Raw genomic sequence first — 230686 nt, 5'->3', positions numbered from 1 at the left:
ATTGGAACACCAGGACTTTCATGATTGCTCTATGACATTTCCCGACGGAGAAGAGCGGGTAGTGGTGCATTCTCCCTGCCGGGATATCAGTTTCACCTTCACTCAGCAGGAATGGCGAAACATGAAAGAGGCTATGAGTGAAGCCATATTACTCCAACAGGTATATGAACTGCTCAGGTAGATTTTCCCTTTCGCGTAAATCATTTTCCTGAATAGATAAACTTATTTGTCCGCTACATGCTTTCTTTGCATGTATTATTACTCCGCCAATATTATACAATAACTACAAACTCCGATGTAGTTCGTGTAATACCGTATACATATTTTATTTAAACACTGGTAATGCATCCGCATGGGCCGCTGTATTGTCTTGATTCAATACTGCGGCAGGGGACCTATTGCTCTAACAATTCAAAACAAAAGATGACTATGAAATTAAGCAGACTTTTTCTCGTACTTGCTATTGGAACAGGATTATTCAGTGCATGTAGCAAAGACGAGGATGCCACCGTGGTGAGACCACCCTCAGATGGTGCTCAACTGACGTTGGATGGAGGCGGTGGTGCTGGTTCCCCTAATACCGTTTACGTGGACTTCAGTGCAGATTCGACAGCGACAAGAGCACGTGCCAGTTGGTCACTCGGCTTTTATAGCGGATCATCATATCGTGTTATACTGAATAGCTTTACATCCATAAGTGCTGTTGCCTTGAACAAAACAGATATCAGCACTGTCAATATTGGTGATACCGCAGGTGTGAGTATGGCTATTGGTCAGGGGGCAGGTACGCTGAGCATGATCGATGATGTATTTGGTGATCTGACGAAGACGGCGATCGCTGAGGTAGCTGCTACTGCATCCGCTAATCATGTTTACCTGGTGAAACCAGAGAGTGCTTCTGCCGCAGATCCTGCTACCTGGTACAAGATCCTGGTTACCCGCAATGGCGATGGTTATACTTTACAGTATGCAAAGCTGAAAGAAACAACTATCAAGACTGCCAATATCAGCAAGGATAACAATTATAACTTTACCTTCTTCTCATTGGACAATGGCGCCACTGTAAACGTGGAGCCTAAGAAAACGCAATGGGATATTGCCTGGTCTTATGCTGCTTACTATACTGCTACTATTCCTTATTTCTTCTCTGACTTTGTAGTGATCAATCAGTATGCAGGTGTGACCGCTGCGAAAGTAGACAGCAATACTGTAAGCTATAACAATTTCACAACAGCCAATATCGCAGCGCAGACCTTTGTATCTACCCGCGATGCTATCGGCGGTAGTTGGAGAGCCACTACCGGTAATGGTATCTATAAGAACTTCTACTACATCGTAAAGGATGCCAACGGCAACTACTATAAACTGAAATTTGTCAGCATGGGCCTGAATGATGGAGGTACAAGAGGATACCCTGTTATTGAATACAAACTGGTGAAGTCGGCAAGCTAAAAAGAATCGATCATTCGTACTATCATTTTAACCCATGTATACCGGAAAGGAACTGTGCATTACTATCATACTATCATGTGTTGGCGCTCAATGGGCTACAGCGCAGACTGATACTGCAACTAAGGCGAAATCCCTGCGTGGCGTGGAGGTGAAAGCGGTACGCCTGGAAACTCTTACCAGCAAAGCCGCCATGCCGGTAACGGTCATCAGCAGGAAAACACTGGACATGATGGGCAGCCGCAGGCTGGATGAAGTAATGCGGGAACAGACCGGTGTGAACATCGTGAATGATATTGCAGCCGGCTCCCGTGCTATTGGGATGCAGATGCAGGGTTTCAGTTCCGATTACATCCTGATCCTGATAGACGGACAGCCCATGATCGGAAGAAATGCGGGGAACTTTGACTTGTCACGTATCACTGTTTCAGACATTGAACGAATAGAGATCGTAAAGGGGGCCTCTTCCAGTTTATTTGGAAGTGAAGCCCTGGGAGGTGTGGTGAATATTATCACCCGCCAGAAGATCACATCACCGCAGGCACAGGCTATTGTGCGCTATGGTTCACAAAATACGCAGGATGCCACATTGGAAGGTGAGCTGCCTTTTGCAAAAGAGAAGGCCTCCCTTTCATTGTCCGGCAACTACTATCATACTGATGGCTATAATGTAAACAGCTATCTGCGCAGAGGAGCAACTGCGCCGCCTTATGACAGCTATAGTCTGCAATCACGTCTGCGCTATCGCGTTGGTAATAGTCAGCAGTTGTTCCTCTCCGGCAGATGGGCTTTGCGTAAATCACTGAATGAATCAGTGTATGGCACTGGTCAGACACAAAACAGCACAAAAGATGTACTGAGCGAAAGTGATGTCAATGCATCCGCTGTATTGCAATCTGCTTTCAGCAGTAAGTTCCGGCTAAACAGTCAGTACTATCTTACCCGCTACAGTTCCAGCCAGGATGTAAGTACCGGTAAACAGGTAGCGCTGAAGGACAATGAATTCACACAATACTTTCACCGCTTTGAGGAGCAGGTATTGTATACGCCTGTGGATAAGTTATCCTTTACCGGCGGAGCAGGCATTAACCTGGAACGTATGGATGATACGGAGTTTCACGGCGGTAATGACATGCATAGTGAGTATGCTTACTTACAGGTGGACTGGACGGTATTTAGCAAGCTGACTACACGCGCCGGAGCACGTTATGACCATCATAATTACTATGGCGGCAGATTAAATCCCAGTGTAGGCATCAGCTACAGTATTACTGATAAGATCATATTAAAAGCGGCTGTAGGTACTGGTTATAAAACGCCTGACTTTAAGAAGCGGTACCAGGTCTTTACGAATCCACAGGCGGGTTATACCGTGCTGGGGGTAGAGGAAGTGGCCACTACTTTAGCGGAAATGCAGGCGGCAGGATTGATCAGTGAAGTAAGGCCCGTGGCAAAGAATATCAGTGCTGGATTAAAACCGGAAACATCCGTGTCTTATAATGCCGGCATCAGTGTGCAGCCGCATGCTGCCATAAAACTGAATGTGAATGTTTTCTACAATAACCTGCACAACTTTATTAATACAGTGCAGGTAGCAACAAGAACCAATTATCAACCTGTTTATTCCTATATCAATCTTGACAGGTCGTATACCGCCGGTATAGAAGCAGGAGTATCTGTAAGCCCTTTAACAGGCCTTGAGATCTCCGCAGGATACCAGCTGCTGTATGCCAAAGACCGGGGTGTGATGGATTCCATCCGTGCAGGAGGTTATCCTTACAATAAAGTGAGGAACAGTAATACCGGTGAAACCACTACATCAAAGGTAAGTGACTATATCGGGCTGGAGAACCGATCCAGGCATATGGCTAATGCGCGGATATTCTATGAATATGCGCCCTGGGGCATCAACGCTACTTTCCGTGTTACCTACAGGAGTAAGGCCGGGTATGATGACGCGAACAACAACCGTTTCCTGGACAGGTATGATACGTTCATCGCAGGCTACGCGATGTTGTATGCCTCTCTCGAAAAGAAATTTTGCAACAATCATTTATCCGTGCAGTTAACAGCGGATAACCTGATGAATTATACTGATATGCTGATGCCAGGACAACCGGGACGGATACTGATGGTAGGGCTGAAATGGCGAATGTTTAAATAAATACAATCATGCGATATACGATCCATATTTGTCTGTTAACAACACTAATGTTAACCATTGCATCCTGTAAGAAGGATGAGAATAATGACACAAAGACGAACTATGAAGACGGCGTCAGCACAGTGATCTATGATCTGGCTGGCGATACGGAAGCCTCTGTTGCCGATGGGGTAGAGGGAAAGGAGCGCCGTCCGTTCAAGCCTTTTTATTTCAAACTGAGAGGGAAACTACAATCGTGGGACAGCACTGCGGCTAACAGGAAAAGTGCCAGTTGGGACATTGCCTTTACGGATGTGTACAATGCACTGGTATATGTGAACGACGGGAGTAATCCCAATGGGCCTGGATATGGCGGTCCGGGGAAAGGACTGATCATAGCGGTGGATTCTCCTTATTCAAAGGTAACCACAGCTCCCGCCGTAGAGGATATGAAAGCGTATAACCTGAAGTTCGCAGGATGGGATGGTTATCCGCAGGTGTATAATACGGGTTGGTACTTTTATTCGCTGACCACTCACCTGGCTATACCCATCAAAAACAGAACCTTCGTGCTCATGACGGCAGAAGGTAAATACGCCAAACTGGAACTGATCAATGTATACCAGGGAAATCCGCCGGCGGTGACAGACCTGTACTGGCCGGCGCCTTACTTCACCTTCCGCTATTATGTGCAGGAAGATGGAAGCCGTAACCTAAGAACGCCCTGAACGTAATTAACTGATTAAGCACATTAACATCTATGCAAAAGACACACCTTTTATGCATGGCCCTGGCCATGTTTGCCATCGCCTGCTCTAAAAGCGATACTGATACACCGGTTGTCAATCCGCCGGAAGATACCACTAAGGTGGATGTGAAGACAGGCGTATACACCCTGACGGATCTCGCTGCTGATACTGCCGCTACTTCCGGCGCTGCGGCGAAAGCATTCTACTATAGCCTGGAAGACCAGCGAACCATTCCTGCCTCACAAGTGCAGACGGCCAACTGGGACATTGCCTTCACCGGTACCTACAACAGTACTATTCTCGTTAACAATGGTAAGGCGAAGTATTCTCCTGGTTACGGCGGACCAGGGGTAGGAGGGATCTACCTGGTGAAGGATGCTGCCATTGATGCGGAATATTATATGGGGCCGCAGAAAGCATTTAAGACGATTCCTGCCCGCCGCCTGTTTGACAGTGCATTTGCACATGTAAAAACAGTGCCTGTCAGCGATGATCAGTTGCTGACCAATGATGGTATCGGACTGGATTATTTTGGTCCCAGTACAGATGGATGGGCCTTTTATGACTTTTATGGTTTACAGTTCCCGGATGCCAATCCGGATAGTGTAGCGCATATCTGTTATAGTATGCCGCGTACGCTGATCATCAAAACAGCGAAGGGGCATTATGCCAAGATGGTGATCTACAGTATTTACAAGGGAGCACCGGAACTGCCTACTCGCTCTGGTAAGCCCGGCTTTGTGACTTTCAAATACGCTATTCAGAAAGACGGCAGCAAACAGCTGGACCTGAAATAATCATGCTCAATATATACCCGCAATGAAGATCAAATACCTGCTACTGCTGGCGTTGCCGGCAATGATGCTGGCCGCCGCCTGTAAAAAAACGGATACTATTGAAGTACCGGCCCAGGCCTCCAACAGGATACTTTCCTACAAGATCACCAATGTGCCGGACGAACCTGTTTACGGGGCCGTAAATGACGAGAAAGGGACTATCACAGTCATTCTTCCATATTATTACTACCTGACCACTATACAGCCTGAAATTGCCGTTTCTGAAGGTGCTACGGTCAGCCCTGCCAGTGGCGTACTGATAGACAACATTACGAAGAAGCTGACAGAAGGCGCCAACATTGAATATGTGGTGACAGGAAAAGATGGACGTAAGGCAACGTATAGGCTACTGCTTACTACTCAGCAGCCGGAGATTACGCTGGATGAGCTGTCGCCCGATGCTGCCAATCCAACCGTGTTATACCACAGTAAACCGGCTACATCTGAGTTTAACTTCTATGACATCACCGGTAAGAATTTTATTCCGCAGCAGGAGTTGCTGGGCATCTTCTCTACCATCAGTTATCTGAATGAACAGGGTGGTATTGTATACACAGTGGTAAATGGCGACAACTACACAACAAGGATAGGAGCTACCGTACCATCCGCCGCGCAGGTGCCGGAAGGATTGTACCGGATCAGGGTCACATCGTATACCCGTTCTGCCACTATGAAGAACCCGGTAAAGATACAATCACGCTAAGTGCTCCTTTAATAGCTAAAACAACACGCGTACATGAAACTTTTCAGTATATCTACCTCACAACTGACAGTCGCCGCTTTAGGGCTATGGCTGACTATAGGCGCCTGTAGTAAGGAAACGGTGCAGGCGCCTTATCCTTATAACGAACTAAAAACCTTCCAGGTGGTGGCTGGTGTGGGAGATACTATCCCTGCAGCCATCAGCAATGGCAGTATTATACTGTATTGGCCTTTTGATCATCCGCTGCCCGAATCTATTGCGCCATTGATCGCTGTTTCTGAGCATGCAGTCGTATCGCCGGCATCGGGAACAAAGGTGTCTCTGAAAGATAGTGTGTCTTATGTGGTGACAGCAGAAACAGGCGCTAAAGCCACTTATAAACTGCGTGTAGTGGTGAATCAGCCAGACCTATTGATCAATGACAGAACAGATGTAGTAGGCAGGCTGGAAGCTACTACAGACATCGGCGGTATTACCTATGTGATACCTGATAGTGCTTTCACGGCAGTGTACCTGGTATCGGCAACAGGTACAGCGACCCGGTGTGTGATCAATAGTTTTACGGAACTGGGCGCCAATGAGTATTCTGTGAACATCGCCACACCTGCGGTGGATACTGGTAGTTATAAGCTGAAGATCGTCTCAGGCGCACAAACTGTTACCAGTGAAAGGGACTATGTGCAGATCATTTATCCTTTTCCAACTGTGAATAGCCTGACAGCAGCCTTCACGCTTAAAAGAGGCGGAACATTTACACTCAATGGCGCTAATATGAGAGGCATGGTGGCTGGAAGGGCCAGGCTGACTGGTGGCCAGACGTATTACAACCTGGAGCTGGTGGCGTTTGATCTGACCAGTGTCACCTATCGTATACCTGCTGATTTCCCGCCAGGGAACTATAATCTTTTACATGCGGCGTTCCGGAATTATCTGGGAGCGACGGTATACCTGCGTGCAGGAACAATTAACCCGGTTCTGATCATTACAGAATAAAAGAGTATTGTTTACGGCGGCTGCCGTCCCGGAAATAAAAAGAGCCGGACACTGGAACTGTCCGGCCCGCGAGAGATCCGGGAACAAGTATCTTATCCTTAACATTTTAAATCACTAAAAATGAAAATCTTAGACACTGCCCCCCAATCGGCAGTCAAAACTACAAAAAATATTTCTCGTTCGATGTTGGCAATGGCCTTCGTATCAGTAGCCATCTTCTCTTCCTGCCAGAAGGAAGGCCAACAAACAGTGCCTTCATTGCCAGGTGCTAACAATACTATTGCTGCTACTAATCCAGGTGCCGGCCAGACAGTTGCTTTCAACTGCGACAGTACCTATGGTACTGTAACGCTGGATGCCAGTGGCGTGTATAATGTGGCCAACTTCTTTCAGGGTGTGCAGGGTACAACCGGCAATCCTCCGCATGTTGCTCATGCTACTTATTACTACAGCCTTGCTGACAATGATGGCGGCTGCGATGGTTATGACCTCGTCTTTAATGGCACTGCCAATGCTGACGTTAGTGTACCATCCGGCTATACTTTACAATATACCGCTGCAACTTCGTTTGCCAATGTGACCGCCAGCACGGTAGGTACTACTGTATCCGTATTCGGTTACAACCGTATCCTGATGGCGCCTCCTACCGGCAATACCACTATCAATACTGCACATCCGGGATGGTATAACTATGATGTGGTAAATCACATTGTATATCCTATTGCTGAATGGGGAGTGGAAGTAACACTGATCGTAACCACTGATGCAGGTGTGAAATACAAGGTACAGTTACAGGACCTGTATTCGAATGGTACGCCAAACAGTACTGTGCAGGCCAACAACTATCCTTTCTTCAAATTCCGTTACAAGAGACTTAACTAGTTTTTACACAGGGTAGCCGCCTGACAAAAAGAAAGGGTGCATCATGGAAATGACGCACCCTTTTTTCATTATTTACATGCATATAGTAGTGCTTACACAGCTACTGATTTTACTGTTTTGATGATCCTTGCAGCCACTTTATATGGATCTGCTGCGGAATTCGGACGTCTGTCCTCCAGGTAACCTTTCCAACCTTTTTCTACAGTAGCTACAGGTATACGGATAGATGCACCACGGTCAGAAACGCCGTAGCTGAAGTCATGGATGGACGCAGTCTCGTGCAGACCAGTCAGACGCAGATGGTTGTCAGCACCATATACATCGATGTGTTCTCTTACAACAGGTCTGAATGCCTCACAAACTTTATCGTAAACAACTTTGTTGCCTGCAGTTCTCAGCAATGTGTTGGAGAAGTTAGCGTGCATACCGGAACCGTTCCAGTCCAGTGTACCTAATGGTTTACAATGCCAGTTGATGGAAACACCATATTTCTCACCAATTCTTTCCAGTAAATAGCGGGCGATCCAGATCTGGTCACCAGCTTCTTTTGCACCTTTAGCGAAGATCTGGAATTCCCACTGGCCGGCAGCTACTTCCGCGTTGATACCTTCTACGTTCAGTCCTGCTGCCAGGCATACGTCCAGGTGTTCTTCAACGATGTCACGTCCGAAGGCATTGTTAGCACCTACAGAGCAGTAATACTGGCCCTGCGGATTAGGATATCCACCATCAGGAAAACCCAGCGGCTTGTTGTTGTCAGGACTCCATAAGAAATACTCCTGTTCGAAGCCGAACCAGAAATCGTTATCGTCGTCTTCAATAGTAGCACGGCCATTGGAAGCGTGTGGTTTACCGGAAGCTTCCAGTACTTCACACATTACCAGGTAAGCATCTTTTCTCTGCGGATCTTTAACCATGAAAACAGGCTTTAACAGGCAGTCAGATGAACCGCCCGGAGCCTGCCGGGTAGAGGATCCATCAAAGCTCCACATAGGGAGATCTTCCAGTTTACCGCTGAAATTTCTTTCGATTTTGGTTTTACTTCTAAGGCTTTGGGTGGGCTGATAACCATCCAGCCAGATGTACTCTAATTTAACCATTGGTTTAGTTGATATTTAAAGATTTATGTTCACTATTACAATTGATGGGAGATTGTAGACAATCTTCTCTTGTATCTTTATTATCCCGTTTCCCTAATGTGGTGTATAAAAGCTGGCAAATATTCAGAATGCAAAGAAAGTTATAAATGTTGTGTTTGTCAATCCCCGGCTCAAGAATTAGATATCCCCAAAAGTGGGGATATTAAAATGCTGATAAACAGTGTTTTGTGGATATGTAAGATAGCATAAATGCCTTTGTTTTTATGATATTATTATTTATTACATGTTTGTAATTTGAGCATCCCGCCCACAAATAGGTGCCCTATTCCTCAAAATATTTGAAATATATCAGGATGTAAAATCCCGGGGTGCAAACAAACGACCGCCAGGGCGGGCCGTATTTCCGCGGATGATGGCATTAAGTACTACTAATGGTCTTGTATTACAGTAAACATGTTTTTGGGTTGATTATCAGCGATTAATTTTTATTTAAAATATGGTAGATCCTGTATGGCAAGGGAGTCTGCCTTTTTTCGTAATTTCATGGGATTGTACTATTCTACAGTCAACTTAAAACCTTCCAGGTGAAAAAGAACAATTCCCTAGTCCAGCTTTTGCTTTTGTCCATGTTGTGGTTTGCCTGTAAAAAAGATAAACAGACCGACACCCCCACCCCGCCTGCTGAAGGTACCCGGGAGCAACTGACAACAGATTCCCTGTATCTTTATGCTAAGCAGATTTACCTCTGGTATGATGCAATACCGGCGGTAGACGTGTTTAAACCCCGGCAATATGCCACTGGCGGCAATGTGCTGTCCAATTACCAAAGAGAACTTTACGCTATTACACAATTCAAGACTAACCCTCTTACCGGCGAAGCGTATGAGTATTCAGGCATTCCCGGTCATCCAAAATATTCGTTCATATCAGAAGAAAGCCTTAGTGGTGGCAGGCAGGGATCTATTGACCTCAGTGATAAAGGAGAGGATCTGGGCCTGGGGCTTTCCGCCTCGGGGACTGAAGTCCGTATCCGCATCGTATATCCGGCCTCTCCGGCAGCAACTGCCGGTCTGACCAGGGGCATGAAAGTGAATGCTATAAACGGCACACCGGTTAGCTCATCATCCGGCGCTTTTATAGAAAACGCGCTGAATGGCTCGAATGTGACATTGACGGTGGAAAAGACTGCAGGGGTACCCGAAGTGGTGGGCCTGACGAAGAAAAAATATACCTCCTCAGCGGTACTTAAAACAACAATATTGAATGCAGGTGCACAGAAGGTCGGATACATCGCCTATGGCCGTTTCTCTTTATATAATGTGACCAAAGCAGCGATAGATCAGGCGTTTTTCCAGTTTGTAACGGCAGGGGTTACGTCCCTGATAGTCGACCTGCGTTATAACGGAGGTGGTTATACCGAATCGGCTGAATATCTGGTAAACCAGATCGCACCCAGTTCGCTGGATGGTAAAGTGATGTATGTCGAATACTTTAATGACCTGATGCAGAAAGGGCAGGTACCTATTCTGAAAGAGCAGCTGTTCCTCAACAGTGCGGGGCAACCTGTGATGTGGAATGGCCACTGGGCTACCTATGCCGACCTGGATTACACAGTTGCCAAGAACACATATAAGTTCACCAGTGATGGTGCGCTTAACTCAGTGAAACAGGTGGTATTTATCGTAGGCGGCAATACGGCATCTGCGAGTGAACTGGTTATTAACAGCCTGAAGCCTTATATGCCAGTAAAGCTGGTAGGAGCTACTACTTATGGAAAACCTGTAGGTTTCTTTGGTATTAAGATCGATAAATACACCGTTTACATGTCCAATTTCTATATGCAGAATGCGAATGGAGATGGCAATTATTTCCATGGAATGAATGTAGATATACCTGCGGAAGACGATGTAAGACATGATTTTGGCGATGAGGGAGAAACCAGTGTCATGTCGGCACTGAATTATATAGAAGGCCATCCTGCCGGAAGGGTAGGACCGGTCATTCCGGTAGTGCATATGGGACCGGTGTCTTTTAACGGGATGATCGAAACAAGGTTGAAACTGCGCTAATATTTCCCTATTTCGTAATGTTTTTTCCCGATTTGATCAGGCGTATAGGGCTGCTGCTGCTACCTTTGTATTGCTTCCTGATTGAAAGTGCTGTTTGTTAAGCCCAAATCCGACTTTCAGTCGTAAACAATAAAGTTCTCTTTAAAAGTTTATAAGTCCTAAAGGTCCCGTCATCACAAATGACGGGACCCAAGGCACGATTCCCCTCCGTAACATTTTGCAAGTTTATTGAAGTAAATTAATTTTAGCCGTTAAATCTAAAAACTGGATGATCAAAAAGGTGCTACGTAACAGGAAATGTATACTTGTGGCAGATGACGACGCAGACGACAGGGAGCTTATTAAGGTGGCATTTGAAGAAAGTGGTACCGACGCAGAATTGCTTTTTGTAGAGAATGGAGAGGAATTGATGTTTTATCTGAGCAGACATGGAAAATATGCCGACGAAGAAAAATACCCTTTTCCCAGTATCATATTGCTGGACCTGAATATGCCCCGTAAAGACGGGAGAGAGGCTTTACGGGAGATAAAAGAAGATGTTCACCTGAAATGGTTACCCATTATTATCCTGACCACATCCACAGAGGCAAAGGATATCTCGAAATGTTATGAGCTTGGTGTGAATAGTTATACCATTAAACCGGCAAATTTCTCAGAGCTGGTTACATTTACCCGCATGCTGCATGCCTACTGGTTTACCATTGTACAACTACCGTAGAAATCTTTCCACACGGCCCAGACATTTATTCACCGTACTTTTAATTAGTTACTCTTGATAACTTATAACTGCATTGTACGATGATCGAATTGTTAAAGGAAAGAACGGCTACACAGCAGCAGGAGCTGGAAGGTGTACTGATCCCCATGATAAAGGAGGTAAATACACCTGAAAAATATGTCAGCTTGCTGGCACTGTTATACGGATACTATTATCCACTGGAACAGCATATTGCCGGACATACAGACATTTCTTTTCCCGGAAGGTTTGAACGGAGAAGGAAAGCGCCCCTCTTGCTGGACGATATTGCTGCCATTAGCGGGGAACCTGCGGCTGAGTTTCCTCTCTGTACTGACCTGCCTGAGATCGTAGACAATGCACAGGCAATGGGTGCTATGTATGTATTGGAAAACTTCACCATGAGCGGACCATTAATCAGCCAGATGCTGCTACATAACCTGCACACGCCTGAGCTGCCTAAGGCGATGACCTTCTTCCAGGGATATGGAAGTGATACGGTGTCTTACTGGGACACATTTGTACATTATGTTCAGGGATATCACGGTACCGAAGAGCAGCAGGAAAGAGTGCTGGGTGCTGCGGCAGCTACCTTGCTGAAATTCAAGGCATGGCTCTCAGGGGCGCAGGAGCTACAATAACCACTTCCACCATCTTCCACTGTTTTAAGTAAAATCTCCATATAAACCCCTACATGTTGGACAGGACTTATACCCTTTTACACATCTACCGGAAACGCATCTGAACGTCGACAGCAACCCTCCTCCGGCACTTCATCCGGTATAAACGGCAAGGCAGTCTGCAAATTTGCAACTGCACAAATTGGTATGAAAATGGTTGATTGTTAATCATCGGATGAAGAAAGCGAATTACATAATAGCAATAGGAGCCTCTGCTGGTGGTTTGGAAGCCATCCATGAATTCTTTGACAATATGCCGGAGTACGGCAATCTGTCTTTTGTTATCATTCAACACTTGTCGCCCGACTATAAGAGCTTGCTGGTGGAGCTTGTGTCCAAGCATACCAATATGAAGGTCAGGGAAGTAGAGGAAGACATGTCGGTAGAGAATGATTGCATATACGTTATTCCCAATAACAAGGAGATCATCATCGAGCAGGGGCGTCTCCGGCTGTTGCAGAAACCGGCCGAAAAAGCGCCTAATACTGCTATTGATACATTCCTGTTCTCTCTTGCGAAAGATAAGGGCAGTGCTGCCATTTGTATTATCCTTTCGGGCACCGGTACCGACGGTACCAAAGGGGCTACTGCCATCAAAAGAGCGGGTGGTATGGTCATGGCACAGGACCCGGACACGGCCAAATTTGACGGTATGCCGCGGAGTGTGATCAGTGCTGAAAGTGTGGATTATATACTGGCCCCGGAATTTATGCCCTCAGAAATATACAATTATGTCCAGGACATGCCTGCGGAGATCTTTAATGGCAAGATAGAAGAACACCTGCTTACAGAAATTTTCCAGTTAGTAAAACAGCATAGCGGACAGGATTTCAATAATTATAAGTCCCCTACCATTACGCGGCGCATCGCAAAACGGATGGCCCAGTTCAGTATAAAGAAAGTGGACGAATACCTGCAAATGCTGCGGCAAAACGGGGAAGAAAATAAAGCGCTGGCCAGGGAATTCCTGATCGGCGTTACCTGTTTTTTCCGTGATAAAACAGCCTTCAGGTACCTGCAGGAACACATACTCACTAAGCTGGTAGAGGAGAAGGAAGAAGGATCCGTGCTGAAGATATGGGTTACTGCCTGTAGCACTGGTGAAGAAGCATATACGCTGGCAATGCTGCTGGATCAGTGCCTGCATGAAAAGAACAAATGGCTGGACGTAAAGATCTTTGCTACAGATTTAGACAGTAATGCTATTGAGCATGCCGCCAGGGGCATCTATCCCGCTACGATTGCGAAAGATGTCGAGCCGGCACTGCTGAAGAAATATTTTATAAAAGAAGAGAAGAAATACCGGATCGCTCCACGCCTGCGGAAGCAGATCGTATTTGCCCGCCATAATATCTTAAAAGATCCTCCCTTTATAAAGAATGATCTCGTTACCTGCCGCAACATGCTTATTTATATGGAGAATGTGTTGCAACGGCAGGTGCTGTCTTCTCTCCATTTCGCACTGAATACAGGAGGATACCTGTTCCTGGGCCCCAGTGAGTCTGCCTCGATGATACGCGGAGGACTGGAAGAAGTACACCGGAAATGGAAGATCTACCGGAAGACGGACGGTACACGCAGCACGCTGCCTGATAATCTTTACAGCCCACTGGAGTACATCCGTCAGACACGCGGCATGCGTAGTAACGGGAATGGTCATCTGGCAATGGCGGAAAAGAAAATGAATAGCCTGATGGACGAATTCCGGGAGGTGATGACGGAAGAATTTGGTTTTGCTGCCGTATACATTGATAAAGCATATGAGATACAGGAGGCGATAGGGAACTATAAAAAATATCTCTCCCTGCCTGAAAAAAAGCTGCACCTGAACCTCCTGAAAATGGTGCCGGGCGAGCTATCCATGGTATTGAACATTACACTGAGACAAGCCTGGGCAGCCGGAAAAAAGGCAGCGGTGAAAGGTGTGAAAGTGAATACGCCGGAAGGCCTGCGATTGGTAAACCTGCTGATCAAACCTGATAGCGGCAATGGTAGTGGACCGTTTACACTGATCGTGTTCAATGAAGATGAAAGTAGTGCGCATGCCTCCGGAGAAACTTCAGGTACAGATCACCAGCCGGCAGATGTGAATGACCATGTAATGGCGTTAGAGGCAGAACTGAATGAGACCCGCACGAACCTGCAGATGGCCATTGAAGGACTCGAAACTTCTAATGAGGAATTACTGTCCAGCAACCAGGAACTGCTTTCCGCCAATGAGGAGCTGCAATCCAGTAACGAAGAACTGCAGTCGCTGAATGAAGAACTGCACACATTGAACACGGAACATCAGCTGAAGATAAAGGAGCTGCTGGAACTGAATGACGACATGGATAACTATTTCCGCAGTACGGATATCGGGCAGGTATTTGTAGATACTACGCTGCGGATCCGGAAATTCAATCCGGCTGCTGTAAAAATGATCAACCTGATACCTTCTGATATAGGGCGACCCATCCATCATATTTCTACCAATATCCTGGAAGACAGTCTGGTCGAGGACATTCATACTGTGATCAAACAGAGGAAGATCGTAGAGAAAGAAACGGTGCTGAGCAATGGACACATGTACCTCATGAAGATCCTGCCTTATATCCGCCAGGATAAACAGACCGATGGCGTGGTGATCACCTTTGTGGATGTTACTGCTGTCAAAGAAGCGGAAACCCAATTGCGCCAGAACTATGAGGAACTGGTACAGGCCAGGGAGAGCCTGCGCAATCTGAACGCCGACCTGGAATATAAAGTACTGGAAAGAACACGTGAGCTGACCGTCAGTGAAGAGCGTTTCCGCCTGGTATCCAAGGCCACTAATGATACGGTGTGGGACTGGAATATGATCAGCAACAATGTATGGTGGAGTGATAACTTCTATACTATATACGGTTACGCTAAAGATGGTACGAATAGCCGTGCCTTCTGGTTGGACAATATCCATCCTGAAGACCGGATGCGTGTGAAGAACAGTATCACCAGGGCCGTGAACAGTAAACAAAGCCAGTGGTCAGAAGGGTATAGGTTACGCTGTACCGATGGCAGCTATGCACATGTACTGGATCGTGGTTACCTGATGATGGATGAAAATGGAAAGCCTTACCGTATGCTGGGGTCTATGATGGATGTAACCAGCCTGCGACATGCAGAGGAGCTGGCCGCTGTGAACAGGGAAGAGAAACTTTTTCTGGCAGAATCAATGCCACTTATACTTTGGACGGCGGATCCGCAGGGCGTGGTAGATTTTGTGAACGAACAGTTTATCATCTATACAGGTAAGTCCTTGCGGCAGCTACAGGAGGAAGGGTGGAAAAGTGTGATCCACCCCGACGATATAGCTGTATGGAAGGAAAAATGGCAGCAGGCGGTGACAAATAAGGCAGATTTCTCCATGGAACTGCGTATCAAACACCAGGAGGGAACATATGACTGGTTCCTGCACAGAACACGGGTGCGGAAAGATATAGATGGCGGGGCCAGTGTACTGGTGGGTACCAGCACCGACATCAACGAACAGAAGATGGCCGCCGAGATTATGGAACGGCGTATACAGGAACGCACCCTTGCTCTTCAAAGAGCTAACCAGGAACTGGAAAGCAGCAATGCTGAGTTACAGCAATATGCATTTGTGGCCTCGCACGACCTGAAAGAACCCCTCCGTAAGATCCACATGTTCGGGAATATGCTGAAGGAACGTTACCAGGATAGTATGGAAGAAAAGGCGGCGGATTACCTGAACCGTATTATCAATTCCTCTTCCCGTATGACAAACCTGATCAATGACCTGCTGCGGTTCTCCCGCCTGTCGCAGGTAAATTTCTTTGAACAGGTGGATCTGAATGCGATCATAAAAGAGATACTCTCTGATCTTGAAATACTTATACAGGAAAAGAACGCAATCGTCACTGTCAGCCCTATGCCGGTGATAGAAGCCGTACCGGGACAGTTAAGACAGGTGTTCCAGAACCTGTTGAGCAATGCGTTTAAATTCTCCGGCAAGAACGTGCAACCCGTTATCCATATTACCGCCAACCGCATTAAAGAAAAGAGGTTTGAAAGTGAGTCCGATCCGGAAGGGCCGTTTGTATGTATCTCTATTACCGACAACGGGATAGGTTTTGATGAAAAGTACCTCGATAAAATATTTGTGCTCTTTCAGCGTTTGCATACGAAAGATCAATATGAAGGTACCGGTATCGGCCTGGCAGTGACCCGTAAGATCATTGATAAACATAATGGCCTGATCACAGCGCACAGCCGTGAGAAAGAAGGGGCAACGTTTACGATTATCCTTCCTGTAAGGCAGGAGCAGCCAGCCGGTTAGGGTTATTTATCATTAAAAAGTATATATATAAGGGAATAGTCCTTACTTTTGAGCGCTATTTCAAATTAATACCTAGCCATGACAAAAAGAGTATTATCCGTTTTATGCGGCATTGTTGCTTTCTCATCTGCTTTCGCACAAAACAAAAATCTGATCGGTGTAGCACCTTTTAAAAGTGCTGGTAGAACTGAATATGTAACTGCTATACAGGACGCTGTATATGATGCTACCCTGAAACTGAGAGGGTTTTCTTTGATAGATAAAAATAAGCTGGAGCAGATTAAGGCAGGAGTAGGACAAACTAATCCCGATGGTGGAGCGATTGCACAGGCAAAATCTTTAGGTGCACAATATATTGTTACCGGTAACATATTGAAAGCCAGTGTGGAAACAAAGCCATCCAATCTTCCTTTAGGGATCACCAATACCAATGTATCTGAAGTGTTATTTGACCTGGCCGTTGTGGATGTGAACACCGGAGAGGAAGTGGCCACCAGCAGATTTACCGGCGCTGGCAGGGGCAAGTCTGCTTTTGAAGATGCATTGAAAGGACTGGAACCTGAAATTGACAAATTCGTTCGTGACAACCTGAAATCTGCTGTTTCCATTGCCCAGATCGAGGAAAAAAGCAGCAATGGGGATGCCATCAGGGTGTTGATCGTTGCAGGTAGTTTAGCCGGTCTGAAAGAACAGGACGAATTCAGGGTATACGAATTGACCGATCTGACCGTAGACGGCAAAAAAATGCACAGAAAGAAGACCTTAGGTAAGATTGCTGTGGCAAAGGTAGAAGATGAGAACTTCTCTGTATGCCTGGTGAAAGAAGGTGGTGCAGATATCGCGAAGAAAGTAGAAGGGGGTGCAAAGATCAAATGTGAGATCATTACTGAATAAAGTAGTCACCGTTTTTAAAGATAAATGTAAGGGCTGCACGATCAACAGATCGGCAGCCCTTTTTAAATCACCCTGTTCTATATAATCCTATAATCCTATTCCAGATCTTCGTTCTTTACTGCTTGTTTGGCAACCCTGTTCCTTTCTATCCACAAATACAGGGGAGGTATCAATAAAGGGGCGAAGAGCAGTGTACTGGTCAATCCGCCTATGATAACTGTTGCTAAAGGACGTTGCACGTCGGAGCCGATGCCGGAGGATGTAGCTGCCGGTATCAGGCCTGCTATGGCAACGATGAGGATGGATAACAAGGCACTCAGTTGCTCCCTCGATCCTGTTAAGACACTTTGCAGCAAGGTCTGGTCCGGCTTCGTCCTTATACGGTTGAAGGCTGATACCAGCAGTACCCCTGCCATTACCGAGATTCCGAAGATGCTCACAAAACCTACACCTGCTGATACGTTGAAGTGATACCCGCGGATGAACAGTGCTACAATACCTCCTGCCAGTGCAAAGAAGATACAGCTCACGGTCACGAACGTCTGCGGCATGTTGCGGAACAGGATGAACAGCACCAGGAACACCATGATAATGGTGAGCGGAATGGTAACTGACAACTGTTTACCCGCACGCTGTAAGTTCTCATATTGTCCGCCGTAAATGATGTTGTAGCCTTTCGGAACGTGTAACTGCCTGTTGATCTTTTGATTGATCTCACTCACAAAACCTCCCTGATCACGTCCGCGGATGTTGGTGCGGACAGTCACCATACGTTTGCTGTTATACCGGTAGATATTCGTCTGACCCTGTACATAAGAGATATCAGCCAGCTCGTTCATCGGGATGAGCGCACCGGTGGCGGAAGGCACCTGCAGGTTCTTTACAGACTCAATAGTGTTACGTTCTCCCGGCAGGTAGCGAATGACCAGGTCATAACGTTTAGTGCCGTCATACAGGGTAGAAATGGCTTTACCGCCTATTGCTGCTTCAATCATGCTCTGAATATCGGCTACATTGATCCCAAAGCGGGCGGCATTGCCGCGATTGATATTGATGGCAATCTGCTCTGAAGGACCTTCCTGCTCGATATTAACAGACTCTGATCCTTTTGTTTGTTTTACCAGATTGGCGATAGTGTCTGCCTTGGCGCGCATCATTGTAAGGTCGTCGCCTACGATGGAGATAGCCAGATCGGCAGCACTACCGGTCACGATCTCCATTACCTGGTCAATAATAGGCTGACCGGAAGAGAACTTCACTGCCGGCATAGCCTTTTCCAGGTCTTGCCGTATGCTGGTCACCAGTGCCTTTTTAGAGATGGTATCGCTCCACAGTTTATAGTCTTTTAAGCCCACCAGTATCTCATTACGGTTGGATGGGAATGGGTCAGTACCATCGTCATTGCGACCTGCCTGCGTGATCACAAATGAGATCTGTGGGTATTTGGCAATCACCCGTCTGATCTCCGGAGAATACTTCGCATTCTCCTGGATGGTAATACCTGCCGGGAAGTTTCCGCGGAGGAAGATGGACCCTTCGTCCAGTTCCGGCAGGAACTCAGAACCCAGACTGCCACCGAGCAGTACCAGCAGCATCACAACAACAAATCCGCCTATAACAGTTGCTTTAGGCCATTTCATGACACGGGCCAGCACTTGGGAATATTTTTTGGAAAGGAAGTCAAGCACCACGTTCCTGTGCTCCTTCATCGGTTTATCCGTATTGCCGAATGCTTTCTTAAAGGCAAAAGAGATCAGCACAGGAATGAGTGTAAGCGCTGCCAGCATGGAACCAATCACGGCGAATGCCAGGGTCAGTGCCATCGGAGAGAACAGCTTTCCTTCCACACGCGTCATGAGCAGGATAGGCATATACGCCAGGATAATGATGGTCACGGAGAAGAAGATCTCGCGGCCTACTTCCTGTGAGGAACGCAGGGTGAGTGCAATAATGCCTTTCTTTTTCTCTTCCGGTGATGCCGTTCGGTAAGTACGTATAAGATGTTCCGCCATCACACAGGCGCCATCTACAATGATACCGAAGTCGATGGCGCCGAGCGATAACAGGTTGGCTGGTATGCCGGTAAGCCGCATCAGTATAAATGCAAACAGCAGCGAGAACGGAATAGTGAGCGCTACTACCAGTGCACTCCGCAAACTGCCCAGGAAGAAGATCAGGATGATCACCACGATAGAGACACCTTCCAGTAAGGTATGACCTACTGTTTCCAGCGAGTGATCTATCAGGAAGCTGCGGTCATAGAGGGTATGCAGGTGTACGCCTTTAGGCAGTTCATTCTGCTCCAGGTCCTGGATACGGTCTTTCAGCAGTTTTAACACTTCACTGGGGTTCTCATATCTGCGGAGCAGCACAATGCCTTCCACGCCATTGCTGACATTTGTTTTAGTGGCGTTGATGGTATAACCCATTACACCGCTGGGTGGAGGAGGCGCTATTTCCACCGTGGCTACATCCCCCAGGTAAACAGGCATACCATTGGCTGCTTTCAGCACGATATTACGGATGTCCTGTTCTGTTTTCACTGCTCCCAATCCGCGTACGGCAAAGCCCTGTTCACCGCGGTTAATGATATTACCGCCCGTGTTCTGGTTGTTCTTCTGTACGGCATCAATAACATCCTGTAAAGTCAGATCAAACTTGCGGAGTTTATCTGGCGCTGTAAGTATATGAAACTGTTTGAGCGGGCCTCCGAAGGTCGTGATATCTGCAATGCCTGGTACCTGTAACAGCGCGGGTTTAATGACCCAGTCCTGCAGGTCGCGGATCTCTGTGGGCGTATAGGTAGAGGGTGCTTCCACCACATAACGGAGGATCTCTCCTACGGCGGTGGTAAGTGGCGCCAGTTCCGGAGATACGCCATCAGGGAGTTCTGCGCCAGCCAGTCGTTCATTGACCTGCTGCCGCGCGAAATAGTCGTCCGTACCATCGGTAAAGGTGAGCTGTACTACGCTCAGACCAAAGATGGTGCGGCTTCTGCGGTCCAGTACATTGGGTGTATTCTGCAGTGCTCTTTCTATCGGAATAGTAACCTGCTGTTCTACCTCTTCTGCTGCACGGCCGGGATACTGCGCTACAATGATCACATTGGTATCGGCAATATCGGGGTATGCTTCTATTTTCAGCTGGGTGAAGCACCAGTAACCAATGCCCATCAGGCCAAGTGCCATCAGGATGATCACCCATCTGTTTTTAAGAGAGAATATTAAAAGATTACGAATCATTACTAGTGAATTTCAATCAAGTCCTGAAATGTTATACCTCAAACCTTTCTACCTTGCTGGTGATGATAAAGCCACTGCTTACCCTCTGGCGCAAAGCAGCGAGTGCCTTCATCACTTTTTCATCTTCATCGATGAAGATGATCAGCATCGGTGGTTCATCAAAACTGAAAAGACTATCGGGCCGTTTCAGCTGATGATGTTCTCCAAATCCCTGCACACCGCGGAAGGCAGTAGCGCCGGCAATGTGCTGTTTTAGTAAGAACTGCATGATAAATTCGTACAGCGGCTGTGAGCCGAATACTTCGTCTTTATCGATGAATATCTGTGCCTGTAACATGGGGCAATATTGTTGGTGTTATGATTGGTTGTTGTGGTTAATATCCGAAGCTCAGTCCTTTCAGCTGCATCACACCTTTCACGACTACATTCTCTCCGTTCTTCAAACCGCTGTACACGGCAATACGGTCGCCGATCTGCTGACCGGTGCGTATCTCTCTTCTCGTGAAAGTATTGGGTGCTGTTCTGACAAATACATAGTTCTGTCCGTCGGCAGTGACCAGTGCATCTCTGCTGATGTTGATGCCGTTACTGTCGCCATGTACCTGAAAAGTGATGGTAGCAAACATGCCTGCACGGATGTCATTATCAGGTGTAGCCAGTCGTATACGCAGTTTGATCATACGTGTCACATCGTCTATCACATCAGCAATATCTTCTACTTTACCATTGTAGGTATTGTCGGGGAATGAAGAGAGAATGATGGTACAGGGAGAGCCTTTTTTTACATTGTTCAGTTGATTTTCGGGAATATCACAGATGATATAGGCTGTGCCGGGAGTGGAGGCGCGCAGGGCTTCGGGATTGAAACCTGCCGCTTTCAGTCCTGATTCATGTTCTATCAGCTGTGTTTTCTCATTGGCCAGATTGGTCTGTTCGATGGACAGTTCGGACCTTGCCTCCAGGATATCTTTTCCGCTGGCGGCGCCATGATCGAAGAGATCCTGCGTACGGTCCAGTTCCACTTTCTTCTGTTTGATGTTCACATCCTGGATATGATTGATATTGACCTGGTGCTGGATGAGTTGTGAATAATCGCTCGTCAGCTGGGGATCATCGAAGAGTACGATGTTTTGTCCGCCTACATCCGAACGCAGTACGGTGGCTGCTACCTTGCCAGGAGCATGCAGTGTGCCGCTAAGGGTAGAATCACCTACAGGCTCCACTGCAAAGAAACTGGAGGATGCTGTATCAGGGAAGGAGATCTGTTGTCCGTTGCCGGTAATAACGGGAGATGGATCTCCGGCAGCAACAGGTTCCTGTGTTTTATGCCTGCATCCTGCAAGGAGGAGGGAGGCGGCTAAGAAATATCCGGTAATGCGTTGCATAATTACAATTGGTTTATAAGGCCGGTAGCGAATAATAGTTGTATATAGCTCTGATAATATGCCTGCAGGGAATCGTAGTACAGCAGGCGGGTATCATACCAGTTACGTTGTGCATCGAGGAAGTCGATGATGGTCGTACCTCCGCGCAGGTATGCATACTTGATGTTGTCGAGGATCTGTTGTGACTGATGCAGGATACCGCTGTATTTCTCCATGTTCGTTTTCTGGAGCTGATAGGTATTGTAGGCTGTCACTACTTCTGTTTGCAACTGTCTTTGTGTGGCAGATAATTCCTGTTGCGCCTGTTGCTGAAGTATATGCGCCTTTTTGATCTCGCCCTGGTTCCTGTTAAAGAAAGGCAGGTCTATCGTACCATAGAAGCCGATATAAGGCACCGAGTTCTGTGGGTTGTAGATAAACCCTAATTCCGGTTGTGGTACAGCTAATGACTGCTGATATTTCACATTGCTGTTACGTTCGTCGATCGTGCTTTTAGCGAGTATTACATCAGAACGGTTCTCCATGGTTTGTGTGATCAGGCTGTCCAGCGTTTGTGATGGCGTGATGATAAGGATCTCGCCTGCAGTATCAATGTCCATGGGAGTAGTGTTGCCCGTGAGCAGTGCCAGGGTTTGCAGTTCATTCTGATAATCCTGGTTAAATGTGCTCAGTTGCAGGTTGTATTGGTCCAGCAACACTTTGGTGCGCATCAGATCTGTCTGTGTGATAACCTGGTTCTTGTAGCGCAGTTCGTTGATCTGCACCAGTGTGTCCAGGTTCTTTCTGCTCTCGCCGAGCAGGGCCAGTCTTTTCTTTAGCACCCAGCAATTGATCCAGCTGTTACCTACATTGAGGGAGAGGTTACGTACATCTTCCTGGTAGGTATTGTTGGCCAATGTAACATCCCTGTTGGCTGTCTCGATCTTGTATTTGCGCTGGTTAGGCCATTGGATCGGCTTTGTAACCTGGTACCATACCTGCCGGTTCTGATTGGAAGACCACCTGGTACCTGGCGCAAAATGATTTGAACTGACCAGTTGCATGGTCTGATTATTCAGCGTGAGATTGGGTCGCAGTTTAGACGTGATCACATCTGCCTGTGCGGCGCCAATGTTCATGTACCTGGCTTTCAGCACAGGACTGTTAATTCTGGCGGTATCCAGGGCCGCCTGTAATGAGTAGCTGGTTTGGGCGGTAGCAAGGTTCCCGATACAGGATATTGCCATTATTGCTACAGCCAGGACGATCGCTCGTTTCATGAGATACTGTTTGTCCACTTAGGAATTAGAACAAAGGTCAAGAATGGCATTGGGTCATGAAACTGTACGGATTGATTTTAACCCGTTTTTAATCAAAATATTAAAACCTTTAACCTGGCTTAAAAAGAGATAAATGGGGCTGTAATAAAGCGGGGAACGGGATTGGCTGCGGCCTGGTATGAATACAACATGAGGCCGCAGCTTAAAAAGCTTAAAGCGGTCTGGCTTCCATTTGCTGGATAATGTTCTCCACTTCTGCTTCTGTTGCCCTTAAACGGGCCTGACAGAAGGTGATCAGTTCTGAAGCGCGCTTCACTTTTGCGGCCAGTACATCGACGGAAACAGACTCTGTTTCTATCTCCCGGGCTATCTGTTGCAGTTCTTTATAGGCTGCTTCATATGTTAGATTCGTGTCCATCATTTGTTGTTTTTGAAGTGACTGTAGCGTATATGCCTGCATCCGCCATCTGAACGGTGATCTCATCTCCCGGCGACAATTGTGCTGCGCTGGTGATGATCTTCCCTTTATGCTGCACCATGGCGAAGCCCTTCTGTAGTAAAGAAGCAGGGCTCATAATACGAACCACTGTTTCATGATGCAGCAATTGCTGCTGCTGTTGTTGTAACAATTTACGGGCGTATACCTGTATATCTTTCCGGATATGTGCCAGCTCCTGCAGGCGGCTGGCAGTGACCTGTCCGGGTTTGGCCAGCAATTGTCCCGACAGCTGGGCCATAGACGAGCGCTGTTTCAGTAACAGGTGCCGGGCGCTTTGCGGGATGCTTTGCCGGTGGCGCGCCAGTCCCTCTTTGTAGTCTGCCAGCAGGTCCCGCGATATGTTGATGATACCGGTATGCAATGAGGATAGTTGCTGTTGTTTATCTTTCAGCATCTGTTGCATACGGATGATGATATGTTGCTGCTGTGTGAGCAGGGCTTCCTCAAAACTGCGGTTATGCGCAATGATCAGTTCTGCAGCGCGTGTGGGCGTTTTGGTAGCTGTATGTGCCAGCATGTCTGTGATCGTCTCATTCTTATGGTGACCGATACCGGTAATGACCGGTACGGGAAATCCGGCTACCGCTTTTCCCAGCGGGAACTGATCGAATAACAACAGGTCTGTTTGCGCGCCACCACCACGGATGATCACGACTGTATCAAATTGTTTTCCGGAGTCTATGATCGCTTCCAGTTGCATGCATACCTGTGATGCATTCGCTTCTCCCTGTACGGTGGTGAAATAGTTTTCTATATGGAAGATATAACGGTACGCGTTGGATTGCAGGGTATGCATGAAGTCCTGGTAGCCTGCGGAAGAGGCCGAAGACACGACGGCAATACGTTGTATGACGGGATTGAGCCGGAGTGCCTTGTTACGCGTCATATATCCTTCGGGCGTCTTGCGCACAATATCACTGCACTCGGTCAGGAGGCGCTGTAAGGTTGCCTGTTTCTGTTGTTCCAGTAATCCGATGGTGAAGCTGGTATCAATATCCAGGAGAGAGAGTTTCAATCCATATACAGGATGATACTCTACTGCCACTCTTACCAGCACATGCATATCGTTGCTGAAGCGTTGGCCGGTAACGCTCTCAAATTCTTTGATGCGGTTGCTGCCATTCCCCCAGGCGCTGGCGGAGATCTTTGCGTTGAGCTGATGGCTGCGGGCATCTTTTTCGACAAGGTCGAAGTAGTGATATCCTTTAGCGGGGTAGTAGGAGTGGCTGGTGATATCGGCCACCACCCAGTAGCTCTGGCCCGAAAAAGCGTTCCTGATAGTACCTTGTATGCTGGCGGCCAGCTGCGATAATGTTATGTAGTTTCTTGTATCCAAAGCAGGCACAAAGGTACATAAAAAGGGGCAGCGGGTATAGCAGGCGCCATTACGCTAACTACCTACCTGGTTTTCGGCAAAGACGGCCTTACTCTTTTCATCACCCTTACGGATATAAGGACGGATGATAAGGCGGTTACCTTTATCGAATGTGAACAGGTTCCAGATCCAGTTGGTCATCACCAGCAGTTTGTTGCGGAAGCTCACCAGGAAGTTCACGTGCACGAACAGCCAGATGTACCATGCCAGGCGTCCGCCCAGGTGAATGTCGCCGGGAAGATCGGCTACTGCCTTTCCTCTCCCTACGGTAGCCAGTGAGCCTTTATCGAAATATTTGAAGGGTTTTACAGTTTCATCCCTGTGCAGTGCGAACAGGTTTTTCCCGAGGTATTTCCCCATCTGGATAGCAGGTTGCGCTACACCCGGATGTCCTCTGGGATAGTCTTCCAGCTTCATCGTAGCAATGTCGCCGATGGCGAAGATATTCTTGCTGCCAATGGCGCGGCAAAAAGGATCTGTCAGGATACGGCCCCGTTCTGTCCATTCTTTGGGAATACCTGCTAATACTTCTCCCATTACGCCGGCGCTCCATACCACGAAGAAAGATTTGATCTGTTCTCCGTTCTTCAGTGTGATGGTTTCGCCGTCATAATCCTGCACCATCGTGTTCAGTTTAATGATGACGCCCATCTTTTCCAGGTACCGCTGTGCGCGGGCGCTCGACTTGGGATGCATGGGTGGTAACACCCTGTCCAGGCCTTCCAGCAGGTAGATCTTCATCTTGCTGAAATCAAGGATGGGGTAATCTTTAGGCAGCACGTGCTTCCGGAGTTCGGAAAATGCACCCGCCATTTCAACACCCGTAGGACCGGCGCCCACCAATACGATGTTGAGCATATGTTCTTTCAGCTCGGGATTGGCATTGAGACTGGCCCATTCGAAGATCTGCATCAGGTGACTGCGCATATTCAGCGCATCGGGGATGGTCTTCAGCGGTAATGCAAAACGTTGCATGTTCTCATTACCGAAATAGTTTGTTCTGGCGCCACTGGATATGATCAGGTAATCATATTGCAATGTTCCGGCAGAGGTATTGATGGTATTGGTGAGTGGATCGACGGAGAGTACCCGTAACATCCTGAAGTGAAAATCCTTCGTATTATGGAACAGGTTGCGTAGTGGCCCGGCAATGGCGTCGGGCTGTAAGGCAGCGGAAGCTACCTGGTAAAGCAGGGGCTGGAAAGTGTGGTAGTTGTGTTTGTCGAAGAGTACGACCTGGAACTTATCGTCGGGAAGCGTCATCGCCGCGTTCAATCCGCCAAAGCCGGCACCTACAATTACTACACGGGGTTTCGTAGTGGGTGGTATATTCAGGGTGAGCTGCCTCATTTGTTCCATAAAGCAATGATTTATATGCGAAATGTGGCCCAAAAACCATGCCCCCACCAGCCGCGTGCGCACGCGGCTTACTCCACTTCCGGAACCGGCTTGATGTCTGGGAGAGGGGGCGTACCAGATATCGATGTCCCGATCTGTGTAATGTCTTCTGATACAGAAGATGCCGTGCTGCGGCGTTCGCCTATCTGCTGACGCCACATGGCATAATACAGCCCTTTCTGGTCCAACAGTTCCTGATGTGTTCCTGTTTCCACGATCCTGCCTTTTTCCAGTACATAAATAATATCTGCGTGCATAATGGTGGACAACCTGTGTGCGATGAGGATATTCAGTTGTTCCCTTCTCGCGGAAATATGGCGGACGGTATCTGTGATGACCTCTTCGGTAAGTGAGTCCAGGGCAGACGTTGCCTCATCAAAGATCATCAGGCGGGGATTACGTATCAGTGCTCTGGCAATGGAAATACGTTGTTTTTCCCCACCGGAAAGCTTTAGTCCGCCTTCCCCTAGTACAGTGTCCAGTCCGTGGGGAGAACGGGCCAGTAGCTGATCGCAGGAGGCTTTATGCAATGCTGACAGCATCTCTTCATCGGTAGCATCTGGTTTTACGAACAGGAGATTGTCTTTGATGGTGCCTGCAAAAAGCTGGGTATCCTGCGATACAAACCCGATCTGCCGGCGCATCTGGTTGTAACGGATATCGCCTGAGGGAATATCATTGAAAAGGATCTCACCGGAAACGGGCTGGTATAATCCCAGCAGCAATTTCACCAGGGTCGATTTACCCGAGCCGGAAGGGCCTACAAAGGCAATGGTGTCTCCCAGTGCTGCCTTGAAACTGATGCCATCCAGGGCGTTCTGCGTAGCCGTCTGGTGACGGAATACAATATCCGAAAAGCGGATATTCTCCAGTGCTCCCAATTCTACAGGGCTGACGGGCCTTTCTTCCACAGGTTTGTGCATTAGCTGGTCAAACAGCAGCAGTGAGCTCTCTGCCTCCCTGTAAGCCAGGATAATGCTGCCCAGCTCCTGTAAGGGGCCAAAGATCGCTGTCGCAATGAACTGCATGGCGATCAGTTCCCCCGGACTCAATACCTTATGGAAGATGAGCCAGAGCAGGACGAAGAGGATGGATTGCCGTAAAAGGTTCAAGGTAGTGCCTTGCACGAACGACAACATCCTGACCTGTTTTACCTTTTTGATCTCCAGGTCATAGATATTCTTCGTAAAAGTGCGCAGGCGCCTGATCTCAGGGAAGGTGAGCCCCAGGCTTTTGACCAGTTCTATATTGCGGAGGGATTCCGTAATGGACCCCGACATTTTCAGTGTTTCTTTGTTGATAGCCCGCTGGATCTTCTTTATTTTCCGGCTTAGCAGTCCGGTGAGCGTTCCCAGCACCAGCACGCCGAAAAAGAAGATGGGCACCAGCGCCCAGTGTTTGGTGATGGCATACCATATCAGGAAACATATTCCGACAAGGGAGGAAAAGAGGATGTTGATGAATGCATTGAAGAAACGCTCTGTGTCATTGCGGACTTTCTGTAACAGTGCTACTGTTTCCCCGCTGCGCTGTTCTTCAAATTCCTGGAAGGAGAGGCGCAGGGTCTGTTTTAGTCCGTCGTTGAACACCTGCATACCAAAACGCTGTATAATAAGCCGCATCACGAAATCCTGGAAGGACCGGGCTAACCTGGCTATCATCGCCACACCGATCGCTACTGCCAACCAGAACAGTACACCTCTTACCAGTTCATTTTCCGTTCTGTGACCGGGATGCAGGGCATATTTGTCTATGATCTTCCCGAAGATCATGGGGTCGGTCATCATCGCCACCTGTCCTAAGCCGGCCAATAGGAGGGAGAGGGCAATCATCCAGCGGTGGGGGCGCATATAATTCCAAAAGATCTTCATGCCGGGGTGAGCACAAAAATTACACCATCAGGTGTTTTAACGTCTATTTGGCAGGACAGGTCGGCCGGCAAGGCATGTAATTTGTATCAGCTATTGTAAAACTTGCTATGGAAAAGCGGATTATTGGCATCATACTGACATTCCTGGGTATTGCCGGGCTGATATTAGGCGCCATGCGTTTTATGACTACTACAGGAGCTACCCGAAGCGTTAAGGAGATTATCATTTATTCGATACTGGGAGCTATCTTCTTCTTTGCCGGGATCGGGTTGATCAGAAATACGCGGGATCGGCCTTCGTGAGGTTGTGATGTTGGTTGTGGGGAACACGACGCATACACGACGCATACACGACGTATACACGACGCATCTCCGGGATATCCCCACATCCCCGATGATAAACTCCGAGGTCCTGGTGTTATGATAAGCGTCATGAACAAAGCATAATGGGCCCGCCGCGGCGGAGCCGGGTGTTGTAGCACGGGGTGACGACCCGGGGGCGGATAATTCTTCCGGGACCGGTAATCCGCCGACGATAACGCCGGGGGGATCCGCGCCGTGATACAACAACGCATAATAGGACTCCTATCGGAGTCCTATTATGTTTTGTTGATGACGTTTGTTTCCCGGGGTTGCACCCCGCGCTACAAACAATGGGACTCCTATCGGAGTCCTATTATGTTTTGTTGATGACGTTTGTTGTACATCCCGGCATGGGCTTATCACCCCGCACTAAACAACGGGACTCCTACCGGAGTCCGATCACCCCCTTAATTCTTAAGACTACCTGGTAGAATATTATACTTTCTTTTAAACGCAGCCGCAAAATGTTGTGGGTGTTGATAACCGACCAATTCCGACACTTCTCCCACTGTTTTCTTCTCATCGAGCAGCAATTGCCTGGCTTTTTCCATGCGTATATGGCTGAGGTAACCAAATACGGTATGGCCAAACAATGCTTTAAACCCTTGTTTCAGTTTCTTCTGATTGATACCCACCTGACCGGCCAGTGATATGATGGAACAGTCGTCTGTAAAGTGTTGTTCCAGGTATTGCCTGGCGGCGTGCAGTCGCTCGATGTCGGCAGACCGGAGGTCGGTGATATGGGGTGTGTACTGGTCAAACCCGCTGGCCTGCAGCAGGAACAATTCTATGAGTTTGGCTTCCAGGAACAGGCGTTTCATTTGCCCGGTATAAGGGGTATTGCCCATCTCTGAAATGATCATGTGCATCTTGGGGGTGATGGCCATAGAATGACCAGGCCACAGGTGATTGCGGGCTGTTTGTAATTGTTGGGAGAATTGTTGCAGAAAAGGGCATTCCTCGGTTACCAGCGATTCAAATACAGAACGGGAGAACTCTACCTCAAAGAAGGAACTTTCAACATCGGGAAACAGGATAAATTCTCCCTCCAGGTCATGTTGATAAAAAAGGCTTTGTTCATTGCTGTGCATCACGAATTGTTCTCCCTCATAAGATACGCCTGATCGGCCATGGAGTTTGAAATGCATTTCCACTCTTTCTCCCCGCAGCTGCATCGGCATATGGTATTCTTTTTCAGCTAAATAGGAATACCACAGCATCCGGGTCTCTCCCATGCGGATCTCCCTGGCGCTGATTTCCGGACCTGCTGTTTGTTCGCGGGTGTAGAAACGTTTGATTTCTTCTATCTGGTGAATAGGATATAGTGGTTGTATGATGGTCATAAGAAATGCAGGTTTGGCACTGTTTGCGGCTATAAAAGTACCGTTTGCGTTGACAGGATGAATATAGTGATGCGGAACTTTGCACAAAAATAAAGTTATTTATGAACTACGGAGCGCCACATGGAGTATTGCTTTTCTTTAAGAGGGGAAAAAACTGGTCGCGGGAGGACAGGACTGCATATCTGGCGGCACAAACCGCTTTCTATGGTCAGTTACAGCAGCAGGGAAAAGTTCTGCAAACCAGTAGGCTGGTGCATGAAGATGGTCTATTTGTCTCATTATCAATATCATCGGATACAGAACTATCTATTATACTGGCCAACGACCCTGCGATCCAGGCAGGGGTGAGCCAAGTTATTCATGCTGTTCCAGTTATGTTCTAAAAATATCCTTCCCACTTTATTTGCATTTATCGTAAACATAGAGTAATTTGTACATATGTGTGTTGTAGTCAATGAATTGCGCAAACGTTTGCGTATTTCATAAAATACCGTACATTGTAAAATAATAGTTGTCTGATAGCAGAGCAAATTTTTATCAATCAAAAAAGGCTTGTATCCCCGGAATTTGTATTAAAGTGAGCAGTGGCGCGATATGAAAAACAGGCTGCCAGTTCAGGGGACAGCTACATATTTTTAACTAACCCTTACCTCATGGAAAGACGTAATTTTTTGAAGCAGGCAATTGTTACAGCTGCTGGTACTGCATTGTTGCCAGGTGCCGTTTCGGGCCGTTCATTTTGGGAAGAGCAACAGCCCTTGTTAATAGATACAAAAATTCAGGGACGTACTTTTTCTCACTTCTGGAGTAAATGTGTAGGCGCAGGCCGGGCTGGTGAAGTATTCCGTCCAGGTTCCACCTGGCTGGAACAACTGCAGTTCACAAAGAAACTTTGTGGCTTTGAATATTGTCGCTTCCATGGGATCTTTCACGATGATATGTCTGTATACCAGGGTGGTGTGTACAACTGGTTAAGGGTGGACGATCTTATCAACCGCATCCTGAAAACGGGCATGAAGCCTTTTGTGGAACTGAGCTTCTTCCCGAAGGAAATGGCCGGCGGAACAAGCACTGCCTTCTGGTGGAAAGCCAATGTATCGCCTCCGGCTGATTTTTCGAAATGGGCACAACTGGTCACCAATTTTACGAAACATTGTATAGAAAAGTTTGGTCAGAGCGAGGTCAGTACCTGGTACTTCGAGGTGTGGAATGAACCTAACCAGAAAGCTATGTGGGATGGCAGCAAAAGCCAGTACTTCGCGATGTATAAAGCTACCGCACAGGCTATCAAGGCGGTATCGCCGGCACTGAAAGTAGGTGGGCCGGCTACCAGCAATTTTGTGGGGGATGGCCGCTTTGATGGGGAAGCAGAAGATAAATCAAAAGTATTGAGCGGTAGTACGGAAGACCTGGACAGCCTGCCATGGAAAGGCGTATGGATACAAGATTTCCTCGACTATTGCAAACGGGAGCAGGCGCCAGTCGATTTTATTTCCACACATCCTTACCCAACCGATTTTCCTTACAATAACAGTAAGGGCCGTACCCGCGGTGCAGATGCGACATTGAAAGATCTGCAATGGCTGAGAGCAACGGTGGATAAAAGCGGATATCCGAAGGCAGAGATCCACCTCACAGAGTGGGGCACCAGCTCTTCCGGCAGGGATGCGATGCACGATGCATTGCCACCGGCGGCTTATATCATAAAGGCAAATGTTGATAGTATTGGTCTGGCTGACTCGCTTTCCTACTGGTCGTTTACAGACTGTGGTGAGGAAGGGATGGGCGGACAGGCATTTTCTGGCGGTTTCGGATTGCTGAATTACCAGGGTATTGCCAAACCATCATTCCATGCTTACAGAATGTTGCATACTTTGGGGGATGAGCTGCTGTACAATAAAGACGGTATTATAGTAACACGTCATAAAAGCACACAAAAGCTGACGACACTGGTATATAACTATCCCGCGGCATTGAAAACAGCGCCGCCTTTCGGCGCAGCCGATACAGTAGACAACACGCTCAAGCTGGGAGAGCCGCGTAACTTTACGTTTAAGCTCATGAATACGAATAAAGATGCGCGCTTCAATGTGGAAATACTGGACAGAGAAAATGGTAATGCGTTGTATGCCCTGAAACAGGCTGGCAATCCAGATCAGTTGTCTGGTGATCAGCTGAAAACAATGCAGCAGATGGCGATGGCGGTGAAAGAAGAACAGGTATTGTCCAGCAATGTGGGTGTATTGCTGATCAGCAAAATATTACAACCATGGGATGTGATGCTGATAGATGAAACAGCGTAGTTATTGCCTGATGAGTTATTCCCGATAAGAAAAAGTGTGTAACCCCACTGACGGATGTGCTGCGACCGGTATTTATGTGTTAATAGCACAGTTATTATTTACAGACGGTTTGCATTCATAGATCATCATTTGTATTTTGCTTTCCTGTATTATATACCCCAGCCATGAACTTTCCACAGGCATGGCTGATTTTTTATAGGTCTAACATATTATCCAGTTATGAAAAAAATAACCCTGCTTGTACTAGGAGGCATATTACCATTATTTTCTTTTGCACAACAATCGTTGAAGTTATGGTACCGGCAACCAGCCGGTGATATATGGACGGCTGCGCTTCCCGTAGGGAATGGTCGCCTGGGCGGAATGGTATTCGGGAATCCCGCTGAGGAGATCATTCAGCTGAATGAAGGTACCGTTTGGACGGGTAGTCCTAACCGCAATGAAAATCCGGAAGCCCTGGCGGCATTGCCAAAGATCAGGCAACTGATCTTCGAAGGTAAACAGAAGGAGGCCCAGGATCTGGCGGCAGAGAAGGTCCAGACCAAAACATCCAACGGACAGATGTTCCAGCCCGTAGGTAGCCTGCATCTGGCGTTTCCCGGTCATGAGCAATACAAGGACTATTACCGGGAACTGGATATTGAAAAAGCGGTGGCAAAGACCACCTATACAGTGAATGGTGTGCAGTATACCCGGGAGGTATTTGCCTCTGTGCCTGCGCAGACCATCATCGTGCGGTTAAGCAGCAATAAGCCTGGTACACTGAATTTCTCTGCTTATCTGAGCACTCCGCAGAAGAATGCTGTTGTAAAAGCAAGCGGAAAGGACCTTACTGTGAACGGTATGACGGGAAGCCATGAAACGGTGGAAGGAAAGGTGCAATTTAACGGCATCGCAAGAGTGATGGCGACAGGCGGCAGCGTGACTACCGCAGATACTGCCATTACGGTGAAGAACGCCAGCAGTGCATTGATCTTTATTTCCATGGCTACCAATTATGTGAATTATCATGATCTCAGTGCTGATGCCGTAAAGCGTGCAATCGCATATCTGAATACTGCGGTGAAAAAGCCTTACGCCACCCTGCTGCAAGAGCATGTAGCTGCTTATCAGCGTTATTTCAACCGGGTAAAGATCGACCTCGGTACTTCTGATGCGGCAAAGGAACCTACTGATGTACGGCTGGCCAATTTCTCAAAAACAGATGATCCCCAGTTTGTGTCCCTCTATTTCCAGTTTGGCCGTTACCTGCTGATATCCTGTTCTCAGCCCGGCGGACAACCTGCTACGTTGCAGGGCATCTGGAATGCAGAGATGATGCCACCATGGGATAGCAAATACACCATCAACATCAATACAGAAATGAACTACTGGCCGGCGGAAAAGGATAATCTGCCGGAAATGCATGAGCCACTGATACAGATGGTCAGGGAGCTTTCTGTAACAGGACAGGGCACTGCACAGCGCATGTACGGTGCGAGGGGATGGGTGGCCCATCACAATACAGATCTCTGGCGTATTACAGGTCCTGTGGATAAGATCAACTGGGGTATCTGGAGTATGGGTGGCGCCTGGCTGGCGCAGCATCTGTGGGAACGGTATCTCTACAATGGGGATAAAAGCTATCTCGCGGATGTATATCCTGCTATTAAAGGTGCTGCGTTATTCTTTGTGGATGATCTGGTAGAAGATCCCAAGCGTGGCTACCTGGTAGTGAATCCAGGTCATTCACCGGAGAACGCACCGGCTGCCAGACCTGGTGTACATATGGATGCCGGTTGTACCATGGATAACCAGATCGTTTTTGATGCACTGAGTGCGGCGATCAATGCAGCGGATATCCTGGGCAAAGACAAGGCGCTCGTGGATACATTCAGGATGGTGCGTAAACGTCTGCCGCCTATGCAGATCGGCCAGTACGGACAATTGCAGGAATGGATCGATGACCTGGATAATCCTACCGATGAGCATCGTCATATTTCACACTTGTATGGTCTGTATCCTTCTGCGCAGATCTCTCCTGATCGTACGCCACTGCTGGCCAGTGCGGCTAATACTACCTTGATACAACGCGGGGATATCTCTACCGGATGGAGTATGGGCTGGAAAGTGAATTGGTGGGCCAGATTGCGGAATGGGGATCATGCCTTCAAGCTTATTACCAACCAGTTAAACCCTGTTGGGAAACACGGTGGTGGTACTTATACGAACCTCTTTGATGCGCATGCACCTTTTCAGATAGATGGGAATTTCGGTTGTACATCCGGTATCACGGAGATGCTGATGCAAAGTCATGATGGAGCTATTTATGTGTTGCCTGCGCTTCCACAACAATGGAAAATAGGTAGTATAAAAGGGCTGCGTGCAAGAGGTGGATTTGTGGTGGAAGATCTGGTATGGCAGGATGGGAAGATCACTAAACTGGTGATCAGGTCAACGTTGGGGGGTAACTGCCGTATCAGGAGCAATCAGCCATTGAAGGGAGCGCCCGCTTTGGCAAGGGCCAGTGGTGAGAATAGTAATCCCTTTTACCAGGTAACGCCGGTGGCAGAGCCGCTGATACATAGCAAGGATGTGAAGCCGCTGGAATTTGAGGTAACGAATTTATATGATGTACCTACTGAGAAGGGAAAGGTGTATGTGTTTACAGCGCAATGAAATGTTTCTTTTCATCTTTGAAATTCATAATAAAACATTTGTTTTTGCTAATCTCTGCTTTTTATAAACAATTCATCTTTGTGTCAGTAAACTGAACAAAATGAACAAGCAAAACATCTCTGTACTAAATGGTCAGCTTTCGTGTACTATTTATTTAAATAGACTACCATAGCTGCGACCGGTAGTGTAGCAGGTACGTTTATTGAGGCTCATTGCGGACAGATTGCTGAAATTGAGGTAACAGATTTATCATACACATTTCAGGATTGATTATTAAAACATAGCAAAATGGCAACAAGCACAAAGAGTCTGACCTTCAGCTTAGGAGGCCAGTTAGAGATCAACCGTCTTGGTTACGGGGCAATGCAATTGACAGGAACAGGTGTATTCGGAGAGGTAGCTGATCGCGAGAATGCGAAGAAAGTACTGCAGGCTGCTGTAGCCGGCGGTGTAAATTTCATCGATACTGCAGAAGCATATGGGCCAAAGTTGAATGAATCATTGATCGCTGATGCACTTTACCCTTACAAAGATGATCTGGTGATCGCTACTAAAGGGGGCTTTAACCGTCCTGGTCCCAATCAATGGGTGCCTAACGGCGACCCCGCTTTTATCCGGGAGAATATTGAAGGCAGTCTCAAACGCCTGAAAGTAGATACTATTGATCTCTGGCAGCTGCACCGTTTCGACCCTAATGTGCCGGTAGAAGAAACACTGGCGCCGGTAGTGGAAGCTGTAAATGCAGGTAAGATCAGGTATGTGGGTTTATCTGAAGTAGATATTAAGCAGATCGAACAGGCTGAAAAAGTATTGCCTATTGTATCTGTGCAAAATCTCTACAACCTGGGTAACCGTCAATGGGAAGAAATTGTGGATTATACAGCTAAACGTGGGCTGGCATTTATTCCATGGTTCCCGCTGGCTTCAGGTCCGGAAGCGCTGGCAGATAAGATCAGCAGAATTGCCGCTAAGTACAACGCTACCACTGCGCAGATCGCGCTGGCCTGGTTGCTGAAACGTGCAGATAATATCCTGCTGATACCCGGTACCAGCTCCGTAAAGCACCTGGAAGAAAACCTGGCTGCTGCAGATATAGAGCTGACCGACGAAGAGTTCGAACAAATATCAAAGTAAAGATTACTTGATTGTGTAATAAGGCCGCCTTGCTCCGTGATAAACGGAGTAGGTGGTCTTTTATGTTTACAGGTAAAAAGTGGGAAAAATACCTCAAATGCGAGTATTCGTACAACGGGAAATTTCGGGATGTTAGACATATTTGTAGGGTAAATCTCAGACAAATATGATGACAACACTGGAAGCCAAAACAATCGGTCTGTTACGCCGTTTGTCGCCTGCTGGTATCAAGGTGCTGCACGGTATTTTCGCCAGTATGGAGCAGGAGGAAAGATTGGGACATCGTTTGAATGAAGATGCCATCAGAACTTATCTGCAGTTGCTTATGATACAAAGCGCTCCGATCTCTGATGTTAAAGCACCGGATGATGTTGCTGATGAATACAGGCATGTACGTGCCTTCTTCCACCTGTTGGAAAGAGAAACGGCAAATGTTAATTATACGAATCCTATTGCCAGGAAAACTGCGAAGGAGTTTGCTGCCAGCCTGGACGTACATCCGAATTATCTGAACACTTTACTAAAGAAACATACGGGGCAGAACGTCAGTACACATATCCGTAACCGATTGCTGGAGGAGGCCAAGATGCTGTTGTTACAGACCGACTGGACACTGCAGGAAATTGGTTATAGTATAGGGTTTGCGGAGCAACCGAATTTCAGTTTGTTCTTTAAGAAGAATACGGGTATTACTCCTACTGCATTCAGAAGAAAGGCAGCGGCGGAGCTGCTGTAAGCTGGTGTGCTTTGTGGTGAAACAAAAAAAGGATGTCGGTGAGACATCCTTTTTTGTGTGATGTTGTTTAGCGTTTCGCAGCCGTTTCGATAACTGCAGCTACTTCTTTCGGATGAGAGATGAATACAACGTGGCTCGCTTTTATCCGGGTAACTTTAGCGCCTGAACGTTTCACCATGTTCTCCTGTATAACAGGATTGATGCTTTTGTCGTCAGTTGTCAGAATAGCATAGCTGGGCTTTTCTTTCCATGCAACATGTGTTACCGGTGTAGCAAAACACTTTACGGAAATAGCGCCATGAGAAGCATACATGAAGTCTGTTTTCTCTTTAGGCAGATCACCTGCAAATCCGTCATGGAACTTAGCTTCATCATAGTATACAAATCCTTTATCATCCGGAGGCAGGATGCCATTCTCCGGAGCAGGAGGAGCGGTTTGTGCCAACGTTACCAAAGATTCACCGGCATCAGGTTCGAATGCTGCTACATATACCAGTGCTGTCACTTTTGGTGAAACACCTGCTTCAGTGATGATCATACCGCCATAGGAGTGACCTACCAGGAGGGTAGGACCATCCTGCTTATCGATCGCCCTGTTAAGCGCCGCTACATCGTCTTCCAGTGAAGTCATGGGATACTGTAATGCGGTTACATGATATCCTTTTGCGGCCAGGATCTTGTAGATGGCTTCCCATCCTGAACCATCAGCGAACGCGCCATGTACGAGAATGATATTCTTTACTTTAGCCGATTCCTGTGCCTGCATCACAAGAGGGAATGCCATGATGAGTGCTGCAAACAATGTGGCGATGAGCCATTTTGCGGGTTTGATTGAATTCTTTAACATTTTCATTTCGAATGATATTTATAATGCAAATATGCAGGGCGTGTTTGGTGCCGGCTGTAGCAATATCAAATAAGCGATATATGAATTTCAAACATGGAGCGTTTGCTTTTACCGTTTTTTATGTTTACTTTTTTCCCTTATAGTAAAACGTTATGATCACCCGAGGCTCCACAATCATCACAATAAACCACACTCATGTTTTCTTATCCTGTTAGAATTGCATTAATCGCCGCGTTGGGTGGTTTCCTGTTTGGCTTTGAAACCGCCGTTATATCCGGTGCGGAAAAAACGATCATGGAATTATGGTCGCTCAGTCCTTTTTGGCTGGGATTCACCGTTGCATCCAGTCTGATCGGGACCGTACTGGGTTCGCTCATTGTAGGCGTACCTGCCCGTATTTATGGCCGTAAGAAGGTACTGCTGACCATTGCTTTGTTGTACGTTGTTTCCGCCATCGGCTGTGCTTCTATTTCTGCCTGGCTGTTATTCGTATTGTTCCGCTTTATGGCAGGTGTTGCCGTTGGTGCTTCTTCTGTAGTAGGGCCGATGTATATTTCGGAGATCTCCCCGGCTCAGCTGCGTGGCAGACTGGCGGGGTCTTTCCAGTTAAATATCGTGGCCGGGATCTTTATTGCTTACCTGACCAATTTCCTGTTTGTGGGCATGGGAGATGATTCCTGGCGCTGGATGCTGGGTATCATGGTGGTTCCTGCAGCGCTGTTTGCGATATTGCTGAGGACTATCCCCGAAAGTCCCCGCTGGCTCATACTGAACAACCGGGAAGCAGAAGCTGTGCCTGTGATGGAACGTTTACAGGAACCGGATGTTCCCGGCGCCATTAAGGCTATCAGGGAATCTGTTAAAACACATCAGGAAAACCTGTTCCAGGGAAGGTATGCAAAGCCGATCCTGTATGCGGTGTTACTGGCGATGTTTAACCAGTTGTCGGGTATTAACGCTATCCTGTATTATGCACCCCGCATTTTCGAACTGGCCGGTTTCAGTAAAGCGGAGGCTTATCTGCAACCGGTATATATCGGCGCAGCCAACCTGTTGTTCACCTTACTGGCTATGACGGTGATTGATAAATTTGGACGCAAGACCCTGCTGCTGATCGGCTCCCTGGGGATGATCCTGTTCCTGGGCCTGACCGCCTATGCTTTCAGGGACCCCGCTCACCTGGGTGGGAATGTGCTGATCTACCTGATCGGTTATATTGCCTTTTTTGCCTTCTCCCAGGGGGCAGTGATCTGGGTGTTCATTTCGGAGATCTTCCCTAACTCAGTGAGATCACAGGGAGGAGCATTGGGCAGTTTTACCCATTGGATCATGGCAGCCATTATTTCCTGGACTTTCCCTATTATAGTGGCAGGCAGTGAAATGGGCGGATTTTACTCTTTTGTGTTCTATAGCGGTATGATGCTATTGCAGCTGCTGTTTATCTGGAAGGTGATGCCGGAAACCAAGGGCCGGTCACTGGAAGAGATCCAGAAAGACCTGGGCATAGAATAAGCTTATCTCTGGCGTTCGACAGGCGTACGGTCTCCTACCTACAGGCTCATTACTATAGCATTACAGGCACTTCTCTATAGCGATCGCTATACAAAGAGCCTGTAATGTAGGACTAATGCGCCTGTAGGTAGGAAACGGTATACCTGTCGAATGCTTTTTATACCGGAACTTCATACAGTCTTTTTGCCGGTCATCCCAGGGGCGCGGTCCGGGTTCACTTTTATTTACTATTTTTAGTGATACTCGAAAAAATCAAACCAAACCAGCATGAAGCAATTATTAGTAGCCTTCACTTTACTATTGTCCCCAGGCATTTTGTTAGCCCAGAAGGGAGATTTTGTATTGAAGGGCAAAATCGGCAATTGGAACGCTCCGGCCAAACTACAATTTGTCTACCGCAACGGAGGCGTTGACGTAAAAGACTCAGCCGTATTAAAAGACGGTACATTTCAATTTAAGGGAACGATAGATGGTCCTTCCCAGGCGATGATGGTATTAAAACACGTTAATCCGCCGGCGGATCCCAGAGCGCGTGACATGATCGTCTTCTACGTTGAAAAAGGTACTATCACAATGACCAGCCCCGATTCTTTGCAGAAGGTTACTTTTGCAGGCTCTCCGGTAAATGCTGACAATCAGCGCTTACAGGAAGCATTGAAGCCGGTAGGAGCGCTTTTCGGACAATTGAACGCCGAATACATGGCTGCCGATGATGAAAAACGTGGCTCCCTGGAGTTCCGTCAGTACCTCGATCAGAAAGTAGAGGATATCCGCAAGCAGGAGAAAGCTGTTTATGTAGATTTCGTGAAGAACAATCCTAAGTCCATCATCAGTCTGGACGCATTACAGCAATATTCAGGCGGAATGCCGGATGATCTGGGACAGGTTGAAGCCATGTTTAATGGTCTGGATGCCAAAGTGAAAAGCAGCAAAAACGGAGAGGAATATGCGAAACTGCTGAATAGCTGGAAAGCCACTGCTATCGGAGCAGAAGCGCCCCTGTTCACACAGAACGATACGCTGGGTAAACCGGTGAATCTGAAAGACTTCCGTGGTAAATATGTGCTGGTAGATTTCTGGGCATCCTGGTGTGGTCCCTGCCGTGCAGAAAACCCGAATGTGGTAGCAGCGTACAACAATCACAAAGACAAGGCCTTCACCATCGTGAGTGTATCCCTGGACCAGCCAAATGGTCATGATGCCTGGCTGAAAGCTATCCATAAGGATAACCTGACCTGGACGCATGTGTCTGATCTGAAATTCTGGGATAATGCCGTTGCAAAAATGTACGGTATAAGATCAGTACCGCAGAACTTTCTGCTGGACCCTCAGGGAAAGATCGTGGCTAAGAACCTGAGAGGGGAGGAGCTGGATAAACGTCTGAGTGAGATACTGAAATAATTCCCGGGTAATTACATAAAAATAGCCCATAGCACATCGAATTGTTGTACGGTTATTAGCAGATCAATGATTAAATTGGTAGGTTAAGTAACCCATGACAGGGCCGGTACGCTATGGGCTATTTGTTTTCAGATAGTTTATAGAGGAAGATCCCACTACTTTTACTACCGAAAATAAACCCGATATGAACGTTTTTATAGAAGACAAGGATATTCAATGGGAAATGCCTGACCCGGGCATCCGCAGGAAGGTAATGGCCTATAATGAGCAACTGATGCTGGTTAAAGTGGAATTTCAGCAAGGGGCGGTAGGGGCATTACATGAGCACTACCACTCACAGATCTCCCATGTGGAAAGTGGGGTATTTGAGATCACGATTGATGGAGAGAAGAAGGTCCTGAAGGCGGGAGATGCCTATTACATTCCGCCGCATGTGTTGCATGGTGCGCTTTGCCTGGAGCCGGGTGTGCTGATAGATGTGTTTAGTCCGCACAGGGAGGATTTCATTAAGTAATGTGATGATTGTCAAGGGCAGGAGCCGTTTATATTTTAGCGAACTCTGGAAAATCGGTACATTTATCTTGTTCATTTCTTCACCCTAAAAGCAAATACCATGTTGTCACAAAGAATGCAGGAAGCCCTGAACCGTCAGGTAGTAATGGAAGCGCAGTCTTCCCAGGCGTATCTGGCGATGGGCAGCTGGGCGGAAATACAGCCCGGACTGAAAGGCGTAACCAAGTTTTTCTTCAAGCACAGCGATGAGGAGCGTTTCCATATGCTGAAGCTGATCCATTATATCAACGAAAGAGGTGGTTTTGCGGTGATACCGGCATTGGAGCAACCTATCCTGACGTTTGTGTCCCTGAAAAAGGCGTTTGAGGAATTGTTTGCCCATGAGGTGAAGGTGAGTGAGAGTATCAATGAGCTGGTGGATATCTCCTTACAGGAAAAGGACTATGCCACCCACAATTTTCTGCAATGGTATGTAAATGAGCAGATTGAGGAAGAACGGGTAGCCAGGGAGTGTAATGACAAACTGGAGCTGGTGGGGGATGATAAGAGTGGTTTATACCTGTTTGACCGCGATATCATGACCATGGAGCAGGAATAAGCTGATTTACAGTTATTTATATGCCCGTTCTGCGCAAGCAGGGCGGGTTTTTTATTGCCGGCCGATACCCCCTGTTTTTTTAATGTATGGCAGATAATATATATTATAAATAATTAATTCAGAAAGTTTTATTATTTTTATTTGCCATATACTTTTACTACATTGCTGTCTGAAATATAATGAAAAGTTAGAATGCAAAAGGAGGTTAATATAAATGATCTATGGGAGCGCATCACGGTTGATAGCGACTCTAAATCATTTGAGGTTTTTTTCCATGAATTAAACCCAAGACTCGTGAAATTTTGCACAATGTACGTTCATTATCAACAAGTTGCGGAAGAGATAGTTTCCGATGTATTTGTTAAATGCTGGATGGACAGGGCGAAAATGAGGGACGTTCTCAAACCTGAGACGTACCTTTTTATTGCTGTAAAGAACCATGCATTGAACTATAACAAGCGTTTTTCCAGTCTTCAACTGGTGAATATAGATGATCATGAGGGAGGCACTCAGCTGGTCAATACGGCCTCTCCGGAGATGGAACTAGAAAAGAAAGAGTTGTTTTTCAGGATGGATCAGGCCATATCCTCCTTACCCCGCCAGTGCAGTATCATATTTAGGCTGGTAAAGGAAAATGGGATGAAATACAAGGAAGTAGCGGAGATCCTGAATATATCCCCCCGTACAGTACATACGCAGATGCTGCGTGCCATGAAAAAGATGACTGTCGCCATGGATCCTTATCTGAAAAAGGCGGGCAAGCAGGCTCAGGATAATATTACAGATAGTATTATAACGGCATTGCTGATAATATCAATATTTATGGGTAATTAACCCTTTAATATATATGTTAAAATTTTTTTTAAACCTTGTAAGCATATTAGGTACTAAATGTTGTCTTATATACAAAGGGTTATTCCATCGGACAATGAGTGAACGTTTTTTTGAAATTGTTATAAAGGACCTGGCTGGTGATTCAACACCTGAAGAAGGCCGGGAACTGAAACATATCATGAGTGAGGATACTGCCTTAGCCAGGCAGTATGAACTGTTCCGCATGTACTGGGCCCAAAATCATCATGATCATATTGACAGCAGAAGACTTTTTTCTAATGTGCAAACGCGTATCAGTGAATTGGAGAAAGAAGCTGGTACGCCGGTCATCGAGCCACTGATGACACCAGTACGCGGAAAAGGCCGCCTGGTATGGATGTCTGGTGTTGCTGCTGCGGTAGCACTCCTGATCTCTGCCGGCGTGTACTTTTACAACTCACTGCATGAGCCGCTTGTAGCTAAATATACCTCCAAAGGGGAGAAATCCACCTTTATGATGGAGGATGGCACGCGGGTTACGCTGAATGCGGATAGTAAGCTGGAATATGCTGCTAATTTTCCGCAGGAAAGCCGTGAAGTGTACCTGACAGGTGAGGCTTTCTTTGATGTGCACAGCGATGCACGGAAGCCTTTCATTATTCATGCCAACAACATGGATATCAAAGTACTGGGTACAGCCTTCAACGTAAAATCCTATCCTAACGAAACATCGACAGAAGCAACACTGTTGAAAGGGGCAATAGAAGTAACGGTAACAGACAATCCTTCTGAAAAGATTGTACTGAAACCATCCCAGAAACTGGTCGTAAACAATGATGATCCTAAGAAGAAAAAGTCAGTAAGCCTGAAAGATGCTGCACCGGCATTAACTACGCTGACTTACTTCCAGCAAAAGGATACAGTGATCATGGAAACTTCCTGGTTACAGAACAAACTGGTTTTCCAGGATGAAGATTTTGAAACACTTGCGAGGAGGATGGAACGCTGGTATAATGTCAGCATCCGCTTTAACCGGAGTGGTATGAAACAGCTGAGGTTTACCGGTATCCTGGAGGGAGAAACAGTGACAGAAGCATTTAACGCACTGCACCTCACAGAAAGCTTTAGTTACAGAATAGAAGATTCGACGATAGTGATATATTAATCAGGAAAGTAAGGAAGAAGAAAAAAACGATAAAAATTATCCTTTCAAACATTGAAAGGTGAGATGAGAACCCTATGCAGCCGATACCTATGTCTATGATTACACCGTATGTATTCGCTCGTTCATTTCACCAGAAACAAAGTATTAACGCCTAAAATTTTGTCTATGGGAAAAGAGATCGACTACTACTAGATAAAGCAGGGACCGTTCTTAAATGGTACCTGCCGGCAAGAAACTTATATCCTTGAATGAATGGTTTTTTGAAAGAATCCTGACATTTTGAAAGACTTTAATCACCCTTAACATCTAAGTTATGACGTTTATCCTACGCCCCAGGGGCGTAAAGATCCCTTACGGGCTTTTAAAGCCAATGCTACTTATGAATTTGGTACTAGGACTAATGCTTACCATGAGTCTGAATGTACTGGCGGGCGCCCGCGCAACCAAGATCACTCTTAACCTCCGTGACGTTGAATTCAAGAAAGTGCTGACTGTTATTGAAAGTCAGAGCGATTATCGTTTCATGTTCAGCAACAGGAATATTCCGAGTGACAGTAAAGTAGATATTAACGTAAAAGACGCACAGATCACTACAGTAATGGATCTGATATTGAACAATTCCGGTTTTACTTACCAGGAGCTGTCCAACAATCTGATCGTTATCATGCCGAAAGGCGCTCAGCTGAAAGCTATCAAAGTTACCGGTAAGGTATTAGACCAGACTGGTGAGGCTTTGATCGGAGCTTCTGTAAAGATCAAAGGGACTTCTGATGGGGTAGCAACGGATGAAAATGGTGCATTTACCATTAGCGTTCCGGATGACGCAGTATTGTTAGTGTCTTATGTAGGTTTTAAAACACAGGAAATTCCTGTAAATGGTAAAACCGCTATCACTATCACACTGCAGCCTAATGAAAAAATGATGAATGAAGTGGTAGTAACTGCACTGGGTATCAAAAGAGAGCAAAAGGCTCTCGGGTACGCAGTAAGTACTATCACTTCTGAACAGATCACTGCTGCTGGCGCCACCAACTTCGCTTCTGCCTTATATGGTAAGGCGGCTGGTGTGAAGATCACTACTGCTCCCGGTGGTGCTACCAGTGCGGTGAATATACAGATCCGTGGTGTGAACTCCCTCAACTACAATACGCAACCGCTGTATGTAGTAGATGGTGTGCAGATCAGGAACAACAATGAAAAGGGTGCGGCAGGTACCAACAATGATGGCTACTGGTCTGATCCACGTATCCGTGGTAACGGTATCCTGGATATCAACCCTCAGGACATCGAAAGTCTGACTGTATTGAAAGGTGCGAGTGCAACTGCGCTGTACGGTTCAGATGCGGCAAGTGGTGTGGTGGTCATCACAACCAAAAAAGGTATGAAGGGTAGAGGTCTGGGTGTTGACCTGAACTACTCACACACCGCGGAAAGAATTGCTTTCGCTCCTCAGTACCAGAATACATATGGACCTGGTTATGACAGAAAGACAAACCCCGGTGGTGGTGCCCGCCCTGATGGTTGGGTAAATGTTGGAACAGATGGAACAGTAAGGCCTTACTTTAGGGCCTATGGTCAGTTTGGGCCGAAAATGGACGGACAGATGGTCCCCTGGTGGGATGGTAGTATGCATCCTTATTCACCCCAACCCGACAACTATAAACAAATGTTTCAGAAGGGATACAATTCAAATTTGAATGTATCCCTTTCGAACATGACAGAAAAAGCGAATTACCGCTTCTCTTATACCCGTAGCGACTACAAAGGTATCCAGATCGGTGGCGGTCAGCAGCGTAATACTTTCAACCTGAACAGTACTATCAAGCTGCATAACAAAGTAAGTCTGGATGTTGTAGGTGGTTATGTAAATACAAAGATCACCAACAGGCCTATCCAGATGGAGCGTATCTTCCACTCATTCGGTGGTTATTTCTCCCGTGCAGAAGATATGTCTATCATCTTCGACAAATACAAAACTTCCAAAGGTTACAAATGGGTACCCTGGAACAACACCAAGCTGAATCCTGACGAAGCGCTGCGATATGAGCTGCGCCCTGCAGACCTGCTGAACTTCCTGTGGATGCAGCTGCGTAACCAGGAGGTTGAAAAACAAGACCGTTTGCTGTCCAGCGTAACGCTGAACATCGACCTGGCAAAAGGATTGAAATTCCGTACCAGGGTGGGTAATGACTTCACCAGCTTAAACACTGAAAGCAAACAGTACAACGAATATCCGATCGCATTCAACTCCGGATCCAGCACTGGTCTTTATGGTGTAGCAAAAGGCCGTTACAGCATCGTATATGCGGATGAGTTGCTGACCTTTGCAAGAGATGAAGAAACCAGGAAGTTCGGTTACTCCTTCAGTGGTGGTTTCCAGACACGTAAAGAAACCTACAGTGATCAGAGCTCATCTACCAACGGTGGTCTGGTTACTGCAAACTGGTTTAGTATCAATAACTCATATAACATTCAGAATACCTCAGAACAACGTAGTGGTGCATTTAAATATGCTTACCTCGGTATCATGAACCTGAGTTATATGAACTACTTATTCCTGGAAGGTACTGCCCGTCAGGAGTATTCATCAACACTGCCAAAAGCGAACAACACTTATTTCTATCCTTCTGTGAACACGAGCTTCATCTTTACTGAAGCTTTCCACCTGCCAACTATCTTCTCTTACGGTAAGGTGCGTGCTTCTTATGGTCTGGTGGGTAACGCTCCTCCTCCATTTGAATCTAACGTTACATACACACAGAAACCAGTATCTGCTACTACAGGATCTGTACCTGTACTGATCGCTCAGAGCAACTACGGTAACGAAAACCTGAGGTCTGAAAGAAAGAAAGAACTGGAAGTTGGTACAGAGGTGAAAATGCTGAACAACCGTGTAGGTGTGGACATCTCTTACTATGACAGCCGTGTAACTGACCTGTTGATGCGTTTGAATGTAGGTGTAAGTAATGGTGCTGAAACAAGGATCACCAACGTAGGTGAATTGCACAGTAAAGGTCTGGAAGTAGCGTTAAGTGCTACGCCTGTGTCAAGGAAGATCAAATGGAATACCCGTTTGAACTTTGCTACCAACACTTCCAGTGTAGAGGCACTGACACCTGGTGTAGATCAGATCGTAATGTTTTATGCAGCACGTAACGTACTGAAAGTGGTAGCAGAAAAAGGCCAGCCTATTGGTAATATCTACATGTACCCACGTAAGACAGACGGTAAAGGCAACTTTATCATCACTGCTGATGGATGGTACGATGTAGATCAGACCAAATACGAAAAAGTAGGTAACCTGTTACCAAAAATAGTGGGTGGTTTTGCGAACACGATCAACTATCATAACCTGTCACTGGATTTCATGATCGACTACCGTTTCGGTGGAAAGATCGTTTCTACTCCGCTGATGTATCAGACTGCCGCAGGTATGTTTGAAAACACTATGCAGGGACGTGACGAAGCACATGGTGGTATTCCTTACTACATCAACGCTGCAGGCGAAAACGTAGAGCTGCCAAGCCATAATTCAAATCCTCCGATGGGCCAGGTATATCATGACGGTGTACGCCTGAAAGGTGTAACTGCAGATGGTCAGCCTAACACGAAGATCATCCAGGCAGCTACCTACTATTTCAACATGTTCAATGACTCTCCTGCATCATGGGCTGATCCTGCATTACAGAAGAATGACTATGTAAAGCTGCGTGAACTGGTGCTGGCTTATACCCTGCCAAAAGGAACCGCTGCAAAACTGCATCTGCAGAGTTTGCGTCTGTCGCTGATCGCAAGGAACATTGCCTATGTGTACAGAACTATGAAGAACCTCGATCCGGAAGCTCCAATGGGTGGTAGCTGGTTGAAACAAGGTATCGACGAAGGTTCTTCTGGTGCAACCCGTAGCTATGGTTTCAGTCTTAACGCCAGCTTCTAATTTTTAAATGTGACTCGTTACAAACAGTTATGATTATGAAAAAGATATTAATAAATATAGGTTGTGTACTGGCGCTATCAGCAAGTATGGCCGGTTGCAGCAGCCAGCTTGATGATTACTATGTGGATCCGGATAAAACGACCACTCCTACTATAGAAAAATTGTTCTCTGCCATCCTGGATAATAACCGTGCAAGGCCGAACTATTCTGAAATGCGTACAATACAGTTCCCAATGTGTGGCGCCTACTGCCAGACTATTGCGATACAGTATACCGATGACAGATATATCCAGCAGGCAGACCCGGTAAAATCTCTGTGGAATGACTACTACAGACCAAGCAACCAGGGTACTGATATCAACTATAACACTGGTAACGGTGTTATGGCACAGTATCGTACCATGCAACGTCTGTACAGTAACCTGCCACTTGATGAGCGTCCTAACTTCCAGATCTTCATGATGGCTGGAAAGGCGCTGCTGTTGGACCAGACTGCACAGATGATCGATTACTTCGGTGATATTCCTTATACCGAGGCTGGATCACTGGATCTGACTAACACCATTTCAAATGCGAAGTTCCAGGACCAGAAAGAGCTGTATGATAGTGTGCTGATTGGTCTGAAAGACATCGCTGACTGGTTTACCGGTACTACACCGAATGCTATTGCGACTGCATCTTTCAGTGCGCAGGATTACCTGATGAAAGGAAGTATCGACAAATGGCGCCGTTATGTGAACTCAATCCGTCTGCGTTACCTGATGCGTATTTCCATGGTAGATGAAGCACGTGCAAGAACGGAAGTACAGGAGATCCTGGCTAATCCGATCCTGTATCCGCTGGTAGATGGAGATGGCATAGGTGATAACTACAATCCTGGTAATACCGACATTCTGTTACAGCAGTTCACCAACTATACCAACTCTCTGAAAGATGCCTTTACTGAGATCAGGGCACAGGTGGCACCGGACTTTATGCTGAATACAGTGATGAAACCGGTGAACGATCCGCGTATTCCATTTATGTTCGATAAGAACGTTCGTAAAGATGGAACACCGAATAAGGATTATGCTGCTATGAAAGCAACTGAGCAACGTCAGGCCGACAGTATGTATAATTATGCCAGCTTTGATTCTACTACTTACTTCCTGAATACGAAGCTGCCGGGTATATACATTTCTGCTCCTGAGGTGAACTTCCTGAAAGCAGAAGCTTTTGAGCGTTGGGGACTGACAGGTGGTACTGCACAGCAAAGCTACGAGCTGGCAATACGTCAGGCGATTGCTTTCGTGTATCACTTGTATAACATCAATCCAAATAAGTACGAATCATTAACACAGCCATCCACTGCGACAGTGAGCAATTTCCTGACTAACGCTACAATGGCTTATACAGGTGATTCAAACACTAAGCTTGGTAAGATCTGGACACAGAAATGGCTGTTCTTCGGTCCGTTGCAATCACGTCAGGCATGGTCTGAATGGCGTCGTACCGGTTTCCCGCAGATAACAGTTATTCCGGCTACACGTACTGGTTATGAGCTTCCTCCGAACAGGTTCCTGTATCCTGCGAGTGAGGTAGCGTATAACTCCAGCTACGAGCAGGTAAGGGCAAAAGATACTCGTGACGCAAAAATCTTCTGGATGAAAGAATAACAGACAGGATTTAAGAATTATAATTTAGATGGGGGGCAAGGCCACAAAGCTAACAATGGCAGACATTGTTATCTTTGTGGCCTTGTCAATTTTAAGCAGCGCACAATGAAAAGATACCTTCTCACAGCCGGGCTGATAATAGCCTCCTTACTGCAGGCGTTAGCGCAGCGGAAAGCGGTACTGGTAAAAGACGAATTTATCATGCAGCATCCGCCTGTGCCGGCGGCTCATGCCTCTACCATTACAGCATTACCGGGAGGTGAACTGTTGGCTGCCTGGTTTGGTGGCAGCAGGGAAAGTGCACCTGATGTTTGTATCTATACGTCCCGTTTTCAGAAAGGAAAGTGGTCTGCACCGGTTGTCGTTGCCACTGGTATTGTGAATGACTCCACCCGGTATGCTGCCTGGAATCCGGTGCTGCTTACTACCCACAGTGGCAGGGTACTTCTGTTCTATAAAGTAGGACCTAATCCCCGTGAATGGTGGGGCTTAATGCAATCCAGCACTGACAAGGGGCATACCTGGTCGCCCGCCGAACGGCTGCCAGATAGCATTCTGGGGCCGATCAAAAATAAACCTGTACAGCTGGCAGACGGCAGCATTCTCCATCCTTCCAGTACCGAGAGCCGGGATGAGCAACAATGGCATATACATATGGAGATATCGGACAGCACAGGCCACGATTGGAGGCGCGTAGCAATAGATTGTGATACATTTGGCGTCATACAGCCTTCGGTACTGTTCCATGCCGGTAATCGCCTGCAAATGGTATGCAGAAGCCGTCAGAATGTAATTGTACAGACCTGGTCGGACGATATGGGGCAGACATGGAGTCCCCTCAGCCGGCAGACCATCAAAAACCCTAATTCCGGTATTGACGCTGTTACTACCCGGAAAGGCCTTCAGGTGCTGGTATACAATCCTGCTATAGCGGGTAAAGACTGGTGGCTGGGAAGGAATGAGCTGCGGGTGGCGGTGTCAAAAGATGGAGAACACTGGGATGATGTATATGAACTGGTGAAAGAACCTAAAGGCGAGTTTAGTTATCCGGCAGTTATTGAGACGAAAGACGGGCTCCTGCATATTACTTATACATACAATCGCGAGAATATTAAACATGTGGTGCTGAAACTGAAAAAGCACTAAACATTAAACCTGGTTTTATATGAAACAACCTGAAGTATGGATGCGGGGACCGATAGAAGGAATTCCTGCCTTGCTACAGCCAGTGGCACATACGTTGTTACAGGCACAGGAAGAGATACATGCTCTGATGGAAAACTTTCCGGAGGCATTACTATGGCAGCAGCCCGCAGGCGTGGCATCTGCAGGATTTCACCTGCAGCATATCACCGGAGTGCTGGACAGGTTGTTCACGTATGCAGCAGGACAAGCTTTGTCGGTTGCACAACTGAGCTATCTGGCGGAAGAGGTAACGCCGGCAACAGGCGTGACGGTGCATAGTCTGTTAACTGCATTGGATACACAGGTGGCTGCCGCTATTGCTACATTAAAGGTCACTGACGAAAGCTGTCTGACTGATTTCCGCGGGGTGGGGAGGAAGCAATTGCCTTCTACAGTGATGGGCTTATTATTTCATGCGGCAGAACATACCATGCGACATACAGGTCAGTTGTTGGTTACTGTAAAGATATTGGTTAACCCATAGTTCTTTTATTGTTTGTTGTCACTGATAGCATATTCTATCTATCTATCGGCTAATAATTATTTAACAGATTTATAAAAAAGTACTGTATCAGGTCACATGATAAAATCGTTGACAGATCTGCATTTGCTCACTGCGGTGATTTTTCTAACGCATTAATTGTTAATGAACATTAAACATTGTTAACGCAAATCAAAACCCTCTGTTTCCATTTTACTTTGTTAAAAAGTTCTCTATTTTTACTTCAGATTGCTAAATCAATTTTACTTTATCTGTATGTAGAGGAAGCTATCCGGAAATTCATATAGACGTAATCAAGAATTATAAACGTAATGAAAAAGGGACAGATACGCTGATGCGGGCGTTATTTGTTCGGTGCTGACGTTATTGAACTTATTATTTCATTTTCTAAAAGCCTTTTTGCTTATTAAAACGGAAACTATCACTGCGAACTAAAACAGGCCCAACCTCCTGCGTTTACCTAGTGATCATTACTTAAACCTCCACTGCAAGCCGCAGGGAGTGTAACAAGATTTTATTGCCGTAACATTTAAACCTCCGTTGCAAGTGCAGGGAGCGTAATGGGGCATTATTGCTATAACATTTAAGCCTCCGCTGCAGGTGCAGGGAGTGTAATGGGATGTTATTGTAAAAACATGTAAACCTCCACTGCAAGAGGCAGGGAGTGTAAGGGAATTTATTGTCATAACAATCGCCTTAATACCAAAATTAAATATATGAAGAGAGGATTCTCATTTCTTTCTCGGGTATGCCTACACAGCCTATGGATGCTACTCCTGTCGCTGGTAGCAGTTTCCCAATCCCGAACTATTACCGGTAAAGTCACAGAGACGCCGGGAAATACGCCTTTACCTGGTGTTACAGTACAGGTGAAAGGTTCCACTAAAGGAACACAAACAGGTCCCGACGGAACGTATAAGCTGGAAGTGCCACAAGGCGCTACCTCGTTAGTTTTCACATTTGTTGGTTACAAAAGAGAGGAACTGCTTATCACGGCTTCCGGAACAGCAAATGTTAGTTTAAGTGCAGATGTTACCGCCCTCAAAGACGTTGTGGTAGTGGGATATGGTACACAGAAAAAATCAGAAGTGACGTCTGCTGTTACTTCCATTACTGCAGAAGATTTCAGACAAAGTGGTGCACGTAATGCGCTTGACCTGGTACAGGGTAAAGTAGCTGGTCTGCAGATCAGCCGTTTGGGTGGTACAAACCCTAACACAGGTGTCGCTATTCAGTTACGTGGTGTTACCTCTTTAACCGGATCACAGCAACCGTTGGTAGTGATCGATGGTATTCCAAATGGTAACCTTGATCTGCTGCAACAGGATGATATCGAGTCTATTTCCGTACTGAAGGATGGTTCTGCAGCTGCTATATATGGTACACAGGCGAATGGTGGTGTAATTCTCGTAACCACTAAGCGCGGTAAGAAAGGTCCTGCCCGTGTAGATTACAATACGTATTTCCGTAAGGAATATGTACAACGCAGGCCTGATTTCTTAAGCGCTGATGAATTTGCCGCTAAGATTGCAAGCGGAGAGATTCCAAATGCAACTGATAAAGGACACAGAACTGATTTCGTAGACCTGCTAGTAGATCATGGGAATCTTTCCCAGTATCACAACCTGGCAGTTTCCGGTGGTAATGAAAGCTCTAGCTATCGTGCAAGTATGTATTACCAAAATCTGGAAGGCATTCTGAAAGAGAATGAACGTCGTCAGTACGGTGGCCGTATCAGCATTAATTCAAAAGGACTGAATGACCGTTTGACCACCCAGATCAACCTGGCGACTAACTTTAATAAGGCTAACCGCCTGACAGACGGTGGTAACCTGGCGGGATATTATGCATTCCAGCCTACCTATTCTCCTTATAATGCAGATGGCTCATGGTACTTTGAAACGACCAGTACGAATGAGCTGGCCCGTCTGTTTCAACAAACCAATATGCGTCAGCAGCAGACTTCTTCCGGCGACGCAAAATTAACGCTGGATCTTGTCAAAGGCCTGAAGGCGTCACTGTTTGGTTCTCTACAGCGTGATAGCTGGACGGACGGAGCTTATGCTGATCTCGCATCAGAGTTGTCCAAAGAGACTTATCAGGGCACAGGGTATGCATCCCAGAACAACGAGATGTCCAACAAATATGCATTAGAGCCAACCGTAGAATATAATATCAGCATTAATAACAAACATAACATCACTGCAATTGGTGGTTATAGCTACCGTTATGAAGTATATCAGGGCTTCAATGCTAATAACTATGGTTTTGTAAATGATCGGTTTGAGGAGAACAACCTGAACGCCGGTAACCAACTGAAACTTGGTAAAGCAGGCATGGGTAGCTATAAAAATGACAATACCCTGGTCGCGTTCTTCGGAAGGGTAAACTATGCATTCGGCACGAAATATATGGTGTCGGCAATCCTGCGTCGTGAAGGTTCTTCCCGCTTCGGCGCTAATAACAAATGGGGTAATTTCCCTGCTATCTCCGCTGGCTGGAATCTGAAAGAGGAATCCTTCCTGCATGATGCGTCATTCATCGATCAGTTGAAATTAAGAGCAGGTTATGGTGTGACCGGCAATTCAGGTATTAATAACTATAGTTCGCTGGTAACAATGGGAACCGGTGGTAATTATATTAACCCGGATGGTGTATGGCGCCAGACATATGGTCCCAACAAGAACCCTAACCCCGACCTGAAATGGGAGAAAAAGGCTGAGCTGAACGTAGGGATTGATTATGGTTTCTTTAGAGGTCGTTTAACTGGTTCTGTTGATGTCTTTACCCGTAAGACTTCAGATGTACTTGAATCATTTACTGCCCAGTTACCTCCTTTCGTAACAGATAACGTATACGCAAACGTGGGAACGCTAAAATCCAACGGTTTTGAGCTTACAATCAATTCTACAAACGTTGACATGAAAGATTTCCGCTGGACTACCGATGTAGCTTTCAGCACTGCTACAACGAAGCTGGCGAAATTTTCCAGCAGCTTATACAAAGCCACTTACAAAGAATATGGCGGCATTGGTGGATTTGGTGCATTGGGTAATGCGATCCGTACTTATGAAGGTGGTAAGCTGGGTAACTTTTATGGTAAACGTTTTGCCGGTTTCACTGAAGATGGATTATGGCAGTTTTACAAAAAAGACGGGACAAAAGCATCTGCTGATCAGCTGAACAGCGCAACAGATTTCGCCGTAATCGGTAACGCTATTCCTAAGTACTACCTTTCAGTGACCAACAGTTTTAAATACAAAAACTGGGATCTGCGTGTATTTATGCGTGGGCGTTTGGGATATGATGTGTTGAACACAATGGAGATGTTCTATGGTACTAAAAAACAACTACCAAACAACGTACTGCATTCCGCTTTTACAAAACATGCCCAGCTGAAAGATGGTTATCAGTACTCTGATTACTATATCGAGAAAGGTGGTTATATGAAACTGGATGAGGTAACTATCGGATACAATGTTCCTTTCAACGGCAACAAGTATATCCATAACATGAGGATTTACTTCACGGGTGGTAACCTGGCTACTATCACCGGATATTCCGGTAATGATCCCGACTTCATCAAAGACACCGGTCTGAACCCAGGTATTGATGCCTTGAACAACAGTGATAACCGTACTCCTTACATGAGCACAAGATCTTTCATGTTTGGTCTTAATGTAGGCTTCTAAAAAATTAAAAGACAAGTAATGAAACAATTTAGAAAAATAGCTACATATACAGCCCTGGCCTTACTGCCTGTTTTTGCGAACAGCTGTACCGATCTGTCAGAGAATTTATATGATCAGATCAGTACAGATGAATTTTATGCTAACAAGAATGAAGTAGTATCTGCAGTATTAAGACCATATACACACGCCAATGCATGGATCACTCCCTCCGGACAGAATGGTTGGTGGAGATTGAGTGAACTGTCGGCCGACCAGCTGGCATGGCCCCAGAAGGGACGTCACGGTTATGATGATGGTAACTGGATCCGCCTGCACTATCATACCTGGACGGTTGATGATGCTCCAATAAGAGATTGCTGGCGGTTAGTGTGGATGGGAACTGGTTTTTGTACCACGGCAATTGAAAATATAGAAAAGCGTGATGCAAGCGCGATGGGACTAACACAGGCAGAAAAGGACGGTTATGTTTCCGAGCTGAGATTATTGCGTGCGTTCCATTATCTCCGCATCCTGGACCTATGGGGTAATGTGCCTATCGTAACCAAAGTAGGCGAACCGACCAGTCCTCCTACTGCTACCCGCAAGGAAGTGTTTGAATTTGTTGAAAAGGAGATCAAGGATCACATAGATAAAGCACCTCATTTGTCTAAAGCATTGTTGGGCCGTATGTCTAAAGAGGGCGCTTATGCGATGCTGGTGGAACTGTACCTGAATGCAGAGAAATGGTCTGGTACAGCGCGCTGGGACGATTGTATTGCTGCAGCCGATAATCTGCGTTATGGGCCAGTTGGTGGCGTAAATGGTGGACTGGCACTTGATACAAATCTGATTGATACTTACGCTCCTGATAACAGCAATCTTGCTAAGGAAACCATTTTCGCTATTGCCTACGATTTCCAGATCTCTGACTTTGCTCCATCATGGACCGGCGATTTCTATCACTTCGTGCAGGGTAAGATCAATGGAAACGATCGTAATGGTAATGATGGTGTTGTTGTTATTCCTGGTGTATATACCACATTTGACCCAGCTGACAAGAGAAAGAAGGAATGGATACTGGAAGGTCCGCAATGGGAATATAACAGTGCTGACACAATACCTGTTATTACTACCGGGAACGAATACGATGGTGAGCAACTGGTATTTGTAGACAACATCCGCAGAAATAAAGCAAATAGCACTGTCTCTAATATGACAGAGGGAGAGGAGAACAGTGGCGTACGTTTTAATAAATACAAACTGGGATCAATCAAAGATCCTCACTACAGAAGCACTGACTGGGCCGTATATCGCTTATCGTGGGTATACTTTGCAAAAGCAGAGGCGTTGATGCGCAAGAATGGCGGCGTAGCTACCCAGGAAGCTGTAGACCTGGTAAATGCCGTTCGTCAGCGTGCTTTTGATAAGAAAGTATGGGACACACATAAATACACTACTGCTACGTTGACCATGGATGAACTGCTGGCAGAATATGGCCGTGAATTCATCTTCGAAGGATACCGCCGTCAGGAGCTGATCCGTTGGGATAAATTCACTAATGGTACATGGTGGGATCACAAGGCGTCTGAAAACTTCAGAACAATATTCGCGATACCCCAGAACCAGCGAGCCAACAATGATAGTCTGAAACAGAATCCTGGCTATCCAAACTAGTATTTAAGCTTCGCATTGATCTCAATGCGGTTCCATAAACGATAGCGAATGCCGTCTTGTCCTTAGGGGTGAGGCGGCATTCGTGATTTATGCGGGGTCCTCATCAAATAATGATAACTGCGCTGAATTTCCCAAACGTCCCGTCATTGGAATGATTTCTCCGAAGTTGGATAAAGAGATGCCCAGTAATCTTACCGGTTTATCTTCCGGATCTGTGGCTAACAACAGCTGTTTGGCTGTTTCCAGTATTTTATCAAAATCTCCCACGGGAAATGGGAATGACTGGTTACGGGTGATCTGCCGGAAATCGCTGTACTTTATTTTCAGGGTAATGGTGCGGCCCTTCAGACCATACCGTTTTAGCCGTTCATAGACCGTTACAGCGATCTTTTCCAATTCTGCATACATTTCCTCCGTTTTGGTGAGATCGAAGGGAAATGTGTCTTCTGCGCCCAAAGATTTGGTTTCCCGGTGGGGTTGTACTTCCCGCTCATCTATTCCCCGTACTATCCTGTAGTAAAAGGCGCCTACCTTGCCAAAATGTTGTTTCAGGTCATTTTCTGTCAGCCGCTTCAGATCTGCTCCGGTATGCAGTCCCATTCTTTTCATCTTGTCGGCAGTGACCTTGCCCACACCGTGAAACTTCTCCACAGGCAGTTTCTCCATGAATGATTCAATGGAAGAAGGGCCGATGAAGGTAAGTCCGTCCGGTTTGTTGAGGTCAGAAGCTATTTTGGCGACGAACTTATTCACCGATACGCCGGCAGAAGCGGTGAGCTGCAGCTCTTCTTTGATAGCTTGCTTGATTAGTTTTGCTATTTCTATAGCGGAGCCGATCTGTTGTTTGTCTTCCGTTACATCGAGATAGGCTTCATCGAGAGAAAGGGGTTCTATGATATCGGTATGGCGACTAAAGATCTCACGGATCTTCCGGGATACATCCTTGTACACATCAAAGCGGGGGCGTACAAAAATGATATCCGGGCATAACTGCAGTGCTCTTTTGGAAGGCATAGCAGAGCGGACACCAAACTTCCGGGCTTCGTAGCTGGCGGTGGCGACTACACCACCGCGGCCTTCGGGGGAACCTCCCACCGCAATAGCCTTGCCCCGGTACTCAGGATAGTCCCGCTGCTCTACAGATGCATAAAATGCATCCATATCTATATGAATGATCTTCCGTAGTTTCCTATGTGTTCCCTCTTCCATGATAGCCGCAGCGGTACAAAGATATTAAAGTAAAACAGACGGGGGGTAACAGGCATATAGCTCCGTCGGGAGCTATATAAGAGAGTCAGGAACTGAGGCGAATGGCGGCTGCTCTCAATTCCTGACCGGTAATTATTGATTTCCGTTGTAACGCTTATACGGTTGGGGTATCTACGACTGCTACTTTAAACTCTTCATCTGCACTCGGACCATAGCTACCTGGGATAGCAACATCCAGCAGGCGCAGGAATACACCTAATTGCGCCCTGTGGTGTACGATCTGGCAGTATGCCATACGGATCACCTCTCCTTTGGGGGATACGTCATAAATATCGTCACCGTTCCTCAATGTCCATTTTTCGTCGAACTGGGAGAGTTTAGCTTTCTCAAGATGCGCTTTACCATCAGCCAGTGATGCTTCAAAATAAGCCAGTAACTCCTCCACATTATTGATCACTTTAGGGTCGTAAGGGGCGGTGGCAAAGTCCAGCTCCTCTGTGGTCAGCACCATGCTCACCCAGGTAGGCAGCTCTGCGATATGGGTGGCCAGCCTGATGATAGACATGCTTTTGGGATGGGGCTGCCAGTTAAACTTATCTTCAGGAATGATGGAAAGCATCTTACGGGTTGTTTGTGCTTCCTGTTCCATTTCTTTAAGGAGAGATTGAATGAGTTCCATGATTGTGTGTTTTTGTTGTTTCTGAAACAAAGTAAGCACCGCCTTGTGACAACCCTATGTCAGCAGGAATGTCAAGCCCCGGATTTTTTTCCCCCACCAGCATTTCCTGGTAGATCTCACCGTAAATGTCTGCTCCTGACCAGTAATGGAAAAATCATTGCAGCTCAGTCTGTATTTTATTATACTTACGCCGGGTAACATAATATAAAGCTCCATGAGGCTGGTGTTATTCACGGATATCGTTACCCGATTCCATACACTAACCTTAGTTAAATCAGCAACCGGGGCAGAATCCTGGCTGGGAATTGTAGTAAAACTTTAATGATTGTTATAAAAAAATCGAGATACAGATGAAAAGAAGGATGCTCCTCGTCGCAGTTTTTACCGTGTTCTCTTATGCCGTGATGGCACAGACATTCACGGTGGCTACTTACAACATGCGTAATGACAACAACAAGGAAGATGCTGCCCATGGTAATGGCTGGAAGCAGCGCCTGCCAGTGATCGCTTCCATGATACGTTTTCATGGCTTTGACATTTTCGGTACCCAGGAATGCATGCACCACCAGCTGGAAAATCTGAAAGACAGTCTTCCGGGATATGCTTATATAGGTATAGGCAGGGATGATGGTAAACAGGCAGGGGAGTATTCCGCGATCTTTTATAATACAAAGAAATTCCAGCTGCTGGAGAACGGCGATTTCTGGATGTCGGAAGTGACTGACAGGCCTAATAAAGGTTGGGATGCTGTGTTACCAAGGATCTGTTCCTGGGGCAAATTCAAGGAAATAAAGAGCGGTTTTACCTTTTATCTCTTCAACCTGCACATGGACCATGTAGGCGTAAAAGCCCGTGCGGAAAGTGCCAAACTGGTAATGGATAAGGTGAGAAAGATGGCAGGTGATATTCCTACTATCCTGACCGGCGACTTTAACGTGGATCAGCGTAGTGAATCATATACACTCATCAATACCTCCGGACTGCTGCGAGATGCTTATGAGACGACCGCTATTCGTTATGCGGAGAATGGTACTTTCAACGCGTTTAATCCTAATTCAAAGACGGATAGCAGGATAGATCACATCTTCCTGACCAAACAGTTCAATGTGGAAAAGTATGGTATTCTGACGGACACTTACCGTGGTCCTGCGGTATCAGATAAAGAAGCGGAGAAGGTGAATGCAGCTGATTTCCCGAAAGAAGTGTCTCTCAATAAATATGTGGCCCGTGAGCCTTCTGACCACTTCCCGGTCATGATCGTTGTTTCTCTGAAATAAGTCAGCCGTCTAATGATATCAGATGCTCCTGGTGGTTTTACCGTCAGGAGCATTTGTTTTAAATACCCATGACTTTTCTGTCAGGATGCAGTGGTATTACTCAGTTTTGTTTCTGTGAGTATATTTTATAATGTATACTGATTAACAGCCAGTTGGCCGTATGGGGGATATAACCTTGTTGGAACACACAATTAATCAGTGTCTTATTAAAATGTGCATCACATATATTGTGTATGTCGATAATGTATTATACACATTTTAAGCTCTCATAACCATTTATGATGCACTTACCTGAAAACACTGCCATCACCGCAATCATCGGTGTACTACTTTCCCTGATCGTTTATCTGATTACCAGGCAATACTTCGCAAAGAATGGTAAATCCGACTATCAGAAGAAGATAGAAATTGCGAACAATGAAATGCTGTATTCTATCAGACCTTTATTGGTGGAAAAGAAAGTTCCATCAAAAGAAATCCTGGTAGCAGTGCGCTTCTCAACGGCCAAAAAGTATGGAGTAGAACAGAATGACCTTTATGATGAATTTTCTCTGACCAGCGACTTAATTAATGAAACGATTGCCAATTCATTTTTGACTTCAGACGAAAAACTGGAGTTCTGTAGTTTGCTGCAGTCTATTAAATAAATGCAATCTTCTTTTTGCCGTTAAAAGCCTTTTGAGCCTAGTTCTTGGAAGGCTTTTTACTTGTTGTCTTACCGGTACTTTTAGTAGCGGTCGACTTGGATGCTGTTGATTTCGATGTGGTCGATTTAGCAGCTGTTGTTTTAGCCTTTGCGGTTGTTTTCTCAGCGGATGGTTTGCTGGCGCTTGCCTTTTCTGTAGATGCCTTGGCGGTTGCAGGTTTAGGCATGGTCGCTTTTGGTACCGGCTTTTTGGAATTTATCCGCTTGATTTCATTGGTGGCCAGGTCCTTGGCTTCCTGATCGCCATATTTCTGCGCCTGCTCATAGTATTTGATCGCGTTTGCATCGTCTCCTTTCTTGGAATAGATGTTTGCGATGTTGTTCAATACGATGAAGTCTTTAGGAGCGATAGCATTAGCCTTCAGTAAGGTTTTGAGTGCATTGTCCAGGTCTTCCTTCAGTGTATAGGCCAGACCGAGGTCGGAGAGGCTTTCTACATGTTTGGGATAATATTTTAATACTGTTTCAGAGATCAGTTTCATATTATCGGCCTGGCTCTTACCTACGTTATAGATCTGGGCTACGTATTCCTGTACAGCATTCAGCATGAACTGATCTGGCTTGTCCAGTGGTTTGTTGTCTGTCCATTTCCATTTGTTATCAATGGTATGGCCATAGTTGATGGCGCTTACCAGCTCTTTGGTCAGGTAAGTATAGTTATAGTTCTCACCCAGCATATAGATCTTGCCAAAACGCATATCCAGTCTGTTGGGGAACTTGGAGATACCGGTGTTGATATATTTGAAGCCTTTGTTCAGCGGTTCCTTTTTATAGCCTATTTCGCTGGTATATCCGGCGGGGTCACCGTTTTTACCTGCCTTTAATGCATTGGAGCCGTTGGCCGTATGATTGACTGTCACCACTTCTGTTTTACTTTTTGTTACATAGTAATTGAAGTAGGCGATATATAGTTCAGCATCACTGGGCTTGGCTTTCTCCCATTTCATCAGAAGGGTACGTTGTTTGGCAGTATCGCCACTAACGCACAATTTCTCAAAATCCTGCTTGTAGTTTTGTCCCGCAGCAGAGAGAGATAGCGCTGCGGATAGTAATAGGGATGTAGAAATTCTTTTCATATTCATAGGATTGGAATAAACGGAACTGCGCCGCGGATATAAAAAATCGAACTTTGTTCTTACTGGTTAAACCAGGCCTGTACTGCAAAGTTACTGAAGATAATACTATTTTTTGTCATATTTCGACATAACGGTTACAAATAAACTGCTCTCATAAATGCTTTGCGGCGAGATAACAATTTCATTTTCAGGGAGCTTATCGCCATAACGTTCCCGGATAACCTGTTTTACCGGTTCGCTGCTCAGATCAAAGTCCCTGATCCTCTGAAGCTTACCCACTTCTATGCCTGCCGCCCTTTTATAGATCTTCCACACCAGTTCTGAGCAGTATATCTGGTCATCTGACCATTCGAAGTAGCCATCATAGGATTTCCCCAGCATTTTCTTCCCTTCCGCTTCCATCTTGCGCAATACGGTAGGTGTCAGTACACTATCTGCATTTTTAAGGCGTCGTATCACATATTTCTTTCCTTCCCCATGAGCGATCCACTCGTCCAGCGGCGTTATCTTCACCGGTTGTACGGCCTCTAGTACGTAATCCTTATCCCCCTTCTTCCAGATCATGCCGCAATGACTGAATATGGAATGAGTGGCCAACCTTACAGCATGGCACTGTGGGGACATGGACGTCTGGAAAATTACATCACCGGATCGGAGCGGGGGCCTGTCTTCTTTGAAGGCATATAAGACAATTGCCAGTCCCACAACGAAAATGATCAGTAAAGCTGTAAGTACCCTTTTCATACAATGGCTGGTTTAGTATAAGCGCTCTGCGTTATAACATATATAAAATTAGACAAATTTATTACTAAGCCAATGTTAAAATACGTGTGCGGTAAAAGGGAAAGGGCCTCTTTTCACCTTTTTTGACACCTTTTTTATGCTTTTTTCTCCCTTTTTATGCAAAAATTGGCTTTTTTCACCTGAAGGGTGAAAGCACAGAATGAGTTCCAATACTTAGTACTCCTGCCTTTCAGGGCAGATGCCTGCAGGATTATGCCTGTACCTTACAGAGGGGCTGGTGATGTACAGGAAATTTTACAGAATTGGCAATAAAGCATAGCTCATTGGCCCTGTGATGCAGCTCATTGGCTTTATCTATATGGGCGGCGTCGGTAATAGTTACTTCCGGGTGCAGGGTAACGTCTGAAAAGTAGCCACCTCCATCTTCAGTTTCTGTCATGGTACCGCTGGCATGGTCTACATAATCCACTACCACGATGCCGGCGACGGAGCAAAGGTGCAGGTACCAGAGCATGTGGCAGGAGGAGAGGGACGCTACCAGCATTTCCTCCGGATTGTACCGGGTTTTGTCACCCCTGAAGGAAGGATCGGAGGAGCCGGGAATTTCGGGTTTACCAGTTACCTGGAGCACGTGACTGCGTTCATAGGCCTGATAGCTGGCAGTGCCATTGCCGGTATTGCCTGTCCAGCGGGTGGTCATTGCATAGTGATGGGTACCTTTCATATATAAGTGTTTATCCGTTGTATTCCGCCAATCTTTGGAGGAGGGGTAAGAAGGCTTCAATCAACGACAGTTCTTCCGCCGAAAATAACTTTTCCATTGCTTTTACCAGCCATTCCTCTTTGATACGCCTGTTTTCATACAGGTGCTGAATGCCTTTTTCCGTCAGGGATACGACGGATTTCCGTTTGTCAGTTTCGTCCATGACGCGATTCACACAGCCTACTTCCTCCAGCCGGTTGAGGATCTGGGAAATGGCCTGTGCAGAGATCCGTTCCATGTCAGCCAGTGCAGAGGGGAGCAGCTTACCGTGCTGGTCAAGCAGTCCCATCGTCAATAGCTCTGCATTGGAGAAATCGGACGAAATATTTTGTTTGCGCAACTGCCTTACCAGGCGGGTGACCGTACTACGTAAGGACGCTGCTACTTCATAAGTTTTAGTAGGCATATAATAAAATCGATTTACAAAGTTACTTTACATTTTCTTAATAGCGAATACCTACTTTGCTTCCATTTGTTTGTCTAAAAAGTTGTACTTTTGTAAAGTAGCTTTATTAATTTACTTTATTAAGATGTCAGTATTTCGTTCACTTAAACACCACAACTTCAGACTACATTTTACAGGACAAGCCATATCACTGGTCGGTACCTGGATGCAGCGGGTAGCCATCAGCTGGCTGGTATATCGCCTTACAGGCTCCGCTTTTCTACTGGGACTGGTCACTTTCCTCAGTCTGATACCTTCACTTGTGCTGGCGCCTTTTGCCGGCAGTTTTATAGACAGACATAACAAATTCAAGGTGGTCATGGTTACCCAGATCGCCCTGATGGTGCAGGCAGGCGCCCTGGCTGCCATGGTTTGGCTGAATTATTACAGTATTGCCTGGATCTCGGCATTGAGCCTTATGCAGGGATTGATCAACTCCTTCGATACCACGGCCCGTCAGGCGCTGATGGTTGACCTGGTAGATAGTAAGGAAGACCTGCCGAACGCCATTGCCTTGAACTCGTCCGCCTTCAATGCGGCCAGGCTGGTGGGACCTGCCCTGGCGGGTATTATCCTCAGTTCTTTGGGGGAAGATGTCTGTTTCCTGATCAACTTCCTGAGCTTTATAGCAGTGATCTGCTGTTTGCTGATGATGAAGCTGAAACTGATCCCTGCTTCCCGCTCAGAAGTGAATATCTGGGGTGACCTGCGCAAAGGATATGAATATCTGAGGGAATCTCCCGATCTGTCTTCCCTGATCTTATTGCTGGCAGCATCCAGTTTGCTGGTTATCCCTTATACTACTTTATTACCTGTTTTTGCGAAAGATGTATTTCATGGAGACGCGACCACCTTCAGTTGGTTTGAGAGTGCCGCCGGATTCGGTGCGTTGTTCGGAGCAGTATTTATGGCTACCTTAAAGCCTGCTCACGACCTGATACGTCTTACTATTCTGTCCAGTACTGTATTTGCCGTAGCCTTGCTCGGACTGGCAGTTTCTTCTTCGATGTTCCTGGCCCTGGTAGCCACTGCTGCAACAGGTGCAGGACTAATGATCCAGAACTCTGCTATTAATACTTACCTGCAGACACATGCTTCTTCAGAAATGAGGGCGAGAACGCTGAGTTATTACATCATGTCTTACCAGGGCATGCTGCCAATCGGTAGTTTGCTGATAGGCTACCTGGCGCACTTTTTTGGTGTGGGAGTCGTAGTATTCGTGGAAGGAATGCTGGGTATAGTGATCGTGCTGGTATTCATGTTACAACAGAGAGGCATCACCCATTGGTTAAGGTGGCTCCATGTGATGCGTATAAGACATTTGCGCTGATAAGCGCAGATACTGACAAAGCTACACACACAAACGGCCTCACTTCTACCAGTGCATCGCAGCAGATTTCCTGCCGCTTGCATTGATAGAGGTGAGGCCGTTATAATTCACCCGGGGAGGTGTGTTATTGGAGGAGCAGGTAATTAAATCCGTCCAGCGTGGTCTGCACATCGCTGTTAGACAGCTTTGTGGTTTTTAGCCGGATCGCGGTAAAATTATTTCCTCCGCAGTTAGGGATAAAAAAGGGTTTCATGAAGGATGCGCCCGTGTCGAAGTTGACAGTACAAGTGCCGTAATAGGCATCACCCCAGAGGCTGAATTGGATATCTACCTTGTATGTGAGGTCCTGCGGAGGAAGTGGCTGGTTGAATAGCACAAATTCCTCATGCAGGTCTCTTTCATCACCAAATACAATGACCAGGTCGTTGGGATGTGTTGACTGCGGATCGACGCCGTAGATCTTTCCAAATGCTGACAGCTGAATGACACCGTCTGATTTCTTTAATTCTCTGTTATCCAGTGTGGCAACAGTGGTGATAAATCCTCCGGACGACACCTGCCCGCTTCTTGACAAATACCCTGGGGCGCCAAGATTAAGAATAGTGCTGAACGACTGATCGATCTTTGATTTTAGCATAGTATATGAAAATTGATGTAATAATGATTTCCGGTAAACAACCCGCACCGTGGCCAATGAGGACAGGAAGGCTCCCGGCCGCATTGGCCACCATCTTGAAACTTAGATGACTGTGATTGCAGTAGTGCAGGATTGGGGTTCAAACTAATGGTTAAATGGTCAGGGGTATAATCATGAGTTTTTGGGGTTTATATTAACAAACAATGGCAGGTTTTTCTGTATCATCGTTTGATAAATCAAAGATAGTCACGCGTTACGCACTGGTCATGCGTAGTGAAAAATGTGGATAAATAGGGGGGGAGAGGAAATAAAAAAACGCCTGTAGAATATCAGTTCTACAGGCGTTTAGCATTGTGAAAACAGGGTAACAAACCAGAAGCGACTTACATCTGTGCTTAACCATCTCAGCCATCCGCGTTGCCACGGAGAGGGAATCGAACCCCCGTATGCAGATTTGGAACGAAGTAACGCTGTCTTACGACACCTGTTAAAGTAAGAGCAGGGTAACAACCCGGAAGCGTTTTTTTCCCTAAACGAAGTAACGCTTTCCTTACGACACCTGTCCTACAAGAAGTTTAAAACAAAAATCAGAATGGGGTAATGGACGGAAGTGAATGATAGTCCGTAGCACGGAACTTATCAGCGGCATTTGGAGTGACGAAGTAACACTTTCCTAACGACACCCATTCTGAAGAATGTAAGAATAAAGCAGGGTAATAAATGGTAAACATATGATTCTAACCCGGTGCGCTATCCAACTGCGCTACCTGTCTTACGACAGAGAGGGACTTGAACCCCCGACCCCCGGAACCCTTACGAAGTAATGCTTACGCAACGACACCTGCTTTTTTTCCCGAACATCCCTCCCTTTTGGAGGGATGTTTTTATGAGGTAACAAAAAATGAACTGCTATAAAGCAAGGCCGGCAATCTCTGTGATAGCGTCGCTACCCTTTTCAATGGCATCCATTATCTCGAATATTTTATCACTCCATCCCGCTATCAGGAATACATCGTTCTGACGTACATCCAGCGGTACAGACTTATATCCTGCCAGGTCAAAGAGATACAGCTTCGCATTCGGAGCTATTCTTTTGTACTCCGCCCACTTTGCTGACATCGTGTTGCCTGCAGCGGTATTGTTGGTATTGCTATCCCACAGCTGTCCGTCTGTGAAGAGCATGATCTTTTCCACTACACCTTTCCTTTTGATAAGATTGTCAAGCACCAGGTAACCATTCGTTGCATATCCTACTTCTCCTTCCCGGCGATAGAACTCGTCTACGTTAGCAAGAATGTTGTCTGGCGACATGCTCACCCTTTTCCAGGTATCACCGAACATACCGGCAATCACATACTCACATTTGTGCTGTAACAACATTCCCAACAGCAATCCTATATCATACAGCATGACTTTACTCTTTGGTGAGATCGTCTTCTGCATGGAACCAGATACGTCGCATGCTATTACTACACGGGTCTTCGCATCGAATCCTTTCAGGTGTTCTACAGATGTCTGCAGTGCCTTTTCCAGTGCACGCTTGATGCTGACGATCATACCATGATCGATGTTCTTCAGCTCTCTGTAGGCAGACAGATAACGGAAAGGCAATTGTTTAGATTTCAGTACCGCTTCCCTGTCAGACAGTGTAGCACATACCTTTTGCAGGTGCTCCGTGCTGACATCATAATCCAGCATATTACGCAGGTTACGTAAAGTGGCCATATAACCCAGCTTATTGCTGTCGATCAGTTCTTCCCATACTTTCTTGAAAGCCATGGCTTTCTTCTTGTCTGAGTCGTATGTTACCTGTCCTGCTGCAGACAGTTCTGTCTCCCAGGTATAAGGTGTTTGCAGATCGTCTTGTACGATCTTATTGAATAGCGCCTGCTGCGATTCATCTTTCGCTTTCGGGTGTACGACGAACAGTGCATCTCTCAATGTCACCGCTGCTTTCCGGTTATATTTTGCAAACTGGTATTCATCAAATTTATTGAAGGAAATAGCCAGTCCTTTCTGTAGCTGCTTGCTCAGGTTATTCAGTTGTTTTACTTCTTTCCTGTTGTTGGCGAGTGCATAATATGCCAGCAATTCTGTGATCTCATCTGCACGCTGTACGATACGACCGGTCATCCGGCTTACCAGGTTGTCACCTTTATGTGTCCGGGCCAGTTCTACTGCCAGTACTAATGGTACGGAACGCAGGTACATCTTTTCACGGGTATACACAGCGAGTCTGGCTACGAATCCTGGATCATTCTTAGCGATCAGGGAGCGAAGTCGTTCCAGTTTGTCTGTGGTTTTCTCATAAAACTGGTCCTGCAGAGAAGCCGTAACTACAGCACTGTACAACTCCATTGCTGGCGTCAGCTTGTAGGCCTTTGTTCCTTCGTGGTTAGTGACCGGTGTGGTAGTTTTTAAAAAATTGAATCTCATGACCGTTTTTGTTTGTTTGATGATACAAAGTTGAAACGCACATGCGCACTCTTTTTGCGCAGGATAAAATTTCTTTCAGAAAGTTTAAAAATTCTTCAAAAAGTGGTTGATAAAAGTCAAGTCTATTTTTCGGCAAATGTCATTCAGGATAGATAAGTATATGGTTATCTTTGTTTAAACAGCCAGACCCACAGGCATCGAATTGTGAAAACTATCCGTTGGCGAGCCCCTTGGTAGCCAGCCCTTTTGTCGGGTATATTGAGTCCTGAGTGAAGCTAAAAAGTAACGTAAATGGAAAAAGCATTGTTGGCTACCCTGGAAGGTAGAAATGCAAAGGTGGGCGCGCTGTTGATCAATCACCTGGTCCCTAACCGGTATGTTCACGCAATAGGCCCTTTTGTATTAATAGACCAGATTTGCCCCGTCAGTAGCATACAAGGTGAAGTGCCCTCAGAAGCCGGAAAACACGCGCATCCTCACAGAGGTGTAGCGACCTTCAGTTACATCCTGGATGGGGAAATGGAGTATGCAGACAGCTATGGCAACCGTGCCATCGCTAAAGCAGGCGGCGCCCACTGGTTGATGTCAGGTAAAGGCATCCTCCATGAAGAAATACCCCGCAATACAACCCCGGGGCGTTCCTTACATGCCATTCAGTGGTGGATCAATCTACCTGCCGCCATTAAAGGGGAGACACCTGTATATATGTTCCTGGATGCATCCGACTTTCCCGACATTACCCTGCCGGAGGATGCAGGAACCGTCAAAGTCCTGATTGGACATATCGGGAATGATACATCCCCTGTTCCTGTATATAATAACCACTTTATCTGTCACCTGCGCCTGTACCCAGGCGCTGAATACACAATGCCGGTGGAGAAACGCTATGAATATGCCGTGTTTGTGCCTGCCGGCGAAGCTATCGTAAACGGTCAGAAACAAGGCTCTTCCCGTCTTTCCGTATTTGATTTCGGCGGAGATGAGATCGTTTTTCGCAACGAAGAAACCTGCGCGGTAGACGTCCTGCTGTTCGGTGGCGCCACCCAGAACGAGCCTTTCATCACCGAAGGCCCCTTTGTGATGAATAACAGGGGAGAAATAGCCGACGCCTACAAGGACTTTTTTGATGGGAAATATGGCTCCATTACCTATCAGGATAAGATCTGAGCACTTCAGGGGAAAAAAGTACAATTCTTTGGGAAGTATGTCCATTTTCTAAGGCATTGATTTGATGCAATTTTACATCGTCAATAACGACGAATAAATCAGATCAAACCTTTATAAAATGAAAACGTTTAATGTACCAACAAGAGAAGAAGTAAGTCCCGCTAACCAGGTGTTGTTCGACAATCTGAAAAAAGGAATCGGTAAAGTGCCAAATCTCTACGCTACACTGGCACACTCTGAGCATGCACTGGGTACTTACCTGGCATTACAGAGCGGTAAATCTTCTCTGAAGGCAAAAGAAAAAGAAGTAGTAAATCTGGTGGTAAGTCAGGTAAATGAATGTGACTACTGTCTGGCTGCACACACATATATCGCTAAACTGAACGGTTTTACGGATGAGCAGATCATAGAGATCCGCAAAGGTGGAGCCTCTTTTGATCCTAAACTGGATGCACTGGCCGGCCTCGTAAAAAGTGCTGTGGAAAACAGAAGCAAACCCGATGCTGCAGCGGTAGACCAGTTCTTTGCTGTTGGTTATACCAACGAGAACCTGGTGGATACAGTAGTACTGATCGGCGACAAAATGATCACGAACTACCTGCACGGTATCACACATGTGCCGGTTGATTTCCCTGCTGCTCCGGCGCTTTAATATCTTTGCCCCCAGGGGACAGATATGCAGTCCACCTTGCCGCATGGCTGAAACGCAGCGGGCTTTAATATGCTCAATTCTCTCTCAATATATAGAACAGAGGCCTGCCGCATCTTCTTCAACAGGAGATGCGGTTTGTCTTTTTATAAGCCCCCTAAAAAAGATAGGCCCCCTCGTATAAACGAAGCGGCTTTCCTTCCTGATTAACATAACCATAGTGTACTAATATCTTCTACGAAAACTCAATTTTTTTATCATGACGTCATCGTCTATATCAGTGATAAGGCAATTACTGTCCATCGTTGATGGACCAGCACCCAGCATGTACATATAGGTGCCGAGCGAATGTGTGCAATCGGGCAGCCAGCTGAGTGCAGGATCTCCCAATGAATCGAGCGGAATACCGCTGTGCACATGATCGTAACCAAAGGCATCCAGGATGGTAGGTACAAGATCCGGCAGATTGTAATAACGCTCACTGGTGGTGATTAACGCGTTATAAAAAGAAACAAAAGCAGGATCACCTACACAAGGGGAACCAAAGGTATAGGAGCGGCAGGGGTACAGTGAATAAGCATCCCCCGCCGCAAATAATGTTGCCATCGCGCCCCCAAGACTATGACCGGTACAGACCATCGGCTGTACGTCATCGTCCGACTGCATATCGGTATAGCGTATGCTGTACCTGATGTATTTCAGCAATCCTTTGGGCTTCAACTGCCCCGGATCGGAAAAGGTCATATGATTGTATATATCCAGGAACCCGGATACGACATTACCACTGTTATTACCAAATGGTCCGGGTGAAGGCAGGATATCCAGTTTCTCTGCCCAATCCAGGTAATTGTCCGTGCCCGTCAGTGCCAACACATAGGTGGTAGGCATCTCCGGAGAGAAATTACTTTTTGCCAGAAATCCGCAATATTTCAATCCTCCCTTTCCCCTGCCGGGATCTTTCATGTGGATGTTATACACCAGTGTATAACCCGCAGGGAAAACCGGATACTGTTCCTGTAATGGACTCTGCTCACTGACCTGGTAAGCGGCATGAATGAATTGTGCGTATTTCAATGCTGCCGTCTTTATCGCCTTTACCATAGCCTCTCTTTTTAAACGGTGATGATGCAGTAAAGGTAGCCGCGGCAAGCTCCCCGGAGGGAGGAAATGGCATAAAATGAGGTTTTGAGGGTATAAGCGGTTAGAGGAGGGGAATAAATGACTATCAGAAAAGATTATTTGAATTTCAGTTTGTCTATCAGGTCCCTGAAATATGCTGGACTCCAGATATCGAGGATGGATTCGTCAGGTATAAATCTTATAATATCCTCCCGGATACCATCAAAAGAAACGGCATCAATTTTATCGTTTAAGAGCTTGATCACCTGGGTTTGGGAAATAGTGTCCTCCGTCCAGTTGCCAGTATCCTGCGCACGGAGTAAAAAATGATGCAAGTCCAGTGGCACTCCTTTTTTAATATACCATTCCAGATCATACCAATCTCTTCCCTTTACTCTTTGCTTCCAGTTGCGGAAAAGCAATGCATGCATTTTGCCGGCAAAAAGATTGGGCAACGTGAAGCATTTAACATAAAAGGAAAATGGTTGTAGTAGTAGTTTCTCTTCTGTCTCAAATCCAAGAGGCGGCTCTCTATCCACTTCAAGTTTGATTTTAATTCCTGGCGAAGCTTGTATGCCTGTCTGGGGAATGATATTATCCAATACCAACTCTTTCCATACTGTTTCGGATTTGAGAAAAGCAGAGTCTATGTTTGATAAAGCAGCTTTCTTTTTTTCCTTAATACTAACGGTCATCCCTATTGCTTTGAATTCGGTAATAATACCTTCAAAATATGGCTCCAGGGAAAAGTTGGGATCAACTTCCAGCATGGAAAAATCAAGATCTTCCGAAAACCGGTCCAGGCCATAAAATATCCTTAAAGCAGTACCTCCGTAGAAAGCCGCTTTTTCAAAAAATCCAGTTCTCTGTAAGCCTGCAAGGGCAACTTCCTGCATTATTTCCCGTAATGCGGCCTCCGCCTCAATCTTATTTTGTGGCTTATATTTTTGCATCCATTCTTTAATCATAATGTCTTAAGTGTTTTTACGAGCATTTCTAAACTGCTTTTCTTGGGCGCATCCACGATCCAGGAGTTGATTTCTTTCAGGTCAAATTTGCCTAGCATTTCTTCATCTATCCGCAAGTCATCGACTAAAAATTCCTGCACCTGTCTGGAACTTCTGAGGAAAACACCAGAAGTCATTACAATTTTATCACATAACGCTTTTTCGGGTGAGGCTATAAGTACTACCTGCTTTGGAGTAAGAGATACACTCTGAATCCCAAAAGAATAATAAGGCAAGGACATATGGAAATAGCTGAATCTACCTATTGGAGTCTTATAGGTCTTAGTCGTTTTGATAGTTACAGAACTAATCTCATATACCCTCTCTGGAATTAACCCCCAATAGGAAAGCGCGGTTTCCAGGGAAATGTAACTTGGCCCCCAAAGGTGATTGGCTACCAGAAAAGGCTCGGGCTTAGCTATATTCATTTTCGGACCAGGAATATAAAGCCCCTTTTTTATTGTAATCAGCTCACCCTTTTTTACCAGTTCATTTATTTTGTCATTGGGCCGTTTATATTTCTTTAATAGGCCCATCATGAGTTGTCTCGTGAGAGGCTCCCCGGCATATCCCTGAATATCATCTTCAAAGCCCATTTTTGTAAAATTATTATGTAATAATCGGAAAAAAACCGATTATTGACAAAACATTTAACAATAAATAGGAGCTATAAATTAGACAATTGGATAAAAATCCGACTAAGTAGTAACGTAAAAAGTAGTCAATAACGATGTCTTCGATGGGGAACAGAATCCCCCCGGCTCCCAGAATTCCTTTAGATTTGTTCTGTAACTATGACCTCGAATGCAATTCTTATTAAAAGGCCCTCCGCGTGAAACAGGACATCCCGGTAAAAAATAAGATCAGTCAGGAAAAGCACATAAAGGCTACTGTTTTCAGGAATGATATCCGTAAAACAGAACCGCATAAGCACAAGCAATATTTTGAGATCATTTACCTCAGCCAGGGCAGCGGTGCTCACTGGATTGACGACGTGTGTTATGAAGTGAACCCTCCTATACTGTTCTTTATTAAAGAGCACCAGGTGCATAACTGGGACCTGCAGGACGTTCCCAAAGGATATGTGGTGATCCTGAAGAAGGAATTTGTAGAGAAAAGCCTTGATCCTCAGCTGGAAATGTTACTGGCAAAAATAGGAGATATCCCTTGTTTAAGGGTAGAGCATACCAGCACCATCAACCAGTTGTTTGAACTGCTGGTACAGGAAGGGCAATCAGAGACGGAGCATACGTTCCGCATCATGGAGGGACTGTTGAAGATCCTGCTGATCAAAATACAGGAGGTCGCAGGACTGGAATTGCTCAGACCTTCCCGGAGAGGAGACCTTTATCAGTCATTCCTGGAATTATTAAGTACTGGTATTCCTGTAAGAAATACCGTAAATTACTACGCAGAACTGCTGAACACCACCACTCAGCATCTGAACATAGCCTGCCGTAATGCCACCGGTACGGGGGCTGCAGAGGTACTGGCCGGATTTATTATAAAAGAGGCCAGACGTTTACTGTTGTACACAGATAAGACGGTATCTGAAATTTCTTTCCTATTGAATTTCAACGATCCTTCTCATTTTGTGAAGTATTTCAAACGCTTATCAGGATCTACGCCTCAGAGCTTCCGTTCAACGATGTAGGATACCAAACTATCGTCAAAATATACCATACATCGGAATGGCCGTTCTCTAATTTTAGGCGATGTTAATGATTGCCCTCCCGGCGTAAATCGTATTGCGATTATAATGAAAAGTTTCCTTTGTTCTTATTCCCGGTTCATCATGTTAACTGTCAGCCTGTTGGCTGTAACCGGGTTCCGGCATGCCAGGGGGCAACAGCAGGTTATTTCTGTGAAGGATGTTTTATCCCTTGTACAGTCGCAGCAACCACAACTGGCGGGCTATAAGGAACAGGCCAATGCAGCCGGTGTGAATGTGAAGATCGCTAAGAATACGATGATGCCCGAAGTAACTGCCGGTTATCAGGCAGGCTATGCTACCTACAATAACATTACCGGTATGAGTTACCCCGGATTGATATTGCCGATCAGTGGTCCTCCTTCTTCCGGCAATGTCTACGATCCCGTTCCGGGAACAGCCTTAGGTGCGATGGTAAAATGGAACCCGCTGACATTCGGCCAGCGGCAGGCAGCAGTAGAAAAGGCTGCTGCGGAATATCAACTGGCGAACAGCTTTTATAATGACGCCCTGTTCCGTCAGCAGTACATGGCTATTGCTACTTACCTGAATGCCGTGTACCTGCAACAGTTGATAGAGAGCTATAAAGCCAATATCACGCGTACCCGTGTCGGCCTGGAACAGTCACTGGTATACGCTGCGGAGGGATTACGCCCCGGTATTGATACCACTCAGTTTCAGGCAGCGCTTGCACAGGCTGAAACTGAACTGCTGAACGCACAAGGACAGTATTACAGGGAACTGACGGAGTTGTCCCGTATTGCCGCCATCCCCGGTTCTCCCGACAATATCAGGTTGTCAGATACACTGCTGGCAACACCGTTGCCGCTTGTAAAAACGGATACTGTGAAAATAACGGATCACCCCTTGTTCCGTTATTACGAGGCAAAGAAGGGAGTCAGTGAAGCGGCTTTAAAAGAAGTACAGCGCTTATGGCGTCCACGGCTTGATATATGGGCCAATGCCTATGCCAGAGGTTCTGGTGTGGGTGCGGATGGCACGATTGATAAAGCAAATGGCTGGAGCCTCACCCGTAAAAATTATGGCGCCGGTATTCAGGTCAGCTTTCCTATCCTGCAGTTTACCCAGGTGAACCTGCAAAGGAAACAACAGCAGGCAACGGTGAAAGCAGCAACAGCAGAAATGGAACAGGTGACATTGAACCTGCAGAAGCAACAGGACATCGCACAGTTCAACTATCGGCAGAGTCTTTTGATAGCCCGGCAGAGTACTGTACAGTCGCAGGCCGCGAGGTATGCTTATGATGGCCTGACGCTTAGTTATCAGAGTGGGCTGATAGATTTTACAAGATTGATACAAGGGCAATATGACCTGTTAAAGGCAGAGACCAATGAAGCAGGCGCATTATTGCAGGCATGGCGTGCATTGCTGGAAATATCCATCGCCAATGGCAACCTGGAGGAATTTACCGGCAGCATAAAATAAAGACATTATGAAGCTTATTATTTCGGCACTACGGCATCCTGTCACTATCCTCGTGGCGGTGATCGGTATTGTCTTCTTTTCCCTGCTGTCTGTCAGGAACACTAAAATAGACATCTTCCCTCGCCTCGGATTGCCGGTGGTATATGTGGCGCAGCCTTATGGCGGCCTTTCCCCTGAACAGATGGAGGGGTTCGTTACCTCTTACTACGAATATCATTTCCTGTATATTACCGGGGTTAAATACGTCACTTCAAAAAGCATCCAGGGCGCTGCTATCATCAAACTGGAGTTCAACGAAGGCACAGATATGAGCCAGGCCATGGCGGAGGTAGTGGGTTATGTGAACAGGTCCAGGGCATTTATGCCGCCCGGAACAGTACCACCATTCGTTACCCGTTTTGATGCAGGAAGCGTACCTGTAGGACAGCTGGTATTCAGTTCTGAAAACCGCTCTTTGGGAGAGATTGCCGACCTGGCATTGTTCAAGGTGCGTCCGATGTTCTCTACCTTACCGGGCGTTTCTGCACCACCTCCGTTCGGGGGAAATCAAAAGACAGTATTAATCACCGTAGATCCTGATAAGGTGAGAGGCTATGGCCTCGCTCCCGACCAGGTCGTACAGGCATTGGCTAAATCCAATACGATCTCTCCTGCGGGAAATATCCGCATCGGAGATACTACTTATATCACACCGCAGAACAGCGTAATTGAAAGCCTTCAGGACCTGCAGAATACACCTTTGCAACTGGGTGCTGGTCCGGCGGTATATGTAAAAGACATTGCAACGGTAAGTATGGGCTCCGACGTAACGACCAGCTATGCCCTGGTAAATGGTAAACGGGCGGTATATATTCCCGTTACCAAACGCGCGGATGCTTCTACCTGGGATGTAGTACAGCGGGTGAAAGCTGCATTACCTGATATGCAGGCGGCCATTCCTTCGGATATTAAAGTGACCTATGCCTTTGACCAGTCAGGCTATGTGATCAACTCACTGAAAAGCCTGTTGTTTGAAGGTGGGATAGGAGCCTTGCTGACAGGTCTGATGGTGTTATTGTTCCTGGGAGACAGGCGCAGTGCATTGATCGTTGTGATGACCATTCCTCTTGCCTTGCTGACTTCCGCTACCTTGCTTTACCTCACAGGGCAGACCATCAATATCATGACCCTCGGAGGATTGGCATTGTCAGTGGGAATACTCGTGGATGAAGCCACCGTTACAGTAGAGAACATCCACCGTCATATGGAAGCCGGTAAAAGCAAGGCAAGAGCTATTGCTGATGGCGCTAAAGAGATTGCCGGTCCGAAATTGCTCATCCTGCTCAGCATACTGGCGGTGTTTGTGCCGGCCATATTTATGAACGGAGTGCCGGGAGCGATGTTCCTGCCTTTGTCATTGGCGGTAGCTTTTGCTATGATCGCCTCTTTCTTTTTGTCGCAGACCTTTGTACCGGTAGCCTCCAACTGGTTCCTGAAAACACATCTGAACACTACCACTGCTGGCCGTTTTGACCGCTTTAAGACCTGGTATGTGACCAATGGCAGGAAGCCGGTATTTGACAAAAGCTGGGTCACTGTGTTGTTTATAAGCGTCTCTTTATTACTTGTCATATTGTTGTTCAAAGGCGCCGGTACAGCGCTTTTTCCCCGTACAGACAGCGGACAGGCGCAGATCCGTATGCGCCTGCCGGTGGGGACCCGTTTTGAACGTACGGAAGATGCTACAAGAAAGTTGCTGGCGCTGACAGACAGTATCGCAGGTAAAGGCAATGTAGAACTTACTTCTGCTTTTGTCGGCACACAGCCATCCAGTTACCCGGTGAACTATATCCACCTCTGGACAGGCGGACCGCATGAATCGGTGCTGCGTATCAAACTCAGAAAAGGTGCCATAGCAATGCCGGTTTTCATGGAATCATTACGTGCTGCTGTGAAGAAAGACATGCCTGCCGCCACGATCTCCTTTGAACCGGGCGACATTGTAGAGCAGGTGTTAAACCTGGGGAATACCAATCCCGTAGAGATAGCAGTGGCCAACAGGAACCTGGCGGAAGGAAAGGCCACCGCCCTGCAGCTCATGAAGAAACTATCTGCCATACCAGCATTACGGGATCTGCAGATCACCACACCGCTTGAATATCCAGCTATCAAATTAGATATAGACCGGGTAAAAGCAGGGCAGTTGGGCCTCAGCACAGAACAGATCTCAAGATCGCTGGTAACGGCTACCTCTTCCAGCCGTTTTACCAGTCCCAGTTACTGGCTGGATAAAACGACGGGTACAGCCTACCAGGTACAGGTGCAGTACCCGGAGTTCCGTATGAATAGCACCGCACAGCTGGAAGCCATTCCGGTAGCAGGAAGTGATGGTAAAACACATTATCTCAATGAAGTGGCCTCCTGGAAATACACCAATGTAGCAGGGGAGTATGACAGGCTGAATCAGCAGCGTTATATAACGATCACGGCTAACATACAATCGCAGGACCAGGGAACTGTATTCAAACGTGTGAATAAGGCCATAGCAGAGATGGGAAAATTACAGAACGGTGCGCGTATCCTGTTACGCGGTCAGCCGGAATTGTTGCAGCAGACGTTGACAAGCCTGCAGTTTGGTTTACTGGTAGCGCTGGTGGTTATTTTCATGCTGATGGCCGTGTACTTCCAGTCCTTCCGCGTAGCCTTGGCTGCCTTGTCAGTTATTCCTGCGGTGATTGCCGGGGCATTGCTCTTCCTGTATATAACAGGTAATACGCTGAATATACAATCGTACATGGGCATCATTATGGCCGCAGGAGTAGCCATTGCCAACAGTGTGTTATTTATTACCAATGCGGAATACTACAGGCGTGCCGGCGATGGTAACGCTTATATGCTGGCCGCCGGGAACAGGCTGCGCCCTATCCTGATGACCAGTGCTGCTATGATAGCAGGCATGATACCGATGGCGCTGGGATTGTCTGAAGGGGGCGATCAGACGGCGCCTTTAGGCATTGCCGTGATAGGAGGCTTGTTATTTTCCGCCATAGGCGTATTGTTTTTCCTGCCACATATTTACCGGTCATATACAGGAAAAAGGCCTTACAGGTTTGTATCTCTCGATCCGGATGACAAAGACAGTATTTATTATGATAAAGAAGATAGATAAAGTTGCCGGGCTGCCATCAGCGCTTGCTATTTGTGCTGCCTACCTGCTGACTGCCTGTGGTGGTCCGGAACATACGGACACTACCGACGCCGGTGCTGTGAAAGATACCGTAGCGGCATTCATCGTACAGCAGGATACCCTGCATAAAACAGTAGAGCTGCCGGCAGAGCTGTTGCCCTATGAATATGCCGATCTATATGCAAAAGTGGAAGGGTTTGTACAAGACATGAAAGTGGACCTTGGCGATAAAGTGAAGAAGGGACAGGTGTTGGCAGTCATTAAAGCGCCAGAGGTGAACAGCCGTTTCGCAGAATCGGAAGCCAGTGTATTATCAGCCAGGTCAAAGTGGACTTCCAGTAAAGATCATTACGAGCGACTGTACCGCGCTTCCCAGGCAAAAACACCTGGTATAGTAGCGCCTGTTGATCTTGAACGCAGCCGGAACCAGATGATGGCCGACAGCAGTGCTTATGTGGCAGCTGAGAAGCAATCACAGGCATACAGGGATGTATCGGGTTACCTCTACATCACTGCTCCTTTTAACGGAGTTATTACGTCCAGGAAAGTAAATGCCGGTGCCTTCACAGGCACCAATGCACCACTGCTGACCATACAGGATCTTCACCTGTTGCGTTTACGCGCTGCTGTGCCTGAAATGTATACGGGAGCAGCCCGGACCGCCGGGAATATAGATTTCAGGGTCGATGCCTATCCGCTGGAACGGTTTGCGGCAAAGCTTACCCGTAAATCGGGGACGATTGATCCTGCTACCCGTACAGAGCTATGGGAGTTTGAAGTGCCGAATGGTGAAGGAAAGCTGAAGGCCGGCGCTTTCGCCTATGTGAAAATAGGGTTACAACGGGATATGCCCTCGGTGATCGTACCCGCCACTGCAATAGCCACCACACAGGAAAGGAAGTTCGTGATCAGGGTGAAAGACGGGAAGGCCGAATGGGTAGATACCAGGCAGGGGATCACTACTGATAAGGGCATCGAGATATTTGCAGGCATACAACCGGGAGACACCTTGCTAATGAAGGCTACTGATGAACGGAAACCCGGTAGTACTGCCTTTTGGAAAGTAAAATAAGTAAGATCAACAGGTCAGTTGTCAGGCGTTCTGCCTGACAATTTGTTCCAGGTTAGCCACCGGTACTACGCCAGATTGGCGCCAAACTATTTTTCCCTGCTTAAACAGGATCAGTGTAGGTACACCCTGTACCTGGTATGCATTGGCCGCAGCCGGATTTTTATCTACATCCACTTTGATAATGGTGGCGGAATCACCTACCCGCTGCTTCAGCTGATCCAGAATAGGCGCCTGCATCTTACAGGGGCCGCACCAGGTTGCAAAGAAGTCCACCAGGACCGGTTTATCACTATTTATAAGCTCTGAAAACGTTGCCATATGTTATGCTGTTAATACGTACCAGGTAACACAAAAAATATGCAAAAGTACCTGCGCCTGTACTTGTGGCAGTCCCTGCTATTTTATAAGATAGCAATGGACATCTATGATTTGTACAAGTATTTTACAGATTTATATATGATTTGTACAAGTCGTGGAATCAGGAAAATGTGATCTTTGTACGGCTATCTAATTCTTAATAGTTAACGTAAACAAGATGGAATACAGATTTTTAGGAGGATCAGGATTGCAGGTGCCGGTATTAACATTTGGCACCGCCACTTTCGGTGGAAGTAATGAGTTTTTCAAGGCATGGGGAAGTACACAGGTGGAAGAGGCGACAAGGTTGGTTGATATCTGCCTTGACGCTGGCGTTAATTTATTTGATACCGCAGATATTTATTCTGACGGACTTTCAGAAGAGATATTGGGAAAAGCGATCAGTGGGAAGCGCGATAAGGTGCTTATTTCCACGAAATCCACTTTCCCGATGAGTAATCAACCCTCGATAGCAAACTATCAGGGCTCATCCCGTTTTCAGCTGATCAAAAATGTAGAGGCCAGTCTGAAACGCTTAAATACAGACTATATCGATATCTATCACATGCACGGATTTGACGGGAATACACCTGTGGAAGAAGTTATGCGCAGCCTGGACGATCTGATACAGAGTGGTAAGATACGTTACATCGCTGCTTCCAATTTCTCGGGATGGCATCTGATGAAATCACAGGCTGTAGCTGACAGATATGGATGGAACAAATACGTTGCTCACCAGGTATATTATTCTCTTGTAAACAGGGAATATGAGTGGGAATTAATGCCGCTGGGCGTTGATCAGAAAGTAGGGGCCCTGATATGGAGCCCGCTTGCGTCAGGTATGCTGGGAGGTAAGTACCGCCGCAATCAGCCTTTCCCTACAGACAGCCGTGTAGCGCAGGGCGGTAGTCCGGTACCTTCCTTTGCAGTGCCTGATGAACTCTTGTATAAGGTGGTGGATGCATTAGATGAAGTGGCGGCAGAGACAGGCAGATCAGTAGCGCAGGTAGCTATCAACTGGTTACTGCAAAGACCAACAGTTGCCAGCATCATTATCGGCGCAAGGAATGAAGAACAACTGAAACAGAACCTGGCGGCAGTAGGATGGAACCTGACGGTAGAACAGGTGAAGAAACTGGATGCGGCAAGCGATGCGCCCACCATTTATCCATACTGGCATCAGCGGGGTAATCTTGCATTAAACCCTTTGCCGAAATTTTATTAGGAAGAGAAGCATAACACTGCTTCCTTGTTTATAAAAGAAAAGACCCGCGTTGTACATGCTACTGACGCGGGTCTTGTTATAATAAGGCTTGCGATTATTTTATTGTTGTATTAGGCTTGTAGTCTGCATACCATTGGCCCAATGCAGTTAGTTTACCATCGGCGCCTACGAGTGCAGAAGGCCATAACCTTGTGCTGGTAGGAGATCCGGAGAACCAGGAATAACGATGCACAAAAGGTAATGCCTCCAGTTTAGGCAGCAGGCGTTGCATAAATGCCAGTACCTGATCTGGTCTGTACATATTGCCGTCTATAGTAGTGGCATTGTTATCCACTGTGCCAAATTCGGTGATCCAGATAGGCAGGTGATATTTGTCATAGAGCTTCTGCAGCACACTTACAAAGTGTGTCTCGTCCAGACCAACATACATGTGTACACAGATAAAGTCCACGCGGCGTTTCTGTTCAATCGCCTTATCGAGGAATTCATACATCCAGGTTGTTTCAGGCCATACAGTAGCAGGGCTACCCAATGGCAGACCAATGCTCTCCAGCTTAGGCCAGAGGTCCAGTACCTGTTGTACCGTCATGTTGGATTGATCGCCGGCATCAGGTTCATTGAAGCCCAGTACATATTTCACCGTACCGGAAGCTTTCATTCTTTTAACAGAGTCGATCAGTGCATCTGTCACATTTCCTTTTCCCCAGAACATAGATACGAATTCGCAATTCTGTGGAACTGTCTTGGCAGGTAAAGGAGTTCCCCACGTATAGAACCAGTGGCTTTTCAGATTTACCACGTTGGTATACCATGTGCCGATGGTCGTATTGGTACTGAAGTCTGCACCTTTTTTACCGGTTTTAGGCGCTTCATAACCACCGCCATTATTTCCACCACCACCATCGGGTGCAGGAGATGTGTCTTTGTCTTTACTGCAGGCGATGAACAGGGACAAGCTCATTAAGAGCGCGAGTTTCAATTTGGTCATTCCAGGATATTTAAGTTGGCTTCAGAATATGGTTGTACTTGGATATATACAGTGCAATGATATCGCTTTTTAATATCATTTAATGTTATTATTGACAATGGGCAAATAGGCGTTGCCGTAGTCTGATAGTTACAGTCTGAAAATCAATCTCCCAGCGGTGTTAAGCAAGCAATGATCCTATGATGACTGACATCCCATCCCCTTATCTGGGGATGCTTCTCAGCCGTTTTAGGTGGCAACAGGGCACGCAAACGCAGCAATAACTTTGTGGCCCTGATATATCCCCTTAATTGGGGGTATGCTGCAACCGGATTAGGGGGCATCAACAATAAAGCGACCGATATAACTTTGCGAACCGGATTGAAAGAACAAACAACCGGTGAGTGAACCTCAACCATAACTTTATATGAGAAATAGAATGATGGTACGTATGACAGATATGGTGCTACGTGCGTTGCTGCTGATCATAGTGGGGGCTTATATCTTCCTCAAATCGGGTACTGCCGCTGATACGGCAACTGGTAAAACGCCCGCCGTACTGAAGAACCTTGAAAGAGATGAGTCCCCTTTACGCCGGGATTCCATTTCAACTGCAGGCATGCTGTTACTGGCCAGAATAAAGGCCGGCGCTAATGGTTTGGTGCATCAGTCATCCTCTCCCGAAATATTTTATGTCCGGAAATTGAGACAGCCTGCTATATACAATTGAAAAACCTGAAGGTTACTTTAAGAGTGATGAAGTGTTATTATCCTGATTATCCTTAGAAGACACACTTGTTGTGAGTAGGCCGGTCGAGTGACCGGCCTATCTTTTATACAACATATTCCTGTTCAAGATACTGATAGATAGCCATCATGTCTGCCGCTCCAAGTCCTTTGCCCAATGCCTCCTGTAAGGTATCAGCAAGGGCATTGCCTGCCGGTGTATCCATGCCCTGCGCTTTGGCAAGCCGTATATCTTTAGCCAACAGACTTAAAGGAAATGAGGGGGTAAAATCATGGTTGATGATATTCTGTGATTTGCTCCGCGATACTACACTGGCCAGTGGCCCATCGTTGATCAGTGGCAGCAGCTGTTCAGGAGAGACACCGTTATTCTTGGCAAATATGACAGCTTCCGACAGCCCCTGCAGGGTAATACCCAGGAAGGTGTTAATAGCCAGTTTCGCGTAATTGCCGGCCCCATTCTCCCCCAGCAGGTATGCCGCCTTGCCCAGGGCATTAAAGATGGGTTTAGCCCGCTCAAAATCCTCCGGACGGCCCCCGGCCATGATAACCAGTTGCCCCTCCTCGGCAGGTTTTATACTGCCCGATACCGGCGCATCCATATACCAGATGCCTGCCGCCTCACATAAGGCTGCCAGCTGACGGGTAGTATCAGGAGAAACGGTACTCATATCAATGGCCAGCATGTCTACAGGCAAGGTCGCAGAGAGGATACCGTCTGGTCCTTCGTATACTTCTTTAAGCGCAGCATCGTCGGTAAGCATGGTGATCACCATATCCACATCTTCCACCAGGTGCTTGGGACACCTGACTACTTCCACACCGAGCTTTTCATGCAAGGCAGTAGCTTTCTCCGTCGTGCGGTTATATACTTTTACCTTAAAACCGGCTTTTATGAGGTTCGTGACCATCGGCGTTCCCATATTGCCCAGACCGGCCCATCCTATTTTCAGATGATTCATAAGCAGCTTTTTGGTAATCTAAAACTAGGAAAAACATAGTAAAGGAGCGCAATTTGTGCTATGTTTTTGGAAGTATAACCCATACTATTTAATGAAAGATCACGGATGCTTTCAGGTGTGTGATGTAATTGATCCTGTCAGATTGATCTGCAGCTGATAACTGTTTCCACGATGGCGCCTGCGCGTTTTCGTAGGTTGTTGTGGCGCCCACTTTCACGGTTTCCACTGTCTGCAGATGTGCAGGGATCTTTGCGCCAAACCAGTGTGCATCTTCCTGCTGTGACCAGGTAGCCAGCGTGAGTACCGATCCTGCCGGATATGCGTCTGTAGCACCGCTTCTGGCATGTTGTACTGCAATGCCATTCCCCAATAGTACAGTATGTGTCTGCTTTTTGTTATCGATCACAGATGTGATGAGTTGTTGTTGTGCCCCGCTGACTACCTTATCAGGCCTGTCAGCATCTGCCATGGTAGGTGTAAAGACGAAGTCGTTGTTCTTCATGGGCTGATGACAGTTTACACACTCCTGTGTAAAAGTCAGTGTTTTGCCATATGGTTTCAGATCGTTCCCTTTCCATCTGGCCCAGCCCCAGCCTGCAGTATTGGCATATTTTTTATCATCTTTTATCATGAATTCGACCTGTTTCAGTTCACCGGTATTAGCAACAAGGCTGCTATCGGTTAATTGTTCCCAGGCTACTTTGGCGAATATGGCGCCATTAGGCCAAGGGTTGGTCTGGTGTTTATTGATCGCCTGAATAGCTACATCATTGCCCAGGATGGCCCTCATAGTACCATTATCAAACCTGTCTGAGATATTCACGATCTGCCAGTCTCTGTAGCCATGTATATATGGGATACCATTGGGTGCAGGTTGTACATCTGTTACAGCAGGCAATGCGCCGGCCGCCCACTGGCTGAATTGTTTTTGTGCTACCCCAATACGGGAGGTATCAGATATCTTAACAGGGGCCAGTCCTCCGACATATGTTTTAAGGATATTGATATCTTTTTCCGTTAGCCTGGCATCTCCATGGAAGGCTGTGTAAGAGGGGAGTGGCATTGTGCCAAACATCACCTGGTTTACAGACAGAAAGAGATTGGCTTTCCGGTCGCCGGCAGAGAGGCTGTCCCAGTTGGAGAAGTTCAATGCTTCCCTGCCTTCCCTGATATGATCCGCTACCAGCCAGGAAGCGGGTGCTATCTTATCGAACCATTTCAGTTTGGTCTCGTTCGAATGGCAATCATAACAGGATGCATGCAGGATGCGCGCTACATCGGGAGGCGCCTGGATATCCCCCGTAACAGGGGGATAAGGAATGCCGGGTCTGATAAACTGTATTAAGACTAGTCCTCCGGCAATTACCAGGGCGATATTTACAAGCCTTTTTCTGAGGAAATTGGATATAGACATTGTTGGGCCGATTTGTTGTTTGTATTGGCAAAATTGCCCATAGAAAATACCAATGGCAAGGATAAATTGTTGTACGGGGAGAATAAATGGCTGAAGGTGGCAAAATCAGGGGTGAAGATGAAGGGAATCAGCCGGAATTCGTTATATTGTATATACTAAACACACCACTGTCATGAGTAAATTTGTTATCACCAACAAAAACGGAGAGTACCGTTTTAACCTGAAAGCCGGTAACGGCGAAATCATCCTAAGAAGTGAAGGATATACCTCAAAAGCCGCCTGCATTAATGGCATTGATTCCGTTAAAACAAACGCTGTTAACGACATCCGTTACGAAAAGAAAACGGCGAAGGATAACAGTCATTATTTTAACCTGAAATCCGGTAACGGACAAGTGATCGGTACGAGCGAAATGTACCAGACTACTGCTGGCCGCGACAACGGTATCGAATCTGTTAAGAAAAACGCCCCAGCTGCTGAAATCGAAGAATTGGTAGCCTAAATTATTAAAGAACAGAACAGCCGGTTCCTGTATAAGGGACCGGCTGTTCTGTTTTTTGCCCCATTTTTCTTACTGGTAAAGGTTCTCCTCCAATACAATAAGACAGGAAAAAAATATATAGACAGACTTGTCTGTTTGTTTAAAAGTCTCCCTATCTTTGTGTCATGAATAAAGAATCATTACAACCACGCGAGCGGATATTAGAAACCGCTTATGAACTTTTTCTGAAGCAGGGTTATAATTCAACCGGTATTAACCAGATCATAGACGAAGCTGATGTGGCCAAGGCCAGTTTTTACCAGCATTTCAAGTCTAAAGAAGATCTGTGTGTAGGGGTACTGGAAAAGCGTCATCAATATATAGAAGAACAAATGCAGGCATTGACGGCACAGAAGAGGAGCGCTAAAATGAAGGTGATCGCTTCTTTTGACCTGATCTCCCTGCTGAATGAAAAAGAAGATTTCAGGGGATGTGCGTTCCTGAATATCCTGTCAGAGATCCCTGTGGATAATATGAAGGTGAGGAATGTGATTCATGCCCATAAGAGTAATATCAGACAATCCTTTAAAGACTTGTTGCAGCATGCCGACCTGGCCGACCATGTTTACCTGTTGTATGAAGGCGCCTTTGTGGAAAGCCAGTTATACCGCGACCAGTGGCCGGTGAACAGGGCAAGGAAAATAGTTAATTCACTAATCAATTAATAAATAATAGCATATGGAAAAGAAATATCCGTTACCGCCATTTACGCTGGAAACAGCCAAAGAGAAAGTACAATTAGCGGAAGATGCATGGAATTCACAGGATCCTGAAAGGGTGTCACTGGCTTATACAGTTGATACAGAATGGAGGAACCGTTCCACCTTTCTGAATGGCAGGGCCAAGGCAAAACAATTCCTGGAAGAGAAATGGAAGAAAGAACTGAACTATAAATTAAAGAAGGAACTCTGGGCTTTTACAGACAACAGGATTGCTGTAAGGTTTGAATATGAATACCATGACAAAGACGGTCAGTGGTTCAGGGCTTATGGTAATGAGAACTGGGAATTTGATGAGAACGGACTGATGCAGCGCAGGTTTGCCAGTATTAATGACCTGCCCATACAGGAATCAGAGAGACGATTGTAGGTAAAAGGGTGGTTCAGGGAAAAATGTACAATAATAGAGGCAAAATATACATTGTTTACCCTTCCCCGCCGGCTTAATTTTGTGTCATCAGTGAATGATTAACAAACAAGCTAAATCACCTTAAAACATTCAATAGTATGAAACGTACAGCATCTGCCATCTGGAATGGCACTATCAAAGAAGGAAACGGTAATATCTCTACACAGAGCACTGTGCTGAACAAAACACAATACTCCTTCAACAGCCGTTTTGCAGAAGGTGTAGGTACCAATCCCGAGGAATTGATAGCAGCTGCACACGCGGGTTGTTTCAATATGAAACTCACCCTCGATCTGGAAGCAGCAGGATTTAAAGCCGATACATTGGAAACAACTTCAACGGTTACACTGGACAATGGTACGATTACCCGTTCTGACCTCGTGCTGAAAGCAAAAGTACCGGGTATTACCAACGAGAAATTCCAGGAAGTAGCAGCAGGTGCGAAAGCCGGTTGTCCTGTGAGCAGGGCCTTAAACCTGGAAATGTCCCTGCAGGCAGAGCTGGTAGCTTAATAAGGTTCAACAATCAATATATATCTACATCTGAATCCTCGCCGGTCGACCGGTGAGGATTTATTTTTATTATCCCCGGTATCCTGTCCCCTTGATGCGCGGCGCAAAGTCTTCACACAAATATGTCTCCTGTGCCATTCTGTCGAAATCATCCATCATATTCATGTACTCGCTTTTGCCCTTTACCTTCAAATATGCATCTTTTACATTCCTGAAACATAACATAGCGCCAAAAAGATCATTACCATATACGCTATAGTCGGAATAGAGACATGTGTAACAGGTTTTTACGACAACGTTATCAGGTAACTGCTCGCTTAATATTTCGAATACACCTTCAAATTCTTGTAGCTTACCGATTTCGATCGTTTCATTTTCAAGTTCGAAACTGAAATGAAAGTAAGGAGAGATTGTCTCGTCTTTATAGTCTACCTCAGTCAATAGAAAACCGGGTATTTGTATCCCCTCTTTCCAGGTAGATATCGGAATGCGGCAGGATAATGTATAGTCAATAAGCTGACCAAGTTCGCCTAAGGTAAAACGGTCGGGGAGGGGAAGTGTCGTTTTGGGTTGAAGAAAGACAAAGGTGTCTCCGGAAAAGATAGTGCCGTTTAGGTCCATGCTTAGTGTTACCGAGTCGTTGATAATAGTTGTCTGGATAATGCCATGTTTGTCGGTATATACAGCGGGGATTTCCGTATGCATAGGTGTCGATTTGGAGTCGTAAAGGTAGGGCTTTTCAATCCGGCTACAACATTTGCAGTTTTGGCTACAACTAAGTTTCGCTTTCCATCGAATTTTGAGGCATAAAATAATATGCATCATGAAATATGACATCAAAGGAAAGGTAGTGGCCATTACCGGGGCAAGCAGCGGTATCGGCAAAGCTATCGCGCTGCTGCTGGCGAGAGAAGGCGCAAAGGTGGTACTGGGTGCCCGCCGCGCTGAACTGCTGGAAGAACTGGCGGCTGACATAAGAAAAGACGGTGGCGAAGTAGCTTATACAGTTGCTGATGTAAAGCAAAAAGATGACCTGCTCCGCCTGGTGAAACTGGCCCGCGATCAATATGGCCGGCTGGATGTGATGATCAACAATGCCGGCATAGCCCAGTTATCCCGCATCGACGAGCTGGATATTGATGGCTGGGAGGAAATGATTGACGTGAACCTGAAAGGCGTATTATATGGTATTGCTGCAGGAATACCGGTTTTCCGTGAACAGGGCGAAGGTCATATCATCAACATTATCTCCACTTCCGGCATAAAGATCGTGCCGCTACAGGGTGTATATGCTGGTACCAAGAATGCTGTGCGCACCATCAGCGAGGCATTACGCCAGGAGTCAAACGGCTGGCTGCGTGTAACGGGTATCTCGCCGGGATTCGTGCAGACGGACTTTGTGAACAATCTGAAGAATGAACAGATGAAAGCAGCCGCTCTCGAAAAGATGAGCGCCATCGGCATCTCTCCGGATGATATTGCCAACGCGGTTGCTTTTGCCATCGGGCAGCCTGCGCGGGTAGATGTGGGCGATATTGTTATCCGGCCTGCCGCGCAGGATTAATTGCTTAATTTTATACAGGCGTTGGCGCCGCGCCTGTATTAGCTTCATATTCATCAACCGGTTTTACGCATGAAAAAGGTTTCGTCTGAACTATATACATTCAACAGCATATCTGAGCTGATGCGGCATGGAGAACATCCTGCCCCGCTACATCCGCTGGTGGCACTGATCAACTATGAACATACCAAAGTGCCACTTGCTGATGTGGGGAAGAAATATTCCCTCAACTTCTATAAAATATCATTCAAAACCAGCTTTAGCGGTCAGGTAAAATATGGCCAGGGTTACTATGATTTTGAGGAAGGCGGCCTTGCTTTCCTGGCCCCGAATCAGATTGTTACCGTACCTGGTGAAGAAGATAGTTATGATGGTTATGCCCTATACTTCCATCCTGACCTGATCAGGAATTATACCTTGGGCAATACGATCCATAAATATGGCTTCTTTTCCTATGCCGTGTCTGAAGCCCTCTACCTGTCTGACAAGGAAAAGACCGTCATTGGTTCCCTGTTTGCTACCATTGCCGCCGAACTGGATAATAACATCGATCATTTCAGTCAGGATGTGCTGGTATCCCAGATAGAACTACTGTTGAATTATAGCAACCGATATTACAACCGGCAATTCATTACACGCAAAACCGTTTACAGTGATCTGATCAGCAAAATGGACGCGTATTTGTCCGATCGTCTCGATCCCCATAAATCTGCCCTAACCGGCATCCCCTCTGTTCAAGAACTTGCAGATCATCTGAACGTTTCTCCGAGATATTTGACTGATATGCTGAAGTCCCTCACCGGTCTGAGTGCCCAACAGCAGATCCATCATCACATCATTGAAAAGGCGAAATATATCCTGAGTCATACCAGTCTGAGTATTGCTGAGATTGCGTATGAACTGGGCTTTGAGCATCCGCAATCGTTCAACAAGTTATTCAGACAGAAGACGAATATGACGCCTTTGGAATTCAGACAGTCTTTCGTCTGAATGGTCTTGTAGCAGAGATCGAATGGCAGGAACGATTATGACTACATCACAAAACTAAGTAGAAAAGGCATGCGGAAAATACGCATTTTTTACCTGTCTGCTTGCTGTGTAATTGATTGTTTTTCATACTATTAATAGCTATTTTGTTTTAAAGGTCCCAATAAGAACAATCTGACTTTTCTTTGGCAATACAGGCTTTACCTTCGGTAGAGGTATAGTCGAGGTAGTGTCGAGGCAGCGTCATCCTCCCTTAATCTTCCGTTCCGGAACGGAAGATTAAGGGAGGATGACGCTGCCTCGACCGAATCTCAATCGGAACAAAACCCTGTTTTGGGACTACGTATACCCTCCACCTAAATTGCATATGACTAGCATATGACCAGGATATTCCTTCGTTCTTCTTCCGTTAAAAACGGAGGAATATCCTAATCATATGCTGGTCACATGCAACTTACATCCTGAAAATATGTGAAGATGGATTACATTACTGATGAGCTAATCTTTCACAGGTAACCAGACCAGCGTACAGTGTCTACTTTGTGCTGTGCCCATTATTCATTTAATTATATTTGTTGATGAAACTTTCTTCGATATGGAAATACAAGTGGAACAGTATAAACAATTAGTTGCGGAAATTGGAAATTTAGTAGTGAACGGGAGAGAGAATGCGGCCCGGCAAGTAAATACGATTCTTGTAATGACTTATTGGGAAATAGGTAGATATATAGTCGAATTTGAGCAAAAGGGTTATGAAAGAGCAGAGTATGGTTCTCAATTGTTAGATAGGCTTTCGAGGGACTTAACCTTATTATATGGAAAGGGTTTTAGTCGATCAAATATGTTGTATATGAGGAAGTTATATGTGTTCTTCCCAAAACGTGAGACACTGTCTCACAAATTGACATGGAGCCACTACTTCGAAATTTTAAAATCTGACTCTGATCTTGAAGTATTATTTTATGCAAAACAATCCGAAAGGGAAAAATGGAGCGTAAGAGAGTTAAAACGTCAAATGAAAAGTTTACTTTTTCATAGGCTAGCATTAAGTACTGATAAAGAAGGTGTCTTAAAGTTAGCTAACGAAGGCCATGAAGTTCAGGAACCTGAAGACCTGTTGAAGGATCCTTTTGTTTTAGAATTCCTAAACATTCCCGAGAAACAAATTTATCTGGAGAGTGATTTGGAAGAGCGTTTAATTAGTAATCTTCAACAGTTCCTCCTTGAATTAGGGAAAGGGTTTGCATTCATTGCAAGGCAATACAGAATGAGCATAGGGGGGAAGCATTTCCGGCTTGATTTATTATTCTATCATAGAATACTTAAATGTTTTGTTTTGATCGATTTGAAGAAGGGAGAAATTGATCATAATGATATTGGTCAGATGAACTTATACCTTAATTACTTTAAAAAAGAAGAAGCAACGGAAGGGGATAATGAACCAGTAGGTATATTGCTTGGAGCTTATAAAGATCATATTTTAGTGGAATATGCAACCAGCAGTATTACTAATAAAGTTTTGTTAGCGAAGTATCAGCTATATCTTCCTGACAAAAGGCAACTTGAAAAGGCTTTGAATAAGCTACTGGAAACGGAATAAGATTAACCAGTGCTGTACCCATTTCAATTCTATTTACATTCTTAAACTTAGATAGCTGCTCAATTTATACATACTTTTCGTAACTTAGTTTACTAACTTCTCCTGATAACTACCAGTTTCAACATACGTGCGGACACTCCAAAACTTGTTTTTCATTAAACGCTGTTTTTATGAAAATCAGATCCTTTCTTACCAGCGGTGTGCTGATAATGGTACTGTATACCAACTGTAGCAAAGACAAAAAAGACACTGTAGCACTTAATGACATGGAGAGTAAGCTAATGGGGACCTGGCTTACAATGACAATAACAGTTGAGCAAACTGGTAAACCGCCTGTGGTACAGCATGTCAATGCAGCCCCCTGTTACTTTATAGTCTTCAAGAATGAACCTTATCCTATCCGAAGTGACGGAATTTATGCTGATACAAAATGGGCAGACGATCAAAAGGATTGTGCAAAGTATTTGCATGCCTGGAAGGTAGGTAGCGATGGCAGATTGCTGTTAGCTTCCTCCGATACGCTTTATGCGGATATCCTGATCGTGGGAAAAGATACACTGGCTTTCAGGACTACAAATAGCTATACGCCCGATGAGCATATAGTGTATGAATTCAGATAGGAGCGGTACCAACTTAGTATGTGTGTGCCCGTTGTGAATGCTGTGGTATTCTCTGAGCCAGAACTGTTGTATTTCACTTTACGATAAGATAAACAGAGGGGCGAGGTCGACGGGTCTTTATAAACTGGTATTATACTGTATTCCGTTTCACCGGTAACAATATCGGTCTCTACCCTGATAGAATCAAAAGGCCACAGGTTTATCCTCCTTAATATTCCCTGGTTCTTCCTATATAAATGTTCTTTGCATTCAGGTAGGTGTCTGCCGTAGGACCAGGACTACCACTGGATCCTTCCATCTGCATGTTGATGATGATATACAACGGCTTTCCTACGAAGTTCGCATTATGTACCGCCTTCCATACACCATCAATGTAGTAATGAATGTCCACATTCGTGGCGCTTACTTTCGTGATCCAGGCGCGGTAGGTATGCCAGCTGCCGGGCGATGACACTGTTGTAAGTGTGCTGGATACATCGGAAGATGTTCTGAAGGTATTCTGCCAGTTAGTAGCATTGCCTTTAAATTCCATAATGTCACTTTCCGGAGGCCAGCTGTCGACGCCCGTCAGCCAGAAGGCTGGCCAGGAGCCTTTAACAGTTGGTACCTGGAAATCGCACTTTACTTCCCAGTTTGGGAACTGATCATTGACCAATACATGCAGTTTCGTATTGACAGCGCCGGAATGGTACCTGATAGGCAGGTGCGGATCACTGGTGCTGGTGCCTTCATCCCAGGTGATGTGGGTCGCTTTTATTGTAAGTACACCGTTGTTTAGATAAATATGGTTATGATCCGTAGCGCTTCCATACATGCGGGCCGTACCGTTATGGTCTGAGCCCCATGGATACAGGTAGTTCCATGCCGCTTCAAATGCGGAATAACTGGCAAAAGTGGAATTGTCGATCACTGTTTCCCAGGTAGATGCGGCTACTGCGGCTTGTTGCTTGTCTGCCAGCGAAAGACGGGGCGATTGTTCAGCAGCTGTTTGTTTCCGGCAGGCAAACAATGTCGGGGCGGTTATTATAAATATAAATGCAATCAGAGTTTTCATAAAGTGAAGTTTAATAGTGAGTGAAATCATGTGGGTTAATATTGGGAGATAAACCTGTGGTCATTGTTACGTAATAGAAAGATAAGGCACTTCCTCCTTAAAACGAATAGTCAGGTAATTTTTAGTGTCCTATTGACACAGCCGAAATATCGGAAAATATAGCATACTGATTCGCCAATTCACGAAATAGAGTGTGAGAAATTGTGAGTGTTTTGTTGTAAGTGGTTGATAATTAGTGTGATTGTATGGTGGCCCGCCGCTTGTAATAATCAGCGTCACTTACTGGTGTGCTGACTGGCCTTAAGAAAAAGTCGCAGAAGCAGACAGGAAGTAAGAGGATGTCTGTGGAATCAAACAGACCAGGTTGATAAATTAAAAATGACGGATATGTACCTAAAAGATGGACCTGATGCAGGTTCCCTGCTGGCAGAAGTGGCCGGCAGCATTCAGGATTTCAATCATTCAGTGGATGTATATATTAATCATATCGGGGAATATGAAATCTTTAATCCTTTCCTGAGCGGTTTACAGATAGCAACTACGGGGATCAATAAACCAATTCCTTCCCGCTTCTGGGAAAGGCTGGGCATACGCCATTTAATATTAGATACTTCCTTTAGCAGACTGGTTGTGTCGGACGACTGGCAGGCAGATCATGATAACAGTGATGAAGACTCCAAAAGCTGGAGCCATATAAAAAATGAGGCGATCATCGAAGAGCTCAGTACACTTTTTAAGAGCAGTGCCATCATCCAGTTTGCCGATTGGGCAGACGTAATTGGTGCATCTGATTACTGGGAGGGAATATTTTATGACGTAATAAAACCATTGAACAGAAAGGATTTTCAGTTCGTTTTCCGCCTCGGTGATGTCAGTAAGAAGTCCATATTGGAAGTAGATGAGATCCTCGATATAATAGGCGGGTATTCTTCCTGTGGAAGGGTGACGGTAGTACTCGATCACAATGAGGCTGACAAATTATGGAGTAAACTGAACGGTGTTGTCTATGATATCACCGTTTCCGGCGCCAGGCCACAGGAAGCCAGAGAAAGGCAGTGGTACATTTTTAATACCATGAACATAGACTCCCTGATCGTGCTCTATGCTAACCGTACGATACTATTCTCCAGGGAGCAGCAATCACAGTTCGATGGAAGAGCGTTCGAAAATCTGTATGTGCCGTTACCCGGACATGGGAGGGATTGTTTTGATGCTGGTTATCGAATGGGGTTGTTACTGCAACTGAACACACCTCATTGTATTGCTTTAGGACAGGCCGTGTCAGGGGCATTCGGCAGAAATGAATCCTGGCCACGCGCAGAAGTGTTACTTACTTATATCAAAGACTGGATGGCAGAAATGTCTTCCGATAGTTATTCAACGTCTCTAATTAAATAAAAACAAATTTTATGTCAGTTATTAAACAGCTTATGTCGACAGTGTTGATCGGTGGTGTGACATTCTTTTCATTGTTACAGCCCACACAATCACAATCGTTACCAAAAGGAGTTAAAAATGTGGTATTGGTGCATGGTGCTTTTGCAGATGGTTCCAGTTGGGCAAAGGTGATCACTATACTTCAGACCAAAGGATTTAACGTAATATCGGTACAAAACCCGCTTACTTCCCTGGAGGATGATGTGGCCGCTACCAAAAGGGCTATTGCACAGGTGGATGGTCCTATACTGCTGGTAGCACATTCTTACGGCGGTATGGTGATCACAGCAGCAGGGAACGATCCCAAAGTAGTAGGGCTGCTCTATGTTTGCGCCCTGATCCCTGACGATAACCAGTCGGTAGTTGATGTAACGAAGCCATATCCTCTCTCGCCGGGTAATGCGGAATTTCAACAGGATGCTGAAGGATTCCTATCGCTGTCATTTAAAGGCATCAATGAGCATTTTGCACAGGATCTGACACCAGCGGAGAGAAAAGTGGTTTTTGCCACACAAGTGCCCTGGGCGGCCAAAGCTACGACGGTTAAGGTAGCAGACCCGGCCTGGAAAACCAGACCTTCATGGTGTATCATTGGCCAGGACGACCATATGGTTCTTCCCGAATTAGCGCGGGCAGAAGCAAAAATGATAAAGGCAACCACACTGGAGCTGAAATCCAGTCATGTGCCGATGTTATCACAACCTGATAAAGTAGCGGCGTTCATTACCCGCGCAGCCGGACAATTATAGGCCGGATTTTCACCTCTGCAGGTTACAACAATCAAAAACTGAAGGTCCGGGTTTATCAGCCGGATCTTCGGTATGTATTTAGAAGCGATCTGTTTTCCCCATTATCGTCATTTTACCCCAACATTTTGATTTCCAACTTAAAATGATTAATTTTTAAGGAGGGGGAATTATTGGACCAATTTGTCCAGATATCATTTTTCAGTTGTCATGTGTATAAGGTAACGGAACCAGATTGTCAATCTGTCAATTTATAGCATGAAAAAAATGAACAATATAATGGCAAACGGAAAGCCGGAAAAGGAGAGTGCTGCGTTGGATCAGCGGATAAGGCTATTGGAAAATGAGCGCCGGATATTGCTTGAGCTGGGGGATGATATCACGAAGGTGAGGGATAAGAATGACCTGATCGTGCTGTTTTCATCAAGACTGAAGGAGATATTCCCTTTTACCCATGCCATCGTGAGTCTGATAGACCATGAAGCGCGTGTTTATTGCCCTTTTCTGCTCGACCCTAATTCTTCTCCCATCAGAACCCACCCTGTTTACGCCTCACTTGTGGCGGGACATTTTCCGCTGGATGAACCGTTCATTCAGCAGGTAATAGCAAACGACGGCCCCAGTGCTTTTATACTGGAAGACATTATGGATGTGCCGGGAAGTCCTCCTTTTTTAAGGGTGAATTACGAAGGAGGTGTGCGGGAAATATTAATGACCCCTCTTAAGAGCAAAGACCAGGTGATCGGGTTCCTGCATATGTACGTTGCTACCGTCAATGGCTTTACTGATGAATTCAAGAACATCATCAAGGGCATTGCCCCACAGATTTCAGGGGCGGTTATTAACATTATCAGGAATGAGGCCATCAGCCGTGAAGAGCGGCTTAACGAAGTGCTGTTGTCTTTAAGTAATGAAATGGTAAAGGTCAGGACCCGGCAGGACATGCTGAATGTGCTCAATTCCGGCCTGCGGGAAGTCATTGGTTTTTCCCACAGTATGATGACGGTGATGGATGATACAGAGGAGTACTATAGAGCTTATCTCGCAGATGCAGATGCCACGGTCAGAGAGTTGACGGATTTTGGAGACACACTTGACATGCCCACGCCCGTTGAAGACGGCATCTACGATATCGCGTCGCTGTACTATAAGCCGCTGGTCTTTAATATGGCGTCTTTCGACATAGAAAAGGCTCCCCTGTGGTTTAAAATGCATTACGAAATGGGGGCCCGGGAGATGATCGTGAAGATACTGGGGGATAATGGTTCGTCCAAGTATAGTCTGATGTTATTCGCGGATAAAGTGGGCACCTTTGCGAAAGAAGCCGTAAGTATTATTCAGCGGATATCCGGCCAGGTGTTTACTGCCATCAGCAATATATCAGCCAATGAAGAAATATTAAAAAGGGAGAATGAAAAATCATTCCTGCTGGATTTCAGTAGTGATATTGCCGGTGTAAGAAGTAAGGAAGACCTCGCTGAAGTATTAGGCAGGTGCCTTAGGAAATTAAAGCCACAGCTGGGGTATGTCATCCGGAAGATCAATGAAGACAGGGCCACGACGACCTCCTATATTTTTGATTCCCTTAACATCGCGGATGATGATGCGGAACTACAGGAAATAAAAAACACCGCATTTCCTATTGAAGATGGATTGCAGAACAGGGTGCTCAATAGTGAGATACCCCTGTTCTTTAGTGTAAATGTGGAGATCAACCGGGGAAACACTACCAGATATGTACATTTCTGGAAAAGGATGGGACTCAGGACGATGATAGGAGCGCCGCTGCGTACGGGAGATACAAAGCTGGGCATTTTATGGCTGGGTATCGAAGAGATTAATATTCCCCTGCTGCAGGGCATATGTGCACAGACTTCAGTGGCGATGTCGAATATCATGGCAAATGAAGAATTGCTGGCTAAGGAACGGGAACAATCCTTCCTCGTGGAATTCAGTCGCAGTATTGCCGCTGTACGTACAAAAGATGAACTGCAGGCGACCATTTCTGAGGTATTGCGGAGAGTGCTGAAGGTGAAGCTGGCCATGATCCGTATCATTGAGGAGGATGGCGTGACACTCAGCCCTTATATGTATGACGAAAGCATGTTTGAAAAAGTGAGTGAGACTTTCAAATTACTGGCGTCAAAAAATATTGATGTAAATGAGCCCCTTACTGCGAGAGTGCTGGCAACGGAGAGCGCAATTGTCTTCAATGTGGAAGAAGAGTTACGACAGGGCAATCCGGGTGGATATATTAAGTTCTGGCAGGAGGTAGGGGCAAAGAATGCCTACGGTGCAGCTTTGCGTGTGGGGAATGTAAACGTAGGCACATTCTGGCTGTTAGTAGATGAGATCAATCTTACTATTCTCAAGGGGATCTGTGCACAGATCTCTATCGCCATTTCAAATATCAAGGCCATTGAAAAAGTGCTTGAGTATAAGCATAAGCTGGAAATGGAGAATGACTACCTGAAAGAGCAGATCAAAACGATCTACAACTTTTCAGAGATAGTTGGTAATGGTGCTGAAATGCAGAAAGTGTACCGCCTGATATCGCAGGTGGCAGAAACCAACTCAACGGTACTGTTACTTGGAGAAACAGGTACGGGTAAAGAATTGATTGCGCGGGCCATTCATAATGCCTCTCCCCGTAAGAGCAAATTAATGGTAAAAGTAAACTGTGCAGCTTTGCCTGCTCATCTGATAGAAAGTGAGCTGTTCGGTCATGAAAAAGGCGCTTTTACCGGCGCCATAGACAGGAGGATAGGGAAGTTCGAACTGGCCAACAACAGTACTTTGTTTCTGGACGAAATAGGGGAGATGCCGCTGGAACTGCAGGTGAAATTGCTGCGTGTACTACAGGAGCGGGAACTGGAAAGAATTGGTGGTAAATCTACTATTAAGGTGGACGTGCGGGTCATTGCAGCTACTAACCGCGACCTGGAAGCCGAAGTACAGGCGGGCCGCTTCAGGTCCGACCTTTATTACAGACTGAATGTGTTCCCTATCAACCTGCCGCCATTACGCGAGCGGCTGGAAGATGTGGAACCACTGGCCAATTTCTTTCTCTCGAAATTCAGTAAGAATGCCGGCAAAAAGGTAAATGGCCTGTCTTCCCATGTATTGCAGGAGTTAAGAAGTTACTCCTGGCCGGGCAATGTCAGGGAGCTTGAGCACCTGATAGAGAGAAGCATTCTCTTGTGCGAAGGTCATACCCTGACAGAAATTCACCTGCCCCAACATGAGGGCAGTAAACCCATGGTGGCGGGGGCTTACAACGTTACACTGGAGCAGATCGAACGCGCGCATATCATTGATGTGCTGAAGAGATGTAGTGGCAAAATCTCAGGTGCCGGTGGCGCTGCGGAAGTGCTGGAAGTGCCGGGTACCACGCTTCATTCCAAGATGAAAAAGCTGGGTATCTCGAAAGCGGATTATTTTATAAAATAACTATTTGCAGCGGAAGAAAAAGGCTGGAACATTGATGGTTCCGGCCTTTTTCTTTTATACGGATAATGTACTCACTGTATTTAGTGAAGCATGCTGCCAATTCGCTTAATAAAGTGAAATGAAAACCCCTGTTTTTGTTATAGTGAATTGATATTTAATTGTTTGTGCGACTGGCATCCCGCTTGTAAAATAATAAGCGAAAATCGTTGAACGGATACAAAGTATTCCCCGGTCAAATCAGCAAAACCGGGGATAACGGAAAAGGTTAAACCAATTTATTTAACTCCTGCCTGGATACAGGCATATTAAAAGTTCAGATCATGAAAATAGTAGTAATCGGCGGCACCGGGCTCATTGGCTCCAAAACAGTAAACAGACTGCGCGCACTTGGCCACGAAGTAATTGCAGCATCTCCTAATTCAGGCGTAAACACTATTACAGGCGAAGGCCTTGCAGAAGTCCTGGAGGGAACAGATGTAGTAATAGATCTGGCTAACTCTCCTTCTTTTGAAGACAAGGCGGTAATGGAGTTTTTCGAAACTGCCGGCCGCAACCTGTTGGGCGCAGAGACCAAAGCAGGTGTTAAGCATCATATCGCTTTATCGATAGTAGGTGTTGAAAGGATGCAGGATAGCGGTTATATGCGCGCAAAACAGGTGCAGGAGAACCTGATCAGGCAATCAGGTATACCTTTCTCTATTATCCATTCTACCCAGTTTTTTGAGTTCCTGGCCGGTATTGCTGCCGGGGGCGTAAAAGGAGATGCCATTCATTTATCTCCGGCTCCTATACAGGCTATTGCATCAGATGACGTAGCGGATGCCGTAACGGATGTTGCGGTGGGAGCACCACTCAATGGCATCAAAGAAATTGCTGGTCCGGAAAAAGTAGGCCTGGCTACCCTGGTAGGCCGTTACCTGAACAAAATGGGCGATACCCGCAGCATAGTTGCTGACCCGCATGCCCTGTATTTTGGTGCAGAGCTGAATGACCAGTCACTGGTACCCGGCCCTGGCGCCCGTATTGGCAAGATCAGTTTCGAAACATGGTTTGCCAACCAACCGGTGAAAGCCTAAGGGGAGGTCCTACATATGCATTCAGGACCTGCCATGTGCTGTCTGTAACGAAGATGACGGGTGTCAGTTCGTTGAGGCTGTTGTAACAGGTATGCGCTTTCCACCCGTTCGCGCATAAGCTCTCCCTAACGCCGGCGCGGTATATCCCACGACATCCGGTCAACAACACAACGACACATCAGGACCTGGCAAGTCCGAATAATCTATCACAAATAACTATACTACAATGAATATCCGGGGATACCAGTGGTCAGTACTGAAGAAACTGCTCAAGCAACGTTTCAGCGAACTAACAGAAGACGACTTAGTGTTTGAAACAGGAAAAGAAAAGGAGCTCTATATCAGACTTGAGCGTAAAACCGGCAAGACCGAAGAAGATGTTGCCCGCATTATCAAAAGTATGCAGCAGGCATACCTGCAGCAGTCAACATTACTGTAGGACTTGAAAGTATCATTATCAGTATTGAAACATTCATTCGATCAATCGATATCATTATTAACATTAAAACAGCGAAAAATGCAAGAATTTCTTTTAGTGATCCACAGGGATCTGACCAGCGCTAACCCGGCACCTTCCCCGGAACAGATGAAAGAAGCCCTCAAACCTTATCAGGATTGGGTGGCCAGCATTGCAGCGCAGGACAAACTGGTAGGTGCCCCAAAACGTTGGGATGTTGATGGTCGTGTAATTAAGCATGAGAAAAAGAAAGATCATGTGAGTAATGGGCCTTATGCTGAGGGCAAGGAATCCATCGGGGGGCTGTTCCTGATAAAAGCCAAAGATTATGACGAGGCAGTAGAGATAGCGAAAGGTTGTCCTATCATTAAATACGGTGCGATCGTTGAAGTGCGTATGGCCATTACCGCTGCCTGAAAGCATTACTGAACAAAAAACAAATAAAGCCTTTACAACGTTACAACGTAGTAAAGGCTTTATTAAAACTATCTGCTATGATAAAGTTTTCACAATTCTTCAATTCCTCTATAGGCAAGAAGCTGATCATGTCTATGACAGGACTCTTCCTCTGCCTTTTCCTTATCGTACACCTGGGAGGTAATCTCACGTTATTTTCTGGCGATGAAGGGTACAACTTTAATATCTATGCCCACTTCATGACCCATTTCCTGCCTGTGGAAATCATTAGCTGGGGCTTGTATATCTCTATACTGATACACGCTTTTTATGCCCTCATACTGACGGTGAAAAACAATCAGGCACGTCCCGTAAAATATGCTGTTGCTCCCAAAACGCCTGTTAAATGGGCTTCCCTGAATATGGGACTGTTAGGCAGCATCATCTTCCTGTTCCTCATTATACACATGAGTAACTTCTGGGCCAGGTATAAATTCATGGACGGCACTTACCGGGAGTACCGGAAGGAACTGCTGACAGGAAAACTGACTTCCGCTGTTTACGAGCCGGTGTCCCCGGAGTTTGAATATGCCGTGACAACGGAGAACAATGTCGAGATCGTGCGTGTAAAAGACCTGTATGAGATAGTCGCACATAGCTTTAGCCTGTGGTGGTATTCGTTATTGTACCTGGTGGCAATGGTAGCGGTATCCTATCACCTGTACCACGGTTTTCAGAGTGCATTCCGGACAGTGGGGTTGGTTCATAAACGATATACGCCAATTATCCAGTCAACGGGTATATGGTTCTTTGCTGTCATCATGCCATTGGCTTTTGCATCGATGCCTATCGTATTCTATATAAAAAGCCTGCTGTAAGGATTAATTACTCCGTCTTTGGTTTAACTGATCAATATTTTTTGCCATTAATGTTTTATCGGCTGCCGAATTGGCCAGCTGCAAAGCTGTTTTATAGTGTTGCAGCGCTTTATGGTCGTCGATATCGGTATATAGATTGCCTAATAGCGAGTGGTAAAAGTAATTATCGGCTAAGGGTAGTTTTTCCGCTTCACTGATTGCCTGTTGTTTGCCTTTGACCTTGGCGAGTGCGAAGGTGCGGTTTAATGCCACAATAGGGGAGTATTCCAATATTAGCAGGTGATTATACAGGTCCAGGATGTTTTCCCACTTTCCGCCGGAATCTGCCTTATGGGTATGCCAGTAAGCGATGGCTGCTTCCAGGTGATACTTAGTAACATCAGGAGTGGCGGCGGCTTCGTTCAGGAAGTACTCACCCCGCTCAATCAGCTCGCGGTTCCAGAGGGTTTCATCCTGGTCATCGTACAGGACCACGCCGCCTATGTCATTTAACCTTGCGTCAAAGCGTGAGGCGTGAAAGCACATTAATGCCAATAGTGCATTTACGGCGGGTTTGTTCGTATGGGGATGGTCCACCAGGAGGTAGTTCAGCCGCATTGCTTCTAGGCAAAGGTCTTTTCGGAGTACTGTATTGGTAGAAGTGGAGTAGTAACCTTCGGAAAAAAGCAGGTATAGTGTTTTGAGTACAGCATCCAGCCTGTCGTTTATTTGAGCAAGGGTAGGTTGCTGTATTTTTATATCGGCTTCCTTTAATTTATCCTTGGCGCGGCTGATCCTTTTGTAGATCACTTCCTTATTAGTGAGATAAGCATCGGCAATTTCCTGGGCGCCAAATCCGCAGAGCAGGTTAAGCGCCAGCGCTATCTGCGACTCGGCAGGAATGGAAGGATGGCATACCGTAAATATCATGGCCAGCTGGCTGTCTGTAATATTCTGTTCAGAAAGATCTACCTCGATCTCCTCTCCCCGGGGAATGTTGTGCTGCAGATCGACGAGCAGTTTTTGCTGAAAGAATGTGTTCCTTTTCAGCCAGTTCTTAGTTTTGTTTTTGGCTACAGTATATAACCAGGCCGTCGGATTGTCGGGTATCCCTCTTGCGCTCCACGATTCCGTAGCGGCAAGAAAAGTATCACTTACAATATCTTCTGCTTCAGTTATGTGTTCGATGCCAAACAGATAACACAGCACTGAAACGATCTTCTGGTACTCAGTCCTGAATAAGTGAGGTAACAGCTCTCTCTCTTCCATACAAACAAATAAAAATGCCTTCCTACAAAAATAAGAAGGCATTTTTATTTGTGCGTGAAACGGTTTTATTTTACTGCCATACGTACTTCCACAGTTCCTCCCAATTCAAGGATAGGCGCACCTTTTGCTATTTCTACTGCTTCTTCATAGTCGGCGGCCTTTACGATGATAAAACCACCTATTGATTCCTTGATCTCCGCATAGGGGCCATCCGTCACACTCTTATCATGCTTAAGCACCCGTCCATTACCTTCCCAGGGCTGTGTGGGTCTTGCGAGCTTACCTGCTGATTCCAGGCTGCGAAACCAGTCCCGCCAACGGCTCAGATGTGCCTGCAATTCCTCTGGCGAAGGCTGGATCTCCTTTGTTTTGAAATCCCGGCGGAACACTAATAAGAACTCATTCATATACATGTGGATTTAGTATGTCGGTGATAATAGATCAACCAAATTGGCCTACTCTGTAAGTACCTACAGCATCAGGCATTGGAAATGCAATATTAAAACGATTCCACGTATTAATGGATGAAATTGCCAGTGTCAGGTCAACAAGCTCTTCTTCAGTGAAGTGATCCTTTACCTGTGCGTAAACTTCGTCAGGTACTTCGCAGGCAGTAACAGCTTCCGCCCATGCCAGTGCAGCCCTTTCTTTTTCTGTAAAATAAGGAGTCTCTCTCCATGCGCTTATGCTGTATAAGCGCTGCTCAGTTTCTCCATGAGCGCGGGCATCTTTTGAGTGCATGTCCAGGCAATAAGCGCAGTTATTGATCTGGGAAACCCGGAAATCGACCAGTTCTATCAGTCTTTGATCCAGAGAAGACTTCTTAAGATACGCACCCATATTAAAGAGCGTTTTTAAGGCATTTTGTCCTTTTTCGTAAAAATTAACCCTTTGTTTCATTTTGCTGGTTTTTTGTTATGTGTTAATGACAATCGGTTTTGACTTATTGGACAAATTCCGGTTGATTTTTTTTGACTTTAAACAAGAATGTCGTTCTGCGCTTTTATAGGAGCCGGTAATTCCTTTTCACCCAGCATTTCCCGGAGATCTATCTCTATATTACGGCAGAGCTGGGAGATCGGAACATCATTGGGGGTGCCTTCAAAAGGATTCTCCGTGCTCTCTCCCACTTGTTCCAATGAAGTGTACATCCAGGATATAATAACACTGAATGGAATGACCAGCCAGATCATATGCCCCTTCATGAAGCCCGTCACGCCGTCGTTCAGTTTATCGAACTCCAATGTGCATATAATCTAACTAACGTTTAAAAATTCAGTGCACCCTCGCTATGCTGTTTCTTCCTCATCTTCAGGTAAATCATCCTGCATGGAAGGTTCATCCAGAAATTCACATCCTTCAGCGGAATTGTTCTCATGTATTTCTTCAAGAGCGGTTTGCACAAGTGTCACTGATGTTGCTCTCTCCGGAAAAAGCTTGTGAAGGATTTGGGTAAGTACTATCATGGCTTGTGGTTTTAAGTGATTTGTAAAAAGATTTACAATCGATGTGCCATCTGGTTAACTTGTTGATTATTATTCGTTTGTTGAGGGTTAGGATAGTGTGTAGTTCACTGTATATCGTGAATAGGCGGAGTATTCCGCGGTATATAGTGAGGTATATGCTGATTGCTTATATAAAGGTCGTTAAACTTTGAATCTACTTGTTTTAAAAATCAGATATTTTTGAGCCCTATATGAGCGATACGGATACTAAAAGACTTTCCAGGCTGACGGCCATCCTGATCCAATTGCAGACAAAGCGCCTTTTGACAGCAACAGAACTGGCTGATAAATTTTCGGTTAGTATCAGGACCATTTACAGGGATATAAAGGCATTGGAACAGGCAGGTATACCGGTCCTGACAGAAGAAGGTAAAGGATATACTTTAATGCAGGGGTACAAAATACCTCCGGTGATGTTTACCGAAAACCAGGCAAATGCCCTGATCCTGGCAGAACAACTGGTCCTGAAAAATAAGGATGCTTCATTTGTCAAAGATTATGTGGAAGCGATCGATAAGATTAAAGCTGTATTAGGATATAACGTAAGGGACAAGGCCAACCTGCTTGCCGAAAGGACGCGTTTTGATCAGAACATTAATGGCGAAAGAAATAGTAATAATCTATCAGAAATACAGTTTGCGCTTACCAACTTCAACCTGACCCAAATTGAATATACCAATGAAGCAGGGCAAATAAGCACACGATTGATTGAGCCTTTTGCACTATTAAGTGTACAGGGAAATTGGCTGCTGGTAGCCTGGTGCCGCATGCGTAATGAGTTCCGGTACTTCCGGCTGGACAGGATTAAAAAACTGCATATCCTTAGTGAAAGGTTTACCCCCCACAATATGACCCTGCAGGAATATTTTGACCGCTATTATTAATTTCTTTTTGACCCCTGACATAGGGCTGTCATACCACCCCTCATAGCTTTGCGACATCAACAAAAAAAGTAGTTTTTTATGATTAGTCAATTAGCCAATCTGAACTGGATCAGTGTTTTAGTCGCATTTGCAGGGTATTTTATACTCGGCGCCTTATGGTTCACTTTATTCTTCAGTAAGTCCTACAGGATCTCTTTAGGCCGCGAAAATGAAACCCTGCAGAACAAACCTATTTTTATAGTAGGACCTGCACTTTGCTCTCTTGTTATTACCGTGGCGAGCGCTGTATTGATCTATGCACTGAATGTTCAGTCTATTGGTGATGCGTTTAAGTTTTCTTTACTGGTAGGTATCGGGTACCTGTTTGCCAATACAGTGAACATTGCCATCAACCCGAATATTCCCCGCCCAATCCTTTATGGGATGATCAGTGGCACCTACCATTTAGTAGGGATCTTTTTTGTGAGTGTTATTTTGGTTCTTATGAAATAGTGAATAAATAATGCAAAAGAAGGCTATCGAAACTTTTTATCCCGCAGACCGTTCGCAATGGAGGCAGTGGTTACAGGAACACCACAATACAAAAGAATCCATCTGGTTAATCTATTACAAAAAGAAGGCAGATAGGGCTACGATCACCTGGAGTGATGCCGTAGATGAAGCACTTTGTTTTGGATGGATAGACAGTACTGCAAGGCCGATTGACGACGAAAAGTTTATGCAGTTCTTCACCCGGAGAAAAGCCAATAGCGTATGGTCAAAGATCAACAAAGGAAAGGTGCAGCGCTTAATAGCCGAAGGACTGATGACACCAGCCGGAGATGAATGCATCGAAGTGGCAAAGGGAAACGGTTCCTGGTCAATTTTAGATGATGTAGAGGAATTGAAGATACCTGAAGACCTGGAAAAGGCATTCAGGTCACAGCGGGGTGCAAAGGCATATTTCACAGGGCTAAGCAAGTCAGTCAGAAAAGGCATGTTGCAATGGCTTGTGCTTGCCAGGCGACCGGAAACCAGGCAAAAGAGAATTGCTGAAATAGCAGCACTCGCGGCACAACAACTCAAGCCTAAGCAGTTCAGATGAAAGAGATGTGCTGACTAAACCGCATTCGCCCCGCTGAGAAAAAATGAGTAATATTATTGAAATATTACCAGAGATGACGGACCATAAACAGGAAGCGGCAAAAGCTGCTGTGTCAATAATCAATGCCGGACAAACAATCGGGTTAGGTGGTGGCAAAACAATTGCATATCTGGCTGAGCTGCTTGCTGAAAATCCACAGTTGATGCAGTCATTGACGGTTACCAGCTCCTCATTCGAGACCAGCGTGCTATTACATGCCCAGGGATTCAGATTGGTAGCTCCTTCGTTTATCAGCCGCCTTGATATTTACTTCGATGGTTGTGACGTATTTGACGGAGCGCTGAATGCATTGAAAAGCGGAGGTGGCATTCATACCATGGAAAAGCTACTGGCATCGGCAGCTGACAGGTTTGTATTGTTGGGAGATGCCGGCAAATTTCAGGCGGCATTGAATCCTGCATTTCCTTTAGCAATAGAATTCCTGCCACAGGCCTTGACAATAGTAAAACGGAGGATAGGGGAGTTGTTCCCCGGTACACGATTTGTTCAGCGTATGAGTTCAGAAAAGAATGGTGCACTGATATCCGACAATGGTAATATGCTGGCGGATATACATTTCGATACATTTCCGGCTCCTGATCAACTGAATATCCAGGTTAAAATGATCCCGGGAATCGTAGAACATTCTTTGTTTTACGGCATGGCACATCAGGCGATAATATCGGGTGCGGATGGCGTAAGACATATTTATCCGGTATAGTCTTATCCATGGCAAGGGCCTTCAGATCGCAAGATCTGAAGGCCCTTGCCATGATATCAGGTAGCAGTGACCAGGAGCGTTCCCGCCAGATATAAATTAAGTGTATGAAATATAGTATTGAGAAATGTGAAAATAGTATGCCTTTTATAGCAAACGTTTGCATAACTTCAGCAGTGTAGCAGAAGAACCCATATGTAAGTAGAAGAACCCATAAAATCCGGAAGAGATAATTGTAACCTATATTATTGAAAACACATGTAACAAAGGTGTTGTGACATGCCTTGTTCCCTATGTTCTGTATATAATATCCCCTATTCTTTATCCTTAAAAATGACGTTATGAGAACCTTCCCTCAAAAAACTATGATGGTAAAAAAGCACGCTATTGCAAACGTATTGCTATCGCTGTTTTTACTGTTGCTGTCGCCCTTGTCCAGGGCGCAATCGCTACCTGCCAATTTTCAGCGGGTACAGGTGGTCAGTGGCATTAGTAGTCCTACTGCGCTGGCATTTCTTCCTGATGGCCGTATTCTTGTATGCCAGGAAACAGGCCAGTTACGTGTTATCAAAAACGGTAGTTTATTGTCCACGCCAGCTATCTCACTTTCTGTGAATGCCAGTGGAGAACGCGGCCTGATTGGGATTGCAGTGGATCCCAACTTCGCCACCAATCACTACATCTACCTGTATTACACCAACACTTCGGGGCCACATAACCGAGTGAGCCGTTTCACCATGACAGGCGATGTTGCCGGTGCTGAAACTGCCCTGCTGGATCTGCCAACGTTAAATGCTATTTATCACAATGGCGGTGGCTTATCTTTTGGTAACGATGGTAAGTTGTATATATCGGTAGGCGACAATAAAGTCGGCGATAATGCGAAGAACCTCGACAGCTACATGGGAAAATTGTTACGTATCAATACGGATGGTTCAGTGCCCTCCGGTAATCCCTTCAGCGGTGGCGCCGCCCGCAGTCGTGTATGGGCATATGGTCTGCGGAACCCGTTTACGAATGCTATTGATCCTGTAAGCGGCAAGATCTTCATCGATGATGTGGGTGAATCCACCTGGGAGGAGATCAACGATGCTTCTGTTAGTGGCCGCAACTTTGGCTGGCCTGATCAGGAGGGTACCTGCTCCTCCAACTGCAGTGGTTTGACGAATCCGATTTACAGGTATAGTACCAACAGGGATGGCACTCCTCCCGACGGACAAGGCTGTGCTATCAATGGTGGCACATTCTTCAATGGCGCCATCAGCAACTATCCCGCTACCTACAATGGTAAATATTTTTTCCTGGACTATTGCGGCGGATGGATCAACTACCTGAATCCTGCATCTCCTTCAAGAACGGCTTTTGCTACCGGTTTGGGCGGCGGACTTGTTTACATTAAGCAAGGTATTGATGGCAATCTTTATTTCCTCAGCAGGGATAACAGTGCGCTCTACAAACTTATTTATACAGGTACACAGGCGCCTGCCATCACGACACAGCCAGAAGCGCTCACCGTGCCACAGGGACAGAAGGCGACCTTTAACGTGATAGCTACCGGCAACCCTGCACCTACTTATCAGTGGCGTAAGAATGGCACCAACATCACCAATGCAACGGCTGCCAGTTATTCAATTACTAATGTACAACCGGCCGATTCCGGTCTTTACAGCGTAGTAGTGACCAATAGTGCCGGTAGTGTTACCAGTAGCAATGCAAAACTGACGGTTGCCAAACCAAACGTTTTGCCTGTGGCTACTATTACCGCGCCTGTGAACAATGCGAAGTTCCGTGCCGGCGATACCGTTTCATTTGCGGGTACCGGTACCGATGCTGAAGATGGCACGCTACCGGCTAATGCATTTAATTGGTGGGTTGATTTCCATCACGCGAATCATATTCACCCGGGACCTGAATTACGTGACAGTGTGAAAGCTGGAACATTTGTTATTTCAGCTGAAGGGCATACGGAAACAGACATCTGGTATCGTATTTATCTTGCTGTAAAGGATAGCAGGGGAGAGGCAGATACTACCTATGTGGAACTGTTCCCTGTAACATCCAATATAACATTGAAAACAGAGCCTGCCGGTCTGCAGCTCCGCCTCAACGATATTCCTTTTACTACACCTTATTCTTCGCCGACTTTATCCGGCATGGTAAGGACAATGGATGCGCCTTCTCCACAAACGTTGAACGGAATAACCTATGTTTTCGATCATTGGGCACATGGCGGTGCAAGGGTACAGAATATCAGGATCACTGATAACGATACCACCTTTACAGCCGTATTTAAAGCAGCACCTGCTACGATCAACCTGTCGCCAGTACAAGATGCATATGTAAGAGATGGATCAAATGCAACAACTACTTTCGGCGTTACTGATTCCACACTCCTTATTACTAAAGTAGCGCCTGCAGGGCAGTCGAATAATGGCCGCGAGTCCTATCTTACATTTGATCTGACAAATATTGCAGGTCTATCTTCTGTGGTACTGAAAGTATTTGGTAATGTGGAAGGTTCCACCGCCATTAGCGTACCGGTCGGCGTTTACCCGGTAAGCAATACTACCTGGTCAGAAAAGACGATCACCTGGAATAATAAGCCAGCTGCTGATACCACGCTGTTATCGTCTGCCATACTCACCAATGGAACGGCAAGATATTACACCTGGGATGTGACCAGCTATGCACAGCGAGAACTGGCAGCGGGTCGTAGAAAGATCACATTGGCACTGAAAAGTCAGCAGGCACACGATCCGCGCATATTACTCAATGCCAAAGAGGCAGGCGCCAATACGCCACAGCTGGCTGTCATTGCTGATTCTACTGGCGATCCAAACTGTGTTCCTGTGGTTGCGAGCAGCGACGACGGAAATGTGGCCGCAAATGCTATTGACAACGATCTGAATACCCGTTGGTCAGCCAGCGGAAACGGGCAATGGATACAGTTCTGTTTGGGTAACGCCGCTACCGTTACAGGTGTGGATATCGCGTTCTATAAGGGTGATACCCGCCGTGCATTATTTGATGTACTGGTTAGTCTGGATGGTACCAACTGGAGTAATGCAGCTACCGGCCTGCAAAGCAGCGGTACTTCACTCAGCTTTGAAAGCTTCTCTTTCACCGCCAGAACGGCGAAGTATGTACGTGTTCTCGGACATGGTAACAATGTAAACGACTGGAACAGCTATGCGGAAGTGAAAATTAAGACCACTACCAGCTTTGCTGCCAGCAAGACAGCAAGCCTGTCGGCACTCACCGTATATCCTAATCCTGCCGGAGCCACCTTTACGGTGAAGTTCAACCTGTCATCAAATGGATACACTACACTGGCCATATATGATATGAGCGGTAAACAATTGCTGGTGCCTGTGAACGGACGACTTACAGCAGGAACATACACCAAAACGGTATCCGCGGCTGCATTACCGGCAGGTATGTACCTGGTAAAACTGGTGCATAACGGTCAGGTAAGCAGTATGAAAATTATCAGGGAATAAGGCCTTTTCATAAGGACCTTCAATCAAACGAAAAGCAGCTTGTGTTATTGGAAGTAAACAGAAGACCCGCTCTCATTTGGAGCGGGTCTTCCATTTCCAGGTGACAGTTATTATAAATATCATTTCGGTTTATGGGTCGAGTCGACAGATAGCCGGTAATCGTCTTCTGTAATACCTCTTACTCCTTTACGCTTTTTAGAAGGGAGGGTACTTACGGAATCGGCTATAGGGACATGCGCGCGATACCGCTCCACAGCCTGTGAATCCGGTTTAACCGGTGGCAGGACCTGCCGGGTGGTGGAATCAAATGCCGGAACAGGAGGCAATATATCAATAATCGACACCGAGTCCTTTTTACGGAGAACAGGGACAATTGGTTTCTTTTCGACAGGTTTATCTGAGATGCTGTCGGGAACCGTTACCGGTACCTCAATCGTCGGTACAGGTTGAACTGGTATTGCTTTTTCAGGCGTATAATCTTTATGGCTGCTGAACCACCAGAGGGAAACAGCAATGGCAACCGTCGTTGCTCCTGCGAAACCATACCAGCCCTTACCATTGAATTTTGTAGCTTTTTTAGGGGTGGCAGTATTATCAGGTGTTTTATCTGAAGTATTATCTGGTGTATTTGCATCCACATCCAACTGCATCTCAATACGGGCCCAGATACTGTCCGCCATATCGGGAACAGGAACCTGGTCCAGCTTCGCTGCTATTAATTTTTCGTATGGTGTGGTTGTATTCACTAAGTTTTTATTGCCGTTAATTTTTGTTGGAGAATTTTTCTTGCCTCACTTAAATGCCATTTACTGGTTCCCTCACTGATGTTCAATTGTTCTGCAATCTCTCTGTGGGTATAGCCGTCAATGGCATACAAGACAAAGACGGCATGCGTTGCAGGCGGCAGCCGTCTCACCAGGGCCAGTATCGCGGCAGCATCTGTTTTTTCGATGACACTGTTATTAACAGATGGTTCCTCCACTGTTTCCAGTTCCACACTGCTGAAGCGACTGCGTTGTTTAACAACATCCAATGCCTCATTGATGACGATCTTTTTCAGCCAGCCATGAAAATTTCCTTTGCTTACATCGAACGACTGGATACTACGGAACATTTTAACGAAGGCATGGGCCAGGATATCCGCAGCTTCATGTTCATCGACAGCATAGCGCATCGCAATAGCCATTGCAAAGCCATAAAGCTGCCGGTACAGTTGCTCCTGCGCTTTCCTATTGCCATTTCGACAATCAATGATAATATTACTTAGATCCTGCTCCAGTTGTTAATTAGCCCGTTTACATCAATTTCTCACATTATAATACGCCTGTTCATCTCCTTTCCTGATATGCCCATCACCATTTGGTGTCGTGCACTTTCCTGGCAAAGAGAGCCGTTGTAATAGCGCTGACATTCAATTTCTCTTCAGGAGTCAGCTCATTGTAGAACCATACGTTCTGGTCAATCAGGTCAATGATCGCGATCACGCCACCATCCATGCTCAGTTCATAACCAGACAACAGCTTAAACGGCAGCTGCCCTGTTTTGCCATTCGCCAGTTCTGTTTTTTTGATACTTAATGGCTTTATAATGATTGTGTCAGTGCCGTTGGTCGCGAGTCCGTTATCTGCCTGTTTGATAAAAGTAAAAGGATTGTTATCACCTTCTTTTGCCCGGTCATACAGATTGGTCATCACCAGCTCCCAGGTAACGCTCTTCGTCGTATCTGCGCTGATAAAGGCCGAGAATATGTATTCATAATTTTGCAGTATCTCGAAGCTTTTGAAGATAGTCGGCGAGTTGGGCATTTCAAAATCATGAGTTTTAATGACCTGCTTTTCGGCAGCAAACACCTGTACGGTGGTCTTTCCGTTGGTCAATGCGTAGCGGAACCCGGCTTTTTCCTTCTCGACAACTTCAGATTTTGCGATCCCTACGCGGTTCCATAACAGGTTTTCCAGGAAAAAGCTCTGGCCCCAACCGGGATACTTAACATGTACACCTCTTTTTATTTTCGATGTGGTGATATCTGCGAATGACATCTTGTTGCCCCTGGACCCATGTACATGTTGCATAGTGGCCTGTTCCTTGAATTTTTCAGGTACTGCCAGTTTCATAGTCGTTCCGCAGGCTGTCACACAAATTAAACCAAGCATTAATGCTGCATACTTCATCTTGATGCCGTTCTCTTTATTCATTAAAATAACTACTAATTTTTTAAATCTGTATACTCCGGTATAAACCGGTACTATTAGTAATACCCCTCTTTCTTGTCAAGGGTTGGGTGACCCCTAAAAAAAATATTTTTTTCACTTTCCCCAACCCTTTGACCTAACGGAGGGGTATTACTGTTAAACACCAATAATATTCACTTAAGCGAAATGTATGAAAACAACTACTATGAAATGGGCTTTAATGGTAATGGTATCTACGAGCATGTTTGTATCCTGTAAAAAAGATAAAGATGAGGATAAACCATCCGGTTGCGAAATCAGCAAGACCAACCTTGTCGGATCTTATAAGCTTACTGCTTTAGAGTATAAGCAGAGCGCAACGGCTCAGCCTGTGAACTACCTGGCCTTTATGGAAGATTGTGAAAAGGACGATATCCTGGTGCTGGGCAACGACGGTAATTATGAAAACAAAGACGCCGGTACTGTTTGTGAGTCACATGAAGTTCAAAAGGGCACCTGGGATGTGGTAGGTCATACCATTAACATAAATGGTATGCTGCAGCAGGGTATTATTACCAGCTATGACTGTAAAACCCTGATCTGTTATGTAGAGAATGGGATCACACAGGGAGATAGAATGACATATACCCTGGTTAAACAATAACCTGTATTCACAAGAAATTACAAAACCTTGTAGGGGTTTTTCCTACCAGGCTTTGTCTAAGTTTCCGGCGTTTTTGGGGGGGACAAAGTCTGCACTCACCGTGCAGACTTATTTTGCATTAATTAAATACTTGCAATGCCATTTCTTTGAACATTTCCCGATTCCGTTCCTCTAATTGGTCTCCCAAAATGGGACAAACCGTATGCTTTCAAAGGGTACCTCATGTAAATTATTAGGGCCTTCCGTATATATGCCGTATGAGACGGTATCCTGAATGCCATTAATAAACCGCCATGGAGTATGTTGAATTTGTTGCAACCAACCTCTTTCAATATACACAGTCTTCTTTGCAAGCATTGTCTTTGATAAGTCAGAAACAATGTTTTTTATGGCACATTGAAGATCTACTGCTACAGCTAGTACGGCAAACCACTCAAATTCGGCATGCTTCAGATTATATGTTAACCTTTCGTTGCTGATACTGAAATAAATATCGGGTGCTGCTCCTAATTTTGCACACGTACCCCGGGAGGGGGTCCATATATCCATACCATGGAACTTGCGCAAGGGGGCTAGTGTAGTAATAGTCCATTTATCATGAGAACTTTTATTCCATGTCAACTTGCCCAGCTTAAGTATTTCATAGTATTGAGAATTAGGCTTAGGGATATATTGGGTTGTCCCCAGTCCGGTTTTTTTATAGAAAGAAGAGTGCCTTAATAGAGAATCGAGTTGCGGTTGAATATTTTCTTTCCATACTTTATTGCTCCATGGCGCCTGATCATTGGTAGTATCCCCAAACAAGAGGAAGAAATGGTACCTTCTGTCCCAGCTCATTACTATTCTTTTTTAAAAGGTCTGAATTTTATGATTAATTAGTCCTTTGGGGACAATTGCATAAAGGCAACATTAGCTCATTTCTGCTCAATTCTTAAATCTATCTTATCATCCATTGCTCCCAAATTTAAAACAGTAACGTTACCCATTGGATCCCATCCTTCTTGCATGGCATACAAAATGACTTGTCTGACAATATATCCCGTAATAATGAGTTGCTGCCTGAATGATTGCACTTTATCGCCATCGGGAAAAATATGTTCATTTATCAGTTTTGAATGGTAACTGAAACTGGCAGTGATTATACATTGCTGGTGCTTGACATGAATTATTGAAAGGCGTATCGAACCATCATTTCCAGTCGCATTCCAGGCATACTTTACATTGTCAACAGTGATATTTCTAAGTCCTTTTTTAGGTAATGTCATAATTCAAGATTAATGATCCAGTGGCTACTTGATTACAGAAGAGTGATGGCACAGCAGCATGATATTTTATCACCAAGGTATGAATTACCATTGTCTCTCATCTCTGGTTTATGATTTCCCTACCTGCAATGACAATCGCATAAACTGTAACACCTCTTCATTAACATCTTCCGGAAGAAGCATACGGAAATGATGGTTAAACTGGTGAGCATCGCCAGGCACCTGCACTATTTTCTGAAAACATAGATTGTCCTCATGGGGTTGTTCAAAAGGGAATACGATATGCACAAAGTTTTTGCCTAGTTGCGTAATCCATGCTACCCGCGTCTCTCCGCTGCCAATACCGATCATTGATTTGGTAGGGTATAAATATATATCACCCAGTTGTTGATATTGTTCAATGAAATGGTGGAGCAACATCAAGGTATGTTCGGATTTTCCAGCTATAAACGCCTGGAGAAGTGGGTCGTTGGAATTATGTAACATAGCTTTTGACATAAATTGTTTTAAATCAATCGACTTAAAGATAAGCAGCATTTATGGGGCGGTAAGCAGAACTTTAGAATAATTCATTTATCTGGTTTTATATTTTACTTTAGCTGCAATCTGTTTCAAAGCAGTCAAACAATGCAGTGATTATGATAAATAATATGACAGATGAGAACGATTCTTTTCGCTGGAAGATATCTAAAAATGGGATCCGGTCTGTTGCTTTTGTAAATATTGAGGTATTCCCTAATCCGCAGGGAAGGAATGAGATAGAAGAACATTATAGTGGGAAAGGCTTTGTCAGTCAGGGATACATGGAAGAAATACCAGCAATTGGTTATGATTCCTGGAAACTAGCAGCGAGGAATGGATTACAATACGCATTTTCACTGATTACTACTCACTGGACTGTACGCATACATAAGATAGAAGGGCGTAGCGTTACTGATACGAATCCAACTGTGGTTGGTTATACCGTTTTACTGGCTTTTCTGGATAAAATAGGGTTCCGGATTGACAGGGAGCAGACTGATATGTTTGAAGCATTTGTTTTGAATAGCTGGACAAAGCCATATAAGGAGCTTATCCCCGATTTTTTCAATCTTAGCTATATGGAATACCAATAAGCTGTTTTTCGACTCAGTGATGATTTAACTTGCGCTCGATGTCAATTGTACAGACACTGTCAGGACAATTGACATCGAGCGTGTAGGTATATCAGCTGGATGCTTTTTCATAGATCAACTGCGCTACGCCCAAATCCAATTGCTCCGAATGCACCAGTTTCAGTTTGCTAAGGGGAAAACCTTCTTTGAAGAATTTTTTTCGGCTACCCATGATCAAAGGATGCACCAGGAAACGATATTCATCAATAAGGTCTGCTTTGATCAGGCTATGTGCCCTGGAAACAGTGATGCCTGGAATAATTGATCTCATTTTCATAAGCTCAAGTTAGAGAATCATATCCAATATCAAAAACCAGATATGCATAGATGGGGCGCCTTTTGTCTTCTTATTCAATACCTTCTACCTCCATCAAATACTCTCCAAAATTGTTTATTTTATCAATCAGCTTAATAGACTTCTTACCCAGTTCAGTCAACATATAATCTACCCGTGGTGGCTTTGTCTGATATACCTTTCTTTGGATCATGCCTTTCTTCTCCAGGTCACGTAGCTGACTATATAACATCTTATCATTGATATGTGGAATTGTTTTTCTTAAGTCGCCATACCTGACAGCACCTTTGCGTAACGCTAACAAAATTGGCATTTTCCAGGTTCCGCCAATGAATGCCATTGTGAGTTCAATAGGATTGTAGTATAGTCTGCCCTGGTAGGTAAAGTTCGCCATACCACAAAAATACAATTTGGTGGTGGCATCTTACTTTACATACAAATAAGTATGTAAAAGCCCGCGCATTCGGTGATGATTTAATTTGCGCCAAATGTTTTGAATATGTCAGCATACAGTATCAGCAGGGAATGGCTTACGATTCCTATCTTACCTTGTGCATCCGTTGTTGAAACGCTTGATTTTTGGGTGATGTTAGGATATACGATTACCTATAAACAAACCCGGCCGTATCAATATGGTGTGGTAGAGCGCGGTGGATATGCCCTGCACTTTGGCCATGTCAAAGGATTGGATAAGCAGGCCAATTCCTTTACAGGATGTCTGGTAGTTGTGCAGGATGCAGCGGCAGTATATAATGAACTTGCCGGCCGTTTTAAGCAACATACCGGAAAAGTGCCCCATACTGGCGTCCCAAGGATGTCAAGGATGAAACCAGGTGCTACGCGTTTTACCCTGACGGATGTCTCTGGCAACGCTGTGATTTTTATCAGCCATGGCGAGCGGGATCAGGAAGACTGGGAAGCTGCCGATAAGCGTGAACAAAGCAGGATGATGAAGGCGTTGGCAGTTGCAAAGCGTTTTCGTGACTATAAAAACGATGATGTGATGGCAGCGAAAACACTTGATGTGGCCTTGAAGCATCGGGAGAGGGAGAGCCCGAAGGAAGTGGCGGAAGTACTGCTAATGCGTATAGAACTGGCAAACGCCATGAATGATGAAAAGCGGGTAGCCGAATGTAATGCTATCTTACAACAATTAGGTGTAGAAGAAGACGAACTATTGCTTATCAACAAACGGTACAAGACAATATGATTACGGCGCACCTACGATACAGGTTGAAGCCGCTTTTTGACCTGCGGAAGTAAACTCAAGTAAAGCTGCTGTGACAAGTGCAAGCAGCAGTAAGACCACGATTGCTGTTTTTCCGTGTTGTTTAATGTTTTTCATAGCCGCAAATTACTGCCGGCAGGACTAAAACAAAAGCTACTTTGGCCGAAGTGGACATATTGGGGCGCGAGCCCTGAATTGACAACGCTAAAAATTTTAACAACGGGGAACACAACTATGCCAAAAGTTGCTATTTTTATGAGGAAGAAGTTCGAGTCATATTTAAATCAGTGAACATATTATTATAAGTAATAACTTATAATGTTTCCATGTTGTATTATTTAAAGCAGTTTACGATGATCGTCATGCTGTTCTATACCAAAGGAAGTTTATTTCTTTAATTAGTCTCTATATTTCGTAGAACGATAGCGTAAGTTATGAAAGTGGCATACCTATGAGGTTTTATGACCAAAATCTTGAACAATGAAAAAAATAACTACCCAAATCGGCGTGGGGGCAATGTTATTGTTTGCCATGCTATTACCTCACTCCTTGTCTGCACAAACAGATATTGACGCGCTCATGATGTCGAAGCATGAATTTTGTATAGGACCAATGTACAGTTACAGCAGCTGGAAAAATTATTGGGAAGGAACACGGAAAAGAAACAATGAAAACCTGGGGACTGTATCCACAAAGATGCTTACCGTAATGGGTAATTATGGGATCACAAAAAAGGTAAGCGTCCTTTTTAGTGCGCCCTACGTCAAAACAAAAGCTTCTGCAGGAACATTACAAGGCCTGGATGGAATACAGGATCTTAGCCTTTTTCTGAAATGGCGCCCATTTCAAACAAAACTGGGCAACGGGAAATTATCTGTGCTGGGTATTGCCGGCGTATCTTTTCCTTTAAGCAATTATACGCCCGATTACCTGCCGCTCTCGATCGGCCTGCATAGTAAAACAGCTTTAGGACGACTCATGGTGGATTACAAGTGGAGCGACTTCTTTGCCACAGCTTCTGCCACATATCTGCTCCGGGATAATATTAAAATTGACCGGGAGTCCTATTATACCACCGAATTGCACAATACGCATGAGGTAGAAATGCCCAATGCCACGAACTATAATTTTCGGGCAGGTTTTAGAAATCAACGTTGGATAGCGGAAGCCGTAGCCAATATCTGGACGACATTAGGCGGATTTGATATTACCCGCAATAACATGCCCTTCCCCAGCAACAAAATGAATGCAACTACTATCGGTGCAAATTTTAAATATGTCCTTCCTCCCTTGCCGCAGCTATCAATAGTAGCGGGCGGTAATACCACGGTGGCCGGTAGAAATGTGGGACAAGCCACTACTGTATATGGTTCCATCTTTTACATTCTGGATTTTTCCCGGAAGTCAACATCTACTGCTCCAACCTTAAAAGCTAACTGATATGAAGAGGATAATTTTTTACTTTGTGATCGTTTTTGCAACGGCAACAATGACCAATATTGCCTGCAACAAGGATATCGAAGGAAGAACAGATAATATTCCCGCTCTTGCTCCATCCAACATCGATCTGAATGCCGGAACATGGAAGCCGGTATTACTTACATCACCATCAGAATTTGCAGTGGCAGCCCCGGGAGCTATTAATACGCCTGACTACATCGCACAGATCAATGAAATAAAATCCTGGCAGGCAAACCTGACCAACGACGAAAAAAGAATCGTACAGTACTGGAGTGCCGGAGCGGTACTACGGTGGAACGAGATATTGCGCGAGCTGGTGGCTAAACATAATTTACCGCCCTATCAGAATGACGACGGTACTTATCCGGTGCCTAGTGCCAGCAATCCCCTGGCATACCCTCAATTCCCGTTTGCCAATCCTCCCTACGCAGCAAGGGCTTACGCTTATGTAGCAGCTGCACAGTACGATGCACTTATTGCCGCCTGGTACTACAAAACGCTATACAATCGTCCGGCACCTTACAAAGTGGATAGTACCTTGAAAGTGCTGATCCCCAAATCCGACCTCCCTGCCTATCCTTCAGAAGATGCAGTATTAGCAGGAGTAGCGGCAGAAATGATGAAACTGCTTTTCCCTGGTGATCAGGAGTTTATTCAACAAAAAGCGGAAGAGCAGAAACGGGCCCGTATTATTGCAGGCGCCAATGTTCGTAGTGATATAGAAGCTGGTGAAGCTTTAGGTAAAGCGGTGGCGCAGAAATTTGTAGCAAGGGCAAGAGGGGACAGGGCCGGCGCAGCTGTAGGCAACGCTACACTTTGGAAACAACTGGAAGATGGGTGTACTGAAAAGGGAGAGATCCCCTGGAAAAGCCTTGAAACGCCCAAACGTCCTCCTATGCTGCCTTTGTTTGGAAAAGTGAAACCCTTCCTTTTCGATTCACTGACAGTGATCACATTACGTCCTGGTCCGCCACCCTCCACCTCCAGTGAAGAGATGAAGGCAGAGGTGGAAGCGGTATATTACCAGACCTCACATCCAACCCGTGAGAAGATGCGTATCATAGATTTCTGGGCCGATGGCGCAGGCACCTATACACCGGCAGGTCACTGGATGTCGATTGCTGCTGAAGACTTCATCCGGAAAAATTTTAGTGAGGTTCGTTGGGCACGTAATATGGCGCTTCTTGCCATGGCTGAAATGGATGCTGCGATCGTTTGTTGGGATGCCAAGTTCGCCTATTTCAATCCCCGCCCATGCCAGATGAACCCAAACATAAAGACACTTACAGGCGTTCCGAATTTCCCTTCCTATATATCTGGGCATTCAACGTTTAGTGGTGCTGCCGCGACAATACTAGGATATATTATTCCGGAAAGAGCTGCTGCTTACGATGCGATGGCAGAGGAAGCTGCGAAGTCCAGGTTTTATGCGGGCATTCACTATGAGAAAAGTGATTGTGCAGTAGGATTGGTTGTAGGAAAGAGTGTGGGCGATTATGCGGTGAAAAGGGCGAAGAGCGATGGAGCGGAGTGATTGAGCCTGTGTGAGGGATAGCATTTCTTGTGGAATTTGAATAAAAAAGAAAACGCCGGGTGATGAATCGCCCGGCGTTTTTTCTGATAAGCTGATAACGGAACATGTAGACATTCTGTAGACGCCTGGTGAGGCGGCTGTAGTCGATCAGTAGCCAAAGGAAGTGCCGTAAATCCTGGTGGTAGCATATTTTTGAGGATTGTCTTTCAAGACATAGTCACCCAAAACAGCGTACGAAAAAACGATAAAAAATGATGAGAAAATTAAAGCGATTAGCAGGCACACTGTTATTATTATTATTGGTTACTACCTCTATTCTTCGGGCGCAGTCATCTCCTTCGCTATTATTCATATTTGATGACTTTTCCGGTAAAAGAACTGGGCTCCACTATTGGAAAAACGGGGAAATGATCCAGTTGACGGATGGAAAAACAGATGCAGGCGCGTCAGCAATTGCTATATCTGGCAATGATGAATATATCGCCGGTTATCAGTATAACACGGGAGGGGAGACCGTTGCAACCTATTGGAAAAATAAGAAAGCAGTTACACTCACTGATGGGAAAACATATGCAAAAGCGGCCGGCATTTGCGTATCCGGACCCAATGTACACGTGATTGGAAATGATGGGAGCAAGGCGATGTATTGGAAAAATGGGATGGCCACATCGTTTGGCGAAGACGCTAAATTATATGCCATTGCCATTAGCGGAGCCGATGTTTATATAGCCGGTTACCAGGCTAATGATCAAGGGGAATATGTGGCCACTTGCTGGAAAAACGGGAAAGCAAAAGCGCTTACAGACGGTAAAAAAAGTGCAGAAGCCAGTGCTATTGCAATATCCGGAAGCGACGTTTATGTGGCAGGTTTTAAAATCGATGCGGATGGAAAGGAAGTTGCCATGTATTGGAAAAACGGTGAGCCTTTCATTCTTCCAGGGGGCTGCAGGGCAAATGCTATTGCTGTATCCGGTAATGATATATACGTAGCAGGAATTGACAGAAATCAGGCAGGCGCCAATATCGTTGTTTATTGGAAGAATGGGACAGCCTTCCCATTGACCAGTGGGAACGAAGCTGCAGGTGCTGGGGTCAAGATGATTGCTGTGGCAGGAAATGATGTTTATGTGGCCGGTTATCTTGACGGTATCGCAACATATTGGAAAAACGCAAAACCCGTAAGCCTCGATGATATAACAGGAAAAATAACCGGAATGGTTGTCAGATAAACAGTTGCAGCTACTCCTCTCCAACGAAACGACATTGAAACTACCTTATAAACGAACAGTTATTGTATCGAAACCGTACACTTTTTATTTTTTTAAATTCATAGATTGCTTGTTTTCATTATTAGTAAGCGGATGGCATTGTTCTTGGTTGACCTTGCAATTACTATATCCGGACGCTTAATGTTACTTTTCTATGTTAATGAATTATCTAAAAACTGCATGGCAGAATTTACGCAACCATAAAACCTATGCCGCAATTAATACCCTCGGGTTAGCAGTAGGTATTGCTGCCTGTCTGCTTATTTTCTTATTAGTTCAATATGAAACAAGTTTTGATAATTTTCACAAAAGCAAAGAACGTATTTATAGAGTGGTAGCGGTAACGCAAACGCCGGCTGGAGTGAACTATTCGGAAGGTAGCGCCCTTCCTGTAGCTGAAGGCCTGCGCATAGACTATCCGCAACTGGAGCACGTTGCCCGCATATATGATCGACGTGATCAGCAGGTGACCGTAGTAGATGATAATGCTAATACGGTGCAAAAAAAATTTAAAGAGAACGTGTTTTATGCCGAGCCGGAATTTTTCGACATATTCAATTTCCCCTTCCTTTCAGGCAATCCGAAAACTGCATTATCAGAACCCAATACTGCGGTGCTTACACAAGCAATAGCAGAAAAGTATTTTGGGGATTGGCATACCGCCATCAATAAATTCATTAAGTACAATAACGACCAGGTTTACAAGGTAACGGGCATTCTGAAAAATATTCCTGCCAATACTGACTTTCCCCCACAGGTTGTACTGTCTTTTAAATCTTCCGTGCGTGAGGACATTTCAATGGATTGGGCAGGCCAGGACGGATCATTAAATACCTTCATCGTGCTTCCAGAAAACATGTCGGCACAGCAGTTTGATAATGACCTTAAATCTTTTGTAAAAAAGCATGCACCTGCTGAATATGCCAACCATGGTTATATGCTACAACCGTTGAACGATATACACTACGAAAGCCGGTTCGGAACTTTTAGCGGAAAGACCTTCAGCAAAGAACTAATTGCCGCCTTGAGCCTGGTAAGCATATTTCTTTTAATTATTGCATGCATAAACTTCATCAATCTAGCTACTGCGCGGGCCGTAAACCGTTCAAAAGAAGTAGGCATCAGAAAGGTGTTAGGTAGTAGTAAGAAACAGTTGGTTGTTCAGTTTTTAAGTGAAACGTTTCTCATTACGCTGGCTTCGGTTATTATAGCCATAGGATTTGCATTTAGTGCATTGCCTTTGCTCAACCATCTCTTACAAACACCGGTGCAAATGCAGTTCTCTTTTTCACTGATTGTATTTTTACTCAGCCTCACTGTTATTGTTACCTTTTTATCAGGCTTCTATCCCGCAATTGTTTTATCCGGATTTAATCCCATCAATGTACTGAAGAATAAGTTTACCAGCAAGACGACCAGTGGGCTTGCTATGAGAAGAGTGCTGGTCGTTTCTCAATTTGCAGTTGCGCAGACTTTAATTATAGGAACATTAATTATAGTGAGCCAAATGGATCTTTTTCAAAATGCCTTCCTGGGTTTTGATAAAGATGCAATTGTTATGGTGCCTGTCGCACACGACAATAAGCGCTTATCCGAAATGGATGCTTTAAAAATGGAATTGCTACAACAGGCTGGAATAAAGAATGTAAGTTTAAGTGCCTTTAGCGCAATGGATAAAGCAAGTTGGGACAGTGATTTTAAATTTGATAATGCCATAAAGAAATCAGACTTCAAGGCCGATTTTAAGTGGGCTGACGCTGATTACTTTAAAACGTATAATATTCAGTTCATCGCCGGACAGCCGTATAGTCCCGCTGACTCTGTAAACGGATTTGTGGTCAATGAAATGATGGTAAAGAAATTAGGCTTCAAAAACCCTGAAGATATCATAGGGAGGAAAATAAATTTTTGGGATGGGAATATGGTAGCGCCGGTTGTTGGCGTAGTGAAGAATTTTAACGGTAGCTCATTGGCAACAGAAATGACGCCTGTAGTGCTGGGTTCTTTCAAAACAGTATACCGCTTACTCAATATAAAAGTAGAGCCGCAACATGTGAAGCAAACGTTAGCGACAATAGAAAGAATTTGGAACAAGACTTACCCTGATTTTATATATGAATACCAGTTCCTCGATGATAAGATCGCCAGCTTTTACAAGCAGGAACGCCAGCTCTCGCAATTGTTTAAGATATCTGCAGGTATTGCCATATTTATATCCTGTCTTGGCTTGTATGGCTTTGTTTCATTCATGGCAGTGCAGCGTAGAAAAGAAGTAGGCATTAGAAAGGTTTTAGGTGCATCAGTAAGCAACATCATTTATTTAATCTCCAGGGAATTTACACTGCTTATTGGCATTGCCTTTTTAATCGCAACGCCATTGGCTTACTATATAATGCATCAATGGCTGCAACACTTTGCATATAGAATAGATATTGGTATCGGAATATTTTTGTCAACCATTCTTGTCTCTGAGATTATCGCGTGGCTTACTGTTGGTTATCAGGCTATAAAGGCAGCGATGGCAAACCCGGTGAAGAGTTTGAGAATGGAATGATCATCTTTATCGAATTCGCTTGATCATAGCAAAAGAGGGCGTCTAAAGGCGTCCTCTTTTTATTTTAGGGATGTTTCCCCGATATGAATACCATGAGGGATCTACCACCTGATGCTGCGGGAGCATCATCTTCGAACTTTGTGAGAGCTCTCCCGAACTATACTGATATTGCTTTTTAATCTTTTGGATAGTCCGTACTGCCAGATATGCTCTCCCATTCATCTACTTCTTTGCCAGCCTGCACTGTTTTGGCCCGGAAGGCAGCTACCGCATCTGATCCCAGTGGTAAATGTATTGGTGGGTTTTCACTCGCAGCCAGCTTGAGGATTACCTGTGCCAGCCTTACCGGGTCGCCTGGCTGGTTGCCGTCTATTTGGCTGATGAACCCTCTTACATATCCTACGGTATCTTTGTATGCATCAATGACTTTCTCTGCCGCCTGATAGGATTCAGTGGAGGCGAATTTTGTTCTGAAATACCCTGGTGCCGCTGTTGTAACATGTATACCCAGTGGTTTTACTTCCAGTGCAAGACCCTCGGTTATACCTTCTACTGCGAATTTGGTAGAACCATACAGCCCGAATCCGGGTACGGAGGCTATATAGCCAAGTAAGGAAGATATGTTGATGATATGTCCTGATTTCTGGCTGCGCATGTAGGGTAAAATAGCCCTGGTAACGTTCAGTAACCCGAAAACATTTGTATCGTATTGCTTTCTTACTTCCAGGTCAGATACTTCTTCAGTAGCACCAAGCAGGCCATAGCCGGCATTATTCACCAATACATCTACCCGGCCAAATTTTTTTATTGCATCCTGCACGCCTTGTTTCACCTGATCTTCTTTGGTTACATCGAGTGTTACAACCAGTGCGTCATTTTCATTTTTCAGAGTAGACCTTAACTGATCAGCGTTGCTTCTGACTGTTGCGACTACTTTATCACCTGCTGTAAGCGCAGCTTTGGCAATTTCCAATCCAAAACCTTTTGATGCGCCTGTTATGAACCATATTTTCTGCGTTTTCATGATATGATCTTTTATTGTCGTTTTAGAATGAGAGCAGATATTTAGTGTCCATGGGCTTCGTTTGACACTTCACTCCAGGTATCCCATTCCGCATAGCGGGTTTGATACACCTGTTTTACCCAGGGATATGCCTTGCTGCCAAGGAATAACCGTAACGGCGGATTTTCACTATCTACCAGTTTTAAGATCGCCTCGGCAGTTGCTTCCGGTTTACCGAAGAAGTCAGGGGTAAAGCCAGCCTGTAGATCTGATTTAACCTGATCATAAATAGGGTTTGCCGACGTATGAATAGCTGAAGCGCCACCCCAGTCGGTTGAAAAAGCATTTGGTTCTACCATAGAGACCTTTATACCGAATTGTGCAACTTCCGGTGCTAAGGATTCTGTTAAACCTTCTACCGCAAACTTAGACGCATTGTATAATCCTAGTGTTGGAACGGTTACCACTCCCAGTACGCTTGATAACTGGATAATATGGCCGCTTTTTTGTTCGCGCATAATTGGTAGTACTGCCTGTGTTACCCAAAGCAGGCCGAAGAAATTTGTTTCCATCTGTTCGCGTGCTTCTTGCTCGGTAGTTTCTTCAATAGCACCGAACAAACCATAACCGGCGTTATTTATCAGCACATCAATAGCGCCAAAGTGTTGTCTCCCTGCATTAACTGCAGCAAAGACTGCGTTGCGGTCATTCACGTCAAGTTTAAGGGGGAATACATTTTCTCCGTAACTTTTTACTAAGTCATTCAGATGGCTGATATCGCGGGCTGTAGCAATTACTTTATCACCGCGTTTCAAAAATGCTTCTGCCCAGATTTTGCCAAATCCGCGTGAGGCTCCTGTAATGAAAATTATCTTTGACATCGTTTTATGTTTTGATTACGATGTAAAATTCGCGATGAAAATTGAGATGACTACGTGACATACATCACGTTGGCAGCAGGGAGACAATATTGTGATGTAGATCACATTGGAACTACTGGCGCTACCACGGTGGTCTGATTTATGGGAAGATATTCAGTCGCCCGAAATTTCTTTAAGTGCTATTAAAGTCTTACATTTCTTTAAATAAAGTTAACCAGTTATGAAGCTTAAATTAATCTTATCCTGTTTGCTTTTAACCACTAGTTTAATTGCCTTTAGTCAGGAAAAGCAGCCTGGAAAATCTAAGGAACACAATACTGATATTACTGAAAAAGGCTTAATTAAGATCTCTATCATGTACCCTTATGCCGAAGGCAAGACCTTCAATATGGAGTATTATGAAACTAAACACATGCCTATGGTGGCGGGCTTTTTAGGGTCAAATCTGGTTAAATATACCATTGAAAAAGGGCTCTCCAGTGGTATTCCCAACCAACCTTTGCCTTTTATGGCTATCGGCACTTTCTATGTAAAAAGCTTAAGTGAGTATCAGGCGGCTATCGCTCCAAATAGAGACGCGATTCGTGCAGATTTTGTGAATTATACGAATGCTATGCCTGTCATTTTGGTGAGTGAAGTCGTGAAATAGGGGCTTAGACTTCGCAGGCACTTCATACAAACAAAAAGCCCGACTTCTATTAGATTAGAAGCCGGGCTTTTGTGACTCCGGATGTGCGAAACTCAAACCTGATTACATATGATCTAACAAATCAGTTTGAGCACGTCTTCCCTTTAATATTTATTTGGCTGACAGGGCCTGTATCCTTGCAGCTGCGTGTTTATTCTGCGGCTCTAATGCGACCACTTTCCTATAATTGGCAAGGGCTTCAATCAGGAGCAGTTGGTCAGGAAGTATACGGTGCAGGTAATGCATTCGGGATAGTGCCAGGACATTATTTCCCGGTGCCTGATGCCGGTTTCTTTATTTTTGTAGATTATCCGGTGTCGAATTTCGATACTTCACAAAGCAGGTCGGCATCGTTTGATGTACTCGGTAGTAAACATATCAATTGTAGGCTTGTTATTGTGAAAAAGGAAGATGTAGACTTGCCGCAGTTTACCTTTAGATTACAGAGAGAAGAGATCCCACTGGAAGCCAGCTTGTTAAACGGAGGGCATCTTGCGTACCCTCCCAACATTACTTTACCTGGCGTTATTATGCTACTTTTTTCTCAGTCCATATCGACTAAGCTCAGAGTGCCTGGAAAGTAAAATTGTAATTCGAGCTTGCTTTGAGGGGACGCAGAATCAGGCTACATTAAAGTTCAGAAGTGATAAATCGTTCGAACTGAATTGGACAGGAATTTTCTTCGACATGTGGTATCTTGGAACATGGAAGCAGGATGGTAATGTTCTGTATTTGAAGTATAACACCGAGAAACCCCAGCGCTTAGGGGATACGCTGTGGATAAAAGATGGATACTTATACGAGAATGATCGGTTATCCCGGTTATCAAATGAAGAGAACATCCCTATGTTTTATTTGGGATATTGCAGGCATGAAAACTAGAGATGTCGGACTTTGGATGTTTGTTTTTGTTTTGCAATAGCGATGTGCTTCTTTTAAACAAATAGTGGACTTAAAAGCCTTGTAAGAAGGAAAAAATACAGATCATATAAAGGTCTGCAGGGGAAAATAGCAACCAATTTACTTATCCTCTGATATCGTATCATATACAAAGCTCAACCTCGATCGTATATCCTCGTCGTCTTCCAGCCAATTGCGGAAGAAGGAGCGCTCATAGTATTCTCCTTCCTCACTACCGTATTCGCTATATATTTTTTCCTTTCGATCGATAGTATGAAGGATTCTCAGGAACTCTCTATGCTCTGGCGTAAAATTTATCGAATATTTTTCCTGTACATGGTCAATCTATTCATCGCTCATACCGATCCACTTAGCTCCATATGCCCACTGCGGACATTTATCTTCGTTTGTTGTGGTTTTAGGATCCTGGCTCCAATAATTTTCGGTTTGATTCTTCAACCAATATAAAAAATCGGTATAGTTTTCTGGTATAGGTCCCATAAGTAGTTCAATATCTTTTTTTGGGGCAATGTCATTACCCAAAATGGGGTATAAAGTTAATTGGATTTCTGGAAGATGCGTAGTTTGTGAATATAGCTTCCATGAAATGAAAAATGGGATGCCAGATGCCACTTCCTTCAGAATGAATTAAAACATGTGTACACCAAACTATGCATTCCGGTACTGAGAAGGAGACAACTGCAGCTGTCGTTTAATAAAACCACTGAAGTGCGTAGGCCCCTCAAAACCGAGCGCATAGGCAATATCTGATATAGGCCAACTTGTATGTTTCAGCATGATCTTAGCTTCCTGCAACAAACGTTGCATAATAATCTCAGATGTAGTTTTATTGGTTATTTCCTTTACGGATTTATTCAGATGATTAACGTGTACAGCCATCTGTGTAGCGAAATCAGAGGCAGAACGAAGTTGAATTTCGGATGATGCATTTTCCAGGGGAAATTGTCGTTCCAGCAGTTCTAAAAATAGTGTGGTGATCCTGCCTGCCGCATTTACTTTCTCCGGAGCAGTATTATCTGCGGGGCGCATTTTTATGGCGCTATGTATCAGTTGAAGTATAAGCGTTCTTATCGCGTTATCTCGGAATTCAAACTGTCCTTCCTTTTCACTCATTATTTGCTCGAAAATGGCCTTGATCACTGACAGTTCTGCAGCTGTCAGTTCATATACGGGAAAACCGCCTGACTTGAAAACAGGATAATCCTTTATCCTTCCAAAGTGATCGAAAAAAGCTTCATTGAATATGCAGCTGAAGCCCTGTTGATTAGAAGAAAGTGGCTCCCAGTTGTATGGAATTTGTGGATTGGCAAATAAAAGCCCTCGCTTCTGTACCTCAAATGTTCTGTCAGCATAATGTATGCGACTGTTGCCCGTGATGATACAAATTTTATAATAGTCTTTCCTTCCGAAGGGAACGCTTATGTCTTCAATATCAGGGGCACCAATGCGAAAGATGTTAAAATGCGCAGCATTTTTTGGTGCATCAGCGGCAGGCAAAAAAGGGCGGCTTGCATAATACTCTTCTATTGTCTCTGGTTTAGCCAATTTCTTTTTCTGATTATGATTACAAAAGACTCTTTTCAGAAAAGTAAAATTACGCAAATAATTCATGGTGTATAATAATGAGATTTGATAGTGGAAACATATCTCTATAAAGCATGACAGCCGCGGGATTAGATAATCCCGCGGCTGGCGATTAACGGATTAGATTTGTGCCTGGTTGCCTCCTACAAAGCTTGCGAGTGGTGCATTAAGAGATTCCAACGCGATCATTGGATTCCAGAAATCTACATATTTAACGATCTCTCCATCTTCGTTGGTAGTAACTACTGAAATATACTTTTGATCATAGGATTTGCCAGTTGAAATGGCATGCCCTGCACTTGTAAACTCTGCAATTACCAGTGCAGGATCCTCTGTTGCATGGAAATGAAGGTTTTCGAATGTTACCTTAAAGTGTTCAGGGAAATTCTTCATATAATCATAGAGCGCCTTCTTTCCAGCTACGTATTTTGGGAAATCTGCTGGAGCATATGGGAATTGTAATTCGCCGTCATTTGTGAACAAGTCCACCCATTCTGTAATTCTTCCAGAAGAAAGATATTCCAGGTGATTTTTGAAAGCCTGCTGTGCAAGAGTTCTGATCTGTTCTTTTGTTTTCATTGTATTTACTTTTTCTGATACAAAGTTAGCAGTGATGCACGCCCTGCTGTTACAAAAAATCAAATCAATAGTTCTACAATTCAATCAATTTTATGGGGGATAATCAGTCACCAAAAACTAGTACCTGTTCCATCTTTGGGTTAAGGAGCTATATAGTTATCAGATACTTTTACTGTACAGTTTCAGAATTTTAAGGATGATAGTTTAAGTGGAATAAGCAGGGGATATTGGATTGATGGGAAAAAAATCATGAGCGAGGAAGAATATTTAGATGGTGCAAAAAAGTTTATTGCGCGTAAATTCTTCAAAAACGGCAAAGTTTCCCGGGAGATTATGATGGTCAATAATGTTCCCAATGGCTATCGGCACTTTCTATGTAAAAAGCTTAAGTGAATATCAGGCGGCTATCGCTCCAAATAGAGACGCGATTCGTGGAGATTTTGTGAATTATACGAATGCTATGCCTGTCATTTTGGTGAGTGAAGTTGTGAAATAGGGGCTTAGACTTCGCAGGCACTTCATGCAAACACAAAAGCCCGGCTTCTATTAGATTAGAAGCCGGGCTTTTGTAACTCCGGATATGCGAAACTCAAACCTGATTACACACGATCTAACAGATCAGTTTGAGCACGTCTTCCCTTTAATATTTATTTGGCTGACAAGGCCTGTATCCTTGCAGCTGCGTGTTTATTCTGCGGCTCTAATGCGACCACTTTCCTATAATTGGCAAGGGCTTCTGAGTACTGCTCTGTAGCCTCCAGTATTTCCGCGAGACTGTCGTAGGTGTTTGCACTCTGAGGGTATAGTGATACGTTCAGTTTGAAGATAGCTGTTGCCGCGCTGATATTCTTCTGAGCAAAGAGTTGATACCCCCATTTATTCAATTCATTTTCATTCAGTTGAAATGCCGGATCGTTCTTTTTCAAACGAGCAGCGACGGTGACGGCTTTGTCGAAGCCCTCTTTCAGCAAGGCGGCTCTTAGTTTCTTCAGATTGGCTGGCAACCCGAAACCATTCACTTCACGCATATCCGGGATATAGAAGCCGGCAATTTCATCAATAAACTGATCCGGATTGCCTCCCATCAGATTGGTCAATACTATAATGGAAAGATCATCTTTCAGATATACGAATAAAGCTGATCGTCCGCCGCCCACAGGACCAACGGCAGGATGCTCATCCCGGGTTACAGTAGGCCAACCCAGGGCGTATCCGTTTGTTAACATGTTAAAGCCGCCGATTTTCCCATTGTTAAGTATAGCCGGTGTCCATAAGAGGTCAATACTGGATGACTGTTTTAATAATTTCCTGGCTTTCAAAGCTATCACCCAGTTAGCCATATCTGTAGCCGTAGATTGTATACCTGCAGCCGTTCTGAAAAACAGGGGAAACTGTATATAACTATTTCCCGGTGTACTGTTTCGAATAAAGCGGTCGCCCACTTGTCTGTTCATCGTATAGGCGCCCGCATAATTGGGAATTACATCGTAAGAGTCACCAAACCGGGTAAGCACCATACCAGCAGGCTTGAACTGCCTTTCCTCGATAAACTGTGTAAAATGCATTCCGCTCAGTTTCGTGATAATCTGTCCCAGCAACACATAGCCCGTCTGGTTGTACCTGAACCTTTCACCGGGTTTAAACTCAATGGGTAACAGCTTTACCTGTTGCATCGCTTCCTGCTCATCCCCATGTCCCATTACCTGCTCTTCCTCATTCATAATGTCAGGCAGTCCCGAGATATGTGTCAGTACCTGCTGCAAAGTGATATTCTTCCAGCTATCAGGTAAGCTATCCAGATAACGCGACAGCGGATCTGTGATTTTCAGCTTATTCTCTTCCGCCAATTGCATAATGGCTACTCCTACAAAAGCTTTGGTAATTGAGTTGACAGAAAAGATCGTTTGGTCTGTGGCCTTGATATTATATTCAAGATTAGCAATGCCATAAGTTGTGTTTTTGACAATTGCTCCATCTCGTACAATAGCTACCTGCAGGGCAGGAATGTGGCGTTGCTGCATTTTGCTCTTTACAAAGATGTCTATACTATCAGAAGTGGTAAGAGATTGTGCGCTGGCAAACGAAGTGATTAAACAAAGTGGCAAAAAAAAAAGCGTGTTAATAGTTGATGTTTCATTTATATGGGATAAGTAGATAAATGTAGCGCTTATTTTATAAATGGATCTGACAATCTGGGATTGGTTTGTATATGCCAGGTGATAGTTTTCCGGCGAAACTTCAGTGACAGGCAAGTGTTTTGATTATTGTGGATCCTGGTTGCGATCGTCTATCTTAACACCTCTTTTCCGGGAGGTATTTTCATTTAATTTACCAAAGCTGAAACGAAGGCCTATGGAGAGGCTTCTAACGTCTCTGAAACTGGTATTTTGCTGTCGAACCAGAGGAGATTCGAAGCGGTCATTTACCTGCCAGTATTTGTTCATGAAATTTAGCATGGCCACAGTAAGCCTTAATTTCTTTTTATACAGCCAGTAACCGGCCCCGATGTTGTAGAACAGAAAATCGCCGCTCCGCCCTTGCAGCTGTACCGGGGGCCTGGTATAATTGACATTACTGAATAACATCCACTTCTCGCTGGGCAGATAAGTCACCGCTGTGCTTAGAGAGCCATATAATCCACGGTGCTTTTCCGAGGCATCGGCAGTGCTGCTAATAGCTGCATAATAACAATTGAAATTTAGAGTGGCGGAAAGTTGCTTTGCCGGATTAGCGGAAAGGTAGCCGCTAACGCCGGCCACCTGGCTACGGCCGATGTTGCTGTACGTTTGGGTGCTGACGCCTGTAGCTTCATCAAAACGGATGTACCGCTGAATGCTGCCTTGGGTCAGCGCGCCACTAAGGGCAAGGGTGTAAGAGAATTTGTCGTTGAAATTGGAGAAGGATACTTCCCCGTTATTGGTGAACTCGGGATGCAGATGCTCGTTACCCCGGCTGATGAGGAGTGGATCACGGTTGTCGGTGTAAGGGTTCAGAAAGCTGAGGCCGGGCCGTGTAAGCGTACGGCTGTACTGCAAGGTAAGATACCGGCCACTCGCCCAGTTTTTTGTAATCGAAAAGCTGGGGAGGAAGCTGTAGTAATCCTGTGTCACATCCGTTTTCTTGCGGATAAAATGCCCTTGTATATTGGTTTTTTCCAATCGTCCGCCCGTTTTGACGGTGATACCGCCACGCTTTATTTTCCAGGTGCCCATGCTGTACAGCGCCCCTACATTTTGGCTATAGGTCAGCTCGTCGTCGTTAGCAAGGTCAGGGTGATATTGATCGGCGTCCAGGTCTTTTATCTGGCTGGCATAAACAGCGCCGACCTGCCGGAAGATGGCTTTCGCACCCATTTCCAGGATGAATGATGGGTGGATTGGCAGCGCATAATCAGCCTGGATACAGGTTTGTGTGTTGCTGCCGCGATACTGGTTACGAAGCAGTCGCTCTTCCTCTGTGGTGTACACCTGCCCGCTTTGCAGGATCTTTTTTTGACCGCTGGTCTGCACGTTCACGCCCATAAAAAGGGAACGGCCCGGTTGCCTGAACCGCTGCTGATAGTCAAACCCCGCTTCTCCGGAAGGGGTATGCGATTCGTCTTCGGAGGTCAGCCTGCTTTGCTGGAGCAGGTCATGTGCCGTACTATAGGAACGGATCAGGCTTTGCTGTTCCAGCGTCTTACCACCTGCGGCCAGGCGGCCATAGAGGCTGAGTGTCCGTAGGCTGTCAATGTCGTATGCTACTTCCAGGTTGCCACCGGCCATATATCCGTTCGTGGTAGTGGTATCGAGCGTGCGACGTTCCGCAAACGGTGCGCTGATGAGCGGGGTGTATACTTGTTCACCATGCGCATGAAAGTTCATGCTGTTGGCAAAGTATACGAATGAGGTGATACCCAGCTTCCCGTATTTCAGGTTGAAGGCCATGTTAGGATTCACCTGGCCAATGGAGTTATAGGTAAGAGAAGTATGTGCGTTGTAGCCGGCCACTTTCTTTTTGGTGATGATATTGATGATGCCGTTGATCCCTTCACCTTCATATTTGGCTGACGGCTGGGTATTTATTTCAATTTTACTGATGATGGTGGCTGGAAACGCTTTTAACACTTCGCCGGGATTATTGGCAAACATGGACGTTTGCTTTCCGTTGAGCATGATGAGGAAGCCTCCCTTGCCCTTCAATTGCACATGGCCTTCACCATCTACGCTCACGAAGGGCGTTCTGGCCAGCGCCTCTGCGGCAGACAGCCCCGCCAGTGAGGGGTCGCTTCCTGCGTTGTAAATGATCTTGTCGCCATCGGCTTCTACCAGTGGCTTATTTGCGGTAATCGTAACACCGGCTAGTTCCCTGGTGTTAGACGGCAGCATTAGGGTGATGGCCGTATCGCGGCCATGCCATACAAATGGGCCGCTGTTGGCAATGCCGGTGCCGAATGCGGCAGCGGTGATGGTATATTCCCCGTCCTGAGCCGGATGGAAGGCAACGCGGGCCGCAGAATCAGCAACCATATGTATCGCCATTGAAGGAGGATGTACGCCTTGCAGCGTAACAATAGCCCCGGGAACAGGCGTTTCACCGATAGTGTATACTGTTACCCGTATAGTGCCCGCATGGGCTCCGGCTGCCCAACATAAAAAGATAAAGTGAAGTAGTTTACGCATGGGACAAAACTACTGGCACGACTGTTGACCACCGTGGATTTTCTGCAAACGCCATATTTCCTACTATCAATGCAGGAGCGGGTTTCGGAGGATACAATCCCGGTTGCCGTCGGGACTAAAGTGTTTGTCGGATGAAAAGTGGCGTTTGCAGTAAAGTCAACCCTATTCTCTTCTTTTTCGGTACTTTGCACCGGCATGAAAAAGAAAGTACTCCTGTGGGTGCATATTATTTACTGGCTCTACACGATGTTCTTCGTAGAGTTCCTGAGCAAGCTGGCTTATAAGAATCAATTGGTCCGTCCCGATCCAAATGCGATCTTCTTTTCGAACATCATTCTTTTCGCGGCTGTCTTTTACCTGAGCTACTGCATCTTGCTGCCTGTCTTTTTCAGGAAGCGAAAGTTTATAACCCTGGTAGGCAGTTGGTTCGTACTGTCCGGGTTATTTGTGGGCACCCGCTTTCTGGTACAGGAATACCTGTTCCTGAAATGGTGGGGTATCTGTAATTATTGCTACGAGGATTATTCCGTGCAAGGCGGCGCCTACATTTTCGGTAATGCCATGCTTTGTTTCAGCCACATCATCCTGCCGGGAGCCATCATCTGGTTTGTAGACAACTGGCTGAAATCTGAGCACCAGCGCCTGCGCCTGCAGGAAGAAAAAGTAGCGGCGGAAAAAGCCTTCCTGCAATCGCAGGTGAGTCCTCACTTCCTTTTCAACTGTCTGAACAACATTTATTCGATGGTATATCATCAATCGGAAAATTCGCTGCCAGCCATCCAGAAACTATCTGGCATGATGCGGTATGTGATTGCCGATGGCAGCGCCGAAGAAATTCCGTTGAACAACGAGATTAACTATCTGCAGGATTATATCGAACTTCAACAATACCGTAGCCGTAACACGGCTCTCCGGTTTGAGCTGTCTGGTGGTACGTCAGGAAAATACATTGCGCCGCTTATCCTGATCTCTTTTGTGGAGAATGTCTTTAAACATGGAGTGGTGACAGACCCCGCACATCCTGTCTATATTCAGCTGAAAACGACAGGCAGTCAGCTCAGCTTCACTGTACGGAACAAGATCAATCGCCATACAAAAGACCCCGTTTCAGGCATAGGACTCAGGAATGTGCAGAATCGACTGGCATTGCAATACGCAGGCCAGCATAAATTAGAGATCAATGACGATGGAAATATATTTGCGGTACACCTGATGCTGACACTCAAAACAAACTAAACTATGATTAAATGCCTGCTGGTAGACGATGAACCCTGGGCCCTGGAGTTAATGGCCAGCTATGTATCGAAGCTCCCTGAGTTGGAGCTCGTGGCCGCATGCGACAAGCCGCTGGAAGCGCTCTCGCTGGCCAGTCCCGAAAAAACAGACCTTATTTTCCTTGACATTCAGATGCCTGAGCTGGATGGGTTACAGTTTATGCAGGCCATCAATAACAAATGCAGAGTGGTGATCACCTCCGCCTATGCAGAATATGCCATCCACGGTTTTGAGCATAATGTGGTAGACTACCTGCTAAAACCGGTGGCATTTGAGCGGTTCTACAAAGCCGTACAGAAAGCGGCAGAGCTGATCGCCCCCGTCCCACAGCAGCCCTCCTCCACCAATCATATTTTCATCAAAACAGACCAGAAGCTGGTAAAAGTACGCTTTGACGAAATCTTTTTCCTGGAAGGAGCACGTGATTATGTAATCATCCACACGGAGAAGAATAAGATTATTACGCTTGATAGCCTTCGTAACCTGGAGGAAATATTGCCAGCTTCGTTGTTTGTCAGAAGCCACAAGTCCTACATCATTGCGATCGACAAAATTGACACCATTGAACGTAACCGTATTGTGATCGGTGATCAATACCTGCCCATAGGCGAAAGCCATAAAGTGTCATTCATGGCCAGCATTAACAGGGGAAGGAGCCGTTGATATATAGCCCAGGTCCGGCGAGATCTATTGAATGCTTTAACCGCTGTCCACTACAAAAGTGTGACCGATTACAACACTCGCTGCATCACTACAAATATCAATATGAAAAATTTCGTATAAAACGATGTATCCAATATTGAAGAATAAAAAGAACATTTATGAATGTTAAGTGCAAAAATTGTTTACCAAAAGAAGGAATTGAAGTTCCGGAATTAAGCCCGTCAGAGAAAAAAAAGCTATTGGAATTGACGCTTCAATCGCCTATCTATTCGGTAAAATACCTTGTCGATATTTATGGGCTCAGCCATTTGGAAGCTAAATATATTGTAGCACATGTTAACAGAACTTATGGACTTTGCAATCGTTGCAATTTTGACAAACTTGATAAGGAATATATGGTTTGCCCTAAATGCGGGTCATTAAATTTTAATTGGGAATGCTGAAATATGCGGCTCTCCCAAAGATGGTTTGTTGGTATCTGATACACTGCTTCAGAACAATTGCTACGCTCTCTCTACAATACAGCTCGAGTTTAGTTAAAGTCGGCTGAATGATTTAATAGTAAATAAAATAGAGAATGAACCTGTTGATTCTTATCCTTTACATAAGGATTCCGAATTATTTTTAAAGTTATATCTTCATCCGCATTTGCTCGACCCATCTATTAGGCTTTCCTGCATAGTGATCACAAATCCGCTCTTCTACTTGTTCACCTTCTCATACAGCGGCTTTTTCAAGATCGGTACAATCTTCTCTCTGAGCCTTAGTCATGTTACCTGTGTTCGGATCATAAAGACGAAACTGTGCTGTCTATAGGGTCTTGGATAAACTTCATCGGCAACGTATCCAATGTCGTTTCTAATGCTGCATTGCTTTATTTGGTACCTAAGTTTAACTCCTTCATCTTAAAATAACATCCTTCACAAACTACTTTGATTTTTACAAATTCCATTGCCTTATCGTTCCATCCGTCTTCTGCAACTCTAACGGCCTCACAATCGTCACACCAGGCTTGAAAATCATCATCGTCCGACAGCTCCATACCTTCGAACGTTTCGAATGATTCTTCAAAACCAACTTTGGTAGTAAAATTCAGATGTTGACACACAAATGCAATTCTCCCGTAAGCGTGGGTGCCGCACTGTATATACTTGTTCTTGATCCTTCGGGCTAATTGATTGTCGATAAATTCTGTTAGAACCAGAAAGATTTGCAATCCATCATCGTTGACGGGTCTATATACACCAATTCCATTCGTTAGTTTGGTTGCGATAGCTGCAAATTCCCAGGCTTCAAATTCATCGCTTGGGAAATAGCCCTCGGTTAATTTAGCAAAATTAACCCTCGCTCCAAAATCCTTAATTTGTCTGGCAGTTTCCTTAACATTCTCCAAAGTGTAGTCATTGTGCCATGACCACATCCATGTCTCAGACTTGGGCGAGAAGCTTCCAACCTCAAAATATTTGAAATTAAGTTCAGTGTTATCAGAGGAGAAAGTCAGCAAACCGGTCGCTTGATTATAAAACCAGTTTGCATGCGTAACATCGAATTTTTCTGAGAATTGCGACTGTAAAACTTTCAGTTCTTCAATACAGTCTGCAGCAAACGATTTGTAGTCTATTATCTCCATAAATGTTCATTGTCGAAAATATCAGGGAAACTACTCCAGGAGCAAACGGGCATTTGGGGCCAATTGTCTTTTTATTTTTTCGCCCTGTCCTTTACCGGTATGACCAATTTAAGGCCGGACCAGATCTCATCTATCGCACAAACTTTAATGTCAACAAGACCATTGCTTAGCGCCAGGTTCCGGACCACATCTTCAGTAATATCGGTGGTGATCTTTGATGCCTTCTTGGGCCAGGAGATCCATATCATGCCATTGGTTTGGATTTCTCTCTTTAATAAGGGGATATCCCTGAGCAGATCGTCTGCTTGCCTCGTAAAATAATGAATAAGATTTTTGGCTGTTGTCGTATCATCGAGTATCTGGATGTTGGTAGGCATGTCCTCAAACAGATCAAAATAATATGCTGGTTGCCCCACCAGGCGGATTACGAATCCGTCCTTGATGCCCAATTTTTTAGCCAGTGGTGTTGCTGAATATCCTGCTGTATTCATGGTTATATCAAAAATAATCAATCGTTATGAACATACATTTAATTACGGTAATGGTTCAGGAGTATCAAAGTTCATGATATCAAAGGCCAAAGCGACTATGAATGCAACAATTGAAAGCGTTATTTTATCTGATCTGTTCATCGACCAATTTTCTCAGTTCGGCATATTTTTCCTGCCGACCGTCACTTTTGAGATAAAAGGCCATCAAAAATGCGCAATATCCCTTGCGGTTGTCAATCCAGGGGTAACTGCCAAAAAGCCCCGGACTGCTGACCAAACCACTGCCCATGATCCACTCCCCGTAACCATACCCTACACCTGTGACTTCCGCGGGCGTATAGGCTACTTTGACATCAGGAGTGATTCTGTTTACTTGCATCGCGTCTATACTTTTTTCCGATAAAATCCTTTTCCCATGGAAGATGCCCTTGTTTAAAATCATGGTTAAAAAGTGGATATAATCTTCGGGTGTGCTGCTGGCCCCGCCTGCGGGCAGGGCTACGGCGCTATATCCAAAATCCGTGTTTTTCATTCCCAGCGGCCCGGCGATGCGCTCGGCAAACAACGTCTCAAAACGCTTGCCGGTGATCTTTTCGAGTATTGCACCGGCGATTTGCAGACCGGTATTGCTATAACGAAAGACCGTTCCCGGAAGTCCCTCTATGGGATAGCCGCCTATTTGATTGATCACCTCATCCATATTATTGGCTTGCCGTTTCTCTTTCAGGTCCTCTTTTAAATCCGGGGACAGGATCCCTGTCATATGCGACAGGCAATCTCCGATCGTAATGCCGCCTTTCCCGTTTTTTGAAAGTACAGGAAGGAATTTCCCAACCGTATCGTTTAGCCGTATTTTGCCTTCATCCACAAAAGTCATCACCAGCGCTGCACTCAGCCATTTGCTGCAACTGGCGATGGGTTGTTTTGTCGTTTCGGTATAATCGCCTAAATCCGGTTCCGCTCCCTTCCTTTTAGCGATCAGCCTGACCAGTATCTGCTGTCTGCCATTCATTTCATTGACCGCATGGCTATAAATCACCTTCCCATCTTTATAGACCACCAGGATCAGTCTGCCTCCCATTTCACTGGCATGGGCGTCAAGCCAATGATCTACCTGGGAAAATGGTTGTTGAGCGTAGGCAGCGCCAAATGCGAACAGAACCATCAGCAGTAAAACTATCTTTTTCATCGTTTTGTTCTTAAACGGTTATTTGCAATGGGCTATTCTTGGATTATATAGCACACTGCTGCATTTAAATTCATATTTATCCTGGCTGTATTTTGGAACGGGATTATCTGTGACTTCGAGCGGTGCCATAAACTGCCCATTATATCCAGGCATGGTAACCTGCTCGACTGAACCATTTCCCAGTGCCATATTTTTTCCCGCTGCACTGTTATTGAAACTATAATCAATCAGCGCATCCAGCAAACGGTAAACCCCATAATAGTCATATGCATCGTAGGCGGTACGGGTGTTGGGCAGCGCATGGTCCGTAGTATATTTATAGCCGGCCACCGTTGATGATTTCAGGTAATAGTAGTCCTTTTCAGCATTGGGAATATTGATGTTCTTAAAGATATCTATGGCCATTCGATGATCGTTATAAACATCTTCATCATAGACCTGGGTGATCATCTTCGTATTGGCAGGAAAGCTGGCGAGTTGGTCGGAGGTGATCTGGTAACTATACCAGGGCGCCATCGTAAACAGGAAGCGCCCGTTCTGACCCCAGCCTCTTTCGGTGAAAGCTTTATAGGACAGGCCGATCGAAGCGCCCCCACCGAAGGAATGCCCCATAAAGCCCACTTTGCTGGTATCTATAATGCCTGGGTAATCAGCAGCGGCCTTAGTGAAACCGGTCCACAAGGTCAGATAACGATGGTCTATGGTACTGTCATTGGTGGCATAAGGAACGAATACAACCACATAACCTTTTTTGGCAATGAATTCGAACAACCCCCTGTTATACTCTTTGCTCTCGCCACCATAGGGATGTGAGTAGAAGATGGTTGGTCGGGGCGAGGTAATGCCTGATGGATAAAATACAGTGACTTTGGTGCCTGGATATTCGGTGTTAGGGAAATCGATCTCTGATACTGCATAAGTACCATCGGCACCATATCCTGAGGAGGGACGGGAAATCGGTCCTGCCAGGTCATCATCGACCAGTTTTGCCTGGGATACATCTGTACTTTTAGAACAGCCGCCTGAGGAGATGAAAGCCAATATGCATAGGCTGAATAATAGCGTTTTCATTTTTCTTTTTCTTTTTTATTGATGCATTAATGTTGATATCCGGAAACCAGGCTGGTACTTACTGTTCCTTCCTCCTTTCTTTTAGTTGTGCCTTCATCTCATCCTGGAAAGCCTGGTATTGTTTGAACTGCTCGGCGGTGAGGATCTTTTTAAGCTCCGCTTCCTTTTCTTTTTGCGATGACTTGAGCTGTTTGAACTTAGAAAACTTACTGTCGTCACTTTTAATGACTGGTTCATTTTTTAAGGCATATTTCAGGTTGATTGCCTCAACCTGCTCTAGCTGTACGGAGTCCAGGGCCAGTTTACTTTTCATTATTTCTGTCTGGAACTTTGCCCTTTCCTGCGGCGTCTTATCCTGCATTGCAGTGCCACGCTGCGCCATAACCAGCTGACCGGACAGCATAAATAACAGGGTCAGTGCCACGGCTATGCCCTTTGTGGTGTTGTTACTTTTCATAGTTGTCGATTTTGTTTTTTTAGATCCGGTATAGGCCGATATCATTTTTCATTTCCTTGTCTTTGTTTGTATTAGCCTCATGGCTTGGTACAAAATTGGTCAAAATAAGATTTCAATCCCTGACAAACCCGGTGAAATGGAAAAACCAGGGGGTGAATTGACCTAGCTGTTCATCCATTTTTTAAATTCAGCAGACTTAGCTTTACTGATAATAATATGCTCGTCCGGCTGTGGTTTTACTTTGACCAGTAAGCGCCCATTGAAATAAAACTCTGCTTCTATTATAGCGTTACGATTGAGTATAAACTGGCGGCTTACCCTTAGAAATAATGTTGGGTCCAGTTGTTGTTCCAACTGCTCCATGGTTGATTCTACAATATACTGGCTGTCATCGATGGTGCGGAGATAAACCACTTCATTTGCTGTATAGAACCAGGCTATTTTAGCTGTCTCCAATGGGATCAGTTTATCCCGGTAATGCACCAGGAAGGATTTTTTATAGGATTTGGTCAGGTTGCCAAGTTGTGCCAATAGTTCGACCAGCGCCGGTCCGTCAGGCCTTTCAGCAGCGCCGGTCCAGTTTTTATATTTGTCCAATGCGCTTTTGATCTCATCGGGATCAAATGGTTTGAGGATATAGTCGATACCGTTGTTCTTGAAGGCAGTAATCGCGTAATCATTGAAGGCAGTCACGAAAACAACAGGACGGGATATCGTTGTCTGCTTGAAAATATCAAACGAAAGACCATCTGCCAGACGGATATCCATAAAGATCAGATCATAGGAGTCAGGATGGTCATTGAACCATGTGACTGCATCGGACACGGCCCCCAACGTTTTAACAACAGTGATGTGCTGGTCTGCTTCATGTAAGATCTGGATCAGGCTGCGGGCGGTAGCTGCTTCATCCTCCACGACCACGATACGGATATTTTTCATTGTTTTAAAGGGAGTTTTACGATAAAGTATGTTTCAGACCGGCTGATCTCAATTTCCTGGTGCATCATGATCCTGAAACGTTCATTCAGGTTGGCAAGGCCTATTCCATTGCTCGCTTCCGGTGTTGGTATTTCCCAAAGGCTGTTACTGAAAATAAGTTGATTGTCCTTTGCCTCAATCGCTATCTGTAATGGTCTTTCAGTTGTCGCTGCATTATGTTTGACTGCATTTTCAAGCAGGGGCTGCAACGATAGATGGGGTATTTTAACCGGCAGGTATACATCGGGAATATTGATGGTGAGCTTAAACGCATCCTCCAGCCGCATGGAAATAAGTTTTGCAAACGATCTGAGCATCGTCAGTTCATCGGCAAGGGGGACCAGATCCGTATGAGATCCTACCAATGCATACCGAAAAACAGCAGACATGTCACGGATGTATTTTTGAGCCTGCTCAGGATTCTCACGGACTATCGCCGAAAGGCTGCTCAGGGAATTGAACAGGAAATGCGGGTTCATCTGCTCTTTTAATAATTGCAGCTCCGAGGCCAGATAAGCATTTTTCAATTGCTGGTTTTCGGCTGTCATGCTCCTGGAATTACGCATCAGCAATATGATCTTTATGATGATGGCCGTTAGTATAGCACTGAATGACAATCGGAAAAATGCTCCCGAGAATATTAGCCTTGGCAGTTGAAGAGCGGGGAAAAACAAACGTTGTAATACCGTACCTGTTATCAATAAAACACAAAAAGCAACGAAATTAAAGGTAACATAGGAGTAATACTTCCTTCTTTCTCTGTAAGACGACAACCCTTTCCCCTTGCGCAGGTTAATATTAAAAAGAAGGAAGCAAAAAATCATGTTAAATGCAAACTGGAATAAAAGCTCAAAGGGATTAAAATGCCAGTAACGAGCCATCACTCCATTTTCGCGCAAAGCTAAAAGCTTTGGTGAATTTACCATCAGGGAGATCAGCAGAGAACTGTAGCCGCAAATACGGTGCTCATTTTTATCCATTATTAAACTTACTCAAAATTTCATATTCCTGGGAGGGTTCATCCGTCAACTCAATAAATCAGGAGGTGAAATGGAATATTTCAACAGTCAGTTTGACGGCATCATAAAGAAATACCAAAATCCCCGTTTCTGGAAGAAACAGGGATCTGAGGGAAACTACTTTGAAAGAACTTAGAAGCCAAACATACCACTCGAAACGGAAATTTGTTCTCCCGTGATCCATGCTGCATCATCGGAGGCAAGAAATACGGCAGCTTTCGCAATATCTTCGGGCTGACCTCTACGGCCAAGCGGAGTATTGGCAATAAACATTTTTTCATACTCACTGCCGGTAGTGATGCCCGCACTGGTAGCACCTTCTGTTTCCGTGGCGCCAGGCAAAATAGAATTGATACGAATGTTTTTTGCACCCAGTTCTTTCGACAGAGAAACAGTTACGGCATCTAATGCCGCTTTAGTTGCAGAATACAACGAGGCTGCGGGAAGAGGCATTTTGCTTGCACCCGAACTGATATTGATGATATTGCCCCCCTTTATTGCTAAACAGTTTCACGTAATTCACAACTACCTTTGCGCCTTCTGCCGCAAAGTGTCTGGCGATCGATGCACCTATTCCTTTTGAAGCACCGGTAACTACCGCTACTTTATTTTTTAGCTTACTCATTTTGAAAATTATTTTAATAATGTAATGGCACAGGTTATAGACTCGCCCCGGCCTTGAATGAATTATTTAGACAAATAGGTCAGACCACCATCAACAAGGAGTTCAGCACCGAGCATAAACGAAGAATCATCAGAAGCCAGGAAGACCGCTGTTTTACCAATGTCAGATGGTTGCCCGATTCTGCCTATCGGCATTACATCTGCCCAGTATTTTTTTACAGCGTCAAGTTGTTCAGCAGGAACAAACCTGTCAAATACTGGTGTATCTGTTGTGCCTGGTGATATTACATTTACCCTGATCCTTCTATTTAAAAGATCGTTTGAAAATCCTTTTGCAAAATGGATTACTGCCGCCTTGGTAGCACCATAAAGGGAGAATGATGCATATGCCCGATGCGCTGCATTTGACCCGATAAGAATAATAGAACCGCCATCATTCATATAGGGCAGTCCTTTATGAACAGTGAAGTAGACACTTTTCAGGTTTAGATCCATTGTCTTGTCATAGTCGGCTTCGCCAATATCTGCTACAGATCCAAATGCTGCTCCTGTAACTGCACCACCTGCGTTTGCTACAATCACGTCGATTTTACCAAATTTTTCAGATGTTTCTTTAAACACTCTTTCCAGGTCATCAAGGTTTGTTACATCGGCATTGATGGCGCCGAAATTATCGCCAAGTTGAGCCACAGAACTATTTAAAGTTTCCTGATTTCTGCCGACAATAACACCCCTTGCTCCTTCATTTTTAAATTCCTGGGCGATGCCAAATCCAATGCCACTATTACCACCTGTAATAACTGCTACTTTATTTTTTAATCTACTCATTATAATTTGTTTTAAGTCTGTTTGGCAAAGCTACTATCGATGGTGTAGTTTAGTAACTATTATAGTATATTGTGGTTACTATTGGGTAACTGCTAATTTTAAAAATATGAGAGACGACCGATTTTGCAATTCGAATTGCCCATTTACCAGAGCTATTGGCACGATTGGTAATAAATGGAAGCCGATAATTATAAATGTAATGGGCGCCCGTACCATTCGTTTTGGTCAGTTACATGCCATCGTACCACACATTTCAAGGAAGGTCCTGACCGAACAGTTAAAAGAGTTGGAAGAAGATGGACTATTGGAAAGATTGGCCTATAAGGAATTACCACCAAGAGTAGAATATAGATTATCTGAAAAAGGATTAGCTTTTTTGCCGATTTTAGAACACATAAAAGCATGGAACTTGAAATATGAGGTAGGTCCGCTAGCCAAGGCGACTGATTACAAGTATGGTAAATGATGCTAGATAGTATGGCAAGCCAGACAAACAATCAACGCATGATGGAGTTGAAAAATTGAAATGGAAAATTGTTGGCAAACCGCTTGCAAATAGCTTCGTGCATCAAATTGTAATGTATTTTGATAAAGATAGACTTATTGGGCTAGGCCTATATAATGACATACCCTAATCAAGGCCGTATTAGAGCATTTATATTCCCAACGCGGAGGCGATACGCTGTTGATGAAAGATGGGGACTTGCGTAAGATTGATCGGTTATCGAATGAAAAGAATATCTCTATGTCTTATTCGGGAGATTGCAGGTATGAAAACTAGAGATGCCAAAAGAAGCAATATTGGGCTCAACAATTCTTAAATAAGATATCTGAATATGGACATTTATATCGGCTTCTCCGGAAAAAAATCCCTTATCGAACACCCGAACAACTTAGCAATCTCATTCAAATGCTTAATGTTATACTTATCTCTCCGTTTTGGATTTTCGATATGACCAATAAACCCTTCTGAATATCCCAACGCTTCAGCTAGTGAAGCCTGCGTAAATCCTCTCTCAGTACGCATTTCCTTTACCTTTTCTATCACATACAGTTCGATTTGGGCCTTTTCGTTCATCCTTTTTCAGGCGAAGCAAAATTTTATTTCCAAAATAACTACAGTGACAGGTCTATGTATTTCCATTTTCCCTTATCTTCGTAATCTATTCTAAAACTAATAATATGGTCAACGTTTTGTTACTATCAGGTACGGATACAGGATAGTTTTTTAGATTTGCGACCTCAAGATATTGAAGCTCGCTTCTTACGTAATCCAGGCCGTGGAAAAGTCGAAAGTTCTAATTAGTGCTGGGATGATAAGGAGATAGCTCACGTTTTCGCGTGGGCCTTCTTGTCTGCACTAAAGCCCTTCGACTGGCTCCACGGCGGCAAGATGGGCTTGCGCTTTTTTATTGTTTCATTACAAAGGTTAACCTGCAGGGGACAAATAAAGAATATCAGTTGAAAATCGTTCATCGATTCTTCAAGTCGTTAACCTCCACAAACCATTTCTAATTCACTCAAAAACATTAAAACCGCCGGGTAAATCTCGGCCGGGAATCTCATTGCCATTAAAAATCGAAAGCCATGATAAACCAAAACAAATCACCATTAGAAGTACTAACACAGTACACCGATTGTTTCGAAGACGCCGACGAAACAAAATCAAAATTGGATCTCCTGTTAGACACTGCAATGTCTTGCACAGATGCCGACGACTGGTCAGCAGATGAACGTGCTAATCTTATTTTCTTCTGCCGCCAAACGCAGATTTTGTTAACTACTATCTTCCAACTCACCGAGCCATTAAAGAATTTCTCTAACTTCTTAAATCCATCACAACATGAGACGATCTGACATTTTCAAAACGCTTACCGCTTGTGTTATTATAAAAGATGAAACGGAACGCAGAGCTATTATTGAGAAGTTAAAAACCACAGGCATCAAGGAGTTCCTGTGTTATTCATCTTTCAAAGAAGCAGCAGCCAACTTTGCCAAGTATTACAGTGCTGCATGCCCTGACTTTATAGTAGCCAATTGCACTCCGGAGAGCGATACATTTTCTGGCAATCCGTTAGCTGATCTGCCATTGTTAGTGCCGGCAAAAGAAGCTGATGCGGGCAGCGAATTGAAACTAACAATCATGAATATGTTCAAACGGAAATTCAAAATCTGTTAAAATGTTTATTCCAACACAACGGAAGAAGAAGTCTCCATCAAAATGTCTCATGATTAGTAGAAGATTCCCTCGGCGTAGACGCAAGGGAGAGGCCTTTACTAGCATGATCAAACATGATATCAGGATAATGGCATTATCCATTAAGTCCGACTTGAAGCACCTCGAAGATGAGTATGCGAAAATGGTCAATGCTGTTGAGTTTTCCATATATGAAAAACTCATCGGCATAGCCTTTAAAGCAAGAGCGCTGGAACAATTTATTCTGGATAGTAAAATTCCATCAGATGAGATGGTTGCAATTACAGACAAATCCTCTCTTAGGATCAGTAAAGTATGCATAAATGCACTACGTGAAGTCGTTTCATTTGCCTGGGAATTGCCGATGAACTATACAGAAGCAGTTGCTAATATAGTAGCCGACGAAAATCATGTCCACTGGTCAAAAATCAGCAAGTATATGCCAATAGATAAGCCGCGTAATTTGCTGGACGACTTATATTATAAGCTGTCCAGCGCACCAATGTATTTCCGTGAAGAAGTTTGCCAGTCTTGCGGTTGGTCACTAAATACCTTTTTCGGCAGAAAAGCTAACCGCATTAGACTACGGAAAAGGAGAGTGCTGGATCAACCTTTCACAGAAGCCGAAGCAGAAAAAATTATCTCAATATTCAAAGAGGTAATCATTCCTGCTTTACTGAACACATGTGAAACCTGGGAACAGAGTTTAAAGATGCAGCGAAAAGACATTGTACTTAAATGAATAGAAATCGCAGCAGAACGAGACTGAATACAACTTCAGTCTCGTTCTTCATCTCTTTTAAAAAATCTATCCGCAATTATCACAAGCAAGACAGAATTTATCTCATTCCCCAATAGTAAGTGGTTTAATACACATTAATACTTTATTGTATGTATTGGAAAAATATATTCAGGTTTTGATTAATGATAATAACAAACTCACTAAATTGCATTTCATTATCATTCTAATAATGTTATAACCAAAAACAAAAAGCCAATGCGTACAAAACTCTGTTTAAATAGGTCATTGACCGATCTGGTCGACTTGCCTGATCTCTCAGGCTTGAACTCAACAAATGCTCTTCCTACTACCCACTTCTCCCTGCCTGCCCTGCTAACCCTACTACCTCTACTAGCCCTACGACTATCTCTACTACTACTACCAGTCCTACTATAATCCCCAGGACTCAATTACCCCATCGTTTCATAGCTTTTTAACAACTTCTTACTATAAATAATTTCAACGCATGTAAGTGTGTGCGCAAAAGTCTTTGCATATACTTATTTGCCTTGAATCTGTAATCCTTTTTTTCACAATTACTTTTTTCACAATTAAATTTTCACAAAATGCATTCATTGAATCAAATGGAATTCCTCATCAATGAGGAGATTCCTAAACAATTGAGCAAATCACCCGTCCTCACACCACGGTTTATCAGCCAGATAATGTCTGGTAGAGGCCCTAAGTTGGTGGAAATGGATCGGGAGTTTTTATCATCACTTAAAAATTCAACAAATGAAGAAGCCACCCGTATCGCTGTAAAGGCTTGTCAGTACAGCGTTATCCCGCTTCTTGACAAATTAATGCAATGGCTCCCGGAAAGTGAAGTGGAGCGGATACACAACCTTGATCCCGATGACGAAGGTTACTATTTGTTCAAACATCTTCACGAGCTCCTGTATTGTCTGCATTATAACATGGAGCGGAATTTCTACCGGTATATGGACCATGAGTACAAAATACCTGATTACAACAGGTACTTATTTAAAGGGATTATTATGGACGCCTTAGTGTCGATAAAAAGCTCGCCTCGTTTCCGCTCCTTGGACAGCCGACTGCAGCACATCGTGGTTGGGCCGCTGGAGAAGGTAGTGTCAGCATCAGGCGATGAATATCTCACATACCATAGCCGGGACTATATTGGAAGATTAGCTAGTCAGTTACTTGGATTCGTGAAGAAAGACGACGATGATGTATGGCAGCTCTACAACCGCCTGCAATACATTGATTTCAACAGCTCGGATTATATCCGGTATTTAACAGCCAGGTTTAGGGAAGAATGCACCGCCATTAAGGATCACAGGAAGCGGTACATATGGCTGCTTGAACGGCGGAAAAGGATCGCCCATCAGCTGATACAGGATGAAGCATCCTTTCAGGCAGGTCGAAGACCGGTGAAAGCATTGCTGGATGAATGGCTGAAATGGGAAATATACTACGCGAAAAGAATGATGGACCTCGAAATGACCGGCAAATAGGATGAATACCCCGATTTATTTAACGCTAAATAACCAGATCAAATGAACAACCAATATCTCCCCATCAATTATATCCGCCACCTGACCGCATTTTACACACTTCTCCACGAGCACGAGCGACTACGTGCCAATGATATTAGCCTGTATATGGCATTGTTTCAGTTATGGAACCAGCAACGTTTTCCCGTATCGTTATCAGTCAGTAGGAGTTTAATCATAGAATTTTGCAGGATAGGCTCACACCATACCTACCTGCAATGCCTGAAACGGTTACACGAATCCGGTTTCCTGGTTTATGAGCCATCAGAAAAGCTCTTTTCTCCCAGCGTGATAAAAATGCTTCCGTTGGAAGAATATGAACCTTCTAAGCCTGGCATAATTGACTCACGTACGTGTAACAATAAAGACCCCGCTAATGTCGGTAGTGGTGGCAATTCTGCCCTTGATACGGGGCCAATTTCGACTCACTTTAATAATAAACAAATAAACAATTATAAAAACGTGCGTCAAACATCAACAGCGCACGCGCAGAAAAAAAAGATAGATAAAATGGAGGCGCCGAAGGCGCCGGAATTGGAAGAAGTGCGCGCCTGGTTCAGTGCCGCCGCGCAACCGGGAAAAGAGGCAGACCAGTTTTATTTCCATTACAAAGCGTTAGGCTGGACATTAAGCGGCATGCCAATCTTCGACTGGAAGGCGGCCGCGCAAAAATGGATCGGCCACATTCCGTCACTCAAAAAAAATGTAAATGCAAATACCAGAACAACAACATTCAGAACGTCTCAGTCAGGCGAATACAAACGCTACGATGAGCCGATTTGATTACCACAACATACTGAAACAGGTAGAAGAGAAGGGGAGGGATATGTACGGTGCTAAATTTGCCATTGATGATATCGATCGGCCTGTCGTCTTGAAGTTAATAGCTTATTTTCTTCGCGATGGAGGGGTTGCGGCAAAGGAGCGTATTGACCTGCATAAAGGACTTCTCATAACAGGACCTATAGGCTGTGGAAAGACCGCAATAATGCGTATTCTCTCAAATTTCAGCCTGCCCGACCACCGTCCCTTTCTTAAATCTTCCATGGACATTAGCCTGGAATTTACAGATCTGGGCAATGATGTGATCCTGAAGTACAGCAGAAGGGCATTTAATCCTTACAGGCGGCTGCCTCATGTTCATTGCTTCGATGATCTTGGCCATGAGCCCATCGTTAACTTTTGGGGGAACAAGATCAATCTCATGGGCCAGATACTCTTCACCAGGTACAATCTGATGCACTCTCATGGGATGATCACTCACGCAATGACACAATTTAACGCCGTTGAATTGGAAGACATCTATGGAGACCTCTTACGTAGTCGCATGCGTGAGATGTTTAACCTGATTGCTTTTCATCCGACTTCGCGTGATAAAAGAAAGTAGTAATGTAGATTTTCATCGAGCAAAAACGGCCGGGTAATCCTGCCTGGCCACGATCTTATTAAGAAAGGCCCCTGCAAATTCTGCAGGGGCCTTTTCAGCACTACTACTGTCGGCAATGATTAATGATCAGGCGGTTCCCGATACGGCAACCAACGCTAACGCATTGTATATACCGTTATTCAGGCTATAAGAAGTACCGCCTACTTTCTGGAAGAATTCAATCCCCAGCGCCAGGAAGATCGGCTTTGTACTGTTCGCACTGATATTGACCGCCAGATTCAGCACCGCTGTCGGCGTCTTGTCTAATACCAGCTCTCCGCTATTGGCAACGCCATTCACGAATTTCTGCGCTTCAAAGTCTATCTCCGCTCCGGCACAGGAGATCACACAGTGAGTAGCGCCTGGCGGTGCGGCTATCATGTTGACCGGAATAAAGGGCTCCATCGACACTGTCAGCGTCCCCGTTGCCCGGTTAATGTTAGTCGTGTAAGGCGCAAAGAGCACACTTTGCAGCGGACTGTTGGCATTGAATTCAAAGCCACTTAACAGTTCTGCTTCGCCGTCTATTACATTACGCTGTCCACGGGCGCTTGTAGCATCCGCTTTGATGACTTTCAGAAAGGCAGCCGTCAATCTGGATGGCACATACGAATCGCCTGCTTTCTGCAGTAATGCGCGTATGGAGGCCCTCAGTAATTTGCCGGCCTTGCCAGCCCTGCCGAATTCCTCTCCATTTTCCCGGGTCCTTGCATACGCCGGATCTGTGGCGATACGGTCACCATCTACACCGCCTTTTTCGCGGGCGAAATAACCGTTCTTTCCTTTGTAAAAACTGATGTTTCCCATCGTACCCTGTAAGGGTATGATGCCTTTTTGTTTTGGCATTTTCAATAAAGATTTGGTGTGATTAAATTGTGCATTATCAGGCTATGCACATTGGCCTGTCTGCGCAGATTGTTAGCTAACTTTGTAATTACAGCACTAAACTACCATCGTCTATTCATTCAAAAAAACAACATTGCCGTTTATGCCGGATTTGCCGGATATGCCTAAAATGAACAAAGTAATACCCAACCGGATAGTCATCCATTCCCGTGATGTCCAGAACATCACAGGGTGCCGGGAACGCACGGCCCGACACATTCTTCAGCAAATACGCATTGCTAATAACAAAAGCCCTGAACAATTTGTCACTATAGCCGAGTTTTGTGCATACACAGGCTTAAAAGAGGCAGATGTTCGGGAATTTCTATTCTTATAAGTCAGATGGTTTGATTTTGCCCCTGGATAGCGAGATGCGTCGTGTATGCGTCGTGTATGCGCCGTGTATACGTCGTGTAGGAAGCGTGTTGATCTAAATCGGAATTATTGTGCGAAGTGGGGAATATTGAACAAGAAGAAAGTATGAAAGTGATGTTTGTTCATTACCTTTCAATTTTCAAATAAGTAGAAGCATAAACTAACATCAGGCTGTATATTTAGCTATAAATTCTTGCTTAGATACAATTTGCAGATAGTAGAGAGGTTTGCTTGGCTGTTCTCTTTTCTTGATTCAGTATAAAATGTCATCTCCGTAATCGAGAAAAACTGGTACAGCTGAATTGATCGACAAAGTATAATTATACTCAGTTAATCAAATATTACAATAATTCGAGTTATTCATTAGGGTGTCTCACATTTCTTCGAACTATTTAGCGCTACTTAAAGCGATAAGATTATTTGTCCGGCTAATTTCTCTCAGCACTGCTGAGAGTTTTGGGAAAGCCTGGTATGTTTCATAGAACTGCTAAATAAAAACTAAAAAATACAGATGAAATATATATCAATTATCATCCTTACTTTACTAATGCTATCGTGCTCTTTGTCTAAATCTTCTAATCGAGGAGCGCCTTCTTATACACAATTCGAGGATACAAACGCTGCTTACAAAATATATAAGATTGATTCTATTAAATCATGGTACGTGATTTATGCACGTAATGGTGGATATAGATATAAAATTATATCACAGAAATGTCCCCCTTTGCAAGGCGTCAAGATAAGAAAAAATAAGTCATATAACCTTAGACTTATTTCGACCCGACATTATCCTAATGCGCCGACTAACTATCTTGATATTCCGTGTTTTATGCTCGATGAGCAAACGCCTATGTGCCTGGAACCTCGTAAAGAAATCTACGATGTCCATTACACAAAAGATCTAAAAGGGTTATATTTTAGTCGATAGCATTATAATTTCTCTTTTAAAATGAGGTTTAGTCTTCATAGAGTTACTTTATTTTCTCTGATCGGAGAGCCCTGCACCGGGACTTTCTGTTCAGAGAACAGTAAGTATTCGGTTCCCGGTTTTCCGAATTGAATTTAATGACTTTAAATGAATGATTCGAATGTCTTTTTCATGATTGACGCTACTCCAAAAGAAAGCCGTCCTGTTAGATTGTTTTCACTCACCGAAAACTATCTCCCCAAAGTCCGAACGCCAGCACAGGCAAGAATAAATGACGTTAATCCCAAACCCAATAGCAATAATCCCCAATTCGTAAAAAATTGGATCGCTATTCACGATGAGAAGTTCCCAGATTATAATGCTATTGCAGCTGCGTGGGAGAGAGGAGAAAAACACACTATATGAATATATTATTAGGTATGTATGACGTGATAAAAAAACAAACCCCGAGACTAGTGCGAGGTTTGTAATTTCTCCGTGATCCCGGGTATCGGAAACTCGAACCAAGTTGTGTATGATTTAACTCATTTAGTTGAAACTTACTTCTAAATGAGTTATTATAACATTACAGAGACAGAGGTTCGACCTAATCTCATTTGGAACCTTAACCTACTTAACTGTTAGATAATCGGTTCAATTAAACGTATTCTGTTCTTGACAACAAGCAAGGTAAAATGACAGCCACCTTAACACTGCATTAACAATAATGTCAGTTTTAATTATTAAATAGCGAGAGTTTGCTTCCGTCGACAAGATTTGATAAATTTTTTGATAAAAAAAATGAAAGAAAGTGTGTTGTAAAAAAGCATGAAGGTGTCGGCAAATATAATGTTTACCATTTTGTACGAGAATTAAAACGATGAGAAGTTCTAATATTAAAATCACCCTGGGTTTTTATGAGAAGTTTATTTAGCGAATATTACAAACCCGAAAACGAAACATTACATGCTGCATGGGGATCCGCGTTGGTTTGTTTCGATACAAACGTGCTCCTAAATCTTTATAAATATACCGAAGATACGCGAGAGGCTTTTTTTGCTTCAATGCGGTATTTAAAAGATCTCAATCGTTTGTGGATTCCCTACCAAGTGGGGCTTGAATATCATAGAAGGAGACTCGATGTGTTGTATAAACAGGTGGAGATTTATAGAAACTTGGAAGTCTCTTTAAGTAGCAAACTGAATGAAATTAAGACCATGTTCAATCATTTCAAAAAACACCCATATCTGAAGGTTAACGACTGGATTCCAGAATACGAAGAATTGTTTGCTAAGACGCAGAAAGAAATTAGAGACCTTGAAACCATCCATCCAGACTATTCGGTGAATGATGTTATTTTAAGTCGTGTCACTGATCTTTTCGACGGTTTGGTAGGTTCTGACTATAATCCGAAACAACTAGAAGACTTGTATAAAGATGGTAAGGTCAGATATGAAAAGCAAATACCTCCGGGATACAAGGATGAAAAGAAGGAGGATAAAAAGAATGAAAACAATCAGAACAATGATAAAAAAAGCGCTGCTGACGAAAGAAGGAAATTCGGCGACTTAATTGTATGGAAACAATTAATTGACAAAGCCAGAGAACGAAAGATAGACGTAATCTTTGTAACTGATGATGCAAAAGAAGATTGGTGGAGACTGGATAAATCTGGATTAGCACGTCCTGAATTAATGAAGGAGTTCAAAGAACAAACTGAGCATGAAGTATATATTTATAAATCTGAACTGTTCCTGGAAAATGCAACAATAAACTTCGATATTGGAATTGCTCAAAATGCAGTTGATGAGGTAAAAGATGTAAAGGAACTTGATGAAGAGGTTAACGAGGTTGAAGAAAGTACGGCACAAACAGTAATAGCAAAACAGATATTAGATGGATATTTAGCGCCAACCTGGCAAGAATGGGCTAGAATTATTGAAGGACAAAAATTCGATGCAGGTCATGAAAGGGCTGACGAGATTTTTAGATCATCAATGATTTCGAGAAAGCTAGCTGAGGATTATTTGCGTTTACAGGAACTCGCGGCTCGGCACAGCCGTATCACACAATTTTATGATCGCGCTAGGAATATGATTCCAAAACATCTTCATGAAAAACCAGATAATAGCCGGGACTTAAATCCAAAGGAAGGTGAAAGCCCAAACTAAAGGAACCGACCCAAATGCGCAACTTGAAGCTGTAGGAATATATACACTACAACTAGTGTCGTAGCTTGGGCATGCTCAAAAGATGAATGACTCAGAATCCATCTGCGGTGATCAGTGTAACTGAAAGGATAATAGTAGATGTTGGAATTAAGGATTGGGCCTTGGAGCCCATGTGATCTTGGAGTCGTGAAACCAGTAAGTCTAAATTTCCATACATTATCGAAGTCTCCAAAAATAAAAAACTCATCTCGATAATTCTTTGAAAGTGTAATTCTTAAAGGAAAAGATTTTGAGGCGGCCCCGTTCGGAATTAGACCAACTAAAGAATAGGTTTTATTTTTTATTTTATCGGTGAATTGAAGTCCACTAAATGATTTAATTAAAATGACCAACCGCGAACCACGAAAATAAATCCTCTATTCGCTCTCGTTTCAGACCCTGCCAGGCACTTCCCACAAACAAAAAGCCCGACTTCTCTTCAAAGCCGGGCTTTTGTGACCCCAAGGATGGGAAACTCGAACCAGATTATTGATGATTTCTTCGGCGAAAAAAAAGCAGCTAGACGACGTACCGCCAGCTGCTTAATATATTGCCGGACTGTCAGAGCAATCGGAACTATTACAATTTAATTACTTTCATCAGCCCCATTTTGACAATGCTTGTTAGCTGCTGTTTATCCTAGTTGCGGCAGATAAACCTTTAATGCATCAGTTATTTCCTGTTGTCTCGAACCTTTCAAAAGTCTAATAAGAAGCTTTCCATATTGTCCCTTACCAAGTCCAAATAGCCCCGAAATTCTATCAGGGAGGCTTTTCCGATTATATATTAATAATAGCTGCTGCAAATTCTTGTTTGCAATTGCCCTATCAAAAATAATTTTGCAATCGTTGTAAACCTGCGATACATCTATTCTGCTTAGTGTTTCTGTTAATCCATCCGCTAGCCCTTTCTCATCATTACTCTTCTTTGAATATGCACCTAGTTTGTATTCAATTAATTTTTCCGCTTTAGATGACACTTGGACGTCGTATTCTGCTTTAAGAGAATTTATCAGGAAGTCGATTACCTGTTCAACAATCTCGTCAGGATTAAGTTCTAAATGTTCAGCTATAATTCTAAGGATTGGTTCAATACAAAAAAGACTTTCAATTTCCGCAACTGACAAAGTATGAATTCCGTTAGCGAGAAGGGCTGCTTTTTCTTCTTCTTCCTTATAGTCACTATCAGTGATACCAAATGCATTTAAGTGATGTAAATTTTGATTATTTCTCAACGCTTTTGTTGCTTCAACTACTTTCTCTCCATTACCTCTTGGGATAATGTGAAAATTTGGATAAACTAATTCGTACACACTTGTATCTAAACTTCCTTTATCCCCTTCGCAAAAAATCACATTCTTTCTATTTCCAATAATTTCAAGTAACAAATTTTCCGGTAATTGCTCTTCTTCAGGAACTTCGTCCCATTCCCAAGAATCATTGCCATTATAACTTTTAATCCATAACTTCAATGCATCAGTCCTTGAAGCTGCAAATTCTAAGTCATGAGTGATGTAGATAAGAAGTTTATTAGAGCACAGTTCTTCAATTTTGTTCCAAAGTTTAGGAACAATCGACCTATGAATGTGGACTTCAGGTTCATCGATGATAATGATAGAGTTGTCTGGAGCACATAGGCACTGACCTATAAGGTATAAAATAACCCTTTCGCCATCACTCATTTCTTTTCCATGATAGTCGTTCTTAGCCCCTTGTTTTTTAATCAAAACTTTACCATCCAAAAATGAAATTATGCGATGTGGCATTAGTTCTGTCCAGATTTTGATAATGATGTCTATTGGAGCATCGGGAACTGGTATATAAGTTTGCGTCTCTCTAGTTTGCTTTGTGTGCACACTATCTCTCTCGGAGGTCTTTGCAAATAGGAGTGTAAGTAATTTGTCAAAATCGTTAAGGAGAAAAGTCGTTGGATTGCCGCCCCATCTTCTATTAGTCTTTGTCCAAGAAATCCCAGTTTCACTAGTGTCACCATACAACAATTCTTTTTCAGCCTGCTCCAGGGGTTTAATAGTAGCGTAGTCTGGAATGTTCAGTGCTTTCTGTGCACTTATCCGATGAACTGTTATTTGTTCTTGCAGTTTTTGCTCTATCCAAACACCAAATCTTGTTTTGCCTGCTCCATTAGCTCCAACTATCACCATATTGTTGTCTGTCTGTTTTGTCTCCACTCCTTGTTGTCCAGCTTTATTTGGTAGAATTATTTTAAAACGCATAAATTTTTTAGTTTGAATGACAGCTAATTTTCAAATATATTCAAGTTCTACTAGAATACGAATCCATCCAAAACTACTTACCTAAGTAGCGGTAATTATGGTGTTGGCATAGGTGATGAAATAGAAAAACAAGGGGCTATTGGCTGGTTGGCTTTGGAAGTATCGCAACAATAAATGTACTTAAAAATTGTACTCATGATATAGACGGAATTTTTAACGCTTCAATTTTTACCCCCCGAGATTATAGACTGCCTGTATGAAAGGAGAGAAAATATGGAATACTAAGCTATGGGGCTGGATCGTCATCTCGAAAGAATCACCTCTAATGCGACTCGAACCTTCTAAATATATGAATTACTAAAAACTATTTTAGTGTTGGCATGCCATCATAGGCTTTTCCTCCTAATAACCTTCCTGCTGCCTTTTTGTTTTTGCCACCCCATTGCTTAAAAAAAAAGGCAATATTATTTAGTTCACATTGTGATTTTATATTAAACACCCAATCAGAACTCATTGGCCTTGATTTTGCACCACTTTCACCTCCTACAATTACCCAATCAATTTTATTCAAATTCAAATGATTTAAAGGGCCAATTAATGGCTCACAGGATAAAAATTTAATCTTTGCGTCTGTGTTTCTCAAGTAATCAATTCTGCCTATCACTCGTTCGTCTTCTACAGAAACTCCCATCCAAATATTATCAGTCCAGTTAAGTTGCGAATTAAGCTCTAGCAATCTTTCCGGCCGTTTTGTAAGTACTTGAAAAGTATGTATTGGATTTTCATTCATTACTTTAAAAACCGATAAAATAAAATGTGTTGGTATATCTTCATGAAATAGATCACTCATTGAATTAACGAACACTATTTTTGGGCCTTTCCAAGAATAAGGAATATCTAAACTTTTAGGATGTGTTCGTAATTTAAAACCATCCTTATACTTTTCTTGTCCCATTGCCTTTAGCCTTTTAGACATGATTTCGGCATAACAATACTTACAGCCAGCACTAACTTTATTACATCCTGTGGTTGGGTTCCACGTCATTTCCGTCCATTCAATACTAGAATTAGCCATGTATCATTATTTAAATGTAATAATTTTGTCATCTCCTAATGTCAATTGGCCCTTAATTTTCCTTCTATTTTCGGCAGGTACATTAACGTTTATTGCTCCTTTAGCCTCTAATTTCATTAAGGCATTTTTGTAGTTGGATAAAATATACGGAGTATTTACATTATGTTGATGATATATGTCAATTACTTTGAGGCTTTTCCCCGAAAACGTTTTCACAAGTGCCTCCGCAAGTAAATCAATTTTGTCATCTTCTTCACCACCAAAAAGATCGCCTGAGATAGCTGAAGCCTTCTTTTGTTTATATTCAAATGTGGGAACACCATTAATAGTATCAGATAAAGATGCCATAATCTCTTTCATTACTTCATATCCCTTCTGATGTTTGGTTACAAGAACAATAAAATGGCTTGTTTTACCGCTATCCTCTTTATAAAATTTAAATTCAACTTTAAATCTACCTTTGACCGAATTCAAAGCCTGAGCCAATTGTCCCATAATTAACGCTTGTCGCTGTTTTGGAGTTTTACCAACAACATCTTGCCTAAGCTTATCGGCTATTTCTTCACCAAATATAAGGTTAACATTGTTCTTAAATATAGGATTACTTATCGCAGCATTAATTCTGTTGTAGTTGAAGAAGAAAATACAATCACAGCCCCAGTCTTTTATAGCATTGCCAAGAAGTTCCAAAGACAGTCCATTATAACCAAATGGATCAATAAATATTAATGATGGAATCAGTTCTATTTCTTTTAGCCTACTAGCAATACCCTCATCTACCGTTTCTAATTCAATATGCGGCTTGTATTTAAGGTTAGAAATATTTGGAATTGTACTTACGTTCTTTTTTAGTTCATTGATACAATCCTTATTAGCATCTTGAAATACAGTGACCAAATTATTGCATAATTTGGGATTATCTATAGCAGCCTTTAAGATTAGTAATGGAGTAGAATCGTTTCCATCTATATATTTACCTGGGCCAGAAAAAAAATCTAAATACCCAATTTTTCCAGATGTGGTACTTCCAATTATATTGGCCCATGATTTAAAATACTTAAATACAATCTCAGATTTAATTTTGGAAGAAATAGATTGATCAGTAAAAAACTCTTCAACTGGTGAAGTTGCCATTGATAATTGATTTGGTTGTTAACTAATGCGATTGCTTCCTTTTACTTCAGAATAACGCTTAGGGGGATTATACGAAGATAATTATTAAATGATTATTACTTGGAGGTATGACAGTTACAAATAAACAAAAACGCTTCAAGTCCTTAAACTTGAAGCGCTTATTTCCCCTGTGACCCCTCAGGGACTCGAACCCTGGACCTACTGATTAAGAGTCAGTAGCTCTAACCAGCTGAGCTAAGGAGTCTTTTCCGCTATTGCGGGTTGCAAATTTAACACCTTGTTTTCTATTTCACAAAACTTCTTTAACTTAAATAAAAAAAATCGGGTTCTTACACCCGGAAAAGGAGAAAAGGAATGGAAACAGCATATATAGTAGCCGGCTTTAGAACCGCCGTAGGCAAGGCCAAGCGGGGCGGCTTCCGCTTTTACCGGCCTGATGACCTGGCCGTGGATGTAATTACCGGATTATTAAAAAGTGTCCCCCAGCTGGACCCAAAGCGGGTAGATGACCTGATCGTAGGCAATGCGGTACCTGAAGCAGAACAGGGTTTACAGATCGGCAGAATGATATCTGTACGGGCTTTGGGCATAGAAGTCCCTGGCATGACGGTAAACCGTTACTGTGCCTCCGGACTGGAAACCATTGCTATCGCGACAGCCAAGATCCAGTCAGGCATGGCGCACTGTATCATAGCAGGAGGGACGGAGAGCATGAGTCTCGTACCCGTAGCCGGCTGGAAGACGGTGCCTAACTACACCGTTGCCAGTACCACACCGGAATATTACCTCGGCATGGGTTTGACCGCAGAAGCGGTAGCGCGTGAGTTCAATGTCACAAGGGAAGACCAGGACGCATTTGCGTACAGATCCCACCAGAACGCCCTTAAAGCTATCGAAAACGGCTATTTCAAAGAAGGCATCCTTCCCATAGCCGTCAACGAAGTATACGTAGATGAAAAAGGCCGTAAACAGGCCCGTACATACACCGTAGATACCGACGAAGGTCCAAGGGCAGACACCTCTCCGGAGGCCCTGGCGAAACTGAAACCGGTATTCGCTGCCGGCGGTAGTGTCACCGCAGGTAACTCCTCCCAGACATCCGACGGCGCTGCCTTTGTGATCGTGATGAGCGAAACCATGGTGAAAGAACTGAACCTGCAGCCTATCGGGCGACTGGTAGCCTGTGCGTCAGCAGGGGTGCACCCGCGTATCATGGGTATTGGCCCGGTAGCAGCGGTGCCCAAAGCATTGCAACAGGCAGGGAAGTCACTGAACGATATTGACCTGGTAGAGCTGAATGAGGCTTTCGCCTCCCAGTCAGTAGCGGTGATCCGTGAACTGGGTATGGATCCTGACCTGGTGAATATCAACGGAGGAGCAATAGCATTAGGGCATCCTTTGGGTTGTACCGGCGCTAAGCTCACAGTACAGATACTCAGTGATCTGAAACGCCTGAATAAGAAATACGGCATCGTCACAGCCTGCGTGGGCGGCGGACAAGGAATTGCCGGCGTGATCGAAAGAATCTAGTAAAAGATATATTATTGAGTAGGGGTTGACTAATCTAATGGTAGTCAACCCCTTTTCTTTTGAGTATTGCAGAACAAATAAAATAATCTCCTTGAATTAAAGTTTTTATTAATTTGGACCCGTAAATGGACCTGTGTAAAAGCCTACGTTAATCATTTTTCCCTATATATCAATACAACCATATCATAACTATCTATGGATCGCAGACAATTCCTTACGCTTCCTGCCAATCGCCAGCAAACAGCAGTCCAGGCGAAGACTACTGGCTCTCGTACTGATTCTGGCATTACAGCATATACAGGAGAATTTGGTACCGCCCAGGTTGTACACCTGTTAAAACGTACCATGTTCGGCTCCACGCCTGAAGATGTAGCGTGGGCGAAAGGTCTGGGTATGGACGCAGTAGTAGACGCATTGATCGATACCGTTACACCTGTTACCACACAACCATTGAACACATATGGAGAAGACGAAACCGGTATCGCTCCTGGCTCTACCTGGGTGAACTCAGCTCCCGCTCCTGAAGAAGGAGACCTTGACAGAAAAAGATGGTCTTCCTATAAAGCATGGTGGCTGAAAGTGATGATAGACCAGTCACGCAGCATCCAGGAAAAAATGGTGCTCTTCTGGCATAACCATTTCGCAACGGAAATGGATATGATAAACGATGCCCGCTATGTATATAAGCATAACCTCATGTTGAGAGCCAATGCTACCGGCAACTTCAAGACATTGACCAAAGCAGTGACCCTCGACCCGGCTATGCTCAAATACCTGAACGGCTATCTGAACGGAAAGGAAAGCCCGGATGAGAACTACGGCCGTGAACTGCATGAACTGTTCACCGTAGGTAAAGGTCCTGATTCCGCTTATACAGAGGAAGACGTAAGAACGACTGCTACCGTGCTGACTGGTTACAGGATCAATCCGCTGACAATCGACTATTACTTTGATTCTACCCAGCACGTCATCACCAATAAAGAATTCTCAAGCTTCTATGGCAATAGTAAGATCACCGGTAAAACAGGTGCCGAAGGCGCCAGTGAACTGGATGATCTGCTGAATATCATTTTCGCGCAGCAGGAAGTATCAAAGTTCATCTGCCGTAAACTATACCGCTTCTTCGTGTATTATCTGATAGATGATGCCGTAGAACAGAACGTGATTCTACCGCTGGCGGAGATCTTCCGTGCTAATAAATATGAACTGAAACCCGTACTCAAGGCCCTGTTCAAGAGTGAGCACTTCTTCGATCCGCTGAATATGTCAGCGCTGATCAAAAGCCCGATGGAATTTGCTGTAGGCCTGGTTCGTGAATTCGGTGTAGAATTCCCGACAGACTATATGGCGGCGCATGAATCCCTGGATGCTATCCGCCGTCATTGCGCCAGCATGCTGCAGGACATCGGAGATCCTCCACAGGTGGCCGGCTGGGAAGCTTATCGCCTCGCTCCTCAGTTCCATGAGATCTGGATCAATACCGACACCCTGCCTAAGCGTAACCTGATGACTGACTCCATTATCAGCACCGGTGGTTTCGGCGGAGTGAAGATCGATGTACTGGCGTTCACAGAAAAACTCTCAGATCCTTCCAATCCTGTTACCTTGATCCAGGATGCACTGGACCTCTTATACCGTATCGAATTATCTGATGCATCAAAGGCAAGAATAAAGAATATCATCCTGCTTAGTGGCCAGAGCCCTAACAGCGACTACTACTGGACAGATGCCTGGAATACCTGGAAATCCAATCCTACAGCCGCTAACCGCAATATCGTGGAAAGCCGCCTCCATACACTGTACAAGTACCTGATGAATTTATCTGAATATCAATTAGCCTGATCTTAGAAAGACCTATAAACTATGAAACGCAGAGATTTTCTTAAATATACCGCCCCGGCAACGGTTCTGCCAACCTTTATAAACGGATTTTCTGTAAAGGCTTTCGGCGCTTCCTCACTGCTGAATGCGTTGCAGAAATCTGCAGAAGATAATGACCACGTGTTAGTGATGATCCAGATGATCGGTGGTAATGATGGTCTGAATATGATAGTGCCGCTGGACGTATACGCGGATTATCAGAACGCCCGTAAAAATATCGCGATCCCCGAAGGAGCGGTATTGCCACTGGCCAACAATATTAAAACAGGTTTTCACCCTGCCATGACAGGTCTCCAGGACCTATACGATAACGGTAAAGTATGTGTGATCCAGAGCGTAGGTTATCCTTCTCCGGATTATTCCCACTTCCGTGCAATGGATATCTGGATGAGCGGTTCCGACCAGAATCAGATCCTCGAAACCGGCTGGGCAGGTCGTTACCTGGAAACACAATTCCCAGGCTTCCCCGATGCTTATGAAGGTGCTGAACCACTGGCTATCCAGATCGGTTCCCTCACTTCTCCGGTATTCCAGGGGAATGATGCAAATATGGCGGTGGCTATCTCCAGCTCTACCGACTTCTATAACCTGATCGAAGATATCAATGATCCTGTTCCTAATACCCACGCTGGTGTCGAACTGGAATATGTACGTCTGATCGCCAAACAGTCCAACAAATTTGCTGACGCCATCAAAAAGGCCGCTGCGAATGTCACTTCACAGAGCCCTTACCCTGACAACAGGTTGGCTGAACAGCTGAAAATAGTAGCACGCCTCGTAGCGGGTGGTCTGAAGACCCGCCTCTACATGGTAACGCACGCCTTCTTCGATACACACGCTAACCAGACACAAGCCGGTGATACCACCAAAGGTGATCACGCCGTGCTCCTGGGACAGCTATCCGATTCCATCAAGGCATTCATGGACGACCTGACTAAACTCAAGGCTTCCCGCCGTGTAGTAGGTATGACCTTCTCTGAGTTCGGCCGCCGTATCAAATCCAATGGTAGTATGGGTACCGACCACGGTGCTGCTGCGCCGATGATCGTATTCGGTGACTATGTACTGCAAGGCGTACTGGGATCTTCTCCTGATATCCCTACAGAAACCAATGTGGCCGATAACATGCCTATGCAGTACGACTTCCGTTCTGTATACGCCTCCCTGCTGGAACAGTGGTTCTGTGTGGATAACGCAACATTGCAAACCATCCTCTTCAAAGATTACCAGCGCTTACCTATCGTGAGTGGTATCGCCTGTGGTACCCTGACGAGCATTGACGATGTGAATAACGGTAGCAATAACCTGATCACCAACTACCCGAATCCGTTCGTGTCAACCACCACCCTGAAGTATAAAACCAGGGGCGGACACACACTGGTGCAGATCTTTGATACGATGGGACGACTGGTAGCAACTCCGGTAAACAAGCTCCAGGCTGCCGGAGAATACAGCATCACTTTCGAAAGTGGTAACCTCGCTGCCGGTATCTTCTATGCACGTATCCAGAACGGCGTATACCAGCATGTAAGATCTATGCTGAAAGTAAAATATTAGTAATCAGCATAGTAATCTGCATAACAAACGGCATAATAATCAGCACAAAATATCCCGAAGGAGGTTGTATCATATCAAAAGATACAACCTCCTCTCATTTATAAAGTAGCCGATAACCATCAGGAGCGACAGCGTTAGTAGCACGCGGTTTCAGATGGGAATGTCGGGCCTTCGGCTCTCCGGTGCCACGACCGATGCCGCCTAATAGATATCCCACCCCCGATTCGCTTGACAACGCCCAATAGCCTTCCGGAGAGGCGCCGACCGACATCCCATACTGAAACCGGAGCTACTAAGCGTCTATGATAAATTACTTTTGAGGTTGCATCCCACCCGCCAGCCATCAATTATTTCACTCACTCATGTATTATGAGCAACATTGTTGCATTTATTCCCTACCTTTGTTACCGTTCAAACTCATGATCTGAAGCAAAAGGTGTTATACAGGATATTGGCTATCATGCTGCTGGGGGTATTTATCTTTAATACCACCCCCCGGGCATTTATACACCAGTTTTTCCCCCACCATGACACGGAAGATGAAGCGCCGGTAGCGAAGCATGGCCCCGCTATGTCCGTTAAACACGTGCACTGTGATTTCCTGCAGATAGAACCAGAGCCTTACGTACACACCACTACATTTTATTATGTACTGGTGAAAGAGATCACCTGGCATTACGCCATCCCGGTTATCCCGGTTATTGAATACCTCCCTTATAGAACACTTTCCCCTCGTGCGCCTCCGGCAATAGCATTTGTTTAGTTTTTTACTGTGAAAGGGCATCCCGCCCATATTGTTACTATTATAGCAACTACTGCGTTGCTGTATAGATAATTGTTATAAACAAATCTTTCTATGCACTATTTACGTGTCTTCATTATAGTTTTAGTTACCAGCTTGCTTATAGATACCCTTGGTTTTGCATCAATAAAGAATGACGATGCCGGTAGTTCGCTGAAAGGAACAGTGACTGATAAGTCTTCCCATAGCCCCTTACCCGGAGCAACGATTTATTTGCCAGACCTGCACGTTGGTGCTTCCGCTAACGCCCAGGGTGAATATGAAATCAAAAACCTGCCTAAAGGTAAATTCCTGGTGGAGGTGCACTATATAGGTTATGCCGCATTCACAGAGTCTGTTCAGATCAACGGTGTTACCCAAAAGGATTTCACGCTGTCAGAAACGCTGCTGGAGAAAAATGAGGTGGTGATCACTGGCGTGAACATGGCCACTACACTGAAAAAAACACCTACACCGGTAAGTATCGTAAGAAGGGATTACCTGGATGCCAATATCTCTACGAATATTATTGACGCGATTGCCAAACTGCCCGGGGTAAGTCAACTGACTACCGGACCCGCGATCTCCAAACCCTTTATCCGTGGTCTGGGATATAACCGCGTGGTAGTGGTAGGCGATGGTATACGCCAGGAAGGACAGCAGTGGGGAGACGAACACGGTATTGAGATCGATGATTATAATGTAAGCAAAGTGGAAGTACTGAAAGGCCCTGCTTCTCTGGTATATGGTTCGGATGCATTGGCTGGTGTGGTGAATATCGTACCTCCGGGTAATGTTCCCGCCGGACAGATAAAAGGTAATGTAGCGGCCAACTACCTCACCAACAACGGACAGATATCCTACCATGCCGACATCACAGGCACTACTAAAGGAGGCCTGAGCTGGAGCGCTTTTGGTACACAGAAGTTTGCCCACGATTATAAGAACAAATACGACGGTTATGTATTCAACTCCAAGTTCAAAAACACCAATTATGGTGGTAGCCTGGGGCTGAACAAACAATGGGGTTCTTCTATTCTCCGCTTTACTTCCTTCAACCAGGAATTAGGACTGGTGGAAGGCGACCGTAATGAGAACGGACAATTCCTCAAACCTGTTAACAATAACGGTATAGCAGATGAAGCAGTAGCTACCAATGATGATTTTAAATCCTATAGCATCGGCACACCCCGTCAGAAGATCACACACAACAAACTGGTATGGGATAACAATGTTTATCTGAATAATGGCGGCCGACTGGCGTTGACCCTGGGATATCAGTGGAACCGTCGTAAAGAGCTGGGGAATGTATTAGCGCCGGATCAACCAGATCTGTTACTAAAGTTGAATACCTTCAATTACGGCCTGAAATACTATCTGCCGGAAATGAATGGCTGGCAGACGACCATCGGAGTAAATGGCATGCAGCAAAAGAATAATATCGGTGGAGAAGAATACCTGATCCCGTCTTATGATCTGTTCGACGCCGGTGTATTCGCCGTAACCAGCAAAACCTTCGATAAGCTGACACTAAGCGGAGGCCTGCGTTTCGATAACCGTCATATGAACATTAAAGGACTGCAGTTAGGTAGCGAAACAAAGTTCGCATCCTTCGATCGTGACTTCTCCAATGTATCCGGTAGCGCAGGATTAAGCTACGCCGTAAGCCAGCAGGTAACCCTGAAACTGAATGCGGCCAGAGGTTTCCGTGCGCCAAACATTTCAGAACTGGCAGCTAACGGCGTCCATGAAGGCACTATCAAATACGAATACGGCAACGAAAACTTAAAGCCTGAAGTAAGCACACAAGGCGACCTGGGACTGGAATTTAACTCACAACACGTTTCCCTGACAGCCGGTGTGTTCTACAATCATATCAGCAACTTCATCTTTGCCCGTAAGCTGGTGAATGCAGCCGGTGCAGACTCTATCCCGGCTACGGATAATGATGCAGGCTATTCCGCTTTCAAATACCAGCAGAACACGGCAAACCTTTACGGAGGAGAATTAATGTTGGACATTCATCCACATCCGATCGACTGGCTGCATTTCGAGAACACATTCTCTTACGTACGCTCTTCGATCTCCAATGGGTCCGATTCTACAAAATATCTGCCCAACATCCCGGCAGCACGCTGGCTCTCTGAACTGAAAGGGAAATTTAAGAAAGTAGGAGGCGTTATGCAGAATGCATACGTCGGTGTACAGCTGGATAGAACATTTGCACAGAATGATGTCTTCTATGCATACCAGACAGAAACCGCTACTCCCGGTTATACCTTGTTAAACGCAGGTATCGGTACTGATTTCGTGAATAAAAAGAATGGTAAGACATTATTCTCCCTGCACCTGGCAGCGAACAACCTGACAGATGTAGCTTACCAGAATCACCTCAGCCGTTTGAAATATGCTGCTGAGAATGAAGTAACAGGTAGGGTAGGTGTATTTAATATGGGCAGGACTTTCAGCATGAAAGTATCCATTCCGATTGATTTTAAGTAGTGAGTGATTACTCATCAGGCAACAGGAAATAATGTGAACAAGCAACATTATTTCCTGTTGCTGTTTACGGGCAGTTTTGTCTCAATGCACTGATCAGTGACCTGTCATAATTCAACAGCACAGGTTTATCCGGATCTACAGTAATATCTTCCAGCTTCTCATTAGCCTTATCCAGCCGTAGCCAGCCAAGGGTAGATTCATGATCTTTCTCACTGGCAAACAGCTGCAGGAATAATTTACTCTTCTCTTGGCGGTCTATCCTTACTTTGATATTCTCTTTCTTCGCAAGATCTGATTTGAAGTCAGAGCTCTGTATAATGTCTGTAATTGTTTTATAACATTCAGGAGGGTAGGGGCCTGCCTGTGGTTTCAATATTTCTGAGGGTGGCTTCTTGGGGGATGTCTCCACAGTTTGTTGCTTTGCAGGTGCCTCATCTGTGACGGCAGTCACACTGTTGCTGTCTGCCTTAGTTTCAGTTTGCTGTGAGGCTGCTATACAGCTGCTCAGCAAAGAAATGGCGCATATGTACAGTAGGTGATTGGATTGCATGAGCGATCTTTTGGAAAGATATCGCAAAAGTCATGCAATGAATGCAGGGCATAAATGAAGAAGGCTGACATTACTGCCAGCCTTCCTTTTATTTTTGTTCCGGCAAGTCTGCCGTACTCTCATCATAATACACAAAAAAGTAGAGATATATGACCCTGCTGATGCGCATCAGCCACGGTTGTAACGCTATCAGCAGAACGCCATTTACGCCCAGCCAGATAAAGATGCTGTTGTCTGCCCACGATAAGCCAAAGAATACCCAGTAGGCAATGAGTGTTGCCACTGAAAAGGCCACCCCTAAAGCATAACTGACATATCCGGTGCCAAACCAGAAGCCTGTTTCCAGCTCGTATTTCTGTCCGCATACAGGACAGCGTTCATGCATATCAAACGTCTTTCTAAGGTTCGTATATGCATTTTTTGTCTTAAACATATCTCCTTTACGGCAATGCGGACATTTCATAGATAGCATGCTTAGGAAGTAGTTTGGTCGCTTATTGCTCATGGGCGCAAAGATAAACTATCTCTCCGCAATCTGTAACCTTTCTCCAATCTGTTGCCTCCACATAGCATAGTACAATCCTTTTTCTTCAAGCAATCTGTCATGCGTACCGGTTTCTATAATACGGCCTTTTTCCAGTACATAGATCCTGTCAGCATGCATGATCGTAGATAAACGGTGTGCGATCATAACAGTGATATGCTCCCTTGTAGAAGTAATATCACGTACCGTATTGGAAATAGATTCTTCCGTAAGGGAATCCAGCGCCGATGTCGCCTCGTCAAATACCAGCAGGCGTGGACGACGCAATAAGGCACGGGCAATTGATAAACGCTGTTTTTCCCCACCGGATATCTTCATACCACCTTCCCCGATCACAGAGTTAAGGCCGTTATCAGCTCTTTCCAGTAAGGTATTACAGCTGGCCTGCTTCATTACCTGCAGGATCTCCTCGTCTGTAGCCTGCGGATTCACGAATAACAGGTTCTCTTTGATAGATCCGGAGAACAGCTGGGTATCCTGTGTGACGAAACCAATCTGGTATCTCAGCTCCTCGATATCTATCTTACGGCTGTCTACCCCGTTGTAATCAATAGAACCTTCCTGCGGTGAATAAAGACCTACCAGCAGTTTTACCAGGGTGGTCTTACCGGAACCGGAAGGGCCCACAAAAGCCACCGTTTCACCTACATTGACGTTGAAGTTGATGCCATCCAGCGCTTTAGAAGTAGCCGTCTGGTGTTTGAAACCGACATTTTTGAACGTCAGCTTGTCAATACGGTTGATCCGGATCGGGTCAACCGGGGTGGGTTCTATCGGCGTGTTCATGATCCGCTCGAAGTTCAGCAGTGATACCTGCGCCTCACGGTAAGCCAGGATGATATTGCCTAACTCCTGCAAAGGCCCGAAAATGAAGAAGGAATACAGCTGAAGCGTAAACATCTGTCCAACACTCACAGTGTCCCTGTATATCATAAAGAGGAGCAGGAACAGGATAGTCTGACGCAGGAAGTTCACGAAAGTACCCTGTATAAAGCTGATACTACGCACGCTGCGTACTTTCTTCAGCTCCAGCATCAGGATGCGGATGGTGGTCGAGTTCAACCTGCCGATCTCCTGATGGGTCAACCCAAGGCTTTTTACCAGCTCGATGTTGCGGAGGGATTCTGTAGTCGCACCCGCCAGCATGGTCGTTTCCTTGACGATGGTCTTCTGGATGGTCTTGATCTTCCTGCTCAGTACATTGATCAGCCAGCCGAGGATCAGGCTGCCGCCAAAATACACGAACACCAGGCTCCAGTGTACACTGAAAGCATAGACCATCACAAATATGACCCCGATAAGTGCCACGAACAGTACATTCACGAAGGAAGTGATGAATTTCTCACTATCGGTCCTCACTTTCTGCAGCACCGCCAGTGTTTCCCCGCTTCTCTGATCCTCAAATTGCTGATAAGGAAGCCTTAATGAATGGCGGAGACCGTCAGTATAGATCCGGGCCCCGAATTTCTGGATGATCACATTTACAAAATAATCCTGGAATGCTTTCGCAATACGCGACACCATGGCGACCCCTATAGAGGCCAGCAGCCAGAAAATAACACCTTGTACGTAATCTGATTGCGGACGCGGAAGTCCTTTCGCTGTCGTGTGCGGATGATTCGCAAAAAGGTCGACGATCCTGCCGAATATATAGGGATCCAGCAGGGAGAATACCTGGTTAATAGCAGCTAATAACAATGCCAGTCCTATCAACCATTTGTAACTTTTCAGATAATATAAGAACAATTTCATGATACTAATAACGGTCTAGACGACAAAGGTAATTAATATTGATGTTGCAACATGTTTGACCTGCTCCGGTAGAAAAAAATAGAGTAACTTAATACTCAGAATCGGTCACAGCTTATTGAGCACCAGCTAAAATCACCAAAACGGCATTCCACCTCTGCGTCTTTTCTTATTGTTTACAGTCAGCCCCTCCGGCTGAGCATTATTAATTCTACAGTTTATGAAGACCTATGACGAAAAACACATCAGGAACATTGTACTATTGGGTGCCGCAAAGAGCGGAAAAACAACCCTTTGTGAAACCATGCTGTTCGAAGCTGGTATCATTCCCCGACGCGGTACCGTTGAAGAAGGAAACACCGTTTCCGACTATCACGACGTAGAACATGAAAGGGGAAGCTCCGTCTATGCCACATGCCTGCATACCGAATGGCGTGATTATAAGATCAATATCATCGACACCCCCGGACTGGAAGACTTTATCGGCGAAATCATTTCCTCTATCCGCGTCTGCGATACAGCGCTCCTACTCCTGAATGCACAGTATGGGGTAGAAGTAGGTACAGAACAGATATGGGATTATGTAGACAAATACCAGAAGCCAACTATTCTGGCAGTCAACCAGTTAGATGCAGAACAGGCCAACTTTACCCGTACAGTAGATGACGCACGCCGGGTTTTCGGTTCCGCCGTGACCATTATGCAATATCCTGTAAATCAGGGTACCGGGTTTAACAGTGTGATAGACCTGCTCAAAATGACCATGTACCGTTTTCCGGAGAACGGGGGTAAGCCGGAGAAGCTCCCCATTCCTGACAGCGAAAAGGAACAGGCGGAGCGGCTCCATAATGAGCTGGTGGAAAAGGCCGCCGAAAATGATGATACCCTGATGGAACAGTATTTTGAGAAAGGGAACCTCGACGAAGATGAAATGAGACAGGGGCTGAAGATAGGGATGTTGAAACACCAGGTATTCCCTGTCTTCTGTCTTTCAGCCATCCATAACATAGGCAGCGGTCGTTTAATGGGCTTTATTGATAATGTGGCCCCCGCTGCCATAGAGATGCCCCCGGAACAGGCAGAAGATGGCAGCGTTATTCCTTGTGATCCGGCAGCATCACCAGTCTTATTCGTGTTTAAAACCCTCCAGGAGCCCCATATAGGGCGCCTTTCGTTTTTTAAGGTACTGGCAGGCGAAATAAAGGCGGGCGTCGAATTATACAATGAAAAGGGTAATACCATGGAACGGCTGAACCAGTTGTTCATTACCGACGGTCGCAACAGGAACACCACCGATGTGTTACGTACCGGCGATATTGGCTGTACCCTGAAACTGAAAAATACACTCACCAATCATACCCTCGGCGATAAGCAGTCTGGCAAGCAGGTGAAACCTATTGAGTTCCCGACTCCTAAGGTCAGAGTAGCCATCGAGGCCACCAGTAAAGCCGATGATGAGAAGCTGAGTGAAGTACTGGCGGAACTGCACATGGAAGATCCTACCCTGGAAATAGAATACAACCGCGAGTTAAAACAGGTGATCCTGCACGGACAGGGAGACCTGCACCTGGCCCTGACAAAATGGAGGCTGGAAAATATCTATAAAATGCATGTGGAATACTATGCGGCGAAGATCCCTTATCGGGAAACCATCCGGAAACATGCTACAGCTACCTACCGTCATAAGAAACAATCTGGTGGCGCCGGCCAGTTTGGGGAAGTATACCTCACTATTGAACCTTACTATGAAGGTATGCCGCCTTATAAGGAGCATCCGGTGCGTGACACAGATGAGATTGACCTTAACTGGGGTGGAAAGCTGGTGTTCAATAACTGCATCGTAGGAGGCGCCATTGATGCCCGCTTCCTGCCCTCCATCCTCAAAGGCGTGATGGAGAAAATGCAGGAAGGACCGCTTACCGGCTCCTATGTGCGGGACATCCGGGTAAGCGTCTATGATGGTAAAATGCATCCTGTGGACAGTAATGATATCTCTTTCAAGATAGCCGGTATGATGGCCTTCAGGGATGCCTTTCACCAGGCAGCCCCACAGTTGCTGGAGCCCGTATATGATATCGAGATCTCCGCCCCCGATGTGATGGCGGGAGATGTGATGAGCGAACTGCAAAGCCGCAGAAGCATCATCACAGGTATGGATACGCAGAACAACTACCAGGTCATCAAAGCCCGTACCCCACAGGCAGAGCTGGACAAATTGTATGCAGCACTGCGGAATGTTACGCAGGGTAAGGCTAAGATCAAATCCGCGTTTGCAGAGTATGCCCCGGTACCAACTGACTTACAGAAGAAACTGTCTGAGGACTATAAAAGTGCAGAACTGGTGGCATAGCAGACTATTTATTCCACCAGTTTTCTCTGTCCGGTTGCTGCAACGGATGATTGCTGCCGGGCACATGACTTTTATGTGTTTACAGGTTTGAAGACCAGCAGCAGCCTGGTGGCATAAAAGACTATTTATCCCACCAATCTTCTCTGTCCAGACTTCTGCAATGAATGGCTTCTGCCAGGTGCTCGATCTTTATCTGTTCGCTGGCTTCCAGATCAGCTGCTGTGCGGCTTACCTTGAGGATCCTGTCATAGGCCCGTGCGGAAAGCTTCAGCTTCTGCATGGCGTTCTTTAAAAGGTTTTCCCCATCTTTATTCAGCTGGCATACCTTCCGTAGCAGGCTGGTGGTCATCTGTGCATTGCAGTAAATGCCCCTGTAAGCCCTGAATCGGGCACTTTGTATCTCTCTTGCCATTAATACCCGTTCCCGTATAACTGCGCTGGATTCCCCATCAGAATAGTCCAGCAGCGCCTGTACGGGCACGGGTGTCACCTCTATATGAAGATCTATCCTGTCCATTAAAGGACCGGATACCCTGTTCAGATACCGTTGTACTGAACCGGGCGCACAGGTGCATGCCTTTTCCGGATGATTAAAGAACCCACAGGGGCAGGGATTCATACTGGTGACCAGCATGAAACTGGCAGGGAATTCCACAGACAGTCTCGCCCGGGAAATAGACACCTTTCTTTCCTCAATAGGTTGCCGCATGACCTCAAGCGCCTGCCTGCTGAACTCCGGCAGTTCATCCAGGAACAGTACACCATTGTGCGCCAGTGATATTTCTCCCGGTTGTGGAATACTACCTCCACCGATCAAGGCAGTATGACTGATCGTATGATGCGGAGAACGGAAAGGTCTTTGCGTAATCAGCGAAGCATCTGCCGGCAGTTTACCCGCCACAGAATGGATCTTGGTCGTTTCCAGCGCTTCCTGTAAACTAAGCGGCGGCAGAATAGTGCAAAGCCTGCGGGCCAGCATGGTTTTACCTGCACCCGGAGGACCGATCAGCAGCGCATTATGTCCGCCGGCTGCGGCTACTTCCAATGCACGTTTGATCGTGTACTGGCCTTTCACATCATTAAAGTCGATATCAAAATGTTGCAGACCATTGGCGAATTCTGCTCTTGTGTCTACAAATACTGGCTGCAGCGTATCAGGCGCCTGCAGGAACTCGATCACTTCCCGCAGATGTGTAACACCATAGACCTCCAGGTTATTCACCATCGCTGCTTCACGCGCATTCTGTGAGGGTACGATCAGGCCTTTGAAGCCTTCTTTCCTGGCCTGTATGGCTATAGGCAGCGCTCCCCGGATGGGTTGTACAGTGCCATCCAGCGATAATTCTCCCATAATAGTGAACTGTGATAACAGGTCTGCATTGATCTGTTCTGAAGCGGCCATCAAGCCTAATGCAATAGGCAGATCGTAGGCAGAACCGGCCTTCCTGATATTGGCCGGAGCCATGTTCACGACTGTCCTGAAACGGGGAAACCGGAAACCGATGTTAATAATGGCAGACTCTATACGCCGTTCACTCTCTTTGACAGCGCTGTCTGGTAAGCCGACAATGTAAAACTGGGTGCCTTTGGGAGCAACGTTTACTTCAATAACAATGGAAATGGCTTCTACGCCTTGTACGGCACTGCCGTAGGTCTTCACAATCATAGATAAGGTTAAAAGAAGAATGAATAAATATCAATGTCGAATTTATAGAAAGCCGATCATTCAATATTTATTCATTCCATTCATTTTACTTTATCTCATTCAGTAAGTCCAGCACCTTTTCTCGCTTCAGGATGAGATAACCTATCTTTTCCTTTGCCACACCATCTTTCAGCTGATAAGTGAAGTAAAGATTATCTTCTATTACCTGCGATTCAAAATACTTGAAACGGATATTCTGTGCATTCTGTAGCTCTTCTGCAATCTCATACAAGTGTGTGGATAGGATGAACAGACAGTTGGTACTCTTCAGCAATCCATTCACCACCGCCAGTGAACAGTTCTTCGCATCTTCCACATTAGTGCCTTTAAACATTTCATCTATCAGCACCAACCACTTTTTGTTATCATTTATTTTGATGATCGTATTCTTGATACGCTGTACTTCATTGTAGAAATAACTTTCTCCTTTAAAGATGTTATCCTGCACCTGGATATTACTGAAGATACCATTAAAGAAGCTCAGCTTCATACTTCCCGCCGGCACACCCATACCAATATGCGCCAGGAATACCGCTACGCCCACTGCCTTGATGAAGGTGGTTTTCCCTGCCATATTCGCCCCTGTCAGGAACAGGAAGTGCGACTGCGGTTTCATAGTAATATCATATGCCACCGGCTTTGGCAGGATGAGATGATACAGGTTATCCAGCTCCACAAAAGGATGAGGCGTATCTTCAAAAACTGGGAACTGCAGCTTGAAATGCCGTACCGCCTTTGCCATAGCATAATAGGCGTCTAGACGGCGGTAGATATCCAGCAATTCGGAAATACTCTTCCGCTGTCTTTTACGGATATAATGATCATATCTGAGGATCTGTACAAAAGACACAGGACCTGCATCACTCGCCACTATAATATCATTGAACTCTTTCTGATACAACAAATGATGCGCCCTGTCCAGCATTTGCTTGAGTATTTTAGGCGCCTGATCGGTATTGAAGTTCTTTTCCAGCTGACGGAATCCCTTCAGTAAATTGAGTAGCTGGGTAAAAGAGAATTTGATAAAACTATAGTCCGGTGAAAAGATAGTTTTTGTCAAAAGCGCACTTACCAGCAGAGGTACCCCATCCGGGTTGCTGATAGGTTCTATTTGTGCTTCCAGGTAGTTTTCCATCACGACGATAGTACCGTTACTGATAATATCTGCCGGCCAGCTATCTTCCTGCTGCAGGATGAATTGCAGCACCCGCTGACGCTCTTCTATGGATGCAATATCTTTTAAAGGATTGCTGTACAGGTACCTTAAGTATTCCTTGCCACCTGTGGTAGTGGTAAAATCCAGTTTATGAAACAGCGAATATTCTTCTTCACGGTTAAAGATGGAGAGATCATAGTAGGTTGTTTTGTCCAGTTCCATGCACAGGTATTTTTAGTGAATATAATAGAAAAAAATTGGTATCGTGACTTGCGCTGTTTCCAATAATATGTATAGATGCAATGCGCCGCCATTTCCATAAATGCAGAGGATGGCAATTGTACAAAAGAAAATGCTCTTATCAAATGAGTGATAAGAGCATTCTCCTTTATCTGTTGAACAGGATCAACGGTTAAATAACAGGCGTTGTCCTCTTGCTGATTCATTGAATTGGCCGTTCTCATAAGCCAGGTGCCCGCTCACAAACGTGTGAGTAACAGCAGCCGGGAAGGTGTGTTCCTCAAAAGGAGACCAGCCGCACTTGTAATAGATATTCTGTTTATCTACTGTAGTGGCCTGTTGCAGATCAACGATCACACAATCAGCAAAGTAACCTTCCCGCAGATAGCCCCTGTCTTTGATCTGGAAACATACTGCCGGCGCATGACACATCTTTTCCACCACTTTTTCCAGGGTAATATTGCCCAGCGATACGTGCTCCAGCATCAGCAGCAGGCTATGCTGCACCAATGGAACGCCGGAAGGCGCCTGTAAATAAGGCTGATGTTTTTCCTCCCAGGTATGCGGCGCATGGTCTGTAGCAATGATATCGAGCCTGTCATCCAGCAAGCCTTTCCAAAGCGCATGTTTGTTATGCACTGCCTTGATAGCCGGATTACACTTGATCAGGTTGCCCCTGGATCCGTAGTCTTCGGCAGAAAAATGCAGATGATGTACACATACTTCAGCCGTAATGCGTTTTTCTTCCAATGGCAGCATATTGCTGAACAGCTGTAATTCCCTTTCAGTGGAGATATGCAGGATGTGTAGTCTTGAATTGAATTTTTTAGCAAACTGGATAGCGGTCAGAGATGACTCGAAACAGGCTTCTTCATTGCGGATGATCGGATGATACTCTACCGTGAGGTTTTCCGCACCTACTTCCTGTTTGTATTTTTCCAGGTTGGCCTTAATGATCTTTTCATCCTCACAATGTGTGGCAATCAGCAGTTCACTGCCAGAGAAGATCTGTTCCAGTGTGATGTAATTGTCCACCAGCATATTGCCGGTAGAAGATCCCATGAAGATCTTTACACCACAGATCTGATCTTTTTTTGCATTTGTTCTCAGCACCTCTTCCACATTGTCATTGGCCACTCCCATAAAAAAGGAGTAATTCGCCAGTGAATGCTGTGCGGCAATTTGATATTTATCTTCCAGTAATTCCTGTGTAAGTGCTGCCGGCTGTGTATTCGGCATTTCCATGAAGCTGGTGGTACCTCCGGCAACGGCTGCGCGGGCTTCTGTATAGATGGTGGCTTTGTGGGTAAGGCCAGGTTCGCGGAAATGCACCTGGTCGTCAATAACACCGGGCAGTAGGTGTTTGCCTTCGCCGTTAATTTCGGTGTATTGACCGCTTACATTCAATTGTGGCGCCATCTTCGCGATGCGGCCATCTTGTATATATACGTCCTGAACAGTAGTGGTGCCTTCGTTGACCACTGATATATTGCGGATGATGTAATTCATGGCGCAAAGATAGTAAATAGACAATTTGTCCACCGACTAACTATACGCCGTCAGCAATCAACCTTCCAGGTGGATGGAAAAAACGATCATCCTGGAATTCAGTTTGTCGATCACATTGGAATAACGCAGGTTCTCATCTTTCACATGTACGTTACCAATACCATTGCTGATCTTGAACTCGGGAGAGAAGATAAAACTTGGGAAATAGAACTCAAATCCGGCGCCGAACTCATACCCGTAATCGCTTTTCCTGATCTTCACCAGGTCTTCCGCACGACGGGCCCTCGCATTGGAAGCAAGGTCATAGTCATACTTCAGACCACCGATCGTATACACGCGCATGTTACCAATACGGTCCGATTTGAATTTCAGCTGCAAAGGGAAGCTGAGCAGGATAGACTCAATGTTCTTGGTCGTTTCCCGCGTAGGATAGTTCTCTTTATAGTAGAGATTCTTGGAGGCAAATAATAACTGCGGATTGAAACGGATATCAAAGTTCTCACTGAGACGTACATTCCCCAGCAAACCCAGGTTGAAGCCGAAGGTCCTTAGCGGTTCAGCCACCATAATAGAATCCTGCTTGAGGAAGATCTCATCATGTAATAGCTTGAAATTGGAATTGTTGCCTGCAAGTGTGATACCAAAGTAATAGGGCTTGGCATCGTGTTCTTCCATGTTCATCACAGACTGCGCTTTCACGCGACCTGTATTCCATAGGATTACCAGAAGTACTAGCGGGATGCGCAATAAATAGAGCTGATGCCGAATGTGAGCTTTTTGCATGTTACTGCTTGGAAACCGGTATTAATTAAAATATTACACATCTCCTGACCTTGCGGGAACGCTTTCACTGACGCTGGCAGATAGGTGTATGCAGCTTCACTCCTGGCTATCCATTTCCCGATCAACGGTGTAATATAACGAAAATACAAATTATATAATTGCTTAATAGGAAAAACCGTTGGATTGGAAAATTCCAATATCACCAGCTTACCTCCCGGCTTTAATACACGTAACATTTCTGACAGTCCTTTTTCCAGATGCTCGAAGTTACGTACGCCGTATGCCACTGTTATAGCATCAAACGTCATGTCTGGAAAACTTATTGTTTCACTGTCGCCCAGCTGAAGGGTTATTTTGTCGGATAATCCCAGTTTATTGATCTTTTCACGCCCGTGAGCAAGCATGCCCTCAGATATGTCAATACCGGTTATCGTATTGGGTTGCAGCATCTTATTCGCCATAATGGCAAAATCGCCCGTACCGGTGGCCACATCCAGCATTTTCTTCGGCTGTAAGGCCTTTAATTGTCTCAATGCTTTCTTACGCCATTGGATATCAATACCCAACGACATGAAATGGTTGAGGAAATCATAGCGGTGAGCAATGTCATTGAACATGGTCGCTATCTGTTCCTTCTTGCTGAGTTCTGATGTGGCAAACGGTACAATCTTCTTATCTGACATAGCCCGCAAAGTTAGTAGAAAATAGAGAAATGCCGGCAATAACTAAATTTTCATGAACTTTGTGCCCGAAGAGTAAAAATATGATCATCAAGAGCGCAGAATACCTCATCAGTAATGTTGACTGGCAGAAATGTCCTACACCGAACCTTCCGGAATATGCCTTTATAGGCCGTTCCAACGTGGGAAAGTCTTCCCTGATCAATATGTTGGCAAACAATGAAAAGCTGGCAAAAACGTCCGGAACACCCGGTAAAACGCAGCTGATCAACCACTTCCTGATCAACCAGGCCTGGTACCTGGTGGATTTACCTGGATATGGTTTCGCCAAGGTAAGCCAGTCGCAACGCCGTTCCTGGGAGCAGATGATAGAGAATTATCTCCGTAAAAGACAGAACCTGGTGAGTGTCTTTGTGCTGATCGACAGCCGTCATACCCCCCAGAAACTGGATATCGACTTTATTAGCCAGCTGGGAGAGTGGCAGATCCCTTTCTCCCTGGTATTCACAAAAGCAGATAAGAACACCCAGGCCGAGACCAGCCGGAATATAAAGGCATTCCTGAATAAGCTCAGGGAAACATGGGAATTCCTCCCGGCCCATTTTGTAACCAGTACAGTGAAAAAGACAGGCAGAGACGCGATCCTGTCAACGATAGACGAAATGAATACGGAATTCAAGGCCATTGGTTAGCCCGGCAATAGTTGCTAAGGCTTCACTCTTACATACACACGGCCAATATGAACGTTGGAATGCACCGATAACAGGGATAAGGTATCATTTCCGCTGATGTTGCAGCTGAATATCCGTGGATTCCATGGATCGCTGTCTGCTACCAGGTAGGGCTGACGATCGCTTTTCAGTGCCATCAGGAAGGTCTCCCTGGAAATCAGCGAGCCGCGGTTGTAGGTGAGCATATTGTTACCATCGAATTTCAGGATCTCTGAAGACGTGCTGTCATATTTGACCAGGGCTTTGTCCCCGGCAGGCTTGGAATACAGCAATCTCCAGCTGCCCTGCAGCTTTTGAGAAGAAGTGTCCGAAATAGACTCTTTTTTGCAAGATGAGTTGGCAGATACTATTGCTAACAGTAGTATGACAGTTATGTAGGCACGCATGTTGGACAGCTATTCAGTAAAATCAGTATAACAGTATATCAGTATAACAAGTATAAATTAAGGAATTTTTTTCAAATTAAAAGGGCCCCGTCCGGAACAGAATATCCGCGATGAGAAGGGAAATACGGGCATAGTCGCTCCTGATCTACGTTTCAGGCGTTTATCTTTACAAAGAGTTAACATTACAATATTTCGGGAAAGATTTCGTTGAGGGGGATGAAAGCCCCTGGATGCGGAAGAGCGCATCCTGACAGCGGGGAAAGTAATAGCAGCCTGCAGGCTTAGTTCACTACCTTATCCGCACAGCAGCTGCTGGCAAAGGCGTCTGGTTTTGCTTTGAAGGCAAATCCCATTCCCAGTATATAACCCATCGCCTCACGCAGGGCCAGGTTACTCTTAAACTGGGGGTTCGTGTTAATGTCTGCATGTACTTCCATGTCCACATCGTACGCAGTGAACAGGTCACACAGTTCATAGGCAATCTCAATACTCTTCGCTACCTCAATGAGCATACGCTCTTTGATGGAATAAGAGTCGCGTGTTTTGTCATTGTGGATGAACATGAATCCTCCATGTCCTTCACGCAGGAAAACAATCACCGTAGCAAATTCTGTTTCTGCTCCTTTTACCTGTGAGTCCGTGCCAATACACACTTTTAAGTGAAAGCCCTTTCCGGTTTCCCGGACAATTGCCTGGCGCACTTCTTCTTTAATGGGCAAATGAATCGGTTCGCCGTTGAATCTTCTCCATTTCATGATAATATATATGATTAGAGTGAATAGGCGTGGTCGTTAAGATTACATAAATGCCGTTCTGTCGTGATAAATCCGTGCTGGTAGGGGAATATTATAAGTAATATACAAAAATTAATCAGCAATCAGATGAGAGAAAGCAAGAATTAAGGGCATGTTATTCCGTAGGGGATAGCATTTCAGAGGGGGATACCGGCTATTGCGCTTAATACTGGCCGGTACTCAGCAACACCAGTGTACAGGCCTCCATTGTTTCAATGCCTTTGCTGTCGGCTAATGCAGCCAGTTCCTCATTCTCCGTACCTGGATTAAAGATGATGCGTTTTGGATGCAGTTGCAGGATATAATCGTAATACTCCCGCTGTAGCATTGGGTTCATATACAGGGTAACGGTGTCCACATCTGCTGCTACCGGATGTTCTTTCGTCACAGGGGTATCGCCTATCTGTGCTTCCCGATTACCGATAGCAAGTACAGGATGCCCATGTGCGGCCAGTCTGGACACTGCCAGGTAACTATATCTTGTCGGGTTGGGAGAAGCGCCTAATACAACCGTAAGTTTCTTGTCGTTCATAAACAATCCTTTTTAAAAGTACCCGCCAGGATATAAACCCCGGCAGGTACGCACTATGTAAGAGCAAACATTAAACCATAATGATCTATATGAGATGATACCGACGCCTTGGCAGTTGGCCTATAATATTCTCCATAGCAAACTGAAGCTGAGGATACTCAAAAACAAATCCGGCCTGTAATGCGCGGGTAGGCAGTACCCAGCGACTTTTCAACAGCAACTCAGCCTCTGTGCCAATAAGTCGCGCCCCGATACGTAACATCCAGGGGAAAGCCGGTAGGCCAAAGACGTGTCCTGCCGCCTTCCGTAATGTCCTCATAAACTGTCGGTTACTGACAGGATGAGGGGCGCTGCAGTTAAATACACCATCCAGTTCAGGATGTTCAAACACCCACGCCATCATCCGGCATACATCGGTGATATGTACCCAGCTGAATTTTTGCCTGCCATTTCCCTGATAGCCTCCCAATCCGAATTTCGTCAGGTTGAGATAGGGCTCCATAACGCCCCCCTGGTAGCCAAGGGTAACGGCTATACGGAGGATCACTTTGCGTGTGTGTGGTGTCTCTTCCTCGTTAAATGCTGCTTCCCAGCGCTTACATACCTGCACGGAAAAATCGTTTTCCATCTCTCCTGTATATTCATCCATGGGCCGGTCTTCTGCATGCCGGTAAATAGTGGCGGAAGCAGCATTGATCCATAGCACCGGTGGGTGCTGCAAGGTCCGTATAGCGGCTCCCAGCACCGCTGTGGCGTTCGTCCTGCTATCAAATATCTCCTGTTTGTTTTCGGCTGTATAACGGCAATTCACACTCTTTCCAGCCAGATTGACCAGGAGGTTTGCATTTTCCAGTTCCTTTGACCAGGTATCCAGTGTCTTACCATCCCACCTAACATACCTTACCCGGCCATGCCCGGCACCAGGATGACGGCTGAGAACAACAATGTCATTATCACTACCGAAATGCGCTATCATGCCGGTTCCGATAAATCCTGTTCCTGCTGCAATGACTATTTTTTTATTTTTCATAGTAAGAGGGATTAATACTGTTTCTGAACTTTCAATAAAAAGTGAAACATATGAACAAAAAAATATTACTTGAATAATTTCATGAGCGTTCCATAGAACCAGCTTTCCTCCGACTTCACAAAAGAGTTGATCACCCTGTCTGTCTGATGGGCAAACTTATTGATTCCCTGGATGGAGTCTTTGAAGGCTTTTACGTGTTTGTCTTTCGTATCTCCTTCCACATCCTGCAGTTGATTCAATGTCTTGAGAATAGGATCCAGCTCACGACGTTTCCGCTCCCTCGCAATCTCAGTAGCTACCCTCCAGATATCCTTTTCGGCAGTAAAGTATTCCTTCCGCTCCCCAGGAATCAGTACACGCTCTACCAACCCCCAGTTGATCAGTTCCCGTACGTTCATATTGGTATTACCGCGGGAAATATTCAGTTCCGACATGATATCGTCAGCACTGAGTGGATCAGGCATGATCATCAGCAGCGCATGGATCTGAGCCATGGTGCGGTTAATACCCCATTGCGCTCCCAGAGATCCCCAGGTTTGTATAAACTGTGCTTTTGCTTCTGCCAATTTCATGTAATCCTCTTTTCGTTATCCAAATGTAATGCTAAGTTATTGAACTTTCAAAAGAAAGTGAAAGAATAGACAGAAGAATAAGATAAGAAATAGTCTTGTTTGTTGGTATACAGTCTTTTTATCCTTTGGAATGTAGGGCAACTCTATTACCATCCGGATCAAAAATAATCGCAAAATATCCCAGGTCCTGCAACTCAGACACCGGGCGTTTATCCAGCTCTATCTTCCCGCCTGCCGCTTCCACGCGCTCAAGCACTTCTGTGAGGTCATCCCCGGCATGCAGATAAACAAGGGCGCCACGTTGACTGGGGAAATATTCAGAGCCCTGAACAATGGCTCCGCCAATGCCATCATTGTGTTTGTCGAACGCAAAAAAAGCTTTCCTGTTGTGGCCCAGCTGCTCTTCAGGCATTTCATAGTTAAATATCGTGCTGTAAAACTTCCTGGCCCTGTCAAAGTCGTGTACAGGGATTTCGAACCAGCTTAGCGCATTCTTAGGAATCTCCATTTGATCATTTAGTTGTTGGGGGGCAACTTAAATTTAATCATAAAAATGGCAAATCCCAAATTCTCATACTGAATAACAGCGTGTTAAGAGAATAGGGAAGGGGTTAAAAAAACAAGGCGCCCCGTGCAACGGGACGCCTGTTTTATAGTTAGTTGTTGATATAACAATTATACCAGCATAGTTACCGGATTTTCCAGGTAGCTCTTCAGCGTAGCCAGGAAACGTGCTCCTACAGCGCCATCCACACTACGGTGGTCGCAGCTGAGGGTCAGCTTCATGATGTTCACCACTTTGAACTGTCCTTTTTCGGAAACAACAGTCTCTTTGATACCGCCAACAGCCAGGATTGCGGAATCCGGCGGATTGATGATAGCAGTGAATTCATCGATACCCATCATACCCAGGTTGGAGATAGTGAAGGTATTACCAGAAAAATCCTGCGGCTGCAGTTTCTTGTTCTTCGCTTTGTCATACAGTTCTTTCGCATCACCAGCTATCTGGCTCAGGGATTTCTGATCAGCAAAGCGGATCACCGGAACGATCAGACCATCTTCGATAGCCACAGCGGAACCGATGTGGATGTGATGGTTCTGGCGGATGAAGTCTCCCATCCAGCTGCTGTTCACATCAGGATGTTGACGCAGTGCCAGGGCAGCAGCCTTGATCACCATGTCGTTGAAGGAGATCTTAACAGGAGACACTTCATTGATAGCTTTACGCGCTTCAATGGCTTTGTCCATATTGATATCTACTTTCAGGTAGAAGTGAGGTGCAGAGAATTTGCTCTCGCTCAGACGCTTAGCGATCACTTTACGCATCTGGCTTAACTGAACATCAGTATATCCTTCCTGACCTGCCGGAGCGAATGCCGGAGCTTTAGCAGCTGGAGCAGCGCCTGGTTTGGCGGCAGCTGGTGCTGCGGATGGAACATAACTGTCAATATCTTTCTTCACGATCCTGCCACCGTCGCCGGAGCCAGTCACTTTGTTGATATCGATACCTTTTTCTTCAGCTATTTTCTTAGCCAGCGGAGATGCTTTCACACGACCATCTTTACTTTCTGAAGCTTCAGGCGTAGCTGCCGGAGCTGCAGATGCAGCCGGAGTAGCTGTCGGCGCTGCCTGTGCGGCTGGTTTTGCACCACCTGTACCTTCTGCTGCGAGGATCGCATCTACATTGGTACCTTTTTTACCTACTATCGCGATGATGCCGTTTACTTTAGCTGCATCACCTTCTTTTACACCTACATATAACAGCTCACCGTCAGCGTATCCGATCACTTCCATGGTAGCTTTATCAGTTTCTACCTCAGCCAGTACATCGTCACTTTTCACGGTATCGCCTACTTTTTTGTTCCAGGCTACGATCTTGCCTTCCGTCATGGTATCGCTCAACAGCGGCATACGGATAACGGTTGCATTTTTCAGTGCCTCTGCTGCAGCTGCACTGTCAGCACTGCTGGCTGCCGGAGCAGCTGCTGGCGCTGGTGCTTCCTGCGCTGCAGGCTTAGCTTCAGGTGCCGCCTGGCCATTATTATTACCTCCACCGAGTAAAGATTTATAATCTTCACCTGGTTTTCCTACAATAGCTATAATCTCATTTACTTTAGCAGCCTTACCTTTCTCGACACCAATATATAATAGAGTACCTTCCACATAGCCCATCACTTCCATGGTGGCTTTATCTGTTTCCACCTCAGCAATTACGTCGTCTGCTTTTACGGTATCTCCTACCTTTTTATGCCATTCCGCGATCACCCCTTCAGTCATTGTGTCACTCAAAAGGGGCATTCTGATAACTTCTGCCATAGTATTATTCCAAATTTTGCCCAAACCTACAAAAGAAATGCGAATTGTGAAAGTTAGATTACAGAAGATATTTCTGTAAACCCCTTTAAAAATCCAGTTCCATATTCAACTTATCTTTCAGTTCCTTTATCAGCGGATATTTTTCAGTCATCTTCTGGAACTGTTCCCGGCTGGAAAGTGGCGCAGGGCCAATATCCACCGTCTGCTGCGTCTCATCCAGCCCCAGGGTCAGCACGATGGCCGGGTTACGGAACTTTTCCTTAAAGAAAGCCGAAATAGCCAGTTTTTCTTCTTCCATGAAGCGGAATTGCACAATATTCCTGCTCACAATGTTAATTTCTTCAGGTCCGGTCAGGTTAATAGTAGCCAGTTGCAGATTGCTCACAACTGTCATTTTGTTAGCCTGCCTGAAAGTATCGATGAATTCATCCCAGTATACAGAAAGTGCGCCCAGCGTGATAGGAATGACTTCCTGTACGGTCTGTACCTGCTGTCTGGCTGCGAGCGCCTCCTTCATGGCGGCAAGACCGGTCAGTTTCGGCTGAGGGGCAGTTGTTTGCTGGCCAGGCCGGTTGGCGGTAGCCGTCGCCGACGTTACAGGTGCTGTGGTAGGCTGCACCGGAGGCGCCTGCCTTTGTACAGGTTGGGCAGGTGCCTGTTGCTGGTTGACTGCCGGTGGCGGTGTCTCAATGGTCAGTCTTGCTTCATTGGTGGCAATAGAACCGGTAGTAGCCGGCTGCCCTGCCATCGCTTTTGGGGCAGGAGCTGCCTGTATAAAGGAAGACCGCAGTTTCTGCGGTACGGCGCCATCAGCTACCAGTTTTTTTTTTACTACCTCTCCGGTTTGGTCATCGCTGACTAAGGTAACGGCCTGCTGCAGGAAACAAAGCTTGATCAGCGCCATCTCCACATGCAACCTTTTATTACGGGCCATCCTGTAGTTGATCTCCGTCTCATTCAACAGGTGCAGCGCCGTGATCAGGTAAGACGGGCTTACCTTGCCGGACATCTGCTTGTACCTGTCCTTGAGATTACCAGATACTTCCACCAGGTGCAACACCTTCTCTTCCTTGCTCATCAGCAGGTTACGGAGAAATTCCGCCCAGCCGTTCAGGAAGTTATCGCCCTCAAAACCTTTCTGTAAGACCTCGTCAAATATCAGCAGGGCAGTGGCAACATCCTGTTGCAGCACAGCCTCCATTACTTTAAAGAAATAATCGTAATCCAGGATGTTCAGGTGCTCCAGCGTGTTCTGGTAAGTCAGATACCCGCCCGTAAAGCTGACAATCTTATCCAGGGTACTGAGTGAGTCACGCATACAACCATCCGTCTTCTGTGCTACCAGGTGCAGCGCATCAGATTCTGCCTGGATATGCTCCTTCTGACAGATCTCCTGCAAATGGTCTACCGTATCCTGGATCGTGATACGCTTGAAGTCGAAGATCTGACACCGGCTGAGGATAGTCGGGAGGATCTTGTGCTTTTCCGTAGTAGCCAGGATGAAGATGGCATAAGAAGGGGGTTCTTCCAGCGTTTTCAGGAACGCATTGAATGCGGAAGAACTGAGCATGTGCACCTCATCTATGATGTAGATCTTATATTTTCCTGCCTGAGGTGCGAAACGTACCTGCTCTACCAACGTCCGGATATCATCTACCGAGTTGTTGGAGGCAGCATCCAGCTCATGGATGTTGAAGGAACTTCCTTCGTTGAAAGAAGTACAGGAATGACATTGATTACATGCTTCCCCATCAGGCTGCAGGTTCTCACAGTTGATTGTTTTGGCCAGTATACGGGCACAGGTTGTTTTACCCACACCTCTCGGACCGCAGAACAGGAAGGCGTGTGCCAGCTGATTGTTACGGATCGCATTTTTAAGGGTGGTCGTAATATGTGATTGTCCGACTACGGTTGAAAAATTCTGTGGACGGTATTTACGGGCTGAAACGATAAAATTCTCCATATATACAACGCATTCGCGAGGGCCGAAAGTACAGAAAATTGTCCATAGTCCCTAGCCGCTGCTCCATAGTTCATAGTACCTGCCGGTAGGGTAACTACTTACATATTAAGAAAAGTAACGCCGTCAATGGGCAACAGACAGCTCGCTGAAGTCAAGGCAACGATAAAGGAAGTCTTTTTTCATCAGCAGGATACTGTTATTGTAATGGTCAGATACCGCTGCGCTGATGTCGTGCATTGCTTCCAGTTCTTCTGGTAATGGCGGGTGTGCCAGCAGATAAGGATACTGTTGTTGAATAAAATGCGTCACCTTCTGCTGCAGGTCCGGTTCCCATTGATCGCTGATATGATGCTGAAGCAAGAGGTCCTGCAATAACTGTAGCAATTGTGTTGCCTCCTGCCGCAGTATCCGGAGCCAGGAATCTGTTTTTGCCGGAGTGGTATTGTTCCCGTTATAAAATACCGGAATGCTTTCCATGATCATACCGGCTATTTCATTGAGGGCAGAAGCCCTGGCCTGGTGTGATAGAACACATTTGTACTGTTCCTGTAAATTAGAGGCAGCTTCCAGCGCCTGTCGCAATGCAAAGGTATAATGATAACGAAGGGCAAGCCGGTCGTGTTCCTCCAGCCATTCGCTGTCCCTGGCGATCTGCTGCTGTAATTTGTCCAGTATCTTCAACGCCTCATGACTGTGGTATTGCACATCCTCGTAAGTAAACTGTGTTACCTGGATCTCTCTGCTGATGATTGCCTGTAAGGTTGCCGCATCCTGCATATCCCGGAAATAACGACGGATCCGTTGCCGATGCTCTTTTGTATACAGTGTGGAAAGAGTGTACAAAATTTGTTCTTCCTCAGAAAAAGGTTCCAGCCTGCCTGGAGGAATAGGCGAGAAAGGCCTGTCGTCGTAGTAATTGTTATACGGCGTTGGAAACGCATACTGCTCATGAAAAGCTTCGATCTCGCTGATAAGATCTTCCGCAGCAGACCAGTGCCCGGGCGTTTCTTCCGGTGTCAACACCTGGTACACCTGCCGCGACATCTGCTCCTGTAATCGCTCTGCATCATGAAACAGTGTCCATGCGCTTTGCGCAATCGTTACACCGGGAATGTTGGCCGCCAGGTAACGTTGCTCACGTTCCTCCTGTGTAGGATGAGACGCCCACTGATCACGAAACTGTACCTGGCTTTTCATGGTAGTGCCGAAATGGTCGTCATTATACTGTGGCAGCTGCTGGTGATCGAGAGGTGTACTATGCCGCTTCGCATGATATTTTATGAGCATGCGGTGTGCTTCGTAAATATTCCGGATAAACCGATGTTGCCGCGCCCACGTGGTCGTCCGCTGTAGCAGCTGCTGAAAACAGGCATTGCTCATTTCTGCCCGGCGCATGGCTGAAATGGCGGTATCTGTTCCGCAGATGGAAAGCGCTACTTCATCGGCATTAAATTCCATTTCACGGCTTAAACGCATATACTGACGATTGATCAGTTCATGCATGTTCCGGAAAAGGAAATGTAAACCCGCTGCCAGCAACACAAACAACCGTGATAACAATGCTGCAAGCAGGCCTTTGTTGGAAAGCCAGATAATACCGTTGCGCCAGCCTCTGTTCTCATAGAGAATATTGTAAATGATCCTGTTGATCGTATATACGTGCAGAACCAGCTTCATACTGCGCTGGGAAAAATGCCCGAACTCGTGTGCCAGCACCATTTTAAACTCGCTGATATTAAGACTGTTCACCATGCCGAGTCCTATCACCAGATTTTTGTCCGCATCACCAAAAAGCCCTGTAACTCCGGGAGAGTGGAATACGACAGCATTGACATCCGGTACCAGATAAACTTTTTTCGGAAAGGGGGCTTTGGTCTGCTTTACAAGTTTGTGTATGAAATCAAACAATACAGGTTGTTCTTTCTCCGTAATGATAGTGCGGTAAGGAACAGTAGTTTTGTGCCTGCTAAAAAGGAACAGGATTATGAATACTGCCTGCAAAATGCCCAGTAATAAGAGCAAGGCGCCAGCAACCGACATGAATATACCGGATACACCCTGATAAGAAGCATATGCAATAAGTGTACTTCCGCTCCAGGTAAAGGCTGCCATCAGCAGTAAAGAGCATAATAATAAAATGATATAGGTGACATAAAACAACAGCACACCACCTGTCATTCGTAGCACCTCTCGTCTAAAGTACATGCCTGACATCATAAAACTTATAGTTCACAGTAGTCCCGGGGGAGCCTCCGCATTGGTTGTTGGACATAGTATTAACAGGTTTTGGCGGAGCATATCAGCTCACGATAAATATACTCCTTATTTCTAAGCTGGCACATAACACGAAAGGGAAATAATTTTCCATCTCACAGCTTTTAATTAAATTCGGTACATCAATGTTGCCTGTTAAAAGACCGGGTTTAGAAGAGTCAGAAACTCTTAATTGATTGTTAGTTTAACGCCAACTTTTTTCATCTTTTAATTGCATACGATGTACCTATCGCTTGCTTTTGGAATAATCCCATATACATTCTCCCTGTTCGTGATTGTAAATGCCCCTTCAGTAAACGACATCACTGTTCCGGCAGTTATTACTGTCATCGATCCATCATTTTTGTTGCCTGTGCTGTTATTCGCATTAGTGATTGTTCTCCTGTATTACATCTGGTGTCTCCGGAAACAAATAACATACATAAATCGTACCGGGAAAGATGTGAAGGATGCACGCCTGAACATGATCAGTAACATCAGCCAGGAAGTGCGTACACCTTTGAATGCCATCATCGGATTTAGCGAACAGTTGTCTTATACAGCACTGGATTGTAATCAGCGTGAACTGCTGGGCGCCGTTGAAAATGCAGCCGGCATGTTAATGCAGATACAACAGAATATCCAGGAACTGGGTTGGTTGCAGAAAGGGGAACTGCACCTTGATACTTATCCATTTTCGCCTTATAAAATATTTGATACTGTTACACGGCAATTGTCCTCCCGCGCATACAATAAACGTCTCCAGTTTGAAATTACGTATGAAGGAGACCAACAACTGGAAGTGACCGGAGATGGTGACCGTCTGACACGGATACTTGCCTGCCTCGTGGAAAATGCCATTAAATATACCGATGCCGGTAGCGTACACTGCCATATGCAGGTAGAAAAACAGGCATCAGGAAATATACAGGTGAGTATCCAGGTAAGGGATACCGGCAGTGGTATCACTCCGGAAAGACTACCCTATATATTTGATCAGTATATGTACAACGGAACCCCTGTTACAGGTACCCTGCATGGCGCAGGACTGGGGCTGGCGCTCGTCCGCGCACTGGTAGAATTGCACAATGGACAGCTAACAGTAGAGAGCACACCTGGAAAAGGCAGTTGTTTCTCCTGTTCCCTCAGCTACCAACCGTTACCGCCACCGCAAACCATCATTGTCACCCAGCAGGAGCTCAGCCAGACTACCGGCCAGTTAATGAAAGACCGGTATATACTGGTGGCTGATGATCAGGAAATGAACCTGGCCCTCATGGACAGGATCCTGACCCGCTGGCAATGCCGGTTCGACAAAGCGTCCGACGGGGTTGCCGCCTACGAATTATTTGTCTGTAATAACTACGATATGGTATTGCTCGACCTCCAGATGCCCCGTATGACCGGCGTTGAGGTAGTGAAAAGGATCAGGGAAGATAAAGAACCCACCAAAGCGCACATACCTGTACTGGCGCTGACAGCAGATACGACAATGCCCGCCAACCAGGAATTCATCGATGCCGGGTTTGATGATTACCTGTTGAAACCCTTCCGGGAAAAGGATATTTATAACGTGATTATCCGGCATCTCCGGCCGCTTATTAACATTCCCCACTAGCCTAATCGACAAAACGCAATAGGACTCCGTAGGGCGCCCATTGCTTGTAGCACGGGGTGCAACCCCGGGAAACATAACGCCATTAACAAAACATAATAGGACTCCGTTAGGAGTCCCATTGTTTGTAGCGCGGGATACAACCCCGGGGAAACATAACGCCATTAACAAAACATAATAGGACTCCGTTAGGAGTCCCATTGTTTGTAGCGCGGGGTGGAACCCCGGGAAAACATAACGCCATTAACAAAACATAATAGGACTCCGTTAGGAGTCCCCTTGTTTGTAGCGCGGGGGTGGAACCCCGGGAAACATAACGCCATTAACAAAACATAATAGGACTCCGTTAGGAGTCCCATTGTTTGTAGCGCGGGGTACAATCCCGGGAAACATAATGCCATTAACAAAACATAATAGGACTCCGTTAGGAGTCCCCTTGTTTGTAGCGCGGGGTGCAACCCCGGGAAACATAGCGCCATTAACAAAACATAATAGGACTCCGTTAGGAGTCCCCTTGTTTGTAGCGCGGGGTGGAACCCCGGGAAACGCGGGGGTGCAACCCCGGGAAACATAACGCCATTAACAAAACATAATAGGACTCCGTTAGGAGTCCCCTTGTTTGTAGCGCGGGGTGGAACCCCGGGAAACGCGGGATACAACCCCGGGATAATATATTGTCGTGGGTGCCCCCCGGGGAAACGTGTTTGTATTAGGGGGCAACCCTGGAAATGCATATGCAAATCCCGGGCATATGCATCACAAAACCGGATGCCTGTGAAACTCCTTCGTCCTGTCAAAAAGATAACGATAAGTAACCAGCTTACGGCTGGGCTTCGTACCCAGGCTCTCGGCAATATTCAGCATCTTAGGATTAAAATCACCTATCCATTGCAGCTCATACTGCCTGTAGGAAAGCGTACCCTGTATTACCTTAGCCCCTTCTACGATCATAAACGCATCTACTCCCTTACCCTGGAACTCAGGTACAACCCCAAATACAATCCCTGTGAATTTCTTACACTTTTTCATCAGCTTCATGTACAGGAACTGTAGTTTCTGAAACAGGCCGAACTTCCCGTTCATATGTTTAAAGAACTGGTTCAGTTCCGGCAGGTTCAGCCAGCAGGCAACAGGTTCGTTATTGTGATAGGCAAACCAGACGATCTTTTCATCCATAGCGGGCGCCATCTGTTTGAAGATGTTCAGCGCCTGTTGTTTGGTGATGTCCTTACCGCCTTCATGCCTGGCCCAGGCCTTGTTGTAGATGGTGGTGAAGTCGCCTGCATATTTCTCCAGGTTCTTTTTATTGATATATTCTGCACGATAGGCAGGATCTTTTGCGAGGGCAGCATGCCGTGAGAAGAATTTCTCCTGCAACTGTGTATCTACGCCCATGGAGTAACAGATCTGGTCGAAGAATGGCTGGAAGCCATATGTTTCCATTAGCTGTTTATAATACGGCGGATTGAAGTTCATACCATAAAGCGGCTCATAAAATCCTTCTACCAGCAATCCCCACCAGCGGTCACGTTCCCCGAAATTAATAGGGCCGTCCATGGCGCCCATACCCCTTTCTTTCAGCCAGTCGCGGGCGGTGTCAAACAACAGGTTGGCGGCAGCCTGGTCATTGATACAATCAAAGAACCCTACACCACCTGTCGGTTGGGTATCTCCTTTTGTCCTGTATTTTTTATTTACAAAGGCGGCAATACGCCCGATCAGTTTACCGTTATTGTCTTTGAGTATCCAGCGGATACATTCTCCCTGTCTGAAGGCCTTATTCTTCTGGGGATCGAATACCAGCCTGATATCTCTATCCAGGGGACGGATCCACTCAGGAATATTTTTGTTCAGGACCACATGTGTATCAAGAAATTGCCTTTCTGTCTTTTTATTATTGACGATCACCAGTTCCATAGGGAGCGAATTTGAGGTGCAAAAATAGTGTTTAAAGTCGATAGTCGATAGCGGATGGCAAATCGTACTCACAACTACGTCATCTGTCGATAATGGTTGCTGATGCAGGTACTTTTAACATTTATTTTTCAAATGGACAATTACTTTTATAACGTGTCTGTAGCCTTTTAGTGTCCCGGCCTTTCATAATCCATTTACCCACTTATGCTAAAAAAAAGAAGGTGGCTGCTGCCTGCTATCGTTATTCCTATCATTGCGATCTGTTATTTTCTGTTTTCAGGTAAAGCTGCCGACAGTAGTATTACCGCTAAAGTACGTAAAGGTAGTTTCCGTGATGTCGTAAACAGCTCAGGAGAGCTGGAAGCGGAGAATACCGTATATGTTTCTGCGCCTGCCGATCTGCAGGCCAACCAGATCTATGATGAGATCAAGATACAGGATATGGTAGCAGAAGGTTCCCATGTAAAAGAAGGCGATTACATTGCCACACTAGACCCAACGTTGGTGAATAAACGCATCAGCGACGCGCAGCTATCATTCGAGAAGTCTAATTCAATAGTCACCCAAACGGCACTGGATACAGCACTTACTTTAAGGGAGGCTCGTGATCAGATGACCAATCTTCAATTCCAGATGGAACAGAAAAAACTGGCCCTGGAACTGAGTAAGTACGAGCCTCCCGCTACCATCCGGCAGGCAGAGATAGACCTCGAAAAGGCACAACGTGACCTGGTACAGATGAAGGACAACTACAAGATCAAACAACAACAGGCTGCCACGAAGATGGTACAGGCCCGTCGTGAAGCAGATGAATTCGGCCGGCAGATAACAAGACTTGAAGAACTGCGTAGCCGCTTTATGATCAAAGCGCCAAAGAATGGATTGTTGGTATATATCAATGACTGGGCCAGCGGTGGTAAAAAGAAAACCGGTTCAGTGGTACGCTCCTGGGACCCACGCGTAGCCATGCTTCCAGATCTTTCTACCATGTTGTCTAAAGTATATATCAATGAAGTAGACATCAGTAAAATACATCAGTCACAGAAGGTAACGATGGGACTGGATGCTTTTCCTGAAGTGAAGATGGAAGGCATTGTGAAGACAGTAGCTAACATCGGTGAAACCCGCCCCGGCGCTACAGCCAAGGTTTTCGAAGTAAATATCAAACTCAATAAAGTGGATTCCATTCTTAAACCCGGAATGACCACCTCCAACAATATACTGATCAGTGAATTGCCTGGTAAGCTCATCATCCCGCTGGAAGCCGTTTTCGCCAGTGGTAAGATCAGTTATGTGTATAAAAGTAAGTCAGGTAATATCTCCAAACACCAGGTAGTGCTGGGGAAATCCAATGATGAAGAAGTGATCGTTGAAAAAGGATTGACGGAAGGAGATGTTGTGTATCTCTCTGAACCGGCATCAGCAAAAGACATGAAAATAACGACATTAAAATAATGTAATGCTGGACCGTAATTTCAACAACCTATACATCGCCCTGGATTCTCTCGGTGCAAACAGGCTGCGTTCTTTCCTCACGGCGCTGGGCATCATTTTCGGTGTGGCAGCTGTTATTGCCATGCTGGCTATCGGTAGAGGTGCACAAGCTGAGATCCTTGACCAGATGAAGCTTGTAGGAGTGAATAACATTGTGATCAAACCCAAGGCGGAAGAGAAAAAAGAAGAAGAACAGCAAAAGGATTCAGACGATAAATCAGCAGCTAAAACAGCCGCTGCAAAGAACCGTTTTTCCAAAGGACTAAGCCTGGCAGATGCGGAAAGTATCCACCGTATTATCCCTACAGTGGCCGCTATCAGCCCGGAGATGATCCTGGAACAAGACATAATCTACGGCAGTAAAAGCAGTAAACTGAAAGTGGTCGGAGTAGAACCCGCCTTCTTTGACATCAATAACATTAAGATCGGTACAGGTACTATATTCAATGAACGGCAGCGTGTAGCTGGTGAAGGCGTGTGTATCATTGGCAGTGATGTAAAGCGTAAGTTCTTCATCTCAGAAGACCCACTGGGAAAGACGATCAAATGCGGAACACAATGGCTGAAGATCATCGGTGTAACCGAAGAAAAAACGATCAGCAAAGCAACCAAAGAGAACCTCGGTATCAGGGATTATAACCTGGACATCTATATACCTATTCAAACATCGCTGATCCGCTACAAGAATCCTTCTCTGTACCTGGGAGCAGGTGATAACGGGATGTTCTTCGGAAGAAGTAATGAAGCTCCGCAGAACAAAACCTTTCACCAGCTGGATGAACTGGTCATACAGGTACACGCAGCTGAATCATTGTCTGAATCAGCAACGATCATCAGCCGTATGTTGAGACGCAGGCATAATGATGTGCTGGATTTTGAGATCACCATTCCTGAACAACTACTCAAACAGCAACAGAAGACCAAAGACGTATTCAATATCGTACTCAGTGCAATTGCTGGTATTTCACTCCTGGTAGGAGGTATCGGCATCATGAACATCATGCTGGCTTCCGTACTGGAACGTACCCGTGAAATAGGCATCCGCCTGGCATTAGGTGCACAGAAGAAAGACATCGTGATGCAGTTCCTGTTTGAATCAGTACTGATCAGTCTTACCGGTGGTGTGATCGGTGTAATACTGGGTGTATCTGGCGCCTACCTGGTGGATAAACTGGCAGACATCCACACCATTGTTTCAGGCATTTCCATCTTCCTGTCCTTCGTATTGGCATCTGCTGTAGGACTCATCTTTGGCATTTCACCTGCCCGTAAGGCGGCACATAAGAACCCGATTGAATGTTTGCGACATGACTAAAATACCTATTCTGTTTACCTTTTGCGGACTAATCACCTGTACTGTTACCAGTGCCCAACAAACATTGTCCTTACAGGGCGTTGTACAACAGGCGCAGCAACAATCCCCTTCTTACTATAAAGCACGTAGCAGTGCGCTGAACAGTCTGTATGCCTTCAGATATTATATAGCAGGCCGCCGTCCGCAGCTTGGTTTACAGGCAAGCAATAACAGCAGCTTCCTGGGAAATATTGAAAGCATCCGCCAGCCAGATGGCACCTATGCCTTCAACCGTAGCTCCTACTCATTTACTTTTGCGAGCCTCGTAGCGCAGCAGGTAGTACCCTTCACCGGCGGACAACTGTCAGTTGCCACCAACCTGCAACGTAATGATGTATTTGATCCTGCATCAGGGATCAGTTATTTGTCCACGCCTTTCTCCGTCAACTATTCGCAGCCCATGCTGCTGTACAATCCCTATCGCTGGGATGCCCGTATACAGCCGTTGTTATACGAAGAGTCGAAAAAGCAATACGTAGAGGCACTGGAAAAAACAGGGCTGGAGGCCTCCGGATATTTCTTTGATGCATTGATGGCACAACAGCAGGAGATGATCCTGCAACAGAACGTGGCCAACACCGATACCTTATACAGGATCTCCAAGGGACGTTTTGAACTGGGAAAGATTGCAGAAAATGAACTCTTGCAGATAGAACTGAACCTGCTAAATGCCCGCAATAACCTGGAACAGGCTACGCTGAGTAAAGAGATCGCCTACCGCCAGCTAACGCAATTCCTCTCACTCCCCAAAGGCAGCACCGTGCAGGTGGCCTTACCCGATATAGTACCTTCACTACAGATCCCTCTTGACGTCGCCCAGCGGGAAGCACAGGATAACCGGCAGGCCGTGCTCGCCTTCCGCCGGCAACGACTGCAGGCAGAACAGGAGGTAGCAGAGGCAAGGGGAAATAACGGGTACCAGCTGAACCTTTCAGCCAACTTCGGACAGGCCCGGCAGGGGACTAGCCTTAAAAACGCATACGGAGGCGGTAATTTGCAGCAAAACCAATTATTGAGCGTGGGTATCTCCATCCCGATTGTAGACTGGGGAAAGGCACGTAATAGGGTCCGACAGGCTAAGGCGAACCAGGAACTGATAGAGATCGATATCCAACAGCAGGAACGCAGCTTCGAGCAGGAGATCTATCTGCAAACACAACAATTCAACATTCAGCAGAAACTGTTGGAAAGTGCCGCCAAAGCAGATACCATTGCCAGGCAACGTTATGAGATCACCAAGCAGCGTTACTTCATAGGCAAAATATCCATTACTGACCTCAACCTGGCCCAACAGGAAAAAGATATGGCGAATCAGAACCATATCAACGCACTGCGCTCTTTCTGGACGTCTTATTACACTGTGCGCTTACTCACACTGTATGACTTTGAGAAGTCGCAGAAGATAAAATATGAGTTCGCAGAAAGATGAGTCCGTACTTGGCATTATTTTTTCTATTCGCTTGATATGAAGCGACATGCAGGTTATACGGTCATAATTATCTTCCTGGTGATTTTCCTCGTAATGAGTTACTCCAGGCAACAGAAACGCGTAAAGCAGGTGCTGTCAGAGAACGAGCGGCTGATCAACGAAAACCGTGATCTGCGGCACTCGCTGGACGTTAATAGTCAGACTGCACAGCAGATAGCAAACAGAAGTGAAATACGCGTACGTTCTGAAGGAACGTTTGTCGAGCGGCGTACCTATTACCGCCGTAACTGGAAACAGTTCATTGCCGTCACCACCAGTGATTACCGTACCGGCTTCCTGGGAGGTATTAAAGACCTGCAGATCATTGTGCGGAACCAGTCAGAGTATTCGCTGGATAATGTAGTAGTGTCCGTGCAGTACATGAAAGGAAATGGCGAGGTCTTCAAAACAGAGGAATATACGATCAACGATGTGCCGGCAAAGGGCACGAAATCCGTACAGGCATCTTCCAGCAGGAAGGGCCAAAAGGTGGCTTTACAATTACTCAGTATTACCAGTCAGCCCATGAACTTCTGTTGGGCTGCAAATAAGCCGGCGCCTCCCGGTAATCCCGACCCTTATTTGTGCACACCACAGTAATAAACCGTTATAACGCGCCACAGTAATAAACTGATAGATAAACTAATATCTGATAAACAGGTAAACTAATAAACTAATGTCCGATAAACAGATTAAAGTGATAAACTGATAACTGCTAGAAAAATCAGCTACTTTTTTGGGAATTTTCTGTCATCTTGTCTGTTATTCTGTTTGTTGACCGGATTTGTTGACCAGATTTGTTGATCGGAAGATTGTCAATTAATGTTATTAGAGGCCCTCACGCAGCTGCGAGCCAGATGGAGACTGCGGGCCTTAGTCCTTGACGAGGCCCTAAACGTTTGACAGGGGTTAAATAGATATTCCAAAGCCCAAACGTTTGATAAGCTCAATAGCTAGTCCTCGCAAGGAGTACAGCCCACAGTCCCATACTGGCATCGCAGCAGTATCACCAACGCAACAATAATTGAAACCTAATGAATTAAGCAGCAAGCAAACATAGGCCTGGTGTAAGCGACCTCATGTCAGGTGGGCATGAAAAACTTGTTTCAGGCGGTTCAAGTCCAACTATACGTCCGGTATACGTCTGGTATACCTCTGGTATGCGTCCGGGATGCGTCGTGTATGCGTCGTGTATGAAGCGTGTATAAAGCGTGTTTAACTCCAGCTCGTCATCCGCTGCATCAGCCACCCGGTAGGGGGCTCTTTGTTTGTAGCGCGGGAAACCCCGTGGGGACGAAATGGATTCGTAACCCCAGGGGCTGACATAAAATCGCCCTGAACCCTGACCCGCGTCAGCCCGGTACCGGATTACTTCCCCTACCTTTGAGAAAATGTTGACAATTCGAAACCTCATATCACCCATCACCATCCCAGCTAACGTTGCGACGTTGTACGAACAGGCATTCCCGCCCGAAGAAAGGCGCAATCTCGCTGCACAGCAGTTGTTACTGAACAATGGCGCTTTACGCCTGGCCTTGCTGGAAAATGAAGGTAATTATGCAGGCTTTGTTTTCTACTGGGAACTGACAGACTTCGTATTTATAGAACATTTTGCTATATCGCCCGAGCAACGTGGTGGCGGAATCGGCAGCAGTGTAATGCGCCTGATAGAACAGGAACATCCACGGATGGTGCTGGAAGTAGAGCCCCCGCATACCGATGATGCCATCAGGCGTATCAGGTTTTACGAAGGACTGGGCTTTAAAGCATATCCATTCCCTTATCTGCAACCGCCTTATCTGGCAGGAGGAACCCCATTGTCAATGCTGTTAATGCAGAAAGGCATGCCCCTGGAGGAACATGCCTTTACAAAAATCAATAGTGAAATCTATCTTGAGGTTTATGGCTGTTTGTAATTAGTAGCCGCCTCTGTTAGCCCGCTCACCACGTGACGGTGCTGGCGCTGCTGAACGCTCAGGAGCTGAAGGTCTTGGCTGCGGCTGCATTTGCGGCCTTGGCTGCGGTTGCATCTGCGGACGAGCCTGTGGTTGCATTTCCTGACGAGGCTGAGGCATCGGCTGACGCGGTTGTTCCTGTGGCTGAGGACGCGGCATCTGCGGTTGTGCAGGTCTTGCCGGAGCCGGAGTCGGCGTCATCGGACGGGACTCAGGTCTGTTGAAACGGTCAGGCCTTGAATTGTAATTGTTGTCCGGATTGGACGGAGCAGGCATTGGCCTGGTCACAGGCGCTGAAGGACGATTGTCATCGTGCCTGTCAAATTCCGGCCGCATCGGACGATTCTCAATGGTCCTGCCGGGAGCGTTGTTGTTAGGCACATCCGGGCGGTTAATATTGTTCCTGTCTATTGTTCTGCCAGGCTGATTATAGTCCGGGCGACTATTGTTCCGGTCAGGGAAGTTGTCCGGACGACCATCATTATTCCTGTCTACACGTGTTGTTCTGCCGGGCGTATTAGGCCTGTCGAAGTTACTCCTGTCATTATTGTCACGACCATTGGTAAATGCACCTGACCGGCCCGGCTGACGTAACGCAGATGGCTGCGGACGGTACATTCTTACCTCACCACGATCTACAGTAGCACGACCAGGTCGGTTATCACTCACTACACGCACCGGACGGATCTCGCTACGGGTGTAATGTTCAACATCACGGGTGGCAGGGCCACGGTAATAAGTCCGGTTGTTGATGATAGTCGTATTGTTGATGATAGTCGTATTGTTGTAAACATTTACACGTCTGCCTCTATCCACATAATACCTGTTTACATAAGGGCTGGTAATGTACTGACAAGGTACGAATGACCAATATCCCACCGGAATATTAAAGTTTACACCTATTGTCATACCGGGGCCCATAGGCGCCCAGCCGTAATAATCAGGGCTATTCCTCCAGCTTACCCATGCCGGTCCCCATTCCGTACCAGGTACCCACATCCAACCATAGGCATCATCAAAGGCCCAGCGTCCATAGTGGAAAGGAGCCCATCCCCAGTCATAGTCAGACATCCATGTCCAGCCATAGTCGGTATATACCCAGTGTCCGGCAGTGGAGTAGGGCATGAAGTCAGGTCCGGCGTTAGGAATCCATACCTGTCCGTAACTACCATAGGTAGTCCAGCGGCCATAAGGACTCAATGCATCATAGAAACCTGATATAGAAACCTGTACCTGCTGTGGTGGCATAGTGGTGGCACATGAAGTGCCTGTCACAGCCATCGAAACAGCAATTACAGAGAGTGTTATATATTGTTTTATGTTTTTCATATCTGATTGTTTTAAAAAGGGTGTGGCAACTTATAATTTGTCCCAAAACATGAATTGTATAGCGATTTAGTTCTTACACGAAGGCTATAAGTTTTAATTGTGAATGAATGCGTGGTATTAACAGTTGATCAATTGTTATGGGCTGAAAGCTGGCCTGAGCATCTCTTTAAGTTGATGGAACGGTGTCAGATTACTTAGCTTGACTGTAATAAAACAATATCTGTGCCTGAATCCTTAAATCCTTTGCCAGAGTATGTTTGATCAGTTTGGTAGAGATGCGTTTTAGCAAAATATTCACAGAAACTGTTAAAAAAGTGTTAGTCGGATGATCGTCTGAAAGGCAGGAGTACTAACGGTTGACGAGTATTTCTAATATCAGTAATCGCTTATAATAAAAAAAGATTATCTATTCGGAAGGAGGGAACTTGTATAAGTTAAAAGCGCTATCTTGCATACTACATTCTTCGCCTGATACATTAAGAACTAATTGACTTACAATTGATAATTAAGTTCGATGGGCAATCGTCCATGGGATGCTTTACTATTTTTTGAATTTCCCCTATTAACAATTACCTTTGCGCCAAATTTAATAAACCGCTCATTTTTAGCATTTATAAACCTCTTAAAAATATGCCTAACACAGGTAAGATCAAGCAAATTATCGGTCCCGTGGTTGACGTCCACTTTGATGGAAAGTTGCCCGAAATCTACAACGCACTGGAAATTACCCGCGAAAATGGTCAGAAGGTAGTGCTGGAAGTTCAGCAGCATCTTGGTGAAGACAGCGTTCGTTGCGTAGCGATGGACTCTACAGACGGTTTTGTGAGGGGGATGGCTGTTACCGACAAAGGTACTCCAATTAAAATGCCAGTGGGCGATGGCATCAAAGGTCGCTTGTTCAACGTGGTAGGTGAGGCTATTGATGGCTTGGGTGATGTTGACAGCAGCAATGGTTATCCTATTCACCGTAAGCCGCCTAAATTCGAAGATCTGGCTACAGATACAGAAGTACTGTTCACCGGTATTAAAGTGATCGACCTGATCGAGCCTTATGCAAAAGGTGGTAAGATTGGTCTGTTTGGTGGTGCTGGTGTGGGTAAAACCGTACTGATCCAGGAACTCATCAACAACATCGCGAAAGGTTACGAAGGTTTGTCCGTATTCGCTGGTGTGGGTGAGCGTACACGTGAAGGTAATGACCTGATGCGTGAAATGATCGAAGCAGGTATCGTTAAATATGGTGCGAAATTCCTGGAGTCCATGGAACATGGCGGATGGGATCTTGCCTCAGTAGACAAGGAAGAACTGAAGAAGTCACAGGCTACCTTCATATTCGGTCAGATGAACGAACCACCGGGAGCACGTGCTCGTGTGGCTTTATCTGGTCTGACAATGGCAGAATATTTCCGTGATGGAGATGGTACTGCAGGTGGTGGTAAAGATATCCTGTTCTTCGTAGACAACATCTTCCGTTTCACCCAGGCAGGTTCTGAAGTATCCGCGCTGTTAGGTCGTATGCCTTCTGCGGTGGGTTATCAGCCTACACTGGCAACTGAAATGGGTCTGATGCAGGAGCGTATCACTTCTACCAAGAATGGTTCCATCACTTCCGTACAGGCCGTTTATGTACCTGCGGATGACTTGACTGACCCTGCTCCGGCTACAACCTTCGCCCACCTGGATGCTACTACCGTACTGGATCGTAAGATCTCTGACTTAGGTATCTATCCTGCAGTGAGCCCGCTGGAATCAACTTCCCGTATCCTTTCTCCGTCTATCGTAGGTGAAGCTCACTACAACTGTGCACAGAGAGTGAAAATGATCCTTCAGCGTTATAAAGAACTGCAGGACATCATCGCGATCCTTGGTATGGATGAATTGAGTGATGAAGATAAACTGACAGTATCCCGTGCACGTCGTGTACAGCGTTTCCTGTCTCAGCCTTTCCACGTAGCAGAACAGTTCACTGGTCTGAAAGGTGTACTGGTACCGATCGAAGAAACAATCCGTGGTTTCAACATGATCATGGACGGTGAAGTAGATGAGTATCCTGAAGCAGCATTCAACCTGGTAGGTAACATCGATGCAGCTATCGAGAAAGGTAAGAAACTGCTGGAAGCAGCTAAGAACTAATATTTTTCACCCTTAACTTTTAATATGTTATTAGAAGTATTAACACCTGAAAGAAAACTGTATTCCGGCGAAGTGTATGGTGTACAGCTGCCAGGTATCGACGGTCTCTTTGAAGTGCTGGATAAGCACGCTCCGCTGATCGCTGCCCTGGGTAAAGGCAGGATGAAGGTGCTGAAAGATAAGTCACAGAGCGAATTCTATAACATAGAAGGAGGTTTTGTAGAAGTATACAGAAATAAAGCGACTGTGCTCGTAGAAGGTGCAGAAGTGAAATAAATAGTTTGAAGATCAGACACAAAAAGATCAGGAATTAACACAAAGTATATTTGATGATAATTCCTGATCACTGATCAGAAAGAAATAGGCCGGGTAGGATTACCCGGCCTTTCTTTTTGTCCTAACTATTCCAATCTAATTAATAAATAACCCTGTTAAAAGAGCGCAGTAGGATTACTGGCCAGGGCGTTGCACAAATCAGGTCCAGGCTGCGCAGAAAACGAGTCCTGCAGCGGCACTAGGGCCTGTTCCTATGAAAATGAATGTCTTATGTTTCTTGAATGATTTTATTGCTTAAACCGTTTAAAACATAGTCTGTAACCCATTAAAAAAAGGGTTTCAATTACTTATGTCAAATTGTTCAGTTTTTTATTATAAATCCAGGAAGGTGTAAACGTGATCTGGTTTGTCCTTCATAGGTATTATATTCGTTTCGGTATATATTATATTCCTTCCCTTCGGTGTCCTATAGCAGGTTTACAAACAATAGAATGCTCTGACTACATTACTTTTTTGCCATAGCAAGATATTTGATTTTTTTTAAATATCCTCGTGCGAAACAGGGGGTGGACACGATGGTAATGTTCCCAACGACGTTAATCATTGGGCTTCAAAGTGTAGGCATATAATAATTTTTATAAATTTTTTTTCCACAAATGGTATTACAGCTGGCTTCCCGGTATACGGATGGGCATATACGTCATTAATTTAACAGGGGATCTATCGGGAAATTGGCCATGATGGCAAAGTTGCTGCCCAGGTTCTTCAATGCCTGCGGCCATATATTCTGTTCCTTTTCTTCAAATACAAGCGGTACATTACCCTCTGACAGGATCCATGCCTTCTCATTAAGCTCATTTTCAAGCTGTCCGCCACTCCACCCTGAGTAACCAATAAAGAATTTGATCTTGTTGAGGTCTAAGCGACCGCTGTTGATCAATGATACCACCTGATCAAACTCTCCGCCCCAGTATACACCCTGCCTGATCTCAAAGCCCCCTCTGATCAGCTCCGGCTGCTGATGTATGAAATGAATGGTATCTATCTGTACCGGCCCTCCGTAGTAGATCTTGATATCATTTATGAGTACCTCCGGTACAAGGTCGTTTAAATGCTGGTCAAATACTTTGTTGATCACAAAGCCAAAACTGCCTTTGTCTTCCTGATGTTCACACAGTAACACTACGGTACGGGCGAAGTTCTGATCTTTTAGGAAAGGGTCAGCTATCAGCAATATGCCAGGCGATAAAGAAACCATAACACAAACAATTTTATCACTAACCAAATTTAACTAATTGAAAGCAAGTATAATAGTATTTATTCCAGATTTACTTGCCAGAATCATGTATTATTTCAGGGACATAGAAAAACTTAAATACCTGCAGGAAACTCGCTTAAATAAGCTCCGTTAGGAGCTTCCTTGTTTGTAGCCCGGGGTGCAACCCCGGGAATAAATGGTGCAACCTTTGGTAAACATAAAAGGAGGCTAGAAAGCCTCCTTACCATTTTATCAACCAAAATCTAAATCGCTTATGGAAACGAATCCATGTCGATGTATGTAGAAATTTAAAATTGCTAGTTTGTATAACTGATACATCAAATTTAGTACCAGTTTGATAAAGCAAATGTACAGAAGATTAGGGAATAACAAGTATTATTTCCCAGTTAAAATTACGTTAAAGTGATGGTTTATTGTTAAAGTGAATACTGTTAAAGGTTTAGACGGATTAATTTTGTATTAACGTTGCTATAGCAATTAATCATTTTTAACAAATACGGTGCTGGTACCCTCGCTGTTTGTGAGTATCTTGTGCGCCTTACTATTGAAGTAGCATGGTACCATTGAAGAAAGTATTTCCCATTATTGTGGTGTTAATTACCCTGTCATTATTGGGGATCATCTGGATACAGGTGAATTGGATATATAACGCATCTATTGTGCGCCGGGAGCAGATGGAACAGAAAGCTGTTGGCGTAATGAACAATGTGCGTGAGCAAATGCTGGCACGTAAAGCACCGCCCATGCGTTTTAAAGTAGATGGATCGAATATCAGACCCGCCGATAAAGGACTGGCTATTGATAAGTACGAAATCACTACCACCATCGACCTGAACGTCCATGTCAGCGACCGCTTTACGGTCGATGAAGTGCAGAAACTGATCGCTACCGGACTTCGCAATGAACACCTGGATACCACCTTTGAATTTGCTATCCTCGGTAAGGGTCACTTCGGTAACAGTAACGGTGTAAAGATGCAATCGACAGGCTTTACCCAAATGGTGGAGCGCGCCGGAAGAGATAGTATGGATTATCTGTTCCAGTACATTCCGCTGTTGAATAGCTTTGAATATGCTACCGGTGAAACAGAAACACTGTTAGTAGTACAACCGAAAAATGATCTGCTGCTGTTATTATCTCTTGGCAGAATGATGGCCGGAGGCCTTTTGTTCACGGCAGTTATCTTTACAGCGTTTATCCTCACTATCCGCACCATGCTGAACCAGAAGAAGATCTCCGAGATCAAATCTGACTTCATCAATAACATGACACATGAGCTGAAGACGCCATTAGCAACTATCTCGCTTGCCATCGATGCGATCGGCAATGAAAAGGTCATGGACAATAAAGAGAAGATCCGCTACTTCTCCGGTATCATCAAGGAAGAGAATAAACGTATGAATAAGCAGGTAGAAAGTATTCTGCAATCTGCCTTGCTGGAGAAAAATGAGATCGCTTTAAAACTGCAGGTCATGGACGTGCATGAAGTGATCACACATACAGTAGAGAACCTGCAACTACAGCTGGCTTCCAAACAGGGACAGGTAGAACTGCGCCTCGATGCTATCAATCCTATCATCAAAGCAGATGATGTGCATTTCTCCAACGTTATATTCAACCTGCTCGATAACGCTATCAAGTACTCTAAAGAACATCTGGAAGTAATTATCTCCACATATAACACGCGTAAAAGCCTTGTTATTACCATTGCTGACAATGGTATCGGTATGAGCCGTGATACGATTTCCCGTATCTTTGAAAAGTTCTATCGTGCACATACAGGTAATGTGCATAATGTAAAAGGATTTGGATTGGGATTAAGTTATGTGAAAGCTATCGTAGATGCCCATAAGGGTAAGATCAAGGTAGAAAGTGCAGTAGGAAAGGGTAGCAAGTTTACAATTGAATTTCCACAGGATTAAAATATTGATGTAGCTATGGCATTACTTGAAAAGGAATTAGCACATTTCAGGCATTCTATTGCTGTTCCCGGCATGGGCGTGGCAATGCAGGAAAAGCTGAAGGAAACACGTATACTCGTAGTCGGGGCCGGCGGACTGGGATCGCCAGTGATCCAGTATCTGAGTGCCAGTGGTGTGGGCGTGATCGGTATTGCCGATTACGGTGTGATCAATGATGAAGATATGCACAGGCAGCCACTTTACCAGATGCAGGATATACGTAAACATAAAGCGAAGATGGCCGCCAGTCGCCTGTGGGCCAGCAATCCTTTTTCAAAACATTATCCGTTACTGTTACAGGTAAAACCTGACAATATAAAACAACTGCTGCAGGGCATGGACCTTGTTATTGATTGTTCACAGCACACAGCAACGCATCTTGTGATCAATGATGCATGTATATCAGAAGGCAAACCTTTTGTGATCGGTGAAGTGCATAACTGGGTATCCTGGTGGGCCGGTTTTAATATTGCTCCTGTTAGCGGAGATGCGGCGGCGTCTTATCGTTGCGCCCTGGAACTGATAGATGATCACCGTAATTTCGATGCCGGTGCTATCGGTGTAACTCATGGCGCTACCGGTATGATGATGGTAAATGAAGTGTTGAAATTTATCGCCGGTGTGCCTGATGGCCTGGCCAATAAGTTCTATAGTATGAACTTCCTGCACAACACCTATGAAGTAAGTACGCTTGCTCCCAACGCCACTATACTGGCAGATACAAGGGCCAAAGGTGTATTGACTGCGGATGATTATGGCATGGAGATCGTTCCCGATATTGAAGATTAAATAGCATACATGTTCCGTAAATTAAAGTTACGTCCCATACTTTCATGGATACTGGCCATCTATCTGCTGGTGGGTGTAGTATTGTATTTTCTGCAGAAGAAGATAATCTTCCATCCGGAACCACTGACGGCGGATTATGCATTCAAATACGATATACCATTCGAGGAAATGCGTATCCGTATCAATGACAAGGAAACCCTGAGTGCTGTATTGTTTAAAGCGCCTGCGCCCAAAGGCATGGTGATCTACTTTCATGGCAATGCCCGGAATATCTCCAAATATGCCAGTAAAGCCCGGCAATGCATCAGTCGGGGCTATAGTGTGCTGATGATGGATTATCCCACTTATGGTAAATCTACCGGGCCTTTAACAGAAGCCACCATTTATGCCAATGCATTACATATGTATGAAGTGGCCAGGAAGTTCTTTCCGCCGGACAGTATCATTATTTTCGGAAGATCATTGGGAACAGGTGTAGCAGCCCAGCTGGCCACCGTCAGGGACTGTAAACGGCTGGTACTGGAAGCGCCCTACTATAATATCGTTGATCTGGCAATGCGGATGGCCCCCATCTATCCCTACCGGTATATGCTGGATTACAAGTTCCCTACAGACGAATATCTGCCTAAAGTAACAGCGCCTGTAGTGATCATGCACGGGACAGACGATCACACGATTCCATTGGCATCTGCTGAAAAACTGGAAAAGCTGTTGAAACCGGGAGACCGGTTCATTCCTGTTCCAGGTGCCGATCATAATAACCTGGATAACTATCCGGAGTATGGGAAATCCTTAGATCTCGCGTTGCAGTAATCTACCCTGTCTGGCAGTAACGTGCAGCTCGTGCATTAATCCTATTTTCAGGGCATAGTTTTCGTTTGTATGTCCCACAGGGAAACCGAAACAAACGGGATAATCGTAATCCTGCACAATATTCCTGATAATTTCATATTCGCTCTGGCCAAAAGGCGTTTCAGTTTCTTTACTGTCTGTAAATGAGCCTACTACCAGTCCGGCCAGGTCATCCAGCCATCCGGCCCTTTTCAGGTTGTACATCATCCTGTCAATGTTGTAACGGTACTCGCTGATATCTTCCAGGAAAAGGATCTTTCCTTTGGTATTGGGCTGAGAGTCTGTACCTGACAGGTTGGCCAGGAGGGAAAGGTTCCCCCCGATCAGCTGACCCGAGGCCTTACCAGTACGGTTGAGGTCATGCGGTGCGCAGGCATAGCGGTAAGGAGTACCCTTAAGCGCCAGGCGGAGGCTGTCCACATATTCATTTTCTGCAGTATCCGGCCTGATACCACTGCACATCATAGAGTGGATGGTCGGAATACCATATTGCTGATGAATATGCGTATGAAGTACGGTAATGTCGCTGTAGCCGCATATCCATTTCGGATGCTTACGGAACTTCTTGAAATCCAGGTCGTCCAGTATACACACCAGTCCATAACCACCACGGCCAAAGACGATGGCCTTAATATCCGGATCATCCAGCATGTCCTGCAGCTCTTCCAGCCGCAGCTCATCCGGAGCAGAAAAATTATGGAAACTGGTGCCTACCGTAATGCCCAGGTGCACCTGGTACCCCCAGGAACTGATCACTCCAGCAGCATATTCTGCTGCCTGCTGGTCCATTTTGCTACTACTACAGGTGATGCCTATAAGATCACCTTTTTTGAGGTACGGCGGAATTCTCATTGTTCTATGCTTTAATTACCTTTGCAGACTATTTGGGGGCGAATATCCCAACCCTGACAGGGCTAAATTGATAAATACTTTTCGCTCTTCCAAAAGCAAAAACAGAATTTCGATTATTTAAGCATTCTTTAAGCGAACATGGGAAAATTTAACAGATATCTAATAACAGCGGCATTGCCTTATGCTAATGGACCGGTCCACATCGGCCACCTGGCAGGCTGTTATATTCCCGCCGACATTTACGTGCGCTACCTGCGCGCTAAAAAGGCGGATGTAAAGTTCGTAGGAGGAACAGACGAACATGGAGTGCCTATCACCATCAAAGCGATGAAGGAAGGGGTGACTCCTCAGGATATAGTGGATAAATATCATAAGATCATCTATGACAGCTTTACAGACATGGGTATCTCTTTCGATATTTTCTCCCGTACCACCAAACAGATACATCATGAAACCTCAGCGGCTTTCTTCAAAACCATGTACGATAAAGGACTGTTTGAAGAGAAAGTAACTGAACAGTTTTTCGATGAAACTGCCGGCGTATTCCTGGCTGACCGCTATATCACCGGTACCTGCCCTAAATGTGGCAATCCGAATGCATATGGCGACCAGTGTGAGAAATGCGGATCCTCCCTCAGCCCCGATGAGCTGATCAACCCGCGCTCCACCCTCAGTAATGCCGTACCTGTCAAAAAACAGACAAAGCATTGGTATATGCCCTTACAGAACTATGAACCATTCCTGAAAGAATGGATCCTGGAAGGCCATAAAGAGTGGAAAAATAACGTGTATGGTCAGTGTAAAAGCTGGCTGGATAGCGGTCTGCAAAGCCGTGCAATGACCCGCGACAGCAACTGGGGCATCAAAGTGCCGCTGCCTGACGCTGAAGGGAAAGTACTGTATGTGTGGTTCGATGCACCTATCGGGTACATCTCTGCTACCAAAGAGCTGACCGACAACTGGGCGGATTACTGGTGTAAAGAAGATACCAAACTGGTACACTTTATCGGTAAAGATAATATCGTGTTCCACTGTATCATCTTCCCGGCAATGCTCAAGGCACATGGTAACTTTATCCTGCCTGACAACGTACCGGCTAATGAGTTCCTGAACATCGAGGGTGAGAAGGTATCTACTTCCCGTAACTGGGCCGTTTGGGTACACGATTACGTAAAGGATTTCCCTGACCAGCAGGATGTATTGCGTTACGTGTTGTGCAGCACCGCTCCGGAAACCAAGGATAACGACTTTACCTGGAAAGACTTCCAGCAGCGTAACAACAGTGAGCTGGTGGATATCTTCAGCAATTTCGTGCACCGTACTATGGTATTAATGCACAAACTGTGCGGAGGTAAAGTGCCTGCTTTCCATCCTGAAGTAAAGGATGAGAAAGACGACGCAGTACTGACCAACTTACTGGCTTCAAAACAGAAGATAGAAGACTCCCTGGAGAATTTCCGTCTTCGCGAAGCACTGGCAGAAGTGATCGAAGTATCCCGTCAGGGTAACAGGTATCTGCAGGAAAAAGAACCCTGGATACTGGCTAAAAATGCGGAAGAAAATCAGAAACTGATCGATAACTGTCTGCATCTGTGTTTACAGTTGACAGCCAACCTGGCTATCCTGGCAAATCCATTCCTGCCATTCACGGCAAAGAAGATCTGCCATATGCTGAAAGTGGTAGACCGTATACTGGATTGGGAAAACGCAGGCAGCCTGAAACTGGTGAGCGTAGGTTATTCCCTACGTCCGCCTGAGTACCTGTTCACCAAAATTGACGATGCCAAAATACAGGAGCAGATCGATAAATTGCATGCCGGTCTGGTAAAGCCTGCAACTCCCGCTGCTGAAGCAGCAGCACCTGCGGAGAAAGAAGTGAAAGAAGAGATCCAGTTTGAAGATTTTGCTAAACTGGATTTACGTGTAGGTACTATCCTGGAAGCAGAGAAAGTACCTAAGGCGGATAAATTACTGAAACTGCTAGTAGATATCGGCACAGAGAAACGTACTGTTGTATCAGGTATTGCAGCGCATTTTGCCCCGGAAGAAGTAGTGGGTAAACAAGTGACATTGGTCGCTAATCTGGCGCCGAGAAAAATGCGTGGTATTGAAAGCCAGGGAATGATCCTGATGGCGGAAAATGCTGCAGGTAAGCTGGTGTTCGTAAATCCGGATGCGGCTGTCGATGCAGGCAGTGAAGTGAGATAATTCGTTTTTAGAGATATGAAAAGCCCTTCAGCGCGTGCTGAAGGGCTTTTTTATTTTGGCATCAGGTTAGATAGCTTATTTATAGTTTTATAGGAACGGTTAGCCGCAATAATTGCCTCTTCGCTTCTACATGCTGGTCGTGGTTTTGTTGTATTCTTTTGAAGTACACGTAATATGTTATGTAGTACTGCGATAATTTCTGAGGTAATCTCAAGAGATGGCAGTAAAGACACAAACCGGAATCGGAACATATATCCTTCCAGAACTTCTCTGTGTTTATAAAGATATTTGATCAGCTTTTCGGTGGATCTTATTTCAGCATGCAGGTCTGTGTCTTTCAATTCCGACGTCTTTTCCATCAGATATGCATGCATCTCTTTTAAAGTTGCGAGTCTGATTGCCAGTTTTTGATAGATCATCTTATGCTCTTATTCTTTTGGTTTCATTATCTATCACCGTTGGTAGGCTCCTCGATATAGTGCTGACTAGCATCGGTGATGATGCTCCGGTATGAAAGTACACGATGCGATTATAGCTATGTACGTCATCAAAGTAAATATATCCAACAATTACAGCAATAACAATGGATGCAATTGTTGACGAATAAAGTTCAAATGACTTGTAGTTTAGCTTTTGATGCGTCGGTAATTTTGAGGATTCTACGATTTTAAGTAGTCGCACCGCAATTGCGCCCAACATACAACAATAAATTGGAGATTGTAAAAAGGTCATAGGAAGAATGTCTTAAATTATTCTGTCGCAAAAAGCTGCTAATAATTTTAACCAAAAGGAAGTTCTTTTTTCATATACTTTGCGGGGGGTGAATACTGGCTCTCCGTTTTTGTGCCTGTAATACGATTCCACAAAATCTTTTGTAGTAAAGACAATTTCTATTACATCTTCAAGCCTGACATTTGTGTTAGCAGATATTTCACGTAATGTTTTCCAAAAGTCGTTAGCAGAATCTTCAAAGAATTGTAGAATTGTTTGTTTTTCTTTTTCCAATAACGCGTTCATAAAATATGTTTTAAGCGAAATTATTAGTAATTGATTTACTAATAAAATCCACAGCCTAAATGAACATACTGAACAACATCTAATTGTATGCAGAAAATGAACGAAGCATAAAAAGCATTTTCTTACTTCAGATAATAATGCCTCACACTATTAAAATCCTCATCCAGTTCATACACCAACGGCACACCGGTAGGAATATCCAGTTGCGTCACTTCCTCATCCCTCAGATGATCTATATATTGTATCAATGCACGCAAGCTATTACCATGTGCGGCAATGATCACTTGCTGGTTATTCCTGATAGCCTGCATAATAGTCTCCGACCAATAGGGGAGCACTCTATTCATCGTCTCACTGAGATTTTCAGTTACCGGCAATTCCCGCTCAGTAAGATCTTTATACCTGGGGTCATTCCCCGGATATCGCGGATCCCCGCTATCCAGCGCAGGTGGATGCTCATGCGGATCTCTGCGCCACTTATGTACCTGCTCTTCACCATACCGGGCCGCTACTTCTGCTTTATTTAATCCCTGTAAGGCACCATAAAAACGCTCGTTCAAACGCCAGGATTTTTGCACAGGTATCCACAACAGGTCCATTTCCTCCAGCGCGAAATCAAGGGTTTTAATCGCTCGTTTTAATACAGACGTAAATGCGATATCAAATGAATAGCCACGCTCTTTTAATAGTTGTCCTGCATGTCTGGCCTGTGCAATGCCTTCTACTGTAAGATCGACATCTGTCCAGCCTGTAAAACGGTTCTCGAGATTCCATTCGCTTTGTCCATGACGGAGTAATACCAGTTTAATCATCGTTGTGTCTTTTGCGTGTTATAAGGTAGTGCTTTTTACATTTCCTATGCTCAAATCCGATCTTTTTTCGGCTGCTATTATTTCCCGATTGCGTAAACCCTTTGTACAACAAGAAGGTATTTTTGTCTCATTCTATCAACAATAAGCACGCCGGTCCATCCATTTTGGCCCATTCAATACCATAAACATGAATTTCTTTTCCAGGAAACCAGTTGTTAAAAAGAAACGTAGTCTCTTTTACCGTATATCCGCCTGGCTACACCTGTGGCTGGGACTGATCACAGGTATCGTCATGCTCATCGTATGCGTAACCGCCTGTATATGGGTATTTCATGATGAAATTACGAGACTAACGGAACCCGAAACAGTGATCGCCCGTCAGGATAAACCGGTGATCACACCCTCACAGGTGAAGGCAATAGCCACAGCGACATATCCAGGTAAAAAACCTGGATATGCTACCTATCAGCAGGGAACAGCTATTTACCTGAGCCTGGGGGAGGGTAGAAAAGGAAATACCGTGATGCGCTTGCATCCCTACACCGGTGAGGTGATCAGTGTAAAAGAAAACAAACCCGGAGAGACAGACTTTTTCCGTTTCATCCTGAACGGTCACCGTTTCCTGTGGATGCCTGCTGAAATAGGTCGTCCTATCGTGAACTACAGCACCCTGACTTTTGTGATCATCCTCATTACCGGAATGGTATTGTGGTGGCCGCAAAAGTGGACGAAAGCTACCCGCGACCAGAGTTTTAAGATCAAATGGAAAGCCTCTTTCAAAAGGGTGAACTATGACCTGCATAATGTGTTGGGCTTTTATTCATTGCTGGTCGTGCTGGCCATGGCGCTGACAGGCATGGTGTACGGCATCAAGTGGTATAGCAAAGGACTGTATTGGGTCACTTCCGCCGGACAAACCCTGCCTGATTTCAAACGACCGCAGTCCGACTCATTGCAGGCAGGTAAGTTGTATACACCCGAACAGGCAATGGACCTTGTATGGGGGAAAGTACTCAGTAAACATCCGGAAGCAGAAGGATTTTACTACACTTTTGCGGATACCTCCAAACCGAAAGCTGCCATCAACATCACGATCTATCCTACCACCGGCAAGTTTTATAATAACAGGAGTTATGCCTTCGATCAACATACCGCACAGCAGCTCAAAGGTGACAAAGTATTTGAAATCAGTTTCCAGGAAGCTGGCTTTGGGACTAAACTACGTAAGATGAACTACGACATTCACGTAGGTTCCATACTGGGACTACCCGGCAAGATCCTGGCTTTCTTTGGCGCGCTGATCGGCGCAAGTTTACCGGTCACCGGTTTCCTGGTGTGGCTTGGACGTAAAAGGAAAGGGAAAAAGAGCGTTGGCAAGAAGCAACCGACAGCGAAGGCATTTCAGGCAGTTTAAGTAAGTACACCATTATATTGTTTCACAGGTCGTCCCGCTATCGGAGACGGCCTGTTCGTTTTTTTCTTCCTTTTGCCACAAGTCTCCCAAAAAATCATATATTCATTTATCGATATTAACATAAAGACTCAATTAACATAAAGACTCACTACAATGCCTCAGCGCTTGTAGCTTACAAAACGCGTTCTATGAAAAGACACATCAACAAGGTGGCCGTTTTAGGTTCAGGAGTAATGGGTTCACGTATAGCAGCTCATTTTGCAGGAGTCGGAGTACAGGTGTTGTTGCTGGATATTGCCCCTAAAGAGTTAACTGATGCAGAAAAAGCTAAAGGACTGTCGCTGGACAGTAAAGCGGTAAAAAACCGCATCGTAAACGAAGCATTACAGTCCGCCCTGAAGGCGAACCCATCTCCCGTGTACACAAAGGATGTGGTAAAGCTGATCCGTACCGGCAACTTTACGGATGATATGAAGGAAATTGCCAACTATGACTGGATCATTGAAGTAGTGGTAGAAAACCTGGATATCAAAAAGTCAATATTCTCGGAAGTGGAAAAATACCGCAAACCCGGTACACTGATCACTTCCAATACCTCGGGTATTCCCATCCATCTGATGGCAGAAGGCCGTAGTGATGATTTTAAGAAACATTTCTGCGGTACACACTTCTTTAACCCTCCCCGTTATCTGCGCTTACTGGAAATAATTCCTACACCATATACCGACCCTGAGATAGTAGACTTCCTGATGAACTATGGAGATCTCTACCTGGGTAAAACAACCGTGCTTTGTAAGGATACACCGGCATTTATTGCCAACAGGGTAGGGGTGTATTCCATCATGGCCATCTTCCATATCATGCAGGAAATGAAGCTGAATATCGATGAGATAGACACGCTGACAGGACCGGTGATCGGAAGACCTAAATCAGCTACTTTCCGTACAGCCGATGTGGTAGGAATTGATACGCTGGTGAAAGTGGCGAAAGGTGTAGCTGATAATTGTCCGCAGGACGAAGCCAGGGATATTTTTGTAATTCCGCCGTTCCTGCAGAAGGTGGTGGAAAATAAATGGCTGGGCGATAAAACAGGGCAGGGCTTCTATAAAAAGACAAAAGGAGAAGGCGGTAAGGAGATCCTGACGCTGAACCTGGAAACCATGGAATATGGCCCGCGGCAGAAATCCAAATTTGCCAGCATAGAAGCTGCCAAACAGGTAGAAGACCTGAAGCAGCGGCTCGTGGCACTGTATAGTGCTGGCGATAAAGCAGGAGAATTCTATCAGCAGTTCCATGCACATCTGTTCTCTTATATCTCTCATCGTATTCCTGAAATAGCAGACGACATCTACAAAGTGGATGATGCAATGAAGGCAGGCTTTGGCTGGGAAATAGGACCTTTTGAATCATGGGATGTAGTGGGTGTTGAAAAAGGCATTAAGGCAATAGAAGCCAAAGGACTGACCGTGGCGCCATGGGTGAAGGAAATGCTGGAAAAAGGAGTTAAAAGCTTCTACAAAGTGGAGAACGGAAAGCGGTATTACTACGACGTTAAGACACATGTTTATAAACTGCTGCCTGGTGCAGATACATTCGTTATCCTGGAGAATCTGTCCGGCAATGTTGTCTGGAAGAACAGCGCCTGCAACCTGTATGACATCGGTGATGGGGTAGTAGCGCTCGACTGGAAAACGAAGATGAATACCATCGGCGGTGAAGTGCTGGAAGGTGTGAACAAAGCCATTGACAGGGCAGAAAAAGATTTCCGCGGATTGATCCTTGCCAATGAAGGCGCCAACTTCTCTGCAGGCGCCAATGTGGGAATGATCTTTATGTTTGCGGCAGAACAGGAGTATGATGAACTGGATATGGCCGTGCGGATGTTCCAGAAGACCACCATGCGCCTTCGTTATTCTTCCATTCCGGTAATAGTAGCACCCCATGCATTGACATTGGGCGGAGGATGTGAAATGTGCCTGCATGCAGATAAAGTACAGGCTGCAGCAGAATCCTACATCGGCCTGGTGGAACTGGGTGTGGGCCTCATACCTGGTGGCGGTGGTACCAAGGAAATGGCATTGCGCGCCAGCGATGAATTCAAAGAAGGCCGTATTGAAGAGGAACCACTGAAAGACAGGTTTATGACCATCGCCATGGCGAAAGTAAGTACGTCTGCTCATGAGGCATTCGACCTGGGCATCCTGCGGAAGGGACATGATGAGATCACTATGAACCAGAGCCGCCTGATCGCTGATGCTAAGCGCAGTATATTGCAGATGGCAGACGAAGGATATACCCGTCCTGTGGAAAGAAAAGACATAAAAGTACTGGGTCGCACTGCCCTGGGTATGATGCTGACAGGCATCCACAGCATGCGGTTCTCCAACTATATTTCAGAGCATGATGCAAAGATTGCCGGCAAACTGGCCTATGTGATGAGCGGCGGCGATCTGTCAGAAGCGTCTTTGGTAAGCGAACAATACCTGCTGGACCTGGAGAGGGAAGCCTTCCTCAGCCTGACAGGAGAGCGCAAAACACTGGAAAGACTGCAGAGTGTGATCAAAACCGGGAAACCAATCAGAAACTAATCCGTCTTAATGTCAACTATTCTTTCCCTACAGAACATTTCAAAAAGATACGGTGCCGTACAGGCATTGTCAGGAGTATCATTTGATATTCCCACGAATTGTGTATTCGGCATCCTGGGCCCCAATGGGAGCGGGAAGACCACTCTGCTGGGTATTGTTACCGACGTGCTGAAAGCAGATACCGGTTCCTTTACCCTGATGGATGAGTCGCCTTCTGCCCTGCAACGGCGGAAGATCGGTACCCTGCTGGAGACGCCCAACTTTTACCATTATCTCTCCGGCTATCGTAACCTGCAGATAGTGGCTAATATCAAACAACAAAGCGAAGCAGATATTCCCAGGGTGCTGGAACTAGCCGGACTAACGGCCCGTCAGCATTCAGCCTTTAAGACCTATTCCCTGGGTATGAAGCAACGCCTCGCCATAGCAGCAGCCCTGCTGGGAGACCCGCAGGTGCTGATACTGGATGAACCGGCCAACGGACTGGACCCGGTAGGAATTGCAGAGGTCAGGAACCTGATCCGCCAGCTGGCGCATTCAGGCAAGACCATCATTATGGCCAGTCACCTGCTGGATGAAGTGGAAAAGGTGTGTACCCATGTGGCCATCCTGCGAAAAGGGCAATTGCTGGGCTCCGGACCGGTAAATGTGGTGGTGGCAAGGGATAATTTTATCGAGATAGGCAGCGCAGACAATCGTGCACTGGCGCAGTTGATACAGCAACACCCTGCTTTCGTACAGCTTTTGCCTGCGGGAGACGGTCTGCTGCAGGTGACATTCAAAGATGCAATGGATCCGGCTACACTCAATAGCTGGTGCGCCCAGCAGGGCGTCTGGCTCAGTCATCTGCAGATGAGCAGGAAGAGCCTGGAAACTGCATTCCTGGAATTAACCAATAACTAATCCCCCTGTACCGTACATATGCTGCAAATCATTAAAATAGAATGGCTGAAGGTAAAGAACTACCGTACTTTCTGGGTGTTTATCATCCTGAGCCTGCTGTCTGTGCTGGCGCCCAACTTTATTATTCACGATATCTTCGTCAAAAGAATTCCCAAGGATGCCCAGAAACTGCTGGGAGCATCCGTATATGATTTCCCACTGGTCTGGCAGACGGTAGCGAGTATCGGCTCATATACCTCCGGTATTTTCGGCCTGTTGCTGATCACATTGGTAACCAATGAATTTACCTATAAGACCCACCGTCAGAATATAATTGATGGCTGGGAACGAAGGGACTTTGTGCTCTCAAAGCTGTTCTGGGTAGTGAGCCTGGCGCTGGTAGCCTTCCTGACCTCCCTGATTGCGGTGCTCATCTTCGGTGGTATATATGGAAATACCCCTTTCAGCTTTGAAAACTGCCATTACCTGTTCTATTATCTGTTGCAGATAATAGTAATGCTGTTACTGGCCCTCTTGCTGGCAATGCTGGTAAAACGTACCGGGCTGGCCATCATTTTGTTTGTGGGTTATGTGATGTTCCTGGAACAACTCCTGGTCTTTATCGCAAAACGCTATTTGGGCAACCTTGGCGGCTTATTCCCCCTGCAGGCAGGAGACGAGCTACTACCATTCCCCGTGCTTGAAAAAGTGGAGAAACTGGCAGATCCTAATTACAAGGGCCCTTATGATAATGAGGTGTATCTGGCAGTACTGATTATCTATATTGTACTGATAGTATGGGGGGTATTCAGGAAGATGCTCCGCTCAGACCTGTAAATATGGCACGTTAATTATATGTTATTTGTAAAAGATAGGGCGAAGCGTCGTAATGTTTCTCCTATCTTTTACGTTATTAGTTCGTTACGCATTATTACATGACCCTGCGTTATGGACTATCGGTTAAGAATATTAAATTTGTTTCGAAAAGTAAACAGCAACGTTTGTGAAGGGAAAAGAGCAGGAAAAGATCATACTTGTTACGAATGATGATGGCGTAACGGCCCCGGGTATCAGGGCCCTGATAGAAGCGGTAAGCCCGCTGGGTAAAGTAGTAGTGGTAGCGCCGGATAGCCCGCAATCGGGTAAAGGGCACGCCATCACTATCGGAGTGCCGCTGCGGCTGGACCCGGTGGACATTTTTGAAGGCATTGAAGCCTGGCAATGTTCCGGAACGCCGGTGGATTGTGTGAAACTGGCCCGCGATAAGATCCTGCATCGACTGCCGGATATTTGCGTAAGCGGGATTAACCATGGCGCCAACCATTCCATCAATGTGATCTATTCCGGTACAATGTCTGCCGCAATGGAAGCTGCGATAGAAGGCGTACCATCAGTAGGGTTCTCCTACCTGGATTACAGTTTCGGTGCCGACTTCTCCTTATGTAAGGAGGTGGCTCACACAGTAGCGAAAAAGATGCTGGAATCTGAACTGCCGGATGGAACACTGTTCAATGTGAATATACCGGTAGTAAAAAAAGAAGATTACAAAGGACTCAGAATATGCCGTCAGGCAGATGCAAAATGGGTGGAAGCGTTTGATGAACGCCGTGATCCGCGTGGTAAAAAATACTACTGGCTTACAGGCGAATTCACGAACCGCGACAACGGAGAGGATACAGACGTATATGCATTGGCCAATAACTACGCTTCACTTGTACCGGTACAGTTTGACCTGACGAATTATAAGCTGAAGAAGAAGATAGAGAACGACTGGAATCTCTGATGCGTGTAAACGCACATTATCAAAACCTACTATGTTAAAACGAGATAATCTCCCACTAGGCATCGTACTGGGTATATTTACACCAGTGATCGCCTTCTTCCTGTACTACCTGCTGGTATTCATGCCCAGGGATAAATCCCTGAGTGAATTCATTACCCTTATCATGGGCAATCGCCAGATGCTGCCTAAACTGATCAGCATCTGTCTCCTGTTGAACGGACTGGTATTCTATTTTTATACCAGCAGCCGTAAAGACATTACTGCAAAGGGAATCTTCCTGGTGACCATGCTCTATGCTATCACTATCATCTTCCTGAAGTTATTACACGGATAAGCCCATTGAGGATCAGGAATAATACACGGTCTGTTATTTACGGGTGTTGAATTCCTGATTCCTAAGCTATATTTGCCCTATGAAGTATTACATCATCGCCGGTGAAGCTTCCGGTGATCTCCATGGCAGCAATCTGATCAAACAATTGAAACAACTGGACACTGCAGCGGATATCCGTTGCTGGGGTGGCGATATGATGCAACAGGCGGGAGGTACGCTGGTAAAGCATTATAAGGACCTTGCTTTCATGGGTTTCATTGAAGTGGTGATGAACATCCGTACAGTACTGAAGAATATGGATTTCTGTAAAAAGGATATCCAGCAGTATCAGCCGGATGTGTTGGTGTTGATCGACTATGCAGGTTTTAACCTGCGTATAGCAGAATGGGCTAAACCATTGGGGTATAAAATTGTATTTTATATCTCTCCACAGGTATGGGCCTGGAAAGAGAATCGTGTGAAGAAGATCAAACGGAGCGTTGACAAAATGCTTTGTATCCTGCCCTTTGAACAGGACTTTTATAAAAAGTGGGAGTATGAAGTGGAATATGTAGGGCATCCACTTATCCAGGTAATAAAAGAGGCGAAAGAGAAGCCCGTTGATAAACCGTTGTCAGATAAACCCATTATCGCCATCTTGCCGGGAAGCCGTAAACAGGAAGTGAGCGTCAAATTGCCGATCATGCTCACAATGGCCAGACATTTCCCCGATCATCAGTTCATTGTAGCCCAGGCGCCAAGCCTTGATGATGATTTCATTGCAGGACTAACGGGAGCGCACCCCAACGTTTCCACCGTCAAAGGACAAACATATAACCTGTTACGCCAGGCAGAAGCAGCGCTGGTTACATCCGGAACTGCTACCCTGGAAACTGCCCTATTCGGAGTACCTGAAGTGGTTTGTTACAAGGGCAGTGCCATCTCTTATTTCTTTGCCAAAAGACTGATCAAGGTAAAATATATCGCACTGGTCAACTTAGTGATGGATAAACCTGTTGTAAAGGAATTGATCCAGCATGATCTGAATGAAGAAAATCTGCTGAAGGAACTGACTTTATTACTGAAAGATGCCACGGTGCGTAACCGCATCAAGGCCGACTATGCAGCCCTGTGGGCAAAACTGGGTGAAAAGGATGCCAGTCGCCGGACCGCGGAAGTGGTCTATGAAGAAGCCACTAAGCAGGCGTGATGAAAAACAGCAAATGATTATACCGGCTAATAGCTGCTTAATGATGACGGGTAAATAGTTTTACCATCATTATTATCAATGCGATCAGGAATATAATGATGGAGATCCGGTTCATACCGTGCATCATAGCCACATAACGGGATTTAGGTGCCGAGGGATCTTTTTTACCTATGTAGAGGTAGCGTAATATTTGTTGCCAGATGCTTTTCATAATAATACAAAGATAGTTTTTATACACCTGATTCACCAGGAACCTGACTCATGAAGCACAGGTTGTATGGTGTACCTGCCCGGCAACATCTGGCCGGAAGATAATATTCTATAGGAAAGTGGTAAAGGAGGATGAGTTATTAAGCAGGATTGTGCATTACTTTGTCAGGATCAGCATTATGGAAAATTTTGCCGGAGACGGCGCCTGGTTGTTACTGCAACCGGATGAATTAGCAGCAACTTATAAGTTCTCAGATATTTAAAAATTAATCATGCGAAAACTATTTCTATTATTTAGTAGCGCACTATTGGCCTTTTCCACAGCCATTGCGCAGGACCACGGTCTGGAACAGCCCTATATCCCGGAAACCGATCAGGCTGTGTTGAAAAAAATCGATGAATGGCAGGATTGGAAATTTGGTATGCTGATCCACTGGGGTGCTTACTCTCAGTGGGGTATTGTTGAGTCCTGGAGTATCTGCCCGGAAGATGAAGGATGGACCCAGCGCCAGCCCTATGGTATTCCATATTATGAATACCTGAAGAAGTATGAGAACCTGGCCACCACTTTCAACCCTACCAAATTTGATCCTTCCAAATGGGCAAAAGCGGCCAAAAGCGCCGGTATGGAGTATGTTGTTTTCACTACTAAACACCATGATGGTTTCTGTATGTGGGATACCAAACAGACCGATTATGGTATAGCTGGTTCAAAAAGCGCTTTCCGTAATGATCCGAGAAAGAACGTGGCGAAAGAGGTATTTACTGCCTTCCAGAAGGAGGGGCTTCATACAGGGGCTTATTTCTCCAAGCCTGACTGGCACAGTGAATATTACTGGTGGTCTTATTTCCCTCCGAAAGACAGGCACGTGAACTATGATGTGACAAGATATCCTGACCGCTGGAAGAACTTTAAGGATTATACCTATAAACAGATCGAGGAGTTGATGACCACAATGGGCAAGATCGAGATCCTCTGGCTGGATGGCGGCTGGGTACGTGCCCGCACGCAGGGTGTTAAAAAAGAGAACGATATCACAGCAGCAGAGATAGACACCAGGCCCACAAAACAGAACGAGGACATCGATATGGCGGGTATCACTAAAATGGCCCGCGGCCATCAGCCTGGCCTGATCGTAGTGGACCGTTCTGTGCATGGTCCGTTTGAAAACTATCGTACGCCGGAGCAGCAGATCCCGGAAAAACCATTGTCTTATCCCTGGGAAACCTGTATGACAATGGCTAACTCCTGGTCATATGTACCGGATGATAAATATAAGCCTGTGAATAAGATCATCCATAACCTGGTGGATATTGTGGCGAAAGGCGGTAACTATCTGCTGAACGTAGGTCCTGGCCCGGATGGTCAGCTGCATGACGAGGCTTACACCACTATGGAAGCCATTGGAGCATGGATGAAACTTAACGGTGATGCTATCTATGGTACCCGTTCAATAGCCCCTTATAAAGACGGGAAGGTATGTTTTACCCGCAAAAAGAATGGTAATGTATATGCCATTTACCTGTTGGATGAAGGAGAGAAATTACCGGCACAGGTAGCATTTGAAGGTCTTAAGCCTGCAAAGGGAGCAAAAGTAACCGTACTGGGAGCAAAGGAAAAGATCTCCTGGAAGGCCACTGCTACAGGCACTCAGATCTCCATCCCTGCCGCTGTACAGCAGAAAGCGTGGCAACATGCTGTGGCTATACAACTCTCTGCAGTAGAGCAATAGATAGTGATGAACACATACAATATTAACAGCCTGCATAAGCTGTGAACAAAAAAAATGGTTGTCTTTGAACAGGCAGCCATTTTTTTTTGTTGTCTAATTGAATGTGTGAAAATAAACTATGAATAACCCAATCCGTTCAATTTCAAGTTGATCCTTAGCATGGCAAATCAAGAAAAATTTTCTTCAATAACTAATCATTAACTAAAATGAGAAGTTTATTCAGCAATATTGTAGCAGAGTCATGGAATGACATTGTGTGTTAACAACAATTGAACCGGGTATAAAACTTAACGCATGGTAGGTAACGTACAAATTCTCCTTGCAGAAGATGATTATCAATACGGCAATATCATTAAAAAGCAGCTGGAAGCCGTAGGATACCAGGTTGTGCACTGTTTTGATGGTGAAGTGGCCTGGAAAAAGTTTCAAAGAGACGATTTCGATCTTTGTATACTTGATGTGATGATGCCCAAAAAAGACGGCTTTACGCTGGCGCAGGATATCCGTAAAAAGAACGGTATGATACCGATCCTCTTTGTTTCTGCAAAATCGGCTGATGAAGACCGGCTACACGGCTTTCGCATTGGCGGGGACGATTTTCTGGTGAAGCCATTCAGCATGCGCGAGCTGATCATGCGGATCAGGGTGTTCCTCCGCAGGACGCTGCCAAAGGATGTACCAGGAGACGGCATCTACAAGTTGGGTGACGATGTCAGGTTCAACTACGAAGAAAAGGAGCTTAGAAAGACGGGTGGCGAAGCCTTTGCTACCCTCACCAAGAAAGAGGCCAAGGTATTACGGTACCTGGTCGAAAACAGCAATAAACTGGTAAAACGGGACGAGATCCTGCTGAAGGTCTGGGGGAACAGTAGTTTCTTTTCCAGCAGAAGCATGGACGTATTCATTACGCGCTTACGCAAGCACTTTAAAATGCAGCCAGGAATAGCCCTGGAAACCCTGCATAATGTGGGGATCCGGCTAAACATCCTGGAAAGCAGCAAAGATAAAAACGACGAATCTACGTCAACAGATACCGATAATCAGGGTGACGAGTAGCAATATCCAAACCCCATAACCACCAAAACAATGACTTACGGCAGAAATGACCAGCCACGCTACCGGCAACAGGGCAATGGCAGTCGTACGGAGAGTAATGAGCGCAATCACCGCACGCAGAGACACAACGGGAACCAGTTCCGCTCTTCCCACCCCCAAAACGGATCACGCTTTCCCCCACGTATCAAACCGCCCAAGGAAGAGAGCAAGATCTATTTTATAGCCCTGCTCCCCAATGCCGAAATTGGTAAGGAGATCATCCGGCTCAAACAGGAATTTGCTGAGAAATATGACGCCCGCCGGGCACTGAGGGTACTGCCGCATATCACCATGCAGGTGCCTTTTACAGCCAGCCCCTCACTGGAAAAGACATTATGTCCCGGACTGACGGCCTTTGCGGCAGCGATGCAGCCTTTTGAAATAAAACTGAGCGGTTTCGGCGGATTTTCTTTTACTAAACGAAAGGTATTATATATCAATGTGGAAAAGAACGACGGGATCGTGTACCTGCACCAGCAGATGATGGAATTTCTCAGGAAGGAATTCGCCTTCAGCCCTATGCTGGCCCGTTACGGATTCAATCCACATATCTCACTGGCATTCAGAGACCTGTCCGATCTCGAATTCGAACTGGCCATGGAAGAATACCGGCATCGTCCTTTCGTTGCCTCCTTCCAGGTCCGCAACCTGTACCTGCTCCGGCATAACGGCACCTCCTGGGAGGTGTTGCATAAATGCAGGCTGGGAGGGGTGTGACTAGCACTTTTCTGCCACGCTTCCTATGCAATAAAATCGTAACTTTATAGCAGATGGAAACAGTGGTAGTAAAACAATATAACCTCGACGAGGAACAGGAAAAGAAAGAGATCGTTCGTCATTACCGCGCTTTACTGAGGTCGCTTAAACCCCGTTTGAAGAAAGGAGACCGCGAATTGGTACGTACTGCCTTCGAAATGGCAGCAGACGCTCACAAGGAAATGCGCCGGAAGTCCGGGGAGCCTTATATCTTACATCCCCTCGCTGTAGCGCAGATCTGCGTTGACGAGATCGGATTGGGTGTACGTTCCGCTATCTGCGCTTTGCTGCACGATACCGTAGAAGATACCGAAGTCACCCTCGAAGATGTGGATAGAGCCTTTGGGGCCGAAATATGTCATATCGTGGACGGGTTAACCAAGATATCCACCGTGATCGACTCAAACACCAGCACCGCCCAGGCGGAAAACTTCAAAAAGATCCTGCTCACACTGGCAGATGACCCCAGGGTGATACTTATAAAGCTGGCAGACAGGCTGCATAATATGCGTACCCTGGACAGTATGAGCCGCGAGAAACAGCTCAAAATAGCCTCGGAAACCGTATTTATTTATTCCCCCCTGGCCCACCGCCTCGGCCTGTACAATATCAAGTCCGAAATGGAGGACCTGTCTATGAAGTACACCGAGCAGCAGACCTACCGGGACATCGCCAAACGCCTGAAAGAAACCAAGCGTGAACGTACCCGTTATATCAATGAATTCATAAAGCCTATCAAGGAGGTGTTACAGGAAGAAGGCTTCATGTTCGAAATCTACGGACGGCCTAAATCCATACACTCCATCTGGAATAAGATCAAGAAGAAAGGTGTCACCTTCGAAGAAGTCTACGACCTCTTCGCCATCCGTATCATCCTCGACTCTCCCCTGGAAAAGGAAAAATCCGATTGCTGGAAGGTATACTCTATTATAACGGACTTTTACCACCCCAGCCCGGAAAGGACCCGCGACTGGCTCAGTAACCCGAAATCCAACGGATATGAGGCACTGCACGTGACCGTGATGGGACCACAGGGTAAATGGGTGGAAGTACAGATCCGTACCAAGAGGATGAACGACTACGCTGAGAAAGGTCTGGCCGCTCACTGGCGTTACAAGGAAGGTAGCGCCCAGAGCGTTAGCACAGAGGCAAAATTTGATCAATGGTTCACCCAGATCAGGGAGATCCTCAACAACCCGGACTCCAATACACTGGATTTCCTGGCCGACTTTAAAAGTAACCTCTTCACCGAAGAGATCTATGTATATACTCCGAAAGGCGATCTGAAGATATTGCCTGTCAATTCCACCGCCCTGGACTTTGCTTATGCTATCCATAGTGCGGTAGGGAACAAGTGTATCGGCGCTAAAGTAAACTACAAGCTGGTACCTATCAGCCATAAGTTGCGCAGCGGCGACCAGGTGGAGATCATTACTTCCAATAAACAGAAGCCGACGGAAGACTGGCTTAACTACGTATTAACGGCCAAGGCCAAATCCAAGATCAAAGACGCCCTGAAGGAGGAAAAAAGGAAGGTGGCCATGGATGGGAAGGATGTGCTGGAACGTAAGCTGGACCATCTGAAGATCTCCAATAGTCAGCATAATATCAACGAACTGGTACAGTTCTACAAGCAACCATCGCCGCTGGACCTGTATTACCAGATCGCTGTCAAGAATATCGACCTGAAAGAGCTGAAACAGTTCAATGTACTGGGGGATAAACTGGAGGCGCCTAAACCACCGGCACCAAAACAACCGGAACATATCTCGGAAGATCATCTGAAACATCAGATCCCTTCCAAGAAAGATGCGGAACTGATCATCTTCGGGGAAAGCTCAGACAAAATAGCCTACAAACTGGCTAACTGCTGTCGCCCGATCCCGGGAGATGACGTATTCGGGTTCATCACTGCCAGTGAAGGACTGAAGATCCACCGCACAAACTGTCCCAACGCCGCCCAGCTGCTGGCCAATTACGGTCACCGTGTGGTAAAGACCAAGTGGGTGAAGAACAGGGAGATCTCCTTCCTGACCGGGCTGAGGATTGTAGGTATGGATGACGTAGGGGTTATCCATAAGATCACCAACGTGATCTCCGGTGAGCTGAGGGTGAACATTGCCGGGCTGACCATCGAATCCAGCGAAGGGCTGTTTGAAGGGCTGATCAAGGTGTTCGTACATGATAAGGAAGAACTGGATGAGCTGTTCGAAAAGCTGAAGAAACTGGATGGTATTCAGTCGGTAAGCCGCCTGGAAGATGAATAAGTCTCCTGAAATTAGGATCAGATTATAATAAGACGGGCCACAGGGCGTTTATTCCTGTGGTCCGTCTTTTTTTTTTGACAGGTCCCCGAATATTATTTCCTAATTCGGATTCGTGCTATTTTTCCTTAATTTTGCCACTTCGTTTTTAAAAATCAATATCAACTCTTATGGTAGATGTTTTGCTGGGCCTACAGTGGGGCGATGAAGGCAAAGGAAAGATTGTGGATTACTTTGCAGGTAAATACGATGTCATAGCCCGCTTTCAGGGTGGGCCCAACGCAGGGCATACATTATATGTGGATGGCCAGAAAGTAGTATTACATACCATCCCTTCCGGCGTATTTCACAAAAATACCATTAACCTGATCGGTAACGGTGTGGTACTGGACCCTGTGACTTTTAAAAAAGAATGTGACAAGATTTCTTCTTTAGGTGTTGACCTGAAAAAGAATCTTTTTATTGCAGAAAGAACACATATTATCGTACCTTCTCATCGTGCACTTGATAAGGCGTCAGAATTATCCAAAGGCAGTGAAAAGATCGGTTCCACCCTGAAGGGTATAGGACCGGCTTATATGGACAAAACAGGTCGTAATGGCCTGAGAGTAGGAGATGTGCTGCGCGCTGATTTTAACGAACGTTATAACAAACTGAAGGAGAAACACCAGCATCTCCTGGCAGGATATGACTTCACTGCTGAAGTAAAAGCTGAAATAGCAAAGGATATTGCTGATTGGGAAGCTGAGTTCTTTGATGCAGTGAGCTACCTGAAACAGATGAATATTGTGAACGGAGAATATTTCATCAACGATAAGCTGAAAGCAGGTAAGAAAGTCCTGGCCGAAGGTGCACAGGGCAGCATGCTGGACGTGGATTTTGGTACATATCCATTCGTTACTTCTTCCAGTACTATCTCTGCCGGCGTATGTTCCGGACTGGGAGTAGCGCCTAAATGGATAAAGGAAGTGATCGGTGTGACCAAAGCATACTGTACCCGCGTAGGTAGCGGACCATTCCCTACTGAACTGCACGATGCTACCGGTGAAAAGCTACGTACTGAAGGTAATGAGTTTGGCGCCACTACCGGCCGTCCACGCCGTTGCGGATGGATAGACCTGGTAGCCCTTAACTATACCTGTATGCTGAGTGGTGTTACGCAATTAGTCATGACAAAAAGTGATGTACTGGACGCGTTTGATGAAGTGTACGCATGTACCGCCTATGAGATCAATGGTCAGCAGACAAAAGCAATGCCCTACCAGCTGAATGATGCAGAAGTAAAACCAATATGGGAGCAGCATAAAGGATGGAGTGACGAAACAGCAGCCAAAAGCAGGCACTTTAATGAGTTACCGGCCGAGATGAAATCTTTCGTAAAAGCAGTGGAAAGTTACCTGGATGTACCTGTGAAATTTGTCTCCAATGGACCAGGCAGGGACCAGATTCTGGAGCAGGAAAAAGCCTAAAAAATTACGGAAAAAAATCGGCAAAAAAAATTTGGCTAATACAAAAAACTGTTAAAACTTTACGCAAAAGTAATACGCTAAAGACTTAAGTGAACCTATTATGAAATCAAAATCTGATAACGAAAAAGAGACCAAAAAGACTAGTTCTCCGAAGACTACGAAAGCCACGCCTAAAGCTGCTAGTAAGCCAAAGAAGGAAGAGGAGGACGATGATGAGGATCTGGATGAGGAGGAAACTCCCCGTAAGTCTGCTGCTTCTAAAAAATCAGATAAGTCAGCTTCAAAGTCAAAGAAGAAAGACGATGATGAGGATGATCTGGAGGATGAGGATGAAGAAATTGATCTGGACGATGATGATGATAATTGGGGTAAGACTGATGACGAGGACTATGATCCTGATTTCGAAGAGTTTGACATGCCTAAACCTAAGAGCAAACGTGGCCGCCCTGGTAAGAAGAGCGCAGACGACGATGATGATCTGGGCATCGACGACGAATTCAAGGACATGGGCCTGTTCAACGACAGAGGTGGCTTTGACGATGATGACGACGATTTCTAAGCATTAAAAGCACGCATTATCAGGATATTTTACGGTTTCCCGGTTAATGATCCAAAGTTATTTAAACAGCAAATGTTGAATTGGAGTAATCAGTTCAACATTTGCTGTTTTTTGGATAATAATAATTACCCTTCCATCTACCACCAAAACGAAGCTATACTGGCCGCAGATGCGCTGGATACGCTTTCCTGCAATGCCGGTAATGCATTCCCCTCACTACAGCAATATCATAATACCCACCGTGATTGGCTGTTCGGCCATCTTGCATACGATCTCAAAAACGAAGTGTTTCCGGGCCTCTATTCCGATAATAAAGACGGACTGGGGTTTGCTGACCTTTTCTTTTTCAGGCCCCGTATCGTCATGCTATTGCGAAATAACGAGGTGCAGATAGGCGGGTGGGAGATGGACCAGGCTGCAGCTCATAATGTGTATACTGCATGTCTTAACGCAAAAGAAGAACTGGTGCAGCAGGTGCCCGCCGGTAAAGTGCAGGCCCGGCTCGACCAACAACAATACCTCAACGCCGTTAACAGCTTACAGGAACATATACACCGGGGCGACTGCTATGAAGTGAATTTCTGCCGGGAGAATTTCATTGAAGACGCCATCGTACATCCCCTTTCTCTTTTTAAACGCCTGAACAGCGTTTCTCCTTCCCCCTTTGCAGCTTATTACCGCACCAATGACCTGTACCTTGCCTGCTCCAGTCCTGAACGTTTCCTGCAAAAGAAAGGTCCGGTTGTTATTTCACAACCTATAAAAGGCACGATCAGGCGTGCAGAAACACCCGCTGGTGATGATGAACGCCGGAAAGAATTGCAGCAGAACAGCAAAGAACGGGCAGAGAATGTGATGGTGGTAGACCTGGTACGTAATGACCTTTCCCATACCGCTACACGCGGTAGTGTACAGGTGGCAGAGCTATTCGGTATCTATTCATTTGCCCAGGTGCATCACATGATCTCAACGGTGACGGCTATCCTCGAAGAGGGAGTGTCTTTTACAGATGCGATCAGCCAGGCTTTTCCCATGGGCTCTATGACAGGGGCGCCTAAACTGAGCGTGATGCAACTGATAGAACAATATGAGCAATCCCGCAGAGGATTATTTTCCGGTGCCCTGGGCTATATCAGCCCGGAAGGCGACTTTGATTTCAACGTAGTTATACGCAGCATACTATATAATGCCGACAAGAAATACCTTTCTTTCCAGACCGGGTCTGCTATTACCTATTATGCCGATCCGGTAAAGGAATGGGAGGAATGCCTGTTAAAGGCGGAAGCCATGAAGAAGATCCTGGAAGGTTAACACAGGCTATTTATCTTTTTCCTGGAAGATGTTTTCCATTGCCCCACGGATATCCGGGTATGAAAATACAAATCCTGTTTCCTGGATCTTAACAGAAGATACCCGACAGCTTTTCAGCACTTCAATACTCATCTCACCCAGCGCCAGTTTCAATGCAAATGAAGGCACATATACAGGTAGGAAACTTCTTCCCTTTGCCTCCTGGGCCATCGTCATTACCAGCTCTTTATTTTGTACCGGATGCGGTGCTGCTGCATTGTAGATGCCTTCCAGGTCATGATTGACAATGGCGCTCAGGTAAATACGGGCCAGGTCATGAAGATGGATCCAGCTGACATATTGCTCCCCGTTACCCAGGATGGTAGCAAATCCGAATTGTAAAGGTTTATAGAATTCTTTTAGTGCGCCGCCCCCCAGGCTGAGTGCAATGCCGGTGCGCAGGATGACCACTTTTTTCTGTAATTCCCGCATTTTCAGCACACTGCTTTCCCAGGCT

204 protein-coding genes and 1 tRNA gene (2 of these 205 running past the window's edge) are annotated in these 230686 nt (G+C 45.4%); 115 read left to right on the top strand and 90 right to left on the bottom strand.

Translation table 11 applies throughout. The features are described 5' to 3' along the window. From CLV42_RS09815 to CLV42_RS09780, 8 genes are all read left to right on the top strand, one after another. Positions 1 to 181: the 3' portion of a DUF6686 family protein gene (locus CLV42_RS09815; RefSeq protein WP_211303421.1), read on the top strand. It extends 137 nt beyond the left edge of the window; only the last 181 of its 318 coding nucleotides appear in the window; its start codon lies beyond the left edge, outside the window; its stop codon occupies positions 179 to 181. Between the two features lie 248 nt (positions 182 to 429). Next, entirely contained in the window at positions 430 to 1452 is a 1023-nt protein-coding gene (locus CLV42_RS09810; protein ID WP_170117451.1) for an HmuY family protein, read from the top strand. A 34-nt stretch (positions 1453 to 1486) separates the two neighbouring features. Next, positions 1487 to 3613 carry a TonB-dependent receptor plug domain-containing protein gene (locus CLV42_RS09805; RefSeq protein ID WP_106601727.1) on the top strand — a complete coding sequence of 709 codons (2127 nt, stop codon included), beginning with the start codon at positions 1487 to 1489 and terminating at the stop codon, positions 3611 to 3613. Between the two features lie 47 nt (positions 3614 to 3660). Then, positions 3661 to 4320, top strand: coding sequence for an HmuY family protein (locus CLV42_RS09800; RefSeq protein WP_106601726.1), 660 nt, complete (start codon positions 3661 to 3663; stop codon positions 4318 to 4320). A gap of 32 nt (positions 4321 to 4352) precedes the next feature. Beyond that, positions 4353 to 5138: an HmuY family protein gene (locus CLV42_RS09795; RefSeq protein WP_146154358.1), complete on the top strand. Its 786-nt coding sequence runs from the start codon at positions 4353 to 4355 to the stop codon at positions 5136 to 5138. A 22-nt stretch (positions 5139 to 5160) separates the two neighbouring features. Then, positions 5161 to 5880 carry a hypothetical protein gene (locus CLV42_RS09790; RefSeq protein WP_106601724.1) on the top strand — a complete coding sequence of 240 codons (720 nt, stop codon included), beginning with the start codon at positions 5161 to 5163 and terminating at the stop codon, positions 5878 to 5880. A gap of 33 nt (positions 5881 to 5913) precedes the next feature. After that, a complete protein-coding gene (locus CLV42_RS09785; RefSeq protein ID WP_106601723.1) occupies positions 5914 to 6873 on the top strand; it encodes an efflux RND transporter periplasmic adaptor subunit in 960 nt (319 codons plus the stop codon). A 120-nt stretch (positions 6874 to 6993) separates the two neighbouring features. Beyond that, positions 6994 to 7755 (top strand): hypothetical protein, encoded by a 762-nt coding sequence (locus tag CLV42_RS09780; protein ID WP_146154357.1) that lies wholly within the window; start codon positions 6994 to 6996, stop codon positions 7753 to 7755. 92 nt (positions 7756 to 7847) lie between these two features. Here CLV42_RS09780 and CLV42_RS09775 read toward each other — a convergent pair whose 3' ends face one another. Further along, on the bottom strand, positions 7848 to 8855 hold the full coding sequence (locus tag CLV42_RS09775; RefSeq protein WP_106601721.1) for a glutamine synthetase beta-grasp domain-containing protein: 1008 nt from the start codon (positions 8853 to 8855) through the stop codon (positions 7848 to 7850). 584 nt (positions 8856 to 9439) lie between these two features. Between CLV42_RS09775 and CLV42_RS09770 the strand changes: the two genes are divergently transcribed. The 5 genes from CLV42_RS09770 to CLV42_RS09750 all read left to right on the top strand — a co-directional run bounded on the left by CLV42_RS09770 (position 9440) and on the right by CLV42_RS09750 (position 17552). Continuing rightward, the gene (locus CLV42_RS09770; RefSeq protein WP_146154356.1) at positions 9440 to 10924 is read left to right on the top strand and encodes a S41 family peptidase; all 1485 of its coding nucleotides are present in this window, start codon (positions 9440 to 9442) and stop codon (positions 10922 to 10924) included. 268 nt (positions 10925 to 11192) lie between these two features. Continuing rightward, positions 11193 to 11642 (top strand): response regulator, encoded by a 450-nt coding sequence (locus tag CLV42_RS09765; RefSeq protein ID WP_106601719.1) that lies wholly within the window; start codon positions 11193 to 11195, stop codon positions 11640 to 11642. Positions 11643 to 11722: 80 nt separating this feature from the next. After that, entirely contained in the window at positions 11723 to 12301 is a 579-nt protein-coding gene (locus tag CLV42_RS09760) for a biliverdin-producing heme oxygenase (protein WP_106601718.1), read from the top strand. Between the two features lie 214 nt (positions 12302 to 12515). Continuing rightward, a complete protein-coding gene (locus tag CLV42_RS09755; RefSeq protein WP_106601717.1) occupies positions 12516 to 16658 on the top strand; it encodes a CheR family methyltransferase in 4143 nt (1380 codons plus the stop codon). A 78-nt stretch (positions 16659 to 16736) separates the two neighbouring features. Then, complete coding sequence (locus CLV42_RS09750) at positions 16737 to 17552, top strand: hypothetical protein (protein WP_106601716.1); 816 nt, start codon at positions 16737 to 16739, stop codon at positions 17550 to 17552. A 95-nt stretch (positions 17553 to 17647) separates the two neighbouring features. Here CLV42_RS09750 and CLV42_RS09745 read toward each other — a convergent pair whose 3' ends face one another. The 8 genes from CLV42_RS09745 to CLV42_RS09710 all read right to left on the bottom strand — a co-directional run bounded on the left by CLV42_RS09745 (position 17648) and on the right by CLV42_RS09710 (position 28581). Further along, positions 17648 to 20794, bottom strand: a complete 3147-nt coding sequence (locus tag CLV42_RS09745) for an efflux RND transporter permease subunit (RefSeq protein ID WP_106601715.1) — start codon at positions 20792 to 20794, stop codon at positions 17648 to 17650. 31 nt (positions 20795 to 20825) lie between these two features. Further along, positions 20826 to 21131: a DUF190 domain-containing protein gene (locus CLV42_RS09740; RefSeq protein WP_106601714.1), complete on the bottom strand. Its 306-nt coding sequence runs from the start codon at positions 21129 to 21131 to the stop codon at positions 20826 to 20828. Positions 21132 to 21168: 37 nt separating this feature from the next. Then, complete coding sequence (locus tag CLV42_RS09735; RefSeq protein ID WP_106601713.1) at positions 21169 to 22179, bottom strand: efflux RND transporter periplasmic adaptor subunit; 1011 nt, start codon at positions 22177 to 22179, stop codon at positions 21169 to 21171. Positions 22180 to 22181: 2 nt separating this feature from the next. Further along, positions 22182 to 23438, bottom strand: coding sequence for a TolC family protein (locus CLV42_RS09730; protein ID WP_106601712.1), 1257 nt, complete (start codon positions 23436 to 23438; stop codon positions 22182 to 22184). Positions 23439 to 23649: 211 nt separating this feature from the next. Further along, complete coding sequence (gene xseB, locus CLV42_RS09725) at positions 23650 to 23856, bottom strand: exodeoxyribonuclease VII small subunit (protein WP_106601711.1); 207 nt, start codon at positions 23854 to 23856, stop codon at positions 23650 to 23652. Then, positions 23834 to 25273 carry an exodeoxyribonuclease VII large subunit gene (xseA, locus tag CLV42_RS09720; protein WP_106601937.1) on the bottom strand — a complete coding sequence of 480 codons (1440 nt, stop codon included), beginning with the start codon at positions 25271 to 25273 and terminating at the stop codon, positions 23834 to 23836. The genes xseB and xseA overlap by 23 nt, the downstream gene beginning before the upstream one ends. Positions 25274 to 25327: 54 nt before the next feature. Beyond that, complete coding sequence (locus CLV42_RS09715) at positions 25328 to 26671, bottom strand: NAD(P)/FAD-dependent oxidoreductase (RefSeq protein WP_106601710.1); 1344 nt, start codon at positions 26669 to 26671, stop codon at positions 25328 to 25330. Positions 26672 to 26739: 68 nt separating this feature from the next. Next, positions 26740 to 28581, bottom strand: a complete 1842-nt coding sequence (locus CLV42_RS09710) for an ABC transporter ATP-binding protein (protein ID WP_106601709.1) — start codon at positions 28579 to 28581, stop codon at positions 26740 to 26742. Between the two features lie 107 nt (positions 28582 to 28688). On the opposite strand from CLV42_RS09710, the gene CLV42_RS09705 reads away from it, so the two are divergent. Continuing rightward, complete coding sequence (locus CLV42_RS09705; RefSeq protein WP_106601708.1) at positions 28689 to 28883, top strand: hypothetical protein; 195 nt, start codon at positions 28689 to 28691, stop codon at positions 28881 to 28883. Positions 28884 to 29350: 467 nt separating this feature from the next. On the opposite strand, the gene CLV42_RS09700 is transcribed toward CLV42_RS09705, so the two are convergent. Then, on the bottom strand, positions 29351 to 30286 hold the full coding sequence (locus tag CLV42_RS09700; protein ID WP_106601707.1) for a helix-turn-helix transcriptional regulator: 936 nt from the start codon (positions 30284 to 30286) through the stop codon (positions 29351 to 29353). Between the two features lie 101 nt (positions 30287 to 30387). Between CLV42_RS09700 and CLV42_RS09695 the strand changes: the two genes are divergently transcribed. The 5 genes from CLV42_RS09695 (at position 30388) to CLV42_RS09675 (ending at position 37117) form a co-directional block, all read left to right on the top strand. Further along, positions 30388 to 30669, top strand: coding sequence for a YciI family protein (locus CLV42_RS09695; RefSeq protein ID WP_106601706.1), 282 nt, complete (start codon positions 30388 to 30390; stop codon positions 30667 to 30669). 270 nt (positions 30670 to 30939) lie between these two features. Beyond that, positions 30940 to 32589, top strand: a complete 1650-nt coding sequence (locus CLV42_RS09690) for a GH39 family glycosyl hydrolase (RefSeq protein WP_106601705.1) — start codon at positions 30940 to 30942, stop codon at positions 32587 to 32589. Between the two features lie 219 nt (positions 32590 to 32808). Beyond that, positions 32809 to 35247 carry a glycoside hydrolase family 95 protein gene (locus CLV42_RS09685; protein WP_106601704.1) on the top strand — a complete coding sequence of 813 codons (2439 nt, stop codon included), beginning with the start codon at positions 32809 to 32811 and terminating at the stop codon, positions 35245 to 35247. A gap of 288 nt (positions 35248 to 35535) precedes the next feature. After that, on the top strand, positions 35536 to 36381 hold the full coding sequence (locus CLV42_RS09680) for an aldo/keto reductase (protein WP_106601703.1): 846 nt from the start codon (positions 35536 to 35538) through the stop codon (positions 36379 to 36381). Positions 36382 to 36547: 166 nt separating this feature from the next. After that, positions 36548 to 37117 carry an AraC family transcriptional regulator gene (locus CLV42_RS09675; protein WP_106601702.1) on the top strand — a complete coding sequence of 190 codons (570 nt, stop codon included), beginning with the start codon at positions 36548 to 36550 and terminating at the stop codon, positions 37115 to 37117. A 67-nt stretch (positions 37118 to 37184) separates the two neighbouring features. Here CLV42_RS09675 and CLV42_RS09670 read toward each other — a convergent pair whose 3' ends face one another. Next, positions 37185 to 37964, bottom strand: a complete 780-nt coding sequence (locus CLV42_RS09670) for an alpha/beta hydrolase (RefSeq protein ID WP_245901578.1) — start codon at positions 37962 to 37964, stop codon at positions 37185 to 37187. A gap of 195 nt (positions 37965 to 38159) precedes the next feature. Between CLV42_RS09670 and CLV42_RS09665 the strand changes: the two genes are divergently transcribed. The 12 genes from CLV42_RS09665 (at position 38160) to CLV42_RS09610 (ending at position 56590) form a co-directional block, all read left to right on the top strand. Then, a complete protein-coding gene (locus tag CLV42_RS09665; protein ID WP_106601700.1) occupies positions 38160 to 39476 on the top strand; it encodes a sugar porter family MFS transporter in 1317 nt (438 codons plus the stop codon). 267 nt (positions 39477 to 39743) lie between these two features. After that, positions 39744 to 40877 carry a TlpA disulfide reductase family protein gene (locus CLV42_RS09660; RefSeq protein ID WP_106601699.1) on the top strand — a complete coding sequence of 378 codons (1134 nt, stop codon included), beginning with the start codon at positions 39744 to 39746 and terminating at the stop codon, positions 40875 to 40877. 184 nt (positions 40878 to 41061) lie between these two features. Beyond that, complete coding sequence (locus CLV42_RS09655; RefSeq protein WP_106601698.1) at positions 41062 to 41391, top strand: cupin domain-containing protein; 330 nt, start codon at positions 41062 to 41064, stop codon at positions 41389 to 41391. Between the two features lie 99 nt (positions 41392 to 41490). Further along, positions 41491 to 41988: a ferritin gene (locus CLV42_RS09650; RefSeq protein WP_106601697.1), complete on the top strand. Its 498-nt coding sequence runs from the start codon at positions 41491 to 41493 to the stop codon at positions 41986 to 41988. A 192-nt stretch (positions 41989 to 42180) separates the two neighbouring features. Next, positions 42181 to 42822 (top strand): RNA polymerase sigma-70 factor, encoded by a 642-nt coding sequence (locus tag CLV42_RS09645; protein ID WP_106601696.1) that lies wholly within the window; start codon positions 42181 to 42183, stop codon positions 42820 to 42822. A gap of 94 nt (positions 42823 to 42916) precedes the next feature. Next, complete coding sequence (locus CLV42_RS09640) at positions 42917 to 43966, top strand: FecR family protein (protein WP_170117450.1); 1050 nt, start codon at positions 42917 to 42919, stop codon at positions 43964 to 43966. A 379-nt stretch (positions 43967 to 44345) separates the two neighbouring features. After that, complete coding sequence (locus CLV42_RS09635; RefSeq protein WP_106601694.1) at positions 44346 to 47903, top strand: SusC/RagA family TonB-linked outer membrane protein; 3558 nt, start codon at positions 44346 to 44348, stop codon at positions 47901 to 47903. A gap of 35 nt (positions 47904 to 47938) precedes the next feature. Beyond that, positions 47939 to 49558, top strand: coding sequence for a SusD/RagB family nutrient-binding outer membrane lipoprotein (locus tag CLV42_RS09630; RefSeq protein ID WP_170117449.1), 1620 nt, complete (start codon positions 47939 to 47941; stop codon positions 49556 to 49558). A gap of 105 nt (positions 49559 to 49663) precedes the next feature. Then, complete coding sequence (locus CLV42_RS09625) at positions 49664 to 50704, top strand: sialidase family protein (RefSeq protein WP_106601692.1); 1041 nt, start codon at positions 49664 to 49666, stop codon at positions 50702 to 50704. A gap of 19 nt (positions 50705 to 50723) precedes the next feature. Then, positions 50724 to 51227: a DinB family protein gene (locus CLV42_RS09620; protein ID WP_106601691.1), complete on the top strand. Its 504-nt coding sequence runs from the start codon at positions 50724 to 50726 to the stop codon at positions 51225 to 51227. 734 nt (positions 51228 to 51961) lie between these two features. Beyond that, the gene (locus CLV42_RS09615) at positions 51962 to 54937 is read left to right on the top strand and encodes a SusC/RagA family TonB-linked outer membrane protein (RefSeq protein WP_245901576.1); all 2976 of its coding nucleotides are present in this window, start codon (positions 51962 to 51964) and stop codon (positions 54935 to 54937) included. Positions 54938 to 54955: 18 nt separating this feature from the next. Next, positions 54956 to 56590, top strand: coding sequence for a RagB/SusD family nutrient uptake outer membrane protein (locus CLV42_RS09610; protein WP_106601689.1), 1635 nt, complete (start codon positions 54956 to 54958; stop codon positions 56588 to 56590). 87 nt (positions 56591 to 56677) lie between these two features. On the opposite strand, the gene dinB is transcribed toward CLV42_RS09610, so the two are convergent. Both dinB and CLV42_RS09600 read right to left on the bottom strand, forming a co-directional pair. Then, the gene (gene dinB / locus CLV42_RS09605) at positions 56678 to 57799 is read right to left on the bottom strand and encodes a DNA polymerase IV (RefSeq protein ID WP_106601688.1); all 1122 of its coding nucleotides are present in this window, start codon (positions 57797 to 57799) and stop codon (positions 56678 to 56680) included. A gap of 154 nt (positions 57800 to 57953) precedes the next feature. Then, a complete protein-coding gene (locus CLV42_RS09600; protein WP_106601687.1) occupies positions 57954 to 58478 on the bottom strand; it encodes a DinB family protein in 525 nt (174 codons plus the stop codon). A gap of 350 nt (positions 58479 to 58828) precedes the next feature. Between CLV42_RS09600 and CLV42_RS09595 the strand changes: the two genes are divergently transcribed. After that, entirely contained in the window at positions 58829 to 59755 is a 927-nt protein-coding gene (locus tag CLV42_RS09595; RefSeq protein WP_106601686.1) for an endonuclease/exonuclease/phosphatase family protein, read from the top strand. Between the two features lie 278 nt (positions 59756 to 60033). After that, on the top strand, positions 60034 to 60402 hold the full coding sequence (locus CLV42_RS09590; protein WP_146154355.1) for a hypothetical protein: 369 nt from the start codon (positions 60034 to 60036) through the stop codon (positions 60400 to 60402). A gap of 37 nt (positions 60403 to 60439) precedes the next feature. Here the strand turns inward: CLV42_RS09590 and CLV42_RS09585 are convergent, their stop codons facing one another. The 4 genes from CLV42_RS09585 to CLV42_RS09570 form a co-directional block, all read right to left on the bottom strand. Further along, on the bottom strand, positions 60440 to 61537 hold the full coding sequence (locus CLV42_RS09585; protein ID WP_170117448.1) for a tetratricopeptide repeat protein: 1098 nt from the start codon (positions 61535 to 61537) through the stop codon (positions 60440 to 60442). Between the two features lie 105 nt (positions 61538 to 61642). Beyond that, on the bottom strand, positions 61643 to 62281 hold the full coding sequence (locus tag CLV42_RS09580; protein WP_106601683.1) for a YiiX family permuted papain-like enzyme: 639 nt from the start codon (positions 62279 to 62281) through the stop codon (positions 61643 to 61645). A 250-nt stretch (positions 62282 to 62531) separates the two neighbouring features. After that, a complete protein-coding gene (locus tag CLV42_RS09575) occupies positions 62532 to 63005 on the bottom strand; it encodes an OsmC family protein (protein WP_106601682.1) in 474 nt (157 codons plus the stop codon). Between the two features lie 10 nt (positions 63006 to 63015). Beyond that, positions 63016 to 63450 (bottom strand): MarR family winged helix-turn-helix transcriptional regulator, encoded by a 435-nt coding sequence (locus CLV42_RS09570; protein ID WP_106601681.1) that lies wholly within the window; start codon positions 63448 to 63450, stop codon positions 63016 to 63018. Positions 63451 to 63574: 124 nt separating this feature from the next. On the opposite strand from CLV42_RS09570, the gene CLV42_RS09565 reads away from it, so the two are divergent. After that, entirely contained in the window at positions 63575 to 64819 is a 1245-nt protein-coding gene (locus tag CLV42_RS09565) for an MFS transporter (RefSeq protein WP_106601680.1), read from the top strand. Positions 64820 to 64943: 124 nt separating this feature from the next. On the opposite strand, the gene CLV42_RS09560 is transcribed toward CLV42_RS09565, so the two are convergent. Together CLV42_RS09560 and CLV42_RS09555 are read right to left on the bottom strand one after the other, a co-directional pair. Beyond that, positions 64944 to 65456: a hypothetical protein gene (locus CLV42_RS09560; protein ID WP_106601679.1), complete on the bottom strand. Its 513-nt coding sequence runs from the start codon at positions 65454 to 65456 to the stop codon at positions 64944 to 64946. 909 nt (positions 65457 to 66365) lie between these two features. Further along, entirely contained in the window at positions 66366 to 67892 is a 1527-nt protein-coding gene (locus tag CLV42_RS09555; protein ID WP_106601678.1) for a TROVE domain-containing protein, read from the bottom strand. A gap of 291 nt (positions 67893 to 68183) precedes the next feature. Between CLV42_RS09555 and CLV42_RS09550 the strand changes: the two genes are divergently transcribed. Then, positions 68184 to 69059 carry a pirin family protein gene (locus tag CLV42_RS09550; RefSeq protein WP_106601677.1) on the top strand — a complete coding sequence of 292 codons (876 nt, stop codon included), beginning with the start codon at positions 68184 to 68186 and terminating at the stop codon, positions 69057 to 69059. A gap of 118 nt (positions 69060 to 69177) precedes the next feature. Next, on the top strand, positions 69178 to 69711 hold the full coding sequence (locus CLV42_RS09545) for a carboxymuconolactone decarboxylase family protein (RefSeq protein ID WP_106601676.1): 534 nt from the start codon (positions 69178 to 69180) through the stop codon (positions 69709 to 69711). A 222-nt stretch (positions 69712 to 69933) separates the two neighbouring features. On the opposite strand, the gene CLV42_RS09540 is transcribed toward CLV42_RS09545, so the two are convergent. The 3 genes from CLV42_RS09540 to CLV42_RS09530 all read right to left on the bottom strand — a co-directional run bounded on the left by CLV42_RS09540 (position 69934) and on the right by CLV42_RS09530 (position 72430). Beyond that, positions 69934 to 70809 carry a lipase family protein gene (locus CLV42_RS09540; RefSeq protein WP_106601675.1) on the bottom strand — a complete coding sequence of 292 codons (876 nt, stop codon included), beginning with the start codon at positions 70807 to 70809 and terminating at the stop codon, positions 69934 to 69936. 134 nt (positions 70810 to 70943) lie between these two features. Continuing rightward, a complete protein-coding gene (locus CLV42_RS09535) occupies positions 70944 to 71795 on the bottom strand; it encodes a nucleotidyl transferase AbiEii/AbiGii toxin family protein (protein ID WP_106601674.1) in 852 nt (283 codons plus the stop codon). Next, positions 71792 to 72430, bottom strand: coding sequence for a type IV toxin-antitoxin system AbiEi family antitoxin domain-containing protein (locus CLV42_RS09530; RefSeq protein WP_106601673.1), 639 nt, complete (start codon positions 72428 to 72430; stop codon positions 71792 to 71794). Before CLV42_RS09530 ends, CLV42_RS09535 begins: the two co-directional genes overlap by 4 nt. Before the next feature lie 236 nt (positions 72431 to 72666). On the opposite strand from CLV42_RS09530, the gene CLV42_RS09525 reads away from it, so the two are divergent. The 4 genes from CLV42_RS09525 to CLV42_RS09510 all read left to right on the top strand — a co-directional run bounded on the left by CLV42_RS09525 (position 72667) and on the right by CLV42_RS09510 (position 79229). Further along, entirely contained in the window at positions 72667 to 73488 is an 822-nt protein-coding gene (locus CLV42_RS09525) for a helix-turn-helix domain-containing protein (RefSeq protein ID WP_106601672.1), read from the top strand. A gap of 105 nt (positions 73489 to 73593) precedes the next feature. After that, entirely contained in the window at positions 73594 to 74991 is a 1398-nt protein-coding gene (locus tag CLV42_RS09520; RefSeq protein ID WP_106601671.1) for a TolC family protein, read from the top strand. Positions 74992 to 74998: 7 nt separating this feature from the next. Further along, on the top strand, positions 74999 to 78139 hold the full coding sequence (locus CLV42_RS09515; RefSeq protein WP_106601670.1) for an efflux RND transporter permease subunit: 3141 nt from the start codon (positions 74999 to 75001) through the stop codon (positions 78137 to 78139). Next, the gene (locus CLV42_RS09510; protein WP_170117447.1) at positions 78120 to 79229 is read left to right on the top strand and encodes an efflux RND transporter periplasmic adaptor subunit; all 1110 of its coding nucleotides are present in this window, start codon (positions 78120 to 78122) and stop codon (positions 79227 to 79229) included. Before CLV42_RS09515 ends, CLV42_RS09510 begins: the two co-directional genes overlap by 20 nt. A gap of 21 nt (positions 79230 to 79250) precedes the next feature. On the opposite strand, the gene trxA is transcribed toward CLV42_RS09510, so the two are convergent. Further along, on the bottom strand, positions 79251 to 79547 hold the full coding sequence (gene trxA / locus CLV42_RS09505) for a thioredoxin (RefSeq protein ID WP_106601668.1): 297 nt from the start codon (positions 79545 to 79547) through the stop codon (positions 79251 to 79253). Between the two features lie 217 nt (positions 79548 to 79764). Here trxA and CLV42_RS09500 point away from each other — a divergent pair, with 217 nt between their 5' ends. Further along, positions 79765 to 80811, top strand: coding sequence for an aldo/keto reductase (locus CLV42_RS09500; protein WP_106601667.1), 1047 nt, complete (start codon positions 79765 to 79767; stop codon positions 80809 to 80811). 94 nt (positions 80812 to 80905) lie between these two features. Here CLV42_RS09500 and CLV42_RS09495 read toward each other — a convergent pair whose 3' ends face one another. Next, entirely contained in the window at positions 80906 to 81799 is an 894-nt protein-coding gene (locus tag CLV42_RS09495) for a glycosyl hydrolase (RefSeq protein WP_106601666.1), read from the bottom strand. A gap of 406 nt (positions 81800 to 82205) precedes the next feature. Between CLV42_RS09495 and CLV42_RS09490 the strand changes: the two genes are divergently transcribed. Beyond that, on the top strand, positions 82206 to 82508 hold the full coding sequence (locus CLV42_RS09490; RefSeq protein WP_146154354.1) for a hypothetical protein: 303 nt from the start codon (positions 82206 to 82208) through the stop codon (positions 82506 to 82508). A gap of 103 nt (positions 82509 to 82611) precedes the next feature. On the opposite strand, the gene CLV42_RS09485 is transcribed toward CLV42_RS09490, so the two are convergent. Beyond that, complete coding sequence (locus tag CLV42_RS09485; protein WP_106601664.1) at positions 82612 to 83487, bottom strand: NAD(P)-dependent oxidoreductase; 876 nt, start codon at positions 83485 to 83487, stop codon at positions 82612 to 82614. A gap of 88 nt (positions 83488 to 83575) precedes the next feature. Beyond that, positions 83576 to 84901: a cytochrome P460 family protein gene (locus tag CLV42_RS09480; RefSeq protein WP_211303420.1), complete on the bottom strand. Its 1326-nt coding sequence runs from the start codon at positions 84899 to 84901 to the stop codon at positions 83576 to 83578. A 172-nt stretch (positions 84902 to 85073) separates the two neighbouring features. Here CLV42_RS09480 and CLV42_RS09475 point away from each other — a divergent pair, with 172 nt between their 5' ends. From CLV42_RS09475 to CLV42_RS09460, 4 genes are all read left to right on the top strand, one after another. Then, positions 85074 to 85403: a YegP family protein gene (locus tag CLV42_RS09475; protein WP_106601663.1), complete on the top strand. Its 330-nt coding sequence runs from the start codon at positions 85074 to 85076 to the stop codon at positions 85401 to 85403. Between the two features lie 164 nt (positions 85404 to 85567). Then, the gene (locus tag CLV42_RS09470) at positions 85568 to 86107 is read left to right on the top strand and encodes a TetR/AcrR family transcriptional regulator (RefSeq protein ID WP_106601662.1); all 540 of its coding nucleotides are present in this window, start codon (positions 85568 to 85570) and stop codon (positions 86105 to 86107) included. A gap of 13 nt (positions 86108 to 86120) precedes the next feature. Then, positions 86121 to 86531, top strand: coding sequence for a nuclear transport factor 2 family protein (locus CLV42_RS09465; protein WP_106601661.1), 411 nt, complete (start codon positions 86121 to 86123; stop codon positions 86529 to 86531). 137 nt (positions 86532 to 86668) lie between these two features. After that, the gene (locus tag CLV42_RS09460; protein ID WP_106601660.1) at positions 86669 to 87082 is read left to right on the top strand and encodes an OsmC family protein; all 414 of its coding nucleotides are present in this window, start codon (positions 86669 to 86671) and stop codon (positions 87080 to 87082) included. Positions 87083 to 87151: 69 nt separating this feature from the next. Here CLV42_RS09460 and CLV42_RS09455 read toward each other — a convergent pair whose 3' ends face one another. Then, positions 87152 to 87787: a DUF6304 family protein gene (locus CLV42_RS09455; RefSeq protein WP_106601659.1), complete on the bottom strand. Its 636-nt coding sequence runs from the start codon at positions 87785 to 87787 to the stop codon at positions 87152 to 87154. A gap of 118 nt (positions 87788 to 87905) precedes the next feature. On the opposite strand from CLV42_RS09455, the gene CLV42_RS09450 reads away from it, so the two are divergent. The 4 genes from CLV42_RS09450 to CLV42_RS09435 all read left to right on the top strand — a co-directional run bounded on the left by CLV42_RS09450 (position 87906) and on the right by CLV42_RS09435 (position 91850). Next, complete coding sequence (locus tag CLV42_RS09450; RefSeq protein ID WP_106601658.1) at positions 87906 to 88646, top strand: SDR family oxidoreductase; 741 nt, start codon at positions 87906 to 87908, stop codon at positions 88644 to 88646. A gap of 69 nt (positions 88647 to 88715) precedes the next feature. Then, positions 88716 to 89633, top strand: coding sequence for a helix-turn-helix domain-containing protein (locus tag CLV42_RS09445; protein ID WP_106601657.1), 918 nt, complete (start codon positions 88716 to 88718; stop codon positions 89631 to 89633). Between the two features lie 592 nt (positions 89634 to 90225). Then, positions 90226 to 91230: a PDDEXK nuclease domain-containing protein gene (locus tag CLV42_RS09440; protein WP_106601656.1), complete on the top strand. Its 1005-nt coding sequence runs from the start codon at positions 90226 to 90228 to the stop codon at positions 91228 to 91230. A 170-nt stretch (positions 91231 to 91400) separates the two neighbouring features. After that, positions 91401 to 91850: a hypothetical protein gene (locus tag CLV42_RS09435; protein WP_106601655.1), complete on the top strand. Its 450-nt coding sequence runs from the start codon at positions 91401 to 91403 to the stop codon at positions 91848 to 91850. Positions 91851 to 92058: 208 nt separating this feature from the next. On the opposite strand, the gene CLV42_RS09430 is transcribed toward CLV42_RS09435, so the two are convergent. Then, positions 92059 to 92904 (bottom strand): LamG domain-containing protein, encoded by an 846-nt coding sequence (locus CLV42_RS09430; protein WP_106601654.1) that lies wholly within the window; start codon positions 92902 to 92904, stop codon positions 92059 to 92061. A gap of 387 nt (positions 92905 to 93291) precedes the next feature. On the opposite strand from CLV42_RS09430, the gene CLV42_RS09425 reads away from it, so the two are divergent. From CLV42_RS09425 to CLV42_RS09395, 7 genes are all read left to right on the top strand, one after another. Continuing rightward, complete coding sequence (locus tag CLV42_RS09425; protein WP_106601653.1) at positions 93292 to 94302, top strand: hypothetical protein; 1011 nt, start codon at positions 93292 to 93294, stop codon at positions 94300 to 94302. 11 nt (positions 94303 to 94313) lie between these two features. Beyond that, positions 94314 to 95090, top strand: coding sequence for an alpha/beta fold hydrolase (locus tag CLV42_RS09420; protein ID WP_106601652.1), 777 nt, complete (start codon positions 94314 to 94316; stop codon positions 95088 to 95090). A gap of 276 nt (positions 95091 to 95366) precedes the next feature. Next, positions 95367 to 98537, top strand: a complete 3171-nt coding sequence (locus CLV42_RS33885; RefSeq protein WP_245901574.1) for a sigma-54-dependent Fis family transcriptional regulator — start codon at positions 95367 to 95369, stop codon at positions 98535 to 98537. A 320-nt stretch (positions 98538 to 98857) separates the two neighbouring features. Further along, positions 98858 to 99613, top strand: coding sequence for an SDR family oxidoreductase (locus CLV42_RS09410; protein ID WP_106601651.1), 756 nt, complete (start codon positions 98858 to 98860; stop codon positions 99611 to 99613). Positions 99614 to 99839: 226 nt separating this feature from the next. Continuing rightward, positions 99840 to 100052 carry a general stress protein CsbD gene (locus tag CLV42_RS09405; RefSeq protein WP_106601650.1) on the top strand — a complete coding sequence of 71 codons (213 nt, stop codon included), beginning with the start codon at positions 99840 to 99842 and terminating at the stop codon, positions 100050 to 100052. Positions 100053 to 100130: 78 nt separating this feature from the next. Further along, entirely contained in the window at positions 100131 to 100487 is a 357-nt protein-coding gene (locus CLV42_RS09400) for a YciI family protein (RefSeq protein ID WP_106601649.1), read from the top strand. Between the two features lie 77 nt (positions 100488 to 100564). After that, entirely contained in the window at positions 100565 to 101344 is a 780-nt protein-coding gene (locus CLV42_RS09395) for a succinate dehydrogenase cytochrome b subunit (protein ID WP_106601648.1), read from the top strand. A gap of 3 nt (positions 101345 to 101347) precedes the next feature. Here CLV42_RS09395 and CLV42_RS09390 read toward each other — a convergent pair whose 3' ends face one another. The 5 genes from CLV42_RS09390 to CLV42_RS33880 form a co-directional block, all read right to left on the bottom strand. Next, positions 101348 to 102592 carry an RNA polymerase sigma factor gene (locus tag CLV42_RS09390; protein ID WP_106601934.1) on the bottom strand — a complete coding sequence of 415 codons (1245 nt, stop codon included), beginning with the start codon at positions 102590 to 102592 and terminating at the stop codon, positions 101348 to 101350. Between the two features lie 65 nt (positions 102593 to 102657). Then, a complete protein-coding gene (locus CLV42_RS09385) occupies positions 102658 to 102999 on the bottom strand; it encodes a YciI family protein (RefSeq protein ID WP_106601647.1) in 342 nt (113 codons plus the stop codon). A gap of 34 nt (positions 103000 to 103033) precedes the next feature. Further along, a complete protein-coding gene (locus CLV42_RS09380) occupies positions 103034 to 103492 on the bottom strand; it encodes a carboxymuconolactone decarboxylase family protein (RefSeq protein WP_106601646.1) in 459 nt (152 codons plus the stop codon). 77 nt (positions 103493 to 103569) lie between these two features. Beyond that, positions 103570 to 103836, bottom strand: a complete 267-nt coding sequence (locus CLV42_RS09375; protein ID WP_211303419.1) for a bestrophin family protein — start codon at positions 103834 to 103836, stop codon at positions 103570 to 103572. Positions 103837 to 103881: 45 nt separating this feature from the next. Continuing rightward, on the bottom strand, positions 103882 to 104058 hold the full coding sequence (locus tag CLV42_RS33880; protein WP_170117446.1) for a hypothetical protein: 177 nt from the start codon (positions 104056 to 104058) through the stop codon (positions 103882 to 103884). Between the two features lie 230 nt (positions 104059 to 104288). Here CLV42_RS33880 and CLV42_RS09370 point away from each other — a divergent pair, with 230 nt between their 5' ends. The 5 genes from CLV42_RS09370 to CLV42_RS09350 all read left to right on the top strand — a co-directional run bounded on the left by CLV42_RS09370 (position 104289) and on the right by CLV42_RS09350 (position 110322). After that, the gene (locus CLV42_RS09370; protein ID WP_106601645.1) at positions 104289 to 104981 is read left to right on the top strand and encodes a helix-turn-helix transcriptional regulator; all 693 of its coding nucleotides are present in this window, start codon (positions 104289 to 104291) and stop codon (positions 104979 to 104981) included. A 78-nt stretch (positions 104982 to 105059) separates the two neighbouring features. Further along, positions 105060 to 105473, top strand: a complete 414-nt coding sequence (locus tag CLV42_RS09365; RefSeq protein WP_106601644.1) for a DUF1761 domain-containing protein — start codon at positions 105060 to 105062, stop codon at positions 105471 to 105473. A gap of 10 nt (positions 105474 to 105483) precedes the next feature. Next, positions 105484 to 106065: a YdeI/OmpD-associated family protein gene (locus tag CLV42_RS09360; RefSeq protein WP_106601643.1), complete on the top strand. Its 582-nt coding sequence runs from the start codon at positions 105484 to 105486 to the stop codon at positions 106063 to 106065. A 73-nt stretch (positions 106066 to 106138) separates the two neighbouring features. After that, positions 106139 to 106825: a ribose 5-phosphate isomerase A gene (gene rpiA, locus CLV42_RS09355; protein ID WP_211303418.1), complete on the top strand. Its 687-nt coding sequence runs from the start codon at positions 106139 to 106141 to the stop codon at positions 106823 to 106825. Between the two features lie 338 nt (positions 106826 to 107163). After that, positions 107164 to 110322 carry a PQQ-dependent sugar dehydrogenase gene (locus CLV42_RS09350; RefSeq protein WP_106601641.1) on the top strand — a complete coding sequence of 1053 codons (3159 nt, stop codon included), beginning with the start codon at positions 107164 to 107166 and terminating at the stop codon, positions 110320 to 110322. A gap of 119 nt (positions 110323 to 110441) precedes the next feature. Here CLV42_RS09350 and CLV42_RS09345 read toward each other — a convergent pair whose 3' ends face one another. The 3 genes from CLV42_RS09345 to CLV42_RS09335 form a co-directional block, all read right to left on the bottom strand. Further along, positions 110442 to 111068, bottom strand: a complete 627-nt coding sequence (locus CLV42_RS09345; RefSeq protein ID WP_106601640.1) for a hypothetical protein — start codon at positions 111066 to 111068, stop codon at positions 110442 to 110444. Then, complete coding sequence (locus tag CLV42_RS09340) at positions 111068 to 111601, bottom strand: RNA polymerase sigma factor (protein WP_106601639.1); 534 nt, start codon at positions 111599 to 111601, stop codon at positions 111068 to 111070. Before CLV42_RS09340 ends, CLV42_RS09345 begins: the two co-directional genes overlap by 1 nt. Before the next feature lie 73 nt (positions 111602 to 111674). After that, entirely contained in the window at positions 111675 to 112517 is an 843-nt protein-coding gene (locus CLV42_RS09335; protein WP_106601638.1) for a hypothetical protein, read from the bottom strand. A gap of 187 nt (positions 112518 to 112704) precedes the next feature. Here CLV42_RS09335 and CLV42_RS09330 point away from each other — a divergent pair, with 187 nt between their 5' ends. Then, complete coding sequence (locus CLV42_RS09330) at positions 112705 to 113157, top strand: lipocalin family protein (protein WP_106601637.1); 453 nt, start codon at positions 112705 to 112707, stop codon at positions 113155 to 113157. 171 nt (positions 113158 to 113328) lie between these two features. On the opposite strand, the gene CLV42_RS09325 is transcribed toward CLV42_RS09330, so the two are convergent. The 3 genes from CLV42_RS09325 to CLV42_RS09315 form a co-directional block, all read right to left on the bottom strand. Further along, positions 113329 to 113994 (bottom strand): hypothetical protein, encoded by a 666-nt coding sequence (locus tag CLV42_RS09325; protein WP_106601636.1) that lies wholly within the window; start codon positions 113992 to 113994, stop codon positions 113329 to 113331. Between the two features lie 77 nt (positions 113995 to 114071). Continuing rightward, complete coding sequence (locus tag CLV42_RS09320; protein WP_106601635.1) at positions 114072 to 114422, bottom strand: hypothetical protein; 351 nt, start codon at positions 114420 to 114422, stop codon at positions 114072 to 114074. A 108-nt stretch (positions 114423 to 114530) separates the two neighbouring features. Further along, positions 114531 to 114920, bottom strand: coding sequence for a hypothetical protein (locus tag CLV42_RS09315; protein ID WP_106601933.1), 390 nt, complete (start codon positions 114918 to 114920; stop codon positions 114531 to 114533). Positions 114921 to 115060: 140 nt separating this feature from the next. Between CLV42_RS09315 and CLV42_RS09310 the strand changes: the two genes are divergently transcribed. Beyond that, on the top strand, positions 115061 to 115537 hold the full coding sequence (locus CLV42_RS09310; RefSeq protein WP_106601634.1) for a hypothetical protein: 477 nt from the start codon (positions 115061 to 115063) through the stop codon (positions 115535 to 115537). Positions 115538 to 115628: 91 nt separating this feature from the next. Here CLV42_RS09310 and CLV42_RS09305 read toward each other — a convergent pair whose 3' ends face one another. Both CLV42_RS09305 and CLV42_RS09300 read right to left on the bottom strand, forming a co-directional pair. After that, positions 115629 to 115853, bottom strand: a complete 225-nt coding sequence (locus CLV42_RS09305; RefSeq protein WP_106601633.1) for a dihydrofolate reductase family protein — start codon at positions 115851 to 115853, stop codon at positions 115629 to 115631. A gap of 70 nt (positions 115854 to 115923) precedes the next feature. Continuing rightward, complete coding sequence (locus CLV42_RS09300; RefSeq protein ID WP_106601632.1) at positions 115924 to 116265, bottom strand: winged helix-turn-helix transcriptional regulator; 342 nt, start codon at positions 116263 to 116265, stop codon at positions 115924 to 115926. A 105-nt stretch (positions 116266 to 116370) separates the two neighbouring features. Here CLV42_RS09300 and CLV42_RS09295 point away from each other — a divergent pair, with 105 nt between their 5' ends. Further along, positions 116371 to 117081 carry a VOC family protein gene (locus CLV42_RS09295; RefSeq protein WP_106601631.1) on the top strand — a complete coding sequence of 237 codons (711 nt, stop codon included), beginning with the start codon at positions 116371 to 116373 and terminating at the stop codon, positions 117079 to 117081. Here CLV42_RS09295 and CLV42_RS34430 read toward each other — a convergent pair whose 3' ends face one another. Continuing rightward, positions 117082 to 117216, bottom strand: coding sequence for a hypothetical protein (locus CLV42_RS34430; RefSeq protein WP_262509993.1), 135 nt, complete (start codon positions 117214 to 117216; stop codon positions 117082 to 117084). It abuts the gene before it with no gap. Between the two features lie 363 nt (positions 117217 to 117579). On the opposite strand from CLV42_RS34430, the gene CLV42_RS09290 reads away from it, so the two are divergent. From CLV42_RS09290 to CLV42_RS09275, 4 genes are all read left to right on the top strand, one after another. Next, positions 117580 to 118539: a transporter gene (locus CLV42_RS09290; protein ID WP_106601630.1), complete on the top strand. Its 960-nt coding sequence runs from the start codon at positions 117580 to 117582 to the stop codon at positions 118537 to 118539. A 1-nt stretch (position 118540) separates the two neighbouring features. Continuing rightward, entirely contained in the window at positions 118541 to 120094 is a 1554-nt protein-coding gene (locus tag CLV42_RS09285) for a phosphatase PAP2 family protein (protein ID WP_106601629.1), read from the top strand. Between the two features lie 251 nt (positions 120095 to 120345). After that, positions 120346 to 121323: a hypothetical protein gene (locus CLV42_RS09280; RefSeq protein WP_146154353.1), complete on the top strand. Its 978-nt coding sequence runs from the start codon at positions 120346 to 120348 to the stop codon at positions 121321 to 121323. Between the two features lie 193 nt (positions 121324 to 121516). Next, the gene (locus tag CLV42_RS09275) at positions 121517 to 123916 is read left to right on the top strand and encodes an ABC transporter permease (RefSeq protein WP_106601627.1); all 2400 of its coding nucleotides are present in this window, start codon (positions 121517 to 121519) and stop codon (positions 123914 to 123916) included. A gap of 175 nt (positions 123917 to 124091) precedes the next feature. On the opposite strand, the gene CLV42_RS09270 is transcribed toward CLV42_RS09275, so the two are convergent. Beyond that, positions 124092 to 124940, bottom strand: coding sequence for an oxidoreductase (locus CLV42_RS09270; RefSeq protein WP_106601626.1), 849 nt, complete (start codon positions 124938 to 124940; stop codon positions 124092 to 124094). Between the two features lie 41 nt (positions 124941 to 124981). After that, positions 124982 to 125800, bottom strand: coding sequence for an SDR family NAD(P)-dependent oxidoreductase (locus CLV42_RS09265; protein WP_106601625.1), 819 nt, complete (start codon positions 125798 to 125800; stop codon positions 124982 to 124984). Between the two features lie 220 nt (positions 125801 to 126020). On the opposite strand from CLV42_RS09265, the gene CLV42_RS09260 reads away from it, so the two are divergent. Further along, complete coding sequence (locus tag CLV42_RS09260; protein WP_106601624.1) at positions 126021 to 126449, top strand: EthD family reductase; 429 nt, start codon at positions 126021 to 126023, stop codon at positions 126447 to 126449. Positions 126450 to 126655: 206 nt separating this feature from the next. Further along, positions 126656 to 127072 carry a hypothetical protein gene (locus CLV42_RS33680; RefSeq protein ID WP_146154352.1) on the top strand — a complete coding sequence of 139 codons (417 nt, stop codon included), beginning with the start codon at positions 126656 to 126658 and terminating at the stop codon, positions 127070 to 127072. A 661-nt stretch (positions 127073 to 127733) separates the two neighbouring features. Here the strand turns inward: CLV42_RS33680 and CLV42_RS33675 are convergent. The 3 genes from CLV42_RS33675 to CLV42_RS09245 form a co-directional block, all read right to left on the bottom strand. Beyond that, entirely contained in the window at positions 127734 to 128021 is a 288-nt protein-coding gene (locus CLV42_RS33675) for a hypothetical protein (protein ID WP_146154351.1), read from the bottom strand. A gap of 36 nt (positions 128022 to 128057) precedes the next feature. Beyond that, on the bottom strand, positions 128058 to 128954 hold the full coding sequence (locus CLV42_RS09250; RefSeq protein ID WP_170117445.1) for a helix-turn-helix domain-containing protein: 897 nt from the start codon (positions 128952 to 128954) through the stop codon (positions 128058 to 128060). Positions 128955 to 129113: 159 nt separating this feature from the next. Next, entirely contained in the window at positions 129114 to 129572 is a 459-nt protein-coding gene (locus CLV42_RS09245; RefSeq protein WP_106601621.1) for a nuclear transport factor 2 family protein, read from the bottom strand. A gap of 249 nt (positions 129573 to 129821) precedes the next feature. On the opposite strand from CLV42_RS09245, the gene CLV42_RS33875 reads away from it, so the two are divergent. After that, entirely contained in the window at positions 129822 to 129965 is a 144-nt protein-coding gene (locus tag CLV42_RS33875) for a hypothetical protein (RefSeq protein ID WP_170117444.1), read from the top strand. 254 nt (positions 129966 to 130219) lie between these two features. Here the strand turns inward: CLV42_RS33875 and CLV42_RS09235 are convergent, their stop codons facing one another. Both CLV42_RS09235 and CLV42_RS09230 read right to left on the bottom strand, forming a co-directional pair. After that, the gene (locus CLV42_RS09235; RefSeq protein WP_211303417.1) at positions 130220 to 131677 is read right to left on the bottom strand and encodes a serine hydrolase; all 1458 of its coding nucleotides are present in this window, start codon (positions 131675 to 131677) and stop codon (positions 130220 to 130222) included. 156 nt (positions 131678 to 131833) lie between these two features. Beyond that, complete coding sequence (locus tag CLV42_RS09230) at positions 131834 to 134233, bottom strand: outer membrane beta-barrel family protein (protein ID WP_106601620.1); 2400 nt, start codon at positions 134231 to 134233, stop codon at positions 131834 to 131836. 195 nt (positions 134234 to 134428) lie between these two features. On the opposite strand from CLV42_RS09230, the gene CLV42_RS09225 reads away from it, so the two are divergent. After that, complete coding sequence (locus tag CLV42_RS09225; protein ID WP_106601619.1) at positions 134429 to 135469, top strand: sensor histidine kinase; 1041 nt, start codon at positions 134429 to 134431, stop codon at positions 135467 to 135469. 3 nt (positions 135470 to 135472) lie between these two features. After that, positions 135473 to 136171 carry a LytR/AlgR family response regulator transcription factor gene (locus tag CLV42_RS09220; RefSeq protein ID WP_106601618.1) on the top strand — a complete coding sequence of 233 codons (699 nt, stop codon included), beginning with the start codon at positions 135473 to 135475 and terminating at the stop codon, positions 136169 to 136171. An 874-nt stretch (positions 136172 to 137045) separates the two neighbouring features. Here the strand turns inward: CLV42_RS09220 and CLV42_RS09210 are convergent. The 10 genes from CLV42_RS09210 to CLV42_RS09170 all read right to left on the bottom strand — a co-directional run bounded on the left by CLV42_RS09210 (position 137046) and on the right by CLV42_RS09170 (position 144458). Continuing rightward, entirely contained in the window at positions 137046 to 137801 is a 756-nt protein-coding gene (locus CLV42_RS09210) for a DUF6882 domain-containing protein (protein ID WP_106601616.1), read from the bottom strand. 71 nt (positions 137802 to 137872) lie between these two features. After that, positions 137873 to 138292 carry a DUF3052 family protein gene (locus CLV42_RS09205; RefSeq protein WP_106601615.1) on the bottom strand — a complete coding sequence of 140 codons (420 nt, stop codon included), beginning with the start codon at positions 138290 to 138292 and terminating at the stop codon, positions 137873 to 137875. 124 nt (positions 138293 to 138416) lie between these two features. Further along, positions 138417 to 139481 (bottom strand): serine hydrolase domain-containing protein, encoded by a 1065-nt coding sequence (locus CLV42_RS09200; RefSeq protein WP_106601614.1) that lies wholly within the window; start codon positions 139479 to 139481, stop codon positions 138417 to 138419. Positions 139482 to 139499: 18 nt separating this feature from the next. Further along, complete coding sequence (locus CLV42_RS09195) at positions 139500 to 140552, bottom strand: alpha/beta hydrolase (protein WP_106601613.1); 1053 nt, start codon at positions 140550 to 140552, stop codon at positions 139500 to 139502. A gap of 58 nt (positions 140553 to 140610) precedes the next feature. Then, positions 140611 to 141009, bottom strand: a complete 399-nt coding sequence (locus tag CLV42_RS09190) for a hypothetical protein (RefSeq protein WP_106601612.1) — start codon at positions 141007 to 141009, stop codon at positions 140611 to 140613. A gap of 162 nt (positions 141010 to 141171) precedes the next feature. Further along, a complete protein-coding gene (locus CLV42_RS09185; RefSeq protein WP_106601611.1) occupies positions 141172 to 141948 on the bottom strand; it encodes a LytR/AlgR family response regulator transcription factor in 777 nt (258 codons plus the stop codon). Then, on the bottom strand, positions 141945 to 142535 hold the full coding sequence (locus CLV42_RS33870; protein WP_170117443.1) for a sensor histidine kinase: 591 nt from the start codon (positions 142533 to 142535) through the stop codon (positions 141945 to 141947). The genes CLV42_RS09185 and CLV42_RS33870 overlap by 4 nt, the downstream gene beginning before the upstream one ends. A gap of 603 nt (positions 142536 to 143138) precedes the next feature. Continuing rightward, complete coding sequence (locus tag CLV42_RS09175) at positions 143139 to 143459, bottom strand: SDR family NAD(P)-dependent oxidoreductase (RefSeq protein WP_245901573.1); 321 nt, start codon at positions 143457 to 143459, stop codon at positions 143139 to 143141. Further along, on the bottom strand, positions 143422 to 143631 hold the full coding sequence (locus tag CLV42_RS34290) for an SDR family NAD(P)-dependent oxidoreductase (RefSeq protein WP_245901572.1): 210 nt from the start codon (positions 143629 to 143631) through the stop codon (positions 143422 to 143424). Before CLV42_RS34290 ends, CLV42_RS09175 begins: the two co-directional genes overlap by 38 nt. A gap of 62 nt (positions 143632 to 143693) precedes the next feature. Continuing rightward, the gene (locus CLV42_RS09170; protein WP_106601609.1) at positions 143694 to 144458 is read right to left on the bottom strand and encodes an SDR family NAD(P)-dependent oxidoreductase; all 765 of its coding nucleotides are present in this window, start codon (positions 144456 to 144458) and stop codon (positions 143694 to 143696) included. 106 nt (positions 144459 to 144564) lie between these two features. On the opposite strand from CLV42_RS09170, the gene CLV42_RS09165 reads away from it, so the two are divergent. After that, positions 144565 to 144924, top strand: coding sequence for a winged helix-turn-helix transcriptional regulator (locus tag CLV42_RS09165; protein WP_106601608.1), 360 nt, complete (start codon positions 144565 to 144567; stop codon positions 144922 to 144924). Positions 144925 to 145302: 378 nt separating this feature from the next. On the opposite strand, the gene CLV42_RS09160 is transcribed toward CLV42_RS09165, so the two are convergent. Then, the gene (locus tag CLV42_RS09160) at positions 145303 to 145536 is read right to left on the bottom strand and encodes a helix-turn-helix transcriptional regulator (RefSeq protein ID WP_106601607.1); all 234 of its coding nucleotides are present in this window, start codon (positions 145534 to 145536) and stop codon (positions 145303 to 145305) included. A gap of 765 nt (positions 145537 to 146301) precedes the next feature. Between CLV42_RS09160 and CLV42_RS09150 the strand changes: the two genes are divergently transcribed. From CLV42_RS09150 to CLV42_RS09130, 5 genes are all read left to right on the top strand, one after another. After that, on the top strand, positions 146302 to 146637 hold the full coding sequence (locus tag CLV42_RS09150; RefSeq protein WP_106601605.1) for a hypothetical protein: 336 nt from the start codon (positions 146302 to 146304) through the stop codon (positions 146635 to 146637). A gap of 127 nt (positions 146638 to 146764) precedes the next feature. Further along, positions 146765 to 147397: a hypothetical protein gene (locus CLV42_RS09145; protein WP_146154350.1), complete on the top strand. Its 633-nt coding sequence runs from the start codon at positions 146765 to 146767 to the stop codon at positions 147395 to 147397. 605 nt (positions 147398 to 148002) lie between these two features. After that, positions 148003 to 148914, top strand: a complete 912-nt coding sequence (locus CLV42_RS09140) for a hypothetical protein (RefSeq protein ID WP_106601603.1) — start codon at positions 148003 to 148005, stop codon at positions 148912 to 148914. Between the two features lie 42 nt (positions 148915 to 148956). Continuing rightward, positions 148957 to 149736 carry a hypothetical protein gene (locus CLV42_RS09135; protein WP_106601602.1) on the top strand — a complete coding sequence of 260 codons (780 nt, stop codon included), beginning with the start codon at positions 148957 to 148959 and terminating at the stop codon, positions 149734 to 149736. Next, the gene (locus CLV42_RS09130) at positions 149723 to 150340 is read left to right on the top strand and encodes an ATP-binding protein (protein ID WP_106601601.1); all 618 of its coding nucleotides are present in this window, start codon (positions 149723 to 149725) and stop codon (positions 150338 to 150340) included. The genes CLV42_RS09135 and CLV42_RS09130 overlap by 14 nt, the downstream gene beginning before the upstream one ends. Before the next feature lie 126 nt (positions 150341 to 150466). Here the strand turns inward: CLV42_RS09130 and CLV42_RS09125 are convergent, their stop codons facing one another. Beyond that, on the bottom strand, positions 150467 to 151225 hold the full coding sequence (locus tag CLV42_RS09125; RefSeq protein WP_106601600.1) for a hypothetical protein: 759 nt from the start codon (positions 151223 to 151225) through the stop codon (positions 150467 to 150469). Positions 151226 to 152714: 1489 nt separating this feature from the next. On the opposite strand from CLV42_RS09125, the gene CLV42_RS09110 reads away from it, so the two are divergent. Then, positions 152715 to 152972, top strand: a complete 258-nt coding sequence (locus CLV42_RS09110) for a hypothetical protein (protein ID WP_146154348.1) — start codon at positions 152715 to 152717, stop codon at positions 152970 to 152972. Between the two features lie 491 nt (positions 152973 to 153463). Next, positions 153464 to 154717 (top strand): PIN-like domain-containing protein, encoded by a 1254-nt coding sequence (locus tag CLV42_RS09105; RefSeq protein WP_106601596.1) that lies wholly within the window; start codon positions 153464 to 153466, stop codon positions 154715 to 154717. A 673-nt stretch (positions 154718 to 155390) separates the two neighbouring features. Here CLV42_RS09105 and CLV42_RS09100 read toward each other — a convergent pair. From CLV42_RS09100 to CLV42_RS09085, 4 genes are all read right to left on the bottom strand, one after another. Then, positions 155391 to 156989, bottom strand: a complete 1599-nt coding sequence (locus CLV42_RS09100; protein ID WP_106601595.1) for a DUF4435 domain-containing protein — start codon at positions 156987 to 156989, stop codon at positions 155391 to 155393. 364 nt (positions 156990 to 157353) lie between these two features. After that, on the bottom strand, positions 157354 to 158064 hold the full coding sequence (locus tag CLV42_RS09095) for a DUF5131 family protein (RefSeq protein WP_106601594.1): 711 nt from the start codon (positions 158062 to 158064) through the stop codon (positions 157354 to 157356). 6 nt (positions 158065 to 158070) lie between these two features. Further along, the gene (gene tcmP, locus CLV42_RS09090; protein ID WP_106601593.1) at positions 158071 to 159198 is read right to left on the bottom strand and encodes a three-Cys-motif partner protein TcmP; all 1128 of its coding nucleotides are present in this window, start codon (positions 159196 to 159198) and stop codon (positions 158071 to 158073) included. 170 nt (positions 159199 to 159368) lie between these two features. After that, a tRNA-Lys gene (locus CLV42_RS09085) sits at positions 159369 to 159442 on the bottom strand. Between the two features lie 110 nt (positions 159443 to 159552). Between CLV42_RS09085 and CLV42_RS09080 the strand changes: the two genes are divergently transcribed. From CLV42_RS09080 to CLV42_RS09060, 5 genes are all read left to right on the top strand, one after another. Next, complete coding sequence (locus tag CLV42_RS09080; protein ID WP_106601592.1) at positions 159553 to 160728, top strand: thiolase family protein; 1176 nt, start codon at positions 159553 to 159555, stop codon at positions 160726 to 160728. Between the two features lie 195 nt (positions 160729 to 160923). Further along, positions 160924 to 162570, top strand: coding sequence for a DUF1800 domain-containing protein (locus CLV42_RS09075; RefSeq protein WP_106601591.1), 1647 nt, complete (start codon positions 160924 to 160926; stop codon positions 162568 to 162570). A gap of 21 nt (positions 162571 to 162591) precedes the next feature. Then, entirely contained in the window at positions 162592 to 164166 is a 1575-nt protein-coding gene (locus CLV42_RS09070) for a DUF1501 domain-containing protein (protein WP_106601590.1), read from the top strand. Positions 164167 to 164545: 379 nt separating this feature from the next. Continuing rightward, positions 164546 to 164929 (top strand): hypothetical protein, encoded by a 384-nt coding sequence (locus CLV42_RS09065; protein WP_146154347.1) that lies wholly within the window; start codon positions 164546 to 164548, stop codon positions 164927 to 164929. A 93-nt stretch (positions 164930 to 165022) separates the two neighbouring features. Beyond that, positions 165023 to 167449 carry a TonB-dependent receptor gene (locus CLV42_RS09060; RefSeq protein WP_106601588.1) on the top strand — a complete coding sequence of 809 codons (2427 nt, stop codon included), beginning with the start codon at positions 165023 to 165025 and terminating at the stop codon, positions 167447 to 167449. Between the two features lie 64 nt (positions 167450 to 167513). On the opposite strand, the gene CLV42_RS09055 is transcribed toward CLV42_RS09060, so the two are convergent. From CLV42_RS09055 to CLV42_RS09045, 3 genes are all read right to left on the bottom strand, one after another. After that, on the bottom strand, positions 167514 to 167999 hold the full coding sequence (locus CLV42_RS09055) for a hypothetical protein (protein ID WP_106601587.1): 486 nt from the start codon (positions 167997 to 167999) through the stop codon (positions 167514 to 167516). Between the two features lie 88 nt (positions 168000 to 168087). Further along, a complete protein-coding gene (locus tag CLV42_RS09050; RefSeq protein ID WP_317047986.1) occupies positions 168088 to 168462 on the bottom strand; it encodes a DUF983 domain-containing protein in 375 nt (124 codons plus the stop codon). Positions 168463 to 168519: 57 nt separating this feature from the next. Continuing rightward, the gene (locus CLV42_RS09045) at positions 168520 to 170295 is read right to left on the bottom strand and encodes an ABC transporter ATP-binding protein (RefSeq protein ID WP_106601585.1); all 1776 of its coding nucleotides are present in this window, start codon (positions 170293 to 170295) and stop codon (positions 168520 to 168522) included. Positions 170296 to 170512: 217 nt separating this feature from the next. Here CLV42_RS09045 and CLV42_RS09040 point away from each other — a divergent pair, with 217 nt between their 5' ends. Beyond that, positions 170513 to 172642 (top strand): elongation factor G, encoded by a 2130-nt coding sequence (locus CLV42_RS09040; RefSeq protein ID WP_106601584.1) that lies wholly within the window; start codon positions 170513 to 170515, stop codon positions 172640 to 172642. Between the two features lie 121 nt (positions 172643 to 172763). Here CLV42_RS09040 and CLV42_RS09035 read toward each other — a convergent pair whose 3' ends face one another. From CLV42_RS09035 to ubiE, 5 genes are all read right to left on the bottom strand, one after another. After that, positions 172764 to 174308, bottom strand: a complete 1545-nt coding sequence (locus CLV42_RS09035; RefSeq protein WP_106601583.1) for a YifB family Mg chelatase-like AAA ATPase — start codon at positions 174306 to 174308, stop codon at positions 172764 to 172766. 85 nt (positions 174309 to 174393) lie between these two features. Then, positions 174394 to 175725 carry a MutS-related protein gene (locus CLV42_RS09030; protein WP_106601582.1) on the bottom strand — a complete coding sequence of 444 codons (1332 nt, stop codon included), beginning with the start codon at positions 175723 to 175725 and terminating at the stop codon, positions 174394 to 174396. A gap of 183 nt (positions 175726 to 175908) precedes the next feature. After that, positions 175909 to 177252, bottom strand: coding sequence for a dihydroorotase (locus CLV42_RS09025; protein WP_106601581.1), 1344 nt, complete (start codon positions 177250 to 177252; stop codon positions 175909 to 175911). Between the two features lie 57 nt (positions 177253 to 177309). Then, complete coding sequence (gene porT / locus CLV42_RS09020; protein ID WP_449384887.1) at positions 177310 to 178035, bottom strand: type IX secretion/gliding motility protein PorT/SprT; 726 nt, start codon at positions 178033 to 178035, stop codon at positions 177310 to 177312. Then, entirely contained in the window at positions 177984 to 178718 is a 735-nt protein-coding gene (gene ubiE / locus CLV42_RS09015; RefSeq protein WP_106601580.1) for a bifunctional demethylmenaquinone methyltransferase/2-methoxy-6-polyprenyl-1,4-benzoquinol methylase UbiE, read from the bottom strand. The genes porT and ubiE overlap by 52 nt, the downstream gene beginning before the upstream one ends. A gap of 80 nt (positions 178719 to 178798) precedes the next feature. On the opposite strand from ubiE, the gene yihA reads away from it, so the two are divergent. Beyond that, positions 178799 to 179407 (top strand): ribosome biogenesis GTP-binding protein YihA/YsxC, encoded by a 609-nt coding sequence (yihA, locus tag CLV42_RS09010; protein ID WP_106601579.1) that lies wholly within the window; start codon positions 178799 to 178801, stop codon positions 179405 to 179407. A gap of 14 nt (positions 179408 to 179421) precedes the next feature. Here the strand turns inward: yihA and CLV42_RS09005 are convergent, their stop codons facing one another. From CLV42_RS09005 to CLV42_RS08965, 9 genes are all read right to left on the bottom strand, one after another. Further along, positions 179422 to 179832, bottom strand: coding sequence for a hypothetical protein (locus tag CLV42_RS09005; RefSeq protein ID WP_106601578.1), 411 nt, complete (start codon positions 179830 to 179832; stop codon positions 179422 to 179424). Positions 179833 to 180113: 281 nt separating this feature from the next. Next, the gene (locus CLV42_RS09000) at positions 180114 to 180587 is read right to left on the bottom strand and encodes a ribonuclease H-like YkuK family protein (RefSeq protein WP_106601577.1); all 474 of its coding nucleotides are present in this window, start codon (positions 180585 to 180587) and stop codon (positions 180114 to 180116) included. Positions 180588 to 180789: 202 nt separating this feature from the next. After that, a complete protein-coding gene (locus CLV42_RS08995) occupies positions 180790 to 181158 on the bottom strand; it encodes a CoA-binding protein (RefSeq protein ID WP_106601576.1) in 369 nt (122 codons plus the stop codon). 85 nt (positions 181159 to 181243) lie between these two features. Then, positions 181244 to 182188, bottom strand: a complete 945-nt coding sequence (locus tag CLV42_RS08990) for a TIGR01777 family oxidoreductase (protein ID WP_106601575.1) — start codon at positions 182186 to 182188, stop codon at positions 181244 to 181246. 65 nt (positions 182189 to 182253) lie between these two features. Then, positions 182254 to 182760, bottom strand: coding sequence for a GbsR/MarR family transcriptional regulator (locus CLV42_RS08985; RefSeq protein WP_106601574.1), 507 nt, complete (start codon positions 182758 to 182760; stop codon positions 182254 to 182256). A gap of 118 nt (positions 182761 to 182878) precedes the next feature. Further along, the gene (locus CLV42_RS08980) at positions 182879 to 183268 is read right to left on the bottom strand and encodes a VOC family protein (RefSeq protein WP_106601573.1); all 390 of its coding nucleotides are present in this window, start codon (positions 183266 to 183268) and stop codon (positions 182879 to 182881) included. Between the two features lie 167 nt (positions 183269 to 183435). Further along, positions 183436 to 185076 carry a pyruvate dehydrogenase complex dihydrolipoamide acetyltransferase gene (locus CLV42_RS08975; protein ID WP_106601572.1) on the bottom strand — a complete coding sequence of 547 codons (1641 nt, stop codon included), beginning with the start codon at positions 185074 to 185076 and terminating at the stop codon, positions 183436 to 183438. 85 nt (positions 185077 to 185161) lie between these two features. Beyond that, positions 185162 to 187039, bottom strand: a complete 1878-nt coding sequence (locus CLV42_RS08970) for a DNA polymerase III subunit gamma/tau (protein WP_106601571.1) — start codon at positions 187037 to 187039, stop codon at positions 185162 to 185164. A gap of 123 nt (positions 187040 to 187162) precedes the next feature. Then, positions 187163 to 189244, bottom strand: a complete 2082-nt coding sequence (locus CLV42_RS08965; RefSeq protein ID WP_170117442.1) for a M48 family metallopeptidase — start codon at positions 189242 to 189244, stop codon at positions 187163 to 187165. A 289-nt stretch (positions 189245 to 189533) separates the two neighbouring features. Between CLV42_RS08965 and CLV42_RS08960 the strand changes: the two genes are divergently transcribed. After that, entirely contained in the window at positions 189534 to 190910 is a 1377-nt protein-coding gene (locus CLV42_RS08960) for a hybrid sensor histidine kinase/response regulator (RefSeq protein ID WP_106601569.1), read from the top strand. A 753-nt stretch (positions 190911 to 191663) separates the two neighbouring features. On the opposite strand, the gene CLV42_RS08955 is transcribed toward CLV42_RS08960, so the two are convergent. Next, positions 191664 to 192824: a hypothetical protein gene (locus CLV42_RS08955; protein ID WP_106601568.1), complete on the bottom strand. Its 1161-nt coding sequence runs from the start codon at positions 192822 to 192824 to the stop codon at positions 191664 to 191666. Between the two features lie 204 nt (positions 192825 to 193028). On the opposite strand from CLV42_RS08955, the gene CLV42_RS08950 reads away from it, so the two are divergent. From CLV42_RS08950 to CLV42_RS08930, 5 genes are all read left to right on the top strand, one after another. Next, entirely contained in the window at positions 193029 to 194279 is a 1251-nt protein-coding gene (locus CLV42_RS08950) for an efflux RND transporter periplasmic adaptor subunit (RefSeq protein ID WP_106601567.1), read from the top strand. 4 nt (positions 194280 to 194283) lie between these two features. Next, a complete protein-coding gene (locus CLV42_RS08945; RefSeq protein WP_106601566.1) occupies positions 194284 to 195633 on the top strand; it encodes an ABC transporter permease in 1350 nt (449 codons plus the stop codon). Beyond that, complete coding sequence (locus CLV42_RS08940) at positions 195626 to 197101, top strand: TolC family protein (protein WP_106601565.1); 1476 nt, start codon at positions 195626 to 195628, stop codon at positions 197099 to 197101. Before CLV42_RS08945 ends, CLV42_RS08940 begins: the two co-directional genes overlap by 8 nt. Before the next feature lie 36 nt (positions 197102 to 197137). After that, positions 197138 to 197740, top strand: a complete 603-nt coding sequence (locus CLV42_RS08935) for a hypothetical protein (RefSeq protein ID WP_106601564.1) — start codon at positions 197138 to 197140, stop codon at positions 197738 to 197740. Between the two features lie 791 nt (positions 197741 to 198531). After that, positions 198532 to 199056 (top strand): GNAT family N-acetyltransferase, encoded by a 525-nt coding sequence (locus CLV42_RS08930; RefSeq protein WP_106601563.1) that lies wholly within the window; start codon positions 198532 to 198534, stop codon positions 199054 to 199056. Here CLV42_RS08930 and CLV42_RS08925 read toward each other — a convergent pair whose 3' ends face one another. Then, positions 199057 to 200424 carry a DUF6600 domain-containing protein gene (locus CLV42_RS08925; RefSeq protein WP_106601562.1) on the bottom strand — a complete coding sequence of 456 codons (1368 nt, stop codon included), beginning with the start codon at positions 200422 to 200424 and terminating at the stop codon, positions 199057 to 199059. It abuts the gene before it with no gap. Positions 200425 to 201054: 630 nt separating this feature from the next. Between CLV42_RS08925 and atpD the strand changes: the two genes are divergently transcribed. Next, positions 201055 to 202557 (top strand): F0F1 ATP synthase subunit beta, encoded by a 1503-nt coding sequence (gene atpD / locus CLV42_RS08920; protein ID WP_106601561.1) that lies wholly within the window; start codon positions 201055 to 201057, stop codon positions 202555 to 202557. A 24-nt stretch (positions 202558 to 202581) separates the two neighbouring features. After that, positions 202582 to 202833, top strand: coding sequence for an ATP synthase F1 subunit epsilon (atpC, locus tag CLV42_RS08915; RefSeq protein ID WP_106601560.1), 252 nt, complete (start codon positions 202582 to 202584; stop codon positions 202831 to 202833). A 703-nt stretch (positions 202834 to 203536) separates the two neighbouring features. Here the strand turns inward: atpC and CLV42_RS08910 are convergent. After that, positions 203537 to 204091 carry a YqgE/AlgH family protein gene (locus CLV42_RS08910; RefSeq protein WP_106601559.1) on the bottom strand — a complete coding sequence of 185 codons (555 nt, stop codon included), beginning with the start codon at positions 204089 to 204091 and terminating at the stop codon, positions 203537 to 203539. A gap of 575 nt (positions 204092 to 204666) precedes the next feature. Here CLV42_RS08910 and CLV42_RS08905 point away from each other — a divergent pair. Genes CLV42_RS08905 through CLV42_RS08895 form a run of 3 tightly spaced genes read left to right on the top strand, consistent with a single transcriptional unit; the run spans position 204667 to position 207675 of the window. Next, a complete protein-coding gene (locus CLV42_RS08905) occupies positions 204667 to 206034 on the top strand; it encodes a sensor histidine kinase (protein ID WP_106601558.1) in 1368 nt (455 codons plus the stop codon). A gap of 15 nt (positions 206035 to 206049) precedes the next feature. Further along, on the top strand, positions 206050 to 206862 hold the full coding sequence (locus tag CLV42_RS08900; protein WP_106601557.1) for a HesA/MoeB/ThiF family protein: 813 nt from the start codon (positions 206050 to 206052) through the stop codon (positions 206860 to 206862). Between the two features lie 9 nt (positions 206863 to 206871). Further along, positions 206872 to 207675 carry an alpha/beta hydrolase gene (locus CLV42_RS08895; protein ID WP_106601556.1) on the top strand — a complete coding sequence of 268 codons (804 nt, stop codon included), beginning with the start codon at positions 206872 to 206874 and terminating at the stop codon, positions 207673 to 207675. On the opposite strand, the gene CLV42_RS08890 is transcribed toward CLV42_RS08895, so the two are convergent. Then, the gene (locus CLV42_RS08890) at positions 207655 to 208566 is read right to left on the bottom strand and encodes a S66 peptidase family protein (protein ID WP_106601555.1); all 912 of its coding nucleotides are present in this window, start codon (positions 208564 to 208566) and stop codon (positions 207655 to 207657) included. The genes CLV42_RS08895 and CLV42_RS08890 overlap by 21 nt on opposite strands. 138 nt (positions 208567 to 208704) lie before the next feature. Here CLV42_RS08890 and metG point away from each other — a divergent pair, with 138 nt between their 5' ends. Continuing rightward, positions 208705 to 210774: a methionine--tRNA ligase gene (metG, locus tag CLV42_RS08885; RefSeq protein WP_106601554.1), complete on the top strand. Its 2070-nt coding sequence runs from the start codon at positions 208705 to 208707 to the stop codon at positions 210772 to 210774. A 744-nt stretch (positions 210775 to 211518) separates the two neighbouring features. Here metG and CLV42_RS08875 read toward each other — a convergent pair. Together CLV42_RS08875 and gpmA are read right to left on the bottom strand one after the other, a co-directional pair. Continuing rightward, complete coding sequence (locus CLV42_RS08875; RefSeq protein ID WP_106601552.1) at positions 211519 to 211791, bottom strand: hypothetical protein; 273 nt, start codon at positions 211789 to 211791, stop codon at positions 211519 to 211521. Between the two features lie 122 nt (positions 211792 to 211913). Beyond that, a complete protein-coding gene (gene gpmA / locus CLV42_RS08870; protein WP_106601551.1) occupies positions 211914 to 212603 on the bottom strand; it encodes a 2,3-diphosphoglycerate-dependent phosphoglycerate mutase in 690 nt (229 codons plus the stop codon). A gap of 187 nt (positions 212604 to 212790) precedes the next feature. Here gpmA and CLV42_RS08865 point away from each other — a divergent pair, with 187 nt between their 5' ends. The 7 genes from CLV42_RS08865 (at position 212791) to lpxB (ending at position 220793) form a co-directional block, all read left to right on the top strand. Further along, complete coding sequence (locus CLV42_RS08865) at positions 212791 to 214017, top strand: PepSY-associated TM helix domain-containing protein (RefSeq protein WP_106601550.1); 1227 nt, start codon at positions 212791 to 212793, stop codon at positions 214015 to 214017. Between the two features lie 188 nt (positions 214018 to 214205). After that, on the top strand, positions 214206 to 216605 hold the full coding sequence (locus tag CLV42_RS08860) for a 3-hydroxyacyl-CoA dehydrogenase/enoyl-CoA hydratase family protein (RefSeq protein ID WP_106601549.1): 2400 nt from the start codon (positions 214206 to 214208) through the stop codon (positions 216603 to 216605). A 9-nt stretch (positions 216606 to 216614) separates the two neighbouring features. Further along, complete coding sequence (locus CLV42_RS08855; RefSeq protein WP_106601548.1) at positions 216615 to 217508, top strand: ABC transporter ATP-binding protein; 894 nt, start codon at positions 216615 to 216617, stop codon at positions 217506 to 217508. A gap of 18 nt (positions 217509 to 217526) precedes the next feature. Beyond that, a complete protein-coding gene (locus CLV42_RS08850) occupies positions 217527 to 218324 on the top strand; it encodes an ABC transporter permease (protein ID WP_106601547.1) in 798 nt (265 codons plus the stop codon). A 166-nt stretch (positions 218325 to 218490) separates the two neighbouring features. Beyond that, positions 218491 to 219270, top strand: coding sequence for a 5'/3'-nucleotidase SurE (gene surE / locus CLV42_RS08845; RefSeq protein ID WP_106601546.1), 780 nt, complete (start codon positions 218491 to 218493; stop codon positions 219268 to 219270). Positions 219271 to 219301: 31 nt separating this feature from the next. Further along, entirely contained in the window at positions 219302 to 219604 is a 303-nt protein-coding gene (locus CLV42_RS08840) for a hypothetical protein (protein ID WP_106601545.1), read from the top strand. Positions 219605 to 219683: 79 nt separating this feature from the next. Further along, positions 219684 to 220793 (top strand): lipid-A-disaccharide synthase, encoded by a 1110-nt coding sequence (gene lpxB, locus CLV42_RS08835; protein ID WP_106601544.1) that lies wholly within the window; start codon positions 219684 to 219686, stop codon positions 220791 to 220793. A gap of 37 nt (positions 220794 to 220830) precedes the next feature. Here the strand turns inward: lpxB and CLV42_RS33865 are convergent, their stop codons facing one another. Next, positions 220831 to 221004: a DUF6728 family protein gene (locus CLV42_RS33865; RefSeq protein WP_170117441.1), complete on the bottom strand. Its 174-nt coding sequence runs from the start codon at positions 221002 to 221004 to the stop codon at positions 220831 to 220833. A gap of 271 nt (positions 221005 to 221275) precedes the next feature. Between CLV42_RS33865 and CLV42_RS08830 the strand changes: the two genes are divergently transcribed. From CLV42_RS08830 to CLV42_RS08800, 7 genes are all read left to right on the top strand, one after another. After that, positions 221276 to 222736, top strand: coding sequence for an alpha-L-fucosidase (locus CLV42_RS08830; RefSeq protein ID WP_106601543.1), 1461 nt, complete (start codon positions 221276 to 221278; stop codon positions 222734 to 222736). A 294-nt stretch (positions 222737 to 223030) separates the two neighbouring features. Further along, positions 223031 to 223792 carry a response regulator transcription factor gene (locus tag CLV42_RS08825; protein ID WP_106601542.1) on the top strand — a complete coding sequence of 254 codons (762 nt, stop codon included), beginning with the start codon at positions 223031 to 223033 and terminating at the stop codon, positions 223790 to 223792. Positions 223793 to 223822: 30 nt separating this feature from the next. Continuing rightward, positions 223823 to 224548, top strand: a complete 726-nt coding sequence (locus tag CLV42_RS08820; RefSeq protein WP_106601541.1) for a 2'-5' RNA ligase family protein — start codon at positions 223823 to 223825, stop codon at positions 224546 to 224548. A 53-nt stretch (positions 224549 to 224601) separates the two neighbouring features. Then, positions 224602 to 226854 (top strand): RelA/SpoT family protein, encoded by a 2253-nt coding sequence (locus CLV42_RS08815; protein ID WP_106601540.1) that lies wholly within the window; start codon positions 224602 to 224604, stop codon positions 226852 to 226854. Positions 226855 to 227021: 167 nt separating this feature from the next. Further along, positions 227022 to 228320: an adenylosuccinate synthase gene (locus CLV42_RS08810; RefSeq protein WP_106601539.1), complete on the top strand. Its 1299-nt coding sequence runs from the start codon at positions 227022 to 227024 to the stop codon at positions 228318 to 228320. A gap of 100 nt (positions 228321 to 228420) precedes the next feature. Beyond that, positions 228421 to 228879, top strand: coding sequence for a hypothetical protein (locus CLV42_RS08805; RefSeq protein ID WP_106601538.1), 459 nt, complete (start codon positions 228421 to 228423; stop codon positions 228877 to 228879). Between the two features lie 111 nt (positions 228880 to 228990). Beyond that, positions 228991 to 230190 (top strand): anthranilate synthase component I family protein, encoded by a 1200-nt coding sequence (locus tag CLV42_RS08800; RefSeq protein ID WP_245901568.1) that lies wholly within the window; start codon positions 228991 to 228993, stop codon positions 230188 to 230190. 6 nt (positions 230191 to 230196) lie between these two features. On the opposite strand, the gene CLV42_RS08795 is transcribed toward CLV42_RS08800, so the two are convergent. Further along, a protein-coding gene (locus CLV42_RS08795; protein WP_106601536.1) for a TIGR01777 family oxidoreductase crosses the window boundary here: on the bottom strand, positions 230197 to 230686 show its 3' portion. It continues 443 nt past the right edge of the window; 490 of the gene's 933 nt are visible here — the last part of the coding sequence; the start codon falls outside the window, past its right edge — the gene reads right to left on this strand; its stop codon occupies positions 230197 to 230199.

This window comes from Chitinophaga ginsengisoli, from assembly GCF_003014595.1.
GTDB classification, from domain to species: Bacteria; Bacteroidota; Bacteroidia; order Chitinophagales; family Chitinophagaceae; genus Chitinophaga; species Chitinophaga ginsengisoli.
This window is presented reverse-complemented; position numbering and strand designations above follow the sequence as displayed.

Excerpts from the sequence above, each read along its gene's own strand:
- CLV42_RS09425 (WP_106601653.1), top strand. The coding sequence starts at position 93,292 with ATGTACCTAAAAGATGGACCTGATGCAGGTTCCCTGCTGGCAGAAGTG.
- CLV42_RS09800 (WP_106601726.1), top strand. The coding sequence starts at position 3,661 with ATGTTAACCATTGCATCCTGTAAGAAGGATGAGAATAATGACACAAAG.
- CLV42_RS09655 (WP_106601698.1), top strand. The coding sequence starts at position 41,062 with ATGAACGTTTTTATAGAAGACAAGGATATTCAATGGGAAATGCCTGAC.
- CLV42_RS09070 (WP_106601590.1), top strand. The coding sequence starts at position 162,592 with ATGAAACGCAGAGATTTTCTTAAATATACCGCCCCGGCAACGGTTCTG.
- CLV42_RS09555 (WP_106601678.1), bottom strand. The coding sequence starts at position 67,892 with ATGAGATTCAATTTTTTAAAAACTACCACACCGGTCACTAACCACGAA.
- CLV42_RS09335 (WP_106601638.1), bottom strand. The coding sequence starts at position 112,517 with ATGAATAAAGAGAACGGCATCAAGATGAAGTATGCAGCATTAATGCTT.
- CLV42_RS09565 (WP_106601680.1), top strand. The coding sequence starts at position 63,575 with ATGTCAGTATTTCGTTCACTTAAACACCACAACTTCAGACTACATTTT.
- CLV42_RS08840 (WP_106601545.1), top strand. The coding sequence starts at position 219,302 with ATGTTAAAACGAGATAATCTCCCACTAGGCATCGTACTGGGTATATTT.
- CLV42_RS09465 (WP_106601661.1), top strand. The coding sequence starts at position 86,121 with ATGGAAAAGAAATATCCGTTACCGCCATTTACGCTGGAAACAGCCAAA.
- yihA (WP_106601579.1), top strand. The coding sequence starts at position 178,799 with ATGATCATCAAGAGCGCAGAATACCTCATCAGTAATGTTGACTGGCAG.
- CLV42_RS09055 (WP_106601587.1), bottom strand. The coding sequence starts at position 167,999 with ATGCAATCCAATCACCTACTGTACATATGCGCCATTTCTTTGCTGAGC.
- CLV42_RS09685 (WP_106601704.1), top strand. The coding sequence starts at position 32,809 with ATGAAAAAAATAACCCTGCTTGTACTAGGAGGCATATTACCATTATTT.
- CLV42_RS08925 (WP_106601562.1), bottom strand. The coding sequence starts at position 200,424 with ATGAAAAACATAAAACAATATATAACACTCTCTGTAATTGCTGTTTCG.
- CLV42_RS09745 (WP_106601715.1), bottom strand. The coding sequence starts at position 20,794 with ATGATTCGTAATCTTTTAATATTCTCTCTTAAAAACAGATGGGTGATC.
- CLV42_RS09195 (WP_106601613.1), bottom strand. The coding sequence starts at position 140,552 with ATGAAAACGCTATTATTCAGCCTATGCATATTGGCTTTCATCTCCTCA.
- CLV42_RS09305 (WP_106601633.1), bottom strand. The coding sequence starts at position 115,853 with ATGAAAATGAGATCAATTATTCCAGGCATCACTGTTTCCAGGGCACAT.
- CLV42_RS08945 (WP_106601566.1), top strand. The coding sequence starts at position 194,284 with ATGCTGGACCGTAATTTCAACAACCTATACATCGCCCTGGATTCTCTC.
- dinB (WP_106601688.1), bottom strand. The coding sequence starts at position 57,799 with ATGGAAGAGGGAACACATAGGAAACTACGGAAGATCATTCATATAGAT.
- CLV42_RS09675 (WP_106601702.1), top strand. The coding sequence starts at position 36,548 with ATGATGACAACACTGGAAGCCAAAACAATCGGTCTGTTACGCCGTTTG.
- CLV42_RS08905 (WP_106601558.1), top strand. The coding sequence starts at position 204,667 with ATGGTACCATTGAAGAAAGTATTTCCCATTATTGTGGTGTTAATTACC.
- CLV42_RS09045 (WP_106601585.1), bottom strand. The coding sequence starts at position 170,295 with ATGAAATTGTTCTTATATTATCTGAAAAGTTACAAATGGTTGATAGGA.
- CLV42_RS09030 (WP_106601582.1), bottom strand. The coding sequence starts at position 175,725 with ATGGAACTGGACAAAACAACCTACTATGATCTCTCCATCTTTAACCGT.
- CLV42_RS08815 (WP_106601540.1), top strand. The coding sequence starts at position 224,602 with ATGGAAACAGTGGTAGTAAAACAATATAACCTCGACGAGGAACAGGAA.
- CLV42_RS09615 (WP_245901576.1), top strand. The coding sequence starts at position 51,962 with ATGAAGAGAGGATTCTCATTTCTTTCTCGGGTATGCCTACACAGCCTA.
- CLV42_RS09475 (WP_106601663.1), top strand. The coding sequence starts at position 85,074 with ATGAGTAAATTTGTTATCACCAACAAAAACGGAGAGTACCGTTTTAAC.
- CLV42_RS09530 (WP_106601673.1), bottom strand. The coding sequence starts at position 72,430 with ATGGGCTTTGAAGATGATATTCAGGGATATGCCGGGGAGCCTCTCACG.
- CLV42_RS09220 (WP_106601618.1), top strand. The coding sequence starts at position 135,473 with ATGATTAAATGCCTGCTGGTAGACGATGAACCCTGGGCCCTGGAGTTA.
- CLV42_RS09645 (WP_106601696.1), top strand. The coding sequence starts at position 42,181 with ATGCAAAAGGAGGTTAATATAAATGATCTATGGGAGCGCATCACGGTT.
- CLV42_RS09455 (WP_106601659.1), bottom strand. The coding sequence starts at position 87,787 with ATGCATACGGAAATCCCCGCTGTATATACCGACAAACATGGCATTATC.
- CLV42_RS09410 (WP_106601651.1), top strand. The coding sequence starts at position 98,858 with ATGAAAATAGTAGTAATCGGCGGCACCGGGCTCATTGGCTCCAAAACA.
- CLV42_RS09740 (WP_106601714.1), bottom strand. The coding sequence starts at position 21,131 with ATGTTACAGGCACAGATATTCATCGATAAAGACGAAGTATTCGGCTCA.
- CLV42_RS09490 (WP_146154354.1), top strand. The coding sequence starts at position 82,206 with ATGAGAAATAGAATGATGGTACGTATGACAGATATGGTGCTACGTGCG.
- ubiE (WP_106601580.1), bottom strand. The coding sequence starts at position 178,718 with ATGTCAGATAAGAAGATTGTACCGTTTGCCACATCAGAACTCAGCAAG.
- CLV42_RS09160 (WP_106601607.1), bottom strand. The coding sequence starts at position 145,536 with ATGAACGAAAAGGCCCAAATCGAACTGTATGTGATAGAAAAGGTAAAG.
- CLV42_RS33885 (WP_245901574.1), top strand. The coding sequence starts at position 95,367 with ATGGCAAACGGAAAGCCGGAAAAGGAGAGTGCTGCGTTGGATCAGCGG.
- CLV42_RS09380 (WP_106601646.1), bottom strand. The coding sequence starts at position 103,492 with ATGAAACAAAGGGTTAATTTTTACGAAAAAGGACAAAATGCCTTAAAA.
- CLV42_RS09170 (WP_106601609.1), bottom strand. The coding sequence starts at position 144,458 with ATGAGTAGATTAAAAAATAAAGTAGCAGTTATTACAGGTGGTAATAGT.
- CLV42_RS09680 (WP_106601703.1), top strand. The coding sequence starts at position 35,536 with ATGGCAACAAGCACAAAGAGTCTGACCTTCAGCTTAGGAGGCCAGTTA.
- CLV42_RS09500 (WP_106601667.1), top strand. The coding sequence starts at position 79,765 with ATGGAATACAGATTTTTAGGAGGATCAGGATTGCAGGTGCCGGTATTA.
- CLV42_RS09005 (WP_106601578.1), bottom strand. The coding sequence starts at position 179,832 with ATGCGTGCCTACATAACTGTCATACTACTGTTAGCAATAGTATCTGCC.
- CLV42_RS09515 (WP_106601670.1), top strand. The coding sequence starts at position 74,999 with ATGAAGCTTATTATTTCGGCACTACGGCATCCTGTCACTATCCTCGTG.
- CLV42_RS08825 (WP_106601542.1), top strand. The coding sequence starts at position 223,031 with ATGGTAGGTAACGTACAAATTCTCCTTGCAGAAGATGATTATCAATAC.
- CLV42_RS09190 (WP_106601612.1), bottom strand. The coding sequence starts at position 141,009 with ATGAAAAGTAACAACACCACAAAGGGCATAGCCGTGGCACTGACCCTG.
- CLV42_RS09420 (WP_106601652.1), top strand. The coding sequence starts at position 94,314 with ATGTCAGTTATTAAACAGCTTATGTCGACAGTGTTGATCGGTGGTGTG.
- CLV42_RS09665 (WP_106601700.1), top strand. The coding sequence starts at position 38,160 with ATGTTTTCTTATCCTGTTAGAATTGCATTAATCGCCGCGTTGGGTGGT.
- CLV42_RS09095 (WP_106601594.1), bottom strand. The coding sequence starts at position 158,064 with ATGGCTAATTCTAGTATTGAATGGACGGAAATGACGTGGAACCCAACC.
- CLV42_RS33865 (WP_170117441.1), bottom strand. The coding sequence starts at position 221,004 with ATGAAAAGCATCTGGCAACAAATATTACGCTACCTCTACATAGGTAAA.
- CLV42_RS09775 (WP_106601721.1), bottom strand. The coding sequence starts at position 8,855 with ATGGTTAAATTAGAGTACATCTGGCTGGATGGTTATCAGCCCACCCAA.
- CLV42_RS09135 (WP_106601602.1), top strand. The coding sequence starts at position 148,957 with ATGAACAACCAATATCTCCCCATCAATTATATCCGCCACCTGACCGCA.
- CLV42_RS09075 (WP_106601591.1), top strand. The coding sequence starts at position 160,924 with ATGGATCGCAGACAATTCCTTACGCTTCCTGCCAATCGCCAGCAAACA.
- CLV42_RS09130 (WP_106601601.1), top strand. The coding sequence starts at position 149,723 with ATGAGCCGATTTGATTACCACAACATACTGAAACAGGTAGAAGAGAAG.
- CLV42_RS09265 (WP_106601625.1), bottom strand. The coding sequence starts at position 125,800 with ATGTCAAAGATAATTTTCATTACAGGAGCCTCACGCGGATTTGGCAAA.
- CLV42_RS09200 (WP_106601614.1), bottom strand. The coding sequence starts at position 139,481 with ATGAAAAAGATAGTTTTACTGCTGATGGTTCTGTTCGCATTTGGCGCT.
- CLV42_RS09635 (WP_106601694.1), top strand. The coding sequence starts at position 44,346 with ATGAATTTGGTACTAGGACTAATGCTTACCATGAGTCTGAATGTACTG.
- CLV42_RS09110 (WP_146154348.1), top strand. The coding sequence starts at position 152,715 with ATGAATGATTCGAATGTCTTTTTCATGATTGACGCTACTCCAAAAGAA.
- CLV42_RS08805 (WP_106601538.1), top strand. The coding sequence starts at position 228,421 with ATGAAATCAAAATCTGATAACGAAAAAGAGACCAAAAAGACTAGTTCT.
- CLV42_RS09230 (WP_106601620.1), bottom strand. The coding sequence starts at position 134,233 with ATGCGTAAACTACTTCACTTTATCTTTTTATGTTGGGCAGCCGGAGCC.
- CLV42_RS08990 (WP_106601575.1), bottom strand. The coding sequence starts at position 182,188 with ATGAAAAATAAAAAAATAGTCATTGCAGCAGGAACAGGATTTATCGGA.
- CLV42_RS09395 (WP_106601648.1), top strand. The coding sequence starts at position 100,565 with ATGATAAAGTTTTCACAATTCTTCAATTCCTCTATAGGCAAGAAGCTG.
- CLV42_RS08995 (WP_106601576.1), bottom strand. The coding sequence starts at position 181,158 with ATGAACGACAAGAAACTTACGGTTGTATTAGGCGCTTCTCCCAACCCG.
- CLV42_RS09310 (WP_106601634.1), top strand. The coding sequence starts at position 115,061 with ATGATAAATAATATGACAGATGAGAACGATTCTTTTCGCTGGAAGATA.
- CLV42_RS09590 (WP_146154355.1), top strand. The coding sequence starts at position 60,034 with ATGATGCACTTACCTGAAAACACTGCCATCACCGCAATCATCGGTGTA.
- tcmP (WP_106601593.1), bottom strand. The coding sequence starts at position 159,198 with ATGGCAACTTCACCAGTTGAAGAGTTTTTTACTGATCAATCTATTTCT.
- CLV42_RS09210 (WP_106601616.1), bottom strand. The coding sequence starts at position 137,801 with ATGGAGATAATAGACTACAAATCGTTTGCTGCAGACTGTATTGAAGAA.
- CLV42_RS09205 (WP_106601615.1), bottom strand. The coding sequence starts at position 138,292 with ATGAATACAGCAGGATATTCAGCAACACCACTGGCTAAAAAATTGGGC.
- CLV42_RS09560 (WP_106601679.1), bottom strand. The coding sequence starts at position 65,456 with ATGCTAAAATCAAAGATCGATCAGTCGTTCAGCACTATTCTTAATCTT.
- CLV42_RS09080 (WP_106601592.1), top strand. The coding sequence starts at position 159,553 with ATGGAAACAGCATATATAGTAGCCGGCTTTAGAACCGCCGTAGGCAAG.
- CLV42_RS08890 (WP_106601555.1), bottom strand. The coding sequence starts at position 208,566 with ATGAGAATTCCGCCGTACCTCAAAAAAGGTGATCTTATAGGCATCACC.
- CLV42_RS34290 (WP_245901572.1), bottom strand. The coding sequence starts at position 143,631 with ATGAGTAAGCTAAAAAATAAAGTAGCGGTAGTTACCGGTGCTTCAAAA.
- CLV42_RS09365 (WP_106601644.1), top strand. The coding sequence starts at position 105,060 with ATGATTAGTCAATTAGCCAATCTGAACTGGATCAGTGTTTTAGTCGCA.
- CLV42_RS09315 (WP_106601933.1), bottom strand. The coding sequence starts at position 114,920 with ATGTCAAAAGCTATGTTACATAATTCCAACGACCCACTTCTCCAGGCG.
- CLV42_RS08830 (WP_106601543.1), top strand. The coding sequence starts at position 221,276 with ATGCGAAAACTATTTCTATTATTTAGTAGCGCACTATTGGCCTTTTCC.
- CLV42_RS09060 (WP_106601588.1), top strand. The coding sequence starts at position 165,023 with ATGCACTATTTACGTGTCTTCATTATAGTTTTAGTTACCAGCTTGCTT.
- rpiA (WP_211303418.1), top strand. The coding sequence starts at position 106,139 with ATGACGGACCATAAACAGGAAGCGGCAAAAGCTGCTGTGTCAATAATC.
- CLV42_RS09600 (WP_106601687.1), bottom strand. The coding sequence starts at position 58,478 with ATGGAACTCATTCAATCTCTCCTTAAAGAAATGGAACAGGAAGCACAA.
- CLV42_RS08940 (WP_106601565.1), top strand. The coding sequence starts at position 195,626 with ATGACTAAAATACCTATTCTGTTTACCTTTTGCGGACTAATCACCTGT.
- CLV42_RS09400 (WP_106601649.1), top strand. The coding sequence starts at position 100,131 with ATGCAAGAATTTCTTTTAGTGATCCACAGGGATCTGACCAGCGCTAAC.
- porT (WP_449384887.1), bottom strand. The coding sequence starts at position 178,035 with ATGCAAAAAGCTCACATTCGGCATCAGCTCTATTTATTGCGCATCCCG.
- CLV42_RS09570 (WP_106601681.1), bottom strand. The coding sequence starts at position 63,450 with ATGCCTACTAAAACTTATGAAGTAGCAGCGTCCTTACGTAGTACGGTC.
- CLV42_RS09785 (WP_106601723.1), top strand. The coding sequence starts at position 5,914 with ATGAAACTTTTCAGTATATCTACCTCACAACTGACAGTCGCCGCTTTA.
- CLV42_RS09790 (WP_106601724.1), top strand. The coding sequence starts at position 5,161 with ATGAAGATCAAATACCTGCTACTGCTGGCGTTGCCGGCAATGATGCTG.
- CLV42_RS09145 (WP_146154350.1), top strand. The coding sequence starts at position 146,765 with ATGGCATTATCCATTAAGTCCGACTTGAAGCACCTCGAAGATGAGTAT.
- atpC (WP_106601560.1), top strand. The coding sequence starts at position 202,582 with ATGTTATTAGAAGTATTAACACCTGAAAGAAAACTGTATTCCGGCGAA.
- CLV42_RS09795 (WP_146154358.1), top strand. The coding sequence starts at position 4,353 with ATGCAAAAGACACACCTTTTATGCATGGCCCTGGCCATGTTTGCCATC.
- CLV42_RS09625 (WP_106601692.1), top strand. The coding sequence starts at position 49,664 with ATGAAAAGATACCTTCTCACAGCCGGGCTGATAATAGCCTCCTTACTG.
- CLV42_RS09225 (WP_106601619.1), top strand. The coding sequence starts at position 134,429 with ATGAAAAAGAAAGTACTCCTGTGGGTGCATATTATTTACTGGCTCTAC.
- CLV42_RS09575 (WP_106601682.1), bottom strand. The coding sequence starts at position 63,005 with ATGAAAGGTACCCATCACTATGCAATGACCACCCGCTGGACAGGCAAT.
- CLV42_RS09050 (WP_317047986.1), bottom strand. The coding sequence starts at position 168,462 with ATGAAATGTCCGCATTGCCGTAAAGGAGATATGTTTAAGACAAAAAAT.
- CLV42_RS09405 (WP_106601650.1), top strand. The coding sequence starts at position 99,840 with ATGAATATCCGGGGATACCAGTGGTCAGTACTGAAGAAACTGCTCAAG.
- CLV42_RS09285 (WP_106601629.1), top strand. The coding sequence starts at position 118,541 with ATGAAGAGGATAATTTTTTACTTTGTGATCGTTTTTGCAACGGCAACA.
- CLV42_RS09480 (WP_211303420.1), bottom strand. The coding sequence starts at position 84,901 with ATGTCTATATCCAATTTCCTCAGAAAAAGGCTTGTAAATATCGCCCTG.
- CLV42_RS09640 (WP_170117450.1), top strand. The coding sequence starts at position 42,917 with ATGAGTGAACGTTTTTTTGAAATTGTTATAAAGGACCTGGCTGGTGAT.
- CLV42_RS09650 (WP_106601697.1), top strand. The coding sequence starts at position 41,491 with ATGTTGTCACAAAGAATGCAGGAAGCCCTGAACCGTCAGGTAGTAATG.
- CLV42_RS09810 (WP_170117451.1), top strand. The coding sequence starts at position 430 with ATGAAATTAAGCAGACTTTTTCTCGTACTTGCTATTGGAACAGGATTA.
- CLV42_RS08820 (WP_106601541.1), top strand. The coding sequence starts at position 223,823 with ATGACTTACGGCAGAAATGACCAGCCACGCTACCGGCAACAGGGCAAT.
- CLV42_RS09000 (WP_106601577.1), bottom strand. The coding sequence starts at position 180,587 with ATGAAATGGAGAAGATTCAACGGCGAACCGATTCATTTGCCCATTAAA.
- CLV42_RS09330 (WP_106601637.1), top strand. The coding sequence starts at position 112,705 with ATGAAAACAACTACTATGAAATGGGCTTTAATGGTAATGGTATCTACG.
- CLV42_RS08900 (WP_106601557.1), top strand. The coding sequence starts at position 206,050 with ATGGCATTACTTGAAAAGGAATTAGCACATTTCAGGCATTCTATTGCT.
- CLV42_RS34430 (WP_262509993.1), bottom strand. The coding sequence starts at position 117,216 with ATGAAAAACATTAAACAACACGGAAAAACAGCAATCGTGGTCTTACTG.
- CLV42_RS09550 (WP_106601677.1), top strand. The coding sequence starts at position 68,184 with ATGGAAAAAGCATTGTTGGCTACCCTGGAAGGTAGAAATGCAAAGGTG.
- CLV42_RS08985 (WP_106601574.1), bottom strand. The coding sequence starts at position 182,760 with ATGAAATTGGCAGAAGCAAAAGCACAGTTTATACAAACCTGGGGATCT.
- CLV42_RS09370 (WP_106601645.1), top strand. The coding sequence starts at position 104,289 with ATGAGCGATACGGATACTAAAAGACTTTCCAGGCTGACGGCCATCCTG.
- CLV42_RS08850 (WP_106601547.1), top strand. The coding sequence starts at position 217,527 with ATGCTGCAAATCATTAAAATAGAATGGCTGAAGGTAAAGAACTACCGT.
- CLV42_RS33870 (WP_170117443.1), bottom strand. The coding sequence starts at position 142,535 with ATGACAGCCGAAAACCAGCAATTGAAAAATGCTTATCTGGCCTCGGAG.
- CLV42_RS09320 (WP_106601635.1), bottom strand. The coding sequence starts at position 114,422 with ATGACATTACCTAAAAAAGGACTTAGAAATATCACTGTTGACAATGTA.
- CLV42_RS08810 (WP_106601539.1), top strand. The coding sequence starts at position 227,022 with ATGGTAGATGTTTTGCTGGGCCTACAGTGGGGCGATGAAGGCAAAGGA.
- CLV42_RS08970 (WP_106601571.1), bottom strand. The coding sequence starts at position 187,039 with ATGGAGAATTTTATCGTTTCAGCCCGTAAATACCGTCCACAGAATTTT.
- gpmA (WP_106601551.1), bottom strand. The coding sequence starts at position 212,603 with ATGATTAAACTGGTATTACTCCGTCATGGACAAAGCGAATGGAATCTC.
- CLV42_RS09585 (WP_170117448.1), bottom strand. The coding sequence starts at position 61,537 with ATGAAAAGAATTTCTACATCCCTATTACTATCCGCAGCGCTATCTCTC.
- CLV42_RS09270 (WP_106601626.1), bottom strand. The coding sequence starts at position 124,940 with ATGAAAACGCAGAAAATATGGTTCATAACAGGCGCATCAAAAGGTTTT.
- CLV42_RS09690 (WP_106601705.1), top strand. The coding sequence starts at position 30,940 with ATGGAAAGACGTAATTTTTTGAAGCAGGCAATTGTTACAGCTGCTGGT.
- CLV42_RS09595 (WP_106601686.1), top strand. The coding sequence starts at position 58,829 with ATGAAAAGAAGGATGCTCCTCGTCGCAGTTTTTACCGTGTTCTCTTAT.
- CLV42_RS09510 (WP_170117447.1), top strand. The coding sequence starts at position 78,120 with ATGATAAAGAAGATAGATAAAGTTGCCGGGCTGCCATCAGCGCTTGCT.
- CLV42_RS09290 (WP_106601630.1), top strand. The coding sequence starts at position 117,580 with ATGAAAAAAATAACTACCCAAATCGGCGTGGGGGCAATGTTATTGTTT.
- CLV42_RS09610 (WP_106601689.1), top strand. The coding sequence starts at position 54,956 with ATGAAACAATTTAGAAAAATAGCTACATATACAGCCCTGGCCTTACTG.
- CLV42_RS08910 (WP_106601559.1), bottom strand. The coding sequence starts at position 204,091 with ATGGTTTCTTTATCGCCTGGCATATTGCTGATAGCTGACCCTTTCCTA.
- CLV42_RS09670 (WP_245901578.1), bottom strand. The coding sequence starts at position 37,964 with ATGTTAAAGAATTCAATCAAACCCGCAAAATGGCTCATCGCCACATTG.
- CLV42_RS08865 (WP_106601550.1), top strand. The coding sequence starts at position 212,791 with ATGAATTTCTTTTCCAGGAAACCAGTTGTTAAAAAGAAACGTAGTCTC.
- CLV42_RS09275 (WP_106601627.1), top strand. The coding sequence starts at position 121,517 with ATGTTAATGAATTATCTAAAAACTGCATGGCAGAATTTACGCAACCAT.
- CLV42_RS08975 (WP_106601572.1), bottom strand. The coding sequence starts at position 185,076 with ATGGCAGAAGTTATCAGAATGCCCCTTTTGAGTGACACAATGACTGAA.
- lpxB (WP_106601544.1), top strand. The coding sequence starts at position 219,684 with ATGAAGTATTACATCATCGCCGGTGAAGCTTCCGGTGATCTCCATGGC.
- CLV42_RS08980 (WP_106601573.1), bottom strand. The coding sequence starts at position 183,268 with ATGGAGATTCCTAAGAATGCGCTAAGCTGGTTCGAAATCCCTGTACAC.
- CLV42_RS09730 (WP_106601712.1), bottom strand. The coding sequence starts at position 23,438 with ATGAAACGAGCGATCGTCCTGGCTGTAGCAATAATGGCAATATCCTGT.
- CLV42_RS09700 (WP_106601707.1), bottom strand. The coding sequence starts at position 30,286 with ATGACCATCATACAACCACTATATCCTATTCACCAGATAGAAGAAATC.
- CLV42_RS09750 (WP_106601716.1), top strand. The coding sequence starts at position 16,737 with ATGACAAAAAGAGTATTATCCGTTTTATGCGGCATTGTTGCTTTCTCA.
- CLV42_RS09295 (WP_106601631.1), top strand. The coding sequence starts at position 116,371 with ATGTCAGCATACAGTATCAGCAGGGAATGGCTTACGATTCCTATCTTA.
- CLV42_RS09755 (WP_106601717.1), top strand. The coding sequence starts at position 12,516 with ATGAAGAAAGCGAATTACATAATAGCAATAGGAGCCTCTGCTGGTGGT.
- CLV42_RS09035 (WP_106601583.1), bottom strand. The coding sequence starts at position 174,308 with ATGATTGTGAAGACCTACGGCAGTGCCGTACAAGGCGTAGAAGCCATT.
- CLV42_RS09535 (WP_106601674.1), bottom strand. The coding sequence starts at position 71,795 with ATGATTAAAGAATGGATGCAAAAATATAAGCCACAAAATAAGATTGAG.
- CLV42_RS08960 (WP_106601569.1), top strand. The coding sequence starts at position 189,534 with ATGTACCTATCGCTTGCTTTTGGAATAATCCCATATACATTCTCCCTG.
- CLV42_RS09440 (WP_106601656.1), top strand. The coding sequence starts at position 90,226 with ATGGAAATACAAGTGGAACAGTATAAACAATTAGTTGCGGAAATTGGA.
- CLV42_RS33875 (WP_170117444.1), top strand. The coding sequence starts at position 129,822 with ATGAGCGAGGAAGAATATTTAGATGGTGCAAAAAAGTTTATTGCGCGT.
- CLV42_RS08895 (WP_106601556.1), top strand. The coding sequence starts at position 206,872 with ATGTTCCGTAAATTAAAGTTACGTCCCATACTTTCATGGATACTGGCC.
- CLV42_RS09165 (WP_106601608.1), top strand. The coding sequence starts at position 144,565 with ATGAGAGACGACCGATTTTGCAATTCGAATTGCCCATTTACCAGAGCT.
- CLV42_RS09245 (WP_106601621.1), bottom strand. The coding sequence starts at position 129,572 with ATGAAAACAAAAGAACAGATCAGAACTCTTGCACAGCAGGCTTTCAAA.
- CLV42_RS09705 (WP_106601708.1), top strand. The coding sequence starts at position 28,689 with ATGGAAAAGCGGATTATTGGCATCATACTGACATTCCTGGGTATTGCC.
- CLV42_RS09765 (WP_106601719.1), top strand. The coding sequence starts at position 11,193 with ATGATCAAAAAGGTGCTACGTAACAGGAAATGTATACTTGTGGCAGAT.
- CLV42_RS08950 (WP_106601567.1), top strand. The coding sequence starts at position 193,029 with ATGCTAAAAAAAAGAAGGTGGCTGCTGCCTGCTATCGTTATTCCTATC.
- CLV42_RS09695 (WP_106601706.1), top strand. The coding sequence starts at position 30,388 with ATGAACTACGGAGCGCCACATGGAGTATTGCTTTTCTTTAAGAGGGGA.
- CLV42_RS09260 (WP_106601624.1), top strand. The coding sequence starts at position 126,021 with ATGAAGCTTAAATTAATCTTATCCTGTTTGCTTTTAACCACTAGTTTA.
- CLV42_RS09280 (WP_146154353.1), top strand. The coding sequence starts at position 120,346 with ATGATGAGAAAATTAAAGCGATTAGCAGGCACACTGTTATTATTATTA.
- CLV42_RS08965 (WP_170117442.1), bottom strand. The coding sequence starts at position 189,244 with ATGTACTTTAGACGAGAGGTGCTACGAATGACAGGTGGTGTGCTGTTG.
- CLV42_RS09040 (WP_106601584.1), top strand. The coding sequence starts at position 170,513 with ATGAAGACCTATGACGAAAAACACATCAGGAACATTGTACTATTGGGT.
- CLV42_RS09350 (WP_106601641.1), top strand. The coding sequence starts at position 107,164 with ATGAGAACCTTCCCTCAAAAAACTATGATGGTAAAAAAGCACGCTATT.
- CLV42_RS09385 (WP_106601647.1), bottom strand. The coding sequence starts at position 102,999 with ATGAATGAGTTCTTATTAGTGTTCCGCCGGGATTTCAAAACAAAGGAG.
- CLV42_RS09715 (WP_106601710.1), bottom strand. The coding sequence starts at position 26,671 with ATGGAACAAATGAGGCAGCTCACCCTGAATATACCACCCACTACGAAA.
- CLV42_RS09760 (WP_106601718.1), top strand. The coding sequence starts at position 11,723 with ATGATCGAATTGTTAAAGGAAAGAACGGCTACACAGCAGCAGGAGCTG.
- CLV42_RS09450 (WP_106601658.1), top strand. The coding sequence starts at position 87,906 with ATGAAATATGACATCAAAGGAAAGGTAGTGGCCATTACCGGGGCAAGC.
- CLV42_RS09470 (WP_106601662.1), top strand. The coding sequence starts at position 85,568 with ATGAATAAAGAATCATTACAACCACGCGAGCGGATATTAGAAACCGCT.
- CLV42_RS33880 (WP_170117446.1), bottom strand. The coding sequence starts at position 104,058 with ATGATAGTACTTACCCAAATCCTTCACAAGCTTTTTCCGGAGAGAGCA.
- CLV42_RS09435 (WP_106601655.1), top strand. The coding sequence starts at position 91,401 with ATGAAAATCAGATCCTTTCTTACCAGCGGTGTGCTGATAATGGTACTG.
- CLV42_RS09630 (WP_170117449.1), top strand. The coding sequence starts at position 47,939 with ATGAAAAAGATATTAATAAATATAGGTTGTGTACTGGCGCTATCAGCA.
- CLV42_RS09175 (WP_245901573.1), bottom strand. The coding sequence starts at position 143,459 with ATGCCTCTTCCCGCAGCCTCGTTGTATTCTGCAACTAAAGCGGCATTA.
- CLV42_RS08855 (WP_106601548.1), top strand. The coding sequence starts at position 216,615 with ATGTCAACTATTCTTTCCCTACAGAACATTTCAAAAAGATACGGTGCC.
- CLV42_RS09710 (WP_106601709.1), bottom strand. The coding sequence starts at position 28,581 with ATGAAGATCTTTTGGAATTATATGCGCCCCCACCGCTGGATGATTGCC.
- CLV42_RS09540 (WP_106601675.1), bottom strand. The coding sequence starts at position 70,809 with ATGGTAAAGGCGATAAAGACGGCAGCATTGAAATACGCACAATTCATT.
- metG (WP_106601554.1), top strand. The coding sequence starts at position 208,705 with ATGGGAAAATTTAACAGATATCTAATAACAGCGGCATTGCCTTATGCT.
- CLV42_RS09520 (WP_106601671.1), top strand. The coding sequence starts at position 73,594 with ATGAAAAGTTTCCTTTGTTCTTATTCCCGGTTCATCATGTTAACTGTC.
- CLV42_RS08955 (WP_106601568.1), bottom strand. The coding sequence starts at position 192,824 with ATGGAACTGGTGATCGTCAATAATAAAAAGACAGAAAGGCAATTTCTT.
- CLV42_RS09485 (WP_106601664.1), bottom strand. The coding sequence starts at position 83,487 with ATGAATCATCTGAAAATAGGATGGGCCGGTCTGGGCAATATGGGAACG.
- CLV42_RS09185 (WP_106601611.1), bottom strand. The coding sequence starts at position 141,948 with ATGAAAAATATCCGTATCGTGGTCGTGGAGGATGAAGCAGCTACCGCC.
- CLV42_RS33680 (WP_146154352.1), top strand. The coding sequence starts at position 126,656 with ATGCGACCACTTTCCTATAATTGGCAAGGGCTTCAATCAGGAGCAGTT.
- CLV42_RS09140 (WP_106601603.1), top strand. The coding sequence starts at position 148,003 with ATGCATTCATTGAATCAAATGGAATTCCTCATCAATGAGGAGATTCCT.
- CLV42_RS09100 (WP_106601595.1), bottom strand. The coding sequence starts at position 156,989 with ATGCGTTTTAAAATAATTCTACCAAATAAAGCTGGACAACAAGGAGTG.
- CLV42_RS08875 (WP_106601552.1), bottom strand. The coding sequence starts at position 211,791 with ATGAACGCGTTATTGGAAAAAGAAAAACAAACAATTCTACAATTCTTT.
- CLV42_RS09430 (WP_106601654.1), bottom strand. The coding sequence starts at position 92,904 with ATGAAAACTCTGATTGCATTTATATTTATAATAACCGCCCCGACATTG.
- CLV42_RS09325 (WP_106601636.1), bottom strand. The coding sequence starts at position 113,994 with ATGAGCTGGGACAGAAGGTACCATTTCTTCCTCTTGTTTGGGGATACT.
- CLV42_RS09105 (WP_106601596.1), top strand. The coding sequence starts at position 153,464 with ATGAGAAGTTTATTTAGCGAATATTACAAACCCGAAAACGAAACATTA.
- CLV42_RS09580 (WP_106601683.1), bottom strand. The coding sequence starts at position 62,281 with ATGAAAAGGGTACTTACAGCTTTACTGATCATTTTCGTTGTGGGACTG.
- CLV42_RS08930 (WP_106601563.1), top strand. The coding sequence starts at position 198,532 with ATGTTGACAATTCGAAACCTCATATCACCCATCACCATCCCAGCTAAC.
- CLV42_RS09025 (WP_106601581.1), bottom strand. The coding sequence starts at position 177,252 with ATGAATTACATCATCCGCAATATATCAGTGGTCAACGAAGGCACCACT.
- CLV42_RS09495 (WP_106601666.1), bottom strand. The coding sequence starts at position 81,799 with ATGACCAAATTGAAACTCGCGCTCTTAATGAGCTTGTCCCTGTTCATC.
- trxA (WP_106601668.1), bottom strand. The coding sequence starts at position 79,547 with ATGGCAACGTTTTCAGAGCTTATAAATAGTGATAAACCGGTCCTGGTG.
- CLV42_RS09360 (WP_106601643.1), top strand. The coding sequence starts at position 105,484 with ATGCAAAAGAAGGCTATCGAAACTTTTTATCCCGCAGACCGTTCGCAA.
- CLV42_RS09390 (WP_106601934.1), bottom strand. The coding sequence starts at position 102,592 with ATGGAAGAGAGAGAGCTGTTACCTCACTTATTCAGGACTGAGTACCAG.
- CLV42_RS08860 (WP_106601549.1), top strand. The coding sequence starts at position 214,206 with ATGAAAAGACACATCAACAAGGTGGCCGTTTTAGGTTCAGGAGTAATG.
- CLV42_RS09125 (WP_106601600.1), bottom strand. The coding sequence starts at position 151,225 with ATGCCAAAACAAAAAGGCATCATACCCTTACAGGGTACGATGGGAAAC.
- CLV42_RS09735 (WP_106601713.1), bottom strand. The coding sequence starts at position 22,179 with ATGCAACGCATTACCGGATATTTCTTAGCCGCCTCCCTCCTCCTTGCA.
- CLV42_RS09660 (WP_106601699.1), top strand. The coding sequence starts at position 39,744 with ATGAAGCAATTATTAGTAGCCTTCACTTTACTATTGTCCCCAGGCATT.
- CLV42_RS09460 (WP_106601660.1), top strand. The coding sequence starts at position 86,669 with ATGAAACGTACAGCATCTGCCATCTGGAATGGCACTATCAAAGAAGGA.
- CLV42_RS09805 (WP_106601727.1), top strand. The coding sequence starts at position 1,487 with ATGTATACCGGAAAGGAACTGTGCATTACTATCATACTATCATGTGTT.
- CLV42_RS09545 (WP_106601676.1), top strand. The coding sequence starts at position 69,178 with ATGAAAACGTTTAATGTACCAACAAGAGAAGAAGTAAGTCCCGCTAAC.
- CLV42_RS09780 (WP_146154357.1), top strand. The coding sequence starts at position 6,994 with ATGAAAATCTTAGACACTGCCCCCCAATCGGCAGTCAAAACTACAAAA.
- CLV42_RS09150 (WP_106601605.1), top strand. The coding sequence starts at position 146,302 with ATGAGACGATCTGACATTTTCAAAACGCTTACCGCTTGTGTTATTATA.
- atpD (WP_106601561.1), top strand. The coding sequence starts at position 201,055 with ATGCCTAACACAGGTAAGATCAAGCAAATTATCGGTCCCGTGGTTGAC.
- CLV42_RS08935 (WP_106601564.1), top strand. The coding sequence starts at position 197,138 with ATGAAGCGACATGCAGGTTATACGGTCATAATTATCTTCCTGGTGATT.
- xseB (WP_106601711.1), bottom strand. The coding sequence starts at position 23,856 with ATGGACACGAATCTAACATATGAAGCAGCCTATAAAGAACTGCAACAG.
- CLV42_RS09300 (WP_106601632.1), bottom strand. The coding sequence starts at position 116,265 with ATGGCGAACTTTACCTACCAGGGCAGACTATACTACAATCCTATTGAA.
- CLV42_RS09620 (WP_106601691.1), top strand. The coding sequence starts at position 50,724 with ATGAAACAACCTGAAGTATGGATGCGGGGACCGATAGAAGGAATTCCT.
- CLV42_RS09445 (WP_106601657.1), top strand. The coding sequence starts at position 88,716 with ATGAAAAAGGTTTCGTCTGAACTATATACATTCAACAGCATATCTGAG.